General features: G+C 61.6%; 191 protein-coding genes, 4 tRNA genes, 5 pseudogenes and 1 riboswitch (1 of these 201 only partly in view). Of the genes and pseudogenes, 116 read left to right on the forward strand and 84 right to left on the reverse strand.

Going from position 1 to position 203,360, the window contains the following annotated elements; genetic code table 11:
* The 12 genes from BBI10_RS25240 to arsC all read right to left on the reverse strand — a co-directional run.
* Positions 1-247, reverse strand: partial view of an amino acid ABC transporter permease gene (locus tag BBI10_RS25240; RefSeq protein ID WP_065992814.1) — the 5' portion only. 419 nt of this gene lie to the left of the window's left edge; 247 of the gene's 666 nt are visible here — the first part of the coding sequence; its start codon is at positions 245-247; its stop codon lies beyond the left edge, outside the window.
* Complete coding sequence (locus BBI10_RS25245) at positions 240-2,012, reverse strand: aconitase X (protein ID WP_065992819.1); 1,773 nt, start codon at positions 2,010-2,012, stop codon at positions 240-242. The genes BBI10_RS25240 and BBI10_RS25245 overlap by 8 nt, the downstream gene beginning before the upstream one ends.
* A 256-nt stretch (positions 2,013-2,268) precedes the next feature.
* A complete protein-coding gene (locus tag BBI10_RS25250) occupies positions 2,269-3,081 on the reverse strand; it encodes a transporter substrate-binding domain-containing protein (protein ID WP_065992820.1) in 813 nt (270 codons plus the stop codon).
* A gap of 394 nt (positions 3,082-3,475) precedes the next feature.
* Complete coding sequence (locus tag BBI10_RS25255) at positions 3,476-4,228, reverse strand: AraC family transcriptional regulator (RefSeq protein WP_065992822.1); 753 nt, start codon at positions 4,226-4,228, stop codon at positions 3,476-3,478.
* Positions 4,229-4,391: 163 nt separating this feature from the next.
* The gene (locus tag BBI10_RS25260) at positions 4,392-5,639 is read right to left on the reverse strand and encodes an NAD(P)/FAD-dependent oxidoreductase (protein ID WP_065993221.1); all 1,248 of its coding nucleotides are present in this window, start codon (positions 5,637-5,639) and stop codon (positions 4,392-4,394) included.
* Positions 5,640-5,653: 14 nt separating this feature from the next.
* The gene (locus BBI10_RS25265) at positions 5,654-5,890 is read right to left on the reverse strand and encodes a (2Fe-2S)-binding protein (RefSeq protein WP_065992824.1); all 237 of its coding nucleotides are present in this window, start codon (positions 5,888-5,890) and stop codon (positions 5,654-5,656) included.
* Positions 5,883-7,019: an NAD(P)/FAD-dependent oxidoreductase gene (locus tag BBI10_RS25270; RefSeq protein ID WP_244160422.1), complete on the reverse strand. Its 1,137-nt coding sequence runs from the start codon at positions 7,017-7,019 to the stop codon at positions 5,883-5,885. Before BBI10_RS25270 ends, BBI10_RS25265 begins: the two co-directional genes overlap by 8 nt.
* On the reverse strand, positions 7,016-7,966 hold the full coding sequence (locus BBI10_RS25275; RefSeq protein WP_065992826.1) for a 4-hydroxyproline epimerase: 951 nt from the start codon (positions 7,964-7,966) through the stop codon (positions 7,016-7,018). The genes BBI10_RS25270 and BBI10_RS25275 overlap by 4 nt, the downstream gene beginning before the upstream one ends.
* A gap of 422 nt (positions 7,967-8,388) precedes the next feature.
* Entirely contained in the window at positions 8,389-9,072 is a 684-nt protein-coding gene (locus BBI10_RS25280) for a GntR family transcriptional regulator (RefSeq protein ID WP_065992829.1), read from the reverse strand.
* Positions 9,073-9,162: 90 nt separating this feature from the next.
* The gene (locus BBI10_RS25285) at positions 9,163-9,834 is read right to left on the reverse strand and encodes a DNA-3-methyladenine glycosylase I (protein WP_065992830.1); all 672 of its coding nucleotides are present in this window, start codon (positions 9,832-9,834) and stop codon (positions 9,163-9,165) included.
* 145 nt (positions 9,835-9,979) lie between these two features.
* Complete coding sequence (gene wrbA, locus BBI10_RS25290; RefSeq protein ID WP_065992832.1) at positions 9,980-10,585, reverse strand: NAD(P)H:quinone oxidoreductase; 606 nt, start codon at positions 10,583-10,585, stop codon at positions 9,980-9,982.
* Entirely contained in the window at positions 10,582-10,935 is a 354-nt protein-coding gene (arsC, locus tag BBI10_RS25295; RefSeq protein WP_065992834.1) for an arsenate reductase (glutaredoxin), read from the reverse strand. The genes wrbA and arsC overlap by 4 nt, the downstream gene beginning before the upstream one ends.
* 135 nt (positions 10,936-11,070) lie before the next feature.
* On the opposite strand from arsC, the gene BBI10_RS25300 reads away from it, so the two are divergent.
* Entirely contained in the window at positions 11,071-11,538 is a 468-nt protein-coding gene (locus tag BBI10_RS25300; RefSeq protein ID WP_065992836.1) for a TlpA family protein disulfide reductase, read from the forward strand.
* A gap of 44 nt (positions 11,539-11,582) precedes the next feature.
* Here the strand turns inward: BBI10_RS25300 and BBI10_RS25305 are convergent, their stop codons facing one another.
* The gene (locus BBI10_RS25305) at positions 11,583-12,095 is read right to left on the reverse strand and encodes a GNAT family N-acetyltransferase (protein ID WP_208600772.1); all 513 of its coding nucleotides are present in this window, start codon (positions 12,093-12,095) and stop codon (positions 11,583-11,585) included.
* A gap of 391 nt (positions 12,096-12,486) precedes the next feature.
* Here BBI10_RS25305 and BBI10_RS25310 point away from each other — a divergent pair, with 391 nt between their 5' ends.
* Together BBI10_RS25310 and BBI10_RS25315 are read left to right on the forward strand one after the other, a co-directional pair.
* Complete coding sequence (locus tag BBI10_RS25310) at positions 12,487-13,107, forward strand: hypothetical protein (protein ID WP_083233262.1); 621 nt, start codon at positions 12,487-12,489, stop codon at positions 13,105-13,107.
* Positions 13,108-13,301: 194 nt separating this feature from the next.
* Positions 13,302-14,027 carry a TOPRIM nucleotidyl transferase/hydrolase domain-containing protein gene (locus BBI10_RS25315; protein ID WP_065992837.1) on the forward strand — a complete coding sequence of 242 codons (726 nt, stop codon included), beginning with the start codon at positions 13,302-13,304 and terminating at the stop codon, positions 14,025-14,027.
* A 151-nt stretch (positions 14,028-14,178) separates the two neighbouring features.
* Here the strand turns inward: BBI10_RS25315 and BBI10_RS25320 are convergent, their stop codons facing one another.
* Positions 14,179-14,802, reverse strand: a complete 624-nt coding sequence (locus BBI10_RS25320) for a glutathione S-transferase family protein (RefSeq protein WP_065992839.1) — start codon at positions 14,800-14,802, stop codon at positions 14,179-14,181.
* 254 nt (positions 14,803-15,056) lie between these two features.
* On the opposite strand from BBI10_RS25320, the gene BBI10_RS25325 reads away from it, so the two are divergent.
* From BBI10_RS25325 to BBI10_RS28780, 5 genes and pseudogenes are all read left to right on the forward strand, one after another.
* Positions 15,057-15,668 carry a glutathione S-transferase gene (locus tag BBI10_RS25325; protein ID WP_065992842.1) on the forward strand — a complete coding sequence of 204 codons (612 nt, stop codon included), beginning with the start codon at positions 15,057-15,059 and terminating at the stop codon, positions 15,666-15,668.
* 200 nt (positions 15,669-15,868) lie between these two features.
* Positions 15,869-16,381 (forward strand): hypothetical protein, encoded by a 513-nt coding sequence (locus BBI10_RS25330; protein WP_065992843.1) that lies wholly within the window; start codon positions 15,869-15,871, stop codon positions 16,379-16,381.
* Positions 16,382-16,388: 7 nt separating this feature from the next.
* Positions 16,389-16,829 carry a DUF421 domain-containing protein gene (locus BBI10_RS25335; RefSeq protein ID WP_065992844.1) on the forward strand — a complete coding sequence of 147 codons (441 nt, stop codon included), beginning with the start codon at positions 16,389-16,391 and terminating at the stop codon, positions 16,827-16,829.
* Between the two features lie 568 nt (positions 16,830-17,397).
* A pseudogene (locus BBI10_RS28775) lies at positions 17,398-18,117 on the forward strand (PAS domain-containing protein); the annotation flags it as partial.
* Between the two features lie 15 nt (positions 18,118-18,132).
* Positions 18,133-18,402 (forward strand): annotated as a pseudogene (locus tag BBI10_RS28780) (methyl-accepting chemotaxis protein); the annotation flags it as partial.
* 113 nt (positions 18,403-18,515) lie between these two features.
* Here the strand turns inward: BBI10_RS28780 and BBI10_RS25345 are convergent.
* Positions 18,516-18,938: a response regulator gene (locus BBI10_RS25345; RefSeq protein WP_083233264.1), complete on the reverse strand. Its 423-nt coding sequence runs from the start codon at positions 18,936-18,938 to the stop codon at positions 18,516-18,518.
* Positions 18,939-19,139: 201 nt separating this feature from the next.
* Here BBI10_RS25345 and BBI10_RS25350 point away from each other — a divergent pair, with 201 nt between their 5' ends.
* The 4 genes from BBI10_RS25350 to BBI10_RS25365 all read left to right on the forward strand — a co-directional run bounded on the left by BBI10_RS25350 (position 19,140) and on the right by BBI10_RS25365 (position 24,617).
* Positions 19,140-20,951, forward strand: a complete 1,812-nt coding sequence (locus BBI10_RS25350) for an ABC transporter ATP-binding protein (RefSeq protein WP_065992847.1) — start codon at positions 19,140-19,142, stop codon at positions 20,949-20,951.
* 206 nt (positions 20,952-21,157) lie between these two features.
* Positions 21,158-22,285, forward strand: coding sequence for an acyltransferase family protein (locus BBI10_RS25355; RefSeq protein ID WP_065992849.1), 1,128 nt, complete (start codon positions 21,158-21,160; stop codon positions 22,283-22,285).
* 232 nt (positions 22,286-22,517) lie between these two features.
* On the forward strand, positions 22,518-23,993 hold the full coding sequence (katB, locus tag BBI10_RS25360) for a catalase KatB (RefSeq protein ID WP_065993239.1): 1,476 nt from the start codon (positions 22,518-22,520) through the stop codon (positions 23,991-23,993).
* Between the two features lie 69 nt (positions 23,994-24,062).
* Entirely contained in the window at positions 24,063-24,617 is a 555-nt protein-coding gene (locus tag BBI10_RS25365; protein ID WP_065992850.1) for an ankyrin repeat domain-containing protein, read from the forward strand.
* Between the two features lie 34 nt (positions 24,618-24,651).
* Here BBI10_RS25365 and BBI10_RS25370 read toward each other — a convergent pair whose 3' ends face one another.
* From BBI10_RS25370 to BBI10_RS25385, 4 genes are all read right to left on the reverse strand, one after another.
* Positions 24,652-25,056 (reverse strand): META domain-containing protein, encoded by a 405-nt coding sequence (locus BBI10_RS25370; protein WP_065992851.1) that lies wholly within the window; start codon positions 25,054-25,056, stop codon positions 24,652-24,654.
* Complete coding sequence (locus BBI10_RS25375; RefSeq protein WP_065992852.1) at positions 25,053-25,490, reverse strand: hypothetical protein; 438 nt, start codon at positions 25,488-25,490, stop codon at positions 25,053-25,055. The genes BBI10_RS25370 and BBI10_RS25375 overlap by 4 nt, the downstream gene beginning before the upstream one ends.
* Before the next feature lie 85 nt (positions 25,491-25,575).
* Positions 25,576-26,562, reverse strand: a complete 987-nt coding sequence (locus tag BBI10_RS25380) for a 2-hydroxyacid dehydrogenase (RefSeq protein WP_065992854.1) — start codon at positions 26,560-26,562, stop codon at positions 25,576-25,578.
* A 156-nt stretch (positions 26,563-26,718) separates the two neighbouring features.
* Positions 26,719-29,472 carry a response regulator gene (locus tag BBI10_RS25385; RefSeq protein ID WP_065992855.1) on the reverse strand — a complete coding sequence of 918 codons (2,754 nt, stop codon included), beginning with the start codon at positions 29,470-29,472 and terminating at the stop codon, positions 26,719-26,721.
* Positions 29,473-29,958: 486 nt separating this feature from the next.
* Here BBI10_RS25385 and BBI10_RS25390 point away from each other — a divergent pair, with 486 nt between their 5' ends.
* The 7 genes from BBI10_RS25390 (at position 29,959) to BBI10_RS25420 (ending at position 38,350) form a co-directional block, all read left to right on the forward strand.
* Positions 29,959-30,705: a response regulator transcription factor gene (locus BBI10_RS25390; protein ID WP_065992856.1), complete on the forward strand. Its 747-nt coding sequence runs from the start codon at positions 29,959-29,961 to the stop codon at positions 30,703-30,705.
* 8 nt (positions 30,706-30,713) lie between these two features.
* Entirely contained in the window at positions 30,714-32,102 is a 1,389-nt protein-coding gene (locus tag BBI10_RS25395) for a sensor histidine kinase (RefSeq protein ID WP_065992858.1), read from the forward strand.
* 82 nt (positions 32,103-32,184) lie between these two features.
* Positions 32,185-33,087, forward strand: coding sequence for a cysteine synthase CysM (cysM, locus tag BBI10_RS25400; RefSeq protein ID WP_065992860.1), 903 nt, complete (start codon positions 32,185-32,187; stop codon positions 33,085-33,087).
* The gene (gene rlmD / locus BBI10_RS25405; RefSeq protein ID WP_065992865.1) at positions 33,087-34,442 is read left to right on the forward strand and encodes a 23S rRNA (uracil(1939)-C(5))-methyltransferase RlmD; all 1,356 of its coding nucleotides are present in this window, start codon (positions 33,087-33,089) and stop codon (positions 34,440-34,442) included. Before cysM ends, rlmD begins: the two co-directional genes overlap by 1 nt.
* 156 nt (positions 34,443-34,598) lie before the next feature.
* On the forward strand, positions 34,599-36,842 hold the full coding sequence (gene relA / locus BBI10_RS25410; protein ID WP_065992867.1) for a GTP diphosphokinase: 2,244 nt from the start codon (positions 34,599-34,601) through the stop codon (positions 36,840-36,842).
* A 105-nt stretch (positions 36,843-36,947) separates the two neighbouring features.
* Complete coding sequence (gene mazG / locus BBI10_RS25415) at positions 36,948-37,781, forward strand: nucleoside triphosphate pyrophosphohydrolase (protein WP_065992869.1); 834 nt, start codon at positions 36,948-36,950, stop codon at positions 37,779-37,781.
* Positions 37,782-37,807: 26 nt separating this feature from the next.
* Positions 37,808-38,350, forward strand: a complete 543-nt coding sequence (locus BBI10_RS25420) for a DUF2058 domain-containing protein (RefSeq protein ID WP_065992872.1) — start codon at positions 37,808-37,810, stop codon at positions 38,348-38,350.
* A 73-nt stretch (positions 38,351-38,423) separates the two neighbouring features.
* Here BBI10_RS25420 and BBI10_RS25425 read toward each other — a convergent pair whose 3' ends face one another.
* The 4 genes from BBI10_RS25425 to purM all read right to left on the reverse strand — a co-directional run bounded on the left by BBI10_RS25425 (position 38,424) and on the right by purM (position 41,349).
* Positions 38,424-38,612, reverse strand: a complete 189-nt coding sequence (locus tag BBI10_RS25425; protein WP_065992874.1) for a hypothetical protein — start codon at positions 38,610-38,612, stop codon at positions 38,424-38,426.
* A gap of 294 nt (positions 38,613-38,906) precedes the next feature.
* On the reverse strand, positions 38,907-39,623 hold the full coding sequence (locus BBI10_RS25430) for a DUF3108 domain-containing protein (protein ID WP_065992876.1): 717 nt from the start codon (positions 39,621-39,623) through the stop codon (positions 38,907-38,909).
* An 8-nt stretch (positions 39,624-39,631) separates the two neighbouring features.
* Positions 39,632-40,282, reverse strand: coding sequence for a phosphoribosylglycinamide formyltransferase (gene purN / locus BBI10_RS25435; RefSeq protein WP_065993240.1), 651 nt, complete (start codon positions 40,280-40,282; stop codon positions 39,632-39,634).
* A gap of 8 nt (positions 40,283-40,290) precedes the next feature.
* On the reverse strand, positions 40,291-41,349 hold the full coding sequence (gene purM / locus BBI10_RS25440) for a phosphoribosylformylglycinamidine cyclo-ligase (RefSeq protein ID WP_065992878.1): 1,059 nt from the start codon (positions 41,347-41,349) through the stop codon (positions 40,291-40,293).
* Between the two features lie 332 nt (positions 41,350-41,681).
* Here purM and BBI10_RS25450 point away from each other — a divergent pair, with 332 nt between their 5' ends.
* From BBI10_RS25450 to BBI10_RS25535, 18 genes are all read left to right on the forward strand, one after another.
* Positions 41,682-42,755 carry a DUF2066 domain-containing protein gene (locus BBI10_RS25450; protein WP_065993241.1) on the forward strand — a complete coding sequence of 358 codons (1,074 nt, stop codon included), beginning with the start codon at positions 41,682-41,684 and terminating at the stop codon, positions 42,753-42,755.
* Positions 42,756-42,809: 54 nt separating this feature from the next.
* Positions 42,810-43,883, forward strand: a complete 1,074-nt coding sequence (locus tag BBI10_RS25455; protein WP_065992883.1) for an AI-2E family transporter — start codon at positions 42,810-42,812, stop codon at positions 43,881-43,883.
* A 216-nt stretch (positions 43,884-44,099) separates the two neighbouring features.
* Positions 44,100-44,804 carry a DnaA regulatory inactivator Hda gene (hda, locus tag BBI10_RS25460; protein WP_065992888.1) on the forward strand — a complete coding sequence of 235 codons (705 nt, stop codon included), beginning with the start codon at positions 44,100-44,102 and terminating at the stop codon, positions 44,802-44,804.
* An 8-nt stretch (positions 44,805-44,812) separates the two neighbouring features.
* The gene (locus BBI10_RS25465; RefSeq protein ID WP_065993242.1) at positions 44,813-45,586 is read left to right on the forward strand and encodes an NAD-dependent deacylase; all 774 of its coding nucleotides are present in this window, start codon (positions 44,813-44,815) and stop codon (positions 45,584-45,586) included.
* A gap of 66 nt (positions 45,587-45,652) precedes the next feature.
* Positions 45,653-46,354 carry a C40 family peptidase gene (locus BBI10_RS25470; protein WP_065992890.1) on the forward strand — a complete coding sequence of 234 codons (702 nt, stop codon included), beginning with the start codon at positions 45,653-45,655 and terminating at the stop codon, positions 46,352-46,354.
* 87 nt (positions 46,355-46,441) lie between these two features.
* Positions 46,442-46,978 carry a C40 family peptidase gene (locus tag BBI10_RS25475; protein WP_065992892.1) on the forward strand — a complete coding sequence of 179 codons (537 nt, stop codon included), beginning with the start codon at positions 46,442-46,444 and terminating at the stop codon, positions 46,976-46,978.
* A 127-nt stretch (positions 46,979-47,105) separates the two neighbouring features.
* Positions 47,106-47,331: riboswitch (cobalamin riboswitch) on the forward strand.
* 107 nt (positions 47,332-47,438) lie between these two features.
* Positions 47,439-48,050: a cob(I)yrinic acid a,c-diamide adenosyltransferase gene (gene cobO / locus BBI10_RS25480; RefSeq protein ID WP_065992894.1), complete on the forward strand. Its 612-nt coding sequence runs from the start codon at positions 47,439-47,441 to the stop codon at positions 48,048-48,050.
* The gene (locus tag BBI10_RS25485; RefSeq protein ID WP_065992896.1) at positions 48,047-49,348 is read left to right on the forward strand and encodes a cobyrinate a,c-diamide synthase; all 1,302 of its coding nucleotides are present in this window, start codon (positions 48,047-48,049) and stop codon (positions 49,346-49,348) included. Before cobO ends, BBI10_RS25485 begins: the two co-directional genes overlap by 4 nt.
* A 10-nt stretch (positions 49,349-49,358) precedes the next feature.
* A complete protein-coding gene (gene bluB / locus BBI10_RS25490; RefSeq protein WP_065992898.1) occupies positions 49,359-50,009 on the forward strand; it encodes a 5,6-dimethylbenzimidazole synthase in 651 nt (216 codons plus the stop codon).
* Positions 50,006-50,914 carry an adenosylcobinamide-phosphate synthase CbiB gene (gene cbiB / locus BBI10_RS25495; RefSeq protein ID WP_065992900.1) on the forward strand — a complete coding sequence of 303 codons (909 nt, stop codon included), beginning with the start codon at positions 50,006-50,008 and terminating at the stop codon, positions 50,912-50,914. The genes bluB and cbiB overlap by 4 nt, the downstream gene beginning before the upstream one ends.
* Positions 50,907-51,899 (forward strand): threonine-phosphate decarboxylase CobD, encoded by a 993-nt coding sequence (gene cobD, locus BBI10_RS25500; RefSeq protein ID WP_065992902.1) that lies wholly within the window; start codon positions 50,907-50,909, stop codon positions 51,897-51,899. The genes cbiB and cobD overlap by 8 nt, the downstream gene beginning before the upstream one ends.
* Positions 51,896-53,365 carry a cobyric acid synthase gene (locus BBI10_RS25505; RefSeq protein WP_065992903.1) on the forward strand — a complete coding sequence of 490 codons (1,470 nt, stop codon included), beginning with the start codon at positions 51,896-51,898 and terminating at the stop codon, positions 53,363-53,365. Before cobD ends, BBI10_RS25505 begins: the two co-directional genes overlap by 4 nt.
* Entirely contained in the window at positions 53,365-53,886 is a 522-nt protein-coding gene (gene cobU, locus BBI10_RS25510) for a bifunctional adenosylcobinamide kinase/adenosylcobinamide-phosphate guanylyltransferase (RefSeq protein WP_065992905.1), read from the forward strand. Before BBI10_RS25505 ends, cobU begins: the two co-directional genes overlap by 1 nt.
* On the forward strand, positions 53,883-54,935 hold the full coding sequence (gene cobT / locus BBI10_RS25515) for a nicotinate-nucleotide--dimethylbenzimidazole phosphoribosyltransferase (RefSeq protein ID WP_065992907.1): 1,053 nt from the start codon (positions 53,883-53,885) through the stop codon (positions 54,933-54,935). The genes cobU and cobT overlap by 4 nt, the downstream gene beginning before the upstream one ends.
* Complete coding sequence (gene cobC / locus BBI10_RS25520; RefSeq protein ID WP_065992909.1) at positions 54,932-55,504, forward strand: alpha-ribazole phosphatase family protein; 573 nt, start codon at positions 54,932-54,934, stop codon at positions 55,502-55,504. The genes cobT and cobC overlap by 4 nt, the downstream gene beginning before the upstream one ends.
* Positions 55,505-56,242 carry an adenosylcobinamide-GDP ribazoletransferase gene (locus BBI10_RS25525; RefSeq protein WP_065992911.1) on the forward strand — a complete coding sequence of 246 codons (738 nt, stop codon included), beginning with the start codon at positions 55,505-55,507 and terminating at the stop codon, positions 56,240-56,242.
* 247 nt (positions 56,243-56,489) lie between these two features.
* The gene (locus BBI10_RS25530) at positions 56,490-57,461 is read left to right on the forward strand and encodes a GlxA family transcriptional regulator (protein ID WP_065992913.1); all 972 of its coding nucleotides are present in this window, start codon (positions 56,490-56,492) and stop codon (positions 57,459-57,461) included.
* A gap of 71 nt (positions 57,462-57,532) precedes the next feature.
* Complete coding sequence (locus BBI10_RS25535) at positions 57,533-58,084, forward strand: glutathione peroxidase (protein WP_065992916.1); 552 nt, start codon at positions 57,533-57,535, stop codon at positions 58,082-58,084.
* Between the two features lie 110 nt (positions 58,085-58,194).
* On the opposite strand, the gene BBI10_RS25540 is transcribed toward BBI10_RS25535, so the two are convergent.
* The 3 genes from BBI10_RS25540 to BBI10_RS25550 form a co-directional block, all read right to left on the reverse strand.
* Positions 58,195-59,490, reverse strand: coding sequence for an OmpP1/FadL family transporter (locus tag BBI10_RS25540; RefSeq protein ID WP_065992919.1), 1,296 nt, complete (start codon positions 59,488-59,490; stop codon positions 58,195-58,197).
* A gap of 139 nt (positions 59,491-59,629) precedes the next feature.
* Positions 59,630-60,121: a hypothetical protein gene (locus BBI10_RS25545; RefSeq protein WP_065992922.1), complete on the reverse strand. Its 492-nt coding sequence runs from the start codon at positions 60,119-60,121 to the stop codon at positions 59,630-59,632.
* 304 nt (positions 60,122-60,425) lie between these two features.
* On the reverse strand, positions 60,426-60,650 hold the full coding sequence (locus BBI10_RS25550) for a hypothetical protein (RefSeq protein ID WP_065992924.1): 225 nt from the start codon (positions 60,648-60,650) through the stop codon (positions 60,426-60,428).
* A 211-nt stretch (positions 60,651-60,861) separates the two neighbouring features.
* On the opposite strand from BBI10_RS25550, the gene BBI10_RS27660 reads away from it, so the two are divergent.
* From BBI10_RS27660 to BBI10_RS28285, 4 genes are all read left to right on the forward strand, one after another.
* The gene (locus BBI10_RS27660; RefSeq protein WP_065992929.1) at positions 60,862-61,053 is read left to right on the forward strand and encodes a hypothetical protein; all 192 of its coding nucleotides are present in this window, start codon (positions 60,862-60,864) and stop codon (positions 61,051-61,053) included.
* Between the two features lie 676 nt (positions 61,054-61,729).
* Positions 61,730-63,094 (forward strand): DNA recombination protein RmuC, encoded by a 1,365-nt coding sequence (gene rmuC / locus BBI10_RS25560; RefSeq protein ID WP_167355836.1) that lies wholly within the window; start codon positions 61,730-61,732, stop codon positions 63,092-63,094.
* A 364-nt stretch (positions 63,095-63,458) separates the two neighbouring features.
* Positions 63,459-64,910, forward strand: coding sequence for an NCS1 family nucleobase:cation symporter-1 (locus BBI10_RS25565; RefSeq protein ID WP_065992933.1), 1,452 nt, complete (start codon positions 63,459-63,461; stop codon positions 64,908-64,910).
* 182 nt (positions 64,911-65,092) lie between these two features.
* Positions 65,093-65,218, forward strand: a complete 126-nt coding sequence (locus BBI10_RS28285; protein WP_122535674.1) for a PA1414 family protein — start codon at positions 65,093-65,095, stop codon at positions 65,216-65,218.
* A 124-nt stretch (positions 65,219-65,342) separates the two neighbouring features.
* Here BBI10_RS28285 and BBI10_RS25570 read toward each other — a convergent pair whose 3' ends face one another.
* Positions 65,343-65,633 (reverse strand): hypothetical protein, encoded by a 291-nt coding sequence (locus BBI10_RS25570; protein WP_065992934.1) that lies wholly within the window; start codon positions 65,631-65,633, stop codon positions 65,343-65,345.
* Positions 65,634-66,046: 413 nt separating this feature from the next.
* A complete protein-coding gene (gene speB / locus BBI10_RS25575; RefSeq protein ID WP_065992936.1) occupies positions 66,047-66,997 on the reverse strand; it encodes an agmatinase in 951 nt (316 codons plus the stop codon).
* A gap of 165 nt (positions 66,998-67,162) precedes the next feature.
* Between speB and BBI10_RS25580 the strand changes: the two genes are divergently transcribed.
* Together BBI10_RS25580 and BBI10_RS25585 are read left to right on the forward strand one after the other, a co-directional pair.
* Complete coding sequence (locus BBI10_RS25580) at positions 67,163-68,056, forward strand: LysR family transcriptional regulator (protein ID WP_065992937.1); 894 nt, start codon at positions 67,163-67,165, stop codon at positions 68,054-68,056.
* Positions 68,057-68,066: 10 nt separating this feature from the next.
* Positions 68,067-68,657, forward strand: coding sequence for a tRNA-uridine aminocarboxypropyltransferase (locus BBI10_RS25585; RefSeq protein ID WP_065992939.1), 591 nt, complete (start codon positions 68,067-68,069; stop codon positions 68,655-68,657).
* A gap of 12 nt (positions 68,658-68,669) precedes the next feature.
* Here the strand turns inward: BBI10_RS25585 and BBI10_RS25590 are convergent, their stop codons facing one another.
* The 3 genes from BBI10_RS25590 to BBI10_RS25600 form a co-directional block, all read right to left on the reverse strand.
* Positions 68,670-68,891 carry a DUF6316 family protein gene (locus BBI10_RS25590; protein ID WP_065992941.1) on the reverse strand — a complete coding sequence of 74 codons (222 nt, stop codon included), beginning with the start codon at positions 68,889-68,891 and terminating at the stop codon, positions 68,670-68,672.
* A gap of 154 nt (positions 68,892-69,045) precedes the next feature.
* Positions 69,046-69,660, reverse strand: coding sequence for an NAD(P)H-dependent oxidoreductase (locus BBI10_RS25595; RefSeq protein WP_065992943.1), 615 nt, complete (start codon positions 69,658-69,660; stop codon positions 69,046-69,048).
* A complete protein-coding gene (locus tag BBI10_RS25600; RefSeq protein WP_065992945.1) occupies positions 69,653-71,047 on the reverse strand; it encodes a class II fumarate hydratase in 1,395 nt (464 codons plus the stop codon). The genes BBI10_RS25595 and BBI10_RS25600 overlap by 8 nt, the downstream gene beginning before the upstream one ends.
* A 261-nt stretch (positions 71,048-71,308) precedes the next feature.
* Here BBI10_RS25600 and BBI10_RS25605 point away from each other — a divergent pair, with 261 nt between their 5' ends.
* On the forward strand, positions 71,309-71,845 hold the full coding sequence (locus BBI10_RS25605; protein WP_065992947.1) for a DUF2059 domain-containing protein: 537 nt from the start codon (positions 71,309-71,311) through the stop codon (positions 71,843-71,845).
* 12 nt (positions 71,846-71,857) lie between these two features.
* Positions 71,858-72,154 carry a BolA family protein gene (locus BBI10_RS25610; protein WP_065992949.1) on the forward strand — a complete coding sequence of 99 codons (297 nt, stop codon included), beginning with the start codon at positions 71,858-71,860 and terminating at the stop codon, positions 72,152-72,154.
* Between the two features lie 51 nt (positions 72,155-72,205).
* On the opposite strand, the gene BBI10_RS25615 is transcribed toward BBI10_RS25610, so the two are convergent.
* Positions 72,206-72,769: a TetR/AcrR family transcriptional regulator gene (locus BBI10_RS25615; protein ID WP_065992951.1), complete on the reverse strand. Its 564-nt coding sequence runs from the start codon at positions 72,767-72,769 to the stop codon at positions 72,206-72,208.
* 104 nt (positions 72,770-72,873) lie between these two features.
* Positions 72,874-73,575 carry a glutathione S-transferase family protein gene (locus BBI10_RS25620; protein WP_065992953.1) on the reverse strand — a complete coding sequence of 234 codons (702 nt, stop codon included), beginning with the start codon at positions 73,573-73,575 and terminating at the stop codon, positions 72,874-72,876.
* Positions 73,576-74,038: 463 nt separating this feature from the next.
* Here BBI10_RS25620 and BBI10_RS25625 point away from each other — a divergent pair, with 463 nt between their 5' ends.
* From BBI10_RS25625 to BBI10_RS25645, 5 genes are all read left to right on the forward strand, one after another.
* The gene (locus tag BBI10_RS25625) at positions 74,039-75,010 is read left to right on the forward strand and encodes a rhodanese-related sulfurtransferase (protein ID WP_065992955.1); all 972 of its coding nucleotides are present in this window, start codon (positions 74,039-74,041) and stop codon (positions 75,008-75,010) included.
* A 3-nt stretch (positions 75,011-75,013) separates the two neighbouring features.
* A complete protein-coding gene (locus tag BBI10_RS25630; RefSeq protein ID WP_065992957.1) occupies positions 75,014-75,649 on the forward strand; it encodes a DsbA family protein in 636 nt (211 codons plus the stop codon).
* Positions 75,650-75,659: 10 nt separating this feature from the next.
* Complete coding sequence (locus BBI10_RS25635) at positions 75,660-77,483, forward strand: ABC transporter ATP-binding protein (protein WP_065993245.1); 1,824 nt, start codon at positions 75,660-75,662, stop codon at positions 77,481-77,483.
* A 271-nt stretch (positions 77,484-77,754) separates the two neighbouring features.
* Entirely contained in the window at positions 77,755-80,220 is a 2,466-nt protein-coding gene (locus BBI10_RS25640; RefSeq protein WP_065992961.1) for an EAL domain-containing protein, read from the forward strand.
* Positions 80,221-80,256: 36 nt separating this feature from the next.
* Positions 80,257-81,054 (forward strand): TenA family transcriptional regulator, encoded by a 798-nt coding sequence (locus BBI10_RS25645; RefSeq protein ID WP_065992963.1) that lies wholly within the window; start codon positions 80,257-80,259, stop codon positions 81,052-81,054.
* A 4-nt stretch (positions 81,055-81,058) separates the two neighbouring features.
* Here BBI10_RS25645 and BBI10_RS26925 read toward each other — a convergent pair whose 3' ends face one another.
* From BBI10_RS26925 to BBI10_RS25665, 5 genes are all read right to left on the reverse strand, one after another.
* Positions 81,059-81,298, reverse strand: coding sequence for a diguanylate cyclase domain-containing protein (locus BBI10_RS26925; RefSeq protein ID WP_083233266.1), 240 nt, complete (start codon positions 81,296-81,298; stop codon positions 81,059-81,061).
* Complete coding sequence (locus BBI10_RS25650; protein WP_065992965.1) at positions 81,282-82,028, reverse strand: YciK family oxidoreductase; 747 nt, start codon at positions 82,026-82,028, stop codon at positions 81,282-81,284. The genes BBI10_RS26925 and BBI10_RS25650 overlap by 17 nt, the downstream gene beginning before the upstream one ends.
* Positions 82,029-82,088: 60 nt before the next feature.
* Positions 82,089-82,760 (reverse strand): N-acetylmuramic acid 6-phosphate phosphatase MupP, encoded by a 672-nt coding sequence (gene mupP, locus BBI10_RS25655; protein ID WP_065992967.1) that lies wholly within the window; start codon positions 82,758-82,760, stop codon positions 82,089-82,091.
* 3 nt (positions 82,761-82,763) lie between these two features.
* On the reverse strand, positions 82,764-83,462 hold the full coding sequence (gene ubiG / locus BBI10_RS25660) for a bifunctional 2-polyprenyl-6-hydroxyphenol methylase/3-demethylubiquinol 3-O-methyltransferase UbiG (RefSeq protein WP_065992969.1): 699 nt from the start codon (positions 83,460-83,462) through the stop codon (positions 82,764-82,766).
* Positions 83,463-83,529: 67 nt separating this feature from the next.
* Positions 83,530-84,861, reverse strand: coding sequence for a TRZ/ATZ family hydrolase (locus BBI10_RS25665; protein ID WP_065992970.1), 1,332 nt, complete (start codon positions 84,859-84,861; stop codon positions 83,530-83,532).
* Between the two features lie 163 nt (positions 84,862-85,024).
* Here BBI10_RS25665 and mtnA point away from each other — a divergent pair, with 163 nt between their 5' ends.
* The 17 genes from mtnA (at position 85,025) to fabF (BBI10_RS25750) (ending at position 106,797) form a co-directional block, all read left to right on the forward strand.
* Complete coding sequence (gene mtnA / locus BBI10_RS25670; protein ID WP_065992971.1) at positions 85,025-86,101, forward strand: S-methyl-5-thioribose-1-phosphate isomerase; 1,077 nt, start codon at positions 85,025-85,027, stop codon at positions 86,099-86,101.
* A gap of 305 nt (positions 86,102-86,406) precedes the next feature.
* Positions 86,407-89,202: a DNA gyrase subunit A gene (gyrA, locus tag BBI10_RS25675; RefSeq protein WP_065992973.1), complete on the forward strand. Its 2,796-nt coding sequence runs from the start codon at positions 86,407-86,409 to the stop codon at positions 89,200-89,202.
* 160 nt (positions 89,203-89,362) lie between these two features.
* Entirely contained in the window at positions 89,363-90,448 is a 1,086-nt protein-coding gene (gene serC, locus BBI10_RS25680) for a 3-phosphoserine/phosphohydroxythreonine transaminase (RefSeq protein WP_065992975.1), read from the forward strand.
* Positions 90,448-91,542: a prephenate dehydratase gene (gene pheA / locus BBI10_RS25685; RefSeq protein ID WP_065992977.1), complete on the forward strand. Its 1,095-nt coding sequence runs from the start codon at positions 90,448-90,450 to the stop codon at positions 91,540-91,542. The genes serC and pheA overlap by 1 nt, the downstream gene beginning before the upstream one ends.
* A gap of 54 nt (positions 91,543-91,596) precedes the next feature.
* Positions 91,597-92,709 (forward strand): histidinol-phosphate transaminase, encoded by a 1,113-nt coding sequence (gene hisC, locus BBI10_RS25690; RefSeq protein ID WP_065992979.1) that lies wholly within the window; start codon positions 91,597-91,599, stop codon positions 92,707-92,709.
* A gap of 28 nt (positions 92,710-92,737) precedes the next feature.
* Positions 92,738-94,945: a bifunctional prephenate dehydrogenase/3-phosphoshikimate 1-carboxyvinyltransferase gene (locus tag BBI10_RS25695; protein ID WP_065993246.1), complete on the forward strand. Its 2,208-nt coding sequence runs from the start codon at positions 92,738-92,740 to the stop codon at positions 94,943-94,945.
* Positions 94,942-95,631 carry a (d)CMP kinase gene (cmk, locus tag BBI10_RS25700; protein ID WP_065992981.1) on the forward strand — a complete coding sequence of 230 codons (690 nt, stop codon included), beginning with the start codon at positions 94,942-94,944 and terminating at the stop codon, positions 95,629-95,631. Before BBI10_RS25695 ends, cmk begins: the two co-directional genes overlap by 4 nt.
* Before the next feature lie 121 nt (positions 95,632-95,752).
* The gene (rpsA, locus tag BBI10_RS25705) at positions 95,753-97,444 is read left to right on the forward strand and encodes a 30S ribosomal protein S1 (RefSeq protein ID WP_065992985.1); all 1,692 of its coding nucleotides are present in this window, start codon (positions 95,753-95,755) and stop codon (positions 97,442-97,444) included.
* Positions 97,445-97,645: 201 nt separating this feature from the next.
* Complete coding sequence (ihfB, locus tag BBI10_RS25710; RefSeq protein ID WP_037011901.1) at positions 97,646-97,945, forward strand: integration host factor subunit beta; 300 nt, start codon at positions 97,646-97,648, stop codon at positions 97,943-97,945.
* A gap of 17 nt (positions 97,946-97,962) precedes the next feature.
* Positions 97,963-98,202 carry a LapA family protein gene (locus BBI10_RS25715; protein WP_065992987.1) on the forward strand — a complete coding sequence of 80 codons (240 nt, stop codon included), beginning with the start codon at positions 97,963-97,965 and terminating at the stop codon, positions 98,200-98,202.
* A gap of 196 nt (positions 98,203-98,398) precedes the next feature.
* Positions 98,399-99,772, forward strand: coding sequence for a phosphomannomutase/phosphoglucomutase (locus BBI10_RS25720; protein ID WP_065992989.1), 1,374 nt, complete (start codon positions 98,399-98,401; stop codon positions 99,770-99,772).
* A 123-nt stretch (positions 99,773-99,895) separates the two neighbouring features.
* Complete coding sequence (locus tag BBI10_RS25725) at positions 99,896-100,864, forward strand: UDP-glucose 4-epimerase family protein (protein ID WP_065992990.1); 969 nt, start codon at positions 99,896-99,898, stop codon at positions 100,862-100,864.
* The gene (locus BBI10_RS25730; RefSeq protein WP_065992992.1) at positions 100,861-101,877 is read left to right on the forward strand and encodes an MraY family glycosyltransferase; all 1,017 of its coding nucleotides are present in this window, start codon (positions 100,861-100,863) and stop codon (positions 101,875-101,877) included. Before BBI10_RS25725 ends, BBI10_RS25730 begins: the two co-directional genes overlap by 4 nt.
* A 109-nt stretch (positions 101,878-101,986) precedes the next feature.
* A complete protein-coding gene (locus BBI10_RS25735) occupies positions 101,987-103,981 on the forward strand; it encodes a polysaccharide biosynthesis protein (RefSeq protein ID WP_065992994.1) in 1,995 nt (664 codons plus the stop codon).
* Between the two features lie 197 nt (positions 103,982-104,178).
* Positions 104,179-104,511, forward strand: coding sequence for a ComEA family DNA-binding protein (locus BBI10_RS25740; RefSeq protein ID WP_065992995.1), 333 nt, complete (start codon positions 104,179-104,181; stop codon positions 104,509-104,511).
* Between the two features lie 167 nt (positions 104,512-104,678).
* Positions 104,679-105,482, forward strand: coding sequence for an SDR family NAD(P)-dependent oxidoreductase (locus tag BBI10_RS25745; protein ID WP_065992996.1), 804 nt, complete (start codon positions 104,679-104,681; stop codon positions 105,480-105,482).
* Positions 105,483-105,522: 40 nt separating this feature from the next.
* On the forward strand, positions 105,523-106,797 hold the full coding sequence (gene fabF, locus BBI10_RS25750) for a beta-ketoacyl-ACP synthase II (RefSeq protein WP_065992997.1): 1,275 nt from the start codon (positions 105,523-105,525) through the stop codon (positions 106,795-106,797).
* Between the two features lie 59 nt (positions 106,798-106,856).
* Here the strand turns inward: fabF (BBI10_RS25750) and BBI10_RS25755 are convergent, their stop codons facing one another.
* From BBI10_RS25755 to dsbD, 4 genes are all read right to left on the reverse strand, one after another.
* Positions 106,857-107,420, reverse strand: coding sequence for a TetR/AcrR family transcriptional regulator (locus tag BBI10_RS25755; RefSeq protein ID WP_065992998.1), 564 nt, complete (start codon positions 107,418-107,420; stop codon positions 106,857-106,859).
* 149 nt (positions 107,421-107,569) lie between these two features.
* Positions 107,570-108,337, reverse strand: coding sequence for a thiol:disulfide interchange protein DsbG (gene dsbG / locus BBI10_RS25760; RefSeq protein WP_065992999.1), 768 nt, complete (start codon positions 108,335-108,337; stop codon positions 107,570-107,572).
* Entirely contained in the window at positions 108,334-109,209 is an 876-nt protein-coding gene (locus BBI10_RS25765) for a TlpA disulfide reductase family protein (RefSeq protein ID WP_065993001.1), read from the reverse strand. Before BBI10_RS25765 ends, dsbG begins: the two co-directional genes overlap by 4 nt.
* On the reverse strand, positions 109,209-110,996 hold the full coding sequence (dsbD, locus tag BBI10_RS25770; protein WP_065993003.1) for a protein-disulfide reductase DsbD: 1,788 nt from the start codon (positions 110,994-110,996) through the stop codon (positions 109,209-109,211). The genes BBI10_RS25765 and dsbD overlap by 1 nt, the downstream gene beginning before the upstream one ends.
* A 152-nt stretch (positions 110,997-111,148) precedes the next feature.
* On the opposite strand from dsbD, the gene BBI10_RS25775 reads away from it, so the two are divergent.
* Both BBI10_RS25775 and BBI10_RS25780 read left to right on the forward strand, forming a co-directional pair.
* On the forward strand, positions 111,149-111,832 hold the full coding sequence (locus BBI10_RS25775) for a response regulator (RefSeq protein WP_065993005.1): 684 nt from the start codon (positions 111,149-111,151) through the stop codon (positions 111,830-111,832).
* The gene (locus BBI10_RS25780) at positions 111,829-113,163 is read left to right on the forward strand and encodes an ATP-binding protein (protein ID WP_065993007.1); all 1,335 of its coding nucleotides are present in this window, start codon (positions 111,829-111,831) and stop codon (positions 113,161-113,163) included. The genes BBI10_RS25775 and BBI10_RS25780 overlap by 4 nt, the downstream gene beginning before the upstream one ends.
* Before the next feature lie 71 nt (positions 113,164-113,234).
* On the opposite strand, the gene BBI10_RS25785 is transcribed toward BBI10_RS25780, so the two are convergent.
* Complete coding sequence (locus tag BBI10_RS25785; RefSeq protein WP_065993009.1) at positions 113,235-113,684, reverse strand: SgcJ/EcaC family oxidoreductase; 450 nt, start codon at positions 113,682-113,684, stop codon at positions 113,235-113,237.
* A 357-nt stretch (positions 113,685-114,041) separates the two neighbouring features.
* Between BBI10_RS25785 and BBI10_RS25790 the strand changes: the two genes are divergently transcribed.
* A complete protein-coding gene (locus BBI10_RS25790) occupies positions 114,042-115,319 on the forward strand; it encodes a serine/threonine transporter (protein WP_065993011.1) in 1,278 nt (425 codons plus the stop codon).
* Between the two features lie 432 nt (positions 115,320-115,751).
* Positions 115,752-116,534: a DeoR/GlpR family DNA-binding transcription regulator gene (locus BBI10_RS25795; RefSeq protein WP_065993014.1), complete on the forward strand. Its 783-nt coding sequence runs from the start codon at positions 115,752-115,754 to the stop codon at positions 116,532-116,534.
* Here BBI10_RS25795 and BBI10_RS25800 read toward each other — a convergent pair.
* The 4 genes from BBI10_RS25800 to BBI10_RS25815 all read right to left on the reverse strand — a co-directional run bounded on the left by BBI10_RS25800 (position 116,512) and on the right by BBI10_RS25815 (position 122,772).
* Positions 116,512-118,023: a sensor domain-containing diguanylate cyclase gene (locus BBI10_RS25800; protein ID WP_065993016.1), complete on the reverse strand. Its 1,512-nt coding sequence runs from the start codon at positions 118,021-118,023 to the stop codon at positions 116,512-116,514. The two genes, BBI10_RS25795 and BBI10_RS25800, sit on opposite strands and share 23 nt — an antisense overlap.
* Before the next feature lie 359 nt (positions 118,024-118,382).
* Positions 118,383-119,708, reverse strand: coding sequence for an MFS transporter (locus BBI10_RS25805; protein ID WP_065993018.1), 1,326 nt, complete (start codon positions 119,706-119,708; stop codon positions 118,383-118,385).
* A gap of 324 nt (positions 119,709-120,032) precedes the next feature.
* Positions 120,033-121,586: a UxaA family hydrolase gene (locus BBI10_RS25810; RefSeq protein WP_065993020.1), complete on the reverse strand. Its 1,554-nt coding sequence runs from the start codon at positions 121,584-121,586 to the stop codon at positions 120,033-120,035.
* A 238-nt stretch (positions 121,587-121,824) separates the two neighbouring features.
* Positions 121,825-122,772 (reverse strand): LysR family transcriptional regulator, encoded by a 948-nt coding sequence (locus tag BBI10_RS25815; RefSeq protein ID WP_065993021.1) that lies wholly within the window; start codon positions 122,770-122,772, stop codon positions 121,825-121,827.
* 211 nt (positions 122,773-122,983) lie between these two features.
* Here BBI10_RS25815 and BBI10_RS25820 point away from each other — a divergent pair, with 211 nt between their 5' ends.
* The 3 genes from BBI10_RS25820 to BBI10_RS25830 all read left to right on the forward strand — a co-directional run bounded on the left by BBI10_RS25820 (position 122,984) and on the right by BBI10_RS25830 (position 125,327).
* Positions 122,984-124,294, forward strand: a complete 1,311-nt coding sequence (locus BBI10_RS25820) for an L-fuconate dehydratase (RefSeq protein ID WP_065993022.1) — start codon at positions 122,984-122,986, stop codon at positions 124,292-124,294.
* Positions 124,295-124,539: 245 nt separating this feature from the next.
* Positions 124,540-124,980 carry a YidH family protein gene (locus BBI10_RS25825; RefSeq protein ID WP_065993023.1) on the forward strand — a complete coding sequence of 147 codons (441 nt, stop codon included), beginning with the start codon at positions 124,540-124,542 and terminating at the stop codon, positions 124,978-124,980.
* Positions 124,977-125,327, forward strand: a complete 351-nt coding sequence (locus BBI10_RS25830; RefSeq protein WP_083233268.1) for a DUF202 domain-containing protein — start codon at positions 124,977-124,979, stop codon at positions 125,325-125,327. The genes BBI10_RS25825 and BBI10_RS25830 overlap by 4 nt, the downstream gene beginning before the upstream one ends.
* A 198-nt stretch (positions 125,328-125,525) precedes the next feature.
* Here BBI10_RS25830 and BBI10_RS25835 read toward each other — a convergent pair whose 3' ends face one another.
* The 12 genes from BBI10_RS25835 to BBI10_RS25890 form a co-directional block, all read right to left on the reverse strand.
* Positions 125,526-127,121: a gamma-glutamyltransferase family protein gene (locus BBI10_RS25835; RefSeq protein ID WP_065993025.1), complete on the reverse strand. Its 1,596-nt coding sequence runs from the start codon at positions 127,119-127,121 to the stop codon at positions 125,526-125,528.
* Between the two features lie 69 nt (positions 127,122-127,190).
* Positions 127,191-128,099, reverse strand: a complete 909-nt coding sequence (locus BBI10_RS25840) for an ABC transporter permease (protein WP_065993026.1) — start codon at positions 128,097-128,099, stop codon at positions 127,191-127,193.
* Positions 128,099-129,043: an ABC transporter permease gene (locus tag BBI10_RS25845; protein WP_037011865.1), complete on the reverse strand. Its 945-nt coding sequence runs from the start codon at positions 129,041-129,043 to the stop codon at positions 128,099-128,101. Before BBI10_RS25845 ends, BBI10_RS25840 begins: the two co-directional genes overlap by 1 nt.
* Positions 129,044-129,086: 43 nt before the next feature.
* The gene (locus tag BBI10_RS25850; RefSeq protein ID WP_065993027.1) at positions 129,087-130,586 is read right to left on the reverse strand and encodes an ABC transporter substrate-binding protein; all 1,500 of its coding nucleotides are present in this window, start codon (positions 130,584-130,586) and stop codon (positions 129,087-129,089) included.
* Complete coding sequence (locus tag BBI10_RS25855) at positions 130,583-131,716, reverse strand: ABC transporter ATP-binding protein (protein WP_065993028.1); 1,134 nt, start codon at positions 131,714-131,716, stop codon at positions 130,583-130,585. The genes BBI10_RS25850 and BBI10_RS25855 overlap by 4 nt, the downstream gene beginning before the upstream one ends.
* A complete protein-coding gene (locus BBI10_RS25860) occupies positions 131,713-132,717 on the reverse strand; it encodes an ABC transporter ATP-binding protein (protein ID WP_065993030.1) in 1,005 nt (334 codons plus the stop codon). The genes BBI10_RS25855 and BBI10_RS25860 overlap by 4 nt, the downstream gene beginning before the upstream one ends.
* A complete protein-coding gene (locus BBI10_RS25865; RefSeq protein ID WP_065993032.1) occupies positions 132,714-133,451 on the reverse strand; it encodes a FadR/GntR family transcriptional regulator in 738 nt (245 codons plus the stop codon). Before BBI10_RS25865 ends, BBI10_RS25860 begins: the two co-directional genes overlap by 4 nt.
* A gap of 330 nt (positions 133,452-133,781) precedes the next feature.
* The gene (gene dkgB, locus BBI10_RS25870) at positions 133,782-134,585 is read right to left on the reverse strand and encodes a 2,5-didehydrogluconate reductase DkgB (protein WP_065993037.1); all 804 of its coding nucleotides are present in this window, start codon (positions 134,583-134,585) and stop codon (positions 133,782-133,784) included.
* Between the two features lie 223 nt (positions 134,586-134,808).
* Positions 134,809-135,369, reverse strand: coding sequence for a DUF1003 domain-containing protein (locus tag BBI10_RS25875; RefSeq protein ID WP_065993039.1), 561 nt, complete (start codon positions 135,367-135,369; stop codon positions 134,809-134,811).
* Positions 135,370-135,471: 102 nt separating this feature from the next.
* Entirely contained in the window at positions 135,472-135,678 is a 207-nt protein-coding gene (locus BBI10_RS25880) for a hypothetical protein (RefSeq protein ID WP_065993044.1), read from the reverse strand.
* Between the two features lie 123 nt (positions 135,679-135,801).
* The gene (locus tag BBI10_RS25885; protein WP_065993251.1) at positions 135,802-136,284 is read right to left on the reverse strand and encodes a GreA/GreB family elongation factor; all 483 of its coding nucleotides are present in this window, start codon (positions 136,282-136,284) and stop codon (positions 135,802-135,804) included.
* Positions 136,285-136,330: 46 nt separating this feature from the next.
* Positions 136,331-136,726: a hypothetical protein gene (locus tag BBI10_RS25890; RefSeq protein ID WP_065993046.1), complete on the reverse strand. Its 396-nt coding sequence runs from the start codon at positions 136,724-136,726 to the stop codon at positions 136,331-136,333.
* 123 nt (positions 136,727-136,849) lie between these two features.
* Here BBI10_RS25890 and earP point away from each other — a divergent pair, with 123 nt between their 5' ends.
* Positions 136,850-137,995 (forward strand): elongation factor P maturation arginine rhamnosyltransferase EarP, encoded by a 1,146-nt coding sequence (gene earP, locus BBI10_RS25895; RefSeq protein ID WP_065993047.1) that lies wholly within the window; start codon positions 136,850-136,852, stop codon positions 137,993-137,995.
* Between the two features lie 87 nt (positions 137,996-138,082).
* Positions 138,083-138,652, forward strand: coding sequence for an elongation factor P (locus BBI10_RS25900; protein WP_065993048.1), 570 nt, complete (start codon positions 138,083-138,085; stop codon positions 138,650-138,652).
* Between the two features lie 102 nt (positions 138,653-138,754).
* Here BBI10_RS25900 and BBI10_RS25905 read toward each other — a convergent pair whose 3' ends face one another.
* The 3 genes from BBI10_RS25905 to BBI10_RS25915 form a co-directional block, all read right to left on the reverse strand.
* A complete protein-coding gene (locus BBI10_RS25905) occupies positions 138,755-139,774 on the reverse strand; it encodes an alpha/beta hydrolase (RefSeq protein ID WP_065993049.1) in 1,020 nt (339 codons plus the stop codon).
* Positions 139,775-139,825: 51 nt separating this feature from the next.
* Positions 139,826-140,245, reverse strand: a complete 420-nt coding sequence (locus BBI10_RS25910) for an organic hydroperoxide resistance protein (protein WP_065993050.1) — start codon at positions 140,243-140,245, stop codon at positions 139,826-139,828.
* A gap of 166 nt (positions 140,246-140,411) precedes the next feature.
* Positions 140,412-140,885 (reverse strand): MarR family winged helix-turn-helix transcriptional regulator, encoded by a 474-nt coding sequence (locus BBI10_RS25915; protein ID WP_065993051.1) that lies wholly within the window; start codon positions 140,883-140,885, stop codon positions 140,412-140,414.
* 240 nt (positions 140,886-141,125) lie between these two features.
* Between BBI10_RS25915 and BBI10_RS25920 the strand changes: the two genes are divergently transcribed.
* Positions 141,126-141,857 carry a sulfite exporter TauE/SafE family protein gene (locus BBI10_RS25920; RefSeq protein ID WP_141695274.1) on the forward strand — a complete coding sequence of 244 codons (732 nt, stop codon included), beginning with the start codon at positions 141,126-141,128 and terminating at the stop codon, positions 141,855-141,857.
* Between the two features lie 19 nt (positions 141,858-141,876).
* On the opposite strand, the gene BBI10_RS25925 is transcribed toward BBI10_RS25920, so the two are convergent.
* Positions 141,877-142,731: a LysR substrate-binding domain-containing protein gene (locus BBI10_RS25925; RefSeq protein ID WP_065993052.1), complete on the reverse strand. Its 855-nt coding sequence runs from the start codon at positions 142,729-142,731 to the stop codon at positions 141,877-141,879.
* 96 nt (positions 142,732-142,827) lie between these two features.
* On the opposite strand from BBI10_RS25925, the gene BBI10_RS25930 reads away from it, so the two are divergent.
* Positions 142,828-143,061, forward strand: a complete 234-nt coding sequence (locus BBI10_RS25930; RefSeq protein ID WP_065993053.1) for a DUF1127 domain-containing protein — start codon at positions 142,828-142,830, stop codon at positions 143,059-143,061.
* A gap of 49 nt (positions 143,062-143,110) precedes the next feature.
* Positions 143,111-144,358 carry a winged helix-turn-helix domain-containing protein gene (locus tag BBI10_RS25935; RefSeq protein ID WP_065993055.1) on the forward strand — a complete coding sequence of 416 codons (1,248 nt, stop codon included), beginning with the start codon at positions 143,111-143,113 and terminating at the stop codon, positions 144,356-144,358.
* Positions 144,359-144,527: 169 nt separating this feature from the next.
* Here BBI10_RS25935 and BBI10_RS25940 read toward each other — a convergent pair whose 3' ends face one another.
* Entirely contained in the window at positions 144,528-145,874 is a 1,347-nt protein-coding gene (locus tag BBI10_RS25940; protein WP_065993057.1) for a class II 3-deoxy-7-phosphoheptulonate synthase, read from the reverse strand.
* 228 nt (positions 145,875-146,102) lie between these two features.
* Between BBI10_RS25940 and BBI10_RS25945 the strand changes: the two genes are divergently transcribed.
* The gene (locus tag BBI10_RS25945; protein ID WP_065993059.1) at positions 146,103-146,858 is read left to right on the forward strand and encodes a spermidine synthase; all 756 of its coding nucleotides are present in this window, start codon (positions 146,103-146,105) and stop codon (positions 146,856-146,858) included.
* Between the two features lie 40 nt (positions 146,859-146,898).
* Here BBI10_RS25945 and BBI10_RS25950 read toward each other — a convergent pair whose 3' ends face one another.
* On the reverse strand, positions 146,899-147,690 hold the full coding sequence (locus tag BBI10_RS25950) for a crotonase/enoyl-CoA hydratase family protein (RefSeq protein WP_065993061.1): 792 nt from the start codon (positions 147,688-147,690) through the stop codon (positions 146,899-146,901).
* Between the two features lie 415 nt (positions 147,691-148,105).
* Between BBI10_RS25950 and BBI10_RS25955 the strand changes: the two genes are divergently transcribed.
* Positions 148,106-149,782, forward strand: coding sequence for a DEAD/DEAH box helicase (locus tag BBI10_RS25955; protein ID WP_065993064.1), 1,677 nt, complete (start codon positions 148,106-148,108; stop codon positions 149,780-149,782).
* 450 nt (positions 149,783-150,232) lie between these two features.
* Here BBI10_RS25955 and BBI10_RS27440 read toward each other — a convergent pair.
* A pseudogene (locus tag BBI10_RS27440) lies at positions 150,233-150,337 on the reverse strand (dioxygenase); the annotation flags it as partial.
* A gap of 293 nt (positions 150,338-150,630) precedes the next feature.
* Positions 150,631-151,398, reverse strand: coding sequence for a DODA-type extradiol aromatic ring-opening family dioxygenase (locus BBI10_RS25960; protein WP_065993066.1), 768 nt, complete (start codon positions 151,396-151,398; stop codon positions 150,631-150,633).
* 105 nt (positions 151,399-151,503) lie between these two features.
* Here BBI10_RS25960 and BBI10_RS25965 point away from each other — a divergent pair, with 105 nt between their 5' ends.
* The gene (locus tag BBI10_RS25965; RefSeq protein WP_065993068.1) at positions 151,504-152,160 is read left to right on the forward strand and encodes a thiopurine S-methyltransferase; all 657 of its coding nucleotides are present in this window, start codon (positions 151,504-151,506) and stop codon (positions 152,158-152,160) included.
* Between the two features lie 74 nt (positions 152,161-152,234).
* Here BBI10_RS25965 and htpX read toward each other — a convergent pair whose 3' ends face one another.
* A complete protein-coding gene (gene htpX / locus BBI10_RS25970; protein ID WP_037011815.1) occupies positions 152,235-153,122 on the reverse strand; it encodes a protease HtpX in 888 nt (295 codons plus the stop codon).
* Between the two features lie 268 nt (positions 153,123-153,390).
* Entirely contained in the window at positions 153,391-154,602 is a 1,212-nt protein-coding gene (locus BBI10_RS25975; RefSeq protein ID WP_065993069.1) for a pyridoxal phosphate-dependent aminotransferase, read from the reverse strand.
* A gap of 192 nt (positions 154,603-154,794) precedes the next feature.
* Between BBI10_RS25975 and msrB the strand changes: the two genes are divergently transcribed.
* Both msrB and BBI10_RS25985 read left to right on the forward strand, forming a co-directional pair.
* Entirely contained in the window at positions 154,795-155,193 is a 399-nt protein-coding gene (gene msrB, locus BBI10_RS25980) for a peptide-methionine (R)-S-oxide reductase MsrB (RefSeq protein ID WP_065993070.1), read from the forward strand.
* A gap of 84 nt (positions 155,194-155,277) precedes the next feature.
* Positions 155,278-155,778 carry a glutathione peroxidase gene (locus BBI10_RS25985; protein ID WP_065993071.1) on the forward strand — a complete coding sequence of 167 codons (501 nt, stop codon included), beginning with the start codon at positions 155,278-155,280 and terminating at the stop codon, positions 155,776-155,778.
* A gap of 12 nt (positions 155,779-155,790) precedes the next feature.
* Here the strand turns inward: BBI10_RS25985 and BBI10_RS25990 are convergent, their stop codons facing one another.
* Positions 155,791-158,109, reverse strand: coding sequence for a hybrid sensor histidine kinase/response regulator (locus tag BBI10_RS25990; protein WP_065993072.1), 2,319 nt, complete (start codon positions 158,107-158,109; stop codon positions 155,791-155,793).
* 87 nt (positions 158,110-158,196) lie between these two features.
* Here BBI10_RS25990 and BBI10_RS25995 point away from each other — a divergent pair, with 87 nt between their 5' ends.
* Both BBI10_RS25995 and BBI10_RS26000 read left to right on the forward strand, forming a co-directional pair.
* Complete coding sequence (locus tag BBI10_RS25995; protein ID WP_065993074.1) at positions 158,197-159,090, forward strand: ATP-binding protein; 894 nt, start codon at positions 158,197-158,199, stop codon at positions 159,088-159,090.
* Complete coding sequence (locus tag BBI10_RS26000) at positions 159,087-159,569, forward strand: GAF domain-containing protein (RefSeq protein WP_065993077.1); 483 nt, start codon at positions 159,087-159,089, stop codon at positions 159,567-159,569. The genes BBI10_RS25995 and BBI10_RS26000 overlap by 4 nt, the downstream gene beginning before the upstream one ends.
* Positions 159,570-159,617: 48 nt before the next feature.
* Here the strand turns inward: BBI10_RS26000 and BBI10_RS26005 are convergent, their stop codons facing one another.
* Complete coding sequence (locus BBI10_RS26005) at positions 159,618-160,391, reverse strand: hypothetical protein (RefSeq protein ID WP_065993078.1); 774 nt, start codon at positions 160,389-160,391, stop codon at positions 159,618-159,620.
* A 264-nt stretch (positions 160,392-160,655) separates the two neighbouring features.
* On the opposite strand from BBI10_RS26005, the gene BBI10_RS26010 reads away from it, so the two are divergent.
* The 4 genes from BBI10_RS26010 to BBI10_RS26025 all read left to right on the forward strand — a co-directional run bounded on the left by BBI10_RS26010 (position 160,656) and on the right by BBI10_RS26025 (position 161,066).
* A tRNA-Glu gene (locus tag BBI10_RS26010) sits at positions 160,656-160,731 on the forward strand.
* A 2-nt stretch (positions 160,732-160,733) separates the two neighbouring features.
* A tRNA-Gly gene (locus BBI10_RS26015) sits at positions 160,734-160,809 on the forward strand.
* Between the two features lie 103 nt (positions 160,810-160,912).
* Positions 160,913-160,988 (forward strand) — tRNA-Glu (locus tag BBI10_RS26020).
* 2 nt (positions 160,989-160,990) lie between these two features.
* Positions 160,991-161,066, forward strand: a tRNA-Gly gene (locus tag BBI10_RS26025).
* A 121-nt stretch (positions 161,067-161,187) separates the two neighbouring features.
* Here the strand turns inward: BBI10_RS26025 and BBI10_RS26030 are convergent.
* From BBI10_RS26030 to BBI10_RS26040, 3 genes are all read right to left on the reverse strand, one after another.
* Positions 161,188-162,210 (reverse strand): ABC transporter substrate-binding protein, encoded by a 1,023-nt coding sequence (locus BBI10_RS26030; RefSeq protein ID WP_065993082.1) that lies wholly within the window; start codon positions 162,208-162,210, stop codon positions 161,188-161,190.
* 305 nt (positions 162,211-162,515) lie between these two features.
* Positions 162,516-164,096 (reverse strand): rhodanese homology domain-containing protein, encoded by a 1,581-nt coding sequence (locus BBI10_RS26035; RefSeq protein ID WP_065993084.1) that lies wholly within the window; start codon positions 164,094-164,096, stop codon positions 162,516-162,518.
* On the reverse strand, positions 164,093-164,701 hold the full coding sequence (locus BBI10_RS26040; RefSeq protein ID WP_065993085.1) for a cysteine dioxygenase: 609 nt from the start codon (positions 164,699-164,701) through the stop codon (positions 164,093-164,095). Before BBI10_RS26040 ends, BBI10_RS26035 begins: the two co-directional genes overlap by 4 nt.
* 211 nt (positions 164,702-164,912) lie before the next feature.
* On the opposite strand from BBI10_RS26040, the gene BBI10_RS26045 reads away from it, so the two are divergent.
* Complete coding sequence (locus BBI10_RS26045; protein WP_065993086.1) at positions 164,913-165,818, forward strand: LysR family transcriptional regulator; 906 nt, start codon at positions 164,913-164,915, stop codon at positions 165,816-165,818.
* 79 nt (positions 165,819-165,897) lie between these two features.
* On the opposite strand, the gene BBI10_RS26050 is transcribed toward BBI10_RS26045, so the two are convergent.
* The 3 genes from BBI10_RS26050 to BBI10_RS26060 form a co-directional block, all read right to left on the reverse strand.
* Positions 165,898-166,422 carry a DUF1266 domain-containing protein gene (locus BBI10_RS26050; RefSeq protein WP_244160423.1) on the reverse strand — a complete coding sequence of 175 codons (525 nt, stop codon included), beginning with the start codon at positions 166,420-166,422 and terminating at the stop codon, positions 165,898-165,900.
* A gap of 142 nt (positions 166,423-166,564) precedes the next feature.
* Positions 166,565-167,785: a hypothetical protein gene (locus BBI10_RS26055; protein WP_065993090.1), complete on the reverse strand. Its 1,221-nt coding sequence runs from the start codon at positions 167,783-167,785 to the stop codon at positions 166,565-166,567.
* On the reverse strand, positions 167,776-170,103 hold the full coding sequence (locus BBI10_RS26060) for a hypothetical protein (protein ID WP_065993092.1): 2,328 nt from the start codon (positions 170,101-170,103) through the stop codon (positions 167,776-167,778). The genes BBI10_RS26055 and BBI10_RS26060 overlap by 10 nt, the downstream gene beginning before the upstream one ends.
* 530 nt (positions 170,104-170,633) lie before the next feature.
* On the opposite strand from BBI10_RS26060, the pseudogene BBI10_RS26065 reads away from it, so the two are divergent.
* Positions 170,634-171,490: pseudogene (locus BBI10_RS26065) on the forward strand (class II aldolase/adducin family protein).
* A 37-nt stretch (positions 171,491-171,527) separates the two neighbouring features.
* On the opposite strand, the gene BBI10_RS26070 reads toward BBI10_RS26065, so the two are convergent.
* The 4 genes from BBI10_RS26070 to BBI10_RS26085 form a co-directional block, all read right to left on the reverse strand.
* Positions 171,528-172,616 carry an LLM class flavin-dependent oxidoreductase gene (locus BBI10_RS26070; protein ID WP_065993094.1) on the reverse strand — a complete coding sequence of 363 codons (1,089 nt, stop codon included), beginning with the start codon at positions 172,614-172,616 and terminating at the stop codon, positions 171,528-171,530.
* A gap of 763 nt (positions 172,617-173,379) precedes the next feature.
* Positions 173,380-173,790, reverse strand: a complete 411-nt coding sequence (locus BBI10_RS26075; RefSeq protein WP_065993096.1) for a PA2817 family protein — start codon at positions 173,788-173,790, stop codon at positions 173,380-173,382.
* Between the two features lie 64 nt (positions 173,791-173,854).
* The gene (locus BBI10_RS26080) at positions 173,855-174,058 is read right to left on the reverse strand and encodes a hypothetical protein (RefSeq protein ID WP_065993098.1); all 204 of its coding nucleotides are present in this window, start codon (positions 174,056-174,058) and stop codon (positions 173,855-173,857) included.
* A 199-nt stretch (positions 174,059-174,257) separates the two neighbouring features.
* Positions 174,258-176,702, reverse strand: coding sequence for an acyl-CoA dehydrogenase (locus BBI10_RS26085; protein ID WP_065993100.1), 2,445 nt, complete (start codon positions 176,700-176,702; stop codon positions 174,258-174,260).
* Between the two features lie 213 nt (positions 176,703-176,915).
* Here BBI10_RS26085 and BBI10_RS26090 point away from each other — a divergent pair, with 213 nt between their 5' ends.
* The 3 genes from BBI10_RS26090 (at position 176,916) to BBI10_RS26100 (ending at position 179,477) form a co-directional block, all read left to right on the forward strand.
* On the forward strand, positions 176,916-177,539 hold the full coding sequence (locus BBI10_RS26090) for a glutathione S-transferase family protein (protein WP_065993255.1): 624 nt from the start codon (positions 176,916-176,918) through the stop codon (positions 177,537-177,539).
* 229 nt (positions 177,540-177,768) lie between these two features.
* Complete coding sequence (locus BBI10_RS26095; RefSeq protein ID WP_065993102.1) at positions 177,769-178,701, forward strand: ABC transporter ATP-binding protein; 933 nt, start codon at positions 177,769-177,771, stop codon at positions 178,699-178,701.
* On the forward strand, positions 178,698-179,477 hold the full coding sequence (locus BBI10_RS26100) for an ABC transporter permease (protein ID WP_065993104.1): 780 nt from the start codon (positions 178,698-178,700) through the stop codon (positions 179,475-179,477). Before BBI10_RS26095 ends, BBI10_RS26100 begins: the two co-directional genes overlap by 4 nt.
* Before the next feature lie 126 nt (positions 179,478-179,603).
* Here BBI10_RS26100 and BBI10_RS26105 read toward each other — a convergent pair whose 3' ends face one another.
* Positions 179,604-180,125, reverse strand: coding sequence for a DUF2062 domain-containing protein (locus BBI10_RS26105; protein WP_065993106.1), 522 nt, complete (start codon positions 180,123-180,125; stop codon positions 179,604-179,606).
* Between the two features lie 153 nt (positions 180,126-180,278).
* Between BBI10_RS26105 and BBI10_RS26110 the strand changes: the two genes are divergently transcribed.
* The 8 genes from BBI10_RS26110 to BBI10_RS26145 all read left to right on the forward strand — a co-directional run bounded on the left by BBI10_RS26110 (position 180,279) and on the right by BBI10_RS26145 (position 187,363).
* Positions 180,279-182,495: a DNA internalization-related competence protein ComEC/Rec2 gene (locus BBI10_RS26110; protein ID WP_065993108.1), complete on the forward strand. Its 2,217-nt coding sequence runs from the start codon at positions 180,279-180,281 to the stop codon at positions 182,493-182,495.
* A gap of 84 nt (positions 182,496-182,579) precedes the next feature.
* A complete protein-coding gene (locus tag BBI10_RS26115) occupies positions 182,580-183,254 on the forward strand; it encodes a MotA/TolQ/ExbB proton channel family protein (RefSeq protein WP_065993110.1) in 675 nt (224 codons plus the stop codon).
* A complete protein-coding gene (locus tag BBI10_RS26120) occupies positions 183,251-183,682 on the forward strand; it encodes an ExbD/TolR family protein (protein ID WP_065993112.1) in 432 nt (143 codons plus the stop codon). Before BBI10_RS26115 ends, BBI10_RS26120 begins: the two co-directional genes overlap by 4 nt.
* Positions 183,682-184,677, forward strand: coding sequence for a tetraacyldisaccharide 4'-kinase (gene lpxK / locus BBI10_RS26125; RefSeq protein WP_065993114.1), 996 nt, complete (start codon positions 183,682-183,684; stop codon positions 184,675-184,677). Before BBI10_RS26120 ends, lpxK begins: the two co-directional genes overlap by 1 nt.
* 17 nt (positions 184,678-184,694) lie before the next feature.
* Positions 184,695-184,880 (forward strand): Trm112 family protein, encoded by a 186-nt coding sequence (locus BBI10_RS26130; RefSeq protein ID WP_003174668.1) that lies wholly within the window; start codon positions 184,695-184,697, stop codon positions 184,878-184,880.
* On the forward strand, positions 184,877-185,641 hold the full coding sequence (gene kdsB / locus BBI10_RS26135) for a 3-deoxy-manno-octulosonate cytidylyltransferase (protein ID WP_065993115.1): 765 nt from the start codon (positions 184,877-184,879) through the stop codon (positions 185,639-185,641). The genes BBI10_RS26130 and kdsB overlap by 4 nt, the downstream gene beginning before the upstream one ends.
* A 46-nt stretch (positions 185,642-185,687) precedes the next feature.
* On the forward strand, positions 185,688-186,707 hold the full coding sequence (murB, locus tag BBI10_RS26140) for a UDP-N-acetylmuramate dehydrogenase (RefSeq protein WP_065993116.1): 1,020 nt from the start codon (positions 185,688-185,690) through the stop codon (positions 186,705-186,707).
* A gap of 59 nt (positions 186,708-186,766) precedes the next feature.
* Positions 186,767-187,363, forward strand: coding sequence for a nucleotidyltransferase family protein (locus BBI10_RS26145; protein ID WP_065993117.1), 597 nt, complete (start codon positions 186,767-186,769; stop codon positions 187,361-187,363).
* A gap of 100 nt (positions 187,364-187,463) precedes the next feature.
* Here the strand turns inward: BBI10_RS26145 and rne are convergent, their stop codons facing one another.
* Positions 187,464-190,802 (reverse strand): ribonuclease E, encoded by a 3,339-nt coding sequence (gene rne / locus BBI10_RS26150; protein ID WP_432213770.1) that lies wholly within the window; start codon positions 190,800-190,802, stop codon positions 187,464-187,466.
* 713 nt (positions 190,803-191,515) lie between these two features.
* Between rne and rluC the strand changes: the two genes are divergently transcribed.
* From rluC to sppA, 3 genes are read left to right on the forward strand one after another with little or no spacing between them, the layout of a single operon-like run.
* Positions 191,516-192,475 carry a 23S rRNA pseudouridine(955/2504/2580) synthase RluC gene (gene rluC, locus BBI10_RS26155; RefSeq protein ID WP_065993118.1) on the forward strand — a complete coding sequence of 320 codons (960 nt, stop codon included), beginning with the start codon at positions 191,516-191,518 and terminating at the stop codon, positions 192,473-192,475.
* Positions 192,465-193,145, forward strand: a complete 681-nt coding sequence (locus BBI10_RS26160) for an HAD-IIIA family hydrolase (RefSeq protein ID WP_065993119.1) — start codon at positions 192,465-192,467, stop codon at positions 193,143-193,145. Before rluC ends, BBI10_RS26160 begins: the two co-directional genes overlap by 11 nt.
* A gap of 7 nt (positions 193,146-193,152) precedes the next feature.
* Entirely contained in the window at positions 193,153-194,145 is a 993-nt protein-coding gene (gene sppA, locus BBI10_RS26165) for a signal peptide peptidase SppA (protein WP_065993120.1), read from the forward strand.
* A gap of 70 nt (positions 194,146-194,215) precedes the next feature.
* Here sppA and BBI10_RS26170 read toward each other — a convergent pair whose 3' ends face one another.
* Entirely contained in the window at positions 194,216-194,794 is a 579-nt protein-coding gene (locus tag BBI10_RS26170) for a Maf family protein (RefSeq protein WP_065993121.1), read from the reverse strand.
* 106 nt (positions 194,795-194,900) lie between these two features.
* On the opposite strand from BBI10_RS26170, the gene BBI10_RS26175 reads away from it, so the two are divergent.
* From BBI10_RS26175 to tmk, 10 genes and pseudogenes are all read left to right on the forward strand, one after another.
* A complete protein-coding gene (locus tag BBI10_RS26175) occupies positions 194,901-195,428 on the forward strand; it encodes a YceD family protein (protein WP_065993122.1) in 528 nt (175 codons plus the stop codon).
* 13 nt (positions 195,429-195,441) lie between these two features.
* Positions 195,442-195,624, forward strand: coding sequence for a 50S ribosomal protein L32 (gene rpmF / locus BBI10_RS26935; protein WP_003179396.1), 183 nt, complete (start codon positions 195,442-195,444; stop codon positions 195,622-195,624).
* Positions 195,625-195,628: 4 nt separating this feature from the next.
* Positions 195,629-196,636: a phosphate acyltransferase PlsX gene (plsX, locus tag BBI10_RS26185; RefSeq protein ID WP_083233271.1), complete on the forward strand. Its 1,008-nt coding sequence runs from the start codon at positions 195,629-195,631 to the stop codon at positions 196,634-196,636.
* A 138-nt stretch (positions 196,637-196,774) separates the two neighbouring features.
* Positions 196,775-197,713, forward strand: coding sequence for an ACP S-malonyltransferase (gene fabD / locus BBI10_RS26190; protein WP_065993128.1), 939 nt, complete (start codon positions 196,775-196,777; stop codon positions 197,711-197,713).
* Positions 197,714-197,728: 15 nt separating this feature from the next.
* Entirely contained in the window at positions 197,729-198,466 is a 738-nt protein-coding gene (gene fabG / locus BBI10_RS26195; RefSeq protein ID WP_065993130.1) for a 3-oxoacyl-ACP reductase FabG, read from the forward strand.
* Positions 198,467-198,652: 186 nt separating this feature from the next.
* Positions 198,653-198,889 (forward strand): acyl carrier protein, encoded by a 237-nt coding sequence (gene acpP / locus BBI10_RS26200; protein ID WP_016973676.1) that lies wholly within the window; start codon positions 198,653-198,655, stop codon positions 198,887-198,889.
* Positions 198,890-198,996: 107 nt separating this feature from the next.
* On the forward strand, positions 198,997-200,241 hold the full coding sequence (gene fabF, locus BBI10_RS26205) for a beta-ketoacyl-ACP synthase II (RefSeq protein WP_065993132.1): 1,245 nt from the start codon (positions 198,997-198,999) through the stop codon (positions 200,239-200,241).
* Positions 200,238-201,056 (forward strand): aminodeoxychorismate lyase, encoded by an 819-nt coding sequence (pabC, locus tag BBI10_RS26210; protein ID WP_065993134.1) that lies wholly within the window; start codon positions 200,238-200,240, stop codon positions 201,054-201,056. The genes fabF (BBI10_RS26205) and pabC overlap by 4 nt, the downstream gene beginning before the upstream one ends.
* Before the next feature lie 3 nt (positions 201,057-201,059).
* Positions 201,060-202,298: an endolytic transglycosylase MltG gene (gene mltG / locus BBI10_RS26215; protein WP_065993136.1), complete on the forward strand. Its 1,239-nt coding sequence runs from the start codon at positions 201,060-201,062 to the stop codon at positions 202,296-202,298.
* A 43-nt stretch (positions 202,299-202,341) separates the two neighbouring features.
* Positions 202,342-202,635, forward strand: a pseudogene (gene tmk / locus BBI10_RS26220) (dTMP kinase); the annotation flags it as partial.
* Between the last annotated feature and the right edge of the window lie 725 nt (positions 202,636-203,360).

The raw sequence follows: 203,360 nt of genomic DNA on the forward strand, positions 1-203,360 counted from the left end.
AGCCCAGGCCGAAATACAGGATGTACACCTGGAACAGCGACGGCGTGTTGCGCGCGATGGAAATCCAGGTGGCGGCGAACCCCCGGAACAGGCGGTTTTTGCCTTGGCGCATGAACACCAGAAACAGCGCGATGGTGACGCCGAGGATCATCGACAGCGCGGCGGTTTCGAAGGTGACCCACGCGCCGTTGAGCATGTCAGGCAGCGCCTTGAACGCCGCGCGCCAGTGGAAGTTGTAATCAAACATCTGCGCTGACCTCCGCCTGGTGCGCCGCCATCAACCACGCTGGCAGGCGCCCGCTGGCGACACCGGTGATCGCGCTGTCGACGCACTCGGCCAGGCTGGCGAAATGCACGCGACGCCCCACCAGTCCGGGGGCGTAGTGCGCGTATTTGCCGGAGTTGGTCATCAGGTTGCGTGCGGTCGGCGGGATGACCGGCTCGCCGAGCATGCACCAGCAGGTGTCGGTGACGAACTGCACGCCGAAGTTTTCCAGCGTGTCGACGTAGCCGGCCCGTTGCGCGCGCTCCAGGGTAGCGCGGCCACAGGTCACGACGATTGCCACGTTGTCATGCTTGCGCTGGTTGCCACACAGGTGCGCCAGCATTGCGCATTCGCTCAGGGAAAAATGCGGATTGCCCAGCGTCACGGCGTCCACTTGCGGCGTTTGCGCGCTGTTCAGCTCGCGCCAGCTGTGCAGCAGATCCGCCGGGCTGACGCTCAAGGTTTGTTCCGGCGCTTGCCCGCCCAGCGCCAGTTCCGCAGTGGTGGCTTCGGGCGTTACGCCGGCGATATGAAACATCGGCGCAGCGGAGGTGGTGGCGAACGCCGCGCCGAAGGCCTTGAGGTCATCCAGCGTCGGCGCCTTGTGCTCAAGGCCGCAGATCACCGGGATCGTGGCGCCGCACAGCAGCCCGACGTGGTAACCGAGGAGCGGGTAGAAGCTGTCGTCGAGGCCGTCCAGTGTGGGGACGTCGATGCGCAGGGTCGCCAGCCGTTGCTGGGTCAGGTGGCAGCCGATCTTCGGCGCGCGGCCGGTGAGGGCGATGCAGATGTCGAGGTAGTCCGGGTACTTCAGGGTGCGCGCGCCGATCACGCTGTTGGCGTACACCACCGCGTTGGACTCGGCCCAGACGATCTGCTCGCCCAGCTCCGGCGCGCTGTCCAGCAGGTACGGCGCGCAGGTAAAACTCACCCGCGCGCCCATCTCCAGATAGGCATCGCCCAGCTGACTGGCCGGTTCGCCAAGGGCCGGGTCGACACCCAGTTCGCGCCAGCGTCGCTTGTCCACGGAGATTGAATTGAGGGTAGTGGGCACGCGGACCTTGGCGCCCCAGGCCACCAGTTGTCGGGCGAACCGCAGGCTGGCCGGCCCGGTGTAAATGCAGCCATCGATGTGCGCCTGGGTGATGTCCAGCAGTTCCGTCGCGCCCTGCAGCTCGGCCATGCGCAGGATGATGCCCATCGCCACCTGCGCGGCTTTGCCGTAAGCGCCGTCGAGAAAACCCTGGTCGGTTTCGGTGAGTGAAATCTGGGTGATCGGGCGCTGACGTATCAGACTTTTTTGATCGCGAGGGAGTGGCGGCGGCAGCCAGGCGAAGCCGCTCACGCGGTCATCTTCCACTCGCACGAAGGCAACGTTCCGCAGGGCCGCAAAGCCCGCTTCGTCGAGGCTGATCACCGGGATCGAATGGCCGAACATCTGCTCGGCAATCAGCACGCCGAGGGTGAGGATGTCTTCCACGCGTTCGAAGACCAGTGCGGCCGGCGCGTGGCCGTTGAGCATCAGTTCCAGCAACACGCTGCTGCCGGTGCACGAACCGCGGCCGCTGGGAATGGCCAGCACCCGGCCGTTGATGAACTGGCCGCTGAGGGGGTGATGGCGGTCGATCACTTCACCGGTAAACGGCTCGACCCCGCCCCAGAAACTCAGGCCCACGTCGGCGTACAGCAATTCGCCCTGGGCGCTGCCGGCGACAAGACAGCGCCCGTTCAACGAGACTTCAGACATCGTGGGCTCCTGAGTGAGTGAATCGCTTTTAGCGGGTGACGCTGATGGGTTCCTGGTTCAGGTTCCGCGAATGATTCAGACGGGACGCGTAGCCCTGTAGGAGCGTGGCTTGTCCCGCGATCGGCGACGCAGTCGTCGTAAAACCTACAACCGCGGCGTCACTGAATCAGCATGTTCGACGGTCTTGCTGCCGCTTCGCGCCAGATCGCGGGACAAGCCACGCTCCTACACGGTCCGCGCCCTCTGATCGTTCCCCTCAGTAATAGACGCCCGGCACGGTCAGGTCCACCGGCTTGCCACTCACCCATTTTTCATACAGCTCGGCATAGCGCCCGGACCGCACTTGCTGGTTCACGAACAGGTTCAGGTAGTGAATCAGCCCGTACTCGTTACGCTTCGCCGCAAGGGAAACGTAGTCGATGGTGTAGGGCGCATTGCCGGCGATCTTCAGGCCTTTGTACTTGCCGGATTTGAGCGTGGCGGCGGCGACGGTGTTGGTCACGACGGACGCTTTGATATGGCCCTGGGCGACGGCGAGGATGGTGTCGTTCTGGGTCTGGTAGGCGCGGAAACTGCCACTGCCCCATTTCTTCTGATCCTTCTCCAGGGCGATCGCTTCGAACGTGCCGCTGGTGTTGCCGACATCCTTGCCCTTGAGGTCGTCATAGCTGTTGATGCCGGCGTCGTCGCGGGTCAGCACCACCATCTGGAAGGCGAAATAGGGGATGGTCATCGCCACCGTTTTTGCCCGCTCCAGGGTGTCCGAGGTCGACGCCACGATCACGTCGGCGCGGCCTGAAACCAGCGCAGGAATGCGATCCGGAAACGGCGTTTCCACCACCTCGGCTGTCACGCCCAGTACCTTCGCCAGGTCGTTGCAATAATCGACGTCAAATCCGACCGGGTTGTTCTTGTCGTCACGGGACCCCATCGGCGGGAAGTCCAGGGTCACGGCGCAGCGCAGCTTGCCGGAGTCGATGATGTCATCGAGCTTGTCGGCCAACGCGGTGTTGATAAAGGATGAGCTCATGACGGCGAGGAGGGCGACGGCGACAGCTTGATTTTTCATAGAAGCCTCGGTGCGTGCAAAGGGAGAAACGGCCGGATAAGTAATTTCGTATACGATATTTGATATGCACGCAGCGTGCCTGTTTTGCCAGTACGCCGTGCAGGGCTCTGGATCAGCGGGCCGGGGTTTGGATGGGTATTTCAGGAGCGTGGGACGGTGTTACATAAAGGAGCAAGAATCCGCAGCGTGCTTCATTGATGCACGTTGCAGTGCGGTAGTCGCCACATTCCGCCGCACCGCGATAAACCACCGGGACTGCGGTCACCGTAGGACTGGCTTTAGCCGGGAAGGCGTCGGTCTTCACACCCGAGATTTAGGGTGTTCACACAGGCCTCTTCCCGGCCAAAGCCAGTCCTATACAAATACCGCGATCATCCAGAAGGGAGCAGCGAATTCAGATGCGCCTTTGCGAACCCCGATACTCACTCGGCGACGCTCCGGTCAGCGCCTTGAACTGGCGGCTAAACGCGCTGTGATCGGTGTACCCGCAGCGCAGGGCGATTTCGGTGATCGACAGGTCTTCCTGCAACAACCGCGACGCTTCACCCAGCCGCGCCTTGTGAATCATCTGCCGTGGCGTCAGCTGGAAGATGCGTTTGCAGTGCCGCTCCAGTTGGGCGATGGAGAGCCCGGCAATGGCCGTCAGTTGCTCAAGGGTGATGGGCCGCGCGAAGTGTTCGCGGATGTACGCATCGACCTCGACCAGTTTCTGATACGCCGGATGGGTCGTCTGCAGGATTTGCAGGTCCCGGGAGATTCCCGCCAGCCCGATGATCGCGCCGTGTTGATCGCGCAGGGCGATCTTGTGAGTCAGGCACCAGATCGGCTGATTGCCGTAATAAAGGTGCAGCTCCAGCTGATCGCTGAGCTGCCTGCCATCGGCCAGCACCCGGCGGTCCTGGGCGGTGTACAACGGCCCGAAGCGCGCGGGGAACACTTCCTCGGCGGTCAGCCCGACGATCTGGCTTTTTTCCTTGAAACCGCAGCGCTGCACCAGCGTCTGGTTGACCAGTGCATAACGCGCGTGGGCGTCTTTGACGAAGAACACCACACCGGGAATCGTATCGAACAGCGGCGCGACCAACGTCAGGCTGGCCAGCAGTTGGTCGAGGTCGTGCAAGGGCGTGGTGAGAAGGACGTCGATCATGTTCACGGGCGGGAGGGCCGGGTGGGGAATGGGATCGATGATGCGGGATGTTGGATGCGGCGGCTAGTCGGGGGGCGACTGATCTGCGGGGACAGATTTATTTACGGTGAAGCGCTGTAAATAAATCAGTCCCCTTTAAATCATTTAAATAAATCAGTCCCCTTTAAATATCATCCAGACAGGCGAGGGTGGAGATCCGCGCCGGGCTGAAGGGCGGGCGCAACAAGGGGGGTTCCCAGCCGAACAAGGTCTGCGCCGCCGTGGCACAGATGCGCCCCTGACACGCGCCCATCCCGCAGCGGGTGGCGAGTTTGGCGCCGGTCCAGCTGTCATGCGCAGCGAGGTCCGCGTAACGCACGTCCTCACAGCGACAGACCAGCGTGTCCGGCGCCGCCAGATGTTTCAGCGCCGGGTTCAGGCTGAAGGCCTTGTTCAACCGATCCGCAAAACCTTGCCAGCGCTGCCGCTCAGCCCACAACCCTCGAGCCTTATTTCGATCACCCACCGCCACCAGGCCGGCGATGCGCCCCTCCACCAACGCCAGTTCGCTGCCGCCGAAACCGGTGCATTCACCCGCTGCGTAGTGATCGGCCAGACCCGTCGCCTGCCACTCATCCACCACGATGGCCTGATCCCGCAGCGTGCAGCCCAGTGCGCGGGCGATCTCGGTGTTGGGCACCAGACTGAAACCGCAGGCCAGACGCTCGCAGGCCAGCTCTTCGACCTTGTCACCGACCTGAACGCGCACGCCTTCCAGCCGATCCGTACCCAGCGCCGCCAGCACATGGGCCGACGTTCGATAGGCGGCACTGGCCAGGGTGATCGCCTGAATCGCCTTGTTCGGCCAGCGCCACAGCCCGGCAGCAAATCCGGCGACGGCGCTCAAGGGCGCCTGCTCGGCAACGCGCACGACCTCGGCGCCATGCTTCTGCGCGGTCGCCGACGAGGCCAGCAACAGCGGGCCGGTTCCGGCAATCACGATGCGTTCGTCAGCGACCGCCAGCCCGCCTTTGATCAGCGCCTGCAAACCGCCCGCGCCGGTGACGCCCGGCAGGGTCCAGCCGGGGAAGGGCAGCAGTCGCTCCCGCGCGCCGGTGCACAGAATCAGCCTGTCGTAACTCAACACCCAGCCCCGCTCGTCATCTTCCAGCAGCAAGCGCTTCGCCCCGGCCAGCGCGACCACCTTGCAGCCGCTGTGCAGGCGAACGTTGCTGAACCCCTGCAACTGCGTGCGCATATCCTGAGCCTGTTTCGGCACTTGAGCGTTGGGGCCGTCGCGCCAGATCTGCCCGCCTGGCAGCGGGTTGTCGTCGAGCAAAGCGATGCTCGGCCCGTGAGGCGCCGCCGCCAGGGCCGCCGCCATGCCCGCCGGCCCTGCACCGATGATCAGCAGATCGACATGCTCGGTCATGCTCATGCTCATGCTCATGGCTGAGTCTCGACCCGCATGCCGTCGCGGCAGATCGTCTGACACGCCAGCCGGCGCAGGCCGTCGATGCTCACCCGGCATTCCTGACAGATGCCCATGCCGCACAAGGGTGCGCGCCGCTGGCCGCTGACCGAGGTGCGGCTGCAACGATCGCCGCTCGACATCAGCGCGGCGGCCACCGTGGTGCCTTGGGCGAAGCGAAAGGGCTGACCATCGATGCTCAATTCAGGCATGGGCGCGGGCTCCGATAAAGCGTTGCGGCAGGTAGGGTTCAACGTCGAGGGGCGGTCGAGTGCGCAGCATTTGCGCAGCGAGCAGGCGGGCTGTGCCGGTGGCAGTGGTGACGCCGAGGCCTTCGTGCCCGACCGCCAGCCACAGGCCGGGCTGATGCGGGTGCTCGCCAATCAGCGGCTGACCGTCGGGGCTGGCGGAGCGAAAGCCGGTCCAGCTGCGAAGGCCGTTCATCTCGCCCAGGCCTGGGAGAAAATCCATCGCCCGACGCAGCATCCGTCCGAGCATGGCCGCATCGACTTGCGGATCGTGGTTGTCGAACTGGCGCGATGAGCCGATGAACAGCTGGCCGGTCGGGCGCTGCTGCACATTGAACGCCACCGACGGGCCGTTGCCCTTGTGGGCGCTGGTGACGTAGCCCAACTCAACCAGCGTATGGGTGATCTGCGCGGGGTAACGGTCGGTGATCAGCAGGTGGCCTTTCTTGGCTTGCAGCGGTAAATCGGGACAGAGTTCGCGGGCATAGATGCCGCTGGCCAGCACAACGGCCGGGGCTTGCAGCCATTCTCCCGTTGCGAGGCGGACCCGGTTGCCCTGAACTTCAGCGACCTCCGCTTGCCGCAGAACCACTCGCGAAGACTGACGCTGCAACAACCAGCGCGCGGCGTTGGGCGCGTAAAGAATGCCGTCGCCGCTGACCTTCAGTGCCCCGAGCAGGCCGGATCGCAATGACGGTTCCGCCCGTGCCAGTTCGGCGCCGGACAGCAACTCGCAGGCCAGACCGTATTCGCTCAGCGCCGCATGCTTGCGCTCGGCTTCTTCCATTTCTTCTTCATTGCAGGCCAGCCACAGGGTGCCGTTGGTGCGCATCGCGCAGTCGTCCGGCATCTGCGGCGCGAGCTCGCGCCAGGCCTTGACCGAATATTCCCCCAGCGCCAGCTCGGCCGCGCTGTGGTCCAACACCACCAGATGGCCCATGCCCGCAGCGGTCGCGGCGGGGCGCTGACAATCCAGCACCAGCACATGCAAGCCCTGAGACGCCAACTCGTCCGCACATGCCGCGCCGACGATGCCGCCGCCAATGACGATTACATCGGCGGCCTGGCCTTGCAGGGTGGCGGCGTCGGTCACGAGCGAATGCCCCAGGCGAACGGGTCTTCGTTGTCCAGCAACAAAGTGGCTTCGGCGCTGATGTAGGCGCGGCCACGGATGGTCGGCACGATGCGGTCGCCCGCCTGCCGCTCGCCGTGCTCCCAGACGAAACTGCCTTCAAATTGACTGCCGATCACGCTGGCCTGCTGCCACAGCGTACCGGGCTGAAGTTTGCCGTCCGCTGCCAGGCACGCCAGTTTGGCGCTGGTGCCGGTGCCGCAGGGCGAGCGGTCGTAGGCTTTGCCGGGGCAGAGCACGAAGTTGCGGCTGTCGGCGTGAGTGTCGTCGGCGAACAGCTCGATGTGGTCGATGACGCCGCCGTCTTCACCGCGAATGCCTTGGTTTTCCAGCGCCTGCCGGACCTTCCAGGTGTAGTCGGTGAGGGCGTCGAGGTTGTCGGCGGCGACGCTCAGGCCGTGGTCGGCGATCAGGAAAAACCAGTTGCCGCCCCAGGCGATGTCGCCGGTCACGCTGCCCAGTTCAGGCACCTCCACGACGAAGTCCTTGCGGTAGCGGTAGGAGGGCACGTTGTCGACGCTCACGGAGCGGTCTTCGTGCAGCGTGGCCTGAACCGTGCCGACCGGGGTTTCGATGCGGTGCACGCCGGGGCCGATCTTGCCCAGATGCGCCAGCGACACCACCAGCCCGATGGTGCCGTGGCCGCACATGCCCAAGTAGCCGCTGTTGTTGAAAAAGATCACCCCGGCGCAGGCCCCGGGATCCACCGGCTCGCACAACAGCGCACCGACCAGTACATCGCTGCCGCGGGGTTCGAGCACGGTGGCGGCGCGCCAGTCATCGAACTGCTCAGCCAGACGCTGACGCCGCTCGGCCATGCTGCCCCGCCCGAGATCGGGAAACCCGTCGAGCACCAGCCGCGTCGGCTCGCCGCCGGTGTGAGAATCGAGAATCTGGATGCGTTTCATGTATTCCCCTAATTGGACTGTATCCACCCGATGTAACTGGCTAAGACCATCCCTGTAGGACCGGCTTCAGCCGGGAAGCCGTCGATCGTCACACCCGAGATTCATGGTGTTCACACTGGCGTCTTCCCGGCCAAAGCCGGTCCCACTAAAAGCGCCGCGTACACCCCGATGGAACTGGCGACGACGATCCCTGTGGGACCGGCTTCAGCCGGGAAGGCGTCGGTCGTCACACCCGAGATTTATGGTGTTCACGCTGGCCTCTTCCCGGCTAAATCCGGTCCTACAAAAAGCGCTGTACAACCGGTTTACAGATCGCGGCGCGGAGCAACTTCACTATTGAGGCAAGGGTGCCGCGAACGACGTCCAGGGTCTTGACCGATTTCACCCTCGCCAATGACGAAATCGGCATAGCCACGATTCGTTCAGATCTCGCTGAGCACGGCATGAGGCAGGTGGGCGTAGAGGGTTCGGCAGACGCCTATGATGTGGTGCTCGATCAGTTCGGCGGCTTTGTCCACGTCACGATCGGCACAGGCCTTGAGAATCTCACGGTGTTCCAGGTCGGCGCGCTCTTTGCCTTCTTCAAAGCTCATCTGCACCCGCAGGTAGCGTTCAACCTTGTCGTGGATCGAGCGAATCATGTTCAGCAGAAACGGCCGCTGCGCCGCTTCATACAGACAGGTGTGAAACGCCCAGTTCAGCTCGGCCCAACGCCCGATGTCGTCGTCGCGCATGAATTCGTCACAGATGGCCCGTGCCCGGTCCAGCTGGGCAGCGGTCATTCGCGGCACGGCGAGGCGGATGGCTTGCACCTCCAGCAGCACCCGCACTTCAAAGATCTGCGCCAGCTCCGGCTCGGAAATCCGCGTGACCACGGCCCCCTTGTTGCGCTGGAATTGCACAAGCCCTTCGGCTTCCAGGCGCTTGAGCGCTTCACGCACGGGGATCTTGCTGACGTTGAACACGCGGGCGATGTCGTCCTGACGGATCGGCTCGTCCTCGGCGAACTGGCCGGAGATGATCGACTCGCGCAGGTACTTGGCAATGACCTCGGACGCGGAGGGCGCGACACCGAGGTTGGGGGCGTCTGGAAGAAGAAAAGGCACGCAGATGACTCGAAAAGGGCGGATGCCGAATATTGTATACGACGTCCGATTTGTTACGCGCTGTGTCTGCTCACTCCATTGGCAAAACGATCAATGGTTTGCCGTGTACGACAGCATCATCGACAGCTGGCACATCGGCCGGCCGCTGTCCGCATGCCACTGGTTGAACGCCGCTTGCACCGCCGCCTGATCACGCTGACTGCTGGGGACGCGGTCGACGATCTTCTGCGCATTCAGCGCAGCGACCACGTCATTGCTGGGAATGAAGGTGTCTTTGCCGACCATCCGCAAGAAGCGCGGCGATGACAGCCCGCCCATCTGATTGCCGTGTTTGAACAGGTAACGCCACAGCCCGACGATATCGGTCACCGGCCATTCGGCGATGAAATTGCCGAAGCTGCCATGTTCGTGGGCGATGTCCAGGATCAACTGCGCATTGCGCGGCACGCTCTTGAGCTTGCCCAGGTGACGGATGATCCGCGCGTCCTGCATCAGGCGTTCAAGGTGATCACCGCCCATCAGCGTGACCTTTTCCGGATCGAAGCCGAAGAAGGCCTGCTCGAAGGCCGGCCATTTGGCGTCCACCAGGCTGTGCTTGAGGCCGGCACGAAACACCCGCAGCGCCATGGTCGACAGATACCGGTCGTCGCTGAGGGCTTTGAGTTTTTTCGGCGTGGCGGGGGTCGGCAGATGCGCCTCGAGGGCGGCGACGGAACCAAAGCGGTTGAGGCAGTATTCATGGAGCCATTTGTAGTCTTGCATGCCCTCTCCAAAACAAAATTCATGTGCGCGATTGCTGGCGTAGCGCATTCCGAGTGCTGACGCAGAACCCCGGCAGGGGCTCTGTGCTTTGACCCGGTTTGAGCAAGGGGTTCCAGCAATCGCGCGCGAGCAATGCCTTGAGCTGTTAGCCCTTGGGCGGATCGAGCAACAGCGCGGTTTTCGCCAGCCGCTGACCCAGGGAACGGCACAGCGTGGTTTCGTGCTCATCCAGCGCGCGCTTGCCGTCGGCGCCGGCGTGATGACTGGCGCCATAAGGCGTGCCGCCGCCACGGGTTTCAATCAGCGCCGCTTCGCTGTAGGGCAGGCCGCTGATGAGCATGCCGTGGTGCAGCAGGGGCAGCAGCATCGACAGCAACGTGGTTTCCTGACCGCCGTGCAGGCTGGCGGTGGAGGTGAACACGCTGGCCGGTTTGCCCACCAGTGCGCCGGTCAGCCACAGGTTGCTGGTGCCGTCGAGAAAGTACTTCAGCGGCGCGGCCATATTCCCGAAGCGGGTCGGGCTGCCCAGGGCCAGGCCCGCGCAGTTTTTCAGATCATCCAGTGTGGCGTACAACGCGCCGGCCTCCGGAATGCTCGGCGCCACGGCTTCGCAGTCGGTAGACACCGCCGGCACCGTGCGCAGGCGCGCTTCCATGCCGGTCATCTCGACGCCACGGGCGATCTGCCGCGCCATCTCCGCGGTCGCGCCGTTACGGCTGTAAAACAGAACCAGAATGTACGGCGCGGTCATGGCAGGATCTCCAGAATGTTTTCCGGCGGACGACCAATTACAGCCTTGTCGCCGACGACGAGAATGGGGCGTTCGATCAACTTGGGATGGGCCGCCATGGCGGCGATCAGTTGCTCGTCGCTCAGGCCGGTGTCGGCCAGGTTCAGGGTTTTGTACTCGTCCTCACCGGTGCGCAGCAGTCCGCGAGCACCGATGCCGAGCTTGCCCAGCAGCTCGCGCAGTTGCGCGGCATCGGGCGGGGTCTCGAGGTAGTGAATGATGGTCGGCGTCAGGCCGCGGGCTTCAAGCAATTCCAGCGTGCCACGGGATTTGGTGCAACGCGGGTTGTGATAAAGCGTGAGATCGGTCATTTGCGGGTCGCATCTTGCCTGAGGTGGCGGCTATTCTACCTGCGTCACGGTAACGACCGGTAACACGCGGCGAGCGATGCACAATCGGCGCAGCGTGCAGCTGGAAATAAAGAGCACCTAGAAGGAAACGGCATCATGGCAAGGCGATTCGCAGCGGCGGCAGCACTGATTGGAAGTCTGTTGCTCAGCGGGTGCGGCGTGGATCTGGGCACGGACCAGAATGGCGAGAAAGTAGCCAGCAGCCGCGTCGACAAACACTGGCTGGTGGTCAATTACTGGGCTGAATGGTGCGGTCCGTGCCGAACTGAAATCCCCGAACTGAACAAGTTGTCCGAGCAGGTCAAAGGGCAGAACGTCAGCGTGTTCGGCGTCAATTTCGACAACCTCCAGGGCGAAGACCTGAAGAGCGCCAGCAAAGCGCTGGGCATCACCTTCACCGTGCTGGCCCAGGACCCGGCCGATCACTACGACCTGCCGAAAAGCGAAGCCCTGCCGGTGACCTACATCATCGACGACAAGGGCAAAGTGCGTGAGCAGTTGATGGGCGAACAGACCGCGGCGGGGGTGATGCAGAAGCTGGCGGAGTTGAAGGGGAAGGGCTGAGGCAGATCAAGTCAGCTTAGGTTCACAACGGGATTGCTCGCTGATTAACGCTCATCGGCCAGAAGCGCCCAGCGCTCGTGATCGCACCAGACTCCGGCGATCTGAAGGTATTTCGGGGAGAACCCCTCTTTCCGAAATCCCAGGCGCTTGACCAGCGCGATTGATCGCACATTTTCAGGCTGAATATTGGCCTCGATACGGTGAAGACCCAGCTCTTCAAAGGCGTACCGCGTCGTCAGTTTTACCGCCTGGGACATTCTTCCCGTCCCGGCAAACGAGACCATGCCCCAGTAGCTGAGATACGCGTTCTGAAATCCTTTATAGAAAATCTGGCTCAGGTTGGTGACTCCAACGATGTGACTCGATTCGGTATCGCGAGCCAGCAGTCCAACGCTAGCGCCTGTGGTCTGAGCGGAGTACCACTCCTCGAATCCTGCAGTGGTTATGAACGGCTGTACCCAGCGGCCGTGGTAATCCCGGCTTTCCTGATTTGCGTGTAGGAGCTCGTCGATATCGGCGCGCGTTACCCGGGCGAGCTTAACGTCTGGCATGTCCATAGTCTCTTCTCGTTACCTGCTTTCCCGGTGGCATCTTTGGGTTGTTGGCGCCTATCTTGCCGGGAGCCTGTTTCTTGCGAATCTGTGATTTCATGATGAAGACGAAACCACACTGAGTCCAATCAGCTAGAGCGTTGGTGTGCGCTGGCGGCAAATAGTGGGTTGTCGCCAGCGTCCGTTACCGGCCAGAAGCTGACGGTCGAAATGATCGAGGCCGCACAAAATTATGTAACTCAGCGACATCAAGATTTTGCGCATTAATTATTTACGCTACACTGAGACGCCAAACCATCAAAGCGACTAAGTTGGCTTATTCGAAACTTCAATAAGCTTAAGCCCAAAAGAGCAATGTCGCGCAACCCAATCTTCAATCGCAGCATGGAAAGCACTCGTGAGTAATATTGAATTAATAAAAATCCTTCTTCCCGTGGTAACTTTTGCTCTAGGGATTCTGGCCACTCCCATAGTAGAGGCAATAAAGGAAAGAATTAAGTGGAAAGCCATCTATAAAAATTTAAAGCTTGAACTGGAGGATGAACTGGCTGAGCTCCCCGCAAGATTGCTAAAAATGTCGGAAACACTTGCCGGCCTTCAAGGACTGAAGGAGAAATCAGTCCAGTCAGGGAAGCCATTTAAATACATCCCTCGAAAAACAGAAATTTACTTTCTCAAAGCCTCCACTGAAGCAGCCTTCAGGCGTCTAGATAAAAATCAGCGGTATGCAATTAAATCCCTTTTCACTCAAATCGTCGCCCTCGACAAATACGTCGAAAGCATGAATGGGATGGAGGTGTCAATGGAGACGCTAGACGAATGTATCAAAAATGTGAAACGCTACTTGTATACTGGCAGCAGCATGCTTAACACCATGCGAACTGTTGCGCGGAATTCATCCTCTCTATTAGATCACAACGATACTGATATAGTAAATAAAGTTCTTGCGGAGCTTAATATTGAATTGACCACAGATGACTTGACAATTAAAGGGAAAGCTATTGTTCTGAAAGATTGAAAAAATTTGATCAGATCCACTTGCGCGATTAGTCAACACAGGGCAACCCAATAGACGAAGAGGAAACACTAGGAAGTGGCAAAAAACCTTGAGATCAAACACTTAGAAAATTAAATAAACGGAAGTTATAAGATCTCCTAGATGTTAGAACTTCGCTCGCGAAGATTGAACCAATACTCATAGGGAAAGCTATAATGACTACAACAATTGAAGATATTATTTATGACGAAATGATTGACTCTTTCTGTGCTGAGGAAATCATGAAAAAAGCTGCCAAAGCTCAATGTATTTACATTTTTGTTGAGGGTGATTCCGAAGAGGCTATTTTTCAAACGCTCCTTGAAGAGTGCGGGCTGGATTTTGAAAAACATGGAGTCGTTGTAGCAAACTACAATGGCATCGGAAATCTCAGAAGCTCAATCCGACTCTTGAGGAAAACATTGAGTCACGACAGGCCAATTATCGTGACTTATGATGACGACCGACCAGGAAAAAGAGAAGCCCAACACATTGATGATGAACTGATAACTTTGTTTAAGATCCCTCAAGCCCCTGTTGTTAAATATCCAAATGGAAGCATGGGGGGATCACTCGAAGAAGCTTTTCCTCCGGAGTTGTTTGTTGAATCTAGCTTTAAGTGTGACGTAATTTTAAATTCCAATCAAAGCTTGAGGGAAAACTTCTCGACCATATTTAACGCGAGAGAACCATGGTTTTCCCAATTGGCAAATTTTGTCGAAGCTAGAGGCGTTAAGGCCGGATCAATAAACAAGATAAGACTAGCTGAACATATGGCCGAATCATGCGATCCAATACCAGAAACATTTAGAGAGCTAGCTAAGGTAGCATTAAGTCTACGAGAACAACACCCAGTGAAAAGCCCAAATGATGTTGACCTGGATTTTTTGAATGATCGATAGTAATTGGATGTTTCAAAAATCAAGCGATTCGCGGCATGGAATGCCAGCGTTGGTCAATTTCGGCTATTGCTACCGGCGGCTATGGGTCGGTTCCGGCCTGTCGCTATGGGCAGGAATCGGCCTCGCATAGAGCATCCAACTGAGACATACGTCATGGCGTCCCGTTTCTTCCGTGCAGGCGGTAGCCTGTTCGGCGACTCAAGCGTTCGTAGTAGTCATTCACGGCAGGAAGTGCAGGACGAGCAAAGGGTGTTTCAAACCACCGATTAACCGACAGACCAATCGGGATGTCTGCGAGAGAAAACTCATCGCCGCTGACATAGGCCCCAGTTGCATCAAGCTGTCGATTGAGGATCTCCATATGCCGCGACCAATTGCTGCACGCGGCCGCCAATGCATGGCTTTCCTGGTGCTCGGGAGAATGTCTGACCAGCGACATGAAGGCATAACTCCAGGACTTGTTGAGCTCTGAGGCTTGCCAATCGATCCATTGATCCACCAGCGCTCTGGCTCTCGCGTCGGTCGGATAGAGGTGGCCGCCGTTGTAGCGAGCCGCCAAGTAGCGAATGATCGAGTTTGACTCCCAAAGAATGAAGTCATCGTCCTGAATGACCGGCACCATGGCGTTGGGATTAAGCGCGAGGAATTCAGCTGTGTGCGTCGACCTGAAGCCAGAGCCCCAATCCACCCGCTCGTAGTGGATCTCCATTTCGGCGCAGGCCCAAAGCACTTTTCGCACATTGATCGACGATGCCTTACCCAATATGCGCAGCATGGCATGTCCTCATCTTTCGCGGTGGTTGGTATGATCTGCTGACCCCACCGCCCTGTGGAGCGGGTTGTCCAGAGTCTGCTCTTGGCCAACTGCGACCGACTGCGTGATATTTGGGTATCTAACCCGACCTTCTGGCGTACCTTCGCTACAGTCAACCGACGCTCTTAGCCTAACGACATCGCCTGTACTCCCTGGAAACACTCTGCCGCAAAGCCAATAAATAGGATTGATCCCACTAGAAAGGAGTGCGCTTTATGAAACTGATTGGAATGCTGGACTCCCCCTATGTTCGCCGTGTGGCGATTTCGCTGGATGTCATGGGTGTGCCGTTCGAGCACTCAGCGCTTTCGGTATTCAGCGAGTACGAAGCATTCGGTGCGATCAATCCTGTGGTTAAGGCGCCGAGTTTGGTGCTGGATGACGGTAGCGTGTTGATGGATTCGACGCTGATCATCGACTACTTCGAGGCGCTGAGCCCGGCTGAGCAAAAATTGATGCCACTCCAGGCCTTGCCTCTGGCCGCATCGCTGCGGATCTTGGGGCTGGCATTGGCTGCCTGCGAAAAAGCAGTGCAGATCGTTTACGAATACAAACTGCGACCGGAGGAAAAACGCCATCAGCCCTGGCTGGAGCGGGTAACCCAGCAGTTGTTGGCTGCTTGTCGCGCATGGGATGCCCTAATGTCGGGACGGCAACCGGTTGCGCCAGATAGCCCGGGGCAGGTCGACATCACCAGCGCCGTCGCTTGGTCGTTCATTCAGTTGATGGTCGCTGATGTGGTCAGGGCGGATGCGTTCCCGGCGTTGCAGGCACATGCGGCACGCTGGGAAGCTACCGAGCTATTTAAACGCTACCCCCAAGGTTGATTGCCCAACCCAGAGCGGAAGTGCGGTCGGCTCGATCGCTGAACTCGACCCAACGCGGTCCCTAGCCTGATCAAAGCGCTGAATCCAAAGACAAGCTCAGCGTCTCACATGCCCCCTCGCAATCAGCAGCGCACGCTTACCCCACCAGAACTTCCCAAAGACCGAAGCGGTCACATCGCTAGTCCCGACGAGTGATGCGTATGAGCCTCTTAGAGCAGGAAATGCAGGACCGTGTACACCCCGTAGCCGAGGACCTTACGCTGCAGCGTAAAGTCTGGCGGTTCCAGAGGGTGGGCTGGTATGTGCTGACGGCGGTTGTCATCCTGACGTTGCTCGGTTTGTTTTCCAGAGGCCCGCTCAGCTCGCTCGAAACGGTGAGTGAGCAGGGTGACCTGACGGTGCAGTACGAGCGTTTCCACCGCGCCGGCGGGACCAATCCGATGATCGTTCAGGCCACGGGGCAGCCGGGCAAAGAGATCACGCTGTCGATCAGCAAGCCCATGCTGGATGGCTTCAGCATCGAGTCTATCCAGCCGCAGCCGGTCCGCTCCGTGGGCAGCCCCCAAGGTTTGAGTCTTACGTTCCCTACCGACAAGAATGGTCACGTCACGCTCTTCATTTCATGGCGCAGCGACGGCATCGGTCTGTTTAAAAGCCAGATCAGTGTCGTGGGCGGCGGCCACATTCCCCTCACTCAGTTCATCTACCCATAGGTGCTCAATGGATGCCGTACTACGCGCGGGTGCGATTTACCTTGCACTGATGGTGCTCTTCAAGATTTCTGGCCGACGATCATTGGGCGAGCTGACGTCGTTTGATTTTGTGCTGCTGATGGTCATTGGTGAAGCCACCCAGCAAGCGCTGCTGGGCGATGACTTCTCCGTGACCAATGCGATTCTGGTGATTGTGACGTTGATGGTGATCGACATCGGCCTTTCCCTCGTCAAGCGGCGCTCCAAACGCTTGGCCAAGCTGATCGATGGGGGGCCGACGATCATCGTTGAAAACGGCGCGTTCCTGCGCCATCGCATGCACGAGGCCCGTGTCCAGGAGGACGACATCCTGGAGGCCGCCAGAATAGAGCAGGGCTTCGAGCGGGTGGAGCAGATCAAGTACGCGATCCTCGAGCGAAACGGCAAGATCTCGATCATTCCTGCGTGATCATCTGCCCCGACACGGCCTGATGGGAGAAGCTTCCAGCGCCGCAAGCGGCTTGGTCAGCAGGGGCACCCCAAGGCTGGATATCAGATCTGGCCGTTGATCCCTCCGCGTAGCTCGTTTGAAACACACCTCGCAAGGGTGGCCCCTATTACTGAACAATTTCAGCGAGTTGACGGCCATTTATTCAGCCAGGCCGATTAAGTTTTGGTCGCTGAAGACGATATGAATGGCAAGGTGCCATGGAGGAGGCCCGTCACGCATTTCGAGTGTGTACAACATGTCCAATTTTTTCCTTCTTCGCCGTGATCGTCGCGCGCTGAAGCAATTGCTGGCCTCGATCATGAGCGGCAACAATCCTGAGGTCGCCCAGTGCAAAGAAGGTCCAGCGGTCCTGGACGCCTGGCGCCTGATCCAGTCCTCTCATGATCAATATCAATCCCGCATCGGCCTGCTCGAGAAGGAGCTTGAGGATGCCCGCGAGTTGCTTCGCGAATCAGCAGCCTCCGCGTCAGCGCACGAGATCCGATTCGATCTCGTCAATCGCGCGTCCAGTGAAGGTCTTTGGGACATGGAGGTCGTGGCCGGCGACCCCGTCAATCCCGGAAACCGCTTTTGGTGGTCGCAGCAATTCCGCAGCCTTCTGGGCTTCAAGGACGAAAGGGATTTTCCGAATGTGCTCGCCAGTTGGGCGGATCGGCTCCATCCGCAGGACAAGCAGGCAACGCTCGACGCCTTCGCTCGTCATCTCAACGACAAGTCCGGAATGACCCCGTACAAAGTCAATAACCGGCTCGCCATGAAAGACGGTTCGTATCGTTGGTTCCACGCACAGGGTGAGACACTCCGCGACGAGCGAGGCACGCCCATCCGTGTCGCCGGCTCGCTCCGGGATATCCATGACCAACTGGAGCGGGACCAGGAGCATGACGTCATCATCACCAGATTCGAGCTGGCTCGGGAGATGCTCTCGGATGGGCTGTGGGATATGGAGGTCATTGCCGGAGACCCTGTAAATCCCAAAAACCCGTTCTGGTGGTCACCCCAGTTCCGTCGGTTGCTGGGCTTCGAAACGGTCGAGGAGTTTCCAGATGTCTTGGACAGCTGGGCATCCAGGTTGCACCCGGATGACAAGGACAGAAGCCTCAGCGCTTTCGGGGCTCATCTGAATGACCGATCAGGCAGGACACCTTTTGATATCGAGTACCGGCTGAGGATGAAAAGCGGCGAATATCGGTGGTTCCGTGCGCGAGGCCAGACCAGGCGTGACCCCGCCGGCCTGCCTGTGCGCGTAGTCGGTGCCCTTGTGGACGTCAACTTGCAGCACGAGCAGGAAGTTCTGAGGGAAACAGAGGTCAAGCATCAGCAGACGCTTGAGCACAATATCGAGCAATTGTCCCAGATCGTGGGGACGATCCAGAGCATCGCCAGCCAGACCAACCTTTTAGCCCTGAATGCGGCTATTGAGGCTGCACGTGCGGGGGAGGCGGGTCGGGGTTTCGCAGTGGTTGCCGACGAGGTTCGCAAGTTGGCAACGCGCACCACTGAAGCCACTGAGCAGGCAGCCGGCATGATTGCCCGCTAGCCCTCGCTTCATTCAACCCCCTGGTTCCTTGAACCAGGTTGAGGTCTGAAAAGCAGTGGTTCGGAAAAAGACTCTCCAACGCAAACGCCCTGGGATCGGCAGGATCACTGTCGGTTTATGGCCAGGGCTAATGCGCGCCGACAAATCGTACCTATGTCCAGGGAGTGCCAAGGTTTGGGGATGAACAGTGGGGCATATCCAGACTCCAGGATTTGTTGCCCTCGTCCCCCCGAGGACAAGATCACGGGGATGCGGGGCCAATGAGCTTGCACCCGATTGGCCAGGCCGATACCGCTCAGCCCCCCCGGCATATGAATATCAGACAGGATGAGATCCGCCCCTCCTGAGGTCTCGCACAACCATTCCCAGGCGTCGTCGCCTGTCTCTGCTGTTACGACCTCGAAGCCTTCCGTCTCTAAAATTTCGTGGATCAAACTGCGGATGAGCCAGTCGTCTTCCACCACTAAAACGGTTGATAACACTGTCATGAGCCCATGCTGGTTTGTCGTGCAGTTGGACTGGGCCACTGTCTGCGGGTTCCCGCTTCCGATACAGCGGTAGTCTAGGTGGGTTTGCCCGGTTATACCGCTCTAATTCAATGGTGTGTTGTTGTATCCAAGGCCTGAATCGCCCCTGATCATCTGGACAGCTATGAACAAGATCGACAGAGCGTGCCGAACTAGTCGGTACAATCCCCCGTCACTGACAACCCGGAGCCTGGGCCTTTAATGTCGCTGTTCAATCGTTTGACTGCATTTTCAACCCAGAGCGGCAGGGCGGTCGGCCTGGTCTGGGCGACTTCCCGCCCCTTGTTCAGCGGCTTGATCGTGGCGACGCTGATCGCCGGCATCTTACCCGCGCTTGCCGCCTGGATCGGCCAGCGGATCGTCGATGCGGTGGTTCAGGCGATGCAGATCCATGGCAGTGGCAGCCAGGCGCCGGTATGGCCTGTCCTGCGTTACGTGCTGGCCGAGGCGGGCGTATTGGCGTTGCTGGCCGCGGCGCAACGGGCGCTTTCAATGCAACAAGCGCTCCTGCGGGTGCAGTTGGGTCAGAAGGTCAACCTGATGATCCTGGAAAAGGCCCAGACCCTTTCGCTGCTGCAGTTCGAAGACTCAGCCTTTTACGACAAGCTGGTGCGCGTGCGCCGCGATGCGTCGGCCCGGCCACTGGGCTTCGTTACAAAAGGCCTGGGGCTTACACAAAACCTTATCTCGCTGGTCAGGTTCGCGGTGCTGCTGGTGCATTTTTCCCCTTGGGCGCTCTTGATCCTGGTGTTCGGTGCGCTGCCGGTGTTCTTCGCCGAGACGCATTTTTCCGGTAATGCCTTCCGCCTGTTTCAACGTCGCGCCCCGGAAACCCGCCATCAAAATTACCTGGAAGCCCTGCTGTCCCATGAGTCGCACACCAACGAGGTGAAGCTGTTCGGCATGGCGCCGCTGTTGCTGCAACGCTACCGCGACAACTTCACGCGCCTGTACGCCGAAGACCGCCGGCTCACCGTGCGACGCGACGTCTGGGGCTTTGTCCTCGGGCTATTGGGCACTGCCGCGTTCTACGTGGCCTACGCCTGGGTGGTACTGGACACCGTGCGCGGCCAGACCACACTGGGCCAGATGACGATGTACCTGGTGCTGTTCAAGCAAGGCCAGGTCGCCATCACTGCCAGCCTCAGCGCGATTGCCGGTTTGTACGAGGACGGCCTGTACCTGTCCGACCTCTACGAATACCTCGGAGTGCCGGTGACACCTGTACGCGGCACGCTCAAGGCCGGTGCACGCCCGGGCGACGGCCTGCGCTGCGAGGGCCTGGGGTTCCGCTACCCGGGTGCAGCGCACGCCACGCTCAGCGACATCAGCCTGCACCTGACGCCTGGCATGAGCCTGGCACTGGTTGGCGAAAACGGCTCGGGCAAAACCACCTTGATCAAGCTGCTCACCCGGCTCTATACCCCTGACGAGGGCCGGATCCTGCTGGACGGCAGCGATTTGCAGGACTGGGACGAACAGGCTTTGCACCAGCGCATCGGGGTGATCTTTCAGGACTACATCCGCTACCAGATGACAGTCGGCGAAAACCTTGGGGTGGGTGACGTCGACGCTTTCGATGACCAGCACCGTTGGCGCGAAGCGGCCACTCAAGGGATCGCCGCCGAATTCATCGAGCGCTTGAGCAACGGCTATCACACGCAGCTGGGGCGCTGGTTCGTGGGTGGGCAGGAACTGTCCGGCGGGCAATGGCAAAAGCTGGCGCTGTCGCGGGCCTACATGCGCCGCGGGGCCGATCTGCTGATTCTGGACGAACCGACGGCCGCCCTCGACGCAGCGGCCGAGGCTGCCGTATTCGAGCACTTCCGCGAGTACGCCAAGGGGCGCATGACGCTGCTGATCTCTCACCGATTCTCCAGCGTGCGCAACGCCGACCACATCATCGTGCTGGATCAGGGCCGGATTCTGGAACAAGGCACCCACGTGCAACTAATGGCGGGCGGCGGGCGCTATGCGAGCCTGTTCGACATCCAGGCGCGTGGGTATCGGTGACGGCCCAGGCTGGGCACTGACGAGGCAAGACTGACTTGGGTAGGGGCCTGCAACAAACCCTTACCCCACGCCACGAAAAGTCTTCGACCACCGCTCCTTGCACAAAACCGTCCCTGCACTATGGTTCTGCCTTAGGTAGTACGCGACCGAACCCCGACGGGTTGCTTTAGGCGCTTTCGAGCGATGGCAACTTATCGGGGGTTTACATGCAGGATGTGAAACGATTTCACGCGCTGGACAGCCTGCGCGGTATCTGCGCAATAGCGGTCGTCCTTTACCACACCCATCTTGTCGGCAGCATCACGGAGTGGACCTTCTTCGCCAAAGCCGACTTGTTCGTCGAGTTCTTCTTTGTCCTCAGCGGCTTCGTCATGGCGCATGCCTACGGCAGCAAGCGTCAACTGGACTTCAGTCACTTCCTGATTTCGCGCACCTTCCGCCTGTTGCCCCTGCACGTGTTCATGCTCGCGGTCTTCATTGGCCTGGAATTCCTCAAGTACGCCGCCTACAAGCGTGGCTTTTCCTTCAATCAAACGCCTTTTACCGGCATCTACGCGCCGTCGCAGATCCTGCCCAATCTTCTGCTGGTGCAAAGCTGGACGCACCTGACGGAAAACCTGTCATTCAACACCGCGTCCTGGAGCATCAGCATCGAGTACTGGACCTACATGTTGTTCGCCGCGACTGTGTTGATGGCTTCCACGCGGCGATACCTGCTGTGGGCCGTCATCGCCCTTTGCGGATTTGCGCTGCTCTACCGCCAGATCGATGTCCTGACCGTCTACGCGCAAAAAGGCGTAGGCTGTTTCTTTGCCGGGGCATTGGCCTACGCCTTTTTCACCCGCTCAAGACGCTGGATTGCCCCTGGCTTTGGGGTGCTCAGCGTGCTGGAAGCCCTGTCAGCGCTCGCCATCTGGTGGGTGCTGACCTCTGAGTTACCGCAGAAGGTATTGGCAGCCAGCGCAGTGTTCTGCGTGACCATCGTGGTGTTTGCCTTTGATGGCGGGGCGTTGTCCCGCGTGCTCAAGTATGAATTCTTCGCCCGTCTGGGACGGTTGTCCTACTCCATCTACCTGACCCATCTGGCCATACTGTTCTTTGTTATTTCGGCCTTTATGGTGGTGCAGAAAAAAACCGGCTTTGACGCTGCGCCGATGCTGGGTGAAATTCGCTACCTGGACACCGGGCATGCCTGGCTGAATAACCTGATGGTGTTGCTGATTCTGGCGGTGGTCATGACGATTTCCAGCGCGACTTATCGCTATGTCGAGCTCAGAGGGCAGGGGGTGGGTAAGCAGTTATTGCGGCGCAGAATGGCGATGCCCGTGGGCTAAGGCAGTGATTCCTGTCCCAGCCAAAACCTCAACCCATTCAGTGCCGAGCGGACCGACCAGGACCGTCAGCACGTCAACATTTTTTAATTTATCAAGGACATAGTCAGAACCAATTCAGGAATGGCGGGCTCGGACCGTAGGCTTCTACTCTCAGAACAACCAAAAACAGAGAGAGACCGAGATGTACTTACCCCGATCCCCTATCGCCGCCAGCCTGATTGGCGCGAGCCTGATGGTCAGTTCTGCAGCGTACGCAGACACCCTGACCCGCGACAACGGCGCCGCCGTTGGCGACAACCAGAACTCCCAAACCGCCGGCCCCAACGGCCCGGTCCTCCTGCAAGATGTGCAATTGCTGCAAAAGCTCCAGCGCTTTGATCGTGAACGCATTCCGGAGCGTGTCGTGCATGCTCGCGGTACGGGCGTGCATGGCGAATTCGTTGCCTCCGACGACGCCTCCGACCTGAGCAAAGCCAAGGTCTTCAGCAAGGGCGAGCACACCCCGGTGTTCGTGCGGTTTTCAGCCGTCGTCCACGGCAACCACTCCCCAGAAACCCTGCGTGACCCCCGCGGCTTCGCCACCAAGTTCTACACCGCCGACGGCAATTGGGACCTGGTCGGTAACAACTTCCCGACGTTTTTCATCCGCGACGCGATCAAGTTCCCGGACATGGTCCACGCCTTCAAGCCTGACCCGCGCACCAACTTGGATGACGACTCCCGACGTTTCGACTTCTTCTCCCACGTCCCGGAAGCCACCCGCACGCTGACGTTGCTGTACTCCAACGAAGGCACACCGGCCAGCTATCGCACCATGGACGGCAACGGCGTACACGCCTACAAACTGGTAAACGCCAAGGGCGAAGTCAACTATGTGAAGTTCCACTGGAAAAGCCTGCAGGGCCTGAAAAACCTCGATCCCAAGCAGGTCGCTGAAGTGCAGTCCAAGGACTACAGCCACCTGACCAACGATCTGGTAGCCGCCATCAACAAGGGCGATTTTCCGAAGTGGGACCTGTACGTCCAGGTGGTCAAGCCCGAGGACCTGGCGAAGTTTGACTTCGACCCGCTGGACGCCACCAAAATCTGGCCGAATATTCCCGAGCGCAAAATCGGCCAGATGGTCCTGAACAAGAATGTGGATAACTACTTCCAGGAAACCGAGCAGGTCGCCATGGCGCCCGCCAACGTTGTGCCGGGTATCGAGCCTTCGGAAGACCGCCTGCTGCAGGGCCGGGTATTCTCCTACGCCGACACCCAGCTCTATCGCGTGGGCACTAACGTGCTGAGCCTCCCGATCAACGCGCCACGGGTCAAGGTCAACAACGGCAATCAGGACGGCGCGCTCAATACCGGTCATACCACCACCGGCGTAAACTACGAGCCAAGCCGACTCAATCCGCGTCCAGCGGCTGAAGAGGCGCGCTACAGCCAACTGCCACTGACCGGCAGCACGCAACAGGCCAAGACCCAGAAAGAGCAAAACTTCAAGCAGGCGGGCGACTTGTATCGTTCTTACAGCGAGAAGGACCGCAAGGACCTGATTCAGAGTTTTGGTGAATCCCTGGCGACCACCGATACCGAAAGCAAGAACATCATGCTGTCGTACCTCTACAAGGCCGATCCGGAATATGGCACCGGCGTGACCAAGGTTGCCAATGGCGACCTGGCCAAGGTCAAGCAGCTGGCCGCTGCACTGAAGGACTGACCGACCCCCTCGGCCCGCTGGCACAGCGGGCCGAGGTTTTTGAGGACATCACCTCTTGGAGGACAACACATGCGCAGAACCTTTCACGCGTTGTTGCTGTGTCTGACCGCGAGCGTGGTCCACGCCGGGCCGTCAGATACCGGCAGCACCGCCGACACCCAGACGCAACTGAAAGAGCTGTTTTTTCAAGCCGCCCGAGAGGGCCGACAAGACATGCTCAATGAATTCATCAATGCCAAATTCGACCTGAATGTTCAGGACGAAAAGGGCTACACCGCCCTGATTCTCGCCGCTTACCACGGCCAACAATCCACCGTGACCCAACTGCTGAACGCGGGCGCTGATCCCTGCGCAAAAGATCTGAGGGGCAACACGGCGTTGATGGGGGCGATCTTCAAAGGTGAACTCAGCATTGCTCGGCAACTGGTCGCCGCTAATTGCGCGCCCGATCAACGCAATAACGCGGGGCAAACGGCGGCCATGTACGCGGCGCTGTTCCATCGCAAGGATGTGCTTGACGCACTGGCCGCCAAAGGCGCGGATCTCAATGCCACAGACGCCATGGGCAACCGGGTGCAAAACCTTGAGCGCGGCGAATTCCAGCCGTTACCGGCGACCAGATGATTCAGGCGAAGCGCGTCCCGTCGTCCGGATGCGATCAGTCCTCTTCCAGCCAAAACCGCAACGGTTTGCCCTGCGCCGGCCACAGCCGCAATTGCTCGATGGGCGACACATCCCACCTCTGCACCTTGCCCATCGCTTCAAGGAATCGGTGTTCCTGCTCCATCAGCGCCGGCGCGCACAGTTTGCGGGTACTGCCGACCGGGCCGAATGTGATGGCATCGCCCTGCAACTGGTATGACGCGAACCAGTGATTGCAGCCGGCATTGCCGTAGGCGCGGCCGTCATTGCCGAGGGTCATGGTCAGGTGGCTGTTGTCGATCAACGGCCGTTCACCGATCCATTCCAGCACGTAACCATGGTCCTGCTTGAGGGCAGGGGATTCGGTGGCGCATCCCGCCAGCAGGGTGGCCGCCAGCAGTGTCGGCAGAAGCGGTTTCATGCGGCTTTCTTCGCGCAGGCAGGGCAGAGGTGGTTTTCGCCGACGACCTTCCAGCCCAGCTCCTCAATGCGCGCGGTGGCGGCAGGCTTGAGGGCTTTTTTGCCGTCCTTGCCGTCAACCATGAACTCGATGTCGCGCTCTTTGCCGCAGTCGTTGCAGTTGACTTTCCACTGATGGATCGCCAGCTCGGTGAACGCCGGGCCGTTGGCGACGGCCACCCACTGACCGGTCGGGTTGATCAGGTGGCGGACTTTTTCTACGTTCAGGCGCATGAACAGCTCTTTGCTGCCTTTGACGGTGACCAGCAGCACGTCGTCGGGCTTGATCGAGCCGCCGTTGCCGGTCACTTGATAACGACCGACGGCGAGGCTGCGGCATTCGATCAGGGTGTGTTGCGGGGTGAGCATGCTGTAACGGAAATCGTGTTCGGCCATGGGGGTCTCCAAATAGGCGCGCATGCTAACACTTTAGAGGATGAGTTCTCGCGGCCGACCACCCTGTGACCGGCAGCAACCATGCTTACTGCACCAGATTCTGCGGGCTGCCCGCCGCCCAGCCGGTGATGTTATCCAGCGTAGTCTGGGCGATCGCGCCGAGGGCCTCTTTGGTCAGAAACGCCTGATGGGCGGTGATCACCACGTTGGGAAATGTCAGCAGACGGGCCAGCACATCGTCCTGCAGTGGCAGATCCGAGCGGTCCTCGAAAAACAGCTGGGCTTCCTCTTCATAGACGTCCAGGCCGAGGTAGCCCAACTGGCCGCTCTTGAGGGCGTCGATCAGCGCCGGCGTGTTCACCAGCGCGCCGCGCCCGGTATTGATCAGCATCGCGCCGCGCTGCATGCGCGACAGCGAATCCGGGTTGATCAGGTGCCGGGTGTGGTCGTTGAGCGGGCAATGCAGGCTGATGATCTGCGCTTCGGCGAGCAGTTCGTCGAGGGGCAGATAACGGGCGCCCAGTGCTTCGACCCGCGGGTTGGGGTACGGATCGTAGGCCAGCAATTGGCAGCCGAAGCCCGCCATGATCCGCGCGAACGTCGCCCCGATCTGCCCGGTGCCGACCACGCCGACGGTCTTGCCCACCAGATCGAAACCGGTCAGGCCGTGCAGGCTGAAATCACCGTCGCGGGTGCGGTTGTAGGCGCGGTGCAGGTGGCGGTTCAGCGAGAGGATCAATGCCACCGCATGTTCTGCGACGGCATGGGGCGAGTAGGCCGGAACCCGCACGACGCTGAGGCCCAAGCGCTTGGCGACGGCGAGATCAACGTGATTGAAACCGGCCGAGCGCAGGGCTATTAATCGGGTGCCGCCTGCGGCCAGTTGCTCCAGCACCGGTGCGCTCAGGTCATCGTTGATGAACGCGCAGACCACCTCGTACTGATCGGCCAGCGCCACCGTGTCCAGCGTCAACCGCGCGGGCTGGAAATGCAGCTCGATTTCCGGGGCGACCTGCGCGCCAAGAAAACTCTCGCGGTCGTAGGTCTGGCTGCTGTAGACAAGCGTGCGCATGGTTGCTCCTTAAATGGCCTGACGTATGGCTGTCGCAGCAAACAAAGGTCCTGTGGGAGTGAGCTTGCTCGCGAAGGCGTCCTGTCAACGCCCTTCATTTGACCTGACCCACCCCCCGCAGCCTATCCATCACAGAGCAAAAATCAGTGACCTGGATCAAGCCGTCACGCGCGCCTCGGTTTCCAGTCGGCTGATGGCCTTCTCCAGTTCATCCAGGGCCTTGTCGCTGTCCGCCGATTCCTGCTTCAGCAGGGTCTCGCTGCGCTGGCACGCCGCGCGCAATTGCGGGACGCCGCAGTAACGGGTGGCGCCGTGGAGGCGGTGGACGCGTTCGATCAGCGCGACGTTGTCCCTGGCCTCGCGTGCAGTGAGGATGGCCTCGCGGTCAGTGGCGAGGGAGGCCAGCAGCATCGCCAGCATGTCCGCCGCCAGATCGGCTTTGCCCGCCGCCAGCCGCAGCCCTTCTTCGTGATCAAGGACCTGCAGATTGATGCCGCCCTGAGCGATTTCGATCGGCCGCTCCGGCGCTTGATTGCGCAGCGCCAGCCCGGTCCACTTCAGCACCACCTGCGCCAGTTGGCGCTCGCTGATCGGCTTGGTCAGGTAGTCGTCCATGCCGCTCTGCAACAGCGCGCGTTTCTCGTTGGCCATGGCGTGGGCGGTCAGGGCGACAATAGGCAGCGACGTGGCCTGACGCTCGCTCTCCCAGCTGCGAATTTCTTCGGTGGCCTGACGCCCGTCCATGCCCGGCATCTGCACGTCCATCAGCACCAGATCGAAGGGTTCATCCTGCACCGCTTGCACCGCCGCATAACCACTGTCGACGGCCTTGACCTTGGCACCCATGTCTTCGAGCAAGGTCTGCACCAGCAACAGATTGGCCGGGTTGTCGTCGACGCAGAGAATGCGCGGCGGCCGGCTCGACAGCGGCTCCGGCACCTCGTTGCGCAACTGCTTGGGCTGGATCAGCTCCGACAGCGCGCGGCGCAGTTTGCGCGTACACGCAGGTTTGGCCTGCAACTGGTTGTAGGCGTCGGGCACGGAAAACTGATACAGCGCCTGTTCGGTGGTCGGGCACAGCACCAGCACTTTGCAGTTGAGGTTTTCCAGGTCCCAGATCTGCTGGCGCAGGCGCTCGGGCGGCAGTTCGTGGGCGGTGACGCCGAGCACGGCCATGTCGATGGCGTGGGGCGTCTGGTGCACCACCGTCACGCCGTTGATGAGGTTTTCCAGATTGTTGAAGACCATCGGCTGCAGACCGCAGTCTTCCAGCTGATGCTCAAGCGCCTGACGCGACAGGTCGTGATGCTCCAGCACCGCCACTCGACGGCCCAGCAGCGGCGGGGCGGGCAGGTCTTCGAGGTCGTCGCGGGTTTTCGGCAGCGTCAGGCTGATCCAGAACTCCGAACCTTCCCCCGGCGTGCTCTCGACGCCGATCTCGCCGCCCATCTGCTCGACCAGCCGCTTGGAAATCACCAGCCCCAGCCCCGTGCCGCCGGAGTGCCGCGACAGGGAATTGTCCGCCTGGCTGAACGCCTGGAACAACGCGCGCACGTCCTGGCTGGAGAGGCCGATGCCGGTGTCCTGCACGCTGATGCGCAACTGCACGGTGGTGTCGTGTTCCTCCTCCAGCATCGCCCGCGCAACGATAGTGCCCTCGCGGGTGAACTTGATCGCGTTGCTGACCAGGTTGGTCAGTATCTGCCGTAGCCGCAGCGGATCGCCCACCAGCGACAGTGGCGTGTCGCGATAGACCAGACTCACCAGCTCCAGCTGTTTGGCGTGGGCGGCGGGGGCGAGGATGGTCAGGGTGTCCTGCAACAGGTCGCGCAGGTTGAACGGGATCGCGTCGAGGACCAGCTTGCCGGCCTCGATCTTCGAGAAATCCAGGATCTCGTTGATGATGCTCAAGAGGTTGTCGGCGGATTTTTCGATGGTGCCCAGGTAATCGTACTGACGCGGGGTCAGTTCGCTTTTCTGCAACAGGTGGGTGAAGCCGAGGATGCCGTTGAGCGGCGTGCGGATTTCATGGCTCATATTCGCCAGAAACTCGGATTTGATCCGGCTGGCCTCCAGGGCTTCCTTGCGCGCCAGGTCCAGCTCGATGTTCTGGATCTCGATGGTTTCCAGGTTCTGGCGCACGTCTTCGGTGGCCTGCTCGATGCTGTGCTGCAATTCTTCCTGGGCGTTCTGCAACGTCGCCGCCATGCGGTTGATGCCCGACCCCAGTTCGTCCAGCTCGTAACTGCCCATGGGCGGCAATCGCGCTTCCAGATTACCGTCCTTGAGCTGGGCGACGACGTGTTTGATCTGGGTGATCGGGCCGTTGATGGTGCGGCTCATGCGCAACGACAGAATGGCGGTCAGACCGAGACCGATGACAATCAGGATGAGGCTGGCAAACAGGCTGCGATAACCGCGCAGCAGGGTGCCGTTGTGGGACAGCTCCAGCTCGACCCAGCCGAGCAGGCGGTCGGCTTCGGCGGGAACCACATCGCCGGTCAGGTGGCGACTGCGCCCGAACACCGGCATCAGGTAGCGGGTCGCGTCGTTTTCCGAGCGCTGCAGCATGTGCGTGCTGTTACCGATGGGGGCCTGATTGATCATGCTGGGGCCGGCGTGGGCCAGCATTCCCCGCTCTGCATTGAGGAACGACACCGCGCGCACGTCGGCCTGCTCCAGCACCTGGCCGGCGATGCGTTCGAGCATGGCTTGGTCACCGCTGGCCAGCGCGGCGGCAGACAGCGGCGCCAGCTCGTTGGCAATCATCTCGCCACGCTTGAGCAACTGGGTCTGCAATTCGGTGAGCTGCATCCAGGTGAAATACCCGCCCAGCAGCGCCGCCATCAGGCACGCCGGCAGCAGAGTCAGCAGCATGACGCGGCCTTTGATGCCCACTTTTCTCAGCACACTTCTTCTCCAACAACCCGGCATGAATTCAGGCAACCGCTGCGCCAGTGCAGCGTGTGGCGCTCGATCACTGCGCAGTGTAGTCATTTGCGCCTCGTGCACACAGTGCGCCGACGCGTGCCGACCTGATGGAACTGGACACTGCCCTAGTAGGACTGGCTTTAGCCGGGAAGGCATTGGAGGTCACACCGCGAAATTTGATGGTGCCCAAACCGGCCTCTTCCCGGCTGAAGCCAGTCCTACGGGAGCGCGGCGTGCACACTTGATGGAGCTGGACATATCCCTTGTAGGACTGGCTTTAGCCGGGAAGGCATTGGAGGTCACACCGCGAAATTTGCTGGTGCCCAAACCGGCCTCTTCCCGGCTAAAGCCGGTCCTACCGAAGCACGTTGCTCCCATTGGAGAACGCATCGCCGGCAGGCCAGCATTGCCCCATGGCGCGCAATCTTGAATAATCCGCTGCTTGAGAATCAATCGCAGACGCCAATGACTCCCGCCAGCATTCACCGCCCCCACATACTCGCCATCGAGGACGATGTCGTGCTCGGTGCGTTCGTTCATGATCAGCTTGATCGCTGCGGGTTTCAGGTGACCTGGTGCCAGAACGGCGTCGAAGGGCTGGCCTGCGCGCAACGCGAACCGTTCGACGTGGTGGTGATGGACATCCTGCTGCCGGGCATGAACGGCCTCGACATCCTCACCCATCTGCGTCGCCGCCACAGCATGCCGATCATCCTCATGTCTGCCCTCGGCGCCGAGGCCGACCGCATCACCGGCTTCCAGAACGGCGCCGACGATTACCTGCCCAAACCCTTCAGCGTCGATGAACTGCGGGTGCGCATCGAGGCGATCCTGCGCCGGGTCGACCTGGAACGTCGCTTCCACGCCCTGACGGCGATCGAGCCCGAGCCCAGCGTCGAAAAAGCCGATGAAGACAGTTTGACCTTCGACGAAGCGCGCTGTGACGTCTTCTTCGCCGACGCCCCGGCGCAATTGACCGGCAGCGAATACCGTCTGCTGGAAACCCTGTGGCGCAATCCCGAAGACGTCCTCAGCAAAGCCTTCCTTTATCAGCACGTCTTGCAGCGCGGCTACTCGCGGCATGACCGCAGCCTGGACATGCACATCAGCCAGATTCGTCGCAAGCTCAAAGCCGTCGGCTATCAGGCGCGGCAGCTGCGCACGGTCTGGGGCAAAGGCTACGTGCTCACGGCGGCGGTGGCGGATGCCTGAGGTGTTGAATGCCTGAGTCACGCAAACGGCTGCCCGGCCGGCATTCGCTGTTCTGGAAACTGGCGGTCCTGCTGGTCGGCTTCTGCCTGCTGATGATCTGGCTCAGCTGGTATTGGGGCCGCTACATCGAGACCCGCAACGCCTATCTCAACGCCGAGGCCCATCAGGTGCTGAACGACTACGCGGCGCAGGCCGAACGGGCGTGGAGCAGGGGTGGCCAGCGCGGCGTCGACGAATGGCTGAAGCAGGTCCGTCAGCAGGAACCCGGCTGGGTCGGGGTCATCGGCAGCGATTTGCAATCACTCGGCAGCGCGCGGCTGACCCGCGAGCAGTTTCAACGCCTGACCTTCATGCGCGGCATCGACTGGCCGATGAGCACGCGGCAGAAAACCGTGCCCTGGCTGAAGATCCCGTTTCCCGGTAACCCGGACGCGGGCAGTCTGGTGATCGAACTGCCGGAGCGCTTCAAGCCGGGCCGTTATGCGCTGATCGGGCAGATCCTCACCAACGGGCTGATTCCCGCGCTGTTCACCCTGCTGTTGTGCGTCGGGCTGTATCGCCTGCTGATTCGTCCGCTCAATCAATTGCGCGAACAGGCCAACGCATGGCGCGCCGATCGGCTGACCAGCCGACTGTCGCCGCAAATGACCGAGCGCCGTGATGAACTGGGTGAGCTGAACCGCGCCTTCGACCACATGGCCGCGCGCCTGCACTCGACGGTGCAGGTTCAGCAGCAGTTATTGCGCGATCTTTCCCACGAACTGCGCACGCCCCTGAGTCGCCTGCGGGTGGCCTGCGACAGCGAGCAAAGCCTGCCCGAACTGCGCGAGCGCCTGAGCCGGGAGGTGGATGGCATGCGCCGGCTGGTGGACGACACCCTGCAACTCGCCTGGCTCGACACCGAGCGCGAAAAACTGCCCGACGAGGACATTCAGGTGGTGGCGCTGTGGGAGATGCTGGTGGATGACGCCTGTTTCGAAACCTGCTGGCCGTCCCGTCAGTTGCGCTGCGATCTGGACAGCGAGTGCTGGGTCAGTGGCCATCTCAACACCCTGGCCCAGGCGCTGGAAAACATTCTGCGCAATGCCATCCGCCACTCGCCGCCCGAGGGCATCGTGCGCCTGGACGGTCGGCGTGAGGGCGATGACTGGCTTTTGTGGCTCGAAGATCAAGGCGGCGGGATCGACGAGGGCGATCTCGAGCGGATCTTCGCGCCGTTCATCCGTCTGGACGGCGCCCGCCCCGGCGACGGTGGTTTCGGCCTGGGTCTGAGCATCGCGCGCAACTCGCTGCGCCTGCAGGGCGGGGACTTGTGGGCGGAGAACACCGGGCAGGGCTTGAGGATGATCATGCGGTTGCCGGCGCGGAACAATCCGCCTTATTCCATTCAGCGATAACCCCCTCACTTTGCGTGATATGGGCTGGCGACGATTGCCGGTATGATAGGCGACCCCCGCACGTCTGGATCGCGAACACGCCATGACCCTGCAGTATCAAACCATCGCCGATTGCGTCGGCAACACCCCGCTGGTGCGTCTGCAACGCATGGCCGGGAACACCAGCAACACGTTGCTGCTCAAGCTCGAAGGCAATAACCCGGCCGGTTCCGTGAAGGACCGCCCGGCGCTTTCGATGATTACCCGCGCCGAACTGCGCGGGCAGATCCACCCCGGCGACACCCTGATCGAAGCCACCTCCGGCAACACCGGCATCGCCCTGGCCATGGCCGCGGCGATCAAGGGCTACCGCATGATTCTCATCATGCCCGACAACTCCAGCGCCGAGCGCAAGGCCGCCATGACCGCTTATGGCGCCGAGCTGATTCTGGTCAGCAAGGAAGAGGGCATGGAAGGCGCCCGTGACATGGCCGAGCGCATGCAGGCCGAAGGCCACGGCAAAGTGCTCGACCAGTTCGCCAACGGCGACAATCCCCAGGCGCACTATGTCGGCACCGGCCCGGAAATCTGGCGGCAGACCGGCGGCACCGTCACCCATTTCATCAGCTCCATGGGCACCACCGGCACCATCATGGGCACCTCGCGCTTTCTCAAGGAACAGAACCCGGACATCCAGATCGTCGGCCTCCAGCCTATGGATGGCGCGTCGATTCCGGGCATTCGCCGCTGGCCTCAGGATTACCTGCCGAGTATTTATCAGGCCGACCGCGTTGACCGGATTCTGGACATGGGCCAGGCCGAAGCCGAGGACGTCATGCGTCGTCTGGCACGGGAAGAAGGTATTTTCTGCGGCGTGTCATCGGGCGGCTCCGTCGCCGGGATGCTGCGGCTGTCGCAGGAAGTCGAAAACGCGGTGATGGTCGCGATCATTTGTGACCGCGGCGACCGTTACCTGTCGACCGGCGTCTACGATGCGCCCAACTGATGGCCAAGCGTGATGCAGGCCTGCGTTTCCAGCCCAGCGGCGGCACCCGGACCGCGCAGGTCCCCACCGGTAAAAAACAACGCCTGACCATCGAGCGGCTGGCCAACGACGGTCGCGGCATCGCTTTCGTCGACGGCCGCACCTGGTTTGTCATGGGCAGTCTGGCCGGCGAAGAGGTCGAGGCCCGCGTGCTCAATGCCCACGGCAAAGTGGTCGAAGCCCGCACCGAGCGCGTGTTCCAGGCCAGTCCTGTGCGCCGGCCAGCCGCGTGCCCGCATTTTGGCCGTTGCGGCGGCTGCAGCACCCAGCACATGCCCCACGCCGAACAGCTCGCCCTGAAACAGAGCATGCTTGCCGAGCAATTGAGCCGCATCGCCGGGGTCGAGCCGCAGGAATGGGCCGCGCCCCTGACCGGCGATGAATACGCCTACCGCCGCCGCGCCCGCGTCGCCGTGCGCTGGGACGTCCGCGCCAAACGCCTGGACGTCGGATTCCGCGCCGCCGCGAGTCAGGACATCATCGCCATCGAACAATGCCCGGTGCTGGTACAGGCCTTGCAACCGATCATGACAGCGTTGGCGCCCATGCTCCGCCGTCTGAGCAAACCTCAGGCGCTGGGGCATGTCGAGCTGTTCAGCGGTTCGGCCAATGCCGTGCTGCTGCGGCACACTGCGCCGTTGCCTGAAAACGATCTGGCCATTCTCAAAGCATTTTGCGACACCCATGACGCGCAACTGTGGTTGCACGGCGAAGGCGAACCGCAACCGGTCGACCCTTCCGCGCAACTGGGCTACCGCCTGGAACCGTGGAATCTGTCCCTGGCCTATCGCCCTGGCGACTTCGTGCAGGTCAATGCTCAGGTCAACACCGCGATGATCGAACAGGCGCTGGCCTGGCTCGCGCCGGACAAGGACGAACGAGTGCTGGACTTGTTCTGCGGGCTTGGTAACTTCGCCCTACCGCTGGCGCAAATGACGCGCGACGTGGTGGCCGTGGAGGGCGTCGAGGCCATGGTTCAGCGGGCGACGGCCAATGCCGCCGTCAACGGTTTAAGCAACGTGACGTTTTATCAGGCCGATCTGTCGCACCCACTGGACAAGGCGGCCTGGGTGGCGGAAGGTTTCGCCGCAGTGCTGCTCGATCCGCCGCGTGACGGGGCGTTCGAAGCAGTGGGCAAGCTCAAGTCGCTGGGCGCTCAACGCGTCCTTTATGTGTCGTGCAACCCGGCCACGCTGGCGCGCGACACGGTTGAATTGATCAAGCAGGGCTACCGTTTAAAACGTGCCGGAATCCTCGATATGTTCCCGCAGACAGCGCATGTCGAGGCGATGGCGTTATTTGAAGCGAGCAAGTGAGGCGGCGGCTCAGGAAATGCCGATGCCTTACACGGAGTCTCGTTTAATCCGACTGGCCCGCGCGTACACGACCTTGCATGGCCCGCAAGGCGCACGCGCTCAAGAAGGCCGGCGACTGATGGCGCATTTCATCGCGCCGTAGGGAAGGTAAGCAACATGGTACAGGTGAGACCCCACCAGCCGATCAACACAGACGGCAGTATCAACCTCGACGCGTGGCTGGATCACGTGGTCAGCGTCGACCTCGCAGTGGACCGACAGGCCCTTAAAGAGGCCTGTGAATTTGCCCGGCACGCCGAGCAACAGGACAACGCCGCCAAGAACCTCTGGGCGGAGGGCACGTCGAGTTTTCAGACGGGCCTGGAAATCGCTGAAATCCTGGCCGACCTCAAGCTCGACCAGGACTCACTCGTCGCCGCCGTGATTTACCGCGGCGTGCGCGAAGGCAAGATCTCGCTGCCCGACGTCAACCAGCGCTTCGGCCCCACCGTCACCAAGCTCATCGACGGCGTGCTGCGCATGGCGGCCATCAGCGCCAGTCTCAGCCCGCGTCAATCGCTGGTGCTCGGCACCCAGGCCCAGGTCGAAAACCTGCGCAAGATGCTGGTGGCCATGGTCGACGACGTGCGCGTCGCGCTGATCAAGCTGGCCGAACGGACCTGCGCCATCCGTGCGGTGAAGAACACCGACGATGAAAAGCGCAACCGCGTGGCCCGGGAAGTCTTCGACATCTACGCGCCGCTGGCTCACCGGCTGGGCATCGGTCACATCAAATGGGAGCTGGAGGACCTGTCCTTCCGTTACCTGGAGCCCGAGCAGTACAAGCAGATCGCCAAATTGCTGCACGAACGCCGCCTTGATCGCGAGCGCTTCATCACCGACGTCATGTCGCAGCTTGAGAACGAGCTGCTGGCCACCGGCGTCAAGGCCGACATCAGCGGCCGGGCCAAGCACATCTACTCGATCTGGCGAAAAATGCAGCGCAAAGGTCTGGAGTTCAGCCAGATCTACGACGTGCGCGCCGTTCGCGTGCTGGTGCCGGAGATGCGCGATTGCTACACCGCCCTCGGCATCGTCCACACCCTGTGGCGGCACATTCCCAAGGAATTCGACGACTACATCGCCAACCCCAAGGAAAACGGCTATCGCTCCCTGCACACGGCGGTGATCGGTCCGGAAGGCAAGGTGCTGGAAGTGCAGATCCGCACCCACGCCATGCACGAAGAAGCCGAGCTGGGGGTCTGCGCGCATTGGAAGTACAAGGGCACCGACGTCAAATCCGGTTCCAATCACTACGAAGAGAAAATCTCCTGGCTGCGTCAGGTCCTCGAGTGGCATGAGGAGCTGGGTGATATCGGCGGGCTGGCGGAACAGCTGCGCGTCGACATCGAGCCCGACCGCGTCTATGTGTTCACCCCGGACGGTCACGCGATCGACCTGCCCAAGGGCGCGACGCCGCTGGACTTCGCCTACCGCGTGCACACCGAAATCGGCCACAACTGCCGTGGCGCCAAGATCAACGGCCGCATCGTCCCGCTGAACTACAGCCTGCAGACCGGCGAGCAAGTCGAGATCATCACCAGCAAGCACGGCACGCCAAGCCGCGACTGGCTAAACTCGAACCTGGGTTACATCACCACCTCCCGGGCGCGGGCGAAGATCGTGCACTGGTTCAAGCTGCAGGCGCGCGACCAGAACGTCGCCGCCGGCAAGGTGCTGCTGGAGCGCGAACTGGCGCGTCTGGCGCTGCCTCAGGTGGACTTCGACAAGCTGGCCGAGAAGGCCAACATGAAGATCGCCGACGACATGTTCGCAGCCCTCGGTGCCGGCGACCTGCGCATTGCTCAGTTGGTCAATCTGGCTCAGCAACTGGTCGAGCCGGAACGCGGCAACGAGCAGCTGGAGCTGATTCCACGCAAGGCCACGGGCTACAAACCGGGCAAGCGCGGGGACATTCAGATCCAGGGCGTCGGCAACCTGATGACCCAGATGGCCGGCTGCTGCCAGCCGCTGCCGGGCGATGCGATCGTCGGTTACATCACCCAGGGCCGCGGCGTGAGCATTCACCGTCAGGACTGCGCCTCGGTGCTGCAACTGGGCGGGCGCGAACCCGAGCGGATCATTCAGGTCAGCTGGGGCCCGGTGCCGGTGCTCACCTACCCGGTGGACATCATCATCCGTGCCTACGACCGGTCGGGCCTGCTGCGCGACGTTTCGCAGATCCTGCTCAACGAGCGCATCAACGTCCTGGCGGTCAACACCCGCTCGAACAAGGAAGACAACACCGCGCTGATGTCGCTGACCATCGAGATCCCGGGCCTGGACGCGCTGGGCCGGCTGCTGGGGCGCATCTCGCAACTGCCGAACATCATCGAAACGCGGCGAAACAGAACGCCGTGAGGCGTAGCTGCAAGCTACAAGCGGCAAGCCACAAGCTGCAAGCTGTACGCGCACGGCTTGAAGCTTGTGGCTTGCCGCTTGAAGCTGTGACCAAAGGGATCCCTCATGTATAGCCTCCAAGACCTGCTCACGCTCATGGCCCGTCTGCGCGATCCGCAATTCGGTTGCCCGTGGGACGTGAAGCAGCATTACGCGAGCATCGTGCCGCACACCCTCGAAGAAGCCTACGAAGTGGCCGACGCCATCGAGCGCGGCGATTTCGATGGCCTGCGCGGTGAGCTGGGCGATCTGCTGTTTCAAGTGGTGTATTACTGCCAACTGGCGCGGGAAGAAGGGCGCTTCGAGTTCGATGGCGTGGTCGACGGTATCACCCGCAAACTGATTCGCCGTCATCCCCACGTGTTCCCGACCGGCGATCTGTACGCGCCGCTGGAAACCCCGCGTCTCAGCGAAGAGCAGGTCAAGCACCGCTGGGAACAGATCAAAGCCGAGGAACGCGCCGAGAAGGCCAGCGCACCCGAGCAGCTGTCCCTGCTGGACGATGTGCCGGGCGTGTTGCCGGCGCTGTCGCGGGCGGCGAAGCTGCAGAAGCGCGCGTCCCAGGTCGGGTTCGATTGGCCGGACGCCTTGCCGGTGGTCGATAACGTCCGTGAGGAGCTCGACGAAGTCCTCGAAGCCATGGCTGACAACGACAGCGCGGGGATCACCGAAGAAGTCGGCGATCTGCTGTTTGCCGCCGTCAATCTGGCCCGCCACCTCAAGGTTGATCCGGAAAATGCCCTGCGCGCCGCCAATGCCAAATTCGAGCGGCGCTTCAGATTTATCGAACAGGCCTTGCGCGACACCCGGCGCCCCATCGAAGATTGCAGCCTCGAAGAGATGGATGCGCTCTGGGGCGAAGCCAAGCGTCAGGAAAAGATCACGCCCAACTGCGGTTGAGTTGACTATTTAGAGAGAGAAGACAGATGGCGGGTATTTCCCTTCGTGACCAGTTGCTGAAAGCCGGACTGGTCAATGAAAAACAGGCGAAGCAGGCCAGCAAGAGCAAGCAGAAGGAGCAACGTCTGGTGCACAAGGGCCAGGCGGTGGCGGACGACACCAGCCAGCGCGCTGCCCAGGAAGCGATGGCCGAGAAAGCCAAACGTGACCAGGAATTGAATCGTCAGCAGCAGGAAAAAATCGAGCAGAAAGCCCGTGCCGCACAGGTCAAGCAACTGATCGAAGCCACGCGCCTGCCGAAGCTGACCACCGAGGACTACTACAACTTCGTCGATGACAAGAAGGTCAAGCGCCTGTCCGTCAACGCCCTGATGCGCAGCAAACTGAGCAACGGCTCGCTGGCCATCGTGCACCACGGCGGCAGCTACGAGGTGATCCCCCGCGAAGCCGCCCTCAAGGTGCAGGAGCGCGATCCGCGCCGTATCGTCATGCTCAGCGCGCCGACCGAAGAGCCGGATGGCGACGATCCGTACGCTGCGTATAAGATCCCGGATGACCTGATGTGGTAAGCGCCCGTCGCTCACTCAGCTAAAACAACAAAACCCGCCACGTGGCGGGTTTTGTTTTGCTGCGATTCCGAAATTACGAATGACTGGCCTCAAGCTTTGCTTCTTGCTCGGCAAGCTCTGCTGCGTAACGCTGTGCGTCCGATTCGTAATGAAACATCCCTACCAGCTGGTCTTGTTGGCGTACATCCCAGATCTGGATGCCATCGGCGATGCTTTCGTGGGAGATGTGGGCGTCGTCGCGTTCAGTAACAGTTACGGTCATAGTGCAAACTCCTGACTTTTGGAAATCTGCGGCAGGACGTCGCAGGCCTTCTTTATAGTTTTCGGCGGCCGACCAAGTAAACGCGCGCATCCGGCAACAGTTATTTACCAAATCCGTAACAGTGCGCTAAATGCTTGTATTTGAAGGGTGTGCGGCGTTTTGTCACACTCGGTTGAAGGCCATGAAGAATGTTTCATGTAGGCCTGAATCACTGATCGACGCCAAAAAAACCCCGCCATGAAGGCGGGGTTTTTCGTATTACGCTCGATGCAGGGCGTGAATCAGCTGGCTGAATTAACTGCCCTTGACCGACTTACCGTTCACCGTGCCGTCCTGCAGCATGATGTTGTATTCCTTGCCGTCGGTTTCAACCTGTTGCAGGCGAACCAGCAGGTAGTCGTAGTCCTTGGCGAACCACATCACGGTGATGCGCTTGTTCTGCGTCGGGTCACGCACGCGTTCGACCTTGATGGCGTCGACCGAACCGACTTTGGTCTCGACCTTTTCAGTGCCGAGCACGCGGAAGTCATAGGTGTCGATTTCGTCACCGTCGACGACCTGATACGACATACTCTTTTTGCCCGCCGCTACGTCATGCTGCAGCGCGAGTTGATAGGTGGACTTGTCGAGGACACCGGCATTCAGCGGGATTTTCACCGCGTCGCCACGGTCCGAACCGGTGATGAATTTGGTGGGCCAGTCGAACACCAGATCGACCGTTTTGCTCTTGCCCAGGCCGCCACGTTCGAAGTGGTAGGTCTGCGGCAGCAGTTGATCCTTGTCTACTTTGATCGTGCTGACTTCGGTCAGGCTGGCGATCATCATCGATGCCTTGAAATTCAGGGTCCAGGTGCCGTTGGCGTTCTTCTCGAGGCTGCGGGTGGCGCTGCCACCGCTCATGGGCAGCTGTTTCCAGTCAGCGGTGTAGCTGGCGGAAAAAGGTTGAAGGTCTGCCGCGTTGACTGCGGGAAGTGCGAACAGAGCGAAAGCGAAGAGCAAAGCGCGACGCATAATATCTCCTAAGGTCGGATCAAGTGGCCGCTGGGCCCTAAGGGCTGGCCGTCCAGTGAGGCGCCGTGTTCGTCGAGGGTCAATCGTCCTTCGGCGAACCAGCGAATGGCCAGGGGATAAATCAAGTGTTCCTGGGCGTGTACCCTCTGTGCCAGCGTGGCGGGCGTGTCGTGCAACTCTACAGAAACAACTGCCTGTACGACCAGAGGCCCCCCATCGAGTTCCTCGGTGACAAAGTGCACGCTGCAGCCATGGTCGGCATCGCCGGCCTCCAGCACGCGTTGATGGGTGTGCAGGCCTTTATACCTCGGAAGCAGGGAAGGGTGAATGTTCAGCAGGCGGCCATGGTAGTGGCGGACGAACCCGGGCGTGAGGATGCGCATGAATCCGGCGAGCACCACCAGCGACGGCTGAAACGAATCGATGGCCTCGATCAGCGCCGCATCGAAGGCCTCGCGACCTTCGTAGCCGGTGTGATCGAGCACGCGGGTGTCGATTCCCGCACGGGCGGCCCGCTCAAGCCCGAAGGCATCGGCGCGGTTGGAAATCACCGCACGGATGCGCGCAGGGCTCGCGCTGTCCTGAAAGCGGTCGATCATTGCCTGCAGGTTTCCGCCAGTGCCGGACAGCAGCACCACCACGTCACAGGGTTGGGGCATGTCAGGCATTAATGAGCCTTGACGTTCTTCAGCTCGACTTGTGCAGCGCCTTCGGCAGCGGTGCCGATCTGGCCGATGACCCACGGCTGCTCGCCGGCTTCACGCAGGGCATTCAGCGAGACTTCGACGTGTTCCTGGGCCACGCAGATGACCATGCCGACGCCGCAGTTCAGCACGCGGTGCATTTCATGCTCATCGACGTTGCCTTTTTCCTGCAGCCAGTCGAAGACCGCCGGACGGGTCCAACTGGCCACGTCGACGATGGCCTGAGCGCCTTCTGGCAGCACGCGCGGGATGTTGTCCAGCAGGCCGCCGCCGGTGATGTGGGCCATGGCTTTCACCGCGCCGGTGTCTTTGATCAGCTTGAGCAGCTGCTTGACGTAAATGCGGGTTGGCGCCATCAGCAGGTCGGTGAGCGGCTTGCCGTCGAGCTGGATGGTGTCGATGTCGGCACCCGACACGTCGATGATCTTGCGGATCAGCGAGTAGCCGTTGGAGTGCGGACCGGAAGACGGCAGGGCGATCAGTGCGTCGCCGGCGGCCACCTCCGAGCCGTCGATGATGTCAGCTTTCTCCACGACACCGACGCAGAAGCCGGCCAGGTCGTAGTCTTCGCCTTCGTACATGCCGGGCATTTCAGCGGTCTCGCCGCCGACCAGCGAGCAGCCAGCCAGTTCGCAGCCCGCGCCGATGCCGGTCACCACTTGAGCCGCGGTGTCGACGTTGAGTTTGCCGGTGGCGTAGTAGTCGAGGAAGAACAGCGGTTCAGCGCCGCAGACCACCAGATCGTTGACGCACATGGCGACCAGGTCAATGCCGATGGTGTCGTGTTTGTTCAGATTCAGTGCCAGGCGCAGCTTGGTGCCGACACCGTCGGTGCCGCTCACCAGAACAGGCTGCTTGTAGCCGGCCGGGATTTCGCACAGAGCGCCGAAGCCCCCGAGCCCGCCCATCACTTCCGGGCGCTTGGTGCGCTTGGCGACGCTCTTGATGCGTTCGACCAGCGCTTCACCGGCGTCGATGTCAACACCGGCGTCTTTGTAGCTCAGGGAGGGTTGCTTGCTCATGATCCAGGCCTTTAGGGGGGGATTCGGGGTAACGACCGAGTGGCAACGACGCGGGGGCCGTTTCATCGCCGGTCTGCGAAGGCGCGCGATTTTATCAGGGTTGGGCGCAAGCGGCCATCCTTGGGCCGACGGGCAGGACAACGGTGAAGAAAAAATAACCCGGTTTATCCCGCCGCACCCGTTCGTCGACAGAGGGATCCGGTGTAACGTTGGCGCCTGAGTGAGCGATTCGGACGCGTCTGCGGTCAGAGTCGGGTCATTCGTCTTTATGCAGCTATTTATAGCGTTGCCTTTTTACCCAGCGGGAATCTTTCATGCGTCCACCTTCATTCATGCGCCTAAAAAACTGCCTGTTCGCAGGGTGCCTCTCATTGATGAGTCTGCCGGCGCTCGCCGAGACGGTGAACACTCTTTATCAGGTGCGCGAGCCCGTCAGCGGCCAGACCCCTGACGAGAAAACCCGCGCCACCCAGGCCGCGCTGGAAACCCTGGTCATCCGCTTGACCGGCGACCCCAAGGCCGTGCAGAACGGCGGCCTTGCCGACGTGCGCAAGGACCCTCAACAAATCATCAGCCAGTATGGTTATGACGCCGGCCCGCCGGAAACCCTCCAGGTCGACTTCGACCCGTCGAGCACCGAGCGCGTGCTGCGGCAGGCCGGGCTGTCGTTGTGGGGCTCCAACCGTCCGGTGATCATGGCCTGGTGGCTGAACGACGCGACTGACGGCGCCAACCTGGTCGGCGACGGCCAATCCTCCGCCGAGCCTTTGCGCCGCGCGGCTCAGCACCGCGGTCTGCCGCTGCGTCTGCCACTGGCGGACCTGGGCGAGCAGGGTATCGGCAACGCCAAGACCCTCGACGGCAACAACGTCGGCCCGCTCAAGGAGGCTTCCGAGCGCTACGGTTCGGATGCGATTCTGGCGGTTCACGCGCAGGAAAACGGTGGCCAGTGGCAGGGCAAATGGCACCTGTGGCTGGGCGACAAGATGGAGCAGGGCAGTGCCAGCGGCGCCAGCTCGGCGGAACTGGCCGACGCGGTGCTGTTGGCGGTGAGTCAGCGTCTGGCGCCACGCTTTGTGGTCAAACCGGGCGCTTCGACGGGCATGGTGCTGGACGTACAGGGCATGAATCTTGAGCGTTACGCGCAGCTGTTGCACCTGCTCGAACCCTTCGGTGGCCGTCTGAAATCAGCCGAGGGTGACCGTATCGCCTTCGATGTCAGCGGCAGCCCCGATCAGTTGCGTTCCCAGTTGGCGCTGGCGAAACTGCAGGAAGTGCCGGCGGGTGAAATCGCCAGTGCGCCGGACAGTTCTGCGGCCAATCCCGCGCCGGTTGCCGCGGACGGCACGCCAGCGGCACCGCAGCCGCCCGCTGTTTCCGACAGCGCATTGCACTTCCGTTGGTGAACAGGTTCATAACGACGTTGCACGAAGCACATCATCCTGGGGAAAGAGGCAGTAATGACTGATACGCGTCGTTGGTTCTGGCTGGGCGGGGTTGTCCTGGTCTGTTTGTTCGTCTGGCTGCTGCATTCGATTCTGACCCCGTTCCTGGTGGCGCTGCTGCTGGCGTACATGGGCGATCCGCTGGCAGACCGGCTGGAAAAATTGAAGCTGTCGCGCACCATGAGTGTGGTGACGGTGTTTCTGTTGTTCACCCTGATCTTCATGGGCCTGCTGTTGGTGCTGGTGCCGATGCTGGCCAAGCAGCTTTATCGCCTGTACGAACTGGCGCCGCAGATTCTCGACTGGCTGCAGCACACCGCGATGCCGTGGGCGCAGGCCAAACTGGGGCTGGCAGAAGGGTTCTGGAAGTTCGACAAGGTCAAGGCGGCGATCTCGGAGCACATGGGTCAGACCGGCGACATCGTCGGCATCGTCCTGTCCCAGGCCACCACCTCGACCCTGGCGCTCATCGGCTGGCTGACCAATCTGGTGCTGATCCCGGTGGTCTGTTTCTACCTGCTGCGTGACTGGGACGTGATGATGGCGAAGGTGCGCAGCCTGCTGCCGCGGCATCGCGAGAAGAAAATCGTCGCACTGGCGGATGAATGCCATGAAGTCCTGGGTGCGTTCATCCGTGGCCAGTTGCTGGTGATGGTCGCGCTGGGCGTGATTTACGCCGCCGGCCTCATGCTGGTCGGGCTGGAGCTGGGGCTGTTGATTGGTGTCATTGCCGGTCTGGCGGCCATCGTGCCGTACATGGGCTTCGTCATCGGCATTGGCTCGGCGATTCTGGCCGGTTTCTTCCAGTTCGGCGGCGATCTGTACCCGATGCTGGGCATCGTCGCGGTGTTCATGGTCGGTCAGGCGCTGGAAGGCATGGTGCTGACGCCGCTGCTGGTGGGTGACCGCATCGGCCTGCACCCGGTGGCGGTGATCTTCGCGATTCTGGCGGGCGGCGAGCTGTTCGGATTCACCGGTATCCTGCTGGCGTTGCCCGTAGCGGCGGTGATCATGGTCCTGGTACGCCATGTTCATGACCTGTACAAGGATTCGGACATCTACGGCGGTCTGGACGACCTGGATCTCTGATTCCCGCGAATCAGGATTCGTGAAGGCGCGCGGTGTTCACCGCGCGTCTCTTTCCTCCACGGCATTTTCCCGTAATTCCCTGTCATACCAGTGACCTGCGCAAGCCTTTGATTTTGCTGGCGGTCTGCCGCATTGTGCGGCCAGCCCTGCGGGTATAGACTTTGCACACTTTTCACAGAGGCCCCTTGGCGGTTCGTCACGAACCGTTCAGCCAGCATGAAACCAGTTCAGCTGCCCCTGAGTGTGCGTCTGCGTGATGACGCCACCTTCATCAATTACTATCCAGGCGCCAATGCCGCTGCACTCGGCTATGTCGAGCGGCTGTGCGAAGCCGAGGCCGGCTGGACAGAAAGCCTCATCTACCTGTGGGGCAAGAACGGGGTAGGGCGCACGCATCTGTTGCAGGCTGCCTGCCTGCGCTTCGAACAGATGGGCGAGCCGGCGGTTTACCTGCCGATGGCCGAACTTCTCGATCAAGGCGTCGGCCTGTTCGATCATCTGGAGCAGTACGAGCTGGTGTGTCTGGACGATTTGCATGCGGTGGTTGGCAAGCCTGAGTGGGAAGAAGCGTTGTTCCACCTGTTCAACCGCCTGCGCGACAGCGGCCGACGCTTGCTCATCGCCGCTTCGTGCTCGCCCCGGGAGCTGCCGGTCAAACTGGGGGACCTGAAATCCCGGCTGACCATGGCGCTGGTGTTCCAGATGCGCCTCTTGTCCGACGAAGAAAAACTCCGCGCTCTGCAACTGCGCGCGTCCCGTCGGGGCCTGCACCTCACCGATGAGGTGGGGCATTTCATCCTCACCCGCGGCAAGCGCAGCATGAGCGCGCTGTTCGACTTGCTTGAGCAACTCGATCAGGCATCGCTGCAGGCCCAGCGCAAGCTGACCATTCCCTTCTTGAAAGAAACCCTCGGTTGGTAAGCGAGTCTGTGGTCGATCCGGCCCTGGTCCTGCAAACCGCAGCAGCCTTGCGCCACGCCACGCGGATTTTGATCATTACCGGTGCCGGCCTGTCGGCGGATTCGGGGCTGCCGACCTATCGCGGCGTCGGTGGTCTGTACAACGGCGAGACCGACGACGGCGTGCCCATCGAAATGGCCTTGTCCGGCCCGATGTTGCGGCGTGATCCGGCGCTGTGCTGGAAGTACATCGCACAATTGAGCAGCGCTTGCCTGGGCGGACGTCCCAATGCGGCGCACTACGCCATCGCTGAATTGCAGCGGCGCAAGCCGGAGTGCTGGGTGTTGACGCAAAACGTCGACGGCTATCACAGGGCGGCGGGCAGTCCGCCAGAGCGGCTGATCGAGATCCACGGACAGCTGGCGCCGCTGTACTGTCAATCTTGTGGCGCCGTAGATCCGCAGTTAAGCGAGCACCTCAGTCGACCACTGCCACCGCTGTGCCCCCGCTGTAGTGGCGTTTTGAGGCCATCGGTGGTGTTGTTTCAGGAGATGTTGCCGGAGTTGGCATTGAATGTGCTTCAGGAGGAGATGGCAAAAGGTTTTGACGCTGTGCTCAGCATCGGAACCACTGCCAGCTTCCCGTACATTCATGAGCCCATGCTGCGCGCTCGGGTGACGGGCGGCTTTACTGCCGAGATAAACCCTTCGCCGACCGATCATTCCGCGCACATGGATGCGTTTCTGAGGTGTAGAGCCTTAGAAGTGATGGACGACATCGTAAGTCACATTTGTTTCGATTGAATTTGCAAATGGGTACGATTGAAGGCATAGTCTCGGCTTCTTTACACTTCAGCCACGGTCGTGCACATGCTAAACCGCTTCGCACCCCTCGTGCCTCTCGCACTCGTCACGCTGTTGTTCGGCTGCGCGGCCCAGATGCCGACGTCGCAACAACAGTCGCAAAGCCCCCAATTCCGGGACTCTGCCACCGCTCAATCCGCCAGCAAGCGTGCTGATTACGCATCCTCCGTACTGGATGACGAAGTCGCTACCGAAGATGAACTCGCTCAATTTGCCGACAACAAGCCTTACCGCCTGCCGGTTCTGGCTGACAGCATCCTCGAACGCGGCAAATCCTTGATAGGCACTCGCTATCGCTTCGGCGGTACGTCGACCACCTCCGGTTTCGACTGCAGCGGTTTCATCGGCTATTTGTTCCGTGAAGAGGCGGGCATGAGCCTGCCGCGTTCTTCCCGCGAAATGATCAATATCGATGCCCCCCTCATCAAGCGCAATGACCTCAAGCCGGGCGATCTGCTGTTCTTCAGCACCGCCGGCCGCGGCCGTGTCAGCCATGCCGGCATCTACCTGGGCGATGATCAGTTCATCCACTCCAGCAGTCGTCGCAGTGGCGGAGTCCGTGTCGACAGCCTCGACGATGCCTACTGGGCCAAGACGTTCATCGAAGCCAAACGCGCGCTGGCAATGGCACCTGTAACGGCATCGTCAACGGTACCTGCAACTACCACCGCGATGACCTCGACTACAATCAAGCGCCAGCACCGTTAATTCCGGGCGCGCAAAGGGCCTGACCCTCTTGCGCGCAATCCCGGCTCTCGGCAAAGTAAGCTGCACCCCGCACAGGTTGTCGTGTTTATGTCGTTAACGGTTCGCCTGATCGTCGCCTCCCTGGCTGTGCTGCTGGCCGCATGTTCCAGCACGCCACCGCCCGCTCCACGCAAGGTCGTCTACCGGCCTGTGGTGTCCGCTCCTCCCCAGTTTTCCTCACCGCTTGCCGACGACGTCCTGTTGCGCGCGATCGGGCTTGTCGGCACCCCCTATCGCTGGGGCGGCAACACGCCTGATTCGGGTTTCGATTGCAGTGGCCTGATCGGCTACGTCTACCACGACGCCGCGGGCATCACCCTGCCTCGGTCGACGCGGGAAATGATCACCCTGCGCGGGCCTGACATCGATCGCAGTCAGTTGCAGACCGGTGATCTGGTGTTCTTCGCCACCAGCGGCGGCTCCCACGTCAGTCACGCCGGCATCTACGTCGGGGAAGGGCGGTTCGTCCACGCGCCAGCCACTGGCGGCACGGTCAAACTCGACAGTCTCGACAAGCCGTATTGGCAAAAGGCCTGGCTGAATGCCAAGCGCGTCATCCAGCCATCGAACCTGGCCAGGCAATAGCGACTTCCTGAGCACTGTGCTCATCCGCTGTTGCTGGGTGAGCACGTATGCCTTTCAGGGTGAAATCCCGTTTAGCCGGAGGCGGTCTGCCTACGGTTCGATTGACGCTCCCGAGTCAACCCTCTAACCTTCGCGCCATGTTTCAGGTGCCCGGGACCCGTCAGGTCCGCAGGGTGAAACAGGGAAGCCGGTGCGATTGCTCTTGTGATCAATTCCGGCGCTGCCTCCGCAACGGTAAATGAGTCAAGGCCACGCACAATGCCACTGTGTTCGCTGAACATGGGAAGGCGCCTGGCCTGCCACGGTTGTGGCAACTCGTGAGTCCGGAGACCGGCCTGATCCATCGAACAGCATCACGGAGGGCGATGCTCTGCTGCAGGCCGGGTTTTGCCCAGTGCCTGCTGACAGTCTTTGTCTGTGCCCTCCGTTTGCCACACTTGCCCTCAAGCGGAGAGCTGAGATGAGCGAATCCCCCGAACGTGACGAACGCCACCTGGCGCGCATGCTGCGCAAAAAGGCGGTGATGGACGAGCGCATTTCCAGCGCGCCCAATGAATGCGGGTTGCTGCTGGTCCTGACCGGTAACGGCAAAGGCAAGAGCAGCTCGGCGTTCGGCATGCTTGCCCGCGCCATGGGCCATGGCATGCAGTGCGGCGTCGTGCAGTTCATTAAAGGCCGGCACAGCACCGGCGAAGAGCTGTTCTTCCGCCGCTTCCCTGAACAAGTGCGTTACCACGTGATGGGCGAGGGCTTCACCTGGGAAACCCAGGACCGCCAGCGTGACATTGCCGCCGCCGAATCCGCCTGGTCCGTGACCCGTGAAATGCTCAAGGACGCCTCCATCGGCATGGTCGTGCTCGATGAGCTGAACATCGCCCTCAAGCACGGCTATCTGGACCTGGAGCAGGTGCTGAGCGACCTGCAGGCACGTCCGCCGATGCAGCACGTGATCGTCACCGGTCGCGGGGCGAAGCAGGAATTGATCGACCTGTCCGACACCGTGTCCGAAATCGGCGTGGTCAAGCATGCCTTTCAGTCCGGCATCAAGGCGCAGAAAGGCATCGAGCTGTGAGTGAGCGCCCACCGCGGCACTGCCCGGCAGTCTTGATCGCCGCCCCTGCGTCCGGTCAGGGCAAAACCACCGTCACCGCCGCACTGGCCCGCTTGCATCGCAATCAGGGCCGCAAGGTGCGCGTGTTCAAATGCGGGCCGGACTTTCTCGACCCGATGATCCTCGAGCGCGCCAGCGGCCATCCGGTGTACCAGCTGGACATGTGGATGATCGGCGAGGACGAAAGTCGGCGCCTGTTGTGGGAAGCCGCCGCGGAGGCCGACCTGATCCTCATCGAAGGCGTCATGGGCTTGTTCGACGGCACGCCTTCCAGCGCGGACCTGGCCCGGCGTTTCGGCGTGCCGGTGCTCGGGGTGATCGACGGCACGGCCATGGCCCAGACCTTCGGCGCACTGGCGCTGGGACTGGCGCGGTATCAGCCGGATCTGCCGTTTGCCGGCGTGCTGGCCAATCGCGTCGGCACGGTGCGCCACGCGCAGTTGCTGGAAGGCAGCCTGACCGAAGGCCTGCGCTGGTACGGCGCGCTGTCCCGTGAAACCGGCATTGAACTGCCCAGCCGGCACCTCGGCCTGGTTCAGGCCAGTGAACTGAATGATCTGGACATGCGCCTCGACACTGCTGCCAACGCGCTGGCCAGCACCTGCGACGCTACGTTGCCGCCGGCCGTGACCTTCACCGCGCCCGACTTCGTTCCCGCCGAGCCGTTGCTGACCGGCGTGAAAATCGCCATCGCCCACGACGAGGCATTCGCATTTTTCTATGGTGCCAGCCTGGACTTGTTGCGGGAGATGGGCGCCGAACTGTCGTTCTTCTCGCCGCTCCGCGACCGGGAATTACCCGACGCCGACAGCCTGTATCTACCCGGCGGCTACCCGGAATTGCATCACACGGCGCTGGCCGAAAACCACAGCATGCTCGCCGCGATTCGTGCGCACCACGCCGCTGGCAAACCCCTGCTCGCCGAATGCGGCGGCATGTTGTACCTGCTCGATGCCTTGACCGATGTCAACGGCCAGCGCGCCGAAGGGGTGGGCTTGCTCAAGGGTGAAGCCGTGATGCAGAAGCGTCTGGCAGCCCTGGCCCTGCAATCGGTCGAGCTGCCGGAAGGCACGCTGCGTGGCCACACCTATCACCATTCCCTGACGAGCACCGAACTGACCCCCATCGCCCGCGGACTCAGCCCCAATGGCGGGCGCGGTGCCGAAGCGGTGTACCGGGAAGGGCGCATGACTGCGTCGTACGTGCACTTCTACTTCCCCTCGAATCCCCAGGCGATGGCGGCGCTGTTTTTGCCATGAGCCCGCTCCTATGACTGACCACACCTTCACCCACCCCGAACGCGCCGCCGTTTACCGCGCCATTGCCGAGCGTCGTGATATGCGCCACTTCTGCGGTGGCACGGTCGCGCCGGAGCTGCTGGCCCGTCTGCTCGAAGCCGCGCACCACGCACCGAGCGTTGGCCTGATGCAGCCGTGGCGGTTTCTGCGCATCACCGACCCGGCCTTGCGCGCGCAGATTCAGGTGCAGGTGGAGGAGGAGCGCGTTCGTACCGCTGAAGCTTTGGGCGAGCGGTCTGACGATTTCATGAAGCTGAAAGTCGAGGGCATCAGCGATTGCGCCGAAGTGTTGGTCGCCGCGTTGATGGATGACCGCGACAAACATATCTTCGGCCGCCGCACCCTGCCGGAGATGGACATGGCTTCGCTGTCGTGCGCCATTCAAAACCTCTGGCTGGCGGCGCGTGCCGAAGGCCTCGGCATGGGCTGGGTATCGCTGTTCGACCCCCAGGCCCTGGCCGATCTGCTGCAGATGCCAGCCGGTTCGAAACCCCTGGCGATTTTGTGCCTGGGCCCTGTGAAGGAATTCTACCCGGCGCCGATGCTGGTGATCGAAGGCTGGGCGCAGCCACGCGCGTTGCAAGAGCTGGTCTACGAGAACACATGGGGAGTGATTGAATGAGTGTGGCGTTATTGAGCGTCGCCGGAGTCGCGCTGGACGCGCTGCTCGGCGAGCCAAAACGGAACCACCCGCTGGTGGCGTTCGGCCGTTTCGCCGAACGTATCGAACAGCGCCTGAACGTCGCCGGCCGGGGCTGGCGCAGCCATGGCGTGAGCGCATGGTTCATCGCCGTCATTCCGCTGACCCTGATCGCCACGTTACTCAGCTGGCTGCCGTTCGTTGGCTGGCTGGTGGACGTACTGGCGCTTTACTGCGCGTTGGGCCTGCGCAGTCTGGGCGAGCACGTCGAGCCGGTTGCCCAGGCGTTGCGCAGCGACAATCTGGACGAGGCGCGCCGGCGGGTCGGTTACCTGGTCAGTCGCCAGACCTCCGAGCTGGACAGCACCGAAGTGGCCCGTGCGGCCACGGAATCGGTACTCGAGAACGGCAGCGACGCAGTGTTTGCGGCGATTTTCTGGTTCGTCGTGCTGGGCGCTCCGGGCGTCGTGCTCTACCGCCTGAGCAACACCCTCGATGCCATGTGGGGCTATCGCAACGAGCGCTTCGAACGCTTCGGCTGGGCGGCGGCGAAAATCGACGACCTGCTTAACTACATTCCCGCGCGCTTGGTGGCGTTGACCTACGCGCTGCTGGGCAACACCCGACTGGCCCTGCGTTGCTGGCGCACCCAGGCGCGGAAATGGGACAGCCCCAATGCAGGCCCGGTGATGGCGGCCGGTGCTGGTGCGCTGGGCGTCGAACTGGGTGGTCCGGCGATTTATCACGGCGAACTGCATGAGCGCGCGACCCTGGGCGAAGGCGTGCCGGCGGACGCTGACTCTATTGATCGCGGTTGGCAACTGGTGCAGCGCGGCGTGTGGCTGTGGTTGCTGATCTTGTGTCTGGGGACAGAATTTTATGCTTGAACATGGCGGCCGATTGCGTGGCGCAGTCCTGAAATACGGCATCGATGAGGCGGACTGGCTCGACCTGTCCAGCGGGATTTCGCCGTGGTCGTGGCCGATCCCTGCGATCCCCGAAGCGGCATGGGCGCGTTTGCCGGAAACCGATGACGGCCTGGAAATCGCTGCCCGTCGCTACTACGGCGCCACGGACGTGCTGCCGGTGGCCGGTTCCCAAGCGGCGATCCAGGCGCTGCCGCGTCTGCGTCAGGCGGGGAAGGTGGGCGTGCTGTCGCCGTGCTACGCCGAGCACGCCGAGGCCTGGCGCAACACCGGTTTTCTGGTGCGCGAAGTGCTGGAGAACGAAGTGGAGCGGTTCATCGACACCCTCGATGTGCTCGTCGTGGTCAACCCGAATAACCCCACCGGCCTGAGCCTGCCGCCCGAACGCCTGCTGGAATGGCACGCGCGTCTGTCCCAGCGCGGCGCCTGGCTGGTGGTGGACGAAGCGTTCATGGACAACACGCCGGAGTTGAGCTTGGCGGCGTACACCCAGCGCGCGGGCCTGATCGTGCTGCGCTCGTTCGGCAAGTTTTTCGGCCTGGCCGGTGTGCGCCTGGGTTTTGTGCTGGCGGAGCCGCGCTTTCTGAAAGTCATGGCGCGGCAGATCGGGCCATGGTCGGTCAGCGGGCCGACGCGGATCATCGGTCAGGCCTGTCTCAACGATGTCGCCGGCCATCAACGCCAGCGTCAGCGCACCGAGCAGGCCAGCCAGCGTCTGGTGGACGTGCTCAATCGCCACGGCTTCGCGCCCAAGGGCGGTTGCGCGCTGTTCCAGTGGTTGATCACGCCGCTGGCGGAAGCGCTTTACGAATTCTGCGCACAGCGGGGCATCCTCCTGCGCATCTTCACCCACAACAGCAGCCTGCGTTTCGGCCTGCCGCGCGAAGAAGCGGACTGGCAGCGTCTTGAGCAGGCGCTGAGCGAATTCTCCCGGGAGCGGCTATGACCCTCGGCAAAACCCTGATGGTTCAGGGCACCACCTCCGACGCCGGCAAAAGCACGCTGGTGACGGCGCTGTGCCGCTGGCTGACCCGTCAGGGCGTGCGCACCGTGCCGTTCAAGCCGCAGAACATGGCGCTGAACAGCGCAGTGACCGCCGACGGCGGCGAGATCGGCCGCGCCCAGGCCGTGCAAGCCCAGGCCTGCGGCCTCGAACCCCACACCGACATGAACCCGGTGCTGCTCAAACCCAACAGCGACACCGGCGCGCAAGTGATCATCCACGGTCGCGCCGTGACCACCATGAACGCCGTCGCCTACCACGACTACAAAGCCATCGCCATGCAGGCCGTACTCGCCTCCCATCGTCGCCTCAGCGAAGGCTGGCCGGTGGTGATGGTCGAAGGTGCCGGGTCGCCGGCAGAGATCAACCTGCGTGCCGGCGACATCGCCAACATGGGCTTTGCCGAAGCGGTGGATTGCCCGGTGCTGTTGGTGGCGGACATCAATCGCGGCGGGGTGTTTGCCCATCTGGTCGGCACCCTGGAATTGCTGTCGCCCAGCGAACAGGCGCGGGTCAAAGGCTTCATCATCAATCGCTTTCGTGGCGACATCGCGCTGCTTCAGCCCGGCCTCGACTGGCTCGAACAGCGCACCGGCAAACCAGTGGTCGGCGTGCTGCCCTACGTGATGGACCTGCACCTGGAAGCCGAAGACGGCCTCGACCAGCGTCAGGCCGACAAGGCCGAGCAGGTGCTCAACGTCATCGTGCCGGTGTTGCCCCGCATCAGTAACCACACCGACTTCGACCCGCTGCGCCTGCACCCCCAGGTCAATCTGCAATTCGTCGGGCCGGGGCAGACGATTCCTGGTGCTGACCTGATCATCCTGCCCGGCTCGAAAAGCGTGCGCAGCGATCTCGCGTATCTGCGCGCCAATGGCTGGGACACCGCCATCAACCGCCACCTGCGTTACGGCGGCAACGTGCTGGGCATCTGCGGTGGCCTGCAGATGCTCGGCGAGCAGTTGCATGACCCGCTGGGGCTCGAAGGCGCTGCCGGGTCAAGCCCGGGCCTGGGATTGTTGGCCCTGAGCACGGTGCTGGAAGAAGAGAAACAGCTGCGCAACGTCAGCGGTCGCCTGACCCTCGAAGACGCCGATGTCATCGGCTACGAGATTCATGCGGGCGTGACCACCGGCGCGGCGCTGGAACGTCCACTGGTCCAGCTCGCCGACGGCCGCTGCGATGGAGCGTGCAGCCCTGATGGCCAAGTGCTCGGCACCTACCTGCACGGTCTGTTCGAGAACCCGGCGTCGAGCAGCGCCTTGCTGCGATGGGCCGGGCTGCCGAATGTGCAGTCGGTCGATTACCACGCTTTGCGCGAGCGCGACATCGAACGCCTCGCCGATCTGGTCGAAACTCACCTGGACGGCACACTGCTGCGTGAGCTCTGCGGCCTGGAGCAACCCTGATGCTGCAATTGATCCTCGGCGGTGCGCGTTCCGGCAAAAGTCGGCTGGCTGAAAAACTCGCCAGCGACAGCGGTCTCGACGTCATCTATATCGCCACCAGTCAGCCCCTCGACGGCGAAATGAACCAGCGCGTCGCCTTGCACCGCGAGCGTCGGCCAGCTGAATGGGGGCTGATCGAGGAACCCGTCGAGCTGGCCCGCGTGCTCCGGGAAAACGCCGGGGAGGGCCGCTGCCTCTTGGTGGATTGCCTGACCCTGTGGCTGACCAATCTGCTGATGCTCGACGATCCGCAGCGCCTGGCTCAAGAGCGTGAAGCCTTGCTCGATGGCCTGGCGGAATGGCCGGGCGAGATCATTTTTGTCAGCAACGAAACCGGGCTCGGCGTCGTGCCCCTCGGTGAGCTGACTCGTCGTTATGTCGATGAAGCCGGCTGGCTGCATCAGGCGCTGGCCGAACGCTGCCATCGCGTGGTGTTTACCGTCGCCGGACTGCCCATGACCCTGAAAGGACCTGCACTATGAGTAACGCCTGGTGGCTCGCGCCTGCCCGAGACGTCGATCACGCCAGCCGCGACGACGCGATGGCCCGGCAGCAGCAACTGACCAAACCGACCGGCTCACTGGGCCGTCTGGAACACGTCGCGGTGCAACTGGCCGGCCTGCAGGGTCGTCCGAAGCCGAAGGTCGATGAGGTCTGGATCGCGATTTTTGCTGGTGACCACGGCGTGGTCGCGGAAGGGGTTTCGGCGTACCCGCAGGCAGTGACCGGGCAGATGCTGCACAACTTCATCATGGGCGGCGCGGCCATCAGCGTGCTGGCCCGGCAACTGTCTGCGCAGCTGGACGTGGTCGACCTGGGCACGGTTGCACCGCTGGACCTGCCGGGTGTGCGCCACCTCAATCTTGGCCCGGGCACCGCAAATTTTGCCCATGGCCCGGCGATGACGGAGGCGCAACTGCACGCCGCCCTGGAAGGCGGTCGCGACAGCGTGTTGCGCGCCAAGGCCGCAGGTACTCAGCTGTTCATCGGCGGCGAAATGGGCATCGGCAACACCACCGTCGCCAGTGCGCTGGCCTGCGCGCTGCTCGATTGTCCGGCCACCTTGCTGGTCGGCCCCGGCACCGGTCTGGATGCCGAGGGCGTGAGCCACAAGGCCCAGGTGATCGAGGGGGCCCTGCGGCTGCACGCCGACGCCGTCGGTGACGCCCTGGCCAGTCTGCGCGCCCTCGGGGGGTTTGAAGTGGCGGCGCTGGTCGGCGCCTACCTGGCCTGTGCGCAGGAGGGCATCGTCGTGTTGGTCGATGGCTTTATCTGTTCCGTGGCGGCGCTGGTGGCGGTGCGCATCAATCCGTCGTGCCGGGAGTGGCTGTTTTTCGGCCATCGTGGCGCCGAGCCAGGCCATCGTCTGGTGCTGGACGCGCTGCAGGCCGAGCCGTTGCTGGACCTGGGATTGCGTCTGGGCGAAGGCAGTGGCGCGGCGCTCGCGGTGCCGTTGTTGCGTCTGGCCTGTGAGCTGCATAACGGCATGGCGACCTTCGCTGAAGCCGCTGTGGCAGACCGCCCGGCATGACCTTGCATCTTGACCTGTTGCGCCACGGCGAAACCGAATTCGGCGGCGGCCTGCGCGGCAGTATTGACGATGCGCTGACCGACACCGGCTGGCAGCAGATGCGCGCGGCGGTGATTGATCGTGGCCCCTGGGACCGCATCGTCAGCTCACCGCTGCAACGCTGCGCCCGCTTCGCCGACGAGCTGGCCGAGCGACTGGGCTTGCCCGTGGAGTTGGAAGCCGGTCTTCAGGAACTGCATTTCGGTGACTGGGAAGGGCAGAGCCCCGCGCAGTTGATGGAAACCGATGCTGCCGGGTTGGGCCGCTTCTGGGAGGATCCGTACGGGTTTACGCCACCCAACGGCGAGCCGGTTGAGGCGTTTGCCACTCGCGTGTTGGCTGCCGTTGAGCGGTTGCAGCGGGCGTATGGCGGACAGCGCATTCTGCTGATCAGCCATGGCGGGGTGATGCGTCTGCTGTTGGCCCGCGCCCGCGGTCTGCCCCGTGAGCAATTGCTGCAGGTCACCGTGGCCCATGGCGGTCTGTTCGGCCTCGATGTGCAGGCCGATGGTGAGTTGACGGAGGTTTAAATGCTGCCGTTCTGGATCGCCTTGCAGTTCCTCAGCAGTCTGCCGATTCGCCTGCCGGGCATGCCGACGCCCCAGGAATCGGGACGTTCGCTGCTGTTCTACCCGCTGGTGGGGTTGCTGTTCGGCGTGCTGTTGATGGCGCTGAATCACCTGCTCGACGGCGCGCCGACCCTGTTGCATGCCGCCCTGCTGCTGGCGGCATGGGTGATGCTCAGTGGTGGGCTGCACCTGGACGGCCTGGCCGACAGCGCGGACGCCTGGCTCGGTGGATTCGGCGACCGCGAACGCACGCTGCTCATTATGAAAGACCCGCGCAGCGGCCCGATTGCGGTGGTGACGCTGGTGGTGGTGTTACTGTTGAAATTCAGCGCTGTGCTGGCGTTGATTGAAGCGCACACGGGCATTGGCCTGTTGCTGGCGCCGGTGATAGGCCGCGCGGCGATGCTGGCACTGTTTCTGAACACGCCATATGTGCGCGCCGGCGGGCTGGGCCAGGCGCTGGCCGATCATCTGCCGCGCAAGGTCGGGGTGCAGGTGCTGGCAGCGGTGGCGGTGGTCTGCGTGCTCATCGGTGGCGGCGCGGCGGCGTGGGTGCTGGTCGTTTCCACGGGCGGTTTCTTTTGGCTGCGCCGGGTGATGATGCAACGTCTGGGCGGCAGCACCGGCGACACCGCCGGCGCGATGCTTGAACTGCTCGAAACCCTGGTGCTGGTGACGTTGGCGCTGATGTGGGATTGATGCAGTGTCCTGCCGCCGGCGTGCGGCGTGCGGCGTGCGGAGTAGGAGTAGGAGTAGGAGCGTGGCTTGTCCCGCGATCTGCCGGGAACCGGCAGCAAAATCCTGCGCGGCGGTGTGCCAGACAGTCCGTAAGCAGACTTGCTGCCGCTGCGCGCCAGATCGCGGGACAAGCCACGCTCCTACAAACCCGCTACGCTAGCTAATCGAAGATTTATCCATGGTGTTCCGGACCAACCGGAGAGGTGTCATGCATAGCGTTGCGCTGGTGGTGTACCCGCAATTTCAGTCCCTCAGTCTGTCGGTCGGTTCCGTGCTGACCTGCGCGAACCTGATGCAGGGCGAGGCGGCGTATTCCTTTCATCTGGTGTCCGAAAGCGGCGGGGCGGTCATGTCGTCCGAAGGCTTCTCGGTCAACACCACGCCATTGCAGCCCGACGGTTACGACACCATCATTGTCAGCGGCTACATGGACCTGCAATTGCCCACCCCCAGCCTGCTTGAGTTCGTGCGCACCGCGTCGGCTCAATCGCGTCGCGTGGCGTCGCTGTGCACAGGCGGGTTTGTGCTGGCCGAAGCGGGCCTGCTCGATGGCAAGCGCGCGACCATGCACTGGATTCACGCCCCGGAGTTTCGCAAGCGCTACCCGAACATTCGCGTCGAGGACGACAAACTGTTCACCGTGGACGGCCAGATCTGGACCGGCGCGGGCATGAGCGCCGGGCTTGATCTCGCACTGGCGATGGTCGAGAACGACCTCGGCGCCGACATCGCCCGGCAGGTCGCGCGCAAGCTGGTGATTTATCAGCGGCGCGGCAGCGAGCATTCCCAGTTGTCGACGTTACTGGAGCTGGACCCCAAGTCCGATCGTGTGCAACTGGCGCTGGCCTATGCCCGCGAGAACCTCAAAAGCGATCTTTCAATAGACGCGCTGGCGGCCATTGCCCGCTTGAGCCCCCGCCAGTTCAGTCGGGTGTTTCGCGAGGAAACCGGCCAGACCCCGGCCAAAGCCATCGAATGCCTGCGGGTGGAAGTCGCGCGGGCGATGATGGAAACCAGTCGGCATCCCATTGAGGTGGTGGCCCGGGAAACCGGCTTCGGCGATCGGGAAAGGATGCGCCAGGCGTTTCTGCGCAACTTCGGCGAACCGCCCCAGGCGATCCAGCGGGCGTTCATGGCGACCGAAAAGCCAGCTAATAGCCACGTTTCTGTGGCGCGCTAGGCATACATCGCGCGGCGGAGTAGCGTAGCGACAGCTCCACCTTTCCTGCCCGCTCTTGAATGGACGTCACCATGGCTCTTCGCTGGATTCACGCGCCTTTGCTTCTGCTTGCCCTCAGTGGCGCCGCCGCGGCCGCCGATTGCCCGCCACTGCTGCAGGGCGAGCTGCCCAAGCTGCGGGCGAAACAGGAGATCGACCTCTGCAAACAGTTCGCCGGAAAGCCGATGCTGGTGGTCAACACCGCAAGCTTCTGTGGCTTCGCGCCGCAGTTCAAAGGCCTTGAAGCCCTCAATCAGCGCTTCAAAAGCGAGGGGCTGGAAGTCCTCGGCGTGCCTTCTGATGACTTTCTGCAGGAATCCAAAGACGCTAACGAAACCGCCAAGGTCTGCTACGTGAACTACGGCGTGACCTTCACCATGACCGAGCCGCAGCCGGTGCGTGGCGCCGACGCCATCAACCTGTTCAAGGTGCTTGCCAGGCAGAGCAGCGCGCCAAGCTGGAACTTCTATAAATACGTGGTCGACCGCAAAGGCAACGTGGTTGCCAGCTTCTCCAGCAAGACCGCACCGGACGATCCCGAGCTGATTTCAGCCATCGAGAAGGCTATCGCCTCCAAACCGTAAAAACGCGCTGACGCAAAGCAGACGGGCCACAACGAAAAACCCCGCATCCATCGCTGGCTGCGGGGTTTTCTGTAGGGCGGACAGGTGATCGGCCTGTCCCGCCCACTGCATCAGAAGCGGTATGTCATGCCCACGCCGAAACCGTTGGCGCTGTTGTCGTACTTGGCGTTGTAGCTTTGGCCCAGCGCGTTCGCGTCGGCGACCTTGACCTTCTCTTCCTGCAAGTAGGAGTAGGCCACATCGATGGTGATGTCGTCGGTCGGGCTGTAACCGGCGCCCAGACTGAAGATCGTGCGATCGCCTGTCGGGATGCGCGGCGAGCGGTTTTCGTTGTTGGTCGGCGACTGGTCGAACGACAGACCGGTACGCAGCACCCACTGCTTGTTCAACTGATACGACGTACCCACGGCGTAGGCCCAGGTGTCGTGCCAGTTCTGCTCTTCCTTGATGGTGCCGACCAGAGACTGAGTAGCGTCGCGACGAGACACCGGCGTAATGCCGGAGTTTTGAACGGTGATGTCTTCCAGACGGCTCCAGCGCGTCCACGTTGCACCGGCGTACAGCTTCCAGGCGTCGTTCATTTTCTGAGTGACGGAGAAGTCGACGGTTTCCGGTGTATCGATGTTCAGCTTGGCGTCATAGCGACCGCCCGGCAGGATGGCCGAAGGCACGCCTGCACCCGGGGTCACTTCGGTGTGGCCTTCAAGCTTGTAGGTCACTTTGGAGTGGTAGGTCAGGCCAACGCTGGTGGTATCGGTGGCTTGCACCAGGATACCGGCGTTGAAGCCGTAACCAACGTCATCGCCCTTGACCTGCACGCGGCCGTCGCCGGTGCGGGCACCCAGCAGTGGGCTGACATTGAGTGCCGATTCCAGCGCGCCGGAAATACGGTTGATGGTCGGGCCGAAACCGATCGATACCTTGTCGTTGAAGGCGTAGCTGACGGTCGGCTGGAAGGTCACGACCTTGACGATGCTCTTGCTGCCGAAGTTGCGGCCCTGGAAGTTGTCTTCATAGTCGGTGACCAGGCCGAATGGCGCGTAGACACCGAAGCCGAACGCCCAGTGCTCGTCGACCGGGTTCACGTAGAAACCCATCGGTACGGCGATGAAAGGCACCATGTCGCCTTTGTTCGAGCCGGTGCTGCGGCCGCTGGTGTCGGTAATGTCGGTGGAGGCATCGATTGCGGCGACCCCCACGGTCGCCTGAGCGCGCTTGAGGCGCGACATGCCGGCCGGGTTGCCGTACACGATGCTGGCGTCATCGACAGAAGAGGTACGGCCCGCAAAACCGGTCCCCATGCCGCTGATGCTTTGCTCATTCAGGGCAAAGCCGGATGCAAAAATCTGGGTGGAGGCAAGAGTGATGGCGAGACTGAGGCTGGATTTGATCATTGTTTTTTTCATTGTTAGAACTCCTTGTTGATCACCGCGCGGAAATTACCAATATTTCCGCCCCCGCGCCATAGCCCGAATCAGCCTATTTAGAGCGGTTCTTGTAGGACAATCCTGAAAGTTCGCCGCTTCTTCGTTGAATACCACTCGGTCACGAAATGGCTGGCGAGGACTGAAACAGGGGGCTGACCCATGTTTGCCAGGCCGCGGTGAAATCCTGAAGCTGACCGCCGGGTTGAAATATCTCGCGCCACATCCGCGCCATGGCCAGCGAATCATCGGCATCCGGCAGCGACATATGGCTCGCTTCGACCATCAACCAGGCAATGGCGGTCGAGTAGCGCAGGTTGACGGTCAGTTCCAGATCGGGGCCGGTGAGAAACGCGTGCTGGCTGGCCAGGCCTCGAACCAGGCTGGCAAGGTCCGGGTCGCGGGCGAGGTAGTGATCCCACAACTGGCGGTGCTGGGTGTCGGCAATGCTGTAAAGCCCGTGGCCGCGTGGGTTGTCCAGCTCGCCGCCTAACGCGGACTGGCTGGCGGCGACGCCCAGCAGCAGGGATTCGGCCGCTCGATTGTGTCGGCCGAGGTAGACGAGTGTCGGGCGGATGACATAGCGACACAGTTCACTGGCGGCGATTCCCATAACACCCTCGGGGAGTTGATGAGTCGGCAGGCCCTGGCGCTTGGCAGCAGGGATGGAGTGGGCCCACCGGCAGCGACCGGAGCCGCTGACTTGAAGTGTAGTGTGATATTTGCGGTGTAAAGGTCTGTTTTACGGTCAGTTCCCGCGCAGCGTCACCACGTTGACCGGCATTCATTACTGCAGCTGTCGCTTTTTATGTAAGTAAAACAGACACAAAAAAGCCCCACCGTTATCGGGTGAGGCCTTGTCGATGCAGCGATATTAACCGACGGACGGTATCAGGCAACGGTGTCAGGCAGCCATATCAGGCAACCAGGGCCTGACGCGTACGGTCGATCACAGCCTGCAGCGGAGCGTCGCTGGAGTATTGATCCGGGTACAAACGCTCGCTGTGGCGGGCGATACCGTGCTCGTTGACGATGGTGAAGCTGAAGCAGCCTTTGCGTGCTGCCATGATCAGGCAGTTCATTGGAGCAAAAGCGTTGGTCAGTGTACGAATAGCGTTTTGAGTCTGGATATGGGTAGTCATGTTATGGGTGTTTCCTGAATCGACACGCAATAAGAGGCGTGCAAAATTAAAACGTTCCAGTAAACGCGGACCGATGCTCGAATGCGAGTCAAGGGCAGGGCGCAGAACCTGTCTGGAACAAAAGCAGCCAGTTGAGCGCGTTTGAAGTGTGGCGCGGGGCTGACTGGTAGGTACTTAGGAGGGCAGGCAACACAACAAGAGCTAAGGTTCGATGCTCGAGGTGAAGATCCTGATCAATTTGCAGGCTGGTTGGGTAGAGCATGAGTGTTTTACACACCCCTCCGTTTTCACGGCAGGTCGTGTGAGTTCATGTCTGGAAACCATCGAGGTGATCGATCCCTTTTTTCAATCCGTTCGCTCAGTTGGCGAACCGGGATTGGGGGATTTGTTCGATCAGAATTGACTTTCAGCTTGGTACTAACGGCGGCGATGCTAATGGAGTCGCTGGGGCAAAGCAAGCACTGATTTGCAATAAGGCAGATGTATGCCGGAAAGCGGGCGAAAGAGCGTACAGCATATCGGGCATAAAAAGGTGGCCCAGTGCCTTATTCCCGAGAATTTCCACTGGCGATGGGGGCTGTCGAAACGGGCTTATGAACAGACGAAATCAACTTGTGCACATTGCGAAAGGTATCTGTCATGTCACTGTCACGTCGGCCGCTAAGCGCTTGATTTAATGCAACGAATTATTAAGTCAATGAAAACCATCGTTTTTTTACGCTGGTGAAAAAATCGTCAGTTTGAACGCAGGCCCCATTCTACGTGCGTTTGCGAGAGCTTAAGGGGTGTTGTCCACTGAGTTATCCACAGGTTCTGTGGATTGTCCCAAGCGCCGGCTCTATCGCGGCGCTCTTGAAGCACCCGCTAGCGGTTTTCTTTTTCCGAGGCACTGATTTACCCGGATCGGACGTCGAGCCTGCTTCTGCGCATAATGCGGTCCGCATGAATGTCGGAGTCTGGATTTTATGGTGTTTGAGTTAACCAGCCTGTTGCTGGGTTTGGCGGTGGCAGCGGTGCCTTTGTTGGGGCTGGCGTGGCAGTTGCAGCGGCGTCTGGCGCAACGGGAAGCGGACACCGCGTTGCTCGACGAGCGCTTGAGCAATGCGCAGATGGCCCAGGATGGCTTGAATGCCCAGCTCGACGCCAGTCGCGACGAGATCAGCGACCTTGCCCAAGCCAATGCGGTCAAGCAGGCGGACCTGGCGGCCCTGCGCCGGGAAGTGGAATTGCTGCGCCAACAGCATGAGGGTGCGCGCGAGGCCCAGGAAGACTGGGGGCGCGAACGGGCCGTCAGAGAAGCCGAACTGCGTCGACTCGACGCCCAGTGCGCCTCGCTGGGCGCCGAGCTGCGTGAACAGCAGGAAAGTCACCAGCAGCGCCTCACCGACCTGCAAGGCTCCCGCGATGAGCTGCGTGCGCAGTTTGCGGAGCTGGCCGGCAAGATTTTCGATGAACGCGAGCAGCGCTTTGCCGAAACCAGTCAGCAGCAGTTGGGGCAGTTGCTCAACCCGCTCAAGGAACGCATCCAGTCGTTCGAAAAGCGCGTCGAAGAGAGTTATCAGAACGAAGCCCGCGAACGTTTCTCCCTGAGCAAGGAGCTGGAGCGCTTGCAGCAGCTCAACCTGCGCCTGAGCGACGAAGCCAACAACCTGACCCGTGCGTTGAAGGGGCAGAAGACCCAGGGCAACTGGGGCGAATTGATTCTGGAGCGGGTGCTCGAACATGCCGGACTTGAAAAGGGCCGGGAGTATCAGACCCAGGTCAGCCTGAAAGGCCCCGACGGCGAGCGCTTCCAGCCCGACGTTCTGATCATGCTGCCCGGCGACAAGCAGGTCGTGGTGGACGCGAAGGTCAGCCTGACGGCCTATCAACAGTACGTGTCAGCCGACGATGAGGTGATTTCCCAGGCGGCGCTGAAACAGCACGTGCTGTCCCTGCGCAATCACGTCAAAGGCCTGTCCGGCAAAGACTACAAGCGCCTTGAGGGGCTGCACAGTCTCGATTTCGTTTTGCTGTTCGTACCGATCGAGGCGGCGTTTTCTGCAGCGTTGCAGGCCGAGCCGAACATGTTTCAGGAGGCGTTCGACCGCAATATCGTGATCGTCAGCCCGACCACGCTGCTGGCAACGCTGCGGGTCATCGACAGCCTGTGGAAGCAGGAGCGGCAGAGCCAGAATGCGCGGGAGATCGCCGAACGGGCAGGGTGGCTCTATGACAAGTTCGTGCTGTTCATCCAGGACCTGGACGAAGTCGGCAACCGCCTTCAGCAGCTGGACAAGGCCTACGGCGCCGCGCGCAACAAGCTCGTCGAGGGGCGCGGCAATCTGGTCAGCCGCAGCGAACAGCTCAAGCTGCTGGGCGCGCGGGCCAGCAAGAGTCTGCCGGCGGATCTGCTGGAGCGGGCAATGACCGACCCGGATGGACTGGCCCAGCTGCCGGAGTGATTGCGAGCGTTAATCGAAGGGGAGGCGATGAGGCCAGGGCTTATAAGTTGAACCAAAGCCCGCGCTAATCGTATACACCTTCTCGTTCATCCATCAGCCCATTTCCTGCCCGTTAAAAATGCACCGACTTTGGTCACGGTGCACTGTGGGCAGGCGCGGCGTCTGAAATCTCCTCTTTGAAAATCTGACATCTTGGCCTCATCGGCTGCCGGAAACCCGCTGTCTTGGCGTCTTGCACGCGGGCCTCTTCGGCAATGGCACGCATTCTGCCTCCTGTTTCGTATACAACCCACACGCGCTCCCGTACGCAGTGTGTGCACGTGTGATGCCGGGAGCCGCTTCGTCCTTATGAGGGAGAAATGCGATGACCGAGCCATTGCCGAAGGGCTACAGCCCCCGCCTGTACAACGAGGACCTGGGCCCCGTGCCGCAGAAATGGACCTGGTACAACATTTTCGCGTTCTGGATGAGTGACGTGCACAGCGTGGGCGGCTACGTCTTCGCGGCCAGCCTTTTTGCCCTCGGGCTGGCGAGCTGGCAGGTGCTGATCGCGCTGCTGGCGGGTATCTGCATTATTCAGGTGATCGCCAACCTGCTGGCCAGGCCGAGTCAGCAGGCCGCCGTGCCATATCCGGTGATCTGCCGTCTGGCCTTCGGCGTGTTCGGTGCGAATATTCCAGCGGTGATCCGCGGTCTGATCGCGGTGGCGTGGTACGGGGTGCAAACGTACCTGGCGTCCAGCGCGCTGATCATCGTGGTGCTGCGCTTCTTCCCACAGATGTCGGTCTACGCAGAGCCGCACTTTGCAGGTTTGTCTTACCTCGGCTGGTTCGGCTTCCTGGCACTCTGGGTGGTACAGGCGGCTGTGTTCTGGACCGGGATGGACTCGATCCGCCGCTTCATCGACTGGGCCGGCCCTGTGGTCTACGCCGTGATGTTCATCCTGGCGGGCTGGATTGTCTGGAAGGCGGGCTGGACCAACATCAGTTTTACCCTCTCCGAAAAATCGCTGACCGGCTGGGAAGCGTTTTCCCAAGTGATCATGGCCACGGCGCTGGTGGTGTCCTACTTCTCGGGTCCTACGCTTAACTTTGGCGACTTCAGTCGCTACTGCCGGAGCATGTCTGAAGTACGGCGCGGCAATTTCTGGGGGCTGCCGATCAATTTTCTGGCCTTCTCACTGGTCACCGTTGTCATCGTTTCGGGAACGTTGCCGGTGTTCGGCGAGATGTTGCATGACCCGATCGCCACGGTGGCGCGCATCGACAATGACATCGCTGTGCTCCTTGGCGCATTTGCTTTCGTGACTGCGACGATCGGCATCAACATCGTCGCCAACTTCGTGTCGCCAGCGTTCGACTTCGCCAACGTCGCCCCCAGCAAGATCAGCTGGCGCGCAGGCGGGATGATCGCGGCGGTGGCGTCCATCTTCATCACACCATGGAATCTGTTCAACAACCCCGCCGTTATCCATTACACGCTGGACGTGCTGGCAGCGTTCATCGGGCCGTTGTTCGGCATCTTGCTGGTGGATTATTACGTGATCAAAAAGCAACAGATCGACGTCGACGCGCTGTTCAACGATGGGCCGACCGGACGCTACTGGTACACCGGCGGGGTGAATTACACGGCGGTGAAGGCGCTGTTGCTGGCAACCCTGGCAGGCATTGCCATCACCTTCATCCCGGCATTGCAGCCGATGGCGAACTTTGCATGGTTTACAGGATGTTTCCTGGGTGGTGGGGTCTTCTATCTGCTGGCCAGACGTCGCCAGGCCCATGAATGCGCGGTGATGACGCCCGTGGTGGCAGGTTGACGGCCCTGCCGTTTGTCGCGTGATGGCTTCGAATGGCCGATTTGCACTGTCACATCCTCATGCAAGGCGAAAAATTCCTGCCGCGACACTCGGTAGCAGGCGTAAAGTGCGCCTTAGCACTATGATCTGCTCTAGGCAGCTCGGACAGTGGCTGCCGAGTATTTCCCTGAAGGGGGCGTTATATGAACAGCAAATTGCAAGAATGGCTTCACGATGTAGGCGTCGCGCTCGGGTTGATTGAAAAGCCAAAGCTGCAACCTATTCCCGTGCGCAGCAACGATGATGAGCGTCGCCGTCCACGCCGTTGAGTGCCCGGTAACACGTGTAAAAAAAGCGGCGCTATCGCCCGATAGCCCGCTCTGTTTTCCCCGACCGTTCGGTCACCTCTCCCGTATGATTCAGTTGCTTTCCCAAATCGATCCCGATTGCCCCTCAGTGGTGGGTTCTGCGTTTCTTCTCGACGAGAATCAGGTCAACCAGGCCCTGCAGCGTCAGTTGTCCGTAGGGTGAGTGCGCGGACATACCTGCTATGTCGGCCTTGATCTGATTCGGGAGGACAACGCCAAAGTCGCTTTGCAGAATTGAAAAAAATTCGTTGAAGTCGGCTTCATCCAGCTCAAGCGCGCTCAGCGTCACGTCCTCTTCTTCCTGAATCAGGGTTTTGTCGACCAGAATCTTTCCGATTGTGTCGATGACATGTTGTCTGACTTCGCTTCGCTTCATGGCAGGCCTCTGCTTTGATTCAAGTGGTAATCACCCCAACATCAAAAAACAGAGGGTTGTGGCAGAAATGCCCAGTGAGCAACCACCCTGAAAACCTGCGCTGCGCAACATCGGCGGTATCCGAATAAGGCTAGCCCAAGTTGGCGAGACACGAATGGCAGGTGTGTGCGGATTTTTTGTAACGGCGAGGAATGAAAGAACGGCGCGCCCGATGCCGCGCACACATGTGGGACCGGCTTCAGCCGGGAAGGCGTCAGGCGCTACACCGCAAAATTGAGGGTGCCCATACAGGCCTCTTCCCGGCTGAAGCCGGTCCCACTAGAAAGCAGCGCGCCTGGCCTTATTGACACAGCGCACACCCATTGTGGAGCTGGCTTTAGCAGGGAAGGGGCCGGCGGGTCAAATGTGGTCTGTCAGCGGTGTGCCACGCCGGGCAGCACGCAGAGCATTTCGTAGAGCAGATTGGCGCCCAGCAACGAGGTGTTGCCGGTGGTGTCGTAGGGCGGCGAGACCTCGACGAGGTCGCAGCCGATCAGGTCCAGCCCCTGGCACCCACGGATGATTTCGATGGCCTGAATGGTGGTCAGCCCGCCGATCTCTGGCGTACCCGTGCCCGGCGCCCAGGCCGGGTCAATGCCGTCGATGTCGAAACTCAGGTACACCGGACCGCCGCCCACCTTCTCGCGCACTTCGGCCATCAGCGGCGCCAGCGACTTGTGCCAGCACTCCTCGGCCTGGACCACGCGGAACCCCTGCTTGCGGCTCCAGTTGAAATCTTCGGCGGTATAGCCCTGGGCACGCAGACCAATCTGAACCACCCGATCGCAATCCAGAAGACCTTCCTCCACCGCTCGGCGGAAGGTGGTGCCGTGGGCGATCTTCTCGCCGAACATGTGATCGTTGACGTCCGCGTGGGCGTCGATGTGCACAAGCCCCACCTTGCCGTGTTTCTTCTTCATGGCGCGCAGGATCGGCAGCGTGATGGTGTGATCGCCGCCGAGGGTCAGCGGGATGATGCCGTGCTCGAGAAAACCGTCGTAGGCCTCTTCGATGATGCGCACGGCGTCCAGCAGATTGAACGTGTTGATCGCCACGTCGCCGATGTCCGCCACTGAAAGCGAGTCAAATGGGGCGGCGCCGGTGGCCATGTTGTAGGGGCGAATCATCACCGATTCGGCGCGGATTTCTCGTGGGCCGAAGCGGGTGCCAGCGCGCAGGGACGTACCGATGTCCAGCGGCACGCCGACGAACGCCGCGTCCAGCCCGGCCGCGGTTTGCAGGTGCGGCAAGCGCATCATGGTGGCGATGCCGGCGAAGCGCGGCATTTCGTTGCCGCCCAGTGGTTGATGGAAAATCTTGTCCACGGGATTGCCTCATCGGTGGTGAGCAAAAGGGGCGGAAGCAGGCTTCCGGCATGGCCCCGATTCTGTTGACCGGACCCGCCGCGAACAATCCGTCAGGCGAAATACTTAGTTCAGATATTCCTGAAGTATCGGGTAAGCTGCGCGGAAAACTATCCTGGAAACCCCATGCCCAGCGCGCTTCCCGACCTCAAATTGCTGCGCATCTTCGCCTGCGTCGTGCGCCATCAGGGCTTTGCCAGCGCTCAGCAAGAACTCAATCTGTCGACCTCGGCGATCAGCACCTACATGAGCCAGCTTGAAGCCGCGCTCGGCATCGTGCTCTGTCATCGCGGGCGTGGCGGGTTCAGCCTGACCAGCAAGGGCGAGCTGTTTCATCAGGAAACCCTGCGCCTGCTCGGCGAACTGGAAGGCTTCGAGCTCTACGCCGCTGCGCTCAAGGGCGAGCTGCGCGGCACGCTCAATCTCGGCGTGCTGGACTCGACGGTCAGTGACCGCGCATTGCCCTTTGCGGAAGTCATCGGCGCCTACAGTGCGGAGCATCCGGCCGTGCATTTGCACCTTGCGGTGATGAGCCCCTACGAACTGCAGCTGGGCGTGCTGGACAACCGGCTGGACCTGGCGATCGGATCGTTTTCCACGCGCATGAACGGCCTGCTCTATCAGCCGCTGTACCGCGAGCAGCATTGGCTGTATTGCAGCAATCGCCACGCGCTGTATGCCGAGCGGCGTATTCCCGAGCCCGTCATCACTCAACAGCGCATGGTCGGACGCGGCTACTGGAGCCAGGCCGAACTCGCCCGTCACGGCTTCAAGCACAGCGCCGCGACCGTCGAGAGTATGGAAGCGCAGCTGATTCTGGTGCTGTCCGGCGCCTACATCGGTTACTTGCCCGAGCACTACGCGCAATCGTGGGTGGATTCCGGGCACCTGCGGGTCTTGCTGCCGGCAACCTTTGGCTATCAGGCGCCATTTTCGATGATCTTGCGTCGAGGGCGCAGCCGCGAGCCGCTGATTCAGACCTTTCGCGATCTGCTGAAAGCCCAGCTCAATCCACTGTAGGAAACCAACGATGTCCCGTGCCCGCTGCGAACGCTGCCTGCGTCCGACCGATCATTGCCTGTGTGCGCTCATACCTGCTTTGGGCAGCCGGACGCGGGTATTGATCCTGCAGCATCCCAGCGAAGTCAATCACGCGCTCAACACGGCGCGCCTGGCAGCCCTGGGCCTTGAGAATGCGGAGTTGCACGTGGGAGAGGTGTTCGAGGATCTGACGCAATGGCTGAGCCGGCCCGGTTATCGAGCGTGTCTGCTATTCCCGGGGGAGGAGGCCGTGGCGCTGACAGCCAGCACTGCCGACGGAGTGCCCCTGCTGCTCGTCGTGCCTGATGGCACCTGGCGCAAAGCGCGCAAGTTGCTGCACCTCAACCCCTTGCTGGCGGCGTTGCCCAGGGTCGTGCTGACGGACGCGCCACCTTCACGCTATCGATTGCGCAAGGCGCCGGGGCCCGACGCGTTGTCGACGCTGGAGGCCATCGTCCATGCGCTGCACACGCTGGAGCCGGAGACATCATTCGAGTGCTTGTTGCGTCCGTTCGATGCACTGATCGACGGACAGATTGCGGCAATGGGCGAAGAGACGTTTCGCCGCAATCATTCCTAAAGGCGGGATCGGTCAGCCGTTGAGCGAGGAGGGCATGCCTGGCTGACACGCGCTCGCCGCTTGCATGCGACGGACATAGACCTCGGTTTCCCGTGCAGCGTCTTCCTTGCTCATGAACGGACCTTCGAGGGTGTTTTCCCGGGTGCTGAAGAAGTAGAGGCCATTGACACGGGAAACGCGGTCGCTGCGAAAACGAACAGTGGGGGCTGGATCTTGTTCACGCTTGCTTAACATGGCCTTCTCCGGGCATTGGGTCGGTACGCGAATGATCTGAATGGGCGACAGGCGCCGCCACAATGTGAGTCAGAGCATTTGAATAGTAGCGTTCTTAACGGTTCCATCAACTTGCACCTCCGCTTCCCCATTTTTGGAGATGCAGGCACTTGATTTAGCGCTTCCCCAAACCCTCGGCCTGACGAATCCACTGCTGACGCTGCTCCTCGGTAGAGGTGCGCACCGGCGAGAACTCCGTCAGGCGTGTGGTCTTGATCCCACAGAATTCAAGGATGGTTCTGACCATCTGCCGATGGGCAGGAGCCTTGAAGACCCAGCGGAAGTACCGCGACGGCGTGTCCATGGTCACCAGCAATTCCGCTGTCCGGCCCTTCAGCAGGTCGTTGGAAGGGTGGTGCCTGCCATGGGCCTTGAAGGCAAAACCGGGCATGAATACCCGGTCGAAGAATCCACCGAGCAGGCTCGGCAAACCGCCCCACCAGACCGGATACACAAACACCAGATGCTGTGCCCAGTGCACCTCGCGCTGGGCTTCAAGCAGATCGTGTTCCAGGGTCTGGGCGGACTCATAGCCACCGCGCAGCACCGGGTCGAAATCCATTTCGTCGAGCTTCAGCACCCGCACCACATGACCTTTGCTGCGCGCGCCCTGGGCATACGCCTCGCCCAGCGCGTGGCCGAGGCTGATGCTTTTCGGCGTGCCGATGATCATCAGGATGCGTTTGCCATAGCCTTCCAGTGGCGTGGCGCCGCTGATGGATTCAGCCATTGCTGCCGGCCTCGAGCATTTTTTCCGGACGCACCCAGGCGTCGAACTCGGCGTCGGTGAGGAAGCCCAGCTGCAGCGCCGCTTCGCGCAGGGTCAAGCCTTCGCTGTAGGCTTTCTTGGCGATCTGCGCCGACTTGTCGTAGCCGATGTGCGGGTTCAGCGCGGTCACCAGCATCAGGCCGCGCTCCAGATGCTCGGCCATCTTGGCGGCATCCGGTTCCATGCCGGCAATGCAGTGCTCGTTGAAGTTGCGGCAGCCATCGCCCAGCAAGCGGATCGATTGCAACAGGTTGTGGATGATCACCGGCTTGAACACGTTCAGCTGCAGGTGGCCCTGACTGGCGGCGAAGGTGATCGTGGTGTCGTTGCCCATCACCTGACACGCCAGCATCGACAGCGCTTCGCACTGGGTCGGGTTGACCTTGCCCGGCATGATCGAGCTGCCCGGTTCGTTGGCCGGCAGCTTTACTTCAGCCAGGCCCGCACGTGGGCCGGAACCCAGCAGGCGCAGGTCGTTGGCGATCTTCATCAGGGTCACGGCCAGGGTTTTCAGCGCGCCGGACAGTGCGGTCAGGGGCTCATGGCCGGCCAGCGCGGCAAACTTGTTCGGCGCGGTGACGAAGGGCAGGCCGGACAGTGCGGACAATTCGGCGGCAACGGCCTCGGCGAATCCGTGGGGCGAGTTCAAGCCGGTGCCGACAGCGGTGCCGCCCTGGGCCAGCTCGCACACCGCAGGCAACGCGGCGCGGATGCTTTTTTCAGCGTAATCGAGCTGGGCGACGTAGGCCGAGAGCTCCTGGCCGAAGGTGATGGGCGTGGCGTCCATCATGTGCGTACGGCCGGTTTTCACCAGTTTCATGTGCCGCGAGGACTGCTCGGACAGACCGCTGGACAGTTCGGCGATCGCCGGCAGCAGTTGCTCTTTCACCGCTTGCACGGCCGCGATGTGCATCGCGGTGGGGAAGCAGTCGTTGGAGCTTTGCGAGCGATTGACGTGATCGTTGGGGTGAACCGGCGATTTGCCGCCGCGAACGCCACCCGCCAGTTCGTTGGCACGGCCGGCGATGACTTCGTTGACGTTCATGTTGCTCTGGGTGCCGCTGCCGGTCTGCCAGACCACCAGGGGAAACTGATCGTCGAGCTGGCCTTGCAGCACCTCGTCAGCGGACTGCTCGATCAGGTTGGCAATATCGGCCGGCAGGTCGCCGTTGCGATTATTGACCCGCGCCGCGGCTTTTTTGATCAGCGCCAGCGCGTGCAATACCGGCAGCGGCATGCGCTCCTGGCCAATGGCGAAGTTGATCAGGGATCGTTGCGTCTGTGCCCCCCAGTAAGCGTCTTCGGGGACGTCGATCGGACCTATGCTGTCGGTTTCGGTACGGCTCACTGGACTCTCTCCTTAAGATCGATTGGCGCAGTTTAGTAACCGGGGGAGTCGGTGGGTTCCCCGTGGCTGCTGTGCGGTCGGAACAGGTGCGCACAGTGTGCGACAAAACGCCCGGGCCGGTCGCCTTAAACCTTCGTGCGGGTGAGGGCGTCACGGTTGCGGGATAACCGCTCGTAGGGTCGGGGGTTGAGGGAAATGCGCAAAGGGGCGCAGAATGGCCGGCCTTGGGGTTCTGCCTCGCCTGCTAGATAAGGAAACTCGATGACCCGTCTTCGTGCCATTTGTGCTGCGGTTGCTCTGGTATGTGCCAGCGGCCAGGTTCTTGCCGATACCGCCAGCCATGAAGCCAGTGCTGTAGCGTTCCTCAAACTGGCTCACGCCGATCAACTGGGTGCGCCGGTTTACATGCAAGTCCAGCAGATGTTCGCTCAGCGCTTCGCTGAAACCAAAGCACCTGCGTCCAAGCAAGCCACTCTCGAAACCTATCAGGGCAAGGCCAACGCCGCGCTGGATCAGGTGATCAGCTGGCCAAAACTGCAGCCTGATATGGTCAAGCTGTACACCTCGAACTTCACCGAAAGCGAGCTGAAAGACCTGGTTGCCTTCTATCAGTCGCCACTGGGCCAGAAAGTCCAGGCGAAGATGCCGCAGATCAGCCAGCAGTCGTTCCAGCTGACCCAGAGCAAACTGGAAAGCGCGGTGCCTGTGGTCAACAAGCTGCTCGCCGACATGACCAAGGAACTGACCCCGGCCGGCGCCAAGCCAGCTGCACCGGCCGCTCCTGCCAAGAAGCCATAAGCGAAGCCTGACATGAGCATGCAACAGCGAATCGAATCCGCGTTGACGGTCTTTCAGCCCGAGTACCTTCAGGTGCTCAATGAAAGCCACATGCACAGTCGCGGCACGGACACTCACTACAAGGCGGTGGTGGTCAGCGAGCAGTTCGCCGGCCTCAACGCGGTCAAGCGTCACCAGAAGGTCTACGGCCTGCTCGGTGGCCTGATGGGTGAGTTCCACGCTCTGGCGCTGCACACCTATACACCGGAGGAATGGGCGAAGCTCGGCGCCGCGCCGTCTTCACCGACCTGTGCGGGTGGGCATGACTGACGCCTGCCCCCCGAAGCAGGCCTTGCTGCAGGCTTCGGGGGCAAGCGGCTATCAAGCCGGTAAGGGGCCATAAGCGCGATAGGCCTCGATCAACGTATCGAACAGCGTGATGTCTGACCGGCTTCTTGCGATGAGCTGGGCCCCCGCAACGGCGGAAAAAATGGCGCGCGCGCGGACGTCGCTGTCGGTTGCCTCGCAGCAGTTGGCGGCGACAAGCTGTCGGCGCAGCCAGTCTGTATTCACCTGAGCAAAAGCCTGAATCTCCTCGGCCATGGCCGTGGGCAGATTATCGGTTTCCGCTCCCACGAAGCTGGCCAGACACAGCCGGTTGCCGGCCTCCAGCGAGCGACGAAAGATCTCTGGAAAACGACGCAGTGCTTCAGCGGGATCCGGCGTCTCCTCAGAAAGCGTCTCCAGCGCCGCCGCACCGTCTTGCCAATACCGCCTGGCAACGGCAATGCCCAGGTCAGCCTTGCTCGGGAAGTGGTAGTAGATGCTGGCTGGCTTGATGCCAACCGCTTGGGCCAGGTCGCGAAAATTCAGTCCGTTGTAACCCTGTGACTGGGCAATGTTTCGGGCGGCCAGAAGTATGGCTTCGCGGGCGTTGATGCTCATTGTCGTGCCTTTCCTGGGTCGGACGAGTTGCAGTGGAACCGGCGATCTTAAAGCAAAAGTCCCTGCAACCGTCCTCACAGATCATGACTTGCCCTACGGACGTATCACGCGGAAGGCGAATCCAGCTCCGGTATGCCACTGCTGCGATCAGCGTAGGCGGCCTGGAAGGCCGGGCGTTTCTGCCAGCGCTGCCAGTAGCTGTCCAGGTGCTCGAAACGCTCGTCCAGCGGGGTTGCGTTCACCGGGAATTTGGAGAAGGCAATCGCGGTCGCCAGCGTGATGTCGGCAAACGTGGGTTCGGCACCGCCGAGCAGCCACTCGCGACCGTCAGCCAGATGACAATTCACCAGGGCGGCGTGCATCAGTGCCTCTTTGCGGCAGTGCTCACCCCATGCCTCATTCTTCGTCAGCTCCAGCTTGAAGCCGAGCCCGGTGTGCAAGACGTGAAAAGCCGTGACGATCCGATACAGGATATGCACCCAGATGCGGTTATCCCACATGTTGTCCAGGCCTTGTTCCAGCGCGCTTTCGCCCATGATCTTGCGGCCTGGGTAGGACTGGTCGAGAAAACGGGCGATGGCCGGTGTTTCGGAAATATAGCTGCCATCCGCCAACTGCAGTGTCGGGGTTTCTCCCCATGGGTTCATGTTGAGGTGACGCCAGCCGCGTTGCTCGCCACCGGGCGCCATGTCATAGATGGTTTCATCGAACTGATCGGCGATACCCTTTTCGTGCATGAACAGGCGCAGTCGCTGGGGATTGGGAAACGCCGAAGGAGAGGTGAATAGCTGCAATTTGGTTGTCATGGCGCCGTCCTGTGGTAGAAGAATGTTCACCTAACGTTTGTTAGGTAGGTAAACCTTAGGCGCGAAAACCGTAGACGTCAATAGGCTACCTAACATTCGTTAGGTTTGTTTTTGCCTCATGCTAACCACCCTTCACGTCAGATCTGCAGCCAGCTTCGAGGCCTGTGCCAGCGCCGCGTTGGAATTCGTTTCTGCGGTCGTCGAATCCGCGAAGGTTGCCTCCGAGACCACCGCGTCGAAGGCCGGTATAACCACCATTCGTGCGCAGGTTTTGAGGCGTCTGTGAGTAGGATGCCGATGTTCCCGATAGATGAGCAGGGTGATTGAGACGATTGATCAACCCGCCTGCCTGCCCACGTTCGATTCTTGATAGAATCCGCGCCGCGTTGCCCGGTCGGCACGCGTTCATCTGAATCATTCACCCGGTAGGCCCTTTGCGAGGGTCACCACCTGGAGACGCTACATGACCCAAACCGCCCCCATCGTCGTCGCGGCGCTGTACAAATTCGTCACCCTTTCCGATTACGTCGCACTGCGCGAGCCCCTGCTGCAGGCGATGGTCGACAACGGCATCAAAGGCACCTTGCTGATCGCTGAAGAAGGCATCAACGGCACGGTCTCCGGCAGCCGCGAGGGTATCGACGGCCTGATGGCCTGGCTGAAGAACGATCCGCGCATGGTCGACATCGACCACAAGGAATCGTACTGCGACGACCAGCCGTTCTACCGCACCAAGGTCAAACTCAAGAAAGAGATCGTGACGTTGGGCGTCCCGGGCGTCGACCCGAACAAGGCGGTGGGCACCTACGTCGATCCCAAGGACTGGAACGCGCTGATCGCCGACCCTGAAGTGCTGCTCATCGACACGCGCAACGATTACGAAGTGTCCATCGGCACCTTCGAAGGCGCGATTGACCCCAAGACCGCGTCCTTCCGTGAATTTCCGGACTACATCAAAACCCACTTCGATCCAGCGAAGCACAAGAAGGTCGCGATGTTCTGCACCGGCGGCATTCGCTGTGAAAAGGCGTCCAGCTACATGCTCGGTGAAGGCTTTGAAGAGGTCTATCACCTCAAGGGCGGCATCCTCAAATACCTGGAAGAAGTGCCCGAGGAAGAAACCCGCTGGCAGGGCGACTGCTTCGTGTTCGACAATCGCGTCACGGTCCGCCACGACCTGACCGAAGGCGACTACGATCAATGCCATGCCTGCCGCACGCCGATCAGCGCAGAAGACCGTGCCAGCGAGCATTATTCGCCGGGCGTCAGTTGCCCGCACTGCTGGGATTCGCTGAGCGAGAAAACCCGCCGCAGCGCCATCGACCGGCAGAAGCAGATCGAACTGGCGAAGGCGCGCAATCAGCCGCACCCTATCGGTCGCAATTACCGTGCGCTCGACGGCCAGGCGACTGAAACCCCAAGCAACGAGGCCTGAACCATGTCCACCCGCCTGCTGTACGTGATGGACCCGATGTGTTCCTGGTGCTGGGGGTTTTCTCCGGTGGCCGAAGCATTGGTCGAGCAGGCGGGAGCGGCGGGGGTGCCGTTGCATCTGGTGGTGGGCGGATTGCGCACCGGCAGTGGCGCGGCGCTGGAACCGACGACCAAACGTTACATTCTTGAACACTGGCAAGCGGTGCACGAGGCCACGGGCCAGACGTTCCGTTTCGAGGATGCCTTGCCCGACGGTTTCGTCTACGACACTGCGCCCGCCTGCCGGGCCATCGTTGCGGCGCGCAGCCTGGCACCGGACGTCGCCTGGCGGCTGGTCAAAGAAATCCAGCAGGCCTTTTACCTTCACGGTCGCGACGTGACCCACGGCTCGGTGCTGGCCGAACTCGCCGAAAAAGCCGGTTTGCCGCGCATCGAGTTCGCCGAAGCCTTCGACAGCGTCGAACAGCACACGGCGACCGCGTCGGATTTTTTCTGGGTTCAGGACTTGGGCATCGCGGGTTTCCCGACGATGCTCGCCGAGCGCAACGGCCAACTGGCGCTGCTGACTAACGGCTATCAACCCCTGGAGGTCCTCGGGCCTTTGCTGGGTCGCTGGCTGGAGCGCAACGCCAGTGCCTGACGTCCCTGATCTGGAACATCGCCATCCCGCTGCACCGGCTAATGAACCTCCTGTCGCTGACCGCTTGAACTGGGCGCAGATCAGGCGCCTCGCGCTGCAGCACAAGAAGGCGCTGTGGGTGGCCAATGGCGTCGCGGTCCTGGCGGTGCTCTGCTCGGTGCCGATCCCGCTGCTGCTGCCCTTGCTGGTCGATGAAGTGCTGCTGGGCAAAGGTAATTCGGCACTCGTCTTCATGAATCAGTTTTTGCCGGACAGCCTGCAAAAGCCCGTCGGCTATATCGGTCTGATGCTGGTGGCGACACTGTGTCTGCGTTTGGGGGCACTGGTGTTCAACGTGATCCAGTCGCGCTTGTTCGCCGGGCTCGCCAAGGACATCGTCTATCGCATCCGCACGCGCCTGATCGAGCGGCTCAAGCGGATCTCGCTGAGCGAATACGAAAGCCTGGGCACTGGCACGGTCACCGCGCATCTGGTGACGGATCTGGACACCGTGGACAAATTCGTCGGCGAGACGCTGAGCAAGTTTCTCGTGGCGATGCTTACCCTCACTGGGACCGCTGCGATCTTGATGTGGATGCACTGGCAACTGGCGCTGCTGATCCTGCTGTTCAACCCGCTGGTGGTGTTCGCCACGGTGAAGCTCGGCAAGCGCGTCAAGCACCTCAAGAAACTGGAAAACGACAGCACCTCACGCTTCACCCAGGCGCTGACCGAAACCCTCGAGGGTATTCAGGAGATCCGTGCCAGTAACCGTCAGGGCTATTTCCTCGGATTGCTCGGCCTGCGTGCCCGGGAAGTGCGCGATTACGCGGTGTCGTCCCAGTGGAAGAGCGACGCGTCGGGCCGGGCCAGCGGGCTGCTGTTTCAATTCGGCATCGACATTTTCCGCGCTGCCGCGATGCTCACGGTGCTGTTCTCCGACCTGTCCATCGGCCACATGCTCGCGGTGTTCAGCTACCTGTGGTTCATGATCGGTCCGGTCGAACAACTGCTGAATCTGCAGTACGCCTATTACGCGGCGGGCGGTGCTCTGACGCGCATCAACGAACTGCTGGCCCGCGCGGACGAGCCTCAGTATCCGGGGCACAGCAATCCGTTCGCGGGTCGGCAGACGGTGAGCATCGACGTCCGCGGGCTGAGCTTCGGCTACAACGACGAGTTGGTCCTCGATCAGCTAGACCTGTCGATCAATCCCGGCGAAAAAGTCGCGATCGTCGGCGCCAGCGGCGGTGGCAAAAGCACCCTGGTGCAGTTGCTGCTCGGGCTCTACACCGCGAAATCCGGTCTCATCCGGTTTGGTGGCTCAAGCTTGCAGGAGATCGGCCTGGACACCGTGCGCGAGAACGTCGCCGTGGTCTTGCAGCATCCGGCGCTGTTCAACGACACCGTCCGCGCCAACCTGTTGATGGGCCGGGAGCAGGACGACAGGGCCTGTTGGCAGGCGCTGGAAATCGCCCAGATGGATGCGACGATCCGCGCGCTGCCGCTGGGGCTGGACAGCGTGGTCGGGCGCTCGGGTGTTCGGTTGTCCGGCGGCCAGCGCCAAAGGCTGGCCATTGCGCGCATGGTGCTGGCCGATCCCAAGGTGGTGATTCTCGACGAGGCCACCTCTGCGCTGGACGCCGCCACCGAGTACAACCTGCACCAGGCGCTCAACCGGTTTCTCAGTGGCCGCACGACGCTGATCATTGCCCACCGACTGTCGGCGGTGAAACAGGCGGACCGTGTACTGGTGTTCGATGGCGGGCGGATCGCCGAAGACGGTGATCACCAGCAACTGATTGCAGACGGCGGGCTGTACGCCAGGCTCTACGGACACCTGCAACAGGTGTGACACAGCGCGACGGGTTTTAGAGCCGCCACACTGAAATGGCGTATCGCCACTGGACCACGTCAATCCTCGGGCTATGCTCTCCCATGGCAATCACTGAAAATGTGAAAAGCGTCATATTTACGTCTCCGCACTCAAATGGCTGGTTACGTCTTGTAAAAGATGTGAGAGATTGTCTGCTGCATCGTGGAAATTAGCGAAGTCCCTCAGGCTCCAGGAAGGTTGCCTGGTGAAGGGGGAATGAGTATCTGGCAGTGCTGATCAAAGGGACACCATGAAGCAAAAGCGGATTCTCGAGAAGCCTCGTCTTCTGGGCATCGTCTGGCCATTTATCGCCGTCGTGCTGTTACAGGCACTGCTCGGCTGCGTCAGCTTGTACATGATGTCGGCGGTCCGCAGCTACATTGGCGGCGAGAGCCTGTGGTCGAAGGGCCAGAAGGACGCCATTTATTACCTGAATCTCTACGCCAACAGTCGAGATGACATCAATTACCTGAAATATCAGAAAGCGATTGCCATTCCCCACGGCGGGCATGACTTGCGCCTGGCGATGGATCAGCCGGTGCCCGACATCGCGCGCGCTACTGCGGGGATTCTGCAGGGTGGTAACCATCCCGACGATGCCCAGAGCATCATCTGGCTCTACCTGAATTTTCAGCACTTCAGCTATCTCGAGAAGGCCATCGACCTGTGGAAGGTCGGTGACAACTATCTGGTGCAGTTGGATGAAGTCGCCCGCGAAATGCACGCGCGCATTCAGGAAGGCAACGTCACCAACAGTGAAGTCATGGGCTGGCGCCAGCGCATCAGTGCCATCAACGAAGGCGTCACGCCGGCGGCCATGGCCTTCAGCGACGCGCTGGGCGAGGGCTCGCGGGTCATCCTGCGGATTCTGCTGGTGGTCAACCTCGCCACCGCGCTGTGCCTGATCATCCTCGCGCTGCTGCGCACCCATAAACTGCTGGAGCAGCGCCACGGCTTTGCGATTGCGCTGCAGATGGAAAAAGAACGCGCGCAGATTACCCTGGAGTCCATCGGTGATGGCGTCATCACCACCGATGTCGACGGCTCCATCGTCTACATGAACCCCGCCGCCGAGCTCATGACCCACTGGAAGAACGAGCAGGCAGCCGGTCTGCCGCTGGCGGCGCTGTTCAGCCTGCTCGACGAGAATGACCAGAAAGACACCTCGACCCTGATCGAGCGCATGCTCAGCGGCAATCTGGGCGGCGGCAGTGAAAGCTCACGACTGATTCAACGCCTGGACGGCAGCACCGTTTCGGTCGCGCTAGTCGGCTCGCCGATTCGCACCGAAGGCAAAGTCAGCGGCGCGGTGCTGGTGTTGCATGACATGACCCAGGAGCGGCAGTACATCGCCAATTTGTCCTGGCAGGCGACCCACGATGCGCTGACCGGTCTGACCAACCGCCGCGAGTTCGAATACCGCCTGGAACTGGCCCTCAACGGCCTGACCGAACAGCCGGCGCGGCATGCGTTGATGTTTCTGGACCTCGATCAGTTCAAGCTGGTCAACGACACCAGCGGTCACGCTGCGGGGGATGAACTGCTGCGGCACATTTGCACGCTGCTGCAACAGGGCGTGCGCGAAGGCGACACGCTGGCACGTCTGGGCGGCGATGAGTTCGGCATCCTCCTTGAACACTGCGCGCCGGATGCCGCCGAGCGAGTGGCCGAGAGCCTGCGCCAAACCGTGGAAAGCCTGCATTTTGTCTGGAAAGGCCGGCCGTTTGTCACCACCGTCAGCATTGGTCTGGTGCACATCGACGACGTCCCGACCACCCTTGAGACGTCGCTGCGCGCCGCCGACATGGCCTGCTATATGGCCAAGGAAAAAGGCCGCAACCGGGTTCAGGTCTACCACGACGATGACTCTGATCTGTCCACCCGCTTCGGCGAGATGGCCTGGATTCAGCGCCTGCACATGGCCCTCGAAGAGAACCGCTTCTGCCTGTATTCCCAGGAAATTGCAGCGCTGGGTCGCAATGCCGAGCAACGCCACGGCCATATCGAGATTCTGCTGCGGCTGCGCGACGAGTCCGGGCGCATGATCCTGCCCGGCAGTTTCATCCCCGCCGCCGAGCGCTACGGCATGATGACCACCCTGGACCGCTGGGTCGTGCAGCACGTCTTCATGATCATCGCGGAGTGCCTCAGGTCCGGACACCGCGAAGGGCCAATGGCCGTGTGTGCGATCAACCTGTCCGGGAGCAGCATTGGCGACGACGCCTTCCTCGAGTATTTGCGACAGCAGTTCCAGATCTACGCAATCCCCCCTGAACTTATCTGTTTTGAAATCACCGAAACCAGTGCGATCGCCAATCTGGGCAGCGCCATTCGGTTCATCAATGAACTTAAAGGTCTGGGATGCCGTTTCTCTCTGGATGACTTCTGTGCAGGCATGTCGTCATTCGCTTACTTGAAGCACTTGCCTGTGGATTTTTTGAAGATTGACGGAAGCTTCGTAAAGGACATGCTCGACGATCCGGTCAACCGGGCGATGGTAGAAGTGATCAACCATATCGGGCACGTAATGGGCAAACAGACGATCGCCGAGTTCGTCGAGAGCCCTCAGATAGAGCAGGCGTTATTGGAAATCGGTGTGGACTACGCTCAGGGGTACGTTATCGAGCGACCGCAATTATTCACCTGTGAATGTCTGCACGCACGGCCCGCGAGGCAGACCCCACTGTTGTTCAGCGCTCCCGGGACTTTTCGCTGAACAGACCATTAAGCAACTCATATAAGGAGCTACACAGTGATCGATATGTTCATTAGAACCGGTCCGCTGATGGATGCCAGCAGTTACCCCGCTTGGGCACAGCAATTGATTGAAGATTGCAGTGACGCCAAGGCCAAGGTGGTAGGGCATGAACTTTATCAACGCATGCGTGACGGGCGGCTCAGTTCTAAGACCATGCGCCAGTACTTGATTGGTGGCTGGCCGGTCGTCGAACAGTTCGCGGTCTATATGGCGCATAACCTGACCAAGACCCGATTCGCCCGACACCCGGGTGAAGACATGGCGCGACGATGGTTGATGCGCAACATTCGGGTCGAACTCAACCACGCCGATTACTGGGTCAACTGGAGCGCCGCCCACGGGGTGAGCCTGGAAGACTTGCAGGCGCAGCGGGTGCCGTCGGAACTTCACGCCCTAAATCACTGGTGCTGGCACAGCTGTTCGTCGGATTCGCTGGTGGTGGCCATCGCGGCGACCAACTACGCCATCGAAGGCGCCACCGGTGAATGGTCGGCCGTTGTCTGTTCCCAGGACACCTACGCGGACATGTTCCCGCCGGACACGCGAAAGCGGGCGATGAAGTGGCTGAAGATGCACGCGCAGTACGACGATTCCCACCCCTGGGAAGCGCTGGAAATCATCTGCACCCTGGCCGGCAACAACCCCAGCGAGCAATTGCAGAGCGACCTGCGAATGGCGGTCTGCAAGAGCTACGAGTACATGTTCCTGTTCCTGGAACGGTGCATGACGCTGGAACGATCTCAGGAAGGCAGCGGCTCGGTCCGTGAACACCGGATCCCCGCCCGCGCCTGATCCCTCAGCCCGCCGTATCCAGGCGGTGGCGGCCCTTGCGCCTGGCGGCGTACAGGGCCGTGTCCTCACGTTGCACCATGCTGTCGGGCGATTCGCCCGGCGGCAGCGTCGAGCAACCGAGGCTGACCGTCACGTCTACGCCCGTCCCTTCAGCGGATAAAAGCGTTGCAGCGCGGCGCTGCGCAGTCACTCGCCTTGGTGAGCCAGCCGCGTCAGCATCACCCGGTTCAGCGGGTCTGGGCATCCAGTGCCTGTCCGTTGATGCCGATGCTGTCCGGGCCCATCAGGTACAAGTACACCGGCATGATCTCTTCCGGCGTCGGGTTGTTGGTCGGATCTTCCGCCGGGTATGCCTGTGCGCGCATGTCGGTGCGGGTTGCGCCCGGATTGATGCTGTTGGCGCGCAGCGAACCAAGACCATCGATCTCGTCGGCCAGCGTCTGCATCAGCCCTTCGGTGGCGAACTTGGACACGCCATAGGCGCCCCAGTATGCGCGGCCTTTGCGCCCGACGCTGCTGGAGGTGAACGCGATGGACGCGTCGCCCGAAAGCTTGAGCAACGGCAGCAAGGCGGTGGTCAGCATGAACGTGGCGTTGACGTTAACGTGCATCACCTGCATGAACTGCTCACCGGTGAGCTGTTCGACCGGCGTGCGCGGCCCGATGATCGAGGCGTTGTGCAACACGCCGTCCAGGCGGCCGAACTCTGCTTCGATCATCGCGGCGAGCTCGTCGTACTGAGGGGGCAGGGCAGTCTCGAGATCGAACGGGACGACCACCGGTTGCGGATGCCCGGCAGCCTCGATCTCGTCATACAGCGCGCTCAGATTCGCTTCGGTCCGGCCCAGCAGCAAGACCGTCGCGCCGTGGGCGGCATAGGTTTTCGCCGCAGCGGCGCCGATGCCACGGCCGGCTCCGGTCACCAGAATCACCCGGCCCTTGAGCAGGTCGGGGCGGGCGGAGTAATTGAACATGGCGGCTCCTTTCTAATGTCTAAATGGGCGCAGTGAAGGATTTGGTTGCGGACTGTCGCCTCAGCAACTGCACAACGCGTCATCCAAGACCCGGCGCAGCTCCAGCGGGTGATTCACCACCACGTCCGCGCCCCAGTGATCGGGGTTGTCCTGGGGATGGATGTAGCCATAGCGCACGGCGGCGGTCTTGGTGCCTGCGTCGCGACCGGATTCGATGTCACGCAGGTCATCGCCCACGAACAGCACACTGGCCGGGTCCAGACCGAGCATCTTGCAGGCCAGCAGCAGCGGCTCCGGATCGGGTTTGCTCTTGGTCACATGGTCCGGGCAGATCAGCACCGCGGAACGCTCCGACAAAGCCAGTTGCTCCATGATCGGTTGAGCGAAACGAACCGGTTTGTTGGTCACCACGCCCCAGATCAGTCTGGCTTTCTCGATGTCGGCCAGCAATTCGGCCATGCCGTCGAACAGTTTGCTGTGCACCGCGCAATCGGTCTGATAGCGCGCCAGGAATTCCAGGCGCAGCGCCTCGAATTCCGCTGCCTCGGGGGGCATCGCGAACGCCGCCGAGACCATCGCCCTGGCACCGCCGGATATCTCATCGCGGATCAGCTTGTCGTTCACCGGCGGTAAGCCGCGTTCGGCCAGCATTGCCTGGCAGATCGCGATGAAGTCCGGCGCGGTGTCGAGCAGCGTGCCGTCCATGTCGAAGAGAACTGCCCTCAAGCGCATGGCTCAGACTCCCCGCAGTGTCTGGATCATGTAATTGACGTCGACGTCCGAGGCCAGCTTGTAGTGCTTGGTCAACGGGTTGTAGGTCAGACCGGTGATGTCTTTGACCTGCAGCCCGGCATCGCGGCTCCACGCGCCCAGCTCGGAAGGGCGGATGAATTTCTTGAAGTCATGGGTGCCGCGCGGCAGCAGGTTCATGATGTATTCGGCGCCGATAATGGCGAACAGGTAGGCCTTCGGGTTGCGATTGATGGTGGAGAAAAACACCTGACCGCCCGGCTTGACCATCTTGTAGCAAGCACGGATCACCGACGACGGGTCCGGCACGTGCTCCAGCATTTCCAGGCAGGTCACGACATCGAACTGCTCGGGCATTTCTTCGGCCAGCGCTTCGGCGGTGATCTGCCGGTATTCCACGCTCACGCCGGATTCCAGCTGGTGCAGTCGCGCCACGGCCAGCGGTGATTCGCCCATGTCGATGCCGGTCACGGTGGCGCCACGCAAGGCCATGGCCTCACTCAGAATGCCGCCGCCGCAGCCGACGTCGAGGACCTTCTTGCCCGCCAGATTCACCCGTTCGTCAATCCAGTTCACGCGTAGCGGATTGATGTCGTGAAGGGGCTTGAACTCGCTGTTGCGGTCCCACCAGCGATGGGCGAGGGCCTCGAATTTGGCGATTTCGGCGTTGTCGACGTTGCTCATGTGTGATCCTCTGAAACTTGAATTCGATGTCCGGGCACGGTATCTGACCGTGGCGGCGCTCAATGGGTCAGGCTTTGTCAGCCGCGATGCGGTTGCCCCAGGCTTTGGCGGTCCGGGTCAGCGCTTCTTCGTCCATGCGGGTCAGGCGTTTGTCCTGCAGCAATGGCTTGCCAGCGACCCAGACGTGCGTCACGCAATCGCGACCCGTTGCATAAATAAGTTGTGACACCGGATCGTAGACCGGCTGTTGCGCAAGGCCTGACAGGTCGAACGCGACCATGTCGGCGGCCTTGCCGATTTGCAGCGAGCCGGTGTGATCGTCGATGCCCAGGGCGCGGGCGCCGTTCAGCGTGGCCATGCGCAGTGCACGGTGGGCGTCCAGCGCGGTGGCCGAGCCGGCAACGGCTTTTGCCAGCAGCGCGGCGGTGCGGGTTTCGCCGAGCAGGTCCAGATCGTTGTTACTGGCCGCGCCGTCGGTGCCGATGGCGACGTTGACACCGGCCTGCCACAGGCGCTCGACCGGGCAGAAGCCGCTGGCCAGTTTCAGATTCGATTCTGGGCAGTGGATGACGCTGGAGTTGCTCTCGACCAGCATCGCGAGGTCGTCATCGCTGATCTGGGTCATGTGCACCGCCTGAAAGCGCGGGCCCAGCAGCCCTAGGCGATGCAGCCGCGCAAGGGGGCGCTCCTGACGTTGCTGAACGGCGTCGTGCACTTCAAAGGCGGTTTCGTGAACGTGCATCTGGATCATCGCGTCCAGTTCATCGGCGATGACCCGGATCTTCTCCAGGTTCTCGTCGCTGACGGTGTAGGGCGCGTGGGGTCCCATGGCGATCTTGATGCGGTCGTGGTGGGCCAGATCGTTGAACAGCTCGATGCCGATGTGCAGGGATTCGTCGCTGTTGCGCGCGCCGGGTATCGGGAAGTCCAGCACCGGCACGGTGATCTGTGCGCGAATGCCACTGTTGTGCACTCGCTCGCACGCGACCTTCGGGAAGAAATACATGTCGGAGAAGCAGGTGATGCCGCCCTTCAACTGTTCGGCGATGGCGAGGTCGGTGCCGTCGCGGACGAAATCCTCGTCGACCCACTTCGCCTCGGCCGGCCAGATATGATCCTGCAGCCAGGTCATCAACGGCAGGTCGTCCGCCAGCCCGCGGAACAGGGTCATCGCCGCATGGCCGTGGGCGTTGATCAGCCCGGGACTGAGCAGCATGCCCGGCAACTCGCGCACCTCGATGGCCGGCTGGCGCAGGGCCTCGGCGCGCGGACCGATATAAACGATCAGGCCGTCGCGAATGCCGATCCCGTGCTGCTGCAACACAACGCCGGCGGGTTCGACCGGTACCAGCCAGTCCGGCAGCAACAACAGGTCGAGCGGGGCAGCGGAATGGGGCATGGGGCGGGCATCCAATGGCTTATTACGGGGACGGCGAAGTATACCCGAGCGTCTTCGCAGGCGGCTCGCTATAATCGGCGGCTTTTTAAGGTGCTGGCGATTTGCTTCTTTGCACCGTCGCTGTGGCGGCAAGCTTTTCAAAATTCATCAAGTGGGGTGTGCAATGCGCGATCGATTACTGGCTGCGGAGAAGGTAAAGGCCATCGATTGGCGGGACGGCACGTTGTATCTGCTGGATCAGCGGGTCTTGCCCTTCGAAGAAACCTGGCATCCCTACACCAGTGCTGAAGGCGTAGCCGAAGCCATCCGCACGATGGTCGTGCGCGGCGCGCCGGCGATTGGCATCAGTGCGGCCTACGGCATCGTCCTGGCGGTGGTTGATCGGCTCGCCGAAGGCGGTGACTGGCAGATGGCTCTGGAGGAGGACTTCGACCTGCTGGCCAATTCTCGGCCCACGGCGGTCAACCTGTTCTGGGCGCTGAACCGCATGCGCGAGCGCCTGTATCGCCTCAAGGATCATGAAGATCCCCTGAAGGCCATGGAAGCCGAAGCCGTGGCCATTCACTTGAGCGACCGCGAAGCCAACCTGACCATGGCGCAACTGGGGGCAGAGCTGATCCGCAAGCATCAGGGCAATCTGCAGACCGTGCTGACCCACTGCAACACCGGCGCGCTGGCCACAGGCGGCTTCGGGACGGCGCTCGGCGTGATTCGCGCGGCACACCTGGAAGGCATGATCGAGCGTGTCTATGCCGACGAAACCCGGCCCTGGCTGCAGGGCTCGCGCCTGACCGCATGGGAATTGGTCAACGAAGGCATCCCGGTCACCCTCAATGCCGACTCCGCCGCCGCGCACCTGATGAAAACCAAGGGCATCACCTGGGTCATCGTCGGCGCTGACCGCATCACCGCCAACGGCGACGTCGCCAACAAGATCGGCACCTACCAGCTGGCGGTCGCGGCCATGCACCACGGCGTGCGCTTCATGGTCGTGGCGCCGAGCTCGACCATCGACATGAACCTGGCCAGTGGCGAAGACATCCCCATCGAAGAACGCGACGGCCGCGAATTGCTTGAGGTTGGCGGCAAACGCGTGGGGGCCGACGTCGATGCGTTCAACCCGGTGTTCGACGTTACACCTGCTGATCTCATCGACGCCATCGTCACCGAGAAGGGCATTGTCGAACGCCCGGATACGGCAAAAATGGCCCTGCTGATGTGCCGCAAACGCCTGCATTGATCACCGCGCAGCCGATAATGCCATTCGTCGTCAAACGCGCTATCGGGCTCTGTGAGCGCTTCTCAGGCGTCTGCTGGCGAAACGGCTTGTTCGCGGCGCCTGCAAACACTTCGTGCCTGACGGCGATTGTGGTACCATCCGGCGGTTTCCAAAGGGGCGCATGGCGACCCTTATGACTGCGCACATTCATGGCATAACTCGCTGATTTGTCGTAAGTCGTTGCCTGACAATCGTCGGCAGCGGCAAGCCTCGTTCATCCCGGATGGCTGAACGCGGTTTCACCAGAAAAAGGAATCAGGCTTCTCATGGGCGAACTGGCCAAAGAAATCCTCCCGGTCAATATCGAAGACGAGCTGAAGCAGTCCTACCTCGACTACGCGATGAGCGTCATCGTCGGACGTGCTCTCCCCGATGCGCGCGACGGCTTGAAGCCCGTGCACCGTCGGGTACTGTTCGCGATGAGCGAACTGGGTAACGACTGGAACAAGCCGTACAAGAAATCCGCCCGTGTGGTCGGTGACGTTATCGGTAAGTACCACCCGCATGGCGACACCGCGGTCTACGACACCATCGTTCGTATGGCCCAACCCTTTTCCCTGCGCTACCTGCTGGTAGACGGCCAGGGCAACTTCGGTTCGGTGGACGGCGACAACGCCGCCGCCATGCGATACACCGAAGTGCGCATGACCAAGCTGGCCCACGAGCTGTTGGCCGACCTGCACAAGGAAACCGTGGACTGGGTGCCGAACTACGACGGCACCGAACAGATTCCTGCGGTCATGCCGACCCGTATTCCCAACCTGCTCGTCAACGGCTCCAGTGGTATCGCCGTGGGCATGGCGACCAATATTCCGCCGCACAACCTCGGTGAAGTCATCGACGGCTGCCTGGCGCTGATCGACAACGGCGACCTCACCGTCGACGAGTTGATGCAGTACATCCCCGGCCCCGACTTTCCGACCGCCGCGATCATCAACGGTCGTGCCGGCATCGTAGAGGCCTACAAGACCGGCCGTGGCCGCATTTACATGCGCGCCCGCTCCATTGTCGAAGACATCGACAAGGTCGGTGGTCGCCAGCAGATCGTCATCACTGAGCTGCCGTACCAGCTGAACAAGGCGCGTCTGATCGAGAAGATCGCCGAGCTGGTTAAAGAGAAGAAGCTTGAAGGCATCACCGAACTGCGCGACGAGTCCGACAAGGACGGCATGCGCGTGGTCATCGAGCTGCGTCGCGGCGAAGTGCCTGAGGTCATCCTCAACAACCTCTACGCCCAGACCCAACTGCAAAGCGTCTTCGGTATCAACATCGTTGCGTTGATCGACGGCCGCCCACGCATCCTGAACCTCAAGGACCTGCTGGAAGCCTTCATTCGTCACCGTCGCGAAGTCGTTACCCGCCGTACCGTGTTCGAACTGCGCAAGGCCCGCGAGCGTGGTCACATTCTTGAAGGTCAGGCCGTTGCCCTGTCGAACATCGACCCGGTCATCGCCCTCATCAAAGCCTCGCCGACCCCGGCCGAAGCCAAGGAAGGGCTGATCAGCACGCCGTGGGAATCCAGCGCCGTGGTCGAGATGGTCGAGCGCGCAGGCGCCGAATCGTCCCGCCCGGAAAACCTCGATCCTCAGTACGGCATGCGAGACGGCAAGTATTTCCTGTCGCCGGAACAGGCTCAGGCCATCCTCGAGCTGCGTCTGCACCGCCTGACCGGTCTGGAACACGAGAAGCTGCTCACCGAGTACCAGGAAATCCTGACTCAGATCGGCGAGCTGCTGCGCATCCTCAACAGCGCCACGCGCCTGATGGAAGTCATCCGCGAAGAGCTCGAGCTGATCCGCGCCGAGTACGGCGATGTGCGTCGCACCGAGATCCTCGATGCGCGCCTGGACCTGACCCTCGGCGACATGATCCCGGAAGAAGAGCGCGTCGTGACCATCTCCCATGGTGGCTACGCCAAGACTCAACCGCTGGCTGTCTATCAGGCCCAGCGTCGCGGCGGCAAAGGCAAGTCGGCCACCGGCGTCAAGGATGAGGACTACATCGCTCACCTGCTGGTGGCCAACAGCCATACCACGCTGCTGATGTTCTCCAGCAAAGGCAAGGTGTACTGGCTCAAGACCTACGAGATCCCGGAAGCGTCCCGCGCTGCCCGTGGTCGTCCGCTGGTCAACCTGTTGCCGCTGAGCGAAGGCGAATACATCACCACCATGCTGCCGGTCGATCTCGAAGCCATGCGCAAGCGTGCTGACGAAGAAGAAGCCGAAGGCGTGGACGCCGAGGCCGAAGACCTCGAAAACAGCAACGAGACCGAAGAAGAGCGCAAGGCGCGCATCAAGGCTGCTGACAAGAAGAAGGCGCCATTCATCTTCATGTCGACCGCCAACGGCACCGTCAAGAAGACCCCGCTGGTGGCGTTCAGTCGTCAACGCAGCGTCGGCCTGATTGCGCTGGAGCTGGACGAAGGCGACATCTTGATCTCGGCCGCGGTTACCGATGGCGAGCAGGAAATCATGCTGTTCTCCGACGGCGGCAAGGTCACCCGCTTCAAGGAATCCGAAGTGCGCGCCATGGGCCGTACGGCTCGCGGTGTGCGCGGCATGCGTCTGCCGGAAGGTCAGAAGCTGATTTCCATGCTGATTCCGGAGCAGGGCAGCCAGATCCTCACCGCTTCCGAGCGTGGCTACGGCAAGCGCACCGCGATCACCGAGTTCCCTGAGTACAAGCGTGGCGGTCAGGGCGTCATCGCCATGGTCAGCAACGAGCGTAACGGCCGTCTGGTCGGCGCCGTTCAGGTGCAGGAAGGCGAGGAGATCATGCTGATTTCCGACCAGGGCACGCTGGTGCGTACCCGTGTTGGCGAAGTTTCGAGTCTGGGCCGCAATACTCAGGGCGTGACCCTGATCAAGCTGGCCAAGGACGAGAAACTGGTCGGTCTGGAGCGCGTCCAGGAGCCATCGGAAGTCGAGGGCGAAGAGCTGGAAGGTGAAGCGTTCGAAGGCGAAGAGGTTGATGCTGACGTGATTGGTGCCGTCGACACCGACGAGTCCGCTGACGATGCGCAAGCGGATCCCGCGGCTGACGAAGAAGAGCCGCAGGAGTAACGCCGAGAGGGGGGGCTGGTGACAGCCCCCCCTTTTTGACCGATGCCCTACGCGCCGGTCAACCGTTTCGGTAACGGGTGATCGTAATGAAACGAGAACCTTCCGCACTTCCCCGCACTTCACCCGTTCCAAATTAATCAGTGACACGACGAGAGTGGATATGAGCAAGCGAGCCTTTAACTTCTGCGCAGGTCCTGCCGCGCTCCCTGAAGCTGTTCTGCTGCGTGCCCAGGCCGAACTCCTGGACTGGCATGGCAAAGGCCTGTCCGTCATGGAAATGAGCCATCGCAGCGACGAGTTCGTCTCCATCGCCACCAAGGCAGAGCAGGATTTTCGCGATCTGCTGTCCATCCCCTCCCATTACAAAGTGCTGTTTCTTCAAGGTGGCGGCAGCCAGCAATTCGCTCAGGTTCCATTGAACCTGCTGCCTGAAAACGGCACGGCCGACTATATCGACACCGGCATCTGGTCGCAGAAAGCCATTGAAGAAGCATCGCGTTACGGCAACATCAATGTCGCCGCCAGCGCCAAGCCCGCCGACTATTTCGCCATTCCCGGCCAGAGCGAGTGGAAGCTGTCGAAAGACGCGGCCTACGTTCACTACGTGCCCAACGAGACCATTGGCGGTCTGCAATTCAACTGGATTCCGGAAACCGGCGACGTGCCGCTGGTCGCCGACATGTCTTCGGACATCCTCTCGCGCCGCCTCGACGTTTCGCGTTTCGGCATGATCTTCGCGGGCGCCCAGAAGAACATCGGCCCGAGCGGCATCGTCGTGGCGATCATCCGCGAGGACCTGCTGGGTCGCGCGCGTTCCCTGTGCCCGACGATGCTCAACTACAAGGTCGCGGCCGACAACGGCTCGATGTACAACACGCCGCCGACGCTGGCCTGGTACCTGTCCGGTCTGGTTTTCGAATGGCTGAAAGAGCAGGGCGGTGTCGAAGCGATGGCCACGCGCAATGAACTCAAGCAGCGCACGCTGTACGACTTCATCGATGCCAGCGGCCTGTACAGCAACCCGATCAACCCGTCCGACCGCTCGTGGATGAACGTGCCGTTCCGTCTGGCCGATGATCGCCTGGACAAGCCGTTCCTCGCGGGTGCCGAAGCGCGCAACCTGCTCAACCTCAAAGGCCACCGTTCAGTCGGCGGCATGCGCGCGTCCATCTACAATGCCATCGACCTCAGTGCGGTCAACGCCCTGACCGCGTACATGGCAGAGTTCGAGAAGGAACACGGCTAATGTCTGAACAAGCACTCAAGGCCCTGCGGGTCCGCATCGACAGCCTGGACGAAAAGGTTCTGGAGCTGATCAGCGAACGCGCCCGCTGCGCCCAGGAAGTCGCCCGGGTCAAGATGGCCGACCTGCCAGCGGGCGAGGTGCCGGTGTTCTACCGGCCTGAGCGTGAAGCGGCGGTCCTGAAACGTGTCATGGAGCGTAACCGTGGCCCGTTGAGCAATGAAGAGATGGCGCGGCTGTTCCGCGAAATCATGTCCTCGTGCCTGGCGCTGGAGCAGCCGCTCAAGGTCGCTTATCTGGGTCCTGAAGGCACGTTCACCCAGGCTGCCGCGCTGAAGCATTTCGGCCACGCCGTCATCAGCAAGCCGATGGCCGCCATCGATGAAGTGTTCCGTGAAGTGGCCGCCGGTGCGGTGAATTTCGGCGTCGTCCCGGTGGAGAACTCCACCGAAGGTGCAGTCAACCACACGCTGGACAGCTTCCTTGAGCACGACATGGTGATCTGTGGCGAAGTCGAGCTGCGCATTCACCATCATCTGCTGGTGGGCGAAAGCACCAAGACTGACAGCATCAGCCGCATCTATTCCCACGCCCAGTCCCTGGCGCAATGCCGCAAGTGGCTGGACGCGCACTACCCGAACGTCGAGCGCATCGCCGTTGCCAGCAACGCCGATGCGGCCAAGCGGGTCAAGGGCGAGTGGAACTCGGCGGCGATCGCCGGTGATATGGCGGCGGGCCTTTACGGCCTGACGCGGATTGCCGAGAAGATCGAAGACCGTCCGGACAACGCCACGCGTTTCCTCATGATCGGCAACCAGGAAGTGCCGCCGACCGGTGACGACAAAACGTCGATCATTGTGTCGATGAGCAACAAGCCGGGCGCGCTGCATGAACTGCTGGTGCCGTTTCACCAAAACGGCATCGACCTGACGCGCATCGAAACGCGCCCCTCGCGAAGCGGGAAATGGACCTACGTGTTCTTCATCGACTTCGTCGGCCACCACCGCGACCCGCTGATCAAGGCCGTCCTCGAGCAGATCAGCCAGGAAGCCGTGGCGCTCAAGGTGTTGGGTTCCTATCCGAAGGCAGTGCTTTGATCCTGCGTCCGGACTTGTAGCCCTACGGGTTTCACTGAAGAGGTAAAGCGGTACATGAGCGGCGACTTCCTCACGCTGGCACAGCCCGGCGTGCAAAAACTATCGCCTTACGTTCCCGGCAAACCGGTGGACGAACTGGCGCGTGAACTGGATATCGATCCGGCGCGCATCATCAAGCTGGCGAGCAATGAAAACCCGATGGGCGCCAGCCCCAAGGCGTTGCAGGCGATCAAAGACGCGCTGGCGGAATTGACCCGCTACCCGGACGGCAACGGTTTCGAGCTCAAGCAGCTGCTGTCGCAAGCCTGTGGCGTGCAGCCCGAGCAAGTGACGCTGGGCAACGGCTCCAACGATATTCTGGAAATCGTCGCCCGTGCCTATCTGGCGCCGGGACTCAATGCGGTGTTCAGTGAACACGCGTTCGCCATCTATCCGATTGTCACCCAGGCCGTGGGCGCGACTGCTCACGTCGCCAGGGCAAAGGCGTGGGGTCACGACCTGCCGGCCATGCTCGCCGCCATCGACAGCAACACCCGAGTCGTCTTCATCGCCAATCCCAACAACCCCACCGGGACCTGGTTCGGGCCAAGCGCGCTGGCGGATTTCCTCGCGCAGGTGCCTGACAACGTGCTGGTCGTGCTGGACGAGGCCTACATCGAATACGCCGAAAGCGCCGAGCTGCCTGACGGGCTTAACTTCCTGAGCGCCTATCCAAACCTGCTGGTGTCGCGGACGTTTTCCAAGGCCTATGGCCTGGCGTCGTTGCGCGTCGGCTATGGGTTGTCCTCGCCGGTCGTGGCCGACGTGCTGAACCGCGTGCGTCAGCCGTTCAACGTCAACAGCCTCGCGCTGGCCGCCGCTTGCGCTGCGCTGGGCGACGTGGACTACGTTGCGCGAAGCCGTCAGCTCAATGAAGCCGGCATGCAGCAGTTGGAAGAGGGGCTTGGTCAGATGGGCCTGAGCTGGATTCCCTCCAAAGCCAACTTCATCGCCGTAGACCTGGGCCGCGAGGCCGCTTCGGTTTACGAAGGATTGCTGCGTGAAGGTGTGATCGTTCGCCCGATTGGTGGTTATGGCATGCCCAATCATCTGCGTGTGAGCATCGGTTTGCCGAGCGAGAACAGTCGTTTCCTCGAGGCGTTGAGCAAGGTTCTGGCACGTGGTTGATGTCACGTCGCTGCAACCCGCTGCGCCTATGATCGGCCGCCTGGTGGTGGTCGGCCTCGGCCTGATCGGAGGGTCGTTCGCCAAGGGCGTGAAGGAGAGTGGCCTGTGTCGCGAAGTCGTGGGCGTCGATCTCGACCCGCAATCGCGCACACTGGCCGTGGAGCTGGGCGTGGTCGATCGCTGTGAAGACACTCTCGCTGCCGCCTGCGTAGGGGCTGACGTCATTCAGTTGGCCGTGCCGATTCTGGCCATGGAAAAACTGCTCGGCGTACTGGCTGGAATGGACCTGAGCAATGCCGTGCTGACCGACGTCGGTAGCGCCAAAGGCAATGTGGTCCGCGCCGCGCGTGAAGCGTTCGGTGTGATGCCGCCGCGCTTCGTGCCCGGCCACCCGATTGCCGGCTCCGAGCAGAGCGGAGTGGAAGCCTCCAACGCCGAGCTGTTCAAGCGGCACAAAGTCATCCTCACGCCACTGGCCGAAACCGACCCATTGGCGCTGGCGCTGGTTGACCGTCTCTGGTCGGCACTGGGCGCCGACGTCGAGCACATGCAGGTCGAGCGCCACGATGAAGTGCTGGCGGCGACCAGTCATTTGCCGCACCTTCTGGCGTTCAGCCTGGTGGATTCGCTGGCCAAGCGCAACGAAAACCTCGACATCTTCCGCTATGCGGCGGGGGGCTTCCGCGACTTCACGCGCATCGCCGGCAGTGATCCGGTGATGTGGCATGACATCTTCCTGGCGAATCGTGAGGCGGTGCTGCGCACCCTCGACACCTTCCGCAGCGACCTTGATGCGTTGCGCGACGCGGTGGATGCCGGCGATGGCCACCAGTTGCTCGGTGTGTTCACCCGGGCCCGGGTCGCCCGCGAGCATTTCGGCAAGATCCTTGCCCGTCGTGCCTACGTTGAACAAGCCGCGTGCGCCGACCTGAAGTTTATCGGGAAGCCTGGCGGCGTTGTCCGGGGACAGGTTCGCGTGCCGGGTGACAAGTCGATTTCACACCGGGCGATCATGCTCGGGTCCCTGGCCCAGGGCACCAGCGTCGTCGAAGGCTTTCTCGAGAGTGAGGACGCGCTGGCGACGTTGCAGGCATTCCGCGACCTGGGTGTGGTCATCGAGGGCCCGCACCACGGTCGCCTGACCATTCATGGCGTCGGCCTCAACGGGCTGCGACCTGCGCCGGGACCGCTTTATCTGGGTAACTCGGGCACGTCGATGCGCCTGCTCTGTGGCCTGATGGCCGCGCAGCGATTCGACAGCGTGCTGACCGGCGATGCCTCGCTGTCTCGGCATTCGATGACCCGTGTCGTCGAACCGTTGCGCCAGATGGGCGCCGTGATCGACACCGCAGAAGACGGCCGGCCGCCGCTGACCCTTCGCGGCGGGCAGGGTCTTCAGGCCATCCGCTACGACATGCCATTGCCCAGCGCTCAGGTGAAATCCGCGCTGTTGCTCGCCGGTCTCTACGCAAATGGCACAACGATGGTGCATGAGCCAGCCCCGACCCGGGACCACACCGAGCGCATGCTGCAAGGGTTGGGTCATTCGGTTTCCGCTCATGACGCGACAGTCGCGTTGCAGTCAGGGGTTGAGCTCAAGGCCGCCCGCATCGAAGTGCCCGCCGATATTTCTTCGGCGGCGTTCTTTCTGGTGGCAGCCTCCATCGCTGAGGGCTCGGATTTGATCCTCGAAGGGGTGGGTGTGAACCCGACGCGCTCGGGCGTCATCGATATCCTGCGCCTGATGGGCGCGGACATCACGCTGGACAACCCGCGCGATGCGGGCGGTGAGCCGGTGGCTGATCTGCACGTGCGCCATGCCCGTCTCAGGGGTATCGATATCCCGCTGGCCCTGATACCGCTGGCCACTGACGAGCTCCCGGCGCTCTTGATTGCCGCCGCTTGCGCCGAAGGGCGAACGGTCCTCAAGGGCGCTCAGGCATTGCGCGTCAAGGAATCAGACCGCCTTCGCGCCATGGCCAACGGTCTGGCGACGCTCGGCATAAACGTTGAAACGACCGCAGATGGCATCATTATTGATGGTGGAAACCTCGGCGGTGGTGAAATCAACGCGCAGGGCGATCACCGCATCGCCATGGCATTCAGTATCGCGTCGCTGCGTGCGGCCAGCCCGATTCATATCCGGGACTGCGCCAATGTGGCGACTTCATTTCCCAGTTTCCTGACGCTGTGTGCTCAGGTGGGTATTCGTGTAACGCAAGAGGGGCAATCGTGAAAGTTCAAGCTCCGGTCATTACGATCGACGGACCCAGCGGTTCCGGGAAGGGCACGGTGGCCGGCAAGCTGGCCAAACGTCTGGGCTGGTCCCTGCTGGATTCCGGCGCGCTGTATCGGCTGCTGGCCTTCGCGGCCGTCAACCATGGCGTCGATCTGACCAATGAAGAAGCACTGAAACTGCTGGCTGCGCACCTGGACGTGCAGTTCATGGCAGCGACCGATGACCACGGTCAGCGCATTATCCTCGAAGGGGAGGACGTGACGTCGGCCATCCGCAATGAGCATGTCGGCAGTGGCGCGTCGCAGGTGGCGTCGTTGCCCGCTGTTCGTGAAGCACTGCTGCAGCGCCAGCGGGCGTTTCAGGAGTTTCCGGGCCTGATTGCCGACGGCCGCGACATGGGCACGGTGGTCTTTCCCGGCGCGCCGTTGAAGATTTTTCTGACGGCCAGCGTCGACGAGCGTGCCCGACGGCGATATTTGCAGTTGAAGGCCAAGGGTGACGATGTTAGTCTGCCGAGTCTGCTAGATGAGATCCGTGTCCGCGACGAGCGTGACACCCAGCGAGCGGTAGCCCCGCTCAAGCCGGCGCATGACGCCATTCAGCTGGATTCCACCGAATTGTCCATCGAGCAGGTGCTTGAACGCATCCTGAGTGAAGTCGCACTCCGCGATCTCGCCGGATGACCAGAAAGCCATGTGGGAGACCAGTCATAGTCCCGCAGGCTTTCTTTCATATGAACGAAACCCACGTTGTCTGGAGCGTGGCAGATGGGCGTATTCTTCGCCCTTATCAACAGGAATTAAAATGAGCGAAAGCTTTGCTGAACTTTTCGAAGAAAGCCTAAAGACTCTTAACCTTCAGGCCGGTTCGATCATCACCGCGATCATCGTCGATATCGATTACCAGGCTGGTTGGGTCACCGTTCACGCTGGTCTGAAGTCCGAAGGCCTCATCCCGCTGGAGCAGTTCCACAACGATGCTGGCGAGCTGACCATCAAGATCGGCGATGAAGTCCACGTTGCGCTGGACGCGGTCGAAGACGGCTTTGGCGAAACCAAGCTGTCCCGCGAAAAAGCCAAGCGTGCCGAGTGCTGGATCGTTCTGGAAGCGGCTTTCGCAGCTGAGGAAGTGGTCAAGGGCGTTATCAACGGTAAGGTTAAAGGCGGCTTCACAGTCGACGTTAACGGCATCCGTGCGTTCCTGCCAGGTTCTCTGGTTGACGTCCGTCCAGTGCGCGACACCACGCACCTGGAAGGCAAAGAGCTGGAATTCAAGGTCATCAAGCTGGACCAGAAGCGCAACAACGTTGTCGTTTCCCGTCGCAGTGTCCTGGAAGCCGAAAACAGCGCCGAGCGCGAAGCTCTGCTGGAATCGCTGCAGGAAGGCCAACAGGTCAAGGGTATCGTCAAGAACCTCACCGATTACGGCGCATTCGTCGATCTGGGTGGCGTCGATGGCCTGCTGCACATCACCGACATGGCCTGGAAGCGCATCAAGCATCCATCGGAAATCGTCAACGTTGGCGATGAGATCGATGTAAAGGTCCTGAAGTACGATCGCGAGCGCAATCGTGTTTCCCTGGGTCTGAAGCAACTGGGTGAAGATCCATGGGTTGCTATCAAGGCTCGTTACCCGGAAGGCACTCGCGTTACCGCGCGTGTTACCAACCTGACCGACTACGGCTGCTTCGCAGAGCTGGAAGAAGGCGTGGAAGGCCTGGTACACGTTTCCGAAATGGACTGGACCAACAAGAACATCCACCCGTCTAAAGTCGTTCAGGTTGGCGACGAAGTGGAAGTCATGGTTCTGGACATCGACGAAGAGCGTCGTCGTATCTCCCTCGGCATCAAGCAGTGCAAATCTAACCCGTGGGAAGATTTCTCTGGCCAGTTCAACAAGGGCGACAAGATCTCCGGCACCATCAAGTCGATCACCGATTTCGGTATCTTCATTGGTCTGGACGGCGGCATCGACGGTCTGGTTCACCTGTCCGACATCTCCTGGAACGAAGTGGGCGAAGAAGCCGTACGTCGTTTCAAGAAGGGCGACGAGCTTGACACCGTGATCCTGTCGGTTGATCCAGAGCGTGAGCGCATCTCGCTGGGCATCAAGCAGCTGGAAAGCGATCCGTTCTCCGAGTACGTCACTGTCAATGACAAAGGCGCTATCGTCCGCGGTATCGTTAAAGAAGTTGACGCCAAAGGCGCCATCATCACTCTGGCCGACGACATCGAAGCGACCCTCAAAGCCTCCGAAATCAGCCGTGACCGCGTTGAAGATGCGCGTAACGTTCTGAAAGAAGGCGAAGAGATCGAAGCCAAGATCATCAGCGTTGACCGCAAGAGCCGCGTGATCAGCTTGTCCATCAAGTCGAAAGACGTTGAAGACGAGAAAGAAGCGATTCAGAGCCTGCGTAGCAAGCCTGAAACCGCTGAAAGCACTGGTCCTACCACTCTGGGTGACCTGCTGCGCGCTCAAATGGAAAAACAGAACTGAGTTCTGTCTGACCATTGAAAAAGGGCGACTTCGGTCGCCCTTTTTTGTGGGCGGGTGTTTTTGCGGCATGTTCGGCCAGTGCCTGTTGACGATCTTCAAGCTCGGTTGATTTAAGTCTGGACATACTCTGTTCAAATGCTTCAGGTCATGCTAAAACCTTCAAAGCGCTTTACCTAGCTGCTTGAAAAAGAAGGGAAAAACATGACGAAGTCGGAGTTGATCGAACGAATTGTCACCCATCAAGGACTGCTCTCATCCAAAGATGTGGAGCTGGCCATCAAGACCATGCTTGAGCAGATGTCGCAGTGCCTCGCGACGGGCGACCGTATTGAAATACGCGGCTTCGGCAGCTTTTCCCTGCATTATCGCGCGCCTCGCGTAGGCCGCAATCCAAAGACAGGCCAGTCTGTCAGCCTCGATGGCAAGTTCGTCCCTCACTTCAAGCCAGGCAAAGAGCTCCGCGACCGGGTGAACGAAGAAGAGGAGCACGAGCTCCAATAGCTCTTTGAGGAGTTCTCATGCGAAATGTGAAGCGTCTGATCTTTTTAGTTATCGCCCTGTTGATCGCAGCGGCGATTCTCGTATTTGTGCTGGAAAACCAGCAAACCGTCGCACTGGTATTCTTTGGCTGGAACGCGGCCGAGCTGCCTGTTGCCGTGCCGGTGATCTTCGCACTGCTGGTGGGCATGTTGATTGGCCCGCTGTTGGTTTCAGTCGCGCGTCTGCGCAGGAAGCCCAAAGCGTCACGCCTGCCCTGATAGAATCCCCGCGCGCCAGACGCCTCAACGCTTGCGTTGAAGATAATTACAAGCGCACCTATAACTAATTCCCTTTTTCAATGCCTAACCCACGCCTCAAGCTTTCAGGCGCGAGGGTTGCGTGCAGTTCTTCATTCGAGCTGCTTCTACTGAACAGAGGAACCTTCGGGTTTTTTCGTCGCATAGGTTTTTACACATGAATTCCGACTATCCCGCTCTTCAGACTCGCTGCTTCAAGGCCTACGACATCCGTGGTCAGGTGCCTAATGACCTTGACGATGACATCGCGTACCGCATCGGGCGGTCCATGGTTGTCGAACTGGGTGCCAAAAATATCGTCGTGGGCCGAGACATGCGTCTTGAAAGCCCGGCCTTGGCTCAAGCGTTGATCAAAGGCATCCAGGAAGCCGGCGCGGATGTCATCGACATCGGCCTGTGCGGCACCGAAGAAGTCTATTTCGCCACCAGCCACTACGAAGCAGACGGCGGCGTAATGGTCACGGCCAGTCATAACCCGAAGGGTTATAACGGCATGAAGCTGGTGCAGAAGTCGTCTCGTCCTATCAGCGGTGACACCGGCCTTGATGCCATTCGCCAGCGCGTCGATGCGGGCGATTTCGGTCAGGTTGCCGCCCAGCACGGCAGCGTTCAGTCCAAGCCGGACAAAACGGCCTACATTCAGCACCTGCTGACCTACGTCAAAGACGCCGATCTTCGTCCACTGAAGATCCTCGCTGATCCGGGCAATGGCGCGGTCGGTCCTGCACTGGAGGCGATCCGCTCCCAGCTGCCGTTCGAGTGGGTCATCATCAACGCTGAGCCGGATGGCAACTTCCCTAATGGCGTACCGAACCCGCTGCTGCCGGAAAACCGCAGCATCACCCGCGACGCGCTGCTCAAGCACGGTTGCGACCTGGGTCTGGCCTGGGACGGCGATTTCGACCGTTGCTTCTTCTTTGACGAGCAGGGCCGTTTCGTCGAGGGCTACTACCTGGTGGGCCTGCTGGCAGAAATGCTACTCAAGCAACACCCGGGCTCGAAAATCATTCACGACCCGCGCCTGACCTGGAACACCATTGATCAGGTCGAGCAGGCGGGCGGCACGCCGGTGCTGTGCAAAACCGGCCACGCCTTTATCAAGGAGCGCATGCGTCTTGAAGACGCCGTGTATGGCGGCGAAATGAGTGCGCACCACTACTTCCGCGATTTCGCCTATTGCGACAGCGGCATGATCCCGTGGCTGCTGGTCGCTGCACTGATGTCGGTGTCCGGCAAGAAGTTCTCGCAGCTGGTCGATGAGCGCATGGCGGCCTACCCGTGCAGCGGCGAGATCAACTACAAGGTCGACGACGTCAAATCCATCATCGCCAAGATCCTGGAGCACTACACGCCGTCCTGCTCGAACATCGACAGAACCGACGGCATCAGCCTTGAGTTCGCTGAGTGGCGTTTCAACCTGCGCGGTTCGAATACCGAGCCGTTGCTGCGTCTGAACGTCGAGAGCCGTCGTGATCCAGCCCTGGTCGAAGCCAAGGTGAAAGAGATCGAAGCGTTGATCAACGGCAAGTGATGCACTTGGCACGCGGTCCTGCTGACTGAATGGCAGGGCCGCGAGCCAATCGTCTACAATGGCGCCGCTGCCCCGCAGCGGCCGTCATGATTGACGACGAATTCTTATGTGCATGGATCGGATATGACCAGAAAAATCCTGGTAACAGGCAGTTCGGGATTTTTGGGAACAGCGCTGGTTGACCACCTTGCACACCTGCCTGACACGCACATTGTTGCGGTCAGCCGACGGGCGATGCCCCATTATTCTGCAAACGTCACGACGGCCGCTGTTGCCGGGCTGACTGCCGACACCCCATGGCAAGCAGTGCTGCACGACGTCGATACGGTCGTTCATGCTGCAGCGCGGGTGCATCTCATGCACGACACCGCGGCTGACCCCCTTTCGCTGTACCGGGAGGTCAACACCCTCGGCACGCTGAACCTCGCTGAGCAGGCCGCCGCAGCCGGTGTCCGGCGCTTCATCTTTATCAGCACGATCAAGGTCAACGGCGAGTCCACTGCGCGGGGCCAATGCTTTCGTCCGTGCGACGCGCCCAATCCGAGCGATCCCTACGCCATCTCCAAGCACGAAGCAGAACAGGGCCTTCTGGCGCTGGCAAAGACCTCTGCGATGGAAGTGGTGATCATCCGTCCGGTGCTGGTGTACGGGCCCGGCGTCAAGGCGAACTTCCTGCAACTGATGCGCACCCTGCGCAAAGGTGTGCCGCTGCCGCTCGGTTCGGTGAACAATGCGCGCAGCCTGGTCTCGCTGGACAATTTGATCGACCTGATCCGCGTCTGCATCGATCATCCTGCCGCCGCGAACCAGGTCTTTCTGGTCAGCGACGGCCAGGACCTGTCGACCACCGAACTGGCCGCCCGCCTCAAATCGCACATTGGGGCATCGGGTTGGCTTATCCCCGTCCCCGAATCCCTTATCATGCTCGGCGCCTCACTGTTGGGTCGCACATCGGCGGCCGAGCGGGTGCTGGGTTCGCTGCGGGTGGACATCAGCAAAAATCGCGAACGGTTGCAGTGGCAGCCCCCGGTGTCGGTAGAGGACGGCCTGAAAAAGACCGTCGAGCATTTTCTGGTTACGGATCGAGCATGAATTATTGGTGGGTCGCGGTTGCTGTTGGGGTGTTGTCGTTTGCGCTGACGCATGTATTGCGACGATATGCATTGCACAAGAGCCTGCTCGATATTCCCAACGGTAGAAGCTCTCATACGATCCCGACGCCACGGGGCGGCGGTGTGGCGATTGTCATCAGTTACCTGGTGGCACTGGTCTGGATGCTTTGTGCGGGGCTGATCGGGCGCGATCCGTTCCTGGCCATGTTCGGCGCGGGGGCGTTGATCGCGGCGCTGGGGTTTCTCGACGATCACGGCCACATCGCGGCGCGATGGCGCTTGTTGGGGCATTTCTTCGCCGCGGCGTGGGCGTTGTTCTGGCTGGGAGGTCTTCCGCCGATCAGCGTGTTCGGCATGACCCTCTCCCCGGGCGTGATCGTCAACGTGCTGGCGGCGTTCTACCTGGTCTGGCTGCTTAATCTGTACAACTTCATGGACGGAATCGACGGCATTGCCAGCGTCGAGGCGATCTGCGTCTGCGTCGGTGCGGCGATCATCTACGCCCTCAGCGGTGTCGCCACGCTGGTGTGGCTGCCGGTCCTGCTGGCGTGCGCAGTGGCGGGCTTTCTGGCCTGGAATTTCCCCCCGGCAAAGATCTTCATGGGCGACGCCGGCAGCGGGTTTCTCGGCATCATGCTCGGTTGTCTGTCGCTGCAGGGCGCGTGGATTTCCTCGCAGTTCTTGTGGGTATGGCTTATTCTCCTCGGGGTTTTCATCGTAGACGCTACCGTAACCCTCATCCGTCGGCTCATTCGGGGCGACAAGGTCTATGAGGCGCACAGAAGTCACGCTTATCAATTCGCCTCGCGCCGTTTTGGCAAGCACCTTCCCGTGACGTCCGCAGTCGGTGTAATCAATCTGTGCTGGCTGTTGCCGGTCGCTGTAGGTGTCACCCGTTTCGGGCTGGACGGGGCACTCGGCGTGATCATTGCTTACGCTCCATTGCTCGCCCTGGCAGTCATCTTCAAGGCAGGGGCGCTTGAAAAAAGCTGAGCGTGGACATTGGCGCTGATGCTGTTGATCCGATTCCCTTGCGGGACAGGAATCAATGGCCGGTGCAAGGGTCGACTGAAAGGAGTTTGAACGCGTGCTTGAGGGGACAATGGAGAAAATTCGCACTTCGCTGCTGGCGCTGCCTCGCCGGCACAAGCGGATCATGCAGGTCGCCGCAGACGTCTGTCTGATCTGGTTCGCGTTGTGGATGGCGTTCGTCGTTCGCCTGGGCATCGACGAGCTCATCAATCCCCTGGAAATCCATACCTGGCTGTTCGCAAGCGCCCCCGTGGTGGCCATCCCGCTGTTCATTCGGTTCGGCATGTACCGCGCGGTCATGCGTTATTTCGGCAACGACGCGCTGATCGCGATCATCAAAGCCGTCAGCCTTTCGGCCCTGATTCTCGGGGTCGTGGTCTACCTCTACAGCAATCACCAGCACGTTGTGCCGCGATCGGTGATGTTTAACTACTGGTGGCTGAGCCTGGTGATGATCGGTGGCCTGCGGCTGGCCATGCGTCAGTACTTCCTCGGCGACTGGTTCTCTGCCGCTCGCCATGTGCCGTTCGCGACCCGTGACGATGGCCTGCCCAAAGTGGCCATTTACGGCGCCGGCGCGGCAGGTAATCAACTGGTTGCCGCCTTGCGCATGGGCCGGTCGATGCGCCCCGTGGCGTTTATCGATGACGACGACTCGATCTCCAACCGGGTCATTTCCGGGCTGCAGGTCTACAAGCCCAAGCACATTCAGCAGATGATCGATGTGACCGGCGCCCAGGAAATCCTGCTGGCGATTCCGTCGTCAGCCCGTGCGCGCCGCCGGGAAATTCTCGGCTTTCTCGAAGGCTTCCCGCTGCATGTTCGCAGCGTGCCGAATTTCTCTGATCTGGCCGCCGGCCGGGTGAAGGTCGACGATCTGCAGGAAGTCGACATCGCCGACCTGCTCGGCCGCGACGCCGTACCTGCCCAGGAAGAACTGCTCGAACACTGCATCAAGAACCAGTGCGTGCTGGTGACCGGGGCAGGGGGCTCGATCGGCTCGGAGCTGTGCCGGCAGATCCTGCTGCTGAAGCCGACCACGCTGCTGCTGCTCGATCACAGCGAATTCAACCTGTACACAATCCTCACCGAACTGGAGCGGCGCGTGGCTCGTGAGTCGCTCAAGGTCAAGTTGCTGCCGATCCTGGGCTCGATTCGCAATCACGCCAAGTTGCTGGACGTGATGAAGACCTGGCAGGTCAATACGGTCTACCACGCGGCGGCCTACAAGCATGTGCCGATGGTCGAGCACAACATCGCCGAGGGTGTGCTCAACAACGTGGTCGGTACGCTGAATGCGGCCCAAGCCGCGCTGCAGGCCGGCGTGGCGAACTTCGTGTTGATCTCCACCGACAAGGCCGTGCGCCCGACCAATGTGATGGGCAGCACCAAGCGCCTGGCCGAGCTGACGTTGCAGGCACTGAGCCGGGAAACCGCGCCGGTGATGTTCGGCGACCGCTCCAATGTGCATCAGGTCAACAAGACCCGATTCATCATGGTGCGATTCGGCAATGTGCTGGGGTCGTCCGGCTCGGTGATCCCGCTGTTCCATCAGCAGATCAAATCCGGTGGGCCGCTGACGGTCACGCACCCGAAAATCACCCGCTACTTCATGACCATTCCGGAAGCGGCGCAGTTGGTGATCCAGGCCGGTTCCATGGGGCAGGGCGGCGACGTGTTTGTGCTCGACATGGGCGAGCCGGTGCGCATCATCGAGCTGGCCGAGAAGATGGTGCATCTGTCGGGCCTGAGCATCCGCTCGGAACACAACCCCCAGGGCGACATTGCCATCGAGTTCACCGGGCTGCGGCCTGGCGAGAAGCTCTATGAGGAGCTGCTGATCGGCAACAACGTGGCAGCGACTCGCCACCCGATGATCATGAGCGCCCAGGAAGACTTCCTCACGTGGGACGTCTTCAAGCAAAGCCTTTCGCAGCTGCTCAAGGCGTTGGACGACGATGATTACACCCGCGTGCGGCAGATCCTTGGGGACACCGTCAGTGGCTATGCGCCCGAGGGCGATATCGTCGACTGGATTCATCAGCAGCGTCGTCGGGAACCCTGAGTACACGCACACCGGAAACCTTTTCTTACTCAGCCAAATGATCGCTGAAACGGGCGCCAGGCCGCTGTGCACGGGGCCTGCGAGACAGGACATATCCGGTCACCGATCCCTGCGTTGACGCACTGCCGCCATCGGCTAGGTTTGGGAAGCAGCTCAGGAATGCTGCTTCCACTTACGATGCCGATGGAGCATGACTCATGCGTACTTCTTACCTGTCCTCTCTGATCTTCGCACTGCTGGCGAGTACGTCCCTCGCCGTGACTGCCGCACCTGCCGCCACCCCGCCGGACGCCAGCAAACCTGCCATGTCCGCGCCGGCGAGCATGCAGGACGCCAAGGTCAATCTCAACAGCGCGAGTGCGGAAACCCTTCAGAAAGAGCTGTCCGGCATTGGCGCCGCGAAGGCCAACGCCATCGTCGCTTACCGTGAAGAACACGGCGGCTTCACGGCGGTGGACGAGTTGCTCGAAGTGAAGGGCATCGGCAAGGCGCTGCTGGACAAGAACCGCGACAAGCTGTTGATCAACTAAAACCCTGTGAGCAAAGGCCGATCACTGATCGGTCTTTTTTATGCCTGCAATAAACCAGGGCCGGCCAATCACGCACAGAATGAAAAATGTCGACTGACATATTATTTTTTAAATTACGGATGTAATATCTCTCCGCCGCTACGCTTACCTTCCCACGGAGAACGTTCATGACTACTCAGACTCAAGGCAAAGCTGTCATCACCGGCGCCTCGTCGGGCATTGGCTTCACTTACGCGGACCGGCTGGCACGGCGCGGATTCGATCTGGTGCTGGTGGCCCGTGACCAGGCGCGGCTGGAAGCACTGGCAACCGATCTGCGCGCCAAGCATTCGATCCACGTCGAGGTGGTGAAAGCCGACCTGACCCAGCCCGACGACGTCAGCGTTCTCGAGCAGCGTTTGCGCTCGGACGCATCGGTCACTTTGCTGGTGAACAACGCCGGGGTTGCACTGAGTACGCCCCTTGCCGAATCGGATCTGGGCGAGGTGGATCGCCTGATTCAACTCAATATCGTGGCGCTGACCCATCTGGCATCAGCTGCAGCGGCCGGTTTCGCGGCGCGCGGCACCGGGGCGATCATCAATATCGCGTCCGTTGTGCCCATGCTGCCGGAGCGCTTCAACGCGGTGTACACGGCCAGCAAGGCCTATGTGTTGAGCCTCAGCCAATCGCTGGCCGTCGAGATGAGCGAACGGGGCGTGCAGGTTCAGGCGGTGATGCCCGGTGCCACACGCACTGAAATCTGGGAGCGCGCGGGCATGGACATCAACGCCTTCCCGCCGGAAATGGTCATGGACGTCAACGAAATGGTCGACGCCGCGTTGGCCGGGTTTGATCAGCAGGAGCGGGTGACCATTCCGTCGCTGCCCGATGCCGCGCACTGGCAGGCGTTCACCCAGGCACGCCTGGCGCTGGGCCCGAATCTGTCGCTGCAGCACGCGGCGCAGCGTTACAAAACGGCTGGCGCGTAAGGGTGCCGGCCACTGCCAAAAACGAGGAGAAGGTGAACCCATGAGTGAGCGTCGCATCGTAGTGACGGGTATGGGGCTGGTAACGCCATTGGGCTCCGGCGTCGAAGCGGTATGGAAGCGGTTGCTCGAAGGCCGCTCCGGCATTGTGCAGTTGCCTGAGGGGACGGTGGCTGATTTGCCGGGCAAAGTCGGCGGCCCGGTGCCGACACTGGAGCAAGACCCTGAAGCCGGGTTCGATGCTGACGCTGCGGCGCCGCCCAAAGAGCAGAAGAAGATGGACCGTTTCATCCTGTTCGCCCTGGGTGCTGCGCAACAGGCGGTCAAGCAGGCGGGCTGGGTGCCGTCCACCGAAGAGGAGCGCGAACGCACCGCGACCATCATCGGCGCCGGCGTCGGTGGATTCGGCGCCATCGCCGAGGCCGTGCGCATTACGGACAGCCGCGGGCCGCGGCGCCTGTCGCCGTTCACCATTCCGTCGTTTCTGGTCAATCTGGCAGCCGGGCATGTGTCGATCCAGCACGGTTTCAAAGGCCCGTTGGGCGCGCCGGTCACTGCATGTGCGGCGGGTGTCCAGGCGATCGGCGATGCCGCGCGGCTGATTCGCAACGGGGAGGCGGACGTGGCCATCTGCGGTGGCGCCGAAGCCTGTATCGACCGCGTCGCCCTGGGCGGTTTTGCGGCCGCCCGTGCGCTCTCCCATGGCTTCAACGACACGCCGGAGCGCGCCTCGCGGCCCTTCGACCGTGACCGCGACGGCTTCGTCATGGGCGAAGGCGCGGGGATCATCGTTATCGAAACCCTGGAGCACGCACTTGCCCGCGGTGCAACGCCCATCGTCGAGCTGGTCGGCTACGGCACCAGCGCGGACGCTTATCATCTGACTGCAGGGCCGGAGGATGGCAGTGGCGCGCGTCGAGCGATGCAGGCAGCGATCCGTCAGGCGGGCATCCAGCCTGCCGACGTCCAGCACGTCAACGCCCACGCCACGTCCACCCCGGTGGGCGACAAGGGTGAAATGGCGGCGATCAAAACGGTGTTTGGTGACCAGAATGGCGTCGCGGTGACGTCGACCAAATCCGCCACCGGGCATTTGCTCGGCGCAGCAGGCGGGATCGAGGCGATCTTCACGGCGTTGGCGATCCGCGATCAGATCGCGCCGATGACCCTCAATCTGGAGAACCCCGACGAGGCGGCGGTGGGCATCGACATCGTCCGCGGCAAGGCGCGCCCGATGAACATCGAGTACGCGCTGTCCAACGGTTTTGGCTTCGGGGGCGTGAACGCCAGCGTGCTGTTTCGTCGCTGGCATCCCTGAGAGGCATCAGTGAAACAAACGTCACGCTTCCCTGCCGAGAAAGGGCAGGGAAGTGAGCGTCAGCCCTCGACCAGTTGCTTGAGCTGATCGCGGGTGGTTTCCAGAATCCGCTCGGCCAGCGCCGGATCCTTTGCGCTGCGCGCCAGCACCATCGCCCCCACCAGCCCGGACATCAGCATGACGCTCTTGTCGCTGCTCTGCCCATCGGCCGGCATGCCTGCATCAAGGGTTGCGAGCATGCGATGAATCAACTCGTCGGTGATCTCGCTCGGTTGCCCGCGCTGGCCCAGTTCGGACGCCATGGTCGGCAACGGGCAGCCCTTTTCCGGGTGATCGCGATGGGCGGTCGACAGGTACAGGTCGATGAACGTCTGGGTCGAGCTGTCTTCCGCCAGTTTCTCGGCGCGTGCGGCCTGCAGCTGGTCGACGGCGCAGCGCAGGGATTTCTCGACCAGGTCGTCCTTGGATTTGAAGTGGGCATAAAAACCACCGTGGGTCAGGCCCAATGCCTTCATCAACGGCTGCAAACCGGTGGCGCCGATGCCGTCACGGCGAAAGCGCGCGGCGGCTTCCTGAAGGATGCGCTGGTGGGTCTGGGCTTTGTGATCTTCGGCGTAACGCATGGAGCGAGCCTCCCGAGTGTGGCTCTTGAAATGGTGGTCGACATTTTTACACGGATGACAGGCCGGTGCAGTACCCGCGTTGAAACACGAGCTGCCACCGGTCAGAGCGCCCCGTCCACCACCACCCGCCCACGACGGCGGATATTCGGCTATTTTGGCCCCATCATTTTCGCCAGCGCCTCAGGCCGGGGTGCGCCTTGTTGCTGCTGAAGGTGCCCGGCCTCGTCCTTGTAGAAAATCGACGGCGTGGCGGAAAGGCCCATGCCTTCCATCAGTTTCATGTTGGCGTCGAGCTTGGCCTGGATGTCTTTGGGGACGTTCTGCATGGCCTTGAGCGTGCTGGCTTTGCCCGCCTGCTCGTGGTTCTGCAGCGCCAGTTCCGGGTTCACGTCGGCCAGCAGGCTCGCGGCTTTGGCGGCGCTGTCCTCGCGGATCACGCCGACCATGATGTGGCGCAGTTGCACTTTGCCGGACTTCACCCAAGGCCGGGCCTGCTCCCAGAACAGGTTGCAGTACGGGCAGTTGGCGTCGCTGAACAGGTAGATGATTTTCGGCGCAGTCTTGGCGCCGTCGGCGATCCAGGTGCTGTTTTCCAAGCGGCCCCACATCGCCTCGGACATCGGCCCATAGACCAGCTTCTGCAGGGGCGCGGTGCTCAGGTCCTCGCCCTTTTCATTGAATAGATTGCCGGCCAGCACATGCTTGCCGTCGGGGGTGAGGTACAGCGCCATGCCCTGATTCTGGTACTCGGCGGCGTAGCCCTTCAGTCCTGCCGGCGCGTCGAAGCTGCCTTTGATGGTCGCGCCCTTGGCTTCCAGCGCCTTGATCGGGGCGGGCAGTTCTTCGGCGTGGGCCAGCGCGCCTGGCAGGCTGAGCGAAACGGCGATAGCGATGAGCGCAGGGCGCATGATGTTCATGGGGTGGTCCTCTGTTGCGAAGAAGGGGGTGACGAAGGCTGTGAAGACGTCGGTGAAGAAGCGCTCGACGGCTGGCTGAAGCCGTCCAGGTAATGGGTGAGGCTGGCGCTGGACAGTTCGCCCAGATGCCCGTCCAGTTGACGGCCGTTCATCCCGTAAAACAGCGTGGTGGGCAGGGCGGCTGAACCGGCGCGGCGGCCCAGTTCGCCGCTGTCATCGAACAGCACGTTGTCCAGTTGCAGACCCTGGCTGCTGAGAAACGTCGCCACTTCACGGGGGCTTTCTCCCTGATTGACGAACAGAAATACGACGTCGGGATTGGCCTGCTGCGCGGCTTGCAGCACGGGCATTTCCCGGCGGCACGGCGGGCACCACGTCGCCCACAGGTTGACCACCAGTTTGCGGCCTGTGTAATCGCGCAGCTGCACGGACTCGCCGGCGCCGTTGCGCAGCGTCAGATCCGGCAGCGGGACATCCCGACGCAGGCTTTCAATGGCCAGACTACTCAGCCACCAGAACAGTAACCCGCTGGCGACGCCCCATCCCAGTGGCCTGCGCTGCAACGGTCGGCGCCACGCGATGACAGCGGCGCCGACCACAATTGCCAGAACACCGGGCCAGGCACTGAAGCCGCCGTCGCGGATATCAACGATGCGCAGCAGGTCGCTTTCATACTGCGCCCAGTAGCGCACGACGAACGCCAGACGCGCCACCAGCAGTCCGAACATAAACAGGCCGAAGACGGCGCGTTCCGGGTTTATTCGCTGCTTGCGGCCACTGATCCAGCCGACCAAAGTCGCCAGCGCCAGGGCAACAAGCAGCAGCAAATGATTAAGCGACAGGGCGAACGGCCCCACGGAAAAACTCAGCATCAGTCGCGCCCCCGGGTGGTTTGCCAGTGCTGCAAAAACCCGTCGAGGCCCACTTCTCCGGTGATACGCCGGTCGCGTCGTTCGCTGCCGTCCGGTGCGATCCACACCAGCGTCGGCGGGCCCGGCACGTTGAAACGATCAAGCAGCGCCCGGCTGGCGTCGTTGTCTGCTGTGACATCAAGGCGCAGCAGGCGCACGCCGTTCAAGGCCTGCAGGGTTTCAGCTTTGGCGAACACGGTCTTTTCCATGATTTTGCAGGACACGCACCAGTCAGCGTAATAGTCGACCAGCACCCACTGCCCAGCGGCTGCTGCAGCGGCGAGTTCGCGGTCCAGGGCCTGCGGTTCCTTGATCGTGGTGAACGCGTCATGGGCCGCGCTTGGGGTGGATGATTTCGACCCGCTGTAGACCTTGAGCGGTTGCCAGGGGTCGTCGCCACCCGCCGCCGCGCCGATCACCATCATCAGGCCCCACAGGCCTACGAGCAGACCGACGGGTGCGCAGAGGCGTGAGGCGCGTTGCAACGGCCGGGTCTGCACGATGGCGCTGTAGGCAAAGATGATCAGCAATGCACCGAACAACCCCAACCACAGTACCTCGGCGAGCAACGGCCGAATCATGATCAGCGCGGTGCCCAGCAACAGGAAGCCGAAGAGGCCTTTTATCAGATTCATCCAGGCGCCCGGTTTTGGCAGAAAGCGCGTGCCGAGCGTGACCAGCAGCAACAGTGGCAGGCCCATGCCCACGCCCATGACGAACAACACCAGCGCGCCGTGCAGCGCATTGCCGCTCTGGGCGATATACAGCAGCGCGCCGGCCAGTGGGGCGGTCATGCACGGGCCGATCATCAGCCCCGACAGCGCGCCGAGGGCAGAGGCGCCCAACAGACTGCCGCCGTGGCGCTGACGCCCGGCCTTGTCCAGACGGTCGCGCAGGAAGCCCGGCAACTGCAGCTCGAAGAAGCCGAACATCGGCAGCGCCAGCACCACAAACAGCACCGCGAAACTGCCCAGCAGCCACGGCTGTTGCAGGGTCGATTGCAGGTTGCTGCCCAGCAGCGCGGCGACCACGCCGAGCCCGGCGTAGATCATCGCCATGCTCAGCACGTAAACGCTGGCCAGCGCTAAGCCCCGTGCGGGTCTTGCGCCGCTGCCGACCACCACGCCGGCCAGGATCGGCAGCATCGGCAGTGAACACGGCGTGAACGCGAGCAGCAGACCCAACCCGAAAAACGCCAGCAGGCTCAGGGCCAGTGAACGTTGCACCAGGCCACTCGCCAGTGCCTCGTCCTCTGCCTGATTGCCGACGTTGTTGCCTTTTTCAGTGCTGGCCGGTTGCGCGTTGCCGCTGCCGACATCAACGAGCTGGCTTTGCGGTGGATAGCACAACCCGGCATCGGCGCAGCCCTGCCAGCTCACTTTGATCTGACCGTTGGCCGAGGCCGGGATTGTCAGTTCAAGGGCCTGCCGATAGACCTGCTGCTGGCCGAAATACTCGTCGTGATGGTCCTCGCCGGTCGGCAGGCCGGGCTGCTGCTCCTGGCTCAGTCCGTCGAACTTGAGCCGTTGCTGATACAGGTAATAACCGTCCGCAATCTGCCAGTACAGGCGGGTTTTCCCGGACGCCAGTCGCTCCGAGGTAAAAATGAAGGCGTCCTTCGCCGACAGAAAATCAGGCTTCTCGCTGAAGAGTGAAGGACCGGATTTCGCCGGGAAGGGATCCTCGCCGGGCACTGCCTGCGCCAGTAACGGGATCAGCATCAGAATCATCAACCACAACCTACGCATGCTCACCTTCCAATCCTTATGAATGGGGCGCAGCCTGCGCAGTGGCGATTAACAGTCGATTAACGCTGTGCGGCGCGTCGTGTCTGCGGCGGCTCGTGCATAATCCGCCGTTAATCCCTCTGCGCTTCAATCGCCTTTTTTCGGGGCCGACCATGCACGTACTGCTTTGTGAAGACGACGACCTGATTGCCAGCGGCATCGTCGCAGGCCTTGATGCCCAGGGCCTGACAGTGGACCGCGTGGCCACGGCCTCATCGGCGCGGGCGATGCTGTCGGCCGCACATTTCGACGTGATGATCCTCGACCTCGGCCTGCCCGATGAAGATGGCCTGAAGCTGTTGCGCCAGATTCGCCAGCAGGGCGTGGAAATCCCGGTGCTGATTCTTACCGCTCGCGATACCGTCACCGACCGTGTCGACGGCTTGCAGGCCGGCGCTGACGATTACCTGCTCAAGCCCTTCGACCTGCGTGAACTCAGCGCGCGCCTGCACACCCTGGTGCGACGCATGGCCGGGCGCAGCGTCAATGTGATCGAACATGGCGTGCTCAGCTATGACCCGAGCAGCCGGGAAACCCGCCTTGCCGGTCAGCCGGTCGATCTGTCCCGCCGGGAACAGGCCCTGCTGCAAGCGTTGCTCAACAACAGCGGTCGCGTGCTTTCGGGCGAACAGTTGAAGGACTGCGTGTACGGCTTCGGCGACGAGGTCGAGAGCAACGCCCTCAATGTTCATATCCATCACCTGCGGCGCAAGCTGGGCGGCCGCATTATCGAAACCGTCCGCGGGCTCGGTTATCGCCTCGGCCCGGCCGGCCATGATTCGGAGCCCACGCCATGATGAGCCTGCGCACGCGGCTGAGTCTGATTCTGGGCTCGGCGTTCATTCTGATCTGGGTGCTGGCGGCGGCGTGGATGCTGCGCGACTTGCGCACGCAGATGATGCAGTCCCTCGATCAACGCCTTGAGGCCTCGGCGCGCATGGTCGCCGGGCTGCTCGAGCAGATGCAGATGCCCACCGGCAGCGACACCCGCTCGCTGCGGGCCGACGATCCGGCGTTGCCCAACGGCATGGCATGTCAGTTGAGCTCCCTGCGCGGGCAGGTGCTGGCGCGCACCGACAGCTCGCCGAGCGAACCGCTGAAGGCCGACGCCAGCGGCTTCCATGACCAGATGATCAACGGCGACCATTGGCGCGTGTACACGATGATGCATGGCAATGTACGGGTGAGCACCGCCGACCGGCAGATCGAGCGCGACGTGCTGGGGCACTCGGTGCTGCTGGCGGCGTCGGTGCCGGTGCTCGTCGCGCTGTTCGGCAGCCTGGCGCTGGTCTGGTTCGGCATCGGCCGGGGGCTGGCGCCGCTCAACCGCATGCGCGATGCCTTGAATCGGCACAGCGCCGACTCGGTCGAGCCGCTGGACGTGCCCAACCTGCCCAGCGAGTTGCAGCCGCTGCTGGTCAGCCAGAACCAGCTGTTTCAGCGCATTGCCCAGACCCTTGAGCGCGAGCGTCGGCTGACCGGCGACGCCGCCCATGAACTGCGCAGCCCGCTCACTGCCATCAAAACCCATCTGCAAGTGGCGCGGATGACCGAGGGCGAAAAACGCGATAAAGCGCTGGCCCATGCGGAGGAGGGCGCCGATCGCATGCACCGCACCCTCGAACAGCTGCTGCTGTTGGCGCGGGTCGAGGGCAGCCTGTCGTTTGATGACGGTGTGCAGTGCGACGCCGAACAGGTCGCTCGGCTGGCCATTCACGACGCCAGTCACGGCAACGAGCAGCGCATCGACCTTATCCTGCCGACGCAGTTGTCCAGCGCCGCCGTACAGATGCCGGCGGCGCTGGCGGTGGCCGCGCTGCGCAATCTGCTGGACAACGCGCTGCGCCACAGCCAGGCCGCGGCGCAGGTGGAACTGAGTGTTGAAACCTTCGACGGGCAGGCGCATTTCCGCGTTCGCGACCATGGACCGGGGATTCCCGAACCGGACCTGGACAAGCTCACCCAGCGCTTCTGGCGCAACGGCAAAAGCCCCGGCGCTGGCCTGGGCCTGGCGATTGTCCAGGCCATCGTTCAACGCTGTGCGTGTTCGCTGCGCTTTGACAGCCGTCAGGACGGTTTGCGGGTGGAGCTGAGCATGCCGTTGCGGCGCGACGTCGCAGGCGAGTGATGTGTGGGAAGGGTCTGAAATGTGAGTCGGCCTGGCGTTGGACGTCAGGCCGGCTGTTTACTGAATGTGCGTTACTCGGGCATGGCTGAGGAATGGTGGGATGTAATCAGCCACTGGTTATCCACGTGTGTATAAGTGAAGGTGTAACGCGCTTTGACGCTTGAGTGGTCGTTAAAACGAAAGGTGTAAAGGCCGGTGTCGATTGCGGTATTGCAACTTGTCATCACAGTGCTGCTGTCGACAGTGCCCACCGGTTTGTTTTCAAGGAAGTGATTGAAGTAATCAAGTTTGCCCGCAAGGTCTGTTCTGGGCTGGTTGGAGAGGGTGGGCAGCAGCACGGCATCGGCGGTGTAGTTCGCCGCCACCTTGCTCGAATCGCCGGTTTTCAGGGCGTCATTCCAGCGGTCGAACAGCATTGCGGCCTGCTGCTTGTCAAGTGTTGCGCATTGATCGGAGGTAGTGTTTGCACTGGCGAACGAGCTGGCAGTGAGTAATGTGATAACAGCGAAAGTCTTGAACATGAGTTGCCTTCCATGGGCGGTTGAATGTAGATCGAGAGCCTAGTGCAGGAGGAAGTAAACGTGTACTGCCGTGGATTTACAATTCGTTTCGCGAACTAATTTTTGCATATCCGGCGTGGGAAGTTTCCGCTTTGATAAGTAAGAAGAGTTACTTATTTGCGCCGGAAGTTAAGCCGGTTTGAAACTTTCATTCTCCGGTTCCGCACGCTTTTGGTCCGACAAGCCTTTGATTCTGCTCTCCAATCCCGGACAATCGCGCCCCTTTCCCTGTAGAGAACCGGTCAGGGGCGCCGACTGCCACGTTTTTCGACGCGCTTTTGACCATGTAGCTATCACCGGCAACGGAGAATCGACCGGATGAATGATCAGGCCAACAGCGTCGAACACACCGTCGACGCCGCCCCCGCGAGCGTAACGACCTGGAACCGCAACGACACCACCTGGATGCTCGGGCTGTTCGGCACCGCCATCGGCGCAGGCACGTTGTTTCTGCCGATCAACGCAGGTATCGGCGGGTTCTGGCCGCTGGTGATTCTGGCCGTGCTGGCCTTTCCGATGACTTTCTACGCGCACCGCGGGCTGACCCGTTTCGTACTGTCGGGGCGCGATGGCGCGGACATCACCGAAGTGGTCGAGCAGCATTTCGGCAGGAAAGCCGGTGCCTTGATCACGCTGCTGTATTTCTTCGCCGTGTTTCCGATCCTGCTGATCTACAGCGTGGCGCTGACCAACACCGTAGGGAGTTTCATGGAGCACCAACTCCATGTGCAGCCGCCGCCCCGGGCGCTGCTGGCGTTTGTGCTGATCCTTGGCTTGCTGGCGGTGGTGCGTTGCGGTGAGCAGATCATCGTCAAGGCCATGAGCCTGATGGTGTACCCGTTTATCGTGGCTTTGCTGTTCCTCGCGGTGTTTCTGATTCCCCACTGGAACGGCGGCATTCTCACCACGGCCAGCAGCTTTCCGGCACCCTCGTCGTTGCTGCACACCCTGTGGCTGGCGATTCCGGTGATGGTCTTCTCGTTCAACCATTCGCCCATCATCTCGGCATTTGCCGTCGACCAGAAGCGTCAATACGGCGAGCAGGCCGAACCGCGCAGCTCGCAAATCCTGGCCCGCGCCCACCTGCTGATGGTGGTCATGGTGCTGTTCTTCGTCTTCAGCTGCGTGCTGACCCTGGCGCCTGAGCAACTGGCGGAAGCCAAGGCGCAGAACCTGTCGATCCTGTCTTATCTGGCCAACCACTTCAGCAACCCGACCATCGCGTTTGCCGCGCCGCTGATTGCGTTCGTCGCGATCACCAAGTCGTTTCTGGGCCATTACATCGGCGCCAGTGAAGGCCTCAAAGGTCTGGTGATGAAGACCGGCCGCCGTCCTTCGCCACGTCTGCTCGATCGCCTGACCGCAGGCTTCATGCTGGTGGTCTGCTGGCTGGTGGCGACGCTCAACCCAAGCATTTTGGGGATGATCGAAACCCTCGGCGGCCCGGTCATTGCCGCACTGCTGTTCCTCATGCCGATGTACGCCGTGCGCAAAGTGCCGGCCATGCGCCGGTATGCGGGCAAACTGTCGAACGTGTTTGTGGTGGTGATCGGGTTGATCTCGATTTCGGCATTGGTTTATTCGTTGTTGCAGTGACGCTTCAAGTGGGGCGGAGGGCAGATCGTCCGTCTTCCTGAAGCTGCACTGCGGGTAGCCAACATTGATCGTGTGGGCGTGACCGGGATGGCGCGTCCCATGGCTCAAGGACACGGTATTTCATCGCTGAAAATCCGGCGAATGTACCGGCATCTTCGCGAGCAAGCTCGCTCCCACACGGTGTTCTGTTTTCTTGGAAATTGGCGCAAGTTGAGAGACTGGAGGCGCCGGCCGTTCATTCAGGCAACCGCGATGTCCGACGGCGAGCACTGGCCATGTGGGAGTGAGCTTGCTCACGAAGGCGGTGGTCTGGCCGCAGTTAGATCCACTGCCCAGCTGGGTCTACTCAATCGCCGCTACATTGACTTTGCCAATGGCGTCGCCGCATGATCCTGCTCGTTTCTGATCGATTCAGCCCTTTACCGAGGCCTCATGTCTGCCATCCCTGAAGCATTTCCCGGCGAGCGCCAGCGTTTGATCTCCGAGCGTCTGGCCGTGCACGGTCGGGTGATCGCCGCGGACTTGGCGGCCGAATTCAATGTGTCCGAGCATTCCATTCGTCGTGATCTGGGCGCGCTGGCGGCTGCCGGATTGTGCAAACGCGTGTACGGCGGGGCGATTTCGTTGGCGTCGGACGGGCCGCTGGCCATGCGTGTCGAGCATGAGCCCGGGCGCAAGCGTCAGTTGGGTATCGCGGCGGCGGGTTTGATCAGTGCCGGGCAGCATGTCTTTATCGACGGCGGCTCGACCAATCTGGCCATCGCCAAAGCCCTTGATCCTCACATGCCGTTGACCGTCACCACCAACGCGCCGCTGATCGCCGTGGAGCTGATGAAGCTGCCGTCGGTGGAGGTGATTCTGCTGGGCGGGCGCTTGAGTCCCGTCGCCGGTAGCACCTACGGCTTCACCACCATTCAGCAACTGGCCCACTTCAATTTCGATCTGTGCTTTCTCGGCGCCTGTGCGCTGGATGCGCTGAAAGGCGTGACCGCGTTCGACATGGACGTCGCCGAGTTCAAGCGCGCCGTGGTGGCGCGCAGCGGTCAGGTGGCGGTGGCGGTCATTAACGAGAAGCTCTCCAGCATTGCGCATTACCAGGTCGCGCAGTGTGAGGAGGTGGGCGCGCTGGTGGTTGAATACGACGCGCCGGCCGACCGTCTGGAGCTGTTTCGCGGCAAGGTCGCGCAGATTGTTACGGCGCGGGCAGCGCACTGAGCAGCTTCGTCTCCTGCCAGGCCACAGTGCGATTGCGACCTTGGTGTTTGGCGGCGTACAGCGCCGCATCCGCCCGTTTGACGAAGTCTTCCAGGGTCTCGCATTCCTGCGCTTTACAGCCATACACCCCCAGACTGATGCTAACGATGCCGATCGGGTTGCCGTGGTGTTCAAGGGCTCGAGTGAGCACGGCCAGCCGGATTTTCTCCGCCAGGCTCACCGCGCCCTGCATATCGCTGTAGGGCAGGAAAACGGCCATTTCTTCCCCGCCGTAACGCACCGCCAGGTCGCCGGTGCGATTGATGTTGCTGCGAATGCACTCGGCCACGGCAACGATGCATTTGTCGCCCGCGACGTGTCCGTAGTTGTCGTTGTAGCTCTTGAAAAAATCGATGTCGATCATGATCAGGCTCAGCGGATGCAAGTTCGGCTGCCCGTTGAGAAACTCCAGACCGAGAATCTCCTGAAAATGCCGACGATTGGCCAGGCCGGTCAGGCTGTCCTGCAGCGCGAGCTTTTCCAGCGAGTGGCTGGCAATGCGCAGCTGTGATTCGGCGTTGAGGCCGAAACGGATCTGCTGGAACAGCAACACGCCAAACAGCAGGTTGGCGACCACCACGCAGATGATGATCGCCAGCGAGCGCCAGGCGTATTGCCGCCACTCGTCGAGCACTTCGCGCTGGGACAGACCGGCGAGCACCACCATCGGGTAGCGGTCCAGTTTCTTGTAGCCGTACAGGCGCTGTTCGTGGTCGAGCATCGAGACGACGTTCGCCGTGCCTTCGTAGTGTTCGCGGACGTAAAGGCGGAACAATTCGCCGTCGCCAATGGAGGTACCGCGCACGTTTTGAATGAGCGGACGTCGTGCCAACACGGTCCCGTCGGCCATGGTCAGTGTGATGACGCCATGCTTGCCGATGTCGAAGCGCTCGAAGAACCGTTCGAAGTAATTCAGTTCGACGGTGGCCAGCACCACACCGGCGAAGTTGCCCATTTCATCGTCCACCCGTCGCGACACCGGGATGATCCAGTCACCCGTGGTGCGGCTCTGGATGGCGGGACCGACGTGGGGCAGGCTGCTGGCGATGGATTGATGGAACCGAAAATACTCACGGTCGGCATTGTTGGCGCTGGCCGGCATGTGGTTGAGGGAGGTGGCCGCCCAGTTGCCGTCCTTGTCGTAGATGAACAGGCCCTGGAGCTGTTCGACGCTGGCGGCAGTGGCGCGCAGATAATCGTGCATCCGCGAACCGCTGGCGGCGCCGAAACCGTCGAATGAAAGCCGCTCGACCACCGCGGACACGGCGATGTGCGCTTGATCAAAGGCGTCATCGGCGTGCTGCGCCATCGAGCGCGAAAGGTTGGCGACGTTGGTGTTGGCGATTTCCAGCTCGTGAATGCGCGTCTGGCGCAATTGCCAGACGGTGATGCTCGTGATGGAGATGCACACCAACAAGGTAAACAGCCCCGCCAGCCACAACACGGGCATGCGTTTGAGTCGTCGGTTTCTGACGCCGAACTCCGATCCTTCTACCTGTCTCAAACCCCACCCTCGCTGACTGTCACGATTTCAGACCCGCCACTGTGACGAACAATCCACTCGTTCGGACACGCAGCATCGCAACAGCGACCCGTCTGAATCACAGCGTAGGACAAGTGCGGGATTTTGAAGGGAAATTTATGGCGTATAAATCATCTGCGGGAGATGCGCTGCGGCGTGGGCGTGACGTGGTTATAGAGCAGTGTGCGAGTTTGGCTGATGTTGACACCGGCGTTGCGTTCGGCGGGCTACTGCAGCATTCCTGGGACCGGGTGCGAGGTCCCGGGAATCCGCTGAAGGAGCACCGATCAAACCCGACGCCCTTGCACCTCATCCAGATTCGCCTGCCAGTCCTTCTGCGCCGCGTTGGTGTGTTCGGGTATCGGCGCCTTGAGCAGCACAAAGTAGGCGACCGCCGAGAGCAACGCCACGATGGCGCTGACCGCAAAGGCCGTGGCGAAGGTGCCGGAATATTGCACGCTGAACCCGGTGACGATCGGCGCGATGGAGCCTGCGATGTAGCCGCCGAAATTCTGGATAGAACCCAGTGACGCCACGCGTTTGGTGTCGACTACGGTGTTGACCACCATCCACGCCGTGGCGCTGGACAGGTTGATGCCGAACAGCGCCAGGCAGAGCAGGGCGACGCAACCGCTCAGGCCGGTAACGAAGGTCAATGGCAGGGTGAAGACCGCAGCGAACACCAGCCCGCCGATCACTGTGTATTTGCGGCTGTTGAGCACACCGACGCCGCGCTTGACCAGCCGATCGCAGATGCGTCCGGCGGCGATGGTGCCAATCGCGCCGAATACATAGGCGAACGACACGACCCAGGCGGTTTGATAGGGGTCGAGACCGTGTTCGCGCTGGAAGTAGCCGGGCAGCCAGGTCAGGTGCAGCCAGAGCATGTAGATGACGCCCATGAAACCGAGGAACGTGCCCCAGGTGCTGCGGTGCTTGAACAGGTCCAGCCAGCCGGCGAAGAACGAAACCGTTGGCGCAGCATCGGCCTGAACCACCTGAACGGCCGGTTCACGGCCCTCAGCCGCCAGCGCCTTCAGGTACTGCGCGCGGCTTTTGTAGAACACCAGCCAGCACAGCGACAGGACGATGCCGAGCACGCCGGTGATGATGAACATCCCGCGCCAGCTGAAGTTGACCATGAACAGCGTCAGCAGCGGCGGCGCCAGGCACGGCCCGATGCAGGTCGCCGACCAGACGATGCCCGTCGGGGTGCCGCGCTCGTGCTCCTCGAACCACTCGTTGAGGGTTTTGGCGGCTGACGGAAACATCGGTGCTTCGCCGATCCCCAACAGTACGCGCAGGGCGAAGAAGCCGCTGAAGCTATTGACGAATCCCGACGCCGTCTGCGCGAGGGACCACACCATCAGCGCGCCGCCCAAGGCGATCTTGCTGCCGAGCTTGTCGATGATCATGCCCATCGGCAACTGCGCAAAGGCATAAGCCAGCGAGAACGCCGACAACAGAATGCCCATTTCCGAGGGGCTGATGAGCATGTCTTTCTGAATCGTCGTGTTGGCGATGGACAGCGCGCTGCGGTCCAGATAATTGACGATCCCGAACAGCATCAGGAAGACGATGGTGATCGTCTGGTAAGTCTTGAGGGATTTCATTGCGCACCTTTTTTATTGTTGTGGGGCTTAACGGCTTCGTTCGTGTAGGACCGGCTTCAGCCGGGAAGGGGCCGGTTTGGGCACCATCCATGTTGCGGTGTGACGCTGGAAAAGCTTCCCGGCTGAAGCCGGTCCTACCAGGCGAGCGCGTTCCAGCAGGCGACGCATTTCCCCTGTGGGACCGGCTTCAGCCGGGAAGAGGCCGGTTTGGGCACCATCCGTGTTGCGGTGTGACGCTGGAAAAGCTTCCCGGCTGAAGCCGGTCCCACTGAAACCCAGACAGCTTCCCGGCTGAAGCCGGTCCTACCAAGGCAGCCTGTTCTGTCAGGTCACCGCACCGATGTGCCACGGCACAAATTCGTTTTGCCCATAACCGTGTTGTTCGCTTTTGCTGCGGGCGCCGGAGGCAATGTCCAGCATCATCTGGAACACGTATGCGCCGCGTTCTTCGATTGTCGTCGTGCCGTCGGCGATGCCGCCGCAATTCACGTCCATGTCTTCCTGCTGAAATTCGAACACGCGGTTATTCGTCGCAAGCTTGATCGACGGCGTCGGCGCGCAACCATAGGCGGAACCGCGCCCGGTAGTGAAGGCAATGAGGTTGGCGCCGCCGGCCACTTGCCCCGTGGCAGAGACCGGGTCGTAGCCCGGTGTGTCCATGAACACCAGGCCTTGGGCGCGGACGGCTTCGGCGTATTCATACACGCCCATCAGGTTGGTCGAGCCGGCCTTGGCCACCGCGCCCAGGGACTTCTCCAGAATGGTCGTCAGCCCGCCGGCCTTGTTCCCGGCAGACGGGTTGTTGTTCAGCTCGGCGTTCATGCGCTGGCAGTAGTCTTCCCACCAGTGAATGCGCTGAACGAGCTTTTCGCCGATGGCCTGACTGGCCGCCCGCCGCGTCAGCAAATGCTCGGCGCCGTAAATCTCCGGGGTCTCCGACAGAATCGCCGTGCCGCCCGCCGCCACCAGCCGATCCACCGCATTGCCCAGCGCCGGGTTGGCGGTGATACCGGAATAGCCGTCGGAGCCGCCGCATTGCAGGCCGACGATCAGGTGCCGGGCGCTGACGGTCTCGCGGGTGACCCGGTTGGCCTGGGGCAACAGCGATTGCACCTGGGCGATGCCGCTGGCGATGGTCTTCGACGTGCCGCCGGTGCCCTGAATGGTGAAGGCGCGCAGTTGGTCACTGGCTTTCAGGCCCTGGCTGTCGAGCATGTCCTGAATCTGGTTGGTCTCGCAGCCCAGGCCCACCACCAGCACCGCCGCAAAGTTCGGGTGCACGGCGTAGCCCGCGAGGGTCCGGCGCAGCAGGTCGATGGCCTCGCCCTTGGAATCGATGGCGCAGCCCGAACCGTGGGTCAGCGCGACCACGCCGTCAATGTTCGGGTAGTCCGCGAGTGCCTCGGGGAAGATATCGCGGCGGAAACGGTCGGCGATGGCCCGGGCCACGGTGGCCGAGCAGTTCACCGAGGTGAGAATGCCAATGTAATTGCGCGTCGCGACACGGCCGTCGGCGCGCACGATGCCCTGAAAGAACGCTTCGGTTTTCTGCGTTTCGTGGGCATCGACGCCAAAGGCGTAGTCACGGGAGAAGTCGCCCATCTCGACGTTGTGCACATGCACATGCTGCCCGGCTTCGATGGGCTGTGAAGCGAAGCCGATGATCTGGCCGTAACGCCGCAGCGGCTGACCCTGCTCGACCCGAACCGCCGCGACCTTGTGCCCGGAAGGAATCGGCTGCGAGACGGTGACGTTTTCTTCGTCCAGGTGCGTGCCTTCGTTGAGCGCCTGGCGAGCGATCAGCACGTTATCGAGGGGATTCAGGCGGATGAACAGCGCGCTGCTGTCGAACGCAGGCGTTTTGGCGATGAGTTCCATGCGGCCTCTCATGACGGTGGCGGCCTGCATCAGCGGGGCGAGACGACGGCTTGCGTCGGGGTCGGCCCCGTGGCTGGCCGGTTATTGTTATTCACGACCTCTCTAGCAGCCGCCCCGTAAGTGCGGACGTTTCTGGCCGATTTTCAGCCACTCTATGAAGCCGGTGGGTAATTTCCCAATGAAAGGTTTCGATTGAGCGATAACGCGGGGTTATCGATTCGTCCGACCCTCTTCGACTTTAGAAACGTGAGCTCAGGAAAGCGAGCAGTGCCTTCACCGCTGCCGACATCGGCCGGGCTTTCGACGTCATCAGGCCAAGATTGGCCATGCTCAACGGCAACTCCACCGGCAGAATGGCGACCATGCCGTAGCGGGCGTAGTGCCGGGCGACGTCATTGGGTACCACGGCGATCATGTCCGAGGATTCCAGCATCGAGGTGGTCGCCAGAATCGAACGGGTTTCGATGATGTCCAGGGGCTCAATCAATTGCGCTGCCTGCAATGCGTTCTCAACCTGGCGCCGCATGGGGCTGCCGATGGGGTGAAGGATCCAGGTCAGCGGCGCCAGATCCGTCAGGGTCAGGTTGCTGTGGTTCACCAGAGGGTGCTGCGGCCGGGCGATGATGCGCATGCATTCGCCTTGTTCGAACAGCTGAATATCGAGGCTCTGGCCGTCGAGCTGATCGGGCAGCCGGCCCAGCACCACATCGAAATCGCCGCGAATCAGTGCCGGTATCAATTCATCGCTGGTGCCGACTTCCAGGGCGATGCGCACTTTCGGGTGCGCGGCCTTGAACGCCAGCACGCCGCGGGTCAGCAGCGTCGGCACCGGGCCCATCACCGTGCCGATGCGCACCATCCCCGTGGACCCGCGTGCCAGCTCGGCCAGCTGCGCTTCGGCGTATTCGAACTCATGCAGCGCGCCCTGGGCGTAGCGAATCATCACCTCGCCGGACAGCGTCGGCTGCATGCCGCGCGGCAAGCGTTCGAAGAGTTGCACGCCGAGGCGCTCTTCCAGCTGTTGCAACAAGAGGCTGGCGGCGGGCTGGGTGGTGTGAATGGCGGCGGCAGCCTTGCGCAGATTGCCCAGTTCGCCCAACGCGTTGAGCAACGCGATCTGCCGGCTGGAGATTTTCAGCGTCGGGAAATGGCCAGGCAGATCGGGGGAGGGTGGTGAATCTGACATATCGGATTTGATATCGATGATTAGGATTTGGCGATTATGCCTGTATCGCAAACCGTCCTACAGTCGCATGTCCCTGTGGGAGTGACCGGGGTGGCGTTCCACCTTGCTCGTGAAGGCGTTTTACCTGCTACGAATTTGCCTGTTACGCCGCTTTCGCGAGCAAGCTCGCTCCCACCCCCGTCCATCTTGCTACCCATAACAAGAGTCCACCATGCAGATCACGTCCATTTCCGTCCGCGACATCCGCTTTCCCACCTCCCTGTCCCTCGACGGCTCCGACGCAATGAACAGCGCGCCGGACTATTCCGCTGCCTATGTCGTGCTGCACACCGATTCACCGGACGGGCTGGAAGGCCACGGCCTGACGTTCACCATCGGGCGGGGCAACGAGATCTGCGCGGCGGCGATTCATTCCCTGGCGCCCTGCGTGGTGGGGCTGAGCCTGGAATCGATCACTGCGGACATGGGCGCGTTCTGGCACACCATCACGGCCGGCGACAGCCAATTGCGCTGGTTGGGGCCGGAAAAAGGCGTGATCCATCTGGCCACCGCCGCGCTGGTCAATGCGGTGTGGGACCTGTGGGCCAAGGTCGAGGGCAAGCCGGTCTGGAAGTTGCTGGCCGACATGACCCCCGAGCAGTTGGTCAAGTGCCTGGACTTCAGCTACGTCACCGACGCCATCACCCCCGAAGAAGCCATCGCTCTGCTCCGTCGCCAAGTGCCGGGCAAAGCGAAGCGCGAGGCGCAGATGCGGGAGGAGGGCTATCCGGGCTACACCACCGCGCCGGGCTGGCTGGGTTATTCGGAAGAGAAGATGCGCCGGCTGGCCCGCGAAGCCGTGGCCGAGGGCTGGACCCACATCAAGCAGAAGATCGGTGCGGACATCGAAGAAGACTTGCGCCGCGCCGCGATCCTGCGGGACGAACTGGGCTGGGAACGCACCCTGATGATGGACGCCAATCAGGTCTGGAGCGTCGAGCAGTCGATCAGCAACATGCGCCGTCTGGCGGCGTTCGAGCCCTGGTGGATCGAAGAACCGACCCACCCCGACGACATCCTCGGTCACGCGACGATCCGCCAGCGCATCGCGCCGATTGGCGTGGCCACCGGTGAGCATTGCCACAACCGGGTGATGTTTAAACAGATGTTCCAGGCCGGCGCGCTGGATTTCTGCCAGCTCGACGCGGCACGGCTGGGTGGGCTGAACGAAGTGCTGATCGTGTTGCTGATGGCGGCCAAATTCGACATCCCGGTGTGCCCCCACGGTGGCGGCGTCGGGTTGTGCGAATACGTGCAGAACATTTCGCTGTTCGATTACATCGCCGTGTCCGGCTCCCTGGACAAACGCGTGCTGGAATACGTCGATCACCTGCACGAGCATTTCCTCGATCCGGTGGTCATCCGCCGCGGCCGCTACATGCCCCCGCAACGGCCGGGGTACAGCATCGAAATGCACGCCGAGACGCTGGAGCGCTATCAGTATCCCGATGGCGCAGTGTGGGTGGACCTGGCGAACCGATAATCCGACTGTAGGAGCGTGGCTTGTCCCGCGATCGGCGGGGAACCCGTCGTGACCCGCCCAATGCGTTTTTCCAGACACAGCGCGTTGCCAGGATTTACGGGGACTGCGTCCCCGATCGCGGGGCAAGCCACGCTCCTACAGGTTATGCACGTTGCGGCAACAGGCAACCCCATGTCGCTGTGGACACGGGCCTTTCCCGGGCATGACCGGTATGATCCGTCGCATCTACCCGACCACGGTGCGACATGAATCCCCCCGAGCCCGGCAACGTCATTCCTCCCGGCACTCCTTCCGCAAGCGCCCCCGTCACGCCGCCGGAGCGTGATCGCCTGTCGGCTTCGCTGCTCGGCGGCGGCTGCGAGCCTGACCCGCGCTTCACCCTCGCCAATGAACGCACCTTTCTCGCCTGGATCCGCACGGCATTGGCGTTCCTGGCGGGCGGCATCGCGGTCGAAGCCTTCACCAGCGACGTGTTCAGCCCCGGCCTGCGTCGTGCTGTGGCCCTGTCGTTGCTGGTGCTGGCCTTGCTGGTGAGCGCCAGTGCCTGTGTGCGATGGCTGAAAGTCGAACGGGCGATGCGTCAACGCAAGCCGCTGCCGTTGCCGGTGCTGGTGCCGATTCTGTCGTTGGGCGGCGCGTTGGTGGCGGCGGGGCTGATCGTCTTTCTGATTTATGGCGCGTCGTGAACCGGCGCGGTCATGCCGTGCCGTCGACGCCATTGCGCCACGACGATCCCGGTCTGCAGCCCGAACGCACACTGCTGGCCTGGCGCCGGACGCTGCTGACGTTGATCGGGGTGTGCATTCTGTTTTTGCGCTGGATTCCGCCGTTTGGGTGGGTGGCGCTGCTGCCGGTCATTTTTTCGTTGATGGCGGGCCTCCTGATCCAGATCGGCCTCAACGCGCGCTACCGCAAAAGCGCCCGGGGCATCACCCACGAGCGCATTCCGCCGCCATTGCGTGAAGTGGCGGTGCTGGGTTGCACAGTGATGGTGCTGAGTCTGGTGGGGATTGTTGCGGTGGTGTCTGGCTGAATCAGGGAGTGAATCGAATGAATTCGTGTAAACGGTAAAGGGGACTGATTTATTTACAGCGCTTCACAAACGGTAAAGGGGACTGGTTTATTTACAGCGCTTCACCGTAAATTAATCTGTCCCCGGTGGATCAAGACATTGTGGCTCAGCAGGACCTGTCTCTTCCCGGCTGAAGCCGGTCCTACAATGCCGGGTGACTCAATACGCCGCCACTAACCCATCCTTCCTCGGATCGGTCCCGCCCACATACCCATGGGCCGTGCGCTGGATGATCTGCGCGCCGCCGAAGGCAAACACGCCGCTGGGGTCTTCCACTTCCACGTCGTGGCCCTTGGCGCGCAGCGCTTCGATCACCTGCGGATCAAACGAGCGCTCCACCGCAACCTTCAGCCCGGACTCAATACGCCAGCGCGGCGCGTCGGCGGCGGCCTGGGGGTTCTGCTTGTAGCGCAGGATGCGCAGCATCATCTGCAAATGCCCCTGCGCCTGCATCGGCCCGCCCATCAGGCCGAAGGACATCAGCGGCGTGCCGTCGGCGTTCATCACAAAGCCCGGAATGATGGTGTGAAACGGCCGCTTGCCCGGTGCCACGGTGTTGACGTGATCCGCGTCCAGGGTAAAACCCGCCCCACGATTCTGCAGGCTGATGCCCGTGCCCGGCACCACCACACCGGAACCAAAACCCATGTAGTTCGACTGGATGAACGAGACCATCATGCCGCTCTCGTCCGCCGCCGACAGGTAGACCGTGCCGCCGGCCTTGGGCGCACCGTGCAGCGGGTCTTGTGCCTGTTCGCCGACCAACGCCGCGCGGTCGCGCAGGTAGGCCGGGTCCAGCATGTGTTCAGCGGCGACGCGCATGTGGTCGTTGTCGGCGACGTGCTGGTTGAGATCGGCCAGCGCCAGCTTCATCGCTTCCAGCACCGGGTGCACGGTCTCGACGCTGTCCACCGGCTGCTCGCCCACCCCCAGCGCTTCGAGGATGCCCAGACCCGCCAGCGTGGCGATGCCCTGACCATTCGGCGGCAGCTCGTGGACCACGGCGCCGGCGTACAGCACCGACAAAGTATCGATCCAGTCCACCCGATGGTTCGCCAGATCCTCAAGGCTCATGACGCTGCCATTGGCGTTGGCGTGAGTGATCATCGCTTCGGCCAGTTCGCCGCGATAGAACGCCTCGCCCTTAGTTTCGGCAATCAGCTCAAGCGTCTTAGCGTGATCCTTGAGCACGACTTTCTCCCCGGCCTTCGGCGCTTTGCCGCCTTGCAGGAAGCACTCGGCAAAGCCGGGTTGATCCTTCAACAGCCCGGCGCCACGCCGCCACAGTTCGGCAATGATCGGCGTCACCTGATAACCGTCCCGCGCATAGCCGATGGCGGCTGCGGCGAGGGTGGAGAAGGGCAGCTTGCCGTAGCGCTCGGACAACGCGACCCAGGCCGATACCGCGCCCGGCACCGTCACCGAGGCCCAGCCGCGCTGGGGCATTTCCGGCTGACCGGCAAAGTGCTCCGGCGTCCAGGCCTGCGGCGAGCGGCCCGAGGCGTTGAGGCCCTGCAACGTCTTGCCGTCCCAGACGATGGCGAACGCGTCGCTGCCGATGCCGCAACCGGTGGGTTCGACCACGGTCAGCACCATGGCGGCGGCGATGGCGGCGTCAACGGCGTTGCCGCCCTGACGCAGCATGTCCAGCCCGGCTTGGGCGGCCAGCGGTTGCGAGCAGGCGACCATGTTGTTGCCCATCACCGGCGAGCGGGCGGACGCGTAGGGTTGGCTGTAATCCAGATCATCGAACATGCAGTCGTTCTCTTCTTGGCAGTTGATCGGTTATAGAGGCGCAGCTTCGGCGTATAAGCGCGAGCGCCGTCAGCTTTTCGGATCGAGGGCATCACGCAGCCCGTCACCCAGCAGGTTGAAACACAGCACCGTGATGTAGATCGCCACGCCGGGGGCGATGGACATCCACGGTGCCTGTTCCATGAAGTTCTTCGCGGTGTTGAGCATCGAGCCCCAGGACGGCGAGGGCGGTTGCTGGCCCAAGCCAAGGAACGACAGGCTCGCTTCCGCCAGAATCGCCGAAGCGATGGTCAGCGTCGCTTGCACCACCAGCGGCGAGAGCACGTTCGGCAGCACGTAGCGCAGGATGATCCAGCGGTCCGGCAGGCCGATGGCACGGGCGCCTTCCAGGTAATCTTCGTGACGGATCGCCAGCACCTGACCGCGGGTCAGGCGCGAGAAAATCGGCATCGCCGACAGCCCGATGGCAATCATCGCGTTGCTCAGGCTCGGGCCGAGAAACGCGCCCAGGGCAATCGCCAGCACCAGAAACGGACACGACAGCAGCGCTTCCATGATGCGTGAAATCACCGCGTCGAGCTTGCCGCCGAAGTAACCGGCCAACAGGCCCAGCGGCACGCCGATGACCATGGCAATCGCCACCGAAACCCCGCCGGCCAGCAACGAACTGCGCGCACCCCAGAGCAGGCGGGAGAACAGGTCGCGGCCCAGCTCGTCGGTGCCCAGCCAGTAGATCAGCGACGGCGCCTTGCGCACGGCAAGGAAGTTGGCTTTAAGCGGATCATGGGGCGCAATCCACGGCGCCAGCAGCGCGGCGAGAATGAAGATGATCAGCACCACCGCGCCGACCACCGCGCCCTTGTTGGCGAGGAATTTCTTCACGAACGGCGAGCGGGTGCGCGGCCGCAGCGGCTCTCTCGACGGCGCCTGGGACGGCGCGTTCAGCGGCGCCGAAGGATGGGTCGCAATCGAAGTCATCAGGCAGTCCTCAGACGCGGATTGATCAGGCGATAGAGCACGTCCGCCAGCAGATTCAGCAGCAGAAAGCCGATCGCAACGCACAGCACCACGCCTTGCACCACGGCGTAATCACGGTTGAACACGGCATCGACAATCATTTTGCCGAAGCCGGGAATGCTGAAGACCTGCTCGGTCAGCACCGCGCCGCCAAGCAATTCGCCGAACAGCAGCGTAGTGAGCGTGACGATGGGCATCAGCGCGTTGCGCAGGGCGTGCTTCAAGATCACCGTGCGCGGGAACAGACCTTTGGCCCGTGCCGTGCGCACGTAGTCGGCGCGCAGCACTTCGAGCATCGCGCTGCGGGTGTGGCGCATCAGCACGCCAGAGAGCCCGGCGCCCAGCACGAAGGCCGGCAGGATCAGGGTTTTCAGGTTCTGCCCGACGTCTTCACCCAGCGGCACAAAGCCCGAGGCCGGCAGCCACTGCAGCTTCACGGCGAAGATCATGATCAACAGAATTCCCAGCCAGAAGTGCGGAATCGAGATCCCCGACAGGGCAAACACGTTGGCCGCGTAGTCCACCGACGTGCCCTTGCGCACCGCCGAGATCACCCCCGTCGGAATGCCGATCACCAGCGCGATGATCAGCGCCAGCACCGCCAGTTCGATGGTCACCGGCAGCTTTGAGGCCAGCAGCACGGTCACCGGTTGCTCGGTGCGCAACGAGGTGCCGAAGTCGCCCTGCAGGACATTGCCGACCCAGTGCACGTACTGCAGCGGCAGCGGGTCGTTGAGCCGGTATTTCTCGCGCAGGTATTCCATCACCGCGGGGTCGCGCTCTTCACCCGCCATGGCCTGCACCGGATCACCGGGCAGCAGCTTTTGCAGGGTGAAGACGAACAGCGAAACCAGGATCAGCGTCGGAATGGCACTGAGCAGGCGTCGCAGGATGAATGTCAGCATGACGAATCCTCGCGGCCGAAGCGGTTGTCCACGGGCGCCGCTGTCATTTGAAAGCGACGTTGTTCAAGCGAATCAAACCATCGGGGTTGGGCACGAAACCGGTGAGGTTGCTGCGCATGGCGATGATTCGCGGATCGAAGTACAGGTAGCTGGTCGGCACGTCTTCGGCGAGCAGGCGCAGGGCCTCGAAGTAGATGGCCTGACGCTGGGCCTGATCGTTCACGGTGCGCGCCTTGTTCAGCAGCTCGTCGAGTTTCGGGTCACAGAAATGCCCGTCGTTCTGGCCGCCCTTGCAGGTCACGAACTGGTGGATGTCGCCATCCGGATCAGGGCGGCCCGACCAGGCGCTCATGCCGATCTGGAAGTTGCCGGCCTGTTGCTCGCTGAGCAGCGTGGCGTATTCGGTGGCGATCAGATTGACCTTGAAGCCGGCTTCTTCCGCCATCGCCTGAATGATCTGGCCGACCTGCTGGGCGATGGGGTTGTTGGCGACTTTCAGCTCGACGGCGAGGGGCGTCTTGACCCCGGCTTCCGCGAGCAGTTTTTTGCTGGCTTCGACGTCACGGGTCGGGAGCGGCAAGTCCTTGTCGTAATACGGGCTGTTTTTCGGGAACGGCTGGGCGCTCGGCGCGTACAGGCCTTCGAACACCACCTGATTGATCGCGTCACGGTCGATCGCCAGCTCGAAAGCCTTGCGCACGCGCTTGTCCTTGCCCATCGGGGTGTTGGCTTTGTCGCCGTTGTTGGTGTTGTACATCAGCTGCATGTAGCCCAGGCCCGGCGTGCTGAACACCTGCACGTGGCTGTCGGCCTTGGCGGTCTTCACGTCGGTGGGCGCGACGCGTTCGATGATGTCCAGGTCGCCGGAACGCAGGTTTGCCAGGCGCACCGAGGTGTCCGGAATCGGCAGGAAAATCACCTTGTCGAAGTGGTACGCCTGCTTGTTCCAGTAGTTGTCGAAGCGCTCCAGCACGATGCGGTCCTGCTGCACGCGCTGAACGAACTTGTAGGGCCCGGAACACACCGGCTTGGAGGCCACGTCGGTCGCCGAGGCCTTGGGTGCGAGCATCATCCCGGCGCGGTCGGACAGTTGCGAGATCAGCGTCGCGTCGGGCTGCTTGACCTTGATCGCCACGGTCTTCGCGTCGATCACCTCAACGTTCTCCACCGACGCCAGTTCACTCTTGCGCAGGGAGTCGGGCAGGGTGCGCGCACGGTCGAGGTTGAACTTCACGGCGGCGGCGTCGAATACCTCGCCGTCGTGGAAGGTCACGCCGTCGCGCAGGGTCATGGTCAGCGTCTTGCCGTCCTCGCTCCAGTTCCAGGCGGTGGCCAGTTGCGGCGCGTAGGTCAGGTCCGGATTGACGTCCACCAGCTTGTCGCACAGCGCGGTGTAGACCAGACGCCCCGAGTAAGTGCGCGAGCGGTGCGGGTCGAGCATGTCAGGGTCGTCCTGAATGCCGATGCGCAGGGTGGTTTCGGCGACAGCCGCATTCGCAGCGAGCAGCAACAACGTGGTTGTCATCAGGTGGGCGAATTTCATGGCTGACTCTCCAGAGAAAGGGCTTGATGGCTTTTGAACAGGTTCAGGCGCTGGCTGTAGGCGGCGCTGGGCGTGGGCACGATCAGCGAACCGGCGCCGGCATTGGCGATTTCGCGCCAGTAATGGCAGGCCACCTGACGCCCCGGCTCGACGCTTTCGAAGAGCGGCTTCGCCTCGCGGCACAGCGGCTTGGCGTGGGGGCAACGGGTGTGAAAGCGGCAACCGGACGGCGGCTTGCTCGGGCTTGGCATGTCACCGCCGAGTAACGGCCGCGGACGGCGCAGATCGGGATGGCTGACCGGCACGGCGGCCATCAGCGCTTGCGTGTAAGGATGAAAGGGCGTTTCGAACAGCGCGTTGACCGGCGCCAGCTCAACGATCTCACCGAGGTACATCACCGCCACACGGTCGCTCATGTGGCGGATCACCGCGAGGCCGTGGGCGACGATCAGCAGGGTCAGGCCGAACTGGTGCTTGAGGTCTTCCAGCAGATTCACCACCTGGGCCTGCACCGAGACGTCCAGCGCCGACACCGGTTCGTCGCCGAGGATCAGCCGTGGTTCCGAGGCCAGCGCCCGGGCGATACCGATGCGCTGACGCTGACCACCGGAAAATTCGTGGGGAAAGCGGCTGCCGTGCTCCGGCGCCAGACCGACCGTGCGCAGCAGCTCAGCGACTTTGTCCTGACGCGCGCTGCGGCTGTCGTCGCGATGCAGCCAGATCGGCTCGCCGATGATCGATTCCACGCTCATGCGCGGGTTCAGCGAGGCGAACGGGTCCTGGAAAATGATCTGCAGATCGCGGCGCACCTGACGCAGCTTGTCGGCGGGCAGGTTGCCCAGGTTGCGGCCTTCATAAATGACGTCGCCAGCGGTGGGCTTGAGCAGGTTCAGCAGCACCCGGCCCAGGGTCGATTTACCCGAGCCGGACTCACCCACCAGCGCCAGGGTTTCGCCCCGGCGCACGGCCAGGGAAACCTCATTGACCGCCTGCACGGGCGGCTTTTTGCGCTGGAACAATCCGGCTTCGCTGTGAAAGTGCTTGCTCACCGCGATGCTTTCCAGAATCGGCTTTTCCAGTGCCGACTCAGCCGCCCCGTTGTTCACGATGTGTGGGCCTGACAGGCTCATGCGCTGACTCCCAGATGCTGTTCAAGTGGCACGCGAATGCAGGCGGCGAAATGCCCGGCGGAGACTTCCAGCAGCGGCGGACGGGCTTCCCGGCAGGCGGCGATGACGAATGGGCACCGGCTGGCAAAGCGGCAACCGCCGGGCATTTCGGCCGGCGTCGGCACACGACCATTGATCGTTGCCAGACGCCCTTCGCGAGGGCCGACCGAGGGCATCGAGCCCATCAGGCCAATGGTGTAAGGGTGCTGCGGATCATCGAACAATGTCTTCACCGAACCGCTTTCGACGACGCGGCCGGCGTACATCACGATGACCTCGTCGGCCACTTCGGCGACCACGCCGAGGTCATGGGTGATGAGCATCATCGAGGTGCCGGTTTCCGCCTGCAGGCTGGCGACCAGCGAGAGAATCTGCGCCTGAATCGTCACGTCCAAGGCGGTGGTGGGTTCGTCGGCGATGATCAGCGCAGGGTCGTTGGCCAGTGCCATGGCGATCATCGCGCGCTGACGCATGCCGCCGGACAGCTCGTGGGGGTAAGCGTCGAGGCGTTGAAGGGCATCGGGCACGCGGACCTTTTCCAGCATTTCCAGCGCGCGCTGGCGGGCGGCGCTGGCTGACAGACCCTGATGGCGAATCACGCTCTCGGCAATCTGATCGCCGATGGTGAACACCGGATTGAGCGAGGTCATCGGCTCCTGAAAGATCATTGCCATGCGGTTTCCGCGCACGTCCAGCAGGCGCTCGTCGGACATACCGATCAAAGGTTCGCCCAGCAGATTCGAGGCGCTGGCCTGGACGGTGGCGGTGTCGGGCAGCAAGCCCATCAACGCCATGGACGTCACGCTTTTGCCGCAGCCGGACTCGCCGACGATGGCCAGGGTCTTGCCCGGCTGAATGGCGAACGACACGCCGTCGACGACATTGGCCGGGGCATCCTTGAAGCGCACGGTGAGGTCGCTGACGCTCAATACCGATGGGGTGTTCGCGGGTGAAGCACTCATACGCTGGCCTCGAGGTCTTGCTGGATGACGTGATCGAGCGCCTGTTGCAGCGCACGCAGGTGCCCGCGCATGGCGGTGGCGGCCTTGGCCGGATCGCGGCTCTCGATGGCGCCGATGATGTCGTGGTGGTCGTGGCTGTAGGTGCTCAGGCGATCGGTGTTGCGGGCGCGCTGGCGCAGGTCGCGCCAGGCCGGGTCAAGACGAATGGCGTCGAGCATTTCGAAGATATCGAGCATCAGGCGGTTGCCGGCGGCTTCGGCGATGCCGCGGTGCAGCGCGCTGTCCCACAGTTCGATGCCTTCGGCGTCGGGTTCGCTGGCATGTTGCTGGTGGGTGGTGCGCTCGGCGAGCCGGCGCAGGATCGCCATCTGTTCGCCGCTGGCGCGCAGGGCGGCCAGTGACGCCAGCGCCGGTTCCAGATAGATGCGCGCTTCCATGACCTCGCTGAAATTGGTCCGGCTCGACAGCTTGGCAAAGCTCATGGCCGCGCTCGGCGGGGTAGGGCCGACGAAAGTGCCTTTGCCCTGCCGCCGCCAGATGTGCCCCTCGGCTTCGAGCACCGCCAGCGCGCGGCGAATGGCCCGGCGACTGACGCCGAAATCCACCGCCAGGTCGCGCTCGGTCGGCAACGGCCGTTGCGGGAAGGCCGCCTGCTGCGCGACCAGTTGGCGCAATGCGTCGAGGGCCATCTTTGACGAAGTGTCGTGGGTTGCGTCGGTGTCGATGCTGTCCATCTGCGTCTCTCGTCACGGGGGTGAACCGGAGGCCATGGGCTGCGTGAAGCAGGGCCTGGCTGCAGAAGAGGAGTGCAATAGCGATGCCAATGAAAATTGGTTCACCCGCAAGGTCCGATGGCCGGCACAAGGGCAGGCGTGATCCCGCCGCTTCGGGCCAATCGGCAAAGGTTCGGAAGTCTGGTTCGCGAGGAGGAGCGGGATTGGTTCAGGCGGGAAGCGAACCAATTTCGGGGGAGGGTCCAGGCAGGGCGCCTGTTTATGGTTCGGGTGCGTTATTAGGGGGCGCTGATTGGGGTGATTCTGGCCGAAGCCAGAATCAGCGCTTTATCAATCCCACTGCGGCGCAAGGCTGGCCGGGCTGGTCAGACGATGGCCGCGGTCCAGCTGCGCAATCTGCGCCATGTCGTCCTCGGTCAGCGTGAGGTCGACGGCTTTCAGGTTGCTTTCCAGGTTGGCGCGTTTGGTCGACGACGGAATCACCGCATAGCCCAGTTGCATGGCCCACGCCAGGGTCACTTGCGCAGGCGTCGCGTTGTGGCGGTGGGCGATCTGCTCGATCACCGGGTCTTTCAGCACTTCGCCGTAGGCCAGGGTCATGTAGGACGTGATCTTGATCCCGTGCTGTTGAGCGAAAGCGGCCACGGTACGGTTTTGCAGGTACGGGTGCAGTTCGATCTGGTTGGTGGCGATGTTCTCGGCACCGACCGCAGCGATGGCTTCACCCATCAGCGCCACAGTGAAGTTGGAAATGCCGATCTCGCGGGTCAGGCCTTGCTGCTTGGCTTCCAGCAGTGCGCCCATGAATTCGGCGACAGGCACCTGGCCCTTCGGCGACGGCCAGTGGATCAGCGTCAGGTCGACGTGATCGGTTTTCAGCTTGGCCAGGCTTTCCTTAAGGCTCGGGATCAGCTTGTCGGCGGCGAAATTGTCAGTCCAGATCTTGGTGGTGATGTACAGCTCATCACGGGACACGCCGCTTTGCTCGATGGCCTGACCGACCTCGGCTTCATTGCCGTAGATCTGCGCGGTGTCGATGACGCGATAGCCCACCTCCAGGCCGTTGCTGACCGAGTCGATGACGACCTGATCTTTCAGGCGGAAGGTGCCGAGGCCAAATGCGGGAACAGTCATGGGAAGACTCCAGAGTTCAAGGGGGAAGGGGATTAACGAAGCAGAAGCCCAGTATCCCGCGCCGGCTGGCAGGGAAAAACCACAGCGCGGGCACGGGAGTTTTGACGGGGGATCATGAATGCCATGAAGTTTCGGGCAGCGCTTGATCGTGATCGTTCAACGGGATGTGATTTCGGACGGCCTGTGGCGGTCACTCCCACAGGGTTCTGCGACCGGCTCCAGATCAGACATGCCCATCGCGTTTTACGAAATGCTTGTGCATGTCCGCCGTCAGCGCTTCCACCCGTTCGGTCAGCACCTTGGTCATTTCGGTGAGGCGCGTGTTTTGTTCCAGCAGTTCCAGCATCTGTGCGGTGTTTTGCGCCGCTCGCGCCATGCGTTCTTCATTAGCCGTTGCCAACGCCTCGCGGTGGAGCGCGTCGGCATCGGCGCTGGCCTTGTCGCGGGCAGCCTGTCGTGTTTGCGCGAGGAGAATGAGCGGCGCGGCGTAGGCCGATTGCAGGCTGAACGCCAGATTGAGCAGGATGAACGGGTAGAGATCGAATGACACCAGCCCGCTCAGGTTGGCGCCGACCCACAGCACCACCAGAAACGTCTGGGCGCCGAGAAAGGTGGGCGTGCCGAAAAAGCGCGCAAACGCCTCGGCCTTGAGGGCGAAGGCATCGGTGCCAAAGGTCGGCGCCAGGTGGGCGTGGCGTTTGTGAAAGCGCAGATGATCTGCCGGCGCAGCGGCAGCGCTCGGTTCGGCGGGCGAGGGGACGGGCGTGGGCGTGGCAGTGGGCATGATGCTTTCCTGAGGACAGAAACACCTGCCCACTATAGGCCCGCGCTCATTGGCGTTGTACTGAACCTCTGCTGAACCGGCGCGTGTCCCGGTTGCGCCGCGTCAGTCCACCGGCTCGGGGTACAGCGGTTTGGAACGCTGCATGATGCTGGCGTAGTCGTAAACGTACTGGCGGCCAGCGTGACTGGTCATGCGCAGTCGGTCGATCAGTTGTCGCTCTTTCTTGTTCAGGTATCTCAACCCGTGGTGGTCACTGGACTTGAGGCGATCACGTTCATGGGCGTCAGGGAAAGTGATGACGTTCGTCATGAAATATCTCCTTGGTTAAATCCGTGTCCCCGGCTCCGTGTTCCGGGGTTCACCCTTTGTGGTGCGACTGCGCACCTTACCCACAAAAACTCGGACGCTACAACCCTGCAAATGATCAGTGGGTCACAGGATTTGCGTGATCTCGAGCAATTGACGGCTGCCGTTCACCACCACCTCCACCTCATCGCCATCGAACTTGCCAAGCAGGCTTTGTCCCAGTGGCGAACGTGCGGTGATCACCGTAATCACCTGCTCTTCGACCGTGAGTTTCAGCCCCGCCGCGTCAGGCGCGAGAAACAACCGCTGTTGCGCGCCGTTGCCTGCCTGAAGGGCAATGAGGTCGCCGGTCTGAATGCCGCGCTGTTCATCGAAGGGCTTGAGCACGAGATGGCGGCAGAGGTTCAGCGACTGGCGGATTTCTTCCACACGCCGCGCCTGACCTGCGGCCAGATACGACGCCTCCAGCCCGAGGGTGTCGTACTTGTTCTCGGCGATGTTCTCTTCGTGGGTCGCGGTTTCGTACGCCGTTTGCGCAGCACGCACGGCCACATCGAGGTCGACCTGCAGTTTCTCGACGATGCACTGCAGGACGGTTTGCTTGTTCACGGGCATGGCGTATTCGGTGGCATGGAATGGCTCGACAAAAAGGGATTCAACCGCAGAACTGATAGACGCTCGCACGGCTTTTCTCGCTGGGCGCGGTCTGGTTCTGCTGCATCCAGAACTGACATTTCGGGCCGTTGAAGCTGCGTTGCCGCTCCGCCTGCTCAGCCTCCTGGGTCTGCCGCGTTTCGCTGTCGCGCAGAATCTGCCGGTACTGATCGAACATCGGGTTATCAGTTTCGGGTTTTGGTCTGGCCGCGGGCGGGGCAGTTATCTGCGCCGCGGCATTGTTCAGTGCCTGGGTCTGCTCGGCGGGGAGCAGTTTATAGATCAGCCACAGGCTTAGCAGGACAGCGAGAACCCCCAGCCAGATGCCGGCGGCAATCGACAGGATCAGCTTGAGGGGGCGCAGCGTGACGGACAGTTCGCGTGGGTTGACGTACATGACAGACTCCAGACTTGTATGCATGTGGCCAGCAGTGGCGGCGATTGTCGCACGACCGGGGCTGGCGATTCTGCGCCGCAATGACGGACAATCGGTTTTTTTGAACATCCTCAGGGAGCCCGGATGAAAGCCTCTTGGGATATTTTCTGTAGCGTTGTCGATAATTTCGGCGACGTCGGCGTGACCTTTCGCCTGGCCCGACAACTGGTCGCCGAACACGACCTGCAGGTTCGCCTCTGGATCGATGACCTGAACGCCTTCGCCCGGCTGTGCCCGGGTGCCGATCCCCTGGCTGATCAGCAAATGCAGGATGGCGTTATCGTCTGTCGCTGGCCAGCGGAATGGCCCAAAACCTGGCAGCCGTTGCAGCTGCCGCACGTCGTGGTCGAGGCCTTTGCCTGTCGCCTGCCACCGGACTACATCGACGCCATGCTCGGGGCAGAGAAACGGCCGCTGTGGTTCAACCTCGAGTACCTGAGCGCCGAAGACTGGGTGTCGGGCTGCCACGGCCTGCCGTCGATCCAGTCTTCGGGCCTGCGCAAGTACTTCTTTTTCCCCGGATTCACCGCGAAGACCGGCGGGTTGTTGCGTGAAGCCGGCTTGATCGAAAAGCGCCAGGCGTTTCAGGCCAATCCCGCCGCACGCCAATCCTTCCTCCAGCGCCTGAACATCGCGCCCCACGCCGATGCGCGGCTGATGTCACTGTTTGCCTACGAACACGCCGGGCTCGGCAGCTGGCTGGATTGCCTGGCCCAGGCTGATCGCACTACCCATTTGCTGGTGCCTGAGGGCCGCATTCTGGGCGACGTTCAGCGCTGGTTGGGCGTGGATGAATTGACGGCGGGCGCCGTGCATGCGCGCGATGCCCTGACCATTCAGGTGCTGCCGTTCGTGCATCAGCAAGACTACGATTCGCTGTTGTGGTGCTGTGATTTCAACGTGGTGCGCGGTGAGGACTCCTTCGTCCGCGCGCAATGGGCGGGGCGGCCGCTGATCTGGCACATCTACGAGCAGGATGACGACGCCCACTGGGCCAAGCTCGATGCGTTTCTGGAGCTGTATCGGGTGGGGTTGTCGGAGGCTGCAGGGCAGGCGCTGACCGAAGTCTGGCGCAGCTGGAATGGCGGAACAGCCATGACTCAGGGCTGGAATGCGCTGGAGCAGCACACCGATGAACTCGCCGCCCATGCCCGGCGCTGGTGTCTGGAACAGGCCTTGCAGGAGGATCTGACGACTGCGCTGGTAAGGTTTTACCAAAGTTGGATATGATACGCGGCCTTGTATTAAGCCCTGTACGAAAAGTGGCTTTTCGTACAGGGCTTAGAAAGATCTTTCATCCAAATTCGGATACTCGTAATGAAAACTGGCAAAGAGCTTAAACCCGGTACCGTGATCAAGCTGGAAAACGATCCTTGGCTGGTTCAGAAAGCTGAATTCACCAAGTCGGGCCGTAACAGCGCGATCATGAAAACCAAGCTGAAGAACCTGCTGACCGGCTACAAGACTGAAATCGTCTACAGCGCCGACGACAAGCTGGACGACGTGATCCTGGACCGTAAAGAAGCCACGCTGTCTTTCATCAGCGGCGACACTTACACGTTCATGGACACCACCGACTACACCATGTACGAGCTGAACGCCGAAGACATCGAAGCCGTTCTGCCATTCGTTGAAGAAGGCATGACCGACGTCTGCGAAGCGATCTTCTTCGAAGAGCGTCTGGTTTCCGTAGAGCTGCCGACCACCATCGTGCGCACCGTTGACTACACCGAAGGTTCGGCTCGTGGCGACACCTCGGGCAAGGTCATGAAGCCGGCCAAACTGGCCAACGGCACCGAGCTGCAGGTGGCTGACTTCATCGAAATCGGTGACAAGATCGAAATCGACACCCGCGAAGGCGGTTCCTACAAAGGCCGTGCCAAATAAGCACAGTTTTTGTAATGCCGGTGATGTAACGCCGGACACGAGAAAGCCCGACCCTCGAGTCGGGCTTTTTTGTGGGCGCCGAGTTGACGCCCGCTGACGCATTTACTTCAGATGAGCCTTGAGTTCTTGCGAAGCCTGCAGCATTGCCGAGCGCACTTCCGGCACTTGGCTGATCACGTTCAAAAGCCCGTAATCGTGAATCATGCCGTTGTAACGTACCGCCGTCACCGGCACACCGGCCTGGTCCAGCTTGCGGGCGTAGGCTTCACCTTCGTCGCGCAGCACGTCAGCCCCTGCGGTTTGCACCAGGGCAGGCGGCAGACCTTTCAGCTGCTCGGTCGTGGCCCGCAGCGGTGAGGCATAGATCTCGGCGCGCTGTTTCGGATCGGTGGTGTAGTTGTCCCAGAACCACTTCATCATGTTGCGGGTGAGGAAGTGACCCTCGGCAAACTGATCGTACGAACCGGTATCGAAGTTGGCGTCAGTCACCGGCCACAACAGCACCTGGTAACGGATGGCCGGCGTGCCTTTGTCTTTGGCCATCAGGCTGACAACCGTTGCCATGTTGCCGCCGACGCTGTTGCCCGCCACCGCCAGACGCTTGCCGTCGACGTTGATTTCCTTGCCATGCTCGGCGACCCACTTGGTCGCCGCATAGGCTTGGTTGATCGCCGTCGGGTAGTGGGCTTCAGGTGATGGGGTGTAGTTGACGAACACCGCCACTGCCCCCGAACCCTCGACCAGATCCCGCACCAGACGTTCGTGGGTCGGGTAATCGCCGAGCACCCAGCCGCCGCCGTGGAAATACATGAACACCGGCAAGGTGCCTTTGACGCCGGCCGGACGAACGATCGTCAGGCTGATGTCTTGGCCATCCACCGAAATGGTCTTCTGGCTGACATCGGCCTTGGGCAGGGTCAACTTGACCCCGGCCTGGGCACCGGTCAGGACGGCGCGGGCATCTTTGGGCGAAAGCTGTTCGATCGGCTTGCCGCTTCCGGAATTCAGCGCGTCCAGAAACGCCTGCGTGTTGTGCTCGACGCCCGTATCGGTCGCAGCAAAAGCGTTGCCGATGGACAGTGCGAGGAGCGAGCCAGCCAGAATCTTGCCAAACGTGTTCATGTTCTTCTCCCGGTCAGACGAGGGTTGGAGGCGAGGCCTTACGCCAGGTTTTTACACAGTCACGTGCAGACGAACGTCGACGTTGCCGCGTGTGGCGTTGGAGTAAGGGCAGACTTGGTGGGCTGCATCGACCAGCGCCTGGGCTTCGGCTTGTTCAAGGCCCGGCAGGCTGATGTGCAGGTCGATGTCCAGACCGAAACCGCCAGGGATCTGGCCGATGCCGACGTGGGCAGTGATCGACGCGTCAGCCGGGATGGTTTTCTTGCTCTGGCCGGCGACGAATTTCAGTGCGCCGATGAAGCAGGCCGAGTAGCCGGCAGCAAACAGTTGCTCTGGGTTGGTGGCTTCGCCGCCAGCGCCGCCCAGTTCTTTCGGGGTGGCCAGTTTGACGTCGAGAATTTTGTTGTCGGAAACAGCGCGGCCATCACGGCCACCGGTTGCGGTTGCGACTGCAGTGTAGAGCGCTTGCATGGTAATTCCTCACGTGCTGATGGGTTGAATAGCGTTGAATGAATCAGGGTCTGCTTTGCGCTAAAGTTTTGTGCGCTAAGCAAGTGAAGTGAAATGTACTGCGCCAATGTTTAGTGCGCAAGATAAATTTTCGGGATTTTTGAGGTGAGTGGATGAAGGGGGCTGATCAGAGGCTCTCGAGCAGATTCCCGCGCAGGGCCAGTAGGTCTTTCTGCAGGGCTTTGAGCTGCTCAAGGTTGATGCCGCTGGCGGCGAGAATGCATTGCGGAACGCTCTGGGCCTTTGTGTGCAACGCCTTCCCTTGGTCGGTCAGGGTCAGCAGCACGACGCGTTCATCTTCCTTGCTGCGGGTCCGGCGGATCAGGCCTTCGGCTTCCAGTCGTTTCAGCAGCGGCGTCAGCGAGCCCGGATCGGTCAGCAGGCGCGTGCTCACTTCTCCGACGGTCAGGCCGTCGCGCTCCCACAACACCAGCATCGCCAGGTATTGCGGGTAGGTCAGGTTCAGCGCCTGCAGCAGCGGCTTGTACACCTTGGTCATCATCAGCGACGTCGAGTACAGGGCGAAACACAGCTGGTTGTCCAGCAGCAGCGCGTCGCAGCTGCCAGCGCCAGCCTTTTGGGATGGCTCGTTGGCGTTCATGGGTGTCCCTCGCTCGGTCAGTAGTGGTCGGTAATTTAGTACCCAGATGTTTAATGCACCAGATAATTTCGGTAATGGCTGGGCGTGTAGCTTTCTATCGATCGGCGGCAGGCGCCGACAATGCTGTGAATCGGTGGTACACCCTGGAGATCGTCAACGCGGATTTCCTCGACGGCGCTGACTGCGTAGCATGCGCGCTGAAATCGGATCAGAGGAACGCCCGTGATTGTCGACGTATTGATGTACCTGCTGCTGGGCGCCGCCATGGGCACACTGGGTGGACTGTTCGGCATTGGCGGCGGGCTGGTCGCCATTCCCGCGCTGGGCGTGTTGTTCGGGCTCGATCAGCAACTGGCCCAGGGCACGGCGTTGTTGATGGTGCTGCCCAACGTGCTGCTGGCGCTGTGGCGTTACAACCAGCGCAATCGGGTGTCGGTGCGCCATGCGCTGATGCTCATCGTGCCCAGTTTCACGATGTCCTGGCTGACCTCACTGTGGGCGGTGCGCGTTGACCCGCAAAGCATGCGCCTGGGCTTCGTCGGGTTTCTCATCGTGCTGACGCTGTTCAACCTGATCCAGATGGTCTGGCGCAAGGGCACTGCAGGCGCCCAATTGCGCCACACCCGATGGTTGTGGCTGCTGGGCGTGGGCTCGGGCGTCACCGCCGGGCTGTTCGGCGTCGGCGGCGGGGTGATCGCGACACCCATTCTGACCGGCCTGTTTGGCGCAACGCAGGTGGCGGCTCAGGGCCTGGCGCTGGCACTGGCGGCGCCGAGCACCACGATTACCCTGGCCACTTACGCCTTGCACGGGCACGTCGACTGGCTGATGGGCATTCCCCTGGCCATCGGCGGGCTGGCCAGCATCAGCTGGGGCGTCGCCTTGGCGCACAGTTTGCCGGAGCGTACGTTGCGCTCGCTGTTCTGCGGCTTTCTGGTGATCTGCGCGATCATGCTGTGCTTCAAGCTGTGATCTAACAGCATGAGTCTTTTTACAGCCTGAACCCCTCGGCAATGTGATCGGCCAGGCACTCGGTGATCGGCGACGGGTTGTTGGGGTTGCGCAGCAGCACGATGCTCGCCGACGGCAATTGCGGCAGCCCGTGCTGTTCCCCCAGCACTTCGAGGTCCGAGGTGATCAGGCTTTGCAGCTGTGCCGTCACCGCCAGCCCGGCGCTGACCACCGCCATGATCGCTGACAGGCTCGCGCTGGTGTAGGCCACCCGGAACTCGCGGCCGGACGCCTGTAGCGCGTTGATTGCCCACTGCCGGCAAAAGCAGTCGGTGTTGAACATCGCCAGCGGCATCGGCGTTTGCTCCTGTGGGCAAAAGCCTGCGCCGACGGCCCAGACGAACCGCTCCTGGCGCAGGATCTGGCCGATTTCCTTGCCGGGCTCGCGGGTGACAATGCTCAGGTCCAGGTCCTGGCGTTGCAGCAACTGCGACGAAGACTCGCAATGCACTTCCACCTGCACCAGCGGATAGGCCTGGGCAAAACGCTGCAAAATCCCCGGCAGAAAGCGCATCACGTAATCGTCCGGCGTGCCGATCTTCACCGTGCCGACCATGTGCGGCTCGCGCAGGGTGTTGAACACTTCGCTGTGCAGTTTCAGGATCCGCCGCGCGTAGCCCAGCAGCACCTGGCCTTCCGCCGTGAAGCTGATGGTGCGGCCGTCTTTCAGAAACAACGGGCGCCGCACCACGTCCTCCTCCAGCCGTTTCATCTGCATGCTGACGGCCGACTGCGTGCGATTCACCACCTCGCCCGCCTTGGTGTAACCGCCCTCGTCGGCGATCGCGACAAAGGTGCGCAGCAGTTCGCTGTCGATACTCGGGTAGGTGGTCATGCATCAATCTCCCAGATGCAGTGCATAAGAAACATTCGTTGGATTGATCTTAAGCCCGGCGAGAGAATCTGCCCATCCCCACTGGAGGGCAGGACGATGAAAGGTCAAAAAGGTTACGTACTGGTCGCAAAGCCACTGTCGCGGGTATTCGCGCCGAAACATTGGTGGAGAGGATTTGTGGCGCGGGTTGCTCGCTGGCGCAGGCTGCATCAGCAGCGCGTCGAACTGGCCACGCTGAGCGATGATGCGCTGAAGGATCTGGGCCTGAGTCGGGCGGATCTCTACGAAGAAATGCAGCGTCCTTTCTGGGATGACCCGATGAAGCGCTGACAGGGCAGCGGATGATCGGTTAGCGTTGGGCACCGCCATGGAGGTTGCAATGCCCGCCGAACTGCCGATCCACCCGCCACTTTCCCTAAAGCACGCGCGCCGGCTGGCGCTGGCCGCCCAGGGCTTCAGCAGTCGCCAGCCGCCTGCGACGATCAAGGCAGCCCACGTCACACAGCTGATCGAACGGCTCGGCGTGCTGCAGATCGATTCGGTGAACGCGCTGGTGCGATCGCACTACTTGCCGCTCTTTTCCCGGCTCGGCCCTTACCCGCGCACGTTGCTGGAACAGGCAGTATGGGGCCAGGGTCGGCAGCGCAAGCTGTTCGAATACTGGGGCCACGAGGCGTCGTTGCTGCCCCTCGAACTGTATCCGATGATGCGCTGGCGAATGCAGCGCGCGGCCCAGGGAGAGGGCATTTATCAGCAACTGGCCAAGTTCGGCCGCGAGCAGCAAACCACCATTGCCCGGGTGTTACAGACCGTTCGCGAGCAGGGCGCGTTGGGTGCGGGCAGTATCAGCACCCGACAGGATCGCGCCGGGCCGTGGTGGGACTGGAGCGCCGAAAAGCATGCGCTGGAGTGGCTCTTTGCAGCGGGTGAGGTCACGGTCGCCGGCCGTCGCGGTTTCGAGCGGTTGTACGATTTGCCCGAGCGCGTTCTGCCGTCGGCGATCGTCTGTCACCCCGATATTGGCGAATCCGACGCACAGCGCGGCTTGCTGCTGCATGCGGTCAAAGCGCTGGGCGTCGCTACCGAAAAGGACGTGCGCGATTATTTCCGGCAGGACCCGGCCCCGGCGAAGCGCGGGTTGGCAGAGCTGGTGGAGGAGGGCGCGGTTCAACGGGTTCAGGTGCAGGGCTGGAAGCAACCGGCGTATACGCTTCCTGGCCTGACGGTGCCGCGCAAGGTGGCGGTCAGCGCGTTGCTGTCGCCTTTCGATTCCTTGATCTGGGAGCGGGCGCGCACCGAGCGGCTGTTCGATTTCCACTACCGTCTGGAGATCTACACCCCGGCGCACAAGCGGATTTACGGCTATTACGTGCTGCCGTTTCTGCACAACGAACGCATCGCCGCGCGCATCGACCTGCGTGCTGAACGGGCGGCAGGGCGTCTGGCGGTCCATGGGGTTCACGAAGAGCAACCCGGACTGGATGACGAAGGCATGCACGCCCTGGCGATGCACCTGTGGCAACTGGCGAGCTGGCTGGAACTGCCGCACGTGCTGATCAACTGCCAGCGCGCCAGTGCGGCGCGCTTGCGGGAGGCGTTTGTGGCCAGCGGCTTCGATCACCTGTAATGAAACGTAGGACCGGGTATAGCCTGGAATGGGCCCGCGCTGGCACCCTCAATTCCAGGGTGTGACATCCGACGCTTTCCCGGCTAAAGCCAGTCCTGCAGAAAACAGCGCGCCGTTAGTAGGACCGGCTTCAGCCGGGAAGGGGCCATGGCAGTCAGACGCAGCCCCCCTACCGACGCACCTGCTTCAACGTCTCGGCGATCAAAAACGCCAGCTCCAGCGACTGATCGGCATTCATCCGCGGATCACAATGGGTGTGGTAACGGTCCGACAAGCCATCTTCGGTAATCGGACGCGCGCCGCCGATGCATTCGGTGACGTTCTGTCCGGTCATCTCGATGTGGATGCCCCCGGCGTAGGTCCCTTCGGCCTGATGCACCTGGAAGAACTGCTTCACTTCCGCAAGGATCTGGGCGAAGTCGCGGGTCTTGTAACCGCTGCTGGCCTTGATGGTGTTGCCATGCATCGGGTCCGAACTCCACAGCACCTTCTTGCCTTCGCGCTCCACTGCACGGATCAGCCCCGGCAAATGGTCGCCGACCTTGTTGGCGCCCATGCGCGCAATCAGGTTCAAGCGTCCCGGGTCGTTGTCCGGGTTGAGGATGTCGATCAGGCGGATCAGGTCGTCGGTGTTCATGCTCGGCCCGACCTTGACGCCGATCGGGTTCTTCACGCCGCGCAGGAATTCCACATGGGCGCCGTCCAGCTGCCGTGTGCGGTCGCCGATCCACAGCATGTGTGCCGAGCAATCGTAGAAATCATTCGTCAGGCTGTCGCGACGGACGAAGGCTTCTTCGAAATTCAGCAGCAGCGCTTCGTGGGCGGTGAAGAAACTGGTTTCGCGCAATTGCGGCGAGGTGTCCATGCCGCAGGCGCGCATGAAGGCCAGGGTCTCGTCGATGCGATCGGCGAGCTGGCTGTATTTGTCCGACAGCGCCGAGTTGGCGATGAAATCCAGGTTCCACTTGTGCACTTGATGCAGGTCGGCAAAACCGCCCTGGGCGAAAGCGCGCAGCAGATTGAGGGTCGCGGTGGACTGGTGATACGCCTGCAGCAGGCGATCAGGGTCGGGCACGCGGCTCTTCTCGTCGAAGCCGATGCCGTTGACGATGTCGCCGCGGTACGCCGGCAAGGTCACGCCATCTATCGTCTCGTCGTTGGACGAGCGCGGCTTGGCGAATTGCCCGGCCATGCGCCCGACCTTGACCACCGGACAACCGGCTGCAAACGTCATGACGATCGCCATTTGCAGCAGCACCTTGAAGGTGTCGCGGATTTTCGCCGCCGAGAATTCGAAGAAGCTCTCCGCGCAATCGCCACCCTGCAGCAGGAACGCCCGGCCCTCGGTGACCTCGGCAAACTGTCGGCGCAGCTCGCGTGCTTCCCCGGCAAACACCAGCGGCGGGTAGCTGGCAAGGGTCTGTTCGACACGGCGAACGTGCTCGGCGTCCGGGTATTGAGGTTGCTGCTGGATAGGCAGGTTCCGCCAGCTGTCGGGGCTCCAGGGTTGGCTCATGTTGAACTCGAAGTCAGTGCGATCGGACAGGCATGTTAGCAGCTCGCTCCGAGAATTTGCGTGACCTGCGGGGCGTGATTCGCCGACAATCCGCGCCTTTGCGGGCCGCTTTCAGCTCCCTTTTGCACGCCAGGCCCGGTGCGCGGCTACGTCGATCGCTGAGCGCGGCGATGCTAATCCCTGCGGGCGCTATCCCGAATCACTCTGACCATGGGCACGAGAACAGCAATGACCGAGGAACGCGTAGAGCACGTGTTGGCCGAAGTTCACGACGAATTCGGCAAAATCCGCGTACTTGAAGTGGCCGATTACCGCTTCCTGGAGTTCGGTGACGCCATCGAACAGAGTTGCACGTTCACGGCTGATCCGGCCTGGCTCGAATACGACTACACCCGCGCCATGTTCATTGGCGCCCTGTGCCATCCCGCCCCGGAAAGCGCGCTGTTCATGGGCCTTGGTGCGGGCACGCTGACCCAGGCGTGCCTGAAGTTTCTCCCCCTCGACGACGTCGAAGCCATCGAACTGCGCCCCGATGTGCCGCGTCTGGCCATGGAGTACATGGGCCTGCAGGACGATCCCCGGCTGTACGTGCGCATCGGCGACGCCCTCGACCTGCTGCCGACCGCCGAAGACGCTGACCTGATTTTCGTCGATCTCTACACCGACACCGGCCCTGCCGTGGGCCATCTGGCCTGGGGGTTTCTCGAAAAATGCCAACAGCGCCTCAACCCCGGCGGATGGCTGATCATCAACCAGTGGGCGTCGGACGATGGCAAACCACTTGGGGCGGCGCTGCTGCGCGGGCTTTATCACCGGCATTACTGGGAACTGCCGGTGAAGGAGGGCAACGTCATCCTTATCGTCCCCGCTGACCTTGATCAGACGCTCGACATCGACGCGCTGACCCAGCGCGCCGAAAGCCTCGCGCCGCAGCTGGGCTATTCGCTGTTGCCGCTGATCAAGACGCTGCGGCCTGCGACGTGATCAGCATCCCCGTTCAGCCGGCTCTGTCAGCAAACTCTGATTAGCAGCCTTTGAACACCGGGGTGCGTTTTTCCATCATCGCCTGCAGGCCTTCCCTGGCGTCTTCGCTGTCGAGCACCCGCCGGACCAGCGCCGGCAACGCCTTCGCCGCGACGCTTTCACCCTCGAGCACAGCCTGACGCGCGGACTCCAGGGTGGTGCGGACTCCCAGGGGTGCCCGGTCGGCGATGTGCCGGGCCAGGCGCAACGCTGAGGGCAGCAGGTCTTCCGGGGCCATCACCTCCTGCACCAGGCCCATGCGGCACGCTTCGTGGGCGTCGAATTCATCGCCCTTCAGCAGCCAGCGCATGGCATTGCCCCAGCCCGCGATCTGGTGCAGCCGCAGGGTCGCGCCACCAAAGGCGAAAATGCCGCGCTGCACTTCCAGATGGGCGAAGCGGGCGTTGCTCGCGCACAGGTTGATATCAGCGGCGAGCATCAGCTCGATGCCCAGGGTCAGGCACCAGCCCTGGGCCGCGACGATCACCGGCTTGCTGACCCGCGGACCGACCGACAGACCCCAGGGATCGTAACCGCCGGGCGGGAGCGTCCAGCCTTCTCTCAGTGCCGGGCCGGCCTCGGCCAGATCGAGCCCGCCGGTGAAATGGTCGCCGTGGGCAAACACCACCGCGACCCGCGCCTGGTCGTTACGCTCGAACTCCCCGTAGGCCAGGCTCAGCTGGTTGAGCATATCCAGGTCGAAGGCGTTGCGTTTTGCGGCGCGGTCCAGGCCGATGAGCATGATTGCGCCGCGCTGTTCCCGGCTGACGTGGCCTTTGATCGAAGAGGTCATGTCGCTGTTTCCTGCAGATGAGGAGAAAGGGAGGGTGGGGTGTCGCACTGTCTGGGTGAATCGTTTAAGCTCTGCCCGCTACCGATACCGGGCACATGAAAAGTAGACACTGACGCAGCTTTGCGCAAAGCCTGTGACAGTTGGCCGCAAGGGGCTGATTCGCGAAAAAAATCCTCACTTATTTCAGCATTTCCGGTATAGTGCGCGCCGGCCTTTCATAGGGCCCTCGTCACGGTATGGGTTCGCGAAGCCATCTTCTCGAACCGGTTCGGTCACGAACCACCCATGACGATCCATTCATCAATACGTTTTCGCAAATCCCCGCCGACAAAGCAGCCAGGGTGACTCTAGGGTCTTACACGGCACGCGCAGCTTTGAAGCATGGGTCTTTGCGGATGCACTCAGAGGCAGACCCATGACCCAGGAAACCGGCGGCTTCGCCGCTCTTAACCTTCACCCGACAATTGTTGCAGCTGTAGTAGCCACCGGCTACGAAGAGCCTTCGGCCATCCAGCAGCAATCGATTCCAATCATCCTCGCCGGTCACGACATGATCGGCCAGGCGCAGACAGGTACCGGTAAAACCGCCGCCTTCGCTCTGCCCATCCTGAGCCTGATCGACCCGGCGAAACGCGAGCCGCAAGCGCTGATCCTCGCGCCGACTCGTGAGCTGGCCCTGCAAGTGGCCACCGCGTTCGAAACCTACGCCAAGCAAATGCCGGGCGTGACCGTTGTGGCTGTCTACGGCGGCGCGCCGATGGGCCCACAGCTGAAAGCCATTCGCAACGGCGCTCAGATTGTCGTCGCCACCCCGGGTCGTCTGTGTGACCACCTGCGTCGTGACGAGAAAGTCCTTGCCACCGTGAACCACCTGGTTCTCGACGAAGCCGACGAAATGCTCAAGCTGGGCTTCATGGATGACCTCGAAGTCATCTTCAAGGCCATGCCTGAAACCCGTCAGACCGTGCTGTTCTCGGCGACCCTGCCGCAGTCGATCCGCGCGATCGCCGAGCGTCACCTGAAAGACCCGAAGCACGTCAAGATCCAGAGCAAGACCCAGACCGTTACCGCGATCGAGCAGGCTCACCTGCTGGTTCACGCTGACCAGAAGACCTCTGCCGTACTGAGCCTGCTGGAAGTCGAAGATTTCGACGCCCTGATCATGTTCGTGCGCACCAAACAGGCCACTCTGGATTTGGCCAGCGCCCTTGAAGCCAAAGGCTACAAGGCTGCTGCGCTGAACGGCGACATCGCCCAGAACCAGCGTGAACGCGTCATCGACTCCCTCAAGGATGGCCGTCTGGACATCGTTGTTGCGACTGACGTTGCTGCCCGTGGTCTGGACGTTCCGCGCATCACTCACGTGTTCAACGTTGATATGCCGTACGACCCGGAAGCTTACGTTCACCGTATCGGCCGTACTGGCCGTGCCGGTCGCGAAGGTCGCGCCCTGTTGCTGGTAACGCCGCGCGAGCGTCGCATGCTGCAAGTGATCGAGCGCATGACCGGTCAGAAAATCGCCGAAGTCCGCCTGCCGGACTCCCAGGCCGTTCTCGATGCCCGCATCAAGAAACTGACCAACAGCCTGTCGCCGCTGGTCGCTGATGCCGAAGCAAGCCATGGCGAATTGCTGGACCGCCTGACTGCCGACATCGGTTGCACTCCGCGTGCCCTGGCCGCTGCTCTGCTGCGCAAGGCCACCAACGGTCAGGCGCTGACCCTGGGCGCGATCGAGAAAGAACGCCCACTGGTGCCGAACAACGCACCACGTGGTGATCGTCCGGAGCGTCCAGCAGGCGACCGTCCTGATCGTGGCGACCGCGAACGTCGTGCCCCGGTGCCGTTGGCCGAAGGCCGTGCTCGCTGCCGTACCGCGCTCGGTGCCCGTGACGGCATCGCTGCGAAAAACCTGTTGGGGGCCATCCTCAACGAAGGTGGTCTGGCTCGTGAAGCAATCGGTCGCATCCAGGTGCGTGACAGCTTCAGCCTCGTTGAACTGCCGGAAGACGGTCTCGAGCGCCTGCTGGCCAAGCTGAAAGACACCCGCGTTGCCGGCAAGCAGCTGAAGCTGCGTCGCTATCGTGAGGACTGATCCGCTCTTGAGCTGATCGTCTGAATAAAAAATCCCCGACTGGTTCGGGGATTTTTTTTGCGTGGGATTTGGGGGCTAGTACTGCGTTTGGATGACTATTTGAAGGGGACTGACTATTTGAAGGGGACTGATTTATTTACAACTATTTGTATATTTGAAGGGGACTACTATTTGAAGGGGACTGATTTATTTACAACGCTTCACCGTAAATTAATCTGTCCCCGTTTTGTCTCTGGCGCCGATCCCATAGACGGAGGGGGAGGCACCAGGCCGAGTGGGTTTTGGTTGGGTAGGACCGGCTTCAGCCGAGAAGGCGTCGGATGCCACACAACTGACCGGGGACAGATTAATTTACGATGAAGCGCTGTAAATAAATCAGTCCCCTATAAGTGGTCCCCTATAAGTGCGCTTCCCGGCTGAAGCCGCTCCACGGGGACAAAACCAGCCACCTCAACCAAACCGATAGATGTCCATCCCCAACGCACCCATGGTGAAGCCCTGATGCTCAATGCTGAACTGTCCGCCCGCCGCCCGCGCGAAATACAGCGGCAGTATTTGAAGGGCACTTATTTGAAGGGGACTGATTTATTTACAACGCTTCACCGTAAATTAATCTGTCCCCGTTTTGTCTTGGCGCCGATCCCATAGACGGAGGGGGAGGCACCAGGCCGAGTGGGTTTTGGTTGGGTAGGACCGGCTTCAGCCGGGAAGGCGTCGGTTGCCACACAACTGACCGGGGACAGATTAATTTACGATGAAGCGCTGTAAATAAATCAGTCCCCTATAAGTGGTCCCCTATAAGTGCGCTTCCCGGCTGAAGCCGCTCCACGGGGACAAAACCAACCCCCTCAACCAAACCGATAGATGTCCATCCCCAACGCACCCATGGTGAAACCCTGGTGCTCGATGCTGAATTCCCCGCCCGCCGCCCGCGCAAAATACAGCGGCAGCAGGTGTTCATCGGTCGGGTGGTTGCGCGCGGCGTTGGGTGCCTGATTTCGATAGTCGTGCAGCGCTTCCAGGTCGTCCGCCGCGAGCTTTTCCACCATCCAGTCGCGGAATGCGAGGGCCCAGGGCGTGATGCTCTCAGGTCCCGCCTGCCAGTCCAGCTCGCGCAAATTATGGGTGATGCTGCCAGAGCCGATCAGCAGAACGTTTTCCTCACGCAGCCGATTCAGCGCCTGCCCGACGCGTGTCTGCAGGGCAGGGCCCATCCGCGTGGGCAGTGAAACCTGCACGATGGGAATGTCCGCCCGCGGGTACATCAACGACAATGGCACCCAAACCCCATGGTCGAACGGTCGCTCGGTGTTCATGCGCGCCGGCAGGTCAGCCTCTGTCAGCAGCTCCAGCACGCGCTGCGTCAGCTCCGGCATGCCGGACGCCGGGTACTGCACGGCGAAGAGCGCAGGGGGGAAGCCACCGAAGTCATGCCAGGTCTCCGGCTGCGGATTGCCGTTGACCAGCAGCTCGTTGCTTTCCCAGTGCGCCGAGACCATCACGATGGCCTTGGGGCGCGGCAGGGAGGCGGCCAGACGCGCGAGCGCCGGCCCGCTCTCGCCCGGTTCGAGGGCAAGCATGGGCGAGCCGTGGGAAATGAACAGGCTAGGCAGCATTTGCAGTGTCCTGAGCGTATAAGGTGAGTGGCATCATCGGGCAGTGCATCCATCTAAATCTAATATAAGTTTTCGTCCGTTTTGATCGGGATATCAGGAGTGTCTATGGAGCCGCGTTTTTGGCATGAGCGCTGGGCGATCAACCAGATCGGTTTCAATCAGGCGTCTGTGAATCCGCACCTGTTGCGCCTGTGGCCAGAGCTCACCGCCATGCCAGGGGAGCGCGTGCTGGTACCGTTGTGCGGCAAAAGCATCGACATGGTCTGGCTGCTCAACCAGGGGTTTCACGTGGTGGGCGCGGAATTGTCTGAGATAGCGGTGGCCGGCTTCTTCAGCGAGAACGGCTGGCAGCCCACGATTGAAGAGCGTGGCGCGCTCAAGGTCTATCGTGCGGAGGGGTGCGAGATCTGGTGCGGCGACTTCTTTGCCCTCACGCCTGAAGACGTTGGCGACTGCACCGCATTCTACGACCGAGCCGCCCTGATCGCGCTGCCGCCGGACCTGCGCTGGCGTTACGTCAAACAGCTCAATCATCTGTTGTCGAACGATGCCTGCGGCTTGCTGGTGACGCTGGATTACGATCAGTCGTTGATTGCCGGCCCGCCGTTCTCGGTGGATGAGGACGAGGTGCTGCAGTTGCTCTCCCCGGACTGGCGGGTCAAACGCGTCGCGGATCTGGACGTGCTGGAGGAGGGCGTGAAGTTCAAGCAGGCGGGGGCAACGTCCCTGATGGAATATGCGTATCGACTGTATCGCCGATAGCGCAGCGCAAAGAAATCAGCACAAAAGAAAAGGGCGACTTCACGTCGCCCTTTCTGGATGCAGCCTCTACACAATCAACCGCGGCGACGAAGCGCCTCGATGCGCTCTTCCAGCGGCGGGTGGCTCATGAACAGCCCGGCCAGGCCGTGCTTCAAACCACCGTTGATACCGAACGCCGTCATGCTTTCGGGCATTTGCACCGGAACGCCCTGTTCCGAACGCAGACGCTGCAGAGCGCTGATCATCGCGCCCGTACCGGCCAGGCGGGCACCGGCGTCGTCGGCACGGTATTCACGCTTGCGCGAGAACCACATGACGATGGCGCTGGCGAGGAAACCCAGCACGATTTCGGCGAAGATGGTCGCGATGTAGAACGCGATGCCACGGCCTTCTTCGTTCTTGAAGATCACCTTGTCGACGAAGTTGCCGATGATTCGGGCGAAGAACATGACGAAGGTGTTGACCACGCCCTGGACCAGCGCCAGCGTCACCATGTCGCCGTTGGCAACGTGACCGATCTCGTGAGCCAGCACTGCTTTCACTTCATCGGGCGAAAAACGCTCCAGCAGGCCCTGGCTGACCGCGACCAGCGCGTCGTTCTTGTTCCAGCCGGTGGCAAAGGCATTGGCCTCGTAGGCAGGGAAAATACCCACTTCCGGCATCTTGATGCCTGCATCGCGGGACAGTTGTTCCACGGTCTGCAGCAGCCATTGCTCATGACGGGTGCGGGGTTGGGTGATGATCTCGGTGCCTGTGCTCATCTTCGCCATCCACTTGGAGATGAACAGCGAGAACAGCGAACCGGCGAAACCGAACACAGCGCAGAAGATCAGCAGCTGATTGAGGTTCAGATCAACCCCGTTGGCCGCCATGAACCCGTTGAAGCCAAAAAGGCTCAGGGTGATGCTGGCAATCAGCACGACCGCAAGGTTAGTGGCCAAAAACAGCAAAATGCGCATCATGGTTAAGAGTTTCTCCTCGGGAAGAATATGTAACGTACTGCGGGGGTATATAAGGTGATGTCGGGGTGTATTCAACCGGGCGATCATTTCAAACTGTGTCGTTTGCTGTCGCGCTGGCGAAAAGCCTCATCGGCAAGAGGGTGAGGGCGGTGCGACTGGCCCCCGGAACAACAGCAGCCGGCTTGGGGGCGAACCCGGTGAGTCAGACAACATCGTCGTCAATCATCACCAGCGTTCATCCAAAAGCCGGCGCTTGCAGCACGCTGCGTTACTGCTTGTAGGTCTTCAAAAAGTTGCCGATCCGGCCAATGGCCTGCTCCAGATCATCCACACGCGGCAGCGTCACCACGCGGAAATGGTCCGGCCACGGCCAATTGAACGCCGTGCCCTGAACGATCAGCAGCTTTTCCGACAGCAGCAGGTCCAGCGCAAACTTCTCGTCGTTGTGGATCGGGCAGACTTTCGGGTCGATGCGCGGGAAGGCATACAGCGCGCCCATCGGCTTCACGCAGCTCACGCCCGGAATATCATTGAGCAATTCCCAGGTCCGGTTGCGCTGCTCCAGCAGACGGCCCGGCGGCAGGATCAGGTCGTTGATGCTCTGATAACCACCCAGCGCGGTCTGGATCGCGTGCTGGCTCGGCACGTTGGCGCACAGACGCATGTTTGCCAGGATGTCGATGCCTTCGATATAGCTGACCGCGTTGTGCTTGGGCCCGGAAATCGCGATCCAGCCCGAACGGAAGCCCGCCACGCGATAGGATTTCGACAGCCCGTTGAAGGTCAGGCACAGCAGGTCCGGTGCCAGCGAGGCGGTGCAGATGTGCACGGCGTCGTCGTAGAGAATCTTGTCGTAGATTTCGTCGGAGAAGACCACCAGATTGTGCTGACGCGCAATCTCCAGCATCCCCAGCAACACTTCGCGGGAATAAACGGCGCCGGTCGGGTTGTTCGGGTTGATGATCACCATCGCTTTGGTGTTCGGCGTGATCTTGGCCTTCATGTCCTCCAGATCAGGCCACCAGTTGGCCTGCTCGTCGCACAGATAATGCACCGGGTTGCCGCCGGACAGCGCAACGGCGGCGGTCCACAGCGGGTAGTCCGGCGCAGGAACCAGCACTTCGTCGCCGTTGTTGAGCAGGGCCTGCATCGACATCACGATCAGTTCCGAGACGCCGTTGCCCAGATAGATGTCTTCGATGCCGACACCTTCGACCTGCTTCTGCTGGTAGTACTGCATCACCGCCTTGCGCGCGCTGAACAGGCCCTTGGAATCGCTGTAACCCTGGGCCATGGGCAGGTTGCGGATGACGTCCTGCAGAATTTCGTCCGGCGCCTCGAAACCAAACGGCGCCGGGTTGCCAATGTTCAGCTTGAGGATGCGATGGCCTTCCTCTTCCAGGCGCTTGGCGTGCTTGAGCACCGGCCCGCGAATGTCGTAGCAGACGTTGGCGAGCTTGTTCGATTTGCTGAACTGCATGGTGATTGGTCCCGAAAAGAGACGGCCCGCTGTAAGAAGAAGCGCGGACCGCTGAGCATGACGCCATCAAAATGGGTTTGTACGCGAGAAACGCGGGTGACAGACTGGCGTCCAACGAAGGCGCAATCATACGTGCCACCCGATCCGTGGAAAAGACACAGATCGGGCTTTTTCATTTACGGAGGTCTACCCGTGGCTAAGCTGGATAAAACCCTTGAAGAATGGAAAGCGATGCTCGATCCCGAGCAGTTCAACGTCTGCCGGCTGAAGGGCACGGAGCGTCCATTCAGCGGCAAATACAACGAGACCAAGACCGACGGCGTTTACCACTGCATCTGCTGCAACGAGCCGCTGTTCGACTCCAAGACCAAGTTCGATTCGGGCTGCGGCTGGCCGAGCTTCTACGCCCCGCTGGAAGGCAGCGCAGTGGTCGAAGTGCGCGACGTCAGTCATGGCATGATTCGCACCGAAGTGGTCTGCAGCAAGTGCGACGCTCACCTCGGCCACGTGTTTCCGGATGGTCCGCCGCCCACCGGTTTGCGCTACTGCATCAACTCCGTATGCCTGGACCTGGTGCCACGCAACGCCTGATGCAGGCCTATCACCGGTAACAATGGGATAGCGCGCCAGACATTGGCGCGCTAGCGTTGCGGTTTACTCAATCGAGGCATCGCTATGAGCGACGAATTGCTGAACATTCCGGTGCAAACGATCAAGGGCGAACAAAAGACCCTGGCTGACTTCGGCGGCAGGGCGCTACTGGTGGTGAATACCGCCAGCAAGTGCGGTTTCACGCCGCAATACAAGGGCCTTGAGGAATTGTGGCAGGGCTACAAGGATCGCGGACTGGTGGTGCTGGGCTTTCCGTGCAACCAGTTCGGCAAGCAGGAGCCGGGCAACGAAGGCTCGATTTCCGACTTTTGCGAACTGAACTACGGGGTGAGTTTTCCGCTGTTCAATAAGATCGACGTCAACGGCAGCCATGCCCACCCGCTGTTCGTGCAGCTCAAGAAGCGCGCGCCGGGCTTGCTCGGTTCGGAAGGCATCAAGTGGAATTTCACCAAGTTCCTGGTAGGCCGCGACGGCAAGCTGGTCAAACGTTACGCCCCACTGACCAAGCCGGAAGACATCAAGGCTGACATCGAAGCGCTGCTGAAGGAACAAGCGGCCGGCTGATCGGCGCAGCGTTTAATGCGGCTGTTCTACCGGGATCCACTGGTCCAGCAACGCCATCAATTCCTCGCGACGAAAAGGCTTGGCCAGGTAGTCGCTCATGCCCGCGGCCTTGCAGTGTTCACGCTCTTCCGGCATCGCGTTGGCCGTCAGCGCGATGATCGGCAGACCCGACCAGCGCTCGTTCTCCCGGATTCGTCGCGTCGCGTCATAGCCGTTCATCACCGGCATATTGCAGTCCATCAGCACCAGATCGAAGTGATCCTGCTCAAGCTGCTGCAGGGCTTCGGCGCCATTGCTGCTGACGACCACATCGCAGCCCAGCTTGCCGAGCATGCCTTTCGCCACCAGCTGATTCACCGGGTTGTCCTCCACCAGCAGGATACGCGCCCGATGGGTGGGTGAAGGGTCGCCCTGTTCCTGGCGGATACCTGCCTGACCGTCGGCGTCCAGAATGCGCGCCAGGCTTTGATGCAACACAGTGCGCGAGAGTGGCCGCGCCTGCTGTTGCAGCGGCGCCAGTGCCGCCACCTGCTCGCCGGGCATGAAGTTGCCGTACGCCGTCACCAGCAAGACCGGCACCGTGCACGCTTCTCGGATGGCCACCAGGCATTCCGGGCAATCGCTGATCAGCAAGTCCGCACCGGCATCGGGCGCCGCGCCGTCCGCCAGCGGCTGACAGGTCACGCCCCATTCCGGCAGCAGCCGGCTGAGCATTTCCAGCAATCCGCTGTTCGCGTCGCTGGCCACCAGCACTTTGCCCTTGAGCATTGGCCATTTCAGCGCCGGCGTGTGCGCCGGCAGCGGCAGGTCCACACGGAAGCGGCTGCCGACGCCCACGGCGGATTCGATACTCAATTGCCCGTTCATGGCATCGGTCAGGTTATGGGTCAGGGTCAGGCCCAAGCCGGTGCCGCCGTACTGCCGGGTGATCGCGGCTTCGGCCTGAGTAAATGGCTGAAAGATCTTCGCCTGGGCGTCCTGGGCGATGCCGATGCCGGTGTCGCACACCTCGATGCGCACGCGGTCGCCATACTGACCCAGCCGCACATCCACACGCCCGGCGCGGGTGAACTTGAGCGCGTTGGAGAGCAGGTTGCTGACGATCTGCCGCACCCGCGTCGGGTCACCCAGCACGGACGCCGGAAAGCGCGGGTCGATCAGGCAGGTCAGCTCGACGTTCGGCGCCGCGTTTTGCGACAGCAGGCTGGCGGTGTCTTCGATCAAGGCGGCCAGGTCGAACGGAATGCGCTCAAGCTCCACCTGGCCGGCGTCGAATTTCGACAGGTCGAGAATGTCATTCAGCAGTTCGACCAACACCTTGCCCGAGTCGTGGGCAATGGACAGCTGCTGGCGCTGTTCTGCGCTGAGCGGGCCATCGAGGGACAACGCCAGCATGCCCAGCAAGCCGTTGAGCGGCGTGCGGATTTCATGGCTCATGTGGGCGAGAAACGCCGAGCGTGCGTGGGCCATGTCCAGCGCCGTGCTGCGCGCAATCTGCAGTTCTTCGTTTGACTGGCTGAGCCGGGCATTGCTGGATTCGAGCTGCTGGGTGCGCGCGGAGACGATGTCTTCCAGCTCGTTGAGGTGATCGGTCAGCCGGTTCTCGGCCTCCCGCCGCTGCGCAAACTCACTGGCAACGCTCTCGAACTGCCGATTGGTGACCGCCACCAACACGCCGATTTCGTCATCTTCGTGGCCGGGTGGGCAGGGCACCGGAGGTTGAACGGGGCTGCGCGGATCACGTTCCGACAGCGCACGGATCATGCCCGTCAGCGGTTTGGTCAACGTGAGATAGAACAGCGCCAGCAGCAGGCCGGCCAGCACCAGGCTGCGCACGAAGCCGTTGACCAGAGTGATGCCGGCGCGCTGCAGAAAATGGTTGCCGAAAGCGAACGTATCGACGTCCAGGTGCAAGGTGCCGATGGACTCATCGGGGATATGGTCCAGGTGCAGCACGTCTTCGAACTGCCGACTCCCACCGAACAGAAAATCACTGACCATGCGGTACGCGCTTTTCGCCAGCGGCCGTGATACCGCAGCGAGCTGAACGTTGTTGTTATCCGTCAGCCGCGCGCCGACCACGGCCGGGGAGTGCAGCAGGCCGAGGGTCAGTTCCTGGGCGAGTTCTGCATCCAGGTTGTAGGCAATGCGCGAGGCGGGGTTATGACTGATTTGCAGCAGGGAGCGAATTTCACGATCGATGGACGCGTCTTCGCTGGCATAATCGAGCGCAATTTGAGACAGACTGAGCAGCGTGCCCAATACAAAGCCGATCAGCACAGTCAATCGGGCCTGTTTGAATGACAGCCGGTGGGTGATCGCTATATCCATAAAAGGCACTGTCACTTCTTGTGTCCGTCGCGTGGCAAGCATAGCTGATCGCGGCCACGCGTTAACCCGTTAAATCAAGGAGAAACCGTGGATTCTCGATTGAACGCATTTCTGGAGCGCGCCGAGTCGGTACTGGCGCGTCTCGAACCTCTCTTGCCTGCCGTTCGGCAGCCCGTGGACTGGGAAACGACCCTGGCCGCGCGCTGGGTCCACGAAGGTCGCGGCGGTTACCTGATGCCACTGGACGTCACCCTGGACATGCGCCTGTCCGACCTCATCGGCGTTGACCGCCAGCGTGAGCAACTGGGCCGCAATACGCAGCAGTTCATCGACGGCCTGCCCGCCAACCACGCGCTGCTCTGGGGTTCGCGTGGGACGGGCAAGTCGTCGCTGGTCCGGGCGTTGCTGGCCGAGCACGCGAAGGCCGGTCTGCGCCTGATCGAGATCGAGCGCGACCACTTGGGCGATCTGCCGCGCGTGGTCGAGCAACTGCAGAAGTCACCCCAGCGTTTCGTATTGTTCTGCGACGACCTGTCGTTCGAATCCGGCGAAGGCGACTACCGGGTGCTCAAGAGCGTGCTCGATGGCTCGCTGGAACAGGCGCCTGACAATGTCCTGCTGTACGCCACCTCGAACCGCCGGCATCTGGTGCCTGAGAAGGAGAGCGACAACGCTCACTGGCAGCGCGGTGACGACGGCGAGATTCACCCGAGTGAAGCCGTCGAAGACAAGATCGCGCTGTCCGACCGCTTCGGCCTTTGGCTGTCGTTCTATCCGTTCACTCAGGAGCATTTTCTGGATGTGGTGGAGCACTGGATCGGCGAGCTGGCGATCAGGGCCGGCCTGCAATGGCAGCGCGATGAAGCGCTCGAGATTCACGCCGTGCGCTGGGCAACCGGCCGTGGCAACCGCAACGGCCGTTGCGCGTATCAGTTCGCCCGTTACTGGGTTGGTTTGAAAATGCTGGAGCAAGACGCATGATCGATTTGAATTCCGCAGGGGAGGGCCTTGATGGCTACCGCCTGCTTGCTGCACAACTGGAATCCCTGCTGGCGGATGAGCGCGACTTCATCGCCAACGCCGCGCAGTTCTCGGCCTTCCTTTATACCCAGCTCGACGACCTGAACTGGGCAGGCTTCTACCTCAACCGCAACGAAGAGCTGGTGCTGGGTCCGTTTCAGGGCCAGATCGCCTGTGTGCGCATTCCGTTCGGCAGGGGCGTGTGCGGTACGGCGGCACAAAGCCGCGAAACCCAGCGCGTGGTCGATGTCCATGAGTTTCCCGGCCACATCGCCTGCGACAGCGCTTCCAATAGCGAATTGGTCGTGCCACTGGTGAAGGATGGACAGCTGATCGGGGTTCTGGATCTGGACAGCCCGAGCGTCGGGCGCTTTAACGAGGAAGATCAGGCGGGGATTGAACGGCTGGCGGCGATTTTCCTGAATTCGACCGATTGCTGATGTGAAGCCCCGACGCACCGCTTGGCGCGGTGCGTCGGTGTCGAGCCATCAGTCGTAGATGGCTTTCTTTTTCCACTCTGCCTCGGCGTCCACGACGCGCAACCCTTCGGTCAGCTCGTTGTTGTCGTCTTCGGTCGGTGCAATGGTGTCCAGCACCATGGAGTTCGCCTTGGCCAATTGCCGCTCCATGGCCTGCAAGTGGCTTTTCCACGGCGCGGGTTCAGGCTGGTTTTTCAGGTACTGAACGCCACGCTCGAAGGCCAGACGCGCCTGACCGGGCTGTTCCTGACTCATCGCGTGCTGGCCCAGGTTGTTGAAGAACTCGATGTGCAGCAGCACCAGCAAGTTGCGGATCTCGCGAATCCATTGCTTGGCTTCGGACGTTTGCAGGAAACCGTCGTGGGCCGCTCGCGTCACCTGGCCGTGCATGGCTTCCAGCAGAAAGCGCACGTCCTTGGCCTTGGCTTCGGTTTGAATCGGGCTGGGCGGGTTGCTGACGGTGATCGCGTCGCCCTGCGCTACCAGGGCTTCCAGTTCAGACTGGCGCTCCTGAAGATTCGGGTTGTTCCTTTTTTCCAGAGCGAGCAGGCGCTTGACCACGTTCAGCTCCAGCCGAACCAGCAGCAGCTTCAACTGTGGCGTCATCAACTGACCGGGGAAGGTTTCGGACAGCTCGCTGCAGCGGCGTAGCCGGTCGTTGAGCTCGACCATGCTGCGCGCGCGCTCGACCTTTTTGCCTTCTGCGACATGATTCAGATAGCCCACCGCAATGAGGAGCACGATGCCTGCTACAACCAAGAAGGTGATAAAGAGTGGTGTCACCGCACAAGCCTCAATCAAGTAATTTGCGCGAGTGTAGTGGCTATCCACTATCGCGGGAAGGTGGTCCTGTCACTCCGCCTGATATTGCCCATGGCGGCTGACACGTGTGTATCGGCCGTCCTTTGCCTAAATAGAGGGCGAAGTCATTGATTTGAATATATTTTCACTGAGGGGTTGACGACCCCTATATCCATCCATAGAATGCGCGCCACTTGCAGCGTAAAGCACACAGCAGAGCGTAGCAGGGAGTGAATGTTGTAGCGTGTCCCCTTCGTCTAGTGGCCTAGGACACCGCCCTTTCACGGCGGTAACAGGGGTTCGAGTCCCCTAGGGGACGCCATTGCGGGAATAGCTCAGTTGGTAGAGCACGACCTTGCCAAGGTCGGGGTCGCGAGTTCGAGTCTCGTTTCCCGCTCCATTTTTAAGCAGCTTTGCTTTCGGGCGAAGTTGAGTGAAACCAGGAAGCGTCTTCGGATGTGTTTCTGGAACTGGAACACAACACCATGGTGTTTCCAGGCTGTGTCCCCTTCGTCTAGTGGCCTAGGACACCGCCCTTTCACGGCGGTAACAGGGGTTCGAGTCCCCTAGGGGACGCCATTGCGGGAATAGCTCAGTTGGTAGAGCACGACCTTGCCAAGGTCGGGGTCGCGAGTTCGAGTCTCGTTTCCCGCTCCAAATTCTCAAAAACGCCGCTCAACAGAGCGGCGTTTTTGTGTGTGCGGGATTTACAACGCACACGCGCCTCAAATCGATTTTGTCCCGCTCATTCCACAGGCTTCCAAATTAGCCCGCTCCCCTAGCGCGCAGCTTGGGGATTGTTCTGACTGGCAGCTTGCTCGGCTGATGGCTCGGCGGCCAGGCGGATGGCATTGAAATCCGGGTCGAAGCCACGGGACACGTCGACGTGTTTGTTGAGGATGCCTTCGCGCTGGTAGATGTCCGCCGTATTCTGCAAGCCCTTGATGACGCCGTCATCGATGCTCACGCGTTCCATTTTCGTGTCCTGGTTGACGGCCAGATGCACGGCCAACGGCAGGCCGGTGACCTTGGTCTGGGCGGCGGCGTATTCGGCCGGGTGGGCGTTGGCCCAGCGGTAGGCGCGGTCGAGGCGCACCACGAAATCGTCCAGTTGCACGCGCTTGTCGGCGATTGCCTTGCTGGTCGCGGCGAGATAGGAATGGTTGGTCAGCAGGTCCGGCCCGTTGGGCAGGATCCGCGCGCCGTTCTGCGTGGCGACGGTGGTGTAGGGTGCCCACGTGGCCCAGGCGTCAGCGTCGCCGTTGTCGAGGATCAGCCGGGACTCGCTGGGTAACAGGTAAACGAAGTTCACGTCGCTGGTCTTCAGGCCGGCCTCGTTCAGCGCGCGAATCGCCAGGTAATGACCAATGGAGCCGCGACCGGTGACGATGCGCTTGCCTTTGAGGTCCGCAACCGAGTGGACCGGCGAGTCGTTGCGCACAATCAGCGCAGTCGTGTAGCGCCCACTGACGTGGGTAATGCTGATGACCTTCAACGCCGCACCGGCGCCCAGCGCAAAGACATACGGCGCGTCGCCCAGCGCGCCGACGTCGACGGCCCCCGCGTTCAGGGCTTCACCTAACGGCGACGCCGAGGGAAATTCGGAAAACTTGATCTCGTAGGGTACGTCCTTCAGCTCGCCGGACACCTCCAGCAGCACCTTCAGCGCGGACTTCTGGTTGGCGACGAGCAGCGGCTGGAGTTGCTCGGCGGCCTGTGTGGTCTGGCTGAATGATAATGCGAGCAGTGCGCCGAGTATCACGTGTCGGGCGCGGAGCAGGGGAGTGAAAGGGGCGGACATGGTGCGTCTCTCCAGGCATGAAAAAGGGTTCTCGGCCTCCGCCTGGAGAAGGGGTCGGCAAGGGGATTGACCATATGCCGATAAGAAATGGAATAGAAGTATCTTTTGGTTATATGCTAATTATGTACGTTTGTGATTATCTAGCTTGACTCTATAAAAATATTGCATAGATATATTGAGGCAATGCGCTCTTTGCTGCAGCGGTTGCCCGCGAGTTGGCGCGCGTGATTGCTGAATCTTCAGCGACTGGAATGCCGTTTTCGTCAGCAAGCTCACTCCTACAAGAGGAGGGTATGCAGCGTGGCTCAGATCACATAAAACCCGTGGGTCCCGTCGCGGCCCAGTTGCTCGACCAGTCCATACTCCCAATCCAGATACGCCTGCATCGCCTCACGCGGCGCATCAGTGCCTTCATAAGGTCGGCGGTAGCGGTCAATGCGCGGGGAGGCCAGATGGCTCTCGCCGTGCTCAAGCTCAAAGCCTGCAGCCACCCAACTGGCGGTGCCATCTTTCAGCACAAACACCGGCTTGCCGGTCAGCGCTTCGACCTCCGACACGGCCAGCCGCGCGAGTTTGCTGCTGCCGCAAGTGAGCACGTAACGCTCGGCCGCCGGTGTGTTTTGCAGCGCGTTGGCAAGGTCGGCACGCAGTGTCCACCAGGCGCCGGGAATATGCTGCTTGACGTAGAGGGCGCTGGCAGTGAAATCCAGCACCGCCACGCCACCGTGTTCGCGCCACTCGCGTAACGTCTGCGCGCTGATCTCCTCGACCTGCGGCGCGAGCGGAGTCGGCGCGTTCCAGGCGCCTTTTTCACTGAAATCCTCCGGGCGCAGGTCGTCCACCACGAACACCTCCCAGCCCAGTTGCGCGAGCCACGAAGCAGACATGTTTGCGCGCACGCCGTCGTCATCCAGCAATACGATCCGCGCGCCGCGCACGCTGGCGTAATGGTCAGTCTCCTGCACCAGTTGGCCGCCCGGCGTCGAACGGGCACCGGGCACATGGCCGGCTTCGAATTCCTCCGGCGTGCGCACATCGAACAGGTACGTCGTGCGAGTCGTCTCGGCCTGCCAGACCGGCAAGTCCCCGCGGCTGGCGCGTTTCACTCGCGCTTTGTCCGCCACGTTGCGCGCATCCGCCCGAGCGACTTCCCGGGTTGCATCACTGACCGGCGGGAAGCGCAGGGATTTCCCATGGTCCAGGGTCTGGCCGGCCAACAGCCAGCCAATCGTGCCATTGCGCAGGGCGGAAATCGGGTTGGGCAGGCCTGCATTCACCAGCGACTGCGTGCCAATGATGCTGCGCGTACGGCCGGCGCAGTTGACGATAATTCGGGTATTCGGATCGGGGGCCAGCTCACGCGCCCGCAGCACCAGTTCGGCGCCGGGCACACTGACCCCGGTGGGAATGCTCATCGTCTGGTACTCATCGAACCGCCGCGCATCCAGTACCACCACGTCGGCCTTGGCGTCGAGCAACTGCTTGACCTCTTCGGCGGCCAGCGAAGGCGTCTGGCGATGGTGCTCCACCAGTTCGCCAAACGCCTTGCTCGGCACATTGACGTCGATGAACACCTCGCCGCCGGCGTCGCGCCAGCCCTGCAATCCGTCTTCAAGCAGCTTGACGTCGCTGTAACCCAGGCCCTGAAAGCGCTGCAAGGCGCGTTCGGCCAGACCCTCGCCGTTGTCGTACACCGTCACGGCGGTGTCGCGACGGGGGATGCGCGCGAGCACTTCCAGTTCCAGCTTCGACAAAGGGATGTTGGCGGCGAACAGCGGGTGAGCTTCGGCGAAGGGGGCTTCTTCGCGGACATCGACCAGCGCGACTTCTTCATGGGCGAGCAGGGCGCGGCGGATGTCGGCGCAGGAACGGGTGTTATGGCTCATTGGGCTTGGTTCTCTTTGGACAGATCCCAGATGTTCGGGAGCAAGGCGTTGGAATAACCCGAGATGAACAGCTTTTCGCTGCCATCGGGCTGGTAAACGGCGCGCTTCACGGCGCCAATGTTGGCACCGTAGACATGAATGCTGACCGACACCTGATCGTCGAAGGCATTCCTGACCTGATGAATGTCGTTGCTGCGCGGCGACAAGGCCTCGACATGGCCGGGCTCCAGGCGGATCGCCGGGCCCTCCTGTTCCAGTCGGCCATCGGCGCTGCGGGCGAACCCCTGGGAATACTCCGCGCCGCGCAGCATGCCGATCAAGCCCCAGACGCGGTGGTCGTGAATCGGCGTGCTCTGGCCCGGTCCCCACACAAAGCTGACGACCGAAAACCGCTGCCGTGAGTCGGCGTGCAACAGAAACTGTTGATAGCGCAGCGGATCGGGAGTGGCGAACTCTTCCGGCAGCCAGTCGTCATAACGGACCAGTTGCCCCAGCAGCTTGCCACCCCGGGAGAGCAGGTCGCCTTCCCCCGGATGGCTGTCGATCAGCTCGGCCAGCGCGCCGATAAACGCCCTGAGTCGTTCAGGGTGTCGGATGTGGGTCATGTCGGCTCCGGACACAGAAGAATGCTTAATATAAGCATAATTAAGCCGCCTAATATGCGATTCATTGATGATTAGGTTATAACCAAAACGTAGCTGATAACTGACTCACAGGTTGCTGGCCGTTCTGTGGCTAAACAGAGGCTATCCACAGCCTTCTGTGGCGATTATGATTTTTGCCTATCTTATTTCCCTTATTCCATGTGCGATCCGAATGAAAATTGATGACATCGATGCTTTCGTGGCGGTCATTCGCTGCCAGTCAATCAGCCATGCCGCTGAATCCCTGGACCTGACCCAGCCGGCCATCACGCGCCGGGTGCAGAATTTCGAGCAGGCACTGGGCGTCGAGTTGTTCGACCGTAATACCAAGCCGCTCAAGCCCACGGCAATGGGCAATCAGGTCTATCAGAAATGCCTGGCGATCCTGCGGGAAATGGACTCATTACGCGAACTCGTTGCCAGCGACACGCCGCCCACCGGATTGCTCAGACTGGGCGTGCCGCAAACCATCGGCGACGTCGTGCTGCTGGATGCGCTGAAACACCTGCGCGGGCAATTTCCCGACCTGCGTGCCCAAGTGATTACCGGCTGGGGCAGCCACCTGATTGGCAAAATCGAGAACGGCGAACTGGACGCAGCGGCGGCGCTGTTCCCTGCGGGCAAGATATTCCCCGAAGGCATCGTTGGCGAGTCCATCGGCAAGATGGAGCTGGTGGTGGTCTGCGCCAAGAGCGCGCTGCCGAAAAAACCGGTGAAACTGGCCGACTGCTACGCGCTGGGCTGGGTGCTCAACCCCGACGGCTGCGGTTTCCGTGCCGGGCTGCAACGCACCTTGGCTGACCAGGGGCTGAGCCTGAAGGTCAATCTGGAAACCTTCGGCACCGAGCTGCAACTGGGGCTGGTCGCCGACGGCATGGGCCTGGGTCTTGTGCCGCGTCCATTGCTGGAGCGCAGCGTCCACCGCGATTCACTGGTGGTCATGCCGCTCAAGGATTTCAAGCCGGTGATGGATCTGTGGCTGATCTACCCGCGCTTCCTCGGCAACTTGCAGGCGCCGGTGGCGTCCTTCGGTAGCGTGGTGGCGCATGCGCTGGAGCAGGAGCGGGATGCGGCTTGAGGGCTGTGACGTGATGGTGGACGGTCTGATCAAGACACCGTTTTGACTACCAGGAAAAGTCCTCGCCATAGCACAGGCGTTACTCGGCCAAAACTGGATTCAACGCCGCAGGCGTTTGCCAGTAAATATCGGCCCAAGCGCCGCTGCCGGCTGCCAGCAACTGGCGAAGATGCTGCTCGTGGAACGCTTCGCCCAGCGAATCGACGCGAAACGTTGCAACCCACTGCTCGCGCCCCAGCTTATAGGCGCTACCGAAATCTGCCCAACTGTCGAAACAATCCTGCGCCCGCTGTGCGTTGAGCAGCAGGACACGCCAGGCGAGTTCGGGCTCGAGCCAGCGCATCAGCAATGCACAGCGGATCAGAAACGCCACCCGCGCGCAGGCGAAAGCCATGGCTGCACGGGGTTCATCTTCGGCCGTCAGCGCTTGCAGGTCGAGGCTGTACCATTGCTGTTCGAGTGTCGCACTGAAGTGCTCCCGCACCGCTTCGTCATCGAAATTGCTGCGTATTCCGGCTTGGTAGAGCAACGCTGCGCGCACGGTTGTCTGCGCTTCCTCCGTGAAGGGATCGCATGCCGGCGAGTAGAAGCCCTCGATTTCCATTGCGTCAGCCATGGGCCTGGCTAACAGTAGCGACCAGTGCTTGCACGGGCTGAACAACGATGCGCCGCCCCTTGCCCTAAATACTCGCCACAACAACCAGCCTGAAACAACCGCTGCAATACTTAAAAACATGCCGTTCTCCTTACCTTGCCCGAGCCTGCCATGCTTGGATTTCTCCGGCCAGCGGCGAGGTCATATCAGGCCACTGCACATCTTCGGTCAGGTACAGCGGGGCATCAGACGGACGCTCAACGCGTTCGCAGAATATGTGGCGAGTGGCGTACTTGACGGAAGCCGCGTGCGGGGCAGTCTGCAGGAACTGCTGTGGCTGACGTCCGGCCACCAGCCATTCGACCATGGCGGAGGGCGCATCTAGGCAATCGTACAGTTGCGGATAACAGGCTATCAGACGACTCTGAGCGGCCGGGTCGCTGACGGTTTCGATTCGCTGCCAACCGACTTCGGTGCGCACGATACCGATTGCAATGCAGTCGTCGGGCGTCTGCAGGTCGGTGCCGAGGGCATTCAGGCACTGCAGCAAGTCCTGGTAATAACGCTCGACCGGTGGCCGGTTCTGCTTGCCCTTGACCTGCTCGACGGTCAAGGTGCCGTCGGCCTGAACGATCAGGCTGATGGTGATGTGTGGCTGGCCCTGGCTGTCGCGAAAACTGAACACGCGCATGCGCCGCTGCTCCAGCGCTTCTGCGTAGCGCTCGCCGTAGCCGCCGGTCAAGGCACGACGATCAGCGAACTGGCCCAGGCAGTGGCGCATCACGTAGCTTTCAAAGGCCATTTCCGCGCGCAGCGAGGGGCTCTCGGCGCGCAGCTCCTGTAATACGTGCTCAGCGGTGGTCACCCGAGCGAGCAATGCCTCGGGGGCGCTCTTGCGCCAGCCTAGCTCGACCCGCTCCGCCATTTGCGCATGTTCTTTTTGCCACAGCGCCAGCGCCTGCGGGCAGTTGATGCGGTCGAGCTTACCGGCCAGCGCCGTGCCTTGGCGAGAGGTCAGGAACTCCACCAGCAAGGCCTCTTGAGCCAGCAGTGGCGCTTGATGCGGATCGACCCAAACCAGCGGCGGGGGTGTCTGCTGCGAATTTTTGCCGGCGTCGCTCAAATGCCTTGGCACCCATGAGGGCGGCTCGGAGCCCAGTGCTTCGGCAGCCTGCTCCAGGGTCAGGATCCGCCGCGCGGGTTCGAAATTGCCGACCAGATGACGGTAATAATGATTGAGCAACCATTTGCCCACCTCTGGCGCATCACCGCGGGCCTTGCTGCGTTCAGCAATCCCGCGCTTGAGCTGATCAGCATTGAGTGCGTTGCGCGAGGCGTAACCGGATTGTCGCGCTTGCGGTTTCACCGCCATATCTGCCACCAGGTCTTGCAGTCCGGTTTTCCAGCAGCCTCCAGCTCGGCGATGCTCTGGCGGAAAATTTCGATATTGTGCTGGTCGGCCGCGTTGTTCGGGTCACTTTGCAGGATGGAGCGCTGGTAATACGCCAAAGCTTCTTCCTTGCGGCCAAGCCCTTCAAGTACTTCTCCGGCGCAGCCCAGGAGGGATGCCTCGTCGCGTTCGTTAATGTGCGGTGCGTAGCGCAGCCACAAGCTGGTGGCCGCCTCCGGCAGACTGAACGACAAGTACAAGGCGATTTTCGTCCTTACGAACAGCTCCGAGTACTCCAAATCTTGGTCGCATACGCCGCGCTCTTCCTGCCATTGGAGAATACGCTCCAGCCAGATCAATATTTCACGGTTGCGGTCCAGGCGGTGCAGGGCACGGGTGACACCCAGCAGGTATTCTTCAGGGTCGTGGCGGCTGTAGCCATAGTCGGCTGCGTAGTGCCAAAGGCGTTCGGCAGCGTCGGCGATGCCCTCGTTGTCCTCCAGCAGAATTCGGTTTTCGAGGATGCCCTGATAATGTTCTGCGAACGAGCTGGCGGCGATGCCTCGGGAATGCAGCTCAATGGCCTGCTCATACATGCGTTGGTCGTTGTAGCGCCGGTAGTTATTTGCCAAGTTGTTGCACAGCATTGAGTACAGGTGCGCACAGGCATCGAAGCGGTGCCCGCGGCCGCTAGAGAAACATTGCTCCATTCGAGCCTGGCCGTGTTCGTAGGCAGCCTTTTGTACTTGGCTCAGCAGCGCCCAGGCGTGGTCTGCCTCATCGCTCGAGAGTTGCTCGACGTGCGTTTCGACCAGACCCTCGGTGTGGACCGCAAACCGGTAGTAGTACATACCACCGGCCAGTGGAGGTAAAGGTTGGCGCAGGGCATTGATAATGCCGAACACACTCGCGTGGGCGCTAAGCAGGCTGAAGGCGCTGCGGTTGTCCTGCATATTGCCGGCGGGGACTGCCTCGCGGAGCATGGCAAGTTCAGTGTTGGCGTCGATTCGACCGGCAATGCGTTCCCGCACCGCCAACAGGCGATTGATCCACGGGTGGTTTGGCGAGCGGCGCCTGGCTTCAGCAAGGGCCTCGGTGAAGACGTTGTCGAGCTGCCCAAGCTCGTGGCCTTTGGCATGCATGGCATCAAGCAGCGGCCCGAAGGTCGGCATCGACTCGTCACGCGACGGCAGGCCGGAAATGAACCGCTCCAGCACCGCTTGATCGTCACAGGCACGCATCACGCACAACGGCCACCATGCGGATGCATCCTCGGCATCGAGCAGGCGATCGTGTACCCAAGCAGGCGTGCCCGGCCACATTTCGTCGCGCATTTCATAAATTTCCACGAACGCACGTTGCCCGGCCTCTTCGATCTGGCCGTCCTCAAGCAGCCAAGGCAAATGGAAATCAACGAAGTTGTCACCGCCGTCGGCCCCTAAGCTCAGCGTCGCCACTTCACAGATTTTCAACGCCCCTGCCAGGTCGCCTTGGGCGTGCAGTGACCGGGCGGCCAAACGCGCCAGCCGCACTTCATATTCCCGACGTTGGGGCAGTGCCAACTCTGCGGTCAGTCGCATCACAGGTTGCTCAAACATCGCCAGGCGCAACGGTACGATTTCGATCAGCGAATCGCCCAGCCACAGCCAGTCGTTAACGTCGACATCCTGATCTTCTTTGGCTGTGCGCAAAGCGGCAACTGCCGATAGCGCGGTTTCACGCGCCTCTTCGTTACGGTCATGGACGGCCAGTACCCTGGCCCGGCGCCGGTATTGATCGGCATCGTCCCAAGCCCGCAAAGTGTGACGGCAGGGGGTGATCAGTGACAGGGTGTGGCTCACTTCGATGGCCCGGAGCGCCACATCGAGCGTTGTGTGCTGCAGATCTTCGAAGATGTGGTGGCGCCAGTACCGCTCGATGTCGAACGGCAGCGGTTCCTTGGTCAGTTGCTGCAGGCTGTCCAACGCCTGCAGCAGGCCCTGCTCGTCTTTCAAATAGTTGCCTAGTCGCAGTTGGTAGAGCAGCAGGTTGAATTTGAGTTCGTTGCGCGCATCGTCAGGCGTAACCTCGATCAAAGCTTGGCCGTCGTCGGTAAGCACCGCTCTGGCTGCTTCAGCGTCACCGGCGTTAACCCACAAAACGTGCAGACGGGTGATCGATTCCAGCGAGATCGCCTTCAGCGGCTGTGCGCGCAACTGGCCCAGTAAAAAGTCGGCGCCGTGTTCTTGATGCTCGACCTCAACACGGTCCATAAATTGATCCAGCGGGATGCCGGACAGCACGGTGCTGTTTTGCGTCATTGTTAACTCCATTTGCTAATGACCGTGCATCGCCATATGCATAACGCGCAGCGTCCTTGAGTAGGGGGCGGCGAGTCCCCGAATCGGAAACGATGACGAAAGGGGAGCGGGCGATACCGCGAGGCGCGGCACGCTACCAGTGGAGGTTTGAAAAACCAAGACTTGGGCGGGGCGGAGTCCTGTAGTTGCGGAGCAATCAGCGGGTAGACGCTGTGCATCGCACTTGAGGCGGCATCGCCTGCAAATGGCTGCTTCTGGGCGATTGCTGCTGCTGGACTCCACCGGTATGAGACGATTTAGACACGGTTGAAAGCGGGGCGGAGAACTGTCAGTAAATATTGCGGTAGGCAGTCTGATGGCACTAATGCAGCTGATAGGTCTAATTGTCAGCCGACTCCGCCTGATGAAAAGCTCAGCCAGATAATAAAAAAACTAATAATTATCTTATAAGAAAATGTGATTTCTAAATGGTTTGCTCAGCGCATAGGCTGCCCCGATTACGTCTGAACCAGACCACCAGGGAGTCATGCATGAGCAACGTCAGTTCTTTACCCGTTCAGTCCGGCATCAGCACCGCCATCAACGCGGGCAGCGTGCGTGACCGGGTCAGCCCGGGAGAATGGGAGGTGCGGGTGAAACTGGTGGCTGCTTACCGGATCGCCGCCCTGAAACGCTGGACCGACCACATCTACACGCACTTTTCCGCGCGGGTGCCGGGGCCTGACGAGCACTTCCTGATCAACGCCTTTGGCTTGCTGTTCGATGAGATCAAGGCGTCCAATCTGGTGAAAGTCGACATTGACGGCGCTATTGTCGATGACTCGACCGGCCTGGGCATCAACAACGCCGGCTACGTAATCCACAGCGCCATCCATGCAGCGCGGCCTGATTTACAGGCGGTGCTGCACACCCACACTCGCGACGGGATTGCCTTCTCTACGCAGAAGAACGGTGTTGCTGATCTCCCAGCATTCCCTCGGGTTCTCCGGGCGCGTGGCGTACCACGGTTACGAAGGCATCGCGCAGGACCTCGGCGAGCGTGAACGCTTGGTGGCGGACCTGGGCGACAAGAGCGTGATGATCCTGCGCAACCACGGTCTGCTCACGGCGGGGGTGAGTGTCGAGCACGGATTTCAACAGCTGCACAACCTCGAATATGCCTGCAACATACAGACAGATTGCCGCGCAGGCCGCGGGCAATGCCGAATTGATCTTCCCGCCTGAAGAAGTGGTGAAGAGGGTGGAAGAACAGGCCAAAGTCCTGAAAAGCGGCACCGGCCCGGGCGTGACACGGCACTGGAACGCGCTGATCCGCGAACTGGATCGGCACGGGACCGATTATCAGGCGTGTTACCTAATCCTGGCGCGCCGTTACGCGGCGCGCTAGGCATGGGATGTCGATGTACCCCCAGCGCAGGCGGCGATTACGCCACTTTTTCGTTCTTGTCCTGCTCACGCCGGGCGACCAGTTCGCGCGTCAGCGGGATCAGCTTTTTGCCGTAATCGACCGCATCTTCCAGCGGATCAAAACCTCGAATCAGGAACGTCGTGATCCCCAGGTCGTAATAATCCAGCAGCGCCTCGGCCACTTGCTCTGCGGTACCCACCAACGAGGTGGAGTTGCCTTTCGCGCCGAGCAGCCCGGCAATGCCGGTCCACAAGCGTTTGTCCAGACGCGCACCTTGGGCCGCTGCTTCCAGCAAACGCCGCGAGCCTTCATTCGGCGGCTCATGTCGCTCGACCCCTGACGCCTGGGCCAAGGCCTTAGCCCGTTCAAGAATAGTGTCCGCACGCGCCCAGGCCTGTTCCTCCGTCTCCGCCAGAATGGGCCGCAACGACAAACTGAAACGTACTGTCCGGCCGTGTTTTGCGGCTTCGGCCCGCACTTGCTTGACGATGTCTCTTACTTGCTCGTAGGTCTCGCCCCACAGGGCATAGACATCGGCATGCTTACCGGCGACTTCCAGCGCAGCCTGAGAGGCACCCCCGAAATACAGCGGAATGTGAGGCTGCTGCGGCGACTTGACCAACGAATGAGCGCCCTCGAACCGGTAGTAATCACCCTGATGATCGAACGGCTTGTCGGCCGTCCATTCCTGGCGCACCACGCCGAGGTACTCGTCCGTGCGGGCGTAACGCTCATCCTTGCCAATGAAACTGCCGTCAGCGCGCAGCTCCTGATCGTCCCCGCCGGTAATGATGTGCACCGCAATACGCCCGCCAGTGAACACATCCAGCGTAGCGAATTGCCGAGCGGCGACGGTGGGGGAAATAAAGCCCGGACGATGGGCCACGAGAAACTTCAACGTACGCGTAACACTCGCCGCATAAGACGCCACGAACGCACTGTCCGGGCTGTTGGAATGGTAGGCAACCAGTGCCCGATCAAACCCCGCCTCTTCATGGGCTCGGGCGACTTTCTCCACGTACTCAGGCTGAACGGCCGGCCCGCTGCGGGGATGAATTTCCGATCCGGGCTGGGTAGCGATATAACCGATGAACTCGACGCTCATGACAACTCCTTGCACTGATGGGCAAACCGACGCGAGAGGACACGCGGGAGCAAGTCAGCAACATAGGGGCAAGCGGAGGGTCTGTGAAATTCGATTTGGCGCTAAGCTAATTATAAAAAAAATGCATTTAGCGGATCGGTAAGATCAGGGAATCTTTTATAAAGTGGAAGTATTACTGCCAGTTCAGAGTGACGCGTAGCGCCAAGGGATGCATTCCCACGCAGAGCGTGGGAACGATCAATTTGCGGCACCCGCACTGGCCTCTTCCCGGCTAAAGCCGGTCCTACAAAATGAGCGCAGTCAGTAGGACCGGCGACGCTCCCTGTAGGACCGGCTTTAGCCGGGAAGCCGTTGATCTGCTCCACGCTTTGATCTTCATACATAAATATCCCAGACACCGCTGAACGCGACTTGGGTGCAGGCCGAACGCAGACGACGCGCAGTGGGCCGAGCGGCATGGATGCCGCGAGAGCGCCGTCAGGACATGGATGTCCGTTCGGCGCGGGCCCACGGAGCGTCGTCGGAGTGAGGGAACCCGACGAAGTCGGGCCAAACCGAGAGCAGGCACTTTTGGTTACTTTTAGTGCTTTTTAAAAGTAACTCGCCGAAGGCGAAACAGAGGCCGTTAGGCTGACGCCTTTGATCTTGGCGTCATAAGCCACGCCGCATGACGACCGGGGACAGATTAATTTACGGTGAAGCGCTGTAAATAAATCAGTCCCCTCGATGGTCCCCTCAATGCTTCCCTCAATGCTAGATCAGATCAATGCTTGGACTCAGACTGCGACATCGCCAACAACTGCTTCTCCTGATTCCAGTCGAACGGCTCCTCGTTCTCCATCGCCTCAAACCGACGCTCCTCCAGCGCCGTATACAAATCAATCTCATCGTCCGGCATGAAATGCAGACAATCGCCGGCGAAAAACCACAACAAATCCCGCGGCACCAAATGCGCAATCTGCGGATAACGCTGAATCACCTGACACAACAAATCCTGCCCCAGATACTGACTCTCGATCGGATCAGCCGGCAACAGCGTCAGCAACTCATCGTAACGCTCCAGAAACAGCGCATGACTTTCCTCGGGGACCTGCTCGGCCTCTCCCAGCGCGACCAGGATGCCGCGCAAATGCAACAGCTGATTCATGATGTGGTCGAGATTGGCGTCGGCCATGATGAAGCCCTCAGAGACAAAAACAGGCGCGGGAGTATAGATCCCCCCGCCGCCTGCGGCTATCTCAATGCCACAACCCGGCCAGATACCGATGGCCTGCCTCAGTGAGGGCCAGGTGGGCAAAAGTGCGGTCGGGACTGGGCATACGGGTGACGAAGCCCATCATCAGAAGGGTTTGCAAGGTTTGTGTCGGCTTACCGCTGGAAAGATCCTCCCCCGAGGCAATTTCAGAGAGCAGGCAGCGATGGGTCAGGCGTTGGTCAATCATGGTGCGTCCCCTTGGGTTTTTCTTGTTGTTACCAAGGAGTGTAGGACAATTCGCCAGAGCGGTGTATGTAGACGTAAGTCGCGGGCTGCGATTTGTAGGAAGCGATCCGCTTGCCTGGGAATGACGGCGCGTCAGCCAACGGTATGTTGCTGACCCGCCGCGATCGCGAGCAAGCTCACGCCTACAGGGTACGCTGTGGTTAGCGTGTTTTGCCTTCGGTGGCGACCAGCGCTTCCTTATCAAAATCATCCACGTCGATCACTTTGCGGCGTGCCGCCTCTGCCGCACGCAGGGTCTGCGCTTCCGCCGCCTGCAGCACGCCCGCATTGAGCGCGGCGTCGATCAGATGCTCACCCCCCACCGGCTTGACCTGACCGCTTTTCACCGCGTGATGGAGTTTGCTGCGGATAGCCTTGGCGCCGCTGAGCATGTCGCTCGCGTGCTGCAATGCGCCGACCGGATCTTCTGCGTCAGTCGGGCGATAGCAACCGGCCAGCACTGATTCCAACGCCGGATCGCCTTTGGCGCGGCCAAGGATTTCCGCGACCTGGGCATCGAGCCTGTCCGAAGGCCCTTTGTGACGACGGCCGAACGGGAACACGATCACTCGCAGCAATCCACCGAGAATGCGGTTCGGGAAATTGCTCAGCAGCTCATCCAGCGCGCGCTCCGACTCACCCAGCGCTTCTTCCATGGACCAGCAAAACAGCGGCGCCAGCGCTTCAGGGTAATCCAGATCGTGGTAACGCTTGAGGGCGGCGGACGCCAGGTACATGTGGCTCAGCACATCGCCCAGCCGCGCCGACAGACGCTCGCGGCGTTTCAGCTCGCCGCCCAGCAACATCATGCTCAGATCAGCCAGCATCGCGAACGCCGCCGCCTGACGGTTCAGCGCGCGGAAATAACCTTGACTCAGCCGGTCGCCCGGCACGCTTTCGAAATGCCCAAGGCCCAGGTTCAACACCAGCGTACTGGCCGCGTTACGCACGGCGAAACCAATGTGTTGCATCAGCAGGCCGTCGAATTCCACCACCACCCGGTCATGATCCTGACGACCGGCGAGGGCCATTTCCTTCAGCACGAACGGATGGCAACGAATGGCGCCCTGACCAAAGATCATCAAGTTGCGCGACAGAATGTTCGCGCCTTCCACGGTGATGAAGATCGGCGCGCCTTGCCACGAGCGACCCAGGTAATTGTTCGGGCCCATGATGATGCCCTTGCCGCCATGCACATCCATGGCGTGGGTGATGCACTCACGGCCGCGCTCGGTCAGGTGGTATTTCAGAATCGCCGAGAGCACCGAAGGCTTCTCGCCCAGGTCCACCGCATTGGCGGTCAGGATGCGCGCGCTGTCCATCAGCCAGGCGTTGCCGCCGATGCGCGCGAGGGATTCCTGAATCCCTTCGAACGCTGCCAACGGTACGTTGAACTGCTCGCGCACCTGGGTGTACTGGCCGGTGACCAGGCTGGTGAACTTCGCAGCGCCGGTACCGACTGCAGGCAGAGAAATCGAACGCCCGACCGACAGGCAATTCATCAGCATCATCCAGCCTTTGCCGAGCATGGCCTGGCCGCCGATCAAGTACTCCAGCGGAATGAACACGTCCTTGCCCGAGTTCGGGCCGTTCATGAACGCCGCGCCCAGTGGCACATGACGACGACCGATTTCCACACCGGCGGTGTCGGTTGGAATCAGCGCCAGGCTGATGCCCAGGTCTGTTTCGTCACCGAGCAGATGCTCAGGGTCGTAGACCTTGAAGGCGAGGCCGAGCAGGGTGGCGACAGGGCCCAGGGTGATGTAGCGCTTTTCCCAGTTCAGGCGCAGGCCGATGACTTCCTCACCTTCCCACTGGCCCTTGCAGATGATCCCGGTGTCGGGCATCGCCCCTGCGTCGGAGCCGGCCAGCGGTCCGGTCAGGGCGAAGCACGGGATCTCGTCGCCTCGGGCCAGGCGTGGCAAGTAGTGATTCCGCTGCTCGTCGGTGCCGTAATGCAGCAGGAGCTCTGCCGGGCCCAGTGAATTGGGCACCATCACGGTGGAGGCCAGATCGCCGCTGCGGGTCGCCAGCTTCATCGCCACTTGCGAGTGGGCGTAGGCCGAGAAGCCTTTGCCGCCGTATTCCTTGGGAATGATCAGCGCGAAGAAGCCATGTTCTTTTATATGCGCCCAGGCTTGCGGCGGCAGGTCCATGGCCTGACCGATTTCCCAGTCGCTGACCATGGCACAGAGTTCTTCGGTCGGGCCGTCAAGGAAGGCCTGCTCTTCGTCGGTCAGTTTGCTCTTTGGGTAGCTGAGCAGCGTGTTCCAGTCTGGACGGCCGCTGAACAGCTCGCCATCCCACCACACCGTGCCAGCGTCAATGGCGTCGCGCTCGGTGGCGGACATCGGCGGCAGCACTTTCTGAAACCACGAGAACATCGGCGCACTGAAGTGCTTGCGGCGCAGGTCCGGCAACGCCAGCAGCAACGCGACGCCCAGCCACAACACCCATGGAATGACCATCCAGCCATGGGCATGGCTGAACGCGCCCATTGCCAGCAGGTACACCGCGACGATGCCCAGGGCCGGGAAGGGTGCAACCCTGCGATGGGCCAGCCAGGCCACGCCAACCACCAACACTACGATCCACAGCAACAACATAAATAGCCCTCCATGATGACGGCGCGATAAGCGCAACCGGCTGCGCAGTCGACCGCTCTGGCCCGCGCATCGATAGTGACCCCGTGCTACCAACGGAGTTCGGGGGCTGGCCGATGCGCAGGAAGTTGTGGCTTGAACACCCGCATCCCGGAGTAGACTGTGGCCCGCCGCAAACGCCACTCATCGCTCGTTGACCACACGGAGAATGACAACATGTTGAAGATCTGGGGCCGCAAGAACTCGTCCAATGTGCGCAAGGCATTGTGGATCGCCGAGGAACTGGGGCTCGATTACGAGTCGCTGAATGCCGGCGGCGCTTTCGGTATCAACGATCAGCCCGAGTACCTGGCGAAGAACCCCAACGGCGTGGTGCCGATGATCGAAGACGGCGAGTTCGTGCTGTGGGAATCCAACACCATCGTTCGCTATCTGGCGGCGCAATACGCGCCTGACTCGTCTCTGTATCCCGACAGCCCCAAGCTACGTGCCCAGGCTGAGAAATGGATGGACTGGACCACCTCGACGCTGGCCGGTCCTTTCCGTCCGGTCTTCTGGGGCGTATTGCGTACCCCCGCCGAGCAGCAGGACTGGACGCAGATCAATGCGGCTAAAGCCGAAGTCGAGCGCCTGCTGGCCATCGTCGATGCAGCCCTGGCGCATCAGCCGTATCTTTCGGGCGATGAATTCGGCGTGGGCGACATCCCCCTCGGCTGCTTCGCTTATCCCTGGTTCGAAATGCCGATTGAACGTCGCGAGCTGCCCCACCTCAAAGCCTGGTACGAACGTTTGCAACAGCGTCCGGCGTATCGAAAGGCCGTCATGACCGCGCTGACCTGAGTTCAGCCCGTGTCGAGTTAATACTGACTATCAATCGATGTCGCTGTACTTGGGCGGCATCGGGACGCAACATTGCGGCCACTGCATTTGAAGTGATGTGTTGCGCCTGACATTCCGGCTGCGCGGCGCCGTCAATGTCAGCGCCCCCTGTGATCGGCCATATCGGCCCGGCAACTGCACGTTCGTATTCGTTTATCTTCCTTTTCATTTTATTGGTGTGTGTTCAGTCATGAGTTCAGCTCTGTCCATCCGGCAGCTAACCAAGACCTACGGCAACGGTTTCCAGGCCCTCAAGGGCATTGATCTGGACGTCGCCGAGGGTGATTTCTTCGCATTGCTCGGCCCCAATGGCGCCGGCAAATCCACCACCATCGGGATCATGTCGACGCTGGTCAACAAAACCAGCGGCACCGTGAACATCTTCGGCCACGACCTTGATCGCAACCCGGCGCAGCTCAAGCGCTCGATCGGCGTGGTGCCGCAGGAATTCAATTTTAATCAGTTCGAGAAGACCTTCGACATTGTCGTGACCCAGGCGGGCTACTACGGCATTCCGCCGAAGATCGCCAAGGAACGCGCCGAGCAGTACCTGACCCAGCTGGGTTTGTGGGACAAGCGCGACTCGCCGTCACGTTCGTTGTCCGGCGGCATGAAGCGCCGTCTGATGATCGCTCGCGCGTTGATCCACGAGCCGCGTCTGTTGATCCTCGACGAGCCTACTGCGGGCGTTGATATCGAGCTGCGCCGTTCGATGTGGACTTTCCTCACCGAGCTGAACGAGAAGGGCATCACCATCATCCTCACTACGCATTACCTGGAGGAGGCTGAGCAGCTGTGCCGCAACATCGGCATCATCGACCACGGCACGATCATCGAAAACACCAGCATGAAGACGCTGCTCAACAAGCTGCACGTCGAGACCTTCCTGCTGGACCTTCGCGACCCGCTGCAGGCCGCGCCTCAGCTCAATGGCTACCCGGTGAAGCGGGTGGATAACCAGACACTTGAGGTGCAGGTCGACAAGACCATCGGCATCACGTCGCTGTTTAGCCAGCTGTCGCTGCAGAACATTCAGGTGTTGAGCCTGCGCAATAAAACCAATCGCCTTGAGGAGCTGTTCGTGGGTCTGGTCGAGAAGAATCTGGCGAAGGTGGCGATATGAGCTCGGAGCTGCGCCCCAACCTGATCGCCCTGAACACCATCGTTTATCGTGAGGTCCGGCGCTTCATGCGGATCTGGCCACAGACCCTGCTGCCGCCGGCGATCACCATGGTTCTGTACTTCGTGATCTTCGGCAACCTGATCGGCCGGCAGATCGGCGACATGGGTGGCTTCACCTACATGCAGTACATCGTGCCCGGGCTGATCATGATGTCGGTGATCACCAACTCCTACGGCAACGTGGTCTCGAGCTTCTTCGGCGCCAAGTTCCAGCGTTCGGTTGAAGAGTTGATGGTTTCGCCGGTGTCGCCCCACACCATCCTGATCGGTTACACCATCGGCGGCGTACTGCGCGGGCTGGCGGTGGGGGTGATTGTCACGATGCTGTCGATGTTTTTCACCGATTTGCAGGTGCATCACCTGGGGATCACGATCATTGTGGTGCTGCTGACCGCGACGATTTTCTCCCTGCTGGGCTTCATCAACGCCGTCTTTGCGCGCAATTTCGATGATATTTCCATCATCCCGACATTTGTGCTGACGCCGTTGACCTATCTGGGCGGGGTGTTCTACTCGATCAACCTGCTGCCGCCGTTCTGGCAGACCGTGTCGCTTGCCAACCCGGTGCTGCACATGGTCAACGCCTTCCGCTTCGGCATTCTCGGTGTGTCGGACATCAAGATCAGCATTGCCCTGGCGTTCATGGTCGTCGCGACCATCGTGCTGTACCTGGGCTGCGCGCGGCTGCTGGTGAGCGGACGCGGGATGCGTCAGTAACGGATTTCAGAACGATCGTTCCCACGCTCCGCGTGGTAATGCCTCCCCAAACGCTCTGCGTTGACTGTAACGCGGAGCGTCAAACGGGCCATTACCACGCGGAGCGTGGGAACGATCATGCATTTTCTACACAGACTTATGCCGCCTCTGACGCGCCTTCCACTGCCGCCCCACCCACCAGCGCCAATACGCCATCGTCCCGAAATACCCCGCCACGCCCAGCACAATCCCTGCCACTACCGATCCCAGCAAAAACGGCTGCCACAAGGTCGACAGCTGTCCGCTGATCCAGTCCCAGCTCAGTTCGTCCGGGAAATGCCGCGGCGGCAAGCCCATCAACAGCGCGCCGATTTTATAGGTGCAATAGAACACCGGCGGCATCGTCAGCGGGTTGGTCAGCCAGCAGAGACTGACAGCGATCGGCATGTTGGCACGCACCCAGATCGCCAGCACAGCGGCCAGCAGCATCTGCAACGGCATCGGCATCAAGGCGGCGAACAGCCCGATCCCCATTGCGCGCGCCACGGAGTGTCGATTGAGGTGCCAGAGGTTGGGGTCGTGCAGAAGGGCGCCAAGAAAGCGTAAGGATTTGTGTTCCCGGATGCTGTTCGGATCGGGCATGTACCGCTTGATCAGGTGGCGTGGCATACGGGAATCCGGCGAGGTGGGCGGGAAATTCGGGGAAGTATGCACGGATAGTCGCAAACGCAAATTCAGACTTTGTGACAATTAATAAACGCGAGGGCCGGGGCATCAGCTAAGCCATGGAAGTCGATTTCGCCCGCAGACAAGGAAAGCCTCATGCGCACAGGGATGCTCGCGCTTGCACTCGGATTGCTGACGTTGCGTTTTTTGCCCGCATTGCCGCCTGTCTGGTTGCTGCTGATGATGCCCGTGGTCGCGCTGATGCTGCTGCCGTTTCGCACCTACCCGCTGGCGTTTTACCTGTTCGGCCTGACATGGGCCTGTGTGTCGGCCTCGTCCGCGCTGGACGATCGGCTGGCCGAGCGCCTCGACGGGCAGACACTCTGGCTGGAAGGACGCGTCGTCGGCCTGCCCCAGACCCTCGACGGCGTGGTGCGGTTTCAGCTGGAGGATCCGGTTTCACGGCGCGCGCGGCTGCCGGAGCAGATCCGCGTTGGCTGGTACGGCGGTCCGCCGATCAGCAGCGGCGAGCGCTGGCGTCTGGCCGTCAAACTCAAGCGGCCGGGCGGGCTGGTCAATCCCGGCGCGTTTGATTACCAGGCGTGGCTGATGGCCCAGCGTATTGGCGCCACCGGCACCGTGGTGGACGGCCAGCTGCTTGAGCCGGCGCGGGACAACTGGCGCGACGGGATTCGCCAGCGCCTGCTGAGTGTGGATGCCCAGGGCCGACAGGGCGGTCTGGCCGCCTTGGTGCTGGGGGACGATTCAGGACTGAGCGCCGCCGACTGGCAGGTCCTGCAGGACACCGGCACCGTTCACCTATTGGTCATTTCCGGGACGCACATCGGCTTACTCGCCGGTTTGCTTTACGGCCTCGTCGCAGGACTGGCTCGATGGGGGGTATGGCCGCCGTTTCTGCCCTGGCTGCCCTCGGCCTGCATCGCGGCGTTCGCGGGGGCGCTGGCGTACGGCGTGCTGGCAGGCTTTGAAGTGCCGGTCCAGCGGGCCGTCATCATGCTGGGTCTGGTGCTGCTGTGGCGTCTGCGCTTCCGTCATCTGGGCACCACGTGGCCGCTGTTGCTGGCGCTGAACCTGGTGCTGATCGCCGAGCCGCTCATCACGCTACGCCCCGGCTTTTGGCTGTCGTTCCTGGCGGTGGGTATCTTGATGCTCATTTTCAGCGGGCGACTCGGGCGGTGGAGCTGGTTGCAGAGCTGGACCCGCGCACAATGGCTGATCGCGTTGGGCCTGTTGCCGGTGCTGCTGGCGCTGAGCCTGCCGGTGAGCGTGAGCGGCCCGGTCGTCAATCTGCTCGCGGTGCCGTGGGTGAGCGTGCTGATTTTGCCCCTGGCGTTGATTGGTACGCTGCTGCTGGCGATTCCGCCACTGGGGGAAAGCCTGCTGTGGCTGGCAGGCGGCGCAATGGACGGCCTGTTTCGCTGGCTGACGTTCATGGCCGGTCTCGCCCCCGCCTGGACCGGTCCGCAGGTGCCGATGTGGGTCTGGCCGGTGAGCCTGCTCGGCGCTTTGCTGCTGTTGCTGCCCAAAGGCCTGCCGATGCGCCCGTTGGGCTGGCCGTTGCTGTTGCTGTGCCTCTTCCCGCCGCAGAAAACCGTGCCCGTCGGGCAAGTCGACGTGCTGCAGCTGGACGTGGGGCAGGGCCTCGCCATTTTACTGCGCACCCGCGACCACGCATTGCTGTATGACGCGGGGCCGCGCTTCGGTGATTTCGATATCGGCGAGCGCGTGGTATTGCCAGCCATTCGGCGCGCCGGAATCAGACAGCTTGATACGCTGCTGCTCAGTCATGCCGATTCCGACCATGCCGGTGGTGCTGCCGCCGTTCGCAAAGGCCTGCCGGTTGCACGTGTGCTGACGGGTGACGTAGGGCGCATGCCTGCCGAGTTGTCGGCCGAGTCCTGTCGTAACGGGGAAACATGGACGTGGGATGAAGTCATTTTCTCCACCTGGATATGGGAGCAAGCCGCCGAAGGCAACCAGGCCTCCTGCGTGCTGAGCGTCGAGGCCAATGGCGAGCGGCTGTTGCTCACCGGAGATATCGACGTGGCGGCAGAACGCGCGATGCTCGACGACGGCTTCGACGTCAGCGCCCACTGGCTTCAGTCCCCTCACCACGGCAGCCGCAGTTCTTCGTCACGGGCGTTTCTGCGCGCGGTGGGTGCACGCGGTGTGCTGATTTCCCGAGGCCGCAATAATGCGTTCGGTCATCCCCATCCGGTGGTGATGTCGCGTTACGCGTGGTCCGCCATGGAGGTTCACGACAGTGCCGTGCTGGGTGCCATCACCTTGCAACTGGGCGCCTACGAAGACGCCCGGGCTGAACGCAGGACACGACGCTTCTGGCGTGACTGAAAGGGAGGGTTATTCATCGACACGTTCGGCGAGGCGCTGACGCTATGTTAGAGTGGCGCCACTTTTTTTCAGGGGGTGGTCGCTGTGTGGGAGCTGGTCAAATCAGGTGGCTGGATGATGCTACCGATCATTTTGAGTTCCATTGCCGCCGTCGGAATCATCATTGAACGCCTCTGGACCCTGCGCGCGAGCCGCATCACGCCGCCGCATTTGCTCGGTCAGGTGTGGCGCTGGATTCAGGACAAACAGCTGAGCGCCGAAAAGCTCAAGGAGCTGCGCGCCGACTCGCCGCTGGGTGAAATCCTCGCCGCCGGTCTGGCCAATTCCCGCCATGGTCGCGAGATCATGAAGGAGTGCATCGAGGAAGCCGCGGCCCGGGTCATTCACGAGATGGAACGCTATCTGGCAACACTCGGCACCATCGCTGCCATGGCGCCGTTGCTGGGTCTGCTGGGGACGGTACTCGGCATGATCGACATCTTCAGCTCGTTCACCAGCAGCGGCATGACCGGTAACGCCGGTATGCTCGCCAGCGGTATCTCCAAGGCGCTGATCTGTACGGCCTCGGGCCTGACCGTTGCGATTCCCGCCATCTTCTTTCACCGCTATCTGCAAAGCCGCGTCGATGAGCTGGTGGTCGGCATGGAACAGGAAGCCATCAAGCTGGTGGAAGTCGTGCAGGGCGATCGTGACGTCGACCTCACCGACGCCAAGCCGGACCTCAAGGCTGCCGCGCGTGGCGAGGGCAAGAAGAAGTGAAATTCCGCCGTCGCAAGCCCAGGGAGACCATCGACATCAATCTGGTGTCGCTGATCGACGTGGTGTTCATCCTGCTGCTGTTCTTCGTCGTGACCACTACGTTCACCCGGGAAACTCAGCTGCGCGTCGACCTGCCCCAGGCGGTGACCGGCGCTTCAGCCGATGACGTCGACAAAAAGCACCTCGACATCACCATCAACGCCGATGGCGTTTATTCGGTGAACAACACGCTGCTGGGCGACAGCAAGCTGGAAACCCTCATCGATGCCCTGCAAAAGGAATCCGAGGGCGACACCAGTCTGCCGCTGTCGATCAGCGCTGACGGCAAGACCCCCCATCAGGCGGTGATTACCGCCATGGACGCCGCCGGCAAACTCGGTTTCGCTCATTTGCGCATGACCACGGTCGAGGCCGCATCGGCTAACTGATGGCATTCACCGACCGACTGCTCGACGCCTGGTACAACGGCCATCCGGCGCTGGTGCTGCTGCGCCCGCTCGAATGCCTGTACCGGCGCGTGGTGAACCGCAAACGCGCGCGTTTTCTCGCCGGGCAGGGCAGCATTTATAAAGCGCCTGTTCCGGTCGTGGTCGTCGGCAATATCACCATTGGCGGCACCGGCAAGACGCCGCTGATTCTGTGGATGATCGACCATTGCCGGGCGCGCGGACTGCGCGTCGGTGTGGTCAGTCGCGGTTACGGCGCCAAACCGCCGAGCCTGCCTTGGCGCGTACGGCCGCAACAAGCTGCCGAGCATGCGGGCGATGAACCGCTGCTGATCGTCAACCGCACCGGCGTGCCATTGATGATCGACCCAGACCGCTCGCAGGCCGTGCGCGCCTTGCTGGCTGAACAGCCCCTCGATCTCATTCTCTCGGACGACGGCCTGCAGCACTATCGCCTGAACCGCGACCTCGAACTGGTGCTGATCGATGCCGTCCGCGGCCTTGGCAATCGCCGCTGCCTGCCGGCGGGCCCGTTGCGCGAACCGGTCGAGCGGCTGCAAAGCGTGGATGCGCTGCTGTACAACGGCGCGGGCTCCGAACGCGAAGACGGCTTCGGGTTTCAACTCAAGCCCTCGGCGCTGGTCAACCTGGTCAGCGGTGAACGCCGGCCGGTCGATCATTTCCCGCCGGGGCAGCAGGTCCACGCGGTGGCCGGTATCGGTAATCCGCAACGTTTCTTCAACACCCTCGAAGGACTACACTGGCGGCCTGTTCCACATGCGTTCGCCGACCACGCCGTGTTCAGCGCCCAGGCCCTGTCGTTTACCCCGGCATTGCCCGTGGTCATGACCGAGAAGGACGCCGTCAAATGCGCGTCCTTTGCCGCGTCGGACTGGTGGTACCTGGCCGTGGAAGCGGTGCCTTCGCCGGCGTTCGTCAGTTGGTTCGATTCGCAGTTAACCCGTCTTTTGCCATGACTCGCTCAGGATCTCTTATGGACACCAAATTGCTCGACATTCTTGCCTGCCCGATCTGCAAGGGTCCGCTCAAGCTCAGCGCCGACAAAACCGAGCTGATCAGCAAAGGCGCCGGCCTTGCCTACCCGATCCGCGACGGCATCCCGGTGATGCTGGAGAGCGAAGCGCGCACCCTCACCACCGACGAGCGTCTGGACAAATGACCGCAGCGTTTACCGTTGTCATTCCGGCGCGCTATGGGTCGAGTCGCTTTCCCGGCAAGCCGCTGAAAACCATCGCCGGCAAGCCGATGATCCAGCACGTCTGGGAACAGGCGCGCAAAAGCAGCGCAGAGCGTGTCGTGGTTGCCACTGACGATCAGCGCATCGTCGAGGCCTGCCAGGCGTTCGGCGCCGAAGTACTGATGACACGCGACGACCACAATTCCGGGACCGATCGCCTGGCTGAAGTCGCCGCCCAGCTGGGTCTGGCCGACGACGCCATCGTGGTCAACGTCCAGGGCGACGAACCGATGATCCCGCCGGCCGTGATCGATCAGGTTGCCGACAACCTCGCCGCACACCCTGAAGCGCGCATGTCGACCCTCGCCGAGCCGATCGAGGACGTGGCATCGCTGTTCAATCCCAACGTGGTCAAGGTCTGCTCGGACCTTAGTGGCCTGGCCCTTACCTTCAGCCGCGCGCCGCTGCCCTGGGCTCGCGATGCGCTGGCGAAGTCCCGCGACGTACTGCCGGAAGGCGTGCCGTACCGCCGTCACATCGGCATCTATGCCTACCGCGCCGGGTTCCTCCACGATTTCGTCAGCTGGGGTCCTTGCTGGCTGGAAAACACCGAAAACCTGGAGCAATTGCGTGCGCTCTGGCATGGCGTGCGCATCCATGTGGCGGACGCCCTTGAAGCGCCACCGGCCGGCGTCGACACCGCTGAAGACCTGGAACGCGTTCGTCGTCTGCTGGAGGTGTGATGAGCATGGGTCTGGCCGTTCTTCCACTGTTTTCGCGGATGCACCCATGACGCTGAATGTACAGCACGACGTGCCACTCGAGCCCTACAACACGTTCGGCGTGGCGGTGCGCGCCCGGCGATTTGCCGAGGCGTTCAGCGACGACGACGTGCGCGAGGCCTTGGCGTATTCGTCTGGCCACGACGTGCCGCTGATGGTCATCGGCGGCGGCAGTAACTTGCTGCTGACCCGTGATGTCGACGCCCTCGTGTTGCGCATGGCCAACCGTGGCATCCGCATCACCCATGAGGACTGCGGCGGCGCCATTGTTGAAGCGGAGGCGGGCGAGCCCTGGCATCCTTTCGTGCTGGACACCCTCGCCAAGGGGCTGGCCGGGCTGGAAAACCTCAGCCTGATCCCCGGCACCGTCGGCGCTGCACCGATGCAAAACATCGGCGCTTACGGCGTTGAGCTCAAGGATGTTTTCCACAGCCTGACCGCGATGGATCGACACAGCGGCGAGCTGCGGGAATTTACCCTGGCTGACTGCGAATTCGGTTATCGAGACAGCCTGTTCAAGCGTCAGCCAAACCGTTGGCTGATCCTGCGGGTTCGCTTCAAGCTCAGCTATTCTGCGAGTCTGCATCTGGACTACGGTCCGGTGCGGCAGCGGCTGGAAGAGCAGGGCATCAAAGAACCTTCGCCGATGCACGTGAGTCGGGCGATCTGCGCCATTCGCAGCGAAAAACTGCCGGACCCCGCGACGCTGGGCAATGCGGGGAGCTTCTTCAAGAACCCGCTGGTGTCCGCTGAGCAGGTTGCCGTGATCAAACTCACGCACCCTGGCGTGGTCGGCTACCCTCAGGCCGATGGCCAAGTAAAGCTGGCTGCCGGCTGGTTGATCGAGCAGGCGGGCTGGAAAGGCTTTCGTGACGGCGACGCCGGCGTCCATGCGTTGCAGTCGCTGGTGCTGGTCAACTATGGCGAAGCATCCGGCGGACAGTTGCTCGGCCTCGCGCAGCGGATTCAGGCGGACATTCTGGAGCGCTTCGGTGTTGCGCTGGAAATGGAACCCAACCTTTATTGACCGGCTGCGTCGTCTTCCGGTCTGAGCGCCACTTCGCCTGTACTCAGTGAGGGTTGAGCATGAGTGAAACCCTGTGTGCCATCGTGCTGGCAGCGGGTCTCGGCAGCCGCTACCGAGCGGTTGCCGGTCAGCACCGCAACAAGCTGCTGGCGCAATGCCTCGGGCGTGACGGCACGGAGCGTTCGGTGCTGGAGCAGGTGCTGGTCAACGTCAGCGCCCTTGCCGATAAAACCGTCCTGCTGACCCGAGCCGATTACTGCAGTGTGGCCGAGTTGGGCCTGCGCCATGGCTATGAAGTGGTGGTGCTGGATTCCCCCGGCATGGGCGACAGCATCGCCGCTGCCGTTTCCGCCGAGCCCGCCCATCGCGGCTGGCTGATTGCCTTGGGCGACATGCCCTTCATTCATGCTGACACACTCGAACGCGTGGCCCGCTCGGTGGAAGACGGCGCCATCAGCGTGCCGGTCCATGCCGGACAGTATGGGCATCCCGTCGCCTTTGGTCGTGCGTTCGGGCCAGCGCTCATGGCACTGGCCGGGGAGAAGGGCGCCAAGCGGCTTTTCCAGGGTGCGCGCATCAAGGAAATCGAGGTCGACGACCCGGGTGTGTTATGGGATGTGGACGTGCCTGCGGCGTTGACCTTTCAACCGCGGTGATCTCAACCCGGCCGAACCGCCCTCCATGCCGCGGTCCTGACCGTCAAGCACAAAAAAGCCCCACCTGCTCACACAGGTGGGGCTTTTTGGTCACGGCCGATTAAACGAGCGGTTTAGGCTCATCCGAGGCTTGCGCCTCTTTCTGCTGACGCTCGGCTTCCAGACGACGGCGGCGCACTTCACGAGGATCGTTCGGTGCACGGCCATTGCTGGCAACCGGCAGCGCAGGCGCCTCTTCAGCGACAGGTTCTGCAACCGGCGCCTGAGGAGGTTCGACCGCCACTGGCGCGGCGACGATCTCCGGTGCCGCGGTCTGAGCAGCTGCTTCGACAGCTGGCGCAATGACCGGTTCAGCGACCACTGGCTGCTGAGCAACGGGCTCGACGGCTTTCGGCGCTTCGATTGCCGGCGCCTTGGCGTGCTCTGGCTCTGCGGCCTGAGCCGGTTCAGTAATCTGAACAAGCTCAGGTGCCTTGGCAGGCTCGGCAGCCTGAACAGGCTCAGCCGCTTTGACAGGCTCAACGACGTGAACCGGCTCAGCGACGGCTACCTCAACCGCCTCATGCTCCAGCGCAGGAGTTGGCATAAACGCAGGGGCTTCCACAACCGCTGGCGCTTCAACAGCGACCGGGATCTCGGCACTGGCTGGCGCGTCGGTCGACTCGGCTTCAGCGGCTGCTTTCACCTGACGCTCGAACGGGCTCAACGAGGCGTCGAAGGTTGCCACTTCCACTTCCGGCATCACCGAACGCTTGGCTTCAGGCGCAGGGGTTTCGACAACCGGCGCTTCAGGCGCTGCTTCGGAGACCTGAGCGACAGGTGCCGCTTCAGTTGCGCTGGCTTCAACGGGCGTGTTCGCACGTTCAGCCTGGCGGTGGGCATCGGCTTCGGCGGTGGCGCTGATGACGCGCTCCGCTACAGCAGCAACGCTTGCACTGGCGGCAACGTTGCCACGGTCAGCGTTCGCGTGCACTTCGTCACGGGATTCATGACCCGGCTCGCTGCCTTCGCCGTGGAGTGCTTCAGAACCTTCCGAACCCTCAACGCCTTCGCTGCCTTCGATTTCATTACCGTTGGCATCACGTTGACGCTCGCGACGGTTGCTGCGACGACGCTGACCGCGTGAACGACGACGAGGGCGATCGCCTTCGGCGTGCTCCTGGTTGTCATCCTGTTGCTCTTCGGTGGTCAGCAGGGTTTCGTCTTCGGCAGCCACTGCAGCCTGCTCGTTCCGTGGTTGACGCTCTTCACGGGGTGCACGCGGCTGACGCTCTTCACGCGGGGCGCGCTCAGGGCGTTCTTCGCGGGGCAGGTTGACAGCCGGTGCGGCGTCGATCGGCTCACGCAGTTCACGCACACGCTCTTCACGCGGCTTGCGGTCTTCACGCCCGGCACGTGGCTGACGCTCTTCGCGAGGAGCACGGGCTGCACGCTCTTCGCGCGGTGCAGTGGTTTCGTCACGGGCTTCACGCGGCTCGCGCGCTGCACGCTCTTCACGAGGCGCGCGCTCCTCACGTGGGGCACGTTCTTCACGGGGTGCGCGTTCTTCGCGATCGGCACGCGGCGCACGTTCTTCACGCGGCTTGCGTTCTTCGTCACGACGGCCGTTACGGCTGCGGCTCTGCTGACGGCCGTTACGGCGCTCGTCGTTGCGCGCAGGGCGCTCGGCAGCCGGTTTTTCGACCACGGCGGCAGGCGCAGGAGCAGGCTCTTCCTTGGAAGCGAACAGGCTGACCAGCGATTTCACAAGACCCTTGAACAGGCTTGGCTCATGGGCGACCGGTGCAGGCGCAGCGGCAACCGGCGCAGCGGCTTCAACCGGAACCGGTGCGTTGGCGCGGGCCGGTGCGGTTTTGACTGCGGCTTCCTGGCGAACCAGGGTGCGGGTAGCGGCGGCAGGCGGTGCAACTTCTTCCACTTCAGCAGCAGCGGCAGCGATTTCATAGCTGGTCTGCAGGCTGTGCGCTTCCGGACTGTCATCACGCAGACGCTGCACTTCGAAGTGCGGAGTTTCGAGATGATCGTTCGGCAGAATGATGATGCGCGCGCGGGTGCGCAGTTCGATCTTGGTGATCGAGTTGCGCTTTTCGTTGAGCAGGAACGCAGCGACCGGGATCGGCACTTGAGCGCGCACTTCGGCAGTGCGATCCTTCAGCGCTTCTTCTTCGATCAGGCGCAGGATGGCCAGCGACAGCGATTCAACGTCACGGATGATGCCGGTACCGTTGCAGCGCGGGCAGACAATGCCGCTGCTCTCGCCCAGGGAGGGGCGCAGACGCTGACGGGACATTTCCAGCAGGCCGAAGCGCGAGATGCGACCGACCTGAACGCGGGCACGATCGGCCTCCAGGCTTTCACGGACCTTTTCTTCCACGGCGCGCTGGTTCTTGGCCGGGGTCATGTCGATGAAGTCGATGACGATCAGGCCGCCGATGTCACGCAGACGCAGTTGACGGGCGATTTCCTCAGCCGCTTCAAGGTTGGTCTGCAGGGCGGTCTCTTCGATGTCGCTGCCTTTGGTGGCGCGCGCCGAGTTGATGTCGATGGACACCAGGGCTTCGGTTGGATCGATGACGATGGACCCACCGGAAGGCAGTTCGACGACGCGCTGGAAGGCGGTTTCGATCTGGCTTTCGATCTGGAAACGGTTGAACAGCGGAACGCTGTCTTCGTAGAGCTTGATCTTGCTGGCGTACTGCGGCATCACCTGACGGATGAACGTCAGCGCTTCTTCCTGGGCTTCGACGCTGTCGATCAGCACTTCGCCGATGTCCTGGCGCAGATAGTCGCGGATGGCGCGGATGATGACGTTGCTTTCCTGATAGATCAGGAACGGCGCGGAGCGGTCGAGGGAAGCCTCTTTGATCGCGGTCCACAGCTGCAGCAGGTAATCGAGGTCCCACTGCATTTCTTCGCTGCTGCGGCCAAGGCCGGCAGTACGAACGATCAGACCCATGTCGGCAGGGGCGATCAGGCCGTTCAGCGCTTCACGCAGTTCGTTGCGCTCTTCGCCTTCGATACGACGGGAAATGCCGCCGGCGCGCGGGTTGTTCGGCATCAGGACCAGGTAACGGCCTGCGAGGCTGATGAACGTGGTCAGGGCTGCGCCCTTGTTGCCACGTTCTTCTTTCTCGACCTGAACGATGACTTCCTGGCCTTCGCTCAGGACGTCCTTGATGTTGACGCGGCCTTCAGGCGACTTCTTGAAGTATTCGCGGGAGATTTCTTTCAGCGGCAGAAAGCCGTGACGCTCGGAGCCGAAGTCGACAAACGCGGCTTCAAGGCTGGGTTCGATACGCGTGATCCGGCCTTTATAGATGTTGGCCTTCTTCTGTTCGCGGGCCCCGGATTCGATGTCCAGGTCGTAGAGGCGCTGGCCGTCTACCAGCGCAACACGCAACTCTTCGGGTTGAGTTGCGTTAATCAGCATTCTTTTCATGTAGTACCGTCGGTTTCCGGGCTGCCGGAAACGGCGTTCGGCACACACGACTTCTCACGGTCGGTGTCAGGGCACGTCAGGAGTGCTTGAACACTCCAGTGTCTAACGAGGTTCGGCCAGCGGGGCCGAGTCGCGACGACGTTCCTGCTTGCTGTGGTGACAAATGACACCCTGTCAGCAAAAGCTTTGTCAGGAGGAGGAATCAACCATCGGTAGCGGACGATATGAAGCGTCTTGAATAAAGCCTTGTGCTACACAGTCCGACGGTTGTGCGTCTCCACCCCACACGTATCCCTGATAATTCGGGTGCTGCCGCGCGCTGAATCCGCAGCGGGTTGCATTTATCGCAAGCTTCCATGGGAAGTTCGCGCGTCATGGCTCAAATAAGGCGTGGTTTCCGAAGCATTCGCCCGGTGCGACTGCCAGCGACTGCACTTTGTGAACTGGCCTTGAACGTGGGCCTCGATGGCGAGTGACTCACTCTGCGATCGGGCTTGTTTCAGGCCTCATGTCACCTGCGCTCGTTACGCTTGCATATCTTCCGTTGTCACCGAAAGCCCCGTAGGACGGCCTCGCGCCCTCGTGAATTGCGTTGGGCAGGGCCGGCTGTCATACCGTTTGTCCGCTGTCCAGGCCGCTTTTGGCGGCGTTCGCGACTATAGCAGCAATCATTAAGTGCTTCAAATCCATAAAAAATTGTTATGATTTGCGCCATGACAAATCTCACCCCCCCAACCCCCGGCGTCCGGCTGGTAGAGGTTGCGCCGGAATTTGCCGGTCAACGCATCGATAACTTTCTGATCACGTACCTCAAGGGCGTTCCCAAGACCTTGATTTACCGCATTTTGCGCAAAGGCGAAGTGCGTGTGAACAAGGGGCGGATCAAGCCCGAGTACAAGCTTCAGGCAGGCGATGTCGTGCGCGTGCCACCCGTTCGCGTGCCTGAGCGCGACGAGCCTGTGCCGGTTGCCCAAGGTCTGCTGCAGCGCCTCGAGGCCGCCATTGTCCACGAAGACAAAGGCCTGATCGTCCTCAACAAGCCTGCGGGCATCGCGGTTCACGGCGGCAGCGGCTTGAGTTTTGGCGTCATCGAAGCCTTCCGTCAGCTGCGGCCCGATGCGAAGGAGCTGGAGCTGGTCCACCGCCTGGACCGTGACACCTCCGGGCTGCTGATGATCGCCAAGAAACGCAGCATGTTGCGTCATCTCCATGAGCAGTTGCGCGGCGATGGCGTGGACAAGCGCTACATGGCGCTGGTCCGCGGAAACTGGCCGACCGCCCAGAAGCAGGTCCGTGCGCCGTTGCTCAAGAGCAACCTTCGCTCCGGCGAGCGCATGGTCGAGGTCAATGATGAAGGCAAGGAGGCGCTGACCCTGTTCAAGGTGCTGCGTCGCTTCGGAGACTTCGCCACCATGGTCGAAGCCCGGCCCATCACTGGCCGTACCCACCAGATTCGCGTTCACGCTTTGCATGCCGGCCACTGTATTGCCGGTGACCCCAAATACGGTGACGAGGATTTCAGTCGCGAAATCCGTGACCTCGGCGGCAAGCGCCTGTTTCTGCATGCGTACGCCCTGACGGTGCCGCTGCCGGATGGCGGCGAGCTGAAGCTCGAAGCGCCCGTCGACGAGATGTGGGCCAAGACCGTGGAGCGACTGCTGCTTGCGCCCTGATTACGAACTGCTGATCTTCGACTGGGACGGCACGCTGTCCGATTCCGTCGGTCGTATCGTCGATTCGATGCAGGCCGCCGCGCGCCTTGCCGGTCGTCCGGTGCGTGATGATGACGCAATCAAGGGCATCATCGGACTGGGTTTGCCGGAGGCGATACGCACGCTGTACCCGGACATCACCGACAGCGACCTGATCGTTTTCCGCCAGCACTACGCTGACGGTTACATGGCCATGGACGTTGAGCCTTCGAAGCTGTTCGACGGGGTGCGTGAGTCGCTGGAGGTGTTTCGTGCCGAGGGCTATCGCCTCGCGGTCGCCACAGGCAAGGCCCGGCGTGGTCTGGATCGGGTCCTCAAGGCCCACGGCTGGCTCGACTTCTTCGACGCCACGCGCGCAGCGGACGAAACGGCCAGCAAGCCCGATCCGCTGATGCTCAATGAAATCCTGCAGCATTGCGGCGTCAGGCCCGAAAGGGCGCTGATGGTTGGCGATGCTTCGTTCGATCTGCTCATGGCGCGCAACGCCGGGATGGATTCGGTGGCGGTTGGGTATGGCGCGCAAGCGCTTGGCTCGCTGCTTCAATACCGGCCGCGTCTGGCGATCGAACACTTTTCCGAATTGCGCACCTGGTTGGGTGCGCGGACTGCTGAAACTTCGTTGTTGGGGTAACTGATCTATGTCGGACGAATGGAAATCTCCGTCTTCGCCAGAGCGCGACGACGCAGGGGATGCAAAGAGCTGGAAACTGCTGGAAAAGACCCTGCTCGCCAGCGTGCAGGAGCAGCGTCGGTCTCGGCGCTGGGGGATCTTCTTCAAATCCCTGACCTTTCTTTATCTGTTCGGCGCGCTGGCGTTGTTCTCGCCGCTGATGGATTTCGGCAAGGGCGCTTCACGCAGCACCAGCCACACCGCGCTGATCGAAGTGAAGGGCATGATCGCCGACACCGAGGCCGCCAGTGCCGACAATATCGTTGGCAGCCTGCGGGCCGCGTTCGAAGACGAAAAAACCAAGGGCGTGATTCTGCGCATCAACAGCCCGGGCGGCAGTCCGGTGCAGTCCGGCTACATCTACGATGAAATCCGCCGTCTGCGTGCGCAGAAGCCGAACATCAAGGTATATGCGGTGATCACTGATCTTGGCGCGTCTGGTGCGTATTACATCGCCAGCGCCGCCGACCAGATCTACGCGGACAAGGCCAGTCTGGTGGGCTCTATCGGTGTCACGGCGGCCGGTTTCGGTTTTGTCGGCACGATGGAGAAGCTGGGTGTTGACCGTCGTACCTACACCTCGGGCGAGCACAAGGCCTTCCTTGACCCGTTCCAGCCGCCGAAGCCTGACGAGACCGCTTTCTGGCAGGGTGTCCTGGACACCACCCACAACCAGTTCATCGCCAGCGTAAAAGCGGGCCGCGGTGATCGCCTGAAAGATAAGGACCATCCGGAGCTGTTCTCGGGCCTGGTCTGGACCGGTGAGCAGGCAGTCGGCCTGGGGCTGGTCGATGGTCTTGGCAGTGCCAGCTATGTGGCGCGCGACATCATTGGCGAGAAAGAGATGGTCGATTACACGGTTAAAGAGTCGCCATTCGATCGCTTCTCGAAAAAGATGGGCGCCAGCGTCGCTGAGCAGATCGCGATGTGGGCAGGCTTCAAAGGGCCGTCCCTGCGCTGATCGCTACAGTGTTGATGTGATGAAAAGCCCGGCCATTGGTCGGGCTTTTCGCATCTATTTTTTATCGAGGTCAGGGCAGCTCGATGCCTTCGTTCATCAGCATGTCCACCAGGCGTATTAAAGGAAGGCCTATCAGACTGGTCGCATCCGGGCCTTCGGTGCTGCGGAAAAGGCTGACGCCCAGTCCCTCGGCCTTGAAGCTGCCTGCGCAATCGTAGGGTTGCTCGGCGTGGAGGTAGCGGCTGATGCGGGCGTCGTCCAGCTGGCGCATGTGCACGGTGAAAGGCACGCAATCAACCTGGCACTCACCCGTACGGCTGTTGAAGAGCGCAAGGCCGGTGAGGAAGCTGACGCTGTTGCCGCTGCTCGCCTTCAGCTGTGCCAGCGCGCGGTCGAACGTGTGCGGCTTGCCGAGGATCTGCTCGCCAAGCACGGCCACCTGGTCTGAACCGATAATCAGGTGGTCGGGGAATTGCTCAGCGAGTGCCATGGCTTTCTCGCGCGCCAGGCGAATCACGAGGTCGATTGCCGGCTCGTCTGGCCGACGGTTTTCATCGATGTCGGGCGACGCGCAGACGAATGGCAACCGCAGGCGATTCAGCAATTCGCGGCGGTAGGGCGAGCTGGAAGCAAGGAGTAGAGGCAGCATGGGTGGCTCCGTAACATGAAAGTCGAGTGTAATCAGCGGCTCAGGTTGCGAACAGGCCTGAATTTCCTTTGACAGTCGCAAGGGTCGTCCCTAGAATGCTGCGCCTATGTTGAATGACCCGATTCCACCTCACGTTGACCCGCGCAAATTAGCTGATCGTGGCACTACTCTTCAGGGAGAGATGCTGCTGGCTGATTTGGAGAGACTCTGCGACCCGCTTGCTGACAATCTCGGTACGGTGCAGGCGAAATTCGTTTTTGAGCGAGACGAGCAGCGCGCTGTGGTTATCCACAGTGCAATTGACGTTGAAGTCAAAATGGTTTGCCAGCGTTGTCTTGAGCTGGTCACCTTTCCAATCCACAGCGAATGCAGTTATGCGGTGGTGAAGGAGGGTGCAAACACCCAGTCGTTGCCGAAAGGCTATGACGTGCTGGAACTCGGCGAAGATCCCATGGATCTGCTGGCTTTGATCGAGGATGAGCTTCTGCTCGCCTTGCCCATTGTTCCAACTCATGATCCGAAAGAATGCCAGCCGCCGGCGGACCTCAACGAGTCCGAGCCGAGCGAGGACGAGGTAACGCGGTCCAACCCGTTCAGTGTATTGGCGCAGTTAAAGCGTGACCCAAACGTTTAGGAGTTAATCAATTATGGCTGTTCAGCAGAACAAAAAATCCCGCTCTGCCCGTGACATGCGTCGTTCCCACGACGCTCTCGAGGCTAGCACTCTGTCTGTAGAAAAAACCACCGGTGAAGTTCACCTGCGTCACCACGTATCGCCAGAAGGCGTATACCGTGGCCGTAAAGTGATCGACAAGGGCGCTGACGAGTAATTTCTTGTCTGCTCCGGTCATCGCGATCGACGCAATGGGCGGGGACTTCGGTCCCCGCAGCATTGTTCAGGCCTGCGTCGCCTGCCTGCTTGCTACCCCCTCGCTACACCTGACCCTTGTTGGTCAATCCTCCCTTCTTGAAGACCTCATCGCACGCCACTCCGGTGTCGATCGCTCGCGCCTGCACGTTGTGCACGCCGGTGAAGTCATCACCATGGACGAGCGTCCGTCCCAGGCCTTGCGGGGCAAACCTGATTCGTCGATGCGTGTCGCGTTGGGGCTTCTCGCCGAGGGCAAGGCCCACGCCTGTGTCAGTGCAGGCAATACCGGTGCCTTGATGGCGCTGTCCCGATTCGTGTTGAAAACCTTGCCGGGCATCGACCGCCCGGCCATGGTGGCAGCGATGCCGACCCGGGGCGGTTATTGCCAGCTGCTGGATCTGGGTGCGAACGTTGATTGCACCGCCGAGCATCTTTATCAGTTTGCCGTGATGGGTTCGGTGGCGGCCGAGGCGCTGGGCGTGGTGCGACCCAGAGTCGCACTGCTGAACGTCGGCACCGAAGACATCAAGGGCAATCAGCAGGTCAAGCTGGCTGCCGGTCTGTTGCAGACTGCGCCGGGGCTGAACTACATCGGTTTTGTCGAAGGCGATGGCCTGTATCGGGGTGAAGCGGATGTCGTGGTCTGTGACGGCTTCGTGGGCAATGTGCTGCTGAAATCCAGCGAAGGCCTGGCGCTGATGATTGGCGAGCGCATCGAGGGGCTGTTTCGTCGCAACGTGCTGTCGCGGCTGGTGGGGTTGATGGCAAGGCCTGTGCTCGGCCAGCTCAAGGCCGACCTGGCCCCGGCGCGTCACAACGGTGCCAGTTTTCTCGGGCTGCAGGGCATTGTGGTGAAAAGCCACGGTTCGGCCGATGCCCAGGGTTTCCAGAGCGCAATACAGCGGGCACTGATCGAGATTCAGGAAAACCTGCCCCAGCGCTTGCGCGGTCGTCTTGAGGATCTGCTTTAGGGCTTCAGTGCGAGTCTTGGGCTAGAATGTGACGCCTGTGACCGTGTGGTCATCCAACTGTCCACCGCAACACATTGAATTACCTCGCGTTCGGCCCGCCGGACGCTCATTTTGACGAGAATAATCAGGGGCTTGTTAATGTCTGCTTCCGTCGCATTTGTCTTTCCGGGCCAGGGCTCGCAGTCCCTCGGCATGCTGGCCGAGCTGGGCGCGCAGCATCCGCTGGTGCTGGAGACGTTCAAAGAAGCTTCCGCTGCTCTGGGCTACGACCTCTGGGCGCTGACCCAGCAGGGCCCGGAAGAGAGCCTCAACCAGACCGATAAAACCCAGCCTGCCATCCTCACCGCATCGATTGCCTTGTGGCGTCTGTGGCTGGCGGAAGGCGGCGTGCGCCCTGCGTATGTCGCCGGGCACAGTCTGGGTGAGTACAGCGCACTGGTCGCAGCCGGTAGCCTGACCCTTGCCGATGCGGTGAAGCTGGTCGAGCGCCGGGGTCAGTTGATGCAGGAAGCCGTGCCTGCGGGGCAGGGCGGCATGGCGGCCATTCTCGGCCTGGACGATGCGGTGGTCATTGCTGCCTGTGCCGAAGCGGCTCAGGGAGACGTGGTCAGCGCGGTGAATTTCAATTCGCCCGGACAAGTCGTGATTGCCGGCGCCAAGGCCGCCGTGGAGCGCGCCATCGAAATCTGCAAGGCCAAGGGTGCCAAGCGCGCCTTGCCGTTGCCGGTGAGCGTGCCTTCGCACTGCGAGCTGATGCGCCCGGCGGCGGAACGCTTCGCCGAGTCGATCGCTGCCATTGACTGGCAGGTGCCTCAGATCCCGCTGGTGCAGAACGTCACCGCAAGTGTCGTGTCCGACCTCGGTACGCTGAAAGCCGATCTGCTGCAGCAGCTCTACAAGCCAGTGCGCTGGGTCGAATCGATCCAGACGCTGGCCGCCCAGGGCGCCCTGCAACTGGTCGAGTGCGGCCCGGGCAAGGTTCTCGCCGGATTGAACAAGCGTTGCGCCGATGGCGTGGCCACCCACAACCTCAATACCCCAGACGCCTTCGCCGCCGCTCGTGCGGCGCTGGCCTGATTAGGAGACGCCTGCATGAGTCAGGGTAAAGTTGCACTTGTCACCGGCGCGAGCCGCGGCATTGGCCGGGCGATCGCCCTTGAACTGGGTCGTAACGGCGCCATCGTCGTGGGCACGGCGACTTCCGAGTCCGGTGCCGAGAAAATCACCGCTTATTTCAAGGAAAGCGGCATCGAAGGCTTCGGTCTGGCGCTGGACGTGGGCAGCGACGAATCCGTTGCCGCCGCGCTCGCCCAGATCACCGAACGCGTTGGCGCGCCGTTGATCCTGGTCAATAACGCCGGTATCACCCGTGACAACCTGATGATGCGCATGAAGGATGACGAGTGGCACGACGTCATCAACACCAACCTGAGCAGTCTGTTCCGCCTGTCCAAGGGCGTCCTGCGCGGGATGACCAAGGCGCGTTGGGGCCGGATCATCAGCATTGGCTCGGTGGTGGGTGCCATGGGCAACGCAGGTCAAGTAAACTACGCAGCCGCCAAGGCGGGTCTGGAAGGCTTCAGCCGTGCCCTGGCACGTGAAGTAGGGTCGCGTGCAGTGACGGTCAATTCGGTGACGCCGGGTTTCATCGACACCGACATGACCCGCGAGCTGCCAGAAGCGCAACGTGATTCCCTGACGGCCCAGATTCCTCTGGGCCGACTGGGGCAGGCAGAAGAGATCGCGCATGTTGTCGCTTTTCTTGCCTCGGAAGGTGCAGGCTACGTGACCGGGGCTACAATCCCCGTTAACGGCGGCATGTACATGTGACCGGTCGTATCGAAAAAATGTCATACGGGCTGTCTAAAATCCGTTATAAAGCTGAAATCTTTTAAGGGGCGGAAGGCTGTCGGGCGTAGCGGGAATTGCGTTTAGCTTGAAATGCGCAAAACCTCTTCTATACACTTACCCATCGGCCAGCTGCCTGAATTTGTCCACTAGGAGTTAAAACACGGTATGAGCACCATCGAAGAGCGCGTCAAGAAAATCGTTGCCGAACAACTTGGCGTCAAGGAAGAGGAAGTCACCAACAGTGCTTCCTTCGTTGAAGACCTGGGTGCCGACTCCCTTGATACCGTTGAGCTGGTAATGGCTCTGGAAGAGGAATTCGAGACCGAAATCCCTGACGAAGAAGCCGAGAAGATCACCACTGTTCAAGCGGCTATCGATTACGTTACTGCCCACCAGGCGTAAGATTTTGTAATCGTAGTTTGCTGTCCTGGAGAAACCGCACTGCCCCTGGCGTGCGGTTTTTTCTTTGAATAGGGCAGCGTTTCATCAATAGAAGAAAGGAGAGTCCTGTGTCGCGTAGACGCGTCGTGGTCACCGGTATGGGTATGCTGACGCCTTTGGGCACGGATGTACCGAGCACCTGGCAAGGCATTCTGGCTGGCCAGAGTGGCATTGGGCCTATCGAACACACGGACCTGTCCCAATACACCACCCGCTTTGGCGGTTCGGTGAAGGGATTCAATGTCGAGGAATACCTGTCGGCCAAAGAGGCCCGCAGACTCGATCTGTTCATTCAGTACGGGCTGGCTGCCAGCTTTCAGGCCGTGCGCAACTCCGGTATCAAGATCGACGACACCAATCGCGAGCGCGTCGGCGTGGCGATGGGATCAGGCATCGGGGGCCTCACCAACATCGAGAACACCAGCCGGCTGATGCATGAGCAGGGGCCGGGCAAGATCTCCCCGTTCTTCGTACCGGGGTCGATCATCAACATGATTTCCGGGTTCCTGTCGATCCACCTCGGCGCACAGGGCCCCAACTACGCCATCGCCACCGCCTGCACCACGAGCACGCACTGCATCGGCATGGCCGCGCGCAATATCGCGTACGACGAAGCCGATGTGATGATCGCCGGCGGCGCTGAAATGGCGGCCTGCGGCCTGGGCATGGGCGGCTTCGGCGCTTCGCGCGCGCTGTCTACCCGCAACGATGAGCCGGCGCGCGCCAGCCGTCCCTGGGACAAGGGCCGCGACGGCTTCGTGCTGTCCAACGGTGCTGGCGCCATGGTCCTCGAAGAGCTCGAGCACGCCAAAGCGCGTGGCGCGACCATCTACGCCGAGCTGATCGGCTTTGGCATGAGCGGCGATGCGTTTCACATGACCTCGCCGCCGGATGACGGCGCCGGTGCCGCGCGCTGCATCACCAACGCGCTGCGCGATGCCAAGATTCGTCCCGAGGACGTGCAATACATCAACGCCCATGGCACCTCCACGCCTGCGGGCGATCTGGCCGAAGTCAGCGCCATCAAGAAGGTATTCGGCGAGCACGCCTACAAACTGGCTGTCAGTTCGACCAAGTCGATGACAGGCCACCTGTTGGGCGCCGCCGGGGCCATCGAAGCGATTTTCAGTGTGCTGGCGATCAAGGATCAGGTCGCGCCACCGACGATCAACCTCGACGAGCCTGATGAAGGCTGCGACTTGGACTTCGTTCCCCACGAACCGCGGAAAATGCCGATCGACGTGGTGATTTCCAATTCCTTCGGCTTCGGTGGCACCAACGGCTCGCTGGTCTTCCGCCGGTACGCCGAATGACCGTGAGCTGGATCGATGGCCTTACAGCTGACTCCCTGGCCGTCAAGGACCGGGGGTTGGCGTACGGCGATGGTCTCTTCGAGACTGTCCTTGTAAAGGCCGGACAGCCATTGCTCTTCCAGCGTCATTTGCAGCGTCTGGCACTGGGTGCTCAGCGCCTGGCGTTGAACCTCGATCTGGCATTGGTCGAGGAGGAGTGCTGCCGCTTCGCCGCTCAGTTGGGTGAAGGTGTGATGAAACTCATCGTCACCCGTGGCGACGGCGTGCGTGGTTATGCACCCGCTGTGGACGCACAGCCAAGACGCATCCTCCAGGCAAGTGCGCTGCCGGTGTATCCCGAGGCCCATGCAGAGCAGGGCGTCAAACTGTTCGCCTGTCAGACCCGCCTCGCCGAACAGCCGCTGCTGGCCGGGCTCAAGCACCTCAATCGCCTTGAGCAAGTGCTGGCCCGTGGGGAGTGGCAAGGTGCCGAGTACGCCGAAGGGCTGATGCGGGATGTGTCGGGGCGGATCGTCGAGGCGGTCTACAGCAATCTGTTTATGGTCAAGGGCGGGGTGTTGCTGACGCCGGACCTGCGCCGCTGTGGCGTGGCTGGTGTGATGCGGGCCGAGATTCTGGCGCTGGCGGAGCGCGAGAACATGCCGGCCCGCGAGCTGGAGCTGCAAATGTCCGACCTGCAAAAGGCCGATGAGGTGTTTGTCTGCAACAGCGTGTACGGCATCTGGCCGGTGCGCGGCGTCGAGCATCTGAACTGGCCGGTTGGGCCGCTGACCCGTAAACTCCAACACCTTGTTCGCGGGCTTCTGGATATCTGATTCGTGATCCGAAAATTACTCGTCTTGCTGGAAACAGGTGTGGTTCTGGCAGGGCTATTGCTGGGACTGGCTTATTGGGAGCAGAACAGCGCGCTGCGGCAGCCCCTCAATCTGACCCAGGAAAAACTGCTGGATGTGCCCTCGGGCTCTTCGCCCACCGGCGTGCTGAATCGGCTGCAGGCCGACGGCGTCATCAAGGACGCATTCTGGCTGCGGCTGTACTGGCGCTTCAATCTGCAAGGGCAGTCGCTGCACAGTGGCGAATACCGTATGGCGCCAGGCATGAACGCCGAGTCACTGCTCGATCTCTGGCAAAAAGGCGAAGTGGTTCAGTACAGCGTCACCCTGGTGGAGGGCTGGACTTTCCGTCAGGTGCGCGCGGCGCTGGCTAAACAGGTCAAGCTGGAGCAAACGGCGAGCGATCTCAGCGACCCTGAGCTTATGGCGAAGCTGGGGCATCCGGACGTCTTTCCCGAAGGCCGGTTTTTCCCGGACACCTATCGCTACGTGCGCGGCATGACCGACGTCGAGTTGCTGAAACAAGCCTACAGCCGCCTGGATGAAGTGCTTCAGGAGGAATGGGAGAGGCGTGCTGCCGATGTGCCGTACTCCGATCCTTACCAGGCACTGATCATGGCGTCGCTGGTGGAAAAGGAAACCGGTGTGCCCCAGGAACGCGGCCAGATTGCCGGCGTGTTCGTGCGTCGCTTGCAGCAGGGCATGTTGCTGCAGACCGATCCGACCGTCATTTATGGCCTCGGCGACCGGTACAACGGCAAGATCACCCGGGCGTTGCTGAAAGAGCCTACGCCGTATAACACCTATGTCATCTCCGGCTTGCCGCCAACGCCGATCTCGATGGTCGGGCGTGAAGCGATCCATGCGGCGATGCACCCGGTGGCCGGCAACAGCCTGTACTTCGTGGCGAGAGGGGACGGCAGTCACGTGTTCTCCGCCGATCTGGATGCGCACAACGCGGCGGTGAAGGCGTTCCAGCTCAAGCGTCGCGCGGACTACCGCTCCAGCCCGGCGCCTGTCGCTGCACCGGCGCTGCCCGTGGACGCCGTCGATAAGCCCGCGTCCGAGCAGCAGCCCACAGATCCGAAACCTGCTGATGTGCAGCCAACAGAATCCAAAGCGGCAGAACCCAGGGACGCAGAGCCGGGCGCGAGCGAGCAACCGCCGAAGCCGCAGACGGACGCTGAGGCTCCGTCGACCCCGGCCAGTGGCCCCGGCCAATGACAACCGCGAGCACACTCGCCATGAATCTCACCAAGGACTGCCCGTGACCGGTTTGTTTATTACCCTGGAAGGCCCCGAAGGCGCGGGCAAAAGCACCAACCGCGAGTACCTGGCCGAGCGCCTGCGCAGTGAAGGCATTGATGTGGTCCTGACCCGCGAGCCCGGCGGTACGCCATTGGCCGAGCGCATTCGCGAGCTGCTGTTGACGCCCGGCCACGAGCAGATGTTTGTGGATACCGAGCTGCTGCTGATGTTCGCCGCCCGCGCGCAACACCTCGCTGGCCTGATTCGCCCGGCGCTGGCGCGGGGTGCCGTGGTGCTTTGCGACCGATTTACCGCGACGTTAATTTTGGTTGGTAAGGAAGGTAAACACTGTTCTGTTCAACCCTTCTTACCGAAAAAACATGATCTTGTTGCCTAGAAGCCCCGTACTGCAAGGGTTTCCGGATTGGGAGGTTTGCTGCTTGATCTCAGTATAGCATTGAGCGTTTTGAAAAAGTAAACCCCTCTGCAAAAAAAGATCCTTCGCATGGCCGATGTAAACCTAAGCGTGCATTTTCTCCTCGCGGCCCTACGCGCTCAGGTCTTCTCTTCTCAGACGTCTCAGTGAATACGGAGCCTAAGGGGTTTACGTTTTGCCGTTACCTCCATTTTTCACCCAGATTTTTGCGCCCTTACAAGGCTGGTACCGGTGCAAGGGTCTACGGACATTGTGATCCGATCGCGCTACACCCTAATTAACTGACTGAGTGATAAGGGGCGGTGAAGAAAGGGAGGGTGAAGCCAAGAATGCTAAAGCCTAAAGACCGATCTTAGATTTTCTCCGAAGCCTTCTCCCATGATCACCATACGGACACCTGAGAAAGCCTGTGAGCCCTATGTGGCGATACCAGACTCACCGCTCCGGGAAACTGGAACCACCGCGTGGGAGGCGGCAGCCTACGCCTCAGTCGCAATGGCATAATCCTTGGAGCACATTTGCACAGTAAGCGTTCGGTTAAGTCGCCTTGACGTAAGGGATGGGAGGTAGCGGCGCTGACGCAAGCGTAAGCAGTGGCCATA

The organism is Pseudomonas graminis, assembly GCF_001705435.1.
GTDB lineage: Bacteria > Pseudomonadota > Gammaproteobacteria > Pseudomonadales > Pseudomonadaceae > Aquipseudomonas > Aquipseudomonas graminis_B.

Excerpts from the sequence above, each read along its gene's own strand:
- BBI10_RS25245 (WP_065992819.1), bottom strand. The coding sequence starts at position 2,012 with ATGTCTGAAGTCTCGTTGAACGGGCGCTGTCTTGTCGCCGGCAGCGCC.
- BBI10_RS25250 (WP_065992820.1), bottom strand. The coding sequence starts at position 3,081 with ATGAAAAATCAAGCTGTCGCCGTCGCCCTCCTCGCCGTCATGAGCTCA.
- BBI10_RS25255 (WP_065992822.1), bottom strand. The coding sequence starts at position 4,228 with ATGATCGACGTCCTTCTCACCACGCCCTTGCACGACCTCGACCAACTG.
- BBI10_RS25260 (WP_065993221.1), bottom strand. The coding sequence starts at position 5,639 with ATGACCGAGCATGTCGATCTGCTGATCATCGGTGCAGGGCCGGCGGGC.
- BBI10_RS25265 (WP_065992824.1), bottom strand. The coding sequence starts at position 5,890 with ATGCCTGAATTGAGCATCGATGGTCAGCCCTTTCGCTTCGCCCAAGGC.
- BBI10_RS25275 (WP_065992826.1), bottom strand. The coding sequence starts at position 7,966 with ATGAAACGCATCCAGATTCTCGATTCTCACACCGGCGGCGAGCCGACG.
- BBI10_RS25285 (WP_065992830.1), bottom strand. The coding sequence starts at position 9,834 with ATGCAAGACTACAAATGGCTCCATGAATACTGCCTCAACCGCTTTGGT.
- wrbA (WP_065992832.1), bottom strand. The coding sequence starts at position 10,585 with ATGACCGCGCCGTACATTCTGGTTCTGTTTTACAGCCGTAACGGCGCG.
- arsC (WP_065992834.1), bottom strand. The coding sequence starts at position 10,935 with ATGACCGATCTCACGCTTTATCACAACCCGCGTTGCACCAAATCCCGT.
- BBI10_RS25300 (WP_065992836.1), top strand. The coding sequence starts at position 11,071 with ATGGCAAGGCGATTCGCAGCGGCGGCAGCACTGATTGGAAGTCTGTTG.
- BBI10_RS25305 (WP_208600772.1), bottom strand. The coding sequence starts at position 12,095 with ATGGACATGCCAGACGTTAAGCTCGCCCGGGTAACGCGCGCCGATATC.
- BBI10_RS25315 (WP_065992837.1), top strand. The coding sequence starts at position 13,302 with ATGACTACAACAATTGAAGATATTATTTATGACGAAATGATTGACTCT.
- BBI10_RS25320 (WP_065992839.1), bottom strand. The coding sequence starts at position 14,802 with ATGCTGCGCATATTGGGTAAGGCATCGTCGATCAATGTGCGAAAAGTG.
- BBI10_RS25325 (WP_065992842.1), top strand. The coding sequence starts at position 15,057 with ATGAAACTGATTGGAATGCTGGACTCCCCCTATGTTCGCCGTGTGGCG.
- BBI10_RS25330 (WP_065992843.1), top strand. The coding sequence starts at position 15,869 with ATGAGCCTCTTAGAGCAGGAAATGCAGGACCGTGTACACCCCGTAGCC.
- BBI10_RS25335 (WP_065992844.1), top strand. The coding sequence starts at position 16,389 with ATGGATGCCGTACTACGCGCGGGTGCGATTTACCTTGCACTGATGGTG.
- BBI10_RS25350 (WP_065992847.1), top strand. The coding sequence starts at position 19,140 with ATGTCGCTGTTCAATCGTTTGACTGCATTTTCAACCCAGAGCGGCAGG.
- BBI10_RS25355 (WP_065992849.1), top strand. The coding sequence starts at position 21,158 with ATGCAGGATGTGAAACGATTTCACGCGCTGGACAGCCTGCGCGGTATC.
- katB (WP_065993239.1), top strand. The coding sequence starts at position 22,518 with ATGGTCAGTTCTGCAGCGTACGCAGACACCCTGACCCGCGACAACGGC.
- BBI10_RS25365 (WP_065992850.1), top strand. The coding sequence starts at position 24,063 with ATGCGCAGAACCTTTCACGCGTTGTTGCTGTGTCTGACCGCGAGCGTG.
- BBI10_RS25370 (WP_065992851.1), bottom strand. The coding sequence starts at position 25,056 with ATGAAACCGCTTCTGCCGACACTGCTGGCGGCCACCCTGCTGGCGGGA.
- BBI10_RS25375 (WP_065992852.1), bottom strand. The coding sequence starts at position 25,490 with ATGGCCGAACACGATTTCCGTTACAGCATGCTCACCCCGCAACACACC.
- BBI10_RS25380 (WP_065992854.1), bottom strand. The coding sequence starts at position 26,562 with ATGCGCACGCTTGTCTACAGCAGCCAGACCTACGACCGCGAGAGTTTT.
- BBI10_RS25390 (WP_065992856.1), top strand. The coding sequence starts at position 29,959 with ATGACTCCCGCCAGCATTCACCGCCCCCACATACTCGCCATCGAGGAC.
- BBI10_RS25395 (WP_065992858.1), top strand. The coding sequence starts at position 30,714 with ATGCCTGAGTCACGCAAACGGCTGCCCGGCCGGCATTCGCTGTTCTGG.
- cysM (WP_065992860.1), top strand. The coding sequence starts at position 32,185 with ATGACCCTGCAGTATCAAACCATCGCCGATTGCGTCGGCAACACCCCG.
- rlmD (WP_065992865.1), top strand. The coding sequence starts at position 33,087 with ATGGCCAAGCGTGATGCAGGCCTGCGTTTCCAGCCCAGCGGCGGCACC.
- relA (WP_065992867.1), top strand. The coding sequence starts at position 34,599 with ATGGTACAGGTGAGACCCCACCAGCCGATCAACACAGACGGCAGTATC.
- mazG (WP_065992869.1), top strand. The coding sequence starts at position 36,948 with ATGTATAGCCTCCAAGACCTGCTCACGCTCATGGCCCGTCTGCGCGAT.
- BBI10_RS25420 (WP_065992872.1), top strand. The coding sequence starts at position 37,808 with ATGGCGGGTATTTCCCTTCGTGACCAGTTGCTGAAAGCCGGACTGGTC.
- BBI10_RS25425 (WP_065992874.1), bottom strand. The coding sequence starts at position 38,612 with ATGACCGTAACTGTTACTGAACGCGACGACGCCCACATCTCCCACGAA.
- BBI10_RS25430 (WP_065992876.1), bottom strand. The coding sequence starts at position 39,623 with ATGCGTCGCGCTTTGCTCTTCGCTTTCGCTCTGTTCGCACTTCCCGCA.
- purN (WP_065993240.1), bottom strand. The coding sequence starts at position 40,282 with ATGCCCCAACCCTGTGACGTGGTGGTGCTGCTGTCCGGCACTGGCGGA.
- purM (WP_065992878.1), bottom strand. The coding sequence starts at position 41,349 with ATGAGCAAGCAACCCTCCCTGAGCTACAAAGACGCCGGTGTTGACATC.
- BBI10_RS25450 (WP_065993241.1), top strand. The coding sequence starts at position 41,682 with ATGCGCCTAAAAAACTGCCTGTTCGCAGGGTGCCTCTCATTGATGAGT.
- BBI10_RS25455 (WP_065992883.1), top strand. The coding sequence starts at position 42,810 with ATGACTGATACGCGTCGTTGGTTCTGGCTGGGCGGGGTTGTCCTGGTC.
- hda (WP_065992888.1), top strand. The coding sequence starts at position 44,100 with ATGAAACCAGTTCAGCTGCCCCTGAGTGTGCGTCTGCGTGATGACGCC.
- BBI10_RS25470 (WP_065992890.1), top strand. The coding sequence starts at position 45,653 with ATGCTAAACCGCTTCGCACCCCTCGTGCCTCTCGCACTCGTCACGCTG.
- BBI10_RS25475 (WP_065992892.1), top strand. The coding sequence starts at position 46,442 with ATGTCGTTAACGGTTCGCCTGATCGTCGCCTCCCTGGCTGTGCTGCTG.
- cobO (WP_065992894.1), top strand. The coding sequence starts at position 47,439 with ATGAGCGAATCCCCCGAACGTGACGAACGCCACCTGGCGCGCATGCTG.
- bluB (WP_065992898.1), top strand. The coding sequence starts at position 49,359 with ATGACTGACCACACCTTCACCCACCCCGAACGCGCCGCCGTTTACCGC.
- cbiB (WP_065992900.1), top strand. The coding sequence starts at position 50,006 with ATGAGTGTGGCGTTATTGAGCGTCGCCGGAGTCGCGCTGGACGCGCTG.
- cobD (WP_065992902.1), top strand. The coding sequence starts at position 50,907 with ATGCTTGAACATGGCGGCCGATTGCGTGGCGCAGTCCTGAAATACGGC.
- BBI10_RS25505 (WP_065992903.1), top strand. The coding sequence starts at position 51,896 with ATGACCCTCGGCAAAACCCTGATGGTTCAGGGCACCACCTCCGACGCC.
- cobU (WP_065992905.1), top strand. The coding sequence starts at position 53,365 with ATGCTGCAATTGATCCTCGGCGGTGCGCGTTCCGGCAAAAGTCGGCTG.
- cobT (WP_065992907.1), top strand. The coding sequence starts at position 53,883 with ATGAGTAACGCCTGGTGGCTCGCGCCTGCCCGAGACGTCGATCACGCC.
- cobC (WP_065992909.1), top strand. The coding sequence starts at position 54,932 with ATGACCTTGCATCTTGACCTGTTGCGCCACGGCGAAACCGAATTCGGC.
- BBI10_RS25525 (WP_065992911.1), top strand. The coding sequence starts at position 55,505 with ATGCTGCCGTTCTGGATCGCCTTGCAGTTCCTCAGCAGTCTGCCGATT.
- BBI10_RS25530 (WP_065992913.1), top strand. The coding sequence starts at position 56,490 with ATGCATAGCGTTGCGCTGGTGGTGTACCCGCAATTTCAGTCCCTCAGT.
- BBI10_RS25535 (WP_065992916.1), top strand. The coding sequence starts at position 57,533 with ATGGCTCTTCGCTGGATTCACGCGCCTTTGCTTCTGCTTGCCCTCAGT.
- BBI10_RS25540 (WP_065992919.1), bottom strand. The coding sequence starts at position 59,490 with ATGAAAAAAACAATGATCAAATCCAGCCTCAGTCTCGCCATCACTCTT.
- BBI10_RS25545 (WP_065992922.1), bottom strand. The coding sequence starts at position 60,121 with ATGGGAATCGCCGCCAGTGAACTGTGTCGCTATGTCATCCGCCCGACA.
- BBI10_RS25550 (WP_065992924.1), bottom strand. The coding sequence starts at position 60,650 with ATGACTACCCATATCCAGACTCAAAACGCTATTCGTACACTGACCAAC.
- BBI10_RS27660 (WP_065992929.1), top strand. The coding sequence starts at position 60,862 with ATGCTCGAGGTGAAGATCCTGATCAATTTGCAGGCTGGTTGGGTAGAG.
- BBI10_RS25565 (WP_065992933.1), top strand. The coding sequence starts at position 63,459 with ATGACCGAGCCATTGCCGAAGGGCTACAGCCCCCGCCTGTACAACGAG.
- BBI10_RS28285 (WP_122535674.1), top strand. The coding sequence starts at position 65,093 with ATGAACAGCAAATTGCAAGAATGGCTTCACGATGTAGGCGTCGCGCTC.
- BBI10_RS25570 (WP_065992934.1), bottom strand. The coding sequence starts at position 65,633 with ATGAAGCGAAGCGAAGTCAGACAACATGTCATCGACACAATCGGAAAG.
- BBI10_RS25580 (WP_065992937.1), top strand. The coding sequence starts at position 67,163 with ATGCCCAGCGCGCTTCCCGACCTCAAATTGCTGCGCATCTTCGCCTGC.
- BBI10_RS25585 (WP_065992939.1), top strand. The coding sequence starts at position 68,067 with ATGTCCCGTGCCCGCTGCGAACGCTGCCTGCGTCCGACCGATCATTGC.
- BBI10_RS25590 (WP_065992941.1), bottom strand. The coding sequence starts at position 68,891 with ATGTTAAGCAAGCGTGAACAAGATCCAGCCCCCACTGTTCGTTTTCGC.
- BBI10_RS25595 (WP_065992943.1), bottom strand. The coding sequence starts at position 69,660 with ATGGCTGAATCCATCAGCGGCGCCACGCCACTGGAAGGCTATGGCAAA.
- BBI10_RS25605 (WP_065992947.1), top strand. The coding sequence starts at position 71,309 with ATGACCCGTCTTCGTGCCATTTGTGCTGCGGTTGCTCTGGTATGTGCC.
- BBI10_RS25610 (WP_065992949.1), top strand. The coding sequence starts at position 71,858 with ATGAGCATGCAACAGCGAATCGAATCCGCGTTGACGGTCTTTCAGCCC.
- BBI10_RS25615 (WP_065992951.1), bottom strand. The coding sequence starts at position 72,769 with ATGAGCATCAACGCCCGCGAAGCCATACTTCTGGCCGCCCGAAACATT.
- BBI10_RS25620 (WP_065992953.1), bottom strand. The coding sequence starts at position 73,575 with ATGACAACCAAATTGCAGCTATTCACCTCTCCTTCGGCGTTTCCCAAT.
- BBI10_RS25625 (WP_065992955.1), top strand. The coding sequence starts at position 74,039 with ATGACCCAAACCGCCCCCATCGTCGTCGCGGCGCTGTACAAATTCGTC.
- BBI10_RS25630 (WP_065992957.1), top strand. The coding sequence starts at position 75,014 with ATGTCCACCCGCCTGCTGTACGTGATGGACCCGATGTGTTCCTGGTGC.
- BBI10_RS25640 (WP_065992961.1), top strand. The coding sequence starts at position 77,755 with ATGAAGCAAAAGCGGATTCTCGAGAAGCCTCGTCTTCTGGGCATCGTC.
- BBI10_RS26925 (WP_083233266.1), bottom strand. The coding sequence starts at position 81,298 with ATGCCCAGACCCGCTGAACCGGGTGATGCTGACGCGGCTGGCTCACCA.
- BBI10_RS25650 (WP_065992965.1), bottom strand. The coding sequence starts at position 82,028 with ATGTTCAATTACTCCGCCCGCCCCGACCTGCTCAAGGGCCGGGTGATT.
- mupP (WP_065992967.1), bottom strand. The coding sequence starts at position 82,760 with ATGCGCTTGAGGGCAGTTCTCTTCGACATGGACGGCACGCTGCTCGAC.
- ubiG (WP_065992969.1), bottom strand. The coding sequence starts at position 83,462 with ATGAGCAACGTCGACAACGCCGAAATCGCCAAATTCGAGGCCCTCGCC.
- BBI10_RS25665 (WP_065992970.1), bottom strand. The coding sequence starts at position 84,861 with ATGCCCCATTCCGCTGCCCCGCTCGACCTGTTGTTGCTGCCGGACTGG.
- mtnA (WP_065992971.1), top strand. The coding sequence starts at position 85,025 with ATGCGCGATCGATTACTGGCTGCGGAGAAGGTAAAGGCCATCGATTGG.
- gyrA (WP_065992973.1), top strand. The coding sequence starts at position 86,407 with ATGGGCGAACTGGCCAAAGAAATCCTCCCGGTCAATATCGAAGACGAG.
- serC (WP_065992975.1), top strand. The coding sequence starts at position 89,363 with ATGAGCAAGCGAGCCTTTAACTTCTGCGCAGGTCCTGCCGCGCTCCCT.
- pheA (WP_065992977.1), top strand. The coding sequence starts at position 90,448 with ATGTCTGAACAAGCACTCAAGGCCCTGCGGGTCCGCATCGACAGCCTG.
- hisC (WP_065992979.1), top strand. The coding sequence starts at position 91,597 with ATGAGCGGCGACTTCCTCACGCTGGCACAGCCCGGCGTGCAAAAACTA.
- BBI10_RS25695 (WP_065993246.1), top strand. The coding sequence starts at position 92,738 with ATGATCGGCCGCCTGGTGGTGGTCGGCCTCGGCCTGATCGGAGGGTCG.
- rpsA (WP_065992985.1), top strand. The coding sequence starts at position 95,753 with ATGAGCGAAAGCTTTGCTGAACTTTTCGAAGAAAGCCTAAAGACTCTT.
- ihfB (WP_037011901.1), top strand. The coding sequence starts at position 97,646 with ATGACGAAGTCGGAGTTGATCGAACGAATTGTCACCCATCAAGGACTG.
- BBI10_RS25715 (WP_065992987.1), top strand. The coding sequence starts at position 97,963 with ATGCGAAATGTGAAGCGTCTGATCTTTTTAGTTATCGCCCTGTTGATC.
- BBI10_RS25720 (WP_065992989.1), top strand. The coding sequence starts at position 98,399 with ATGAATTCCGACTATCCCGCTCTTCAGACTCGCTGCTTCAAGGCCTAC.
- BBI10_RS25725 (WP_065992990.1), top strand. The coding sequence starts at position 99,896 with ATGACCAGAAAAATCCTGGTAACAGGCAGTTCGGGATTTTTGGGAACA.
- BBI10_RS25730 (WP_065992992.1), top strand. The coding sequence starts at position 100,861 with ATGAATTATTGGTGGGTCGCGGTTGCTGTTGGGGTGTTGTCGTTTGCG.
- BBI10_RS25735 (WP_065992994.1), top strand. The coding sequence starts at position 101,987 with ATGGAGAAAATTCGCACTTCGCTGCTGGCGCTGCCTCGCCGGCACAAG.
- BBI10_RS25740 (WP_065992995.1), top strand. The coding sequence starts at position 104,179 with ATGCGTACTTCTTACCTGTCCTCTCTGATCTTCGCACTGCTGGCGAGT.
- BBI10_RS25745 (WP_065992996.1), top strand. The coding sequence starts at position 104,679 with ATGACTACTCAGACTCAAGGCAAAGCTGTCATCACCGGCGCCTCGTCG.
- fabF (WP_065992997.1), top strand. The coding sequence starts at position 105,523 with ATGAGTGAGCGTCGCATCGTAGTGACGGGTATGGGGCTGGTAACGCCA.
- BBI10_RS25755 (WP_065992998.1), bottom strand. The coding sequence starts at position 107,420 with ATGCGTTACGCCGAAGATCACAAAGCCCAGACCCACCAGCGCATCCTT.
- dsbG (WP_065992999.1), bottom strand. The coding sequence starts at position 108,337 with ATGAACATCATGCGCCCTGCGCTCATCGCTATCGCCGTTTCGCTCAGC.
- BBI10_RS25765 (WP_065993001.1), bottom strand. The coding sequence starts at position 109,209 with ATGCTGAGTTTTTCCGTGGGGCCGTTCGCCCTGTCGCTTAATCATTTG.
- dsbD (WP_065993003.1), bottom strand. The coding sequence starts at position 110,996 with ATGCGTAGGTTGTGGTTGATGATTCTGATGCTGATCCCGTTACTGGCG.
- BBI10_RS25775 (WP_065993005.1), top strand. The coding sequence starts at position 111,149 with ATGCACGTACTGCTTTGTGAAGACGACGACCTGATTGCCAGCGGCATC.
- BBI10_RS25780 (WP_065993007.1), top strand. The coding sequence starts at position 111,829 with ATGATGAGCCTGCGCACGCGGCTGAGTCTGATTCTGGGCTCGGCGTTC.
- BBI10_RS25785 (WP_065993009.1), bottom strand. The coding sequence starts at position 113,684 with ATGTTCAAGACTTTCGCTGTTATCACATTACTCACTGCCAGCTCGTTC.
- BBI10_RS25790 (WP_065993011.1), top strand. The coding sequence starts at position 114,042 with ATGAATGATCAGGCCAACAGCGTCGAACACACCGTCGACGCCGCCCCC.
- BBI10_RS25795 (WP_065993014.1), top strand. The coding sequence starts at position 115,752 with ATGTCTGCCATCCCTGAAGCATTTCCCGGCGAGCGCCAGCGTTTGATC.
- BBI10_RS25800 (WP_065993016.1), bottom strand. The coding sequence starts at position 118,023 with ATGCCCGTGTTGTGGCTGGCGGGGCTGTTTACCTTGTTGGTGTGCATC.
- BBI10_RS25805 (WP_065993018.1), bottom strand. The coding sequence starts at position 119,708 with ATGAAATCCCTCAAGACTTACCAGACGATCACCATCGTCTTCCTGATG.
- BBI10_RS25810 (WP_065993020.1), bottom strand. The coding sequence starts at position 121,586 with ATGGAACTCATCGCCAAAACGCCTGCGTTCGACAGCAGCGCGCTGTTC.
- BBI10_RS25815 (WP_065993021.1), bottom strand. The coding sequence starts at position 122,772 with ATGTCAGATTCACCACCCTCCCCCGATCTGCCTGGCCATTTCCCGACG.
- BBI10_RS25820 (WP_065993022.1), top strand. The coding sequence starts at position 122,984 with ATGCAGATCACGTCCATTTCCGTCCGCGACATCCGCTTTCCCACCTCC.
- BBI10_RS25825 (WP_065993023.1), top strand. The coding sequence starts at position 124,540 with ATGAATCCCCCCGAGCCCGGCAACGTCATTCCTCCCGGCACTCCTTCC.
- BBI10_RS25835 (WP_065993025.1), bottom strand. The coding sequence starts at position 127,121 with ATGTTCGATGATCTGGATTACAGCCAACCCTACGCGTCCGCCCGCTCG.
- BBI10_RS25840 (WP_065993026.1), bottom strand. The coding sequence starts at position 128,099 with ATGACTTCGATTGCGACCCATCCTTCGGCGCCGCTGAACGCGCCGTCC.
- BBI10_RS25845 (WP_037011865.1), bottom strand. The coding sequence starts at position 129,043 with ATGCTGACATTCATCCTGCGACGCCTGCTCAGTGCCATTCCGACGCTG.
- BBI10_RS25850 (WP_065993027.1), bottom strand. The coding sequence starts at position 130,586 with ATGAAATTCGCCCACCTGATGACAACCACGTTGTTGCTGCTCGCTGCG.
- BBI10_RS25855 (WP_065993028.1), bottom strand. The coding sequence starts at position 131,716 with ATGAGCCTGTCAGGCCCACACATCGTGAACAACGGGGCGGCTGAGTCG.
- BBI10_RS25860 (WP_065993030.1), bottom strand. The coding sequence starts at position 132,717 with ATGAGTGCTTCACCCGCGAACACCCCATCGGTATTGAGCGTCAGCGAC.
- BBI10_RS25865 (WP_065993032.1), bottom strand. The coding sequence starts at position 133,451 with ATGGACAGCATCGACACCGACGCAACCCACGACACTTCGTCAAAGATG.
- dkgB (WP_065993037.1), bottom strand. The coding sequence starts at position 134,585 with ATGACTGTTCCCGCATTTGGCCTCGGCACCTTCCGCCTGAAAGATCAG.
- BBI10_RS25875 (WP_065993039.1), bottom strand. The coding sequence starts at position 135,369 with ATGCCCACTGCCACGCCCACGCCCGTCCCCTCGCCCGCCGAACCGAGC.
- BBI10_RS25880 (WP_065993044.1), bottom strand. The coding sequence starts at position 135,678 with ATGACGAACGTCATCACTTTCCCTGACGCCCATGAACGTGATCGCCTC.
- BBI10_RS25890 (WP_065993046.1), bottom strand. The coding sequence starts at position 136,726 with ATGTACGTCAACCCACGCGAACTGTCCGTCACGCTGCGCCCCCTCAAG.
- earP (WP_065993047.1), top strand. The coding sequence starts at position 136,850 with ATGAAAGCCTCTTGGGATATTTTCTGTAGCGTTGTCGATAATTTCGGC.
- BBI10_RS25900 (WP_065993048.1), top strand. The coding sequence starts at position 138,083 with ATGAAAACTGGCAAAGAGCTTAAACCCGGTACCGTGATCAAGCTGGAA.
- BBI10_RS25905 (WP_065993049.1), bottom strand. The coding sequence starts at position 139,774 with ATGAACACGTTTGGCAAGATTCTGGCTGGCTCGCTCCTCGCACTGTCC.
- BBI10_RS25910 (WP_065993050.1), bottom strand. The coding sequence starts at position 140,245 with ATGCAAGCGCTCTACACTGCAGTCGCAACCGCAACCGGTGGCCGTGAT.
- BBI10_RS25915 (WP_065993051.1), bottom strand. The coding sequence starts at position 140,885 with ATGAACGCCAACGAGCCATCCCAAAAGGCTGGCGCTGGCAGCTGCGAC.
- BBI10_RS25920 (WP_141695274.1), top strand. The coding sequence starts at position 141,126 with ATGTACCTGCTGCTGGGCGCCGCCATGGGCACACTGGGTGGACTGTTC.
- BBI10_RS25925 (WP_065993052.1), bottom strand. The coding sequence starts at position 142,731 with ATGACCACCTACCCGAGTATCGACAGCGAACTGCTGCGCACCTTTGTC.
- BBI10_RS25930 (WP_065993053.1), top strand. The coding sequence starts at position 142,828 with ATGAAAGGTCAAAAAGGTTACGTACTGGTCGCAAAGCCACTGTCGCGG.
- BBI10_RS25935 (WP_065993055.1), top strand. The coding sequence starts at position 143,111 with ATGCCCGCCGAACTGCCGATCCACCCGCCACTTTCCCTAAAGCACGCG.
- BBI10_RS25940 (WP_065993057.1), bottom strand. The coding sequence starts at position 145,874 with ATGAGCCAACCCTGGAGCCCCGACAGCTGGCGGAACCTGCCTATCCAG.
- BBI10_RS25945 (WP_065993059.1), top strand. The coding sequence starts at position 146,103 with ATGACCGAGGAACGCGTAGAGCACGTGTTGGCCGAAGTTCACGACGAA.
- BBI10_RS25950 (WP_065993061.1), bottom strand. The coding sequence starts at position 147,690 with ATGACCTCTTCGATCAAAGGCCACGTCAGCCGGGAACAGCGCGGCGCA.
- BBI10_RS25955 (WP_065993064.1), top strand. The coding sequence starts at position 148,106 with ATGACCCAGGAAACCGGCGGCTTCGCCGCTCTTAACCTTCACCCGACA.
- BBI10_RS25960 (WP_065993066.1), bottom strand. The coding sequence starts at position 151,398 with ATGCTGCCTAGCCTGTTCATTTCCCACGGCTCGCCCATGCTTGCCCTC.
- BBI10_RS25965 (WP_065993068.1), top strand. The coding sequence starts at position 151,504 with ATGGAGCCGCGTTTTTGGCATGAGCGCTGGGCGATCAACCAGATCGGT.
- htpX (WP_037011815.1), bottom strand. The coding sequence starts at position 153,122 with ATGATGCGCATTTTGCTGTTTTTGGCCACTAACCTTGCGGTCGTGCTG.
- BBI10_RS25975 (WP_065993069.1), bottom strand. The coding sequence starts at position 154,602 with ATGCAGTTCAGCAAATCGAACAAGCTCGCCAACGTCTGCTACGACATT.
- BBI10_RS25985 (WP_065993071.1), top strand. The coding sequence starts at position 155,278 with ATGAGCGACGAATTGCTGAACATTCCGGTGCAAACGATCAAGGGCGAA.
- BBI10_RS25990 (WP_065993072.1), bottom strand. The coding sequence starts at position 158,109 with ATGGATATAGCGATCACCCACCGGCTGTCATTCAAACAGGCCCGATTG.
- BBI10_RS26000 (WP_065993077.1), top strand. The coding sequence starts at position 159,087 with ATGATCGATTTGAATTCCGCAGGGGAGGGCCTTGATGGCTACCGCCTG.
- BBI10_RS26030 (WP_065993082.1), bottom strand. The coding sequence starts at position 162,210 with ATGTCCGCCCCTTTCACTCCCCTGCTCCGCGCCCGACACGTGATACTC.
- BBI10_RS26035 (WP_065993084.1), bottom strand. The coding sequence starts at position 164,096 with ATGAGCCATAACACCCGTTCCTGCGCCGACATCCGCCGCGCCCTGCTC.
- BBI10_RS26040 (WP_065993085.1), bottom strand. The coding sequence starts at position 164,701 with ATGACCCACATCCGACACCCTGAACGACTCAGGGCGTTTATCGGCGCG.
- BBI10_RS26045 (WP_065993086.1), top strand. The coding sequence starts at position 164,913 with ATGAAAATTGATGACATCGATGCTTTCGTGGCGGTCATTCGCTGCCAG.
- BBI10_RS26050 (WP_244160423.1), bottom strand. The coding sequence starts at position 166,422 with ATGGAAATCGAGGGCTTCTACTCGCCGGCATGCGATCCCTTCACGGAG.
- BBI10_RS26055 (WP_065993090.1), bottom strand. The coding sequence starts at position 167,785 with ATGGCGGTGAAACCGCAAGCGCGACAATCCGGTTACGCCTCGCGCAAC.
- BBI10_RS26060 (WP_065993092.1), bottom strand. The coding sequence starts at position 170,103 with ATGACGCAAAACAGCACCGTGCTGTCCGGCATCCCGCTGGATCAATTT.
- BBI10_RS26070 (WP_065993094.1), bottom strand. The coding sequence starts at position 172,616 with ATGAGCGTCGAGTTCATCGGTTATATCGCTACCCAGCCCGGATCGGAA.
- BBI10_RS26075 (WP_065993096.1), bottom strand. The coding sequence starts at position 173,790 with ATGGCCGACGCCAATCTCGACCACATCATGAATCAGCTGTTGCATTTG.
- BBI10_RS26080 (WP_065993098.1), bottom strand. The coding sequence starts at position 174,058 with ATGATTGACCAACGCCTGACCCATCGCTGCCTGCTCTCTGAAATTGCC.
- BBI10_RS26085 (WP_065993100.1), bottom strand. The coding sequence starts at position 176,702 with ATGTTGTTGCTGTGGATCGTAGTGTTGGTGGTTGGCGTGGCCTGGCTG.
- BBI10_RS26090 (WP_065993255.1), top strand. The coding sequence starts at position 176,916 with ATGTTGAAGATCTGGGGCCGCAAGAACTCGTCCAATGTGCGCAAGGCA.
- BBI10_RS26095 (WP_065993102.1), top strand. The coding sequence starts at position 177,769 with ATGAGTTCAGCTCTGTCCATCCGGCAGCTAACCAAGACCTACGGCAAC.
- BBI10_RS26100 (WP_065993104.1), top strand. The coding sequence starts at position 178,698 with ATGAGCTCGGAGCTGCGCCCCAACCTGATCGCCCTGAACACCATCGTT.
- BBI10_RS26105 (WP_065993106.1), bottom strand. The coding sequence starts at position 180,125 with ATGCCACGCCACCTGATCAAGCGGTACATGCCCGATCCGAACAGCATC.
- BBI10_RS26110 (WP_065993108.1), top strand. The coding sequence starts at position 180,279 with ATGCGCACAGGGATGCTCGCGCTTGCACTCGGATTGCTGACGTTGCGT.
- lpxK (WP_065993114.1), top strand. The coding sequence starts at position 183,682 with ATGGCATTCACCGACCGACTGCTCGACGCCTGGTACAACGGCCATCCG.
- BBI10_RS26130 (WP_003174668.1), top strand. The coding sequence starts at position 184,695 with ATGGACACCAAATTGCTCGACATTCTTGCCTGCCCGATCTGCAAGGGT.
- kdsB (WP_065993115.1), top strand. The coding sequence starts at position 184,877 with ATGACCGCAGCGTTTACCGTTGTCATTCCGGCGCGCTATGGGTCGAGT.
- murB (WP_065993116.1), top strand. The coding sequence starts at position 185,688 with ATGACGCTGAATGTACAGCACGACGTGCCACTCGAGCCCTACAACACG.
- BBI10_RS26145 (WP_065993117.1), top strand. The coding sequence starts at position 186,767 with ATGAGTGAAACCCTGTGTGCCATCGTGCTGGCAGCGGGTCTCGGCAGC.
- rne (WP_432213770.1), bottom strand. The coding sequence starts at position 190,802 with ATGAAAAGAATGCTGATTAACGCAACTCAACCCGAAGAGTTGCGTGTT.
- rluC (WP_065993118.1), top strand. The coding sequence starts at position 191,516 with ATGACAAATCTCACCCCCCCAACCCCCGGCGTCCGGCTGGTAGAGGTT.
- sppA (WP_065993120.1), top strand. The coding sequence starts at position 193,153 with ATGTCGGACGAATGGAAATCTCCGTCTTCGCCAGAGCGCGACGACGCA.
- BBI10_RS26170 (WP_065993121.1), bottom strand. The coding sequence starts at position 194,794 with ATGCTGCCTCTACTCCTTGCTTCCAGCTCGCCCTACCGCCGCGAATTG.
- BBI10_RS26175 (WP_065993122.1), top strand. The coding sequence starts at position 194,901 with ATGTTGAATGACCCGATTCCACCTCACGTTGACCCGCGCAAATTAGCT.
- rpmF (WP_003179396.1), top strand. The coding sequence starts at position 195,442 with ATGGCTGTTCAGCAGAACAAAAAATCCCGCTCTGCCCGTGACATGCGT.
- fabD (WP_065993128.1), top strand. The coding sequence starts at position 196,775 with ATGTCTGCTTCCGTCGCATTTGTCTTTCCGGGCCAGGGCTCGCAGTCC.
- fabG (WP_065993130.1), top strand. The coding sequence starts at position 197,729 with ATGAGTCAGGGTAAAGTTGCACTTGTCACCGGCGCGAGCCGCGGCATT.
- acpP (WP_016973676.1), top strand. The coding sequence starts at position 198,653 with ATGAGCACCATCGAAGAGCGCGTCAAGAAAATCGTTGCCGAACAACTT.
- pabC (WP_065993134.1), top strand. The coding sequence starts at position 200,238 with ATGACCGTGAGCTGGATCGATGGCCTTACAGCTGACTCCCTGGCCGTC.